We start from the raw sequence: 173,951 nt of genomic DNA on the forward strand, positions 1-173,951 counted from the left end.
CACAGACTTCACAAAAATACAAATATTTTTTATACTTTATTGCAATGCTACCCATAATAAATCAATTGTATTTTTTATTAATTACTTTTTTTCAATCTCAAAAATGATCGTTTATCGATCATTTTGTGTTTCGTGGTCCTTTTAAACCGTTTCCTTGTATCGCAGAATGACACCCTAAGTATTCATACTTATTTATTTTTTCTATTTCTTATAAATAAAATGAATACAAAAGTGACTTTTTTATTTTACGCATGATTAATAATAAATTTAAAATTTAATTTTTAATAAACCCAAAATACTTTTTTTATATTTTAACCATAAAAACATTAGACCAGACAAGTTTGTCTCCAACCTTACATATTCACTGATTAAATCTTGCTAAAATTCATGCATGCAACTTATATTCTAATTAAAGATAGACTTAATAAAAATTTGGGTCTATCTCTATAACATCAAACATATTCAATACGCTTAATAAGACTATTGTTAGTATAATTAATAGAGTTTATTTTCGTATTACTTAATAAAATATTTTCTAATAAAATATATTTAAATTCAATTTGTATTTTATATTGCCTTTAGGAGGATAAAATGGAAGCTTTAATCAATAAGATTTACGAAGATCCTATTTGCTCTTTAAGAAACTTATCAAACATGCAGCTTGATTATTTTTATAATTATTTTAAGCATGAATATTTTTATCAATCACATTATTCAAGCCAAGAATGCTTTAAAGACAAAAAACAAGTGTTAAAAATTTATCGATCAATTAAAAAAGAAAAGTTCAGACGATTACCAGAAACAATTTAAAGCACTATCAATTTGCCCAGACTTCACGTAGTACTTTTAAAGAAAGTTCTGCAATAATAGGTTCAAAAGATTGCTCACCTGAGACAACAAGATCTGCTTTATTCTTTCCTGGTTCTACGTAAATATTATGCATCGGACTTACGGTGGCTTTGAATTGATTTTGCACAGACTCTGCCGTTCTACCTCTTTCTCTTACATCTCTTTTTAATCGTCTTTCGAATCTAACTTCTTCAGGTGCATCAATAAATATTTTATGATTTATTCTTTTCTCAGTATCTGAATCGTTAAATAATAAAACACCTTCAACAATCACTATCGGTTTGGGAGTTACAATTTGATTACCAATCAAACGGCAATGTTTGGCAAAATCATACATAGGCAAGGTCACACATTTGCCAATTGCAAGTTCATCTAAATGGGAAACTAATAGAGAAAATTCGATAATATCTGGATGATCAAAATTAATTTGTTGGCGCTGTTCAAAAGAAAGGTGAGTTAAATCTTTATAATATGCATCTTGACTGATGTGTAAAACGTGATCTTTTCCTAAAAAATTCACTAACTGTCGACAGAAAGTGGTTTTACCACTGCCGGATCCCCCACAGACACCAATTACATAGGGTTGAGAAATGCCACTGTCACCTGCGTGTGTCATTCCCTTCGCTTTTCGCACTTTATGCTCAAGAGAATGCAGTTTGTATGCGTGTTTTTGCCACATAATTCAACTTCCTTTGTAAATATTTTCCAAAACAGCAGATTTTTAGCCCCAAATGCATACAAATGCAAGTGACCTTTCTAAAATGTTGCAAAAATCAAATCAATAACTACACTTACCCATGTACTCAGCTTTTATAGTTACTCATTACAGGGATCTTTATTTATGAAGTCAATCCTCTGCTCTACAGCAAATTTTTCTCTGCAGGTATGCGCAAACCATGAAGATAATTCAGGAACTCATATTTTGGGTGGTGTTTCATTTGCGAAAATCCCACGTATTCTCATTGCCAAATGCGGACTAGATGGACATGATCGAGGAGCAAAATACATAGCCCGCGCACTCCGTGATGCAGGCATGGAAGTCATTTACACTGGAATTCGTCAATCACCTGAAGATGTTGCAATGACCGCAGTGCAAGAAGACGTCGATCTCGTAGGTCTTTCACTCTTATCTGGTGCGCACAATACTCTCTTTCCTAAGCTTTTGGACGCTTTAAAGCTAAATGGTGGTGAAGACATACCTGTATTTGGTGGCGGAGTGATACCAGACACTGACATTCCTCATCTTAAATCCTTAGGGGTAAAGGCCATTTTCACCCCAGGCACCCGCGTCGAAGATGTAATTATCGAAATAAAAAAAATTCTTGAAGGATAAAAAAATGACACTTTCAACCGAAGGATCCATAAAAAAATTAAGAGAAGTTCGAGTTAAAACTTTTGAAGGTGGTGGGGCAAAAAGAATCGAAGCCCAGCATGAAAAAGGAAAAATGACTGCGAGAGAGCGTATTTATGAGTTGCTCGATCCCAGCTCATTTGTCGAGCTCGGAGCATTTGTTACCCACAATTGCGATCAATTTGGCTTAGAAAAACAAAAGTTTTTAGGGGATGGAGTGATCACGGGCTATGGGACGATTGGGGGACGATCAGTTTATGTTTTTGCCCAAGATTTTACCGTATTAGGTGGTTCTCTTGGTGAAATGCATGCGAAGAAGATCTGTCAAGTCATGGAACTCGCCATTCAAAATGGAACACCCATTATAGGTTTAAATGACAGCGGTGGAGCACGCATTCAAGAAGGTGTTTCAAGTCTTGGGGGGTATGCAGACATTTTTTATCGCAACACCCTTGCCAGCGGTGTCGTTCCACAAATTAGTGCCATACTTGGGCCTTGCGCTGGTGGAGCTGTCTATTCACCCGCTATAACTGATTTTATAATCATGACTCAAACGACTTCACATATGTTCATCACAGGACCAGATGTGATTAAAACAGTCACGGGGGAAGATGTTGATTTTGAAACGCTTGGGGGAGCTGATACTCATTACAGCAAAAGTGGAGTTGCAGACGCATCGTGTATCGATGAATATCAAACGATTTCTTTTATAAAAAAATTATTATGCTATATTCCTCAAAATAACTTAGAAAGTCCTGCAATTATTCCATCAACAGATCCTGTCGATAGAGCTGATCCAGAACTCAACTCTATAATTCCAGATAATCCAAACCAACCTTACAGTATGCGTGAAGTTATAAAAAGAGTTTGTGATTTAGACTCATTTCTAGAATTACAAACCTCATTTGCTAAAAATATGATCATTGGTTTTGCTCGTTTAAACGGTAACTCAATCGGAATTGTTGCAAATGACCCAATGAACTTAGCAGGGGTGCTTGATATCAATGCGAGTATTAAGGCAGCAAGATTTGTACGTTTTTGTGATGCATTTAATATTCCCCTCATCGTCTTCACCGATGTCCCAGGTTTTTTACCAGGAACAGATCAAGAATGGCGAGGAATTATTAAGCATGGTGCAAAATTACTGTATGCCTTTAGTGAAGCTACAGTCCCACGCTTTACAGTAATAACTCGGAAGGCTTATGGAGGCGCTTATGATGTCATGAATTCAAAACATATAGGTGCTGATTACAATATTGCTTGGCCAACAGCTGAAATTGCTGTGATGGGGCCAGAAGGTGCATGCAATATTATTTTTAAAAATGAAATTTCTAAGGCCTCAAATCCTGACGAAAAAAGAAAAGAACTTATTCAAAATTATAAAGACACCTTTGCAAATCCATATGTAACAGCGCAAAAAGGATTTTTAGATGATATTATCGAACCTAAATTAACAAGAAAATATCTAATAAATGCACTATTAATAAATAAAAATAAGCGAAAGAATTTACCTAAAAGAAAACATGGCAATATTCCTCTTTAATAATGCTATATATTTTCATTTTTAATTAAAGGCGAAGCGAATGAGTCAGAAAAAAAATTATGATCTAAAATACAAACCATTTAAAAAAGTCCTCATAGCAAACAGAGGTGAAATTGCTGTGCGCATAATTCGTGCGTGTCGAGACTTAGATTTAAGTCCTTTGGCAATTTATTCCTCAGCAGATCTCAATTCGAGACATGTCGCGCTTGCCGATGCTGCAGTCTGTATTGGCAACGGTCCCAGTAACGAAAGTTATTTAATAATTGATAATATTATAAATGCAGCGAAAGAATTAGGAGCAGAAGCTGTGCATCCTGGGTTTGGCTTTCTCTCTGAAAATGCTGAATTTGCCAATGCTGTTCTTGCTGCAAATCTAATTTGGATTGGCCCATCTCCACTCGCAATCCATACAATGGGCGATAAAACAGTCGCAAAAAAAAAGGTAACAGAAGCTGGAGTGCCTTGTTGCCCAGGGAAAAACGATCCTTTAAAAGATATAAAAGAATTAAAAGAAACTGCACAAAAAATAGGATATCCAATAATCTTAAAAGCCGCTGCAGGTGGGGGCGGAAGAGGAATGAGAGTGGTTCGCTCTGATAAAGATCTCGGTCAAGCTTTTAACTCCTGCCAAAAAGAAGCTCTAAGTTACTTTGGAAATGCAGATGTATTTTGTGAAAAATATATTGAACATCCTCGACATATTGAATTTCAAATTCTAGCTGATAGCTATGGAAATATTGTGCATTTATATGAAAGAGATTGCACAATTCAAAGAAGGCATCAGAAATTAATTGAGGAGGCACCATCAAGTTATATCAACGAAGAAACTAGAAAAAAGATGGGAGATATTGCTGTCAAAGCAGCAAAAAGCGTGGGATATGTCAACGCTGGAACAGTTGAATTTATTTTAGAATCCCCAACTCAATTTTATTTTATGGAAATGAATACACGTATTCAAGTTGAGCATCCCGTGTCAGAAATGATCACTGGAGTAGATCTTTTACAAATGCAATTAAAAATTGCTATGGGAGAAAAAATTCCATTTGAGCAAAAAGATCTCTCAATCCGAGGATGGGCGTTTGAGGCAAGAATCAATGCAGAAGATCCGTATAACAATTTTAGACCAGACCCTGGTACTGTCGAGGAAGTAGAATTTCCTGCAGGTCCTGGCATCCGTGTAGATTCACATATTTACACTGGTTATAAAATACCCGAATTTTATGATTCAATGATCGCAAAATTAATTGTCTATGGATTCAATAGATCTGATGCAATGAATAAATTGAAACGTGCTTTAAATGAATTTCACATCGAAGGTATTCAAACCACAATTCCTTTTCATCAAGCTCTTCTTGAAAACAAAGATTTCCTTGCAGGAAATTACTCCACAAAATTTATTGAAGAAAATGAACACCTACTTGAAGAAGTTGAAGAAAAAAGAGATGACATATCAGTTTTTGAAGCGTGTGCTATTGCTATAAAAATAGTTGAAAATAAAACTCATGGCGAAGCAAGACCACATACAATAATTGAAAGTCAAGAACCATGGAAGATTGCTTTTTTAAATGAAAGCACACGAAGATAAATGGAGTTCAATAAATGAAAATGAATGTGCAAAAAAATTCTAACACAAAGAATTTTCAAGTAGAGATTTCTTGTACAACGGATCTCACTCACTTAGCGAACGGCGATTTCTTTTCAGTTACTTTATCAGAGGAAAATGATAATCCTAAAAATTATTCAGTTTGCCTTCTTGCTGATGGCCGAAGTTACTTAATAAATAATAAAATAGTTCGTATAGAAAAAATAAAAACAAAGAAAAGAAATGATTATTATAGAATTGCCTTTAAAAACCAAGGATTACTAACACATAATTATTTTCATGTTACTCCCATTAGAGCCGTTAAACCAAAAATATCAGTGAGTAATTTTGGGGGTGGAGATATGAAATCACCCATGACTGGAAAAATAATTTCTATACTTGTTCAAAATGATTCTATGGTAAAAGAAGGTGATGCCTTAGTTATTATTGAAGCAATGAAAATGGAGAATCGTATTCTTGCTGAATGCGATGGTAAAATAGCAAATTTAAATATAATTGCAGGTAATAATGTGAATGCAGGGGATTTACTTTTAAGTATTGTTGCTGCAAATTAAGGTTACAAAATGAAAATACAACAATCCATAGAATTGAATTCACTTGTTGAACTACTTATTGGTAAAAAAACTTTACCAAATGTGGAACTATGGCGTTCGCGGATTCGTGCATTGAGTAAAGCAATTTCATTTGTCGAAAATGATCCATTGCTAGCTCCTAAGCTCCTCTCCCACGCTGGCATTCAACTTGCAGAAAATAAATCTAATAAAACGCGTGTCGTAGGGATTACAGGTTTACCTGGTGCAGGAAAATCAACTTTAACAAATCTATTTGTCAGAGAATTACGTGCACAAAACAAAAGCGTCGCTGTGCTTGCCGTTGATCCATCCTCCACTCTTTCAGGTGGAGCTATTTTGGGCGATCGGATTCGCATGCAGGATCACTTTCGCGATTCACACGTTTTTATCCGCTCAATGGGTTCACGCGGAGCACTGGGCGGAGTTGCAAAAGCAACACGCAGCGCTATCCGTTTAGCAACACTTTTAGAATTTGATTATATTTTAGTAGAAACTGTTGGAATTGGTCAAAGCGAAAGCGATATCATCAATCTTGCTGACACGACATTGCTTGTTTTAATGCCAAATAGTGGCGATGAGATTCAGCTGATGAAAGCTGGAATCTTACAATTGGCGAATATTTATATTATTAACAAATGTGATTTGTCAGATCCTTCAAGAATGGTGCAAGAAATTAAAGAAAATACGATGCCACTTGAATCAGAAGGATGGTGTCCCCCTGTGTTAAAAAGCTCCGCTTCTCACAATCAAGGAATTAAAGAAATTGTTGAGCAGATATTCTTACATTCTGAATATGAAAACAAACATAATAAAGGAAAAACTCTTCGCAATTTAAGATTACGAAGAGAAATATTACAAAATATATTAATCATGACAGAACTGAATTTTAAAGAGGAAATAGATAATATTCCCGAATATGAAATTGATGAGCTTGCTCAAGGAAAAACAACTGCTATGGCTTTAGCTAAAAACTTTTATGCAAAATACATTCATAAATAAAGGAATGAAAATGATCATCAAAAGGATAAGTCATTTAGGAATTGTTCCTAAAGATGTAGAAAAGTCAGTTAAATTTTTCCATGGCATTCTAAATTTAGACAAAGAGGGTTCTGAAATTGTTGAAGAGCAAAAGGTGAGTGTGCAATTTATCAGAGCTGAAAATTCACGACTTGAAATTCTTGAAGCAACTTCTAGTGACAGTCCGATAGCTAAGTTCCTAGAATCAAAAGGCTCTGGTGTGCAGCACATCGCTCTTGAAGTCGATAATTTAGATGAGTGGATTGATCATTTGAAAAAAAACAATATTCGTCTTATTGATGAAGTTCCACGATATGGCGCACACAACACACGCATCATATTTATTCACCCTCATTCAACTGGAGGGGTGCTCGTAGAGCTTGTCGAGGAACAAAATAAATAATTAATAGGCATAGCTTATTGTCATCAGAAAAGAACTGAATATGAAAATCCGCAATTTAATAACTCTCTTAACTTTGAGTACTTCTGTATTTATCTTGAATTCCTGCCAAACGATTCCAATTGGAGAGATGTCACAAGATGATGGTATCACGCTCATTCGCAATTCCTATAAAAGCGAATCCTGGACAGATGTTATTACAAGTGTAGATGAATACAGAATCCGTTATCCCTATTCAAAATTTAATGTTGAAGCAGACCTCATGCAAGCTGACGCATATTATCAAGCTGATAGATACCCCGAAAGTATTATTGCTTATGAAGATTTTATTCGTAAAAATCCAAATAATCCAAGCGTTGTTCTTGCCCATTACCGTATAGCTGTCGCATACGATTTCCAAGCTCCAACTGCAGTTGACAAGGAACAACTCAATGCAAAAAAATCGATTGCAAAATATTCCTTCTACGTTAAGAATTTTCAAAATGCTGAACATGTAAAAGATGCTAAAAATCGCATTGAAGTTCTAACCCGACGATTAGCAGAACATGAAAAATTTATCGCAGACTTTTATTGGCGAAAAGAGCAATATTCAGCGGCACTAGAAAGATATTTATCTTTGAAAAAAAATTATGGTCAATATGCAGATCTCATAACAGAAGCAAATGAAAACATTGCTGATTGCTATGCAAATTTAGCAAGTCAATTAGAGGAAGATCCGAAATCAGAGGAGTATATTACTTTTAAAAACACAACTCCTGATGAGCTTAGGAAAAAAGCTGAAGAGTATAGAAAGAAAATTTAACTCAATATATTGCGAGTGATTTAATGAAAATTTTGCACACCTCGGATTGGCATTTAGGCGCTTCTTATGAAGGTGTCAGTAGAGAAGAGGATCATAAATTTTTTCTGAATTGGTTATTAAATACGCTAAATGAACAAAACATAGATGTTCTTTTAATTGCAGGTGATATTTTTGATCAAACTCAACCCTCTTCAGAGTCACTCAAAAGTTATTATCAATTTCTGTTTCATATTTCTAAATCGACATCTGTAAAAAAAGTAATTGTATTGGGTGGTAATCATGATTCTCCTTCACGACTCGATGCTCCTGCAGAGTTATTAAAACTGCTTGATGTATTTGTCGTGGGAGGGATGACAAGCGATCTTGATAATTTAGATAAATATCTTTGCCCTATATATTCTTCTGACAATAAAATTGAACTGATTATAGCGACTGTGCCATATATCCATGAATTTCGTTTAGGTGTAAGAACAGCTTTTTTATCTGAAAAAGAAATTCAAGCAGATTTTAAAAATAAATTCTCTGAACTTTATAAAAAATTAGCTGACAAAGCGGAGGAACTTGCTCAGAATGTCCCGCTCATTGCGACTGGACATTTAGCGTGTACAGGCAGTGAAAAGGATGACTCACCACTTGAAGTTCATTTAGTTGGCACCATTGGCAGTTTACCAAGTGATATCTTCGACCCGCGTTTTTGTTACGTTGCCCTTGGACATGTGCATAGAAGTTATAAAGTTGAAAAGTCAAATGCTTATTATAGCGGTTCACCCATTCCACTTTCTATTAAAGAATCAAAAACAGATCGTGCTGTTTATGTTCTCAATTTTAAACAAGATCAAATAACTCCAGATGTAGAGAAAATAACTGTTCCTGTTCTTAGAAATATTGTAGAAATATCTGGAGAGTTAGAAGAAGTTTATGTAAAAATTAAAAAATTAAAGTGGACAACACCTCTTCCACCTTTCTTAAGTTTACAAATAAATGTGGAATCTTTTTCTATTGGTACAGATTTCCAAATTCGTAAAGAAGTTGAATCCTATTTTTCCAAAATAACAGACAATAATACTATGCAAGAACAAGCAATTACTTCTGCATTTTCAAAGAGTGTACCAATTATTTCACAGATCAAACAGTACCCAATTCATAAAAAGCAAAAAGTGAATATATTTGAACACAATAAATCTTTAAAAGAATTAACTGTTGAAGAAATATTTATAAAAATGTGTGAGTTAAAAAATCAAACTCTTGATGAAAATTTGCTCACAGCATTTAGAAGTTTAATTTCCAATGAGAATAAATAAAGGTAATTAAATTGAAATTGTTAAAAATAGAACTCGAAAATTTAAATTCTCTTTATGGACGACACAGTATAGATTTTATCAAAGACTTACAGAGTGCTCCAATTTTTCTAATAATGGGTGCAACAGGTTCTGGAAAATCCACCTTAATGGATGCTATGTCGTTAGCATTATTTGGACAAACTCCGCGTTTAGCAAAAAATAAAGCGGAGAAGGATCTTGAAAATGACAGTCGGCTTGTTATGTCAAGAGGCACTTATTCTGCTTATGCACAATTAACCTTTCAAAAAACAGAACATGGACAGACTAAAATTTATAGAGCAACTTGGCAATGCGAACGTGCTTTTAAAAAAGCAGATGGAAAATTTAAAGACCCAAGAAGAGTTTTAGAAATCTTTGATCAAAATTCTGAAAGTTTTATTGAGCTAATAAGCGATCACAGACCTAAATTTTACGAACCCTATTTTGAAAAAGTATTAGAGAATTTAAGTGTCCAGGATTTCAAAAGAATGGTTCTACTTGCTCAAGGAGAATTTGCCGCCTTTTTAAAGGCAAATGAAGATGAAAGAGCAGAAATTTTAGAACGCTTAACCAATACTGAAATTTATAGAGAAATCGGCAAAAAAGCGGCTGATAAAAAGAAAGAGCTTGAAGAAAAAGTCTATACCATACAAACAAGTTTGACTAGCTTAAACTTATTATCAGATGAAGAAGAAGACTATTTAAAAAGCAATAAAATACAAATAGAAGTTGATCTCGAGAATTTAGCTCTAGAATTAAAATCTATTGAAAATGGCATGAGCTGGTTTCTTAGAGAAGAGGATCTCAAGCTGAGATTTGAACAAGCAAATGAAAAATTCGAAGCTATTTTACTAGAAATCAAAGATAATCAATCTCATTTTGAACGTATTGATTCCTATCAAAAAGCAAAAAAAGCTATAGAACTTATATTAAATGAAAGAAGATTATTTGAAAAAAAATCTGAAACCTTTTCTGAAATTGAAGACAAAAAAAAGCAATTATACGAATTAAATAATGAGAGTGACGAGCTCCAAATAAAAATAAATTTATTTAAAAACAATCTATATCAAAGCAAAAAAAATTATGCTGATATTAAAGATGATATCTTAAAATCTCGAGCACTCCACCAAGAGAAGCAGCGAATTACAGAAGAGAATAAAACAAAGTCCATTCATTTATCAGAAATTAGCTTTGAAAAAAATAAAAAAAATTCTCAACTTTCAGATATTTTATGTCAACGAGATTTACTTGAAAAAGAAAAATTAAAGTTATTAGAATTTCTTAAAAGCGATCTTAAAATAACCGATCATTTGCATAAAAAAGCTACACAAGAACTTGAAATAGCAAATGAAAATTTTAACTTAGTTAAAAATGAAATTTTTCAAATTATAACTCCTTATCATCATCCAAATGAAAAAATGGAATGTTATGAACTTGAAAAAAACCATTTAAATCAGTTACTAAAAAAAATATCTAAACTCATTTGGGAACAAAAAAACTTAGATGAAAAATCAGCATCCATTACAAAATACAAAGATGAAATTTCAAATTTAGATCAATCAAGCAAAATTGAAAAAAATAAAATAATTCAACTAAAAATTTTATTAAAAGAAGTTGAAATTGAATTAAAAAACTTAAATGATGATATTTCTAATTTATCTTGGGCAATGGAAATAGCTAAAAATAGACGCCTCCTACATGACAATCAAGATTGTCCACTTTGTGGAAGCAAAGAACATCCTTATTTTTTACAAAAGACTTATGCGACTGTTGATCAAGCAGTTCTAGAAAAATACAAAAAATTATTAACTATTAAAGAAAATTCTGAAAAAAATTATCTAGAATTGGTTTCGAAAATAAATTATTCAGAAGCCACCCTAAAATCCCAGACACTAAATAAAAATAAATTGAGCATTGAACTTGATCAATTGAATGAGCAAATCAATTCTCAAAGCAAAGTGATTAAAAATTTTGCTTCTGATACTTTAAAATTAAAAGTTATAGAGCAAGAAAGTTTCCTTGAAATATTGAACAAAGCAGAATTGGATTACAAAAAGCAATATGAATCGATCGAAAAATTGCATGGCAAACTTGTTAAAACCTATCAAAATTATAATACACAAAAAGATATTTATACAGAAAAAAAAGAAAATAATAATAAATACTTAATTAAATATAATGAAATTTTAGAAACATTAAATAATCAATGTAACGATTTTGTATTAGAATCTCTTCTAAATGATTCGAATGATAATATCAATTTTAATCAATTATATTTTAATTCTCGTAATGCTTTTATGGAATTCAAAAAAATAGATGACAATCTAAAATTATTAAATAATAATATTATGAAAATATCTCTTGAAATCGACAATTTTAAAAGCAGAGAAAACAACCTAAAACTCGAAGTTTATAATTTACAAAACAAATTAGAAAATATAACAATAGAATTGTCAAAATATTTAGAAGGTGAAAACCCGGACATTTTTGAAGCAAATTTATTCTGTAAAATTGAGGAAAACGAAAATATATTAAAAAATGCTGAGAATTTGTTTGCAGAATTTAATAATAAAATCTCAATCCTCAAATTTTCAATTGAAAATTTAACAAATATTCACGAAAATATAACTTTTGAGGCAAATGAACTTAGCGAAAAAATTGAATATGAACTTATATCAATTAAAATTCTAACAAGAGAAGCCGCTATATCTCTCAATATTCCTGAAGACTTCAATATTAATTATACAAACTTAAAAAATAAGCTTGAAATTGAAAAAATCTCTTTAAAAGAAAATAAAATGCAAAGAGAAATTGATCTTAAAGAGCATATTTTAAAAAATCCATTTCAGAATATTCATGAAAATTTACAATCATTGCAGGAGAAAAAAAATGTTTTGGAACAAAACATTTTAAACAAGAGAAACGAATACACAGAATTACATGCAAAAATAATTAACAATAATCTAAATAAAGCAAAGATCTCAAGCCAAAAAAGTGAACTTGAAAAAATACAAGTTGAATACAATACTTGGCTTAAACTACACCAACTTATAGGTATTGGCGAAGGAAATCAGTTTAAAAAATTTGCACAAATTTTAAATTTAGAAGAACTGATAACAAAAGCAAATGCACACCTGGCCCGTTTTGAAAAGCGATATTCTCTGGCCCCTGCTCTCGACGCAAACGGTGTTCCACGCCTCGCTTTTGCAATTAAAGACGGTTATCATGCTGATGAAGCACGATCCTTTAAAACATTATCAGGTGGTGAAACTTTTTTAGTTTCGTTAGCTTTGGCGCTGGCGCTTGCTGATTATCGATCTGTAAAAATGCCTGTAGAAACCATTTTACTCGATGAAGGCTTTGGAACGCTTGATCCCTCCACTCTACAAACTGCTATGAGTGCTCTTGAGTCACTCCACTCAACAGGCACTCAGGTAGGCATTATCAGCCATGTGGAGGTGCTCAAAGAGTCGATTCCTTCACGTATAATAGTAGAAAAACTTGGGAATGGGCATTCTACATTAAGAGTTGAAGTTTAGGACAAGGATAAAAAATGAATATCAATGAATACTTGAATAAAAAAATCATTTCGAGAGCCTGGTTACCTGGTTTTGGTGTGTTTGAACGAGAAGTGAGGCGTTTTTTTGCTGTGCCCGCACAGACAATTCTCGCCCCGTTTGGCAGCTCCATCCTTTATTTTGCCCTATTTGGTCTATCAATTGGTAAGCTACTCGCTACAGGCCATAACTCAATTTTAACCCATGGTTTTAATTATATTACATTTTTAATTCCAGGCATTATGGCTATGGAAATTATCAACGCTGCGATCCAAAATCCAATGAGCAGTATTATGATTGCAAAATGGACCGGAACTATAGTCGATATGCTCATGGCGCCTCTGTCACCATTTGCAATGTGGCTTGCTTTTGTCTCAGGTGCTATTATCAGAGCACTTATCGTTGGTATTGCTGTATTTTTATCAGGGGCATTGTGTGCAGGAAATTTTATTTTCTTTAATCCCTTTCCTTTAATATTGGCAATTATTCTGGCAGTCGGCATTTTTGGTAGTCTCGGAATTGCCGCTGGAGCGATATGCAAATCATGGGAACAGATCGGAGTTATTCTTTCATTTATTGTTCAGCCTCTAGTCTTTTTCTCTGGTGTTTTTTTCTCATTTAATTCTTTTCCAGAATGGATTCAACCAATACGTTTTTTTAATCCAATTTTTTATATTGTGAGCATGTTTCGTTATTCTATTTTAGGTGTTTCAGACACAACTCCTCTCATTTCTTATGGGATATCAACTGTCTTTTTAATTATTTCCTCTATTTTTGCCATAATCGTGTTGAAATCTGGTTTTGGTTTGAGGTCGTAAAATGTTAAATCAATCAATTGCAATAGAATTAAAAAATGTTTCTAAAACCTATAAAATGCCAAAAGGTGATTTTTTTCAAGCATTAAAACCTCTAAATTTAACCATAAAAAGCGGTGAGTGCTTTGCATTATTAGGTCATAATGGAGCCGGTAAAACAACTATAATAAGTTTACTTGCTGGCGTAAACAAACCCACAACGGGTGATGTTTTTATCAATGGTTTGAGTGTAACAAATCAATCTGAAAAAACAAAACGTATGATTGGTGTTGTTCAACAGGAATTAATTGCTGATTCCTTTTTTAATCTACCGACGATGCTAAATATTCAAAGTAAATTATCTGGTGTCATACCAGATAAACATTGGATAGATTTTTTATTAGAAAAGTTACAACTCCAAGAACATATAAAAAAAACAACTCGAGAATTAAGTGGAGGTATGAAGCGGCGCATGATGATTGCTCGTGCTTTAGTCCACAAACCGAAAATTCTAATCTTAGATGAGCCGACTGCCGGGGTTGACATCCAACTCCGGCAAAGTATGTGGAAATTTATTGAAGAACTCCATCTCAATGGTTTGACAATTATTCTGACAACTCATTATTTACAAGAAGCTGAAGAATACTGCAGCCGTATTGCAATTATGAAAAGTGGAGAAATTGTAACTTTAAAAGAAAACAAAGAACTTCTCTCCCTTGGCGGTAAGCATAAAGTTTCCTGTCTTATTGAAGTGCCAAATGTTCATCAATGGCTCGCTAAGCACTCAGCATTCCTAAAAGAAAATGCAATCGGGTTTGAACCTGTTAAAAAAGTTTCAAATAGCACGGGAGATCTCAAAATCTCTCTCAACTATGAAAAGGGAGAAATGTCTTCTTTTTTAGCATCTTCAAAAAAACTGAATGAAATTTCTCACAAACTTTCCTTGAAAATTTCAGAAATATTTACAGAATCTCCAGGTCTTGAAGAAGTTTACATGAAAATCAATGAAGGAGATCTCAAGATCTAACCCCACCCACCGATAAGCTCTTAGACTTAGTATAGGAGCTTAAATTTATGAAAAATTTTCGTATATTTTATGTTTTTACCTCTCTTTTCATAGTTTCCTGTGGGAAAGAAAAATCGGATACTCCGGATAGCATGAGCGCTAACCGTCTAAAAGCATTTGGTACTTTCAGTACTAACATGCAGAAAGCAAATATAGATGGGGACTTCAATCGCCTTGATTCCGTTGGGAAAGGCTTCAAAAGTATCACTGGGGTATCTGCAAATCGTTGTTTAGAAAATCAAACATCTTATTTCACTTTAGATCCATCTGCAAATATTGATTATCAAACAGACTTAAGCCAACAACAGCTCCTCAATAAAATTGGTGTGGGCGTAAGCGCAACAATTCCGGTAAATGTGTCCGGAGTGCCCGTTACAATTTCACCTGAAGCAAGCTACGCAAGAGAAGCAAGCGTTGATAACCTTTCCCGTACAGGAACAGTGACTATTAAAATAGTTAAAGGAAAATATTCATTAGGAAAAATCAATCCTGCAAATCCATATAAAATAAATGACAAATACGCACAAAGTCTCAATAATAGTACCGGCGAATTCTTTGCACTTTGTGGAGATAGAGTGATTTCTCAACAAAATGCTGAAGCTAGTTTGGTTATTACAACAGTCTTTCGTTTTAACAACTCACAAACCAAAAGCACATTCGATGCTTCATTAGGGGCAAAAATACCAATTCCTTTCAGCTTTGGTGGTAAAAAAGCTGATTTGAAAACCGGTGACAAAACAGAAAGCAAAAAAGTGGAATCATCTCCAAATACTGAAGTGAAAACTGCAGATGCAAAGAAAACAGATGATTCAACAAACAGCTCAACTGCAAAAAAAGATGAATCTTCTCCTACAACAGAGCCTAAAACAGAAGAAAAACCTAAAGGTAAAATCGCAGGAGTTATTGATAAAGTCAAAGAAAGTGGTGCAATCGATAAAATAAAAGAAATGGTAAGCCCTTCTAAAGAAGGTGGCGGAGGCGGTGGAGGAATGGCACCAGAGTTGAAATTAAAATTTTCAACTATGAGCCAAGAAACTCTAAAAAATGTTTCCATCGAAGTAAAAGCAATACAAATTGGGGGAGATCCACGCGATTTACCAAAAATTATTGCTACAGCTTGTACACCTGCTGATATGAACAGCTGTGATAAGATGTTTGCCGAAATTCAAAATTATGCAGCAAATAGCTTCCCTGAGCAATTGGAAAATATCAGTACATATACTGATGAATCAAGCAACAGTAAATTCACCCGTGGTGGATATGTAATTACTAAATATAGTGATTTAGAAATTGCTGATTCATCAGGAAGACTTTTAAGTGATTCATTTAATAAATACACTCAAGACAGTCAAAGCTTTATCAATTTAAAACATGATATTAGTGATGAAAGTCAAAGAATTGTAACAGAATATAACTTTGCTCAAGGTATTAAAAATAAATCTTCATTTGAGAGCTTAACAATAGATGAAAAAGAAACTGTTAGAAAGGCAATTAATCTCACCCAAAGAGAAGAAGAATTAATCCAATATGTTTCAGACACATGCTTCCAAAATAAAGCAAATTGTCAAAATAGTTTCAATGAATTCAAAAATACATCTAAAGAACAAAAAGATAAAGTTCGTTATCTCACAGCGGATTTAAATAGCATAAAAGCTTGGAATTTAATAGCATCTACTGAAGCGAATTGGAGACCAGTAAGATACATACTTGGCATTTATTCTTCTGATAGAATGACAAGTGACTTTTTCTCACCAACAAATTTACGTGGTTATAAGAAATTCTTTATTAAATATGTAAGCAATAAAGAACCAAATAAAGGCTATAAAATTACAAGTGAAAATTCTAATGGAATTAGATTGAATACATCTTTCAGATGCTACAACTGGTTCAGCGATGCGATTGGTACACTTTGGCTCCATGAAAGAGCGCCAAATGAAACAATTGATCTCGGTAAAGGAGATGAACTTGTAAATCGCTGTGGATCAAAAACTGCATTTGCATGTACATTTAATAGTGATTTACAAAAAATAAGTCCATTCATAATTCAGATTTGGGCAGAGTGATCTTAATAAACTTTTATTAAATCATTATTTGAAGGCAGAGTTTTATAACTCTGCCTTCTTTTATTTAACGACAAACAGCACAAGGCCCGATGACCAAGCCATTCCAACAGAATGGACATCACTTAAGTCTTTTAAACTTTCATAAACATCTTCTAAATTTTTAGTATGTTCTTCCGTCCAATAGTCTTGAGGGAGCATATCATCTATAATATAAAATCCGCCTGGTTTTAATAAATTAAGAGACTCATTAATGAGATCGTATTTTCCAGGAAACGCATCTGCAAAAATAATATCAAACGATTTAGGCTCTTGTTTTTTTAAAAAAACAAATCCGTTTTCATGAATAAGTTCAACGCGTTTATCACCAATAAATGCCTCGCGGGCTATGGATAGTACTTTATCATCACAATCGACACTTAAAAGCTTGGATTGATCATCCATTCCTTCTAAAATCCAAGCTGCGCCATGTCCCGTGCCCGTTCCAAGTTCTAAAAATCTACCTCTTGGCTTTGAAGCGGCCAATAGACGGAGTAGAGCGCCTGTTTGTGGATGAGAAGACCTGTCAAAACCGATTTCTTTTGACTTTCTTTTGATAAACGAAATTATTTCTTGAGCATTGCTCTTGTTAAAATTCTCTAATTTAATATCCATTAAGCATACTCCATGAAACATATTCTAGATGAATTACATTATTTAATTTGAAATTCTGATTATAATTTAAAATAAATTATAATACGGCTATTGAAATACAAATACATTAGGTTCTTCATTCTGTCAAGAAGAGATTATACGTAAGGGTTTATAATTACTTTTGATTTTAAAAAATTTAAATATTTCATATGTAAAATAAAATTTTTATAAATTTATTATTTTATTCAATGTTATTAAACACAAAAACTAGATAATCGCACAGCCGCATTCCTGCCAATTTTGCTTTAGCAAAAACTTTTTATTACTGAAAAATATTTTTTAGCATATAGATCCCATGTTATTTTAAAAAGCTCTCTCTCTTTGAAAGGAATTTCAATGCGATTCACATTTCCGCCTCATAATAGCCAAGAAATCAATGCCAAAAAAGTGCCTAAACCTAAAGAAAATCTTTTTATTTCAATCATTTTTAATGTCATCATTCCATTTTTTATCTTGAATAAGATGAGCTCTACTTTTGGCGCAGTAAATACTTTTTTTATAGCTCTGGCTTTTCCTCTAATTTATGCAGTCTACGATTTAGTTCGAAGAAAGCAATTAAATCCTATTTCAATTCTTGCTATAGTGAGTATTGTGATTAAAGGAATTTTTGTTATCTATAAAGTTGATGGCTTTTGGTTTGCAGTAAAAGAAGCCGCTATACCATCCGTACTTGGAATTATAACAATTGTATCTGTATGGATCGGTCGCCCCTTGATTAATTATTTTATATATAATGAAAATATTTTTAATATTGAACTTCTAGAAAGTAAACTCAAAGAAAATAATTCAGAGTCATCATTTAAAAAATTAATTTGGCAAGTCACCTTTATTTTAGGATTTGCCTTTTTCCTAGGCGGAATCTTAAATTTCTTTTTAGCGCTCAATATTATTGTCAGTCCAGCTGGAACCGAAAGCTTTAATAAAGAAATAGCTGAAATGACTTGGAAGGGTTATCTCGTTGTGGCTTTACCAAAAACTCTTATTACCATATTTGGGTTATGGTGGTTTATAAAAAGATTAAAAGTCATTACAGGATTAGAAGTTAGCAAAATATTAAAGACTGAGTGAAACAAATTCTTTATGTAATATTTGAACAGCTTTATTGATATATTCTCTATATATAAGACAGCCAATTTTTATTTCAGATGTTGTTACAAGTAAAACATCGATATTATTTTCAGCTAGACAACGAAACATGCGCGCAGCAACACCTGCATGAGTGCGCATGCCAACACCTACAATCGAAATTTTTGCGACATCATTATGAACGCTCAATTCTAGATTTTTAAATTGATTTTTTAATACTTCAATAGATGCAGAACAGTCGGACTGCGCAACAGTAAAGTGAAATTTGTTACCTTTTTCACAGACAATCTGATTGATAATATCAACATTGATTTTTTTCTCTGCAAGAGTTGTAAAAACATTTGCCAAATTAAATTGAGGATCCTTTGAAGGGCCTGCAATGATCCATGATTCATTTTGACTTGCAGCGACACCTGACACAATTTCGCCTTCTAAACTAGACTCTGACAATACCATTTCTGTTCCTTCATCTTGACTGAAAGTATTTTTAACTACGAGTTTAATTCCCCATTTTGCCGCAAGTTGTACACTTCTTATATGCAAAACTTTTGATCCTTGACTCGCCATTTCAAGCATTTCTTCATAATTGATTTTTCGGATAATATGCGCATCGGGACATATGCGAGGATCAGTGCTAAAGACCCCATCAACATCTGTATAAATCACGCATTCTTTCGCACCGATGCCCGCAGCTATGGCTACGGCCGATGTATCAGAGCCACCACGCCCAAGCGAAGTCAATTGTCCATCCTCTGTTACGCCCTGAAATCCAGCTATAACTGGCATTTTACCTTCTTGAATAGCAACTTGGATCGATTCACCATTTACCTTTAAAATACTTGCCTTAGAAAACTGAGCATCGGTTAAAACCCCTGCTTTTGGAGCCAGCATAGGAGCAGGCTCGATACCTCTTTTTCGCAGAGCTAAGCTCAGCAAGGAAACGGCTACTTGCTCACCACTTGCAACCAACATGTCATATTCTGGAACATCGATTTTAGAAGTGATTTTATTTGCTAATTCAACCAATCTATTGGTCTCACCTGCCATAGCTGAAACCACAATGGCAGAGGGTTTTAGTCGAAGACAGATCTCTGCCACATGCTCAATGCGCTCCACTGAACCCATACTTGTGCCACCAAATTTGAAAACAGGACCAACTGGTCTCTTTTTTTCTTGGCTGAGCATTTCTGTTGAGTTTAAATTCATAAAAACTCCTTTTTATTGAATATTTGACATAACATAAGACTGTTTGATTGTCAGTTCATGAATTAATCAATTCATTATTGACTCTTATTTATTTTCATGATTTATATAAAGCAGCGCCGATTTGAAAATCAGCTTGCGGGCGCTTTTATTTTACAAGGTAAAAACAGCTAAAGCGGGAATAACTATGCTTCTTATTTTTTCTTTCTATAATCAATCCCAAAAATCACAAATGCACATCTTAAAAAGAATTCAGATATTTGTCTGTTGTTGTTACATGCAAATCATTTATTATTAATTGAATTCATTTTTTCTTTTTTAGCTTTTTATTATTTTTTATTAGGTAAAATTTATGATTAAACTCCTTGGTATTAAAAAATATTTTAACAGCAAGCAAGGTCTTGTGCATGCACTGAAAGGCATTGACCTTGAAGTTTCAAAAGGTGAAATTTTTGGAATTATCGGGAAAAGCGGTGCTGGCAAAAGCACCCTTCTGCGCTGCGTTAATCTACTTGAACGCCCAAGCGAAGGAGAAGTCCTCGTTGACTCTGTTTCTTTATCAAATCTAAAGGAAGCTGAATTACGACTTGAACGCAGAAAAATCGGCATGATTTTTCAACATTTTAATCTTTTATCTTCTGCAACTGTTTTTAAAAATATTGCACTTCCTTTGCAGCTCGCAAACATAAGTAAAAAAGAAATAGAACAAAGAGTTAACTATTTATTAGAAGTTACAAGCTTAAAAGATAAAAAAGATGCCTATCCAAGCCAATTAAGTGGTGGACAAAAGCAAAGAGTCGCTATCGCTAGAGCATTAGCATCGAATCCTAAAGTCCTATTGTGCGACGAAGCAACATCAGCTCTCGATCCTGAAACAACAAAATCTATTTTAAATTTATTAAAAGAAATCAATCAAAAATTTAATTTAACTATTCTTTTAATCACTCATGAAATGGAAGTGGTAAAAGCTATTTGCGATAAAGTAGCAGTAATAGAAAATGGAGAAATAATCGAGAGTTCATCGATGGTAGAGCTTTTTAGCAAGCCAAAAACAGCTTCAGCCAAAGCACTCGTCAGTTCAGCTTTTCACATTTCTTTGCCTGAAAGAATTGAAAGACAACTGCAACCAGAACCAGGAATAGGCTTAAACCCAATTTTAAAATTCGTATTTGTCGGTGAATCATCAACCGAGGCTATTATATCAGCTCTCGTAGTCAAATTTAATCTCCGCATAAATATCTTACAAGCACATCTTGATGTCGTTAGTAATTCACCGATGGGAATTATGCTTTGTCAGATTCACGGAGAACAAAGTAACATACAAGCGAGTGTTCATTATTTAAATTCAACAAATATTTCTACTGAGGTTATTGGATATGTTTCAGGAAACATTAAGTCAATTGCTTGATTCCACTGTGGCCACAATTGTTATGGTAGCTATATCGGGATTTATTGCCTTTATTCTTGGCTTACCGATTGCAATCGGTTTAACAGTCACTGCAAAAGGCATGTTTTATGAAAATATTGTTATTCATAAAATATTTAGCAGTATCGTTACAGTTGGCCGGTCAGTGCCCTTTGTTATTTTAATGGTCGCTATTATCCCTTTCACGCGCTTTATTGTCGGTTCATCTATTGGCACGGCTGCAGCGATTGTTCCCTTAAGCGTAGCTGCTGTACCTTTTTTTGCCCGCATCGTTGAAGGAAAGTTTGCCAGTATTAACCAAGGGTTGATAGAAGCAGCCCAAGCTATGGGCTGCTCACCATTTCAAATTATTTATAAAGTTCTTCTGCCTGAAGCTGTACCTGGAATTGCCAATTCCTGCACAATTCTCTTGGTCAGTCTCGCTGAATACTCTGCCATGGCAGGCGCTGTGGGAGGCAGTGGCCTTGGTAATATGGCAATCCAATATGGCTATTATCAATTCGATACGCCTGTCATGATGCAAGCTCTTGTTGCCCTTGTTCTTTTAGTACTCATCATTCAATTTACAGGCGACTTTATCACCCGTAAAATTTCTCACCACTCAATTTGATTTGAAGGAGTTATATTTATGAGATCTATCAAGCTATTAGGCCTTTTATCAGCACTTGGATTTGGATTCACCTCACTGAGTTCGGTTTATGCAGGAGAGTCCATTAAGGTAGGAATTTCTGCAGGTCCTTCTGTTCAAGTCCTTAATGTTGCTAAAAAACTTGCAAAAGAAAAATACGACCTCGATCTTAAGGTAATCACTTTTGCGGACTATCAAATTCCAAACGAAGCATTGAATTCAGGAGATATCGATGCAAATATTTTTCAAACTCGATCCTTTTTAAAACAAGCTATTTTGAAAAAGAATTATAAAATTGTCGAAATTGGACAAACTTTTATTTATCCAATGGGGATTTATTCGAGAAAAATAAAAAGTATTTCCGAAATTGGTGAGAATGCCTCTATCGTAATACCAAACGATTCAAGTAACCAGGGCAGAGCTCTTATTCTTCTGCAAAACGCGAAGCTAATAAAACTTAAAGATGGCGTTGGAGAGACCCCAACACCACGAGATATCATTGAAAATCCTAAAAAACTTAAGATTCAAACAGTTGATGCTGCTCAAGTTGCCAGATCCGTACAAGACGTAACAGCAGTGGTTTTAAACAATGATTTCGTACTTAATGCCAAATTCAAACCTTCGGATGCACTTTTTAAAGAAAATCCAGAAAGCGCTGAACCTTACGTCAATATAATTGTTGTAAAAGAATCTGAAAAAGGTAAGAAAGAATTTAAAGAACTTACAGCGGTTATGAACTCTGCTGAAGTTCTTAAAGAAACAGAAAAACTCTTTCCTGGAGCTGTTAAGGCATGGAAATAGTTTTGCTTTAAGAATACTTCAATTCTTGTTTTAAAGATCTGCTCCCTTTCTTTAAAACAAGAGTTTTTTTGTGAGGAATATTTTATGGGATTGAAGCGCATTTGTCTTATTTTAACAGGTATTCTTTTTCCAAGTTTGGCTCACGCCGAGGCTCCTTTAGGCTCTAGAAACAACCCTTTAAAAATAGCAATTATACCTCAAGCCCAGGCAAGTAAGGCCATCGAAAACGCCAAACCCGTCATCAAATGCATTGAACAAAAAACCAAACTCTTTATTCAAGTCGAAGTGCCAAATAGTTATATTGCCGTAACAGAAGCACTCGGATCTAAACAAGTGGATGTCGCTTTTAGCAATATTCTTGGTTATTTTTTAATGGCACAAAATTATGGAGCAGAGGCTCTTTTTAAAGTTGCACGCTTTGGCACAACCGATTATCAATCCTTCCTTATTGTAAAAAGTGATAGTAAAATAAAATCATTCTCAGACCTCAACGGTAAATCTTTTGCGTATGGGGATGCCGGTTCTTTAACTGGCTATATCCTACCAAAGCTTGAAATGAAGAAAAACAAAATCAATTTCTCACAAGAACTTCCTACAGGTAGTATGGATGCTTCTATTATGGCGCTGATGCAAGGCAAGGCTGACGCTGCAGCTGCATTTTTCAATGACCCTGACCCAAAAACGGGAAAAATTCGCGATGCACGAGAACGTCTTCTCACCATTTATCCCGATATTGTACAAAAAACAAACATCATCTGGAAATCAGAGCTTATTCCAAATGAACCTGTAGTTATTCGCAAAGGCATCCCAAAAGAAATTAAAGATAAATTAATTGCTTCAATGCCTAGCTGTATGCGTGAACACGCTCTGCTCATCAATGATATTGATGATCTTTTACCGATCCTTGAAAGCGACAATAGCTATAAAGATCTTATTGAAACACTAAAAAAGTCAGATCTCGACGTAGCTAAAGTGTTAGGTAATACTAAGAAAAAATAATGAAACAGCAACTCACTCAGCTTCAATCGTTTGAGAGGATTTATTTATGTTAAACAAAAGATTTTTATTTGTTCTATTTGCACTCTTTTCAATGACCAGTTCAAATGCAGCAGAATCAAATTCAAACACAAAAGCTACTTCAGAAGTCAAACTTGGCACACGCAATAATCCATTTAAAATTGCGATTGTTCCCTCTGGACAAGCGGCAAAAGCACTCGACAGCGCAAAACCTGTTGCCAAATGTATCGAACAAAAATCGAAAATATTTGTCGATGTCCAAGTCCCAAATAGCTATATAGCCGTAGTTGAAGCCATTGGTGCGCAAAAAGCCGATCTCGCTTTTGGCGATATCGTTAGCTTTTTAATTGCAAAAAAACGCTTTAATGCAGAACCATTCCTCGAAATCACTCGTTATGGCTCTACAAGCTATCAATCCGCTATTTTTGTTAAAGCAAATTCAAATATAAAATCAGTCAGTGATTTAAATAACAAGAAATTTGCATATTCCGATGCCAGCTCTGCATCGAGCTATATTTACCCAGCAATTCTTATGAAAAAGAACAACAAAAAGTTCGCACAAGAACTTGCTACGGGCAGTATGGATGCCTCTATTATTGCACTTATGCAAGGACAGGTTGACGCAACTGCTGCATATTATAATAATAAAGATCCAGTTACTGGTAAAGAAAATGATGCGCGTGTGCGTGTAGAAAATATCTATCCAAACATCTATAAAGAAACACGGATTATTTGGCTCTCATCCCTTATTCCCAACGAGCCTGTTTATTTAAGAAAAGGTGTGTCTGAAGATATCAAACAAAAATTAGCTGTTGCTATTCCTGAATGTATAAAGGAATTTCCTAAGTATATAAACAATATCAGTGAACTGAATCCTATCACTGCGGACAATAAAAACTATGAAAATTTTGTGAAAGAAGTGGAAACTTCTGGACTTGATATTTCAAACATATTTAGTAAGAAATAAATACTGATTTTTACATAAGTACATCAGTCTAAAGAAACGACTAGATATTAATCTTATTAATTAAATTCATATTTATTTTACATAGCTACATCAATTTTAATATTGTTTGAACAGTTTTCAGGAAAATAATTTAAAAATAATATTTTGGCTAATAAAGTAGAATTTTTATCCGGTCTATAATGTCCAGAATAATTATTAATTTTAGTGAATTTTTTCAATCTTATATCAAAATATGCTTTCCCAGCTGATATCACCGGCTGATAATTATTAAGAGCTGCATGAGAAGAGACTTTAATACCATTATATGCAAAAATTTCAAAACCATCTTTATTCCAAGTGTTCGTATCAGGTGTAGTATAATTGTTATCATGCCCAAAGATGATTGCACCAGATTCATCAATTACAAACCTATAATAAATCGATCTTTTAAAGTTTATAATGTCATTCACAGTAAGTCTCTCTGGAATTGCAAAATTAAATACTCTTGATTGAGCATCTTCTAGAAGCGTTTCATGAGTATTAAATTTTTTAGACGTTTTAAGAAGGAGACTTCGCGTCTTATGAGTTAAAGAATTGAATCTCATAAGCTCATTTTCTGCAAATTTTAATAATAAGTTAATATCCATATTTAATGGCGAATCAAATTGATAATTTTTAATCACACTTTGCGTTGAATTCTTTGCTGAATATGTGATTAAAAATGTAACCAAATGAAGTAAATATTTGTAGTAATCTAAAGTACTTTTCTTTCTTGAAAAGGAAGAATTTTTGTGTATTGCATCAAAAAGAATTGATTGAATTTGAGTTATTTTTTCTATATTTAATATTTGGTCATTTGTTAAGGCTTTTAAATAACGATTATATATTATTGAAATATTATTGGGTAAATATTTTGTTTTACCATTGGATAAAGTTGTTTTAGTCCCACCTAAACCCATAAATCCTACTTCAAAACGCCCATTTTCAACTTTGTGCTTAATTTGATCAAGAATATCTCCAACTGTAATCATTTCTTAGTCCTCAATTACTTTAATTTTAAATATCAAAAAATAATGCTATCATGATCAGCATCAATTAAGTCTAATAATTGATTTTGTAAAATTTTATAAAAATAAAAAAATTATATCTATTTAGTAATAATTTTATTTTATATTATTCATATTACTTATTTTTTTGAAAAATAAGTAATCATGAAATAGATAACCATAAATAATAAAATGTGACAAGCATGCACTAAAAATTTTAGCCTTAATGAGCTCTACTTAAAGAGAAAGATTAAACTTTAAAGCCATTTAAACCTAGAAATAAATAAAGATTGAGCATGTATTTTGAAGACACTATAAAATTTCTCGAAATGATACTTCTCAATCCTTCTTCGCAATAGGAAAAAGAAAATCGAGAGGGGAGGTTCTTAATCTCTTTAAAATAGCAGCTCTCACACGTTTTCTCCCTAAACTTTGTACTTTTCGAGCTCGAATAGCCACTGAAAGTGCAAGTGAGAAGCTCACAACCACGTTTAAAAAGCCGATAGCGACAATACCTAAACAGGCAAAAACTACATCAATCGTTTCGAAATCTGTAAATCCAAGTGAAGAAAGTGCAAAAGCAAATGAACCCGTTGATAAAGTAACGTGTCTGACTTCAAGTGGTATACCAAAAAACATTCCAAAGACGGGTGTCATACCAAGTAAAAATCCCAATGAGATATTACCGCCAAATCCAGAGATATTATGGACAAAATACGATGATAATTTACTAGTATTTCGTTTTCCCATAACATATATAAGACGTTTATTATTCGCAATCGCTTCGGGCAGTCTTCTATAAATAAACCAATTTTGTACCCAACCGGCAATTATACTAGATACCCAAAGTAAAAATCCAGTAAATATTGCATAAAAAACACTTGGACCAAAAATAGAAATTGAAAAGATAGAATTAATTGCTTTATCTTCACTGATAAAATGAGTACCTGTGATTAATTTATAAATAAAATCAATCAATAGACTTATTGGAAAAACCAAAGCTAAGTTGCCAATAATGGCCGCAAATTGTGAACGAGTTAACTTAACAACTTCATCGACAAATTCTTTTAAAGATTCTTCATCATATGTATTGTTTAATTTTCCAGCCATACAAGCAGCAGTCATTGAAGGCTGTTTTGTTGCAACAGTAAAGCCAAGCATTTGGATAAAAACAAATGTACTTGCATAATTAACTGAAGCAAAAAATCCTTCAAAAAAATGAGGCAAACGAATAGATACAATGATGAATTTTATGGCTGTTGCAAATGCCATTAAAATTCCTCCGCCACTCGCGGATTTTAATAATTCAATATATTCTTCTTTATTGCTTGTTATATAATGCTCACCTGTTTTGCCTGATTGCTCTGCAATTTTACGTGACATTTGGTTGAGATTTGTTTGGATAAGCTCTCTTACACTTTTTTTACCTAAACTCTCACGAATTAATCTTGATAGAAATACAGGTATTATTTCAATATTATCCTGCTTTTCAACAGGATTTAAAAATGCCAATAAAACTTCAAGTCGCGATAAATGAAAAGTCATTTTCTCCAATTGATAGACAAGAGCAACACTCACTCCATATTCATCGAGATGCTGAAAAACTTCTTGCACAGATTTCTTGCATTCTAAAATATACTGACTATAGAGAAGTGCATATTCTTTCATTTTTTCATTATTTTTTTTATGAAAATAATGGAGAAATATATCGATACTATCACTTAGACCAATAAAAGGAGAATCCTTAATTATTTTGTTATTTAATCTTCTTCTTATCCCATCCGACAAACCCATTGCATGGATTTGGCTGACTAAAACATAAATAGCATCTTCAATATCTTCCTCAATTGTCTGCCAAATTTTCTCACCTTCTTCAGCTTCAAATTGAATAAGATCCTTAATTTTTTCTATGGTTTCTCTTGTTAAATGACCGACCCAAATAGCATCTTCTACATTGGGAAATATTTTTAAAAAGAGCTCAGATAGCTCTGTATCATCCGGTGGAGTCGGGATGATTTTATTCACCATACGATCAGTCGCCTCTTGCAGAAAGCCTCCTTCTTGCGGAAGTCCTGTATGACAAAAAAGCTGCAAAGATTTTGTTTCTTTTATGACTGAACGTAATGTTGCAGAAACATTTTCTTTCCATTTAATATTTCTATCAAGCAATTGCAAAATAAAACGAACACGTGCGGTATGAATCTGACCTGTTGTAGGATCGAACTGAGCAGGAATATGTTCAGTCGAGCGAATCCAAATAAGAAGATTTTGAATCCAATCAACTCTTTCTTCTAGACTTAAACTTGGATTGGCATTTGACAGAATTGTGTTGAGATCATATTTTAAATTTCCTTGATTGAAATATTTCTCAACTCCTTTTATGAATTTTCTAATAATTATCAAAACCCCTCCCTTTTCCTTCCTATCGCATTTCTGCAAATTTATGATATACCCTATTGGGCTCTTGTAAATGAGGTTGTTTCCCTATGAATAAAGTGTTTAGAGAAATAAGATCGATATTAACTATTATAGCAGTTATTTTTATTTTTAGATCGTCCATTTTAAATTGGTATGTGATACCGACTGGATCATTAATGCCTACATTAAAAGTAGGAGATCACGTTGTCGTCAATAAGCTTTCTTATGGCATAATGTTACCGTTAATGCAAACGCGTATATTTAGTTGGGATCAACCAAAAAGAGGTGATATCGTTGTCTTTGAAGGGCCAGAAACTGAAAAGAAAATCACATTAATTAAGCGGGTTGTAGGAGTTGGTGGCGACCGGGTTAAGTTTACAAATGGCATTTTAACAGTTAACGGAATTCTCGCCAAACAGGAATTGCAAACAGATCGCTCTATTCTTGAAAAACTTGGTGGAAATGAAAATCCAGATAGTTTAAATTTGTACATTGAATCTGGATTCAGTAAGTATCCGCACTATATTCTTAAAAAGAAATGGGGTGGAATTACAGACAGTCAGACTCAAACTTGGGTTGTGCCAGAAGGCAAACTCTTATTAGTGGGTGACAACCGTGACAACTCTGAAGATGGACGCTTCTGGGGTTTCATGGATGAAAAAAATATTTATGGCCGTGCTTTTGCTATTTCCTATTCCACTTATGACAAACCAGGATCATTCCTACCAGAGTTTCGCAATGATCGTTGGTTTAAAGAAATCACGAATTGATTCCTTTTTATAAAATAAAATGAAAGCATCTTCAGCTCCCATTTTTAAATAATAAATATTGACCACCGATCTAAGCAGATGAACTGCACCAAAAACTACAAGATGAATAAGTCGATTTAATTGTTTAGGTAAAACATATTTTCAAACTTGTGGTTGGACAAGTTGAGATTGCAGAAATCGGATGCTTTGTTTGATAAAATGCGTAAAATAAAACTTATTGCATAACATTCCTAGTCAATTATTAGAAATAAAAAGCCTAAAATAATAATTCAATTTTTATAATTATCGAAAAAAACCGTAGTAAATTTGGCGGTATCTGACTTGTATCGAAATCAGTAGGTGGTAAATTTAAAGTCATAGAAGTTTTATGTTAAAAAAAATTTTTGAATTTGATATTAATAAAATAGAAGAATTAATATATGCAAAAAAAAATTATTGCGATAAAAAAACATGTTAACAGCGCATAACTTGACAAGAATAAGTGGTTTTAATTTTTTGTAAATTTACAATGTTAAATAAATAATTTCGAGGATTATTTATCTATGCTCAATGATAACCAAGTGAATGAGAGTCATATTAATGAAACAGATACAGAGGGCTCTATAGATAATCGTTATCTATGCTTCAGTCTTGGCTATGAAAGATTTGCCATTCCACTTTTGCAAGTACGAGAAGTCATTGGAGTGCCCGAATTTACCCGCATACCGTACGCACCAAAATATTTTTGCGGAATAATGAATTTACGTGGGAAAGTTATTAGTGTTATTGACTTAAGGGAAAAACTCAATATTCAGAGTCGAGGAAAAGAAGAAAATTGTGTCATAGTTTGTAATTTAGATCATATTTTAATGGGTGCTCTTGTTGATTCCATCGATTTCGTTGCCAATATAAAAAAAGAAGAAATACTTGAAAAGCCAGAAACACAAACTACTGTACGAACTGATTTTATAAAAGGTTTGTACAACTACAAACATGAACTCATCGTCTTTTTACATTTAGCTAAAACATTAAGTATTGAAGATATTTTACAAATACAAAAATCCAATGGGACTGAGCAATTATAGGACATATATGGAGCAGTCAGAAGAGCTCATTATACATGGAATATTAAAACTCACCCATGCAGAAACGGGTATGGTGTTAACAGAAGCTAATAAAGATATGCTTGAAACACGCATAAAAAAAAGAATGATAAATTTAGGTTTTGATTCACTCTATCAATATGATCTTTATCTTAAAAAAAATTTAGAAACTGAAAAATCATCTCTTATTTCTTTACTCACAACTCACCACTCATACTTTTTTAGAGAATATTTCCATTTTGAGGAAATTGAGACGAAATATATTGACAGTTTACTTGAAAAAAATAACTACCAAGAATTACAAATTTGGAGTGCTGCATGCAGCCAAGGACAAGAACCTTATTCAATTGCAATGCTCATGGAAAAATTAAAAAAACAAAACAAATATCTTAACTTAAACTATAAAATTTTAGCGAGCGATATTGATCAAGAATCAATTAATTATGCTAAAAATGGAGTGTATTATTATAAAGATATTGAAAAAATTCCAAAGGTTTATATTACAGGAAATTGGCAAAGAGGCACTGGTGAATTACGACAGTATGTTAAAATAAAAGATTATATTAAACAGAGAGTTGAATTTAAGAAAATTAATTTGCTTGATTCAAATTCTTTTTTTCCAAACAAAATATTTGACATAATTTTTTGTAGAAATGTCTTAATTTATTTTAACTCTGAGCAAATAAATATAATAATAAAAAGTATTTTAAAGTATTTAAAGCCCAATGGTATCCTAATTCTTGGAATAAGCGAAACTATAAATAAAAATGATTTAAAGCTAAATTTAATAGACAAATCCATTTATATGCATTTAGAGTATACGAATTCATTAATTGAAAAAGAAAAAATTTCCATTCCTGAAAAAAAACTTATTCATGTATTCTGTATAGATGATTCAGTAACAATTCTTAGACAACTTGAGAAAATATTAACAAATGAACGTGGTTTCAAAATCGTGGGAACAGCATCTTCAGCAGCTGAAGCTCGCAGCTCTATCCGCAACGCACCAAATATAGATATCGTTATTTTAGACCTCTATTTACCTGATGAATCCGGTATTGATTACATAAAATCAATTCCAGAAATAAATAATCACCCTCCTATACTTATTATGAGCTCTATAGAACGCGATAGTGCTAAAATGGCACAAGAGGCTCTCACTTATGGTGCAGTTGATTATGTAGAGAAAATTGGTTTTGAAAATATCAAAAAATTAAGCGATGAATTGTGCTTCAAAATTGAAACAATTTATAACGAATACAAAGAAAACAACATAGCTAATAAAAAAAATACTTATCTTAAAAAAGAAAAAGAAAAAATAAAAATATTAATAGTTGAAGACTCTGAAACCATCCGCTATCAATTAAAAAAAATGCTTTCTAGAAATAAAGACATAGAAGTTGTGGCAGAGCTCAGCGATGCTCTTTTAATAGAGGAAACCATAGCAAAATATAATCCCGATATCTTAACCCTTGACATTAAACTTCCAAAAATGAATGGAGTTGAAGTTCTGAAGCGGCTCATACCTAAAAGAAAGATTCCAACAATCATTGTCAGTTCACTTAATATAAATGAAGGTTCTTTGGTCATGGATGCTTTAGCAAATGGTGCTGTTGATTATTTTCAAAAGCCAAAACATGAACGAATGGAGGAAGAAGCAGATTCTCTCATTGAAAAAATTCTCAATGCAAAAAATGCTAGAATAAGGGTTTATGATAAAAAAAGCATACAAAAGTTAAAGACACCATCTGGTATAGTTGATAAAAATTATTTGATATGTATTGGTTCTTCAACGGGGGGAACAGAGGCAATTAAATATATCCTACAGGATATGCCTGAGACAATTCCTCCTATTCTCATTGTTCAACATATTCCAAAAGTTTTCTCAGCTGCCTTTGCCCAAAGTTTGGGAATGCATTGTCAGTTTGAAGTCGTTGAAGCCAAAAATAACGATATTATCTATGCAAATAAAGTTTATATCGCTCCTGGCGGATTACAAATGAAAGTTGAACGATTTGAAGATAAACTGATCATCAAAATTTCTGAAGGTATAAAAGGACTTATCCACAAACCCTCTGTCGATGTACTCTTTCACTCAGTTGCTGAACTCGGCCTTAGAAAAACGATGGGTATTATTCTCACAGGCATGGGTTCTGACGGAGCTAAAGGACTAAAACATCTAAAAGAAACAGGCGCCATTACCATTGCGCAAAATGAAGAAAGTTGTGTGATTTTTGGCATGCCGAAAGAAGCAATCAATTTGAATGCGGTAGATTATATAGAGCCGCTTGAAAATATTTCTAATAGAATTAGTAATATAATTCTAGCAAAGCAGCCGACAGTTAGAAAATTTCAAAATTAGCCTTATTTGGAGCAAATAATGGCAAAAAAAAATGCCAAGACAAATAAAAATGAAGAAAATATAGATAACGAAATGCATAAAATTTTCTTCCAGGAATCCGCAGTTAATTTTGAAGAATCTGAAAAAAATTATTTAGCAATGTCGACTGAGCCTACTAATGAAACAATAGAACAGGCATTGCGTTTGTCACATAATTTAAAAGGCAGTGCAAAAGCAGTGGGCTTTTATGATATATCTGATATATTGCATAATGTTGAAGAACTATTAATCCTATTTAAAAATAATTTAATAGAATTTAATCAGGAATTCGTAACTTTACTGCTAGAATGCAATGATCGTGTTAAATATATTGTTGAAAAATTAAAAATAAATCCCTCATATAAAGCCAATTATGAAGATATTTTATTAAAAATAAATGAATATAAAACAAAATCCCCTTCTCTCCCAAAAGAAAATGTTCTAGAGGATGACATAACATTTCTAGATGAAGTTGATTTAGTAAAAACAGAAGAAGAAAAAGAAGAAAAAGAAGAAAAAATTGTCGATACCCAAAAAAGAAGAATTAAGAAAGTTGAAGACGCTGACGAAATGATTCGTGTATCAATTGGTAAAGTCAATAAATTGCAAGAATATATTGGCGAATTGGTGATATTAGAAAGTATGTTAAAAGAACAATTAAAAGTTGAAACTTCAAACGTCTTAAAAAATCTTTTCCGTCAAATGGACAAAATAACAAAGGAAGTGCAAGATATTGTGATGAGCCTCCGCTTGGTTCCCATTCTCCCTGTTTTCCAAAAACTTATGCGAACATCCCGTGATATATCAATAGAATTAAATAAAAAAATAATCACAGAATTTAATGGTGATAATACCGAAATTGATAAATCTATTTTAGATGAAATTTCCGATCCTCTCATTCACATGATGCGCAATGCAATAGATCATGGAATAGAAAATTCTGAAGAAAGACTTGCAAAAGGAAAAAACATTGAAGGGAAAATTACGGTTTCTGCCATGCACGAAGGGAGATTCCTGCTGATAAAATTTGCTGATGATGGCAAAGGACTTGATCCTGCTTTACTAAAACAAAAAGCGATAGAAAAAGGTTTAATAAATAAAGACACTGTTTTAAGTATAGAAAAATGCTTCGATCTCATTTTTTTACCCGGATTTTCAACCAAAACTATCACTACGGATATTTCAGGCCGTGGATTTGGCATGGATATTGTTAAAAATAATATTGAGAATATAGGTGGAAATGTACAAATAATTTCTCAAATAAATAAAGGAACAGAATTTATAATCAGAATACCTTTAACAATTGGTATCCTCGATGCATTTATTGTCCAAGTTAAGGAAGAAAAATATGTTATCCCTGTTCAGCAGGTTAGAGAAAGTATCAGTTATAAAAAAAGTGATGTTAATCATGTTCAAGGGTTAGGAGATATTCTCACTCTTCGGCAAGAAGAAATTCCGATTTATCATTTAGGCTATGGCCTCAACACACCCAAATATCAGCAAAATAACAATGAGGAAAAAGTTATAATTATCTTACAAAATAGAGATAAAAAAATAGGTGTTGTTGTTGATAATATCATAAATATTCAATCCGTTGTTACCAAAACATTCGGTGACGAATTGCGTTGTGAACAGGGAATAACAGGTGGTGTCATACTGGGAGATGGAATTCCTGTACCCATCATAGAGGTTGCTGACTTAATTGAAGGAAATGAATTCAAGAAGTGTATTGCAAAAGTTTCATCAAACAACTTGCATAAGGCAGAATGAGTTATGTTTAAAAATTCCTATGGACTCAAAGCAAAAATCGCTTTTATCTGTATAAGTATTGCTGTGATCAGTTCTATATTTTCCTTATTTTTAATTTTTACAGGTTTAAATGATCAAGAAGAAATTATTCAAGAAGAACTCATGTTAATCAGTCAATCTATCAATAACGCAATTCAAGATCAATTCGTTGAACGCTATTTAGACTCCACTGGCATTTCTGGTCGTGTGAATAATTATAAATTAAATAGCACTGAGGCTATCTCTCAATTGAATAATTTTGTAGATAATTACCAAATATATGAATTGGTCTTAATCTGTGATCTTAATGGAAATTTAATCTCTTCTAATAATAAAGATAGGTATGGCAAGTCAATAAACACAGACGCTCTGCATAGATATAATTACCGCGGGGAAAGTTGGTTCAATGCAGTCATGCAGAAAAAATGGACTGAAGATAAAAGTAAAGGGCTTGCTGGGGTTTATTTTGAGGACCCTAATTTTCATCCTTATGTTGAAGAAGCTTTTAGAGAAAAGAAGTTTTTTAATGTATTTGCTACGTATGTATATAATGCAAACAATCAACCCATTGCTATAGCTGCCAACTTTGTAAATTTTTCCTGGGTAGAGTTTGCCATGTTACGCATCTATAACGAACTTGAAAAGACAAATTGGAAGTCCGCACAAATCAACTTAATCGATAAATCAGGAAAATTGATTGTTGACTACTCCCCAGTCCTGAACAATTGGAGCAAAGAAATTGTCCACGATGAAAAGGTCCTTAAAAAACTCAGTTTAGCAGAACGTGGAAATGTCGCTGCTATAGCAGCGCAAAAAGGTGAAGAAGGAAGCTTGGAGACAGTCAATGTTAGACGGAATGTCAAACAGCTGGCAGGTTTTGCACAAGTTGCTGGCAAGAAATTTGTCAACGATATTGGCTGGAAGATATTGATACAAATTGATAAGAGCGAAATATTTGCCAATATTAATCACGTTAAAATTCTATTTATGACGCTTTTTGCTCTTATTGTTTCGACGACTATTATTGTAAGCTTACTTTTCAGCACTCGTTTAACTAAAAAACTCCTCGATCTTACGCAATTGCTCAGTAACAGTAACAATGTTTTAAACAGAACAGCTCAAGAAATGGCTTCATCCAGCGAACAACTTTCAACTTCTGCCAATGAACAAGCTGCATCCTTACAAGAAACGGTTTCGAGTTTAAATGAAATCAATTCGATGGTGACCAAGACATCGGATATGGCCAACATATCGAAAAGTAAATCAGAAATCAGTAAAGGTACGGTAAATTCTGGGAAAATTGCTATTGATAAAATGCTCAATGCCATTCAAAATATTAAAGTAAGTAACGACGCTGTATTAAATACTGTTAATCAAGGTAACAGAAAAATTGCAGATATTGTAAAAGTGATCAGTGAAATCGAAAATAAAACAAAAGTTATCAATGAAATTGTTTTTCAGACAAAACTCTTGTCATTTAATGCTAGCGTCGAAGCTGCCCGGGCAGGAGAACATGGCAAAGGATTTTCAGTCGTAGCCCAAGAAGTTGGGAATTTAGCACAGATGAGTGGCAATTCTGCCAGAGAGATTTCACAAATGCTTGACTCAAGTATTAGTAAAGTCAAAGCAATCTCCGATGAAATTGAAACTGAAATTGAAAAAATCATCCATGAATGTAAATTACGCGTAGATGAAGGTGAAAATGTCAGTCGGGAATGCGCAGATAAATTCGAAAAAATATTGACCACAACTGAGGAGATCAACTCCTTGATAAATGACATTGCCTCATCCGCAAAGGAACAAGCTAAAGGGCTAACTGAAATAAATAAATCAATGCATGAAATAGACGGTATCACTCATCAAAACGCAATGGCTGCCCAGGAAACATCAAAAGCATCTTTAGCACTGATAAAACAAGGACAAGAAATTCACGATATTTCAAATGATTTACATGAAATTATCCAAGGATATACAATTGATAAAGCCAATTCTAATAATTCAAAGTATCCCCCTAATTCTGGAGGAGACTCATACAGGCAAAATGAAAATAAAACTGAGCATCACGAAAGAAAACAAAAGAAACACACACCTATTCCGGAAGATAAAGTACCATCTGCAAATGATCCAAGATTTGAAGACTTGTAATTTTAACTTAGAAAAGCATTGCTTCTGAATGAATTTTCAAGATCTTACTTTGCTCAATGCCTTTAATGAAAATAATGAAACAATTAAAAAGAGTGCAGAGGACACTATTACTAATTCGCGAAAATACTCTGCTGATCCACCAAATAAGGCAAGAGCTAAACCTGAAATCGGCATAAAAATAAAATTAAGTAACAGTATAATACCAATTGCACTTGAAAATACTTCTTTTGGAATAAGAGTGACTCGCACTGAGCGCATATAAACGGTATAAAAACCATCTGCTAAAAAAAGACCGGCATATAATACGCCATAAAGCCAAAAATTCTGAGCCATGGGAATACTAATATTAAAAATAAAAAATAATACGATCCCCAAAAATCCTAAGGAGAATAAACTAAACTTTTTCAAATAATAGGGGATAATAATAAAACTGATTAATCCGAGCACACCTGCTGCTGTTCCAAGAGCTCCAGCCATTTGAGCCGTACTGCCAAGCCCTTCTTTTAAATAACCTGCACTTCCAGATAAAACAATCCCAATGGAAAAATTCATTGCAATAGAAATTGCAATCAATGCCAAGATATTTTTTGATTTTAAGACAAACAATATCCCTTCATTTAATTGTTGCAAAGTTAACTTATGTAAAATTTTCAAGTCAATATTTTTAATATCGTCGAGCGAAGCATTTTTTATCAGTTTACTTTGACTCGAAAATAAAAAACTGCTGAGAAATATAAACGATAAACATAAAATAAATGCTGTTGGACTAAAAATAATTAAGAGAAGTGCCGCAAGCCCGGGTGCTATTATTTGCGTTCCAAGATCGAGGCCTTGTAAAAGAGTGTGTAACTTTGGCAAATCGTGTAACGATACCAAACGCGGGGCTAAAGATTCAAAAGAAACAAATGCCATTTCATGAAAAAAACCAACAGCACCACCTAATACTCCAAAAATCAATGCAACTGTTGAATTAGAATTGAGCGGAAATAGCAATATGAAACCTGCAAGTAATGTAAGCATAAAGCGAAATATGTCTGAACTTAGGAGCAATTTTCTTGGCCCAAAAATATCTGCAGCAGCTCCACTCAATGGCATCGCTATCAAGCGCGGAATCCACTCGATTGCAAATGCCATACCTGAAGCTGACATACTCCCTGTTAATTGAAAAACTAAAATAGGTATACCGTAAACCAAAGCTTGATCGCCAAGAGAACTACAAAACCTAACTGTTAATATAGGGAGAAGTTTTTTCATAAATGCTTTCATTCATTGCATAAATAGGTCTAAAATTTTCAGATGTCTTCTGAATGGCTGCTATTAAACTTTCTAGATTATTACTTTTGTATCTAAAACTGGCAAGCATTTTTTCGTTTTCACCTGAATAGCAATGAATATTATCAGTCGACATTATTTTTGAGCTATAAATTTCTTGAATCCCATCTCCGTTGAACTGCACTTCAAGTAACTTTTTATCTTTTGGTAACGGAATCATAAGAAATCCGGCTACTGCATTTTGCGAATCGAATTCACTCACTATATTTTCTTTTTTTAAAATAATTTGCATCCAAATATCAAATAAATTTACCTTAAAAACATCACGCATAACCCAAGGAATTTCACCTCCACCTATTCGCATACCTACTTCGAGAAAGATGGGTTCATCGGCAAAAAAAAGCTCCAAATGAAAAATATTATTTTTTGCCTTTAAATGCTTTAAACAGGATCTCGCAAATGCAATTATTTTATTTGCTTCTTTATTATCTTCTAAAGTATAAGAAGCTAAGGAATTCCCTTCTTGAAAAGATAAACAGGTTCCAATATATTTACTAACTTTGGCAAATTTAACTTCACCTTCTTGAATATAGCCATCCACATGCCCAATCGGTGCAGATATATATTCTTCTACTTCATACTCAAAAAGTTGCACTTCTATTTTAGGATATATATTTATAACTTCAGATTCCGTAAAACAAATATACACGCCCACGCTTGCTGCTTGTCTCATTGGTTTTAAAACAATTCCACTTTTACAAGTTTTAAAAAAACTAAGAACGTCGTTTAAATCATTTGGAACTTTCCATTTTGGCACACGAATGCCAAATTTAGAAAGTTGTTCCTTCATTAAGTTTTTATCTCTCCAAAGGAGAACCTGTTCTAAATTATCACCGGGAATATTATAATAATCTCTTAATTGGGCTGCTACTATTAAATCATATTCCGAAAATGCAATTAGCTCAGCAAAAATAAATTCATATTTAGTTATTGTATTTTTAATTAATAAATCTTCTATAAGATCTTTGCACGTATCAAATCTCAAATCAGTTGCCAAGCGAAAATCGGTTGGCATATTGATCTCAATCGATTTTTCATTGCCAATTAAAATGAGCATGTAAATATCATATTGATCTTCTGGCAAATGCTTTCTATAGTCAGAAAATTCATCATCCCAACGATTTATGATCAGAATTTTTTTTTTCATATGCTCTACTTTTATAATTGATTCAGTTCATAAAATTGTTTCATCTCATGTTCAAGTTCAATAATATTCTCGCCATAAAAGCGGGCTGTACAGATACGATCTCTAAAATCACCGTGTATCTGAGTGTCATTGCCTACATTCCAATGCATTTCTTTTAAATATTTCCAATCAATACACTCTATTTTCTGCTCAATTTTAGCGGGTAAATAATCCTGATTTCTCAATAAAAAGCAAATACCAGAAGCTCCCTGCCACAATTGCGGTTTCTCAATATCTTGCATTAATAATGAGTTAAGTGCGGATTTAAAAAAAGATGTTCCACGCGCTTCGGAAATCAGTTCAGGTAAATGATCCCCCGCAAGACGAGCGCCAATTTCCATTAAAATGGGTTGTTTGCGCTTCTTACAAAACCTTAACTCTGCATGAAAAGGACCTTTGTCAATCCCCAATGCCAACACAACTTGTTTGGTATATGCAATCATCTGATCGGCATAGTCAAGCTTGCTAAAGTCGCTCACAATATGCCCTATTTCCACAAAGCCTGAAGCTCCGCCTAACAGTTTTCTTGTGACAGACCAAATATGAATTTCACCATTTAATGAATTTACAATTCCTTCAATACTAAATTCATCGCCATCAATATATTCTTCAATAAGAAGTTCTTTAGAGACTTCTAGATCAAGATCATTGTCATTTGAATTTCTTATTTTTCTTATTTTATCGGCTAATTCAGCACGAGAATAAACTTTATAAACGTGCATGCTACCTGACATATTCACTGGCTTAATAATTGCTGGAAAAGGAAATTCACTTGGGATGTCCTGTTCTGTATGCTCAGATTTTAAAAAAATAAAATCTGGCACGGCAACATTATTTTGCTTTAATCTTTCACGCATCAAGTTTTTCAAGCGGCAACATCTTGCATTTTCTACATCCAAAGAATTCAAGTGCAAATATTTTGCAACTTTTGCACAGACATCAACATAATATTCAAATCCAGGAATAACGGCTTCGAAGTTTATGCTCTTGTCAACAGAAATTTTTTGCACTTCCTGAAAAATATTTTCCGCTGACATAGAATCACAATGAATTATTCCTGCAATTTTATTTTTAAAAGAATCAGGAATATTTCTCTCACCAATTTCAGCCGATGCAAGCCAAACTTGATACCCTTCTGCGAGGGCTTGTTCAACAAGTTTTAGCCCTGACGATTGCGGTTCGACAATAAGAATATTTCTCATAACTTTATCTTTCTAAATTCGAACTGTTAATTCCAACCGAAAGAGCCAATTCATCAAAATACATTCCAATGAGTTTTATACAGTTGACAATTGTGTCTTTTGCTATTTGCGCATCTTCTTCATTTTTGATTGCACGAGAAACAATTTTATACATAAGTGCGGGATGATCTTCATTGATATCAGTATTTAAATGGCTCTTCGCACCTTTTGTCTTTTCTTTTCCAAGATTAACCATAGCTTTATCTGTGATAAATCCATTGTAACTTTGTCCATAATACTCTAATACCCAATCCCAAGCTATGGCAGGCAAAGCCCCATATTTTGCGACCTGTAAGTTAAGGTAACCCATTAATAAATCCGTTGAAAAAAATGTCTTTGTCTTTAAAGCTTCATCACGGGACAATCCCATTTCCTTTAAATCATGTAAAAATAAATCATCATGACAGAGTTCATCATATAGATAGTAAGTAAAATCTTTTGCAAGAATATTGTCTTTATTTATACATTTTCCAATTGCGTAATTATCAAGTTCATTATTCATATTAATTCTATTGACACATTCAACCATATGCCTTCTATAATATTCAGAATTGAATGTGTCTGCAGTATGAAAATCATAGGTATATTTATTATTTTTAAACAGAATTGAAAACTCATTTTCAAACAACTTCTTAGCTTCTTCAAAGGTAAAATATTGCATAAAACATCCCTTCTGCAAATGGTTTTTTCAGTTCAGGTTTTATTGAATCAAATTTTATTCCGTTCTCTTAAAGTTTGTCAATAACTTATCTTAATTTATTTTTACTATTTTATATTTAATCACAACTTAACAAAAACACCATATGTTTGAATGACTTATATAATTATCGTACTATTTTAATAGGAAAAGAGATCTTACTTTGTCAGCACGAATGAGAAATTGTTCCAGTCTAAAATGGAATTTTTTTCAATTTTAAAATATTGATCTTCATTTAGAATGAACTATTTCAATACTTTCTCTTGTCAGTAGAAAAAATATGCGCACTGAATAAATTGTTATCAATGCTCCAATCATGGAAGTGACTGAAATTTTTCCTGAGAAAAAAATATAATCAAAAAATATTGTTAAAGGTGGGACACAAAAAAATAATGAGCTCACTCGACTCGTTTGACTCGATTTTATCATTAAGAGTAAAAGAAGAGTGGCACCAATGGAAACTATTAAAACCATCCAGGCCAATGCGAATGAAAATTCATAGGTGAAATTTAAATATAAATTCCCAAAAAGTAATGGAATCAAAAATAATACGGATGATGAAATAAATTGAATTTTTAAATTATCAATTATCGAAATTGAATTTCTTTTCTGGATAACTATCCCAACAGACAATGAAATAACTGAAATAATTGCAAAAACAATGCCCACTATAGAAAAACTATCCATTTTTCTATAGCCCATGATTGTAATTATTAAGCCAAGAAAAGCTAGGAAAAGAATGTTTGATATAAAAATTGCAGGAAGAACCCAGCTATTATTGAATTAATAATAGCTGGGTTCTGTAACTTTATTTTTTCATCAGAAATATTTTTAATGAATAGTGATATTAAAAAAAGAATTAAGCCAGACAGAAATGAGCGCAAAAATAAAAATGTCCAAACTGATGAATATTCAAGTCCAATTTTTACAAAAACGGAGCCACTTGCCCACATTATTACAAATAATATTGGAGCTAACGTTAAAACATAATTTTTACTTAAGGATAGATTTTTTATCACATTTCCTCTTTAAAAGATTTATTGATTAATAATAAAACTGAAGAGCATTATACATAATATAAAAATTTAGCAATCTTTACTTTAATTAACTGATTTAAAACAATTCATATTCTTATCTATAAAAAATATAAATTTCTGTCAAATAATTTAAAACAAAAGAATTTAAATAAATTTTGGCAGTCTATTTAAATATTTTCTTATAAGAAATATTATTAATTTTTAAATAAATATTGTGTATTTTATTAAATTAATTATTTAATATTTAAATTAACATAGGTCAAATAGCAAAAACGAACAATCTTCATCTTTTGCTTCGAGCATAAGTTCTTTTTCTTCACTCACCGCAAGGCCATCTCCTTGTGAGAGTTGCTGTCCATTTACGGTTAAGCTCCCAGCAGCAATTTGCAGCCAAACATGTCGAGAAGGTAACAGAGTAAACTTTAGAATGTCATTTTTTGCAAAAATTCCGCGATAAAGTTTTACATCTTGCTTAATCGATAGAGAGTCATTCTCTCCATTGGGTGAAACAACGAGTTTTAATTTTTCTTTGCAGGCAGAAAAATCTTTTTGTGCATAACTTGGCTCTTTGCCATTGATGGATGGCTCTATCCATATTTGCAATAAATGCAGTAAATTTTCACTTGAATGATTGAATTCAGAATGTTGTATGCCTTTGCCAGCACTCATTATTTGCACTTCACCAGGTCGAATCACTGAACCTGTTCCCAAACTGTCTTTATGCTCAAGCGCCCCTTCAAGAACATAAGTGATAATTTCCATATTGCGATGACCATGGGTCGGAAATCCTTGGGCTGGTTCAACAATATCTTCATTAATCACTCGTAGATTTCTAAAACCCATGTGCTCTTCATCATAATAACTGCTAAAAGAAAAAGTGTGTTTGGCATGCAGCCAACCGTGTTCAGCACTGCCTCTGTCCTGACTTTTTCGCACACGCAGCATAGTTTTTCCTAAGTGAGAGTTGCAAGCATAATGGCTTTTATAGTGTGCATTCTATTTTCCGCTTGATCAAACACCGCACTGTTTTTTGACTCAAAAACATCTTCCGTAACTTCCAGACCTTTTACTGCTGGAAGACAGTGTAAAAATAAAGTGGATTCCTTCTCTGTAGCCTGCATAAGCTCTTGGTTTATTTGATAGGGTTTTAAGATATCTATTCGTTCTTTACAGTCAGGATTGTTTTCTTCACCCATTGAGATCCACACATCGGTATAGAGACAATCTGCATGTTTAACAGCACACTTTGGATCCGTTAAAAATTCTAACATCGCACCTGTTTCTTTCATTATTTTTTCGCATTGAATAATAATATCATTTGCAGGTCTCCGTGAATTTGGAGAGCAGATAACAAAATGCATTCCCATTTTGCAAGCAATTATCATTAGTGAATGGGCAACATTATTGGCGGCATCGCCTAAGTAAACAAGTTTTTTCCCCTGCAAATCGCCAAATCTTTCTTGCAAAGTCATAATATCTGCAAATGCTTGGGTGGGATGATGATCATCCGTTAAAGCATTCCACACGGGAACTTGTGAATATTGGATTAAGTCATTTAGAGTGTCCTGCTTAAAACCTCTAAACATAATTCCATCATACATCCTGCCAAGCACTCTTGCCGTATCTTTTGTGCTTTCTTTTTTTCCAAAGTGAATATCATTTTTATTTAAAAATTCAGGATGCGCTCCTTCATCAAACGCAGCAACGGTAAAAGCACTGCGCGTGCGCGTACTCGATTTTTCAAAAATAAGAGCAATATTTTTATTTGCAAGCCGTTTGGGAAATATTTTATTCTTTTTTTCCATTTTTACTTTATGAGATTGCGCTAAAATATATTTAATCTCTTCTACGGAATAATCCAATAAAGTTGACAAAGAGCGTCCTGTTAAATTCATTTTAATTCCTTGTTGTTTGAAAGATTGTAGCTTCTGTAAATGCTTCGAACGAACGCAAAGTAGAAAGGACAGACACTTTATACTGAATTGCGCATTTAGCAATTTCTGAATAAATTTTTTCGTACTTACATATTTTTCCATTTAATGGTTCGATAACGATAGATATTTTTCTTTTTTTAATATTTTCTTTAATTTCTTCTATTGCGTATTTATTCTCTGCATAAGAAATAAATTCAAAGTTCTCTATTTTTTTTCTAGTAAATATTTCTTTATAAAGAACAAGATCATTTTCTTCTCCTAAGCAAAGAATGACTCCATTTTTTGGTACATACAAACCTGCAGACAAATATCCTTTATATAACATTTCAGCATAAGTGTTCGCACTGGCCATAACTTCACCAATAGATCGCATTTCTGGCCCAAGAATAGGAGTAAAGTTTGGGAATTTTTGAAAGGGAAAAACAGGAACCTTAAAACAATATGCCTGTGTTTTATTCGCATATGATTGTAAATTTAACTCGTTTAATTTCTTTCCTAGGCAAATATAAGCGGCAAATTTTGCCATGGGTATCCCAGTCGCTTTGGCCACGAATGGCACAGAACGCGAGCTACGTGGATTCACTTCAAGTACATAAATTTCATTCTGAAATAATGCGTACTGAATATTCATCAAACCCATTGTATTTAATTCTATGGCTAGTTCTTTAGATATTGAATTAATTTTTTCAATATTTTTCTGACTTAAACTATAAGGTGGAATGACACAAGAACTGTCACCGGAATGAATCCCAGCTTCTTCAATATGCTCCATAATTGCAGGAATAAATATATCCACACCATCACAGATTAAATCCACGTCAAACTCAATTGCATTTTCCAAATATTTATCAATTAAAACTGGCTTTGAAGAGTCAATGTTAATTGCTGTTTTAAAGTAACTTAATAATTCTTTATCATTAAAAACGACTGCCATCCCTCTGCCCCCTAAAACAAAGGAAGGGCGCACTAAAACGGGATAGTCAATTCTATTTGCAATGATCAATGCATCCTCAATACAAGTAGCTGTACCAAAGGCGGGCGCCTTTATATTTAATTTGTTTAATATATTGCCAAACAACTTACGATCTTCTGCGAGTTCAATGGCAGAATAAGACGTGCCCAAAATTCTATAGCCTTTTTGCTCTAACTTTTTTGCTAATTTTAAAGGACTTTGCCCACCAAACTGAATAAAGACACCATAAGGATTTTCTTCTTGTAAAATATCAAGAACATCTTCTTCTACAAGCGGCTCCATATAAAGTTTATCTGAAATATAAAAATCTGTACTGACTGTTTCTGGATTGGAATTGATTAAAATTGCTTCATAGCCTAGCTCTTGTGCCGCTTTCACAGCATGTACACAAGAATAATCGAACTCAACGCCCTGACCGATTCGATTTGGTCCACTCCCTAAAATAACCACTTTTCTATTTTGTGAGATCCGATTGTCATTTTGTTCTTCATAGGTTTTAAAATAATAAGGAGTTTGCGCTGCAAATTCTCCCGCACAGGTATCAACCATTTTAAACGTTGGTTTTATTGCATATTCTATTAATAATTTTTCAATATCTTCTGTTGTATTTTCTGTTAACTTAGCAATTTGAGCATTGCTAAAACCATTCTTTTTTGCTTGATGTAATTGAGCTTTTTCTAAATTTTTTCCAATAGCTGTTAATTTAACTTCTTCCAGAACAAGATCTTTTAATTGATATAAAAACCATTTTCCAACCCCAGTAAATTCATGAATTTTTTCTATTGAAAAATCTAAATAAAAGGCATCTTTTATATACGAAAATAAGTTCGGAGTCGGTGTTTGTAATAATTTTTCAAGCTCTGTTTTTGAATATTTATTTTTTGAACCCTGCCATCCGTCGATATTTTTTTCTAAAGTTCTCCATGCCTTTTGAAATGCATCTTTGAAGCCTTTACCAAAAGCTAAACCTTCACCCACAGATTTCATTTGGATACCTAGGGTATTATCTTTTTCGTTGTATTTTTCAAAATCCCAGCGGGGAACTTTAACAACCACATAATCTATTGTCGGTTCAAATGCTGCTGATGTTGCTTTAGTGATTTCATTTTTAATTTCGTCTAAAGTAAATCCTACAGCTAATTTAGCTGATATTCTTGCTATGGGATAACCTGTCGCTTTTGAAACCAAGGCTGAACTGCGAGAAACCCTTGGATTCATCTCGATCACAACCATTCTTCCATTGAGTGGATTGATAGCAAATTGAATATTTGCTCCACCTGTTTCCATACCTATTTTTTCAAAAATAATTTTAGAACATTCTCGCAACTTTTGATATTCTTTATCAGTTAATGTCATACATGGAGCAACTGTCACGGAATCGCCGGTGTGCACACCCATCGGATTTACATTTTCAATCCCACAAATAACAACAAAGTTTCCTACTCTGTCACGCATAACTTCGAGTTCATATTCTTTCCAACCAATGATCGATTCTTCAATAGATATTTCTGCATGTTCACTTGCTGAAAAGGCCGCATCGACGAGTTGTGCAAATTCATTTTTGTTGTAGGCTATTCCACCACCCGTTCCCCCCAATGTAAATGAAGCACGAATAATAAGAGGAAACGAAAGTTCTTCAGCTAATTTCTGCGCATCTTTTTTAATTGAAACAAGATCACCGCGCACAACATCAAAACCAAGTGAGGTCACCAAATTTTTAAATTCTCTCCGGTCTTCTGCTTTGTCTACTGTTGCAGCCTGAACTCCAATTGTTTTTAAATTGTATTTTGCAAGATCGCCTTTTTTATGCAATTCCACGAATAAATTAAGTGCAACTTGTCCACCCATTGTGGGTAAAAGAGCATCGGGTTTTTCTTTTTCAATTATTTTACAGATAGATTCCCGTGTCAGTGGTTCTATATAAACTTTATCTGCTGTTTCTTTATCAGTCATAATTGTCGCAGGATTCGAATTAATAAGAACCACTTCATAACCCTCATCCCTGAGAGCAAGACAGGCTTGGGTGCCAGAATAATCGAATTCACAACCCTGCCCAATTTGTATTGGACCAGATCCAATAATTAGAATTTTTTTAATATCGTTAAATTTAGGCATTGATCACATCCTTCGTTTTATTCTTATTTATATTCATTGCTTTGATAAAATCTTGAAAAATATATTCTGCATCCCTTGGCCCTGGATTTGCTTCAGGGTGAAATTGTACTGAAAATATTGGCAAATGCTTATGTTTTATTCCTGCAAGCGTTCCGTCATTCAAATGCAAGTGTGATATAGAAAAGATATCATTTATATCTTCTATATCTAAAATATAGTTATGATTTTGTGATGTGATTAAAACACGGGAATCCTCATCCCTAAGCACTTTCACCGGGTGATTGATTGCATGATGACCAAAAGTCAATTTTTTTGTTTTGCCACCAAAAGCAAGCCCAATCAATTGATGCCCTAAACAAATGCCAAAACTTGGATAAAGCGCTAAAAGCTTTCTCATGACATTTAGTATATTTGAATCTTTTGCGAGTTGCTCAGGATCTCCAGGACCATTGCTAAAAAAAATGCCATCCGGTTGGATGGCATTGATATCTTCAACAGAACAATCATACGGAAATAAAACAGGATCACAGTTCAATGCAACCAACGAGTCAAGAATTCCTTGCTTAATACCAAAATCGAAGACAGCAATTTTATATTTCTTATTTTTATTGGCAAAATTTCTAATAGATTTAATGTTGTTATTACTATATATTTTGACAAGATTTTTTTGGCTAAGCGACGGCGATTTCGCCAATTTCTCTGTGAGCGATTTTATATCTTGATCGATATTTGAAATTATACCTTTGAGACATCCTTCATTTCTTATTTTTTGTGTCAGAAAACGTGTATCAACCCCATATAGTGCACATTTATTTTGTTTCTTTAAATATTCTTCTAAAGATAATTTTGCACGATAGTTATCAGGAATTAATGAAATATCTTTGCATATAAGAGCTTCTGCTTGCATTTGACTGGATTCAAGATCCTCAAAATTAATGCCCGTGTTACCTATATGACTCGTAGTGAATATGACGATTTGTCCTAAATACGAAGGATCTGAAATCACTTCTTCATAACCTGTCATAGCTGTATTAAAAACAATTTCACCAATAACTTCACACGGTGCTCCTAAACTTTGCCCATGCACGATTGTACCATCTTCCAATAGAAGAATCGCTTGCATATATACTCCAAATTTTCTGATTTTTGATAAAGAGAAAGCAATTGGCTCAAGGGTATTGCAATTTCCTTCGAGCCAAAAATTGGAGTATTCTTACATCAGTATTTAAAATTGTCAAGCTATTCTTTTTTAAATTTTCTTTTAAATTGAATTAAATATTCGGACAACATTTTTAAGAGAATTGGCAAGAGTGCTAAAATGATAAGTAACAAAAAGAAATTTGGCGAAACAATATTATTTAAATTATCTATCTCTTCAATTTTACTTCCAGCATAAACATAGGCTATCACATGAGGTAAAGTACCAAGTTGAGTCACTAAATAAAACTGCCAAGTCGGAATTTGGGTGATACCCATTCCTGTATTCACCACAACCCCAGGTATAATTGCAGAAAAGCGAATGGAGAGTAGATAAATCCAACCATCTTTTTCAAAACCTTTAACAATATTTTGTATCTTGGACTTCGTTTTAGCTTTAAAAAACTTATAAAAAATCATGCGGGTTAATAGAAATGAACACGTATAAGCTAAAGTCAATAAAAAAGTAAAAAGAATGACTCCTTTATAAAAACCAAACAAGGCTCCAGCAAATAACACATAAGCCGACGCTGTAAAAGGAAGATAAAGAACAGTGAGTATAAAAAACGATAGACTAAAGACAATTAAAACAGTTATTGGATTCTGTTCAGAAACGGATTTGAGAGTAGTAATGCTCTGTTTAAATGATTCCATGATAAGGTCATTAACTTCATTATTTTGCCCGCCTGCAGTGTTCAATAAATGGCTTAATGCAAAAAACACCAATAAAATAATTATAAAATATAAATTTTTTTTCACTGCTTTCCCTTTGCAATATTTTTGAGTGCATTCTTAAAATGACAATTGTATAGTTTAAGTTCATTTGGAAGGAAAATATTTTTCCATTTCCAATTAGGATTATACTCAAAATTAAAGGAAAAATAATGTCGAGCATAAAGCAATCCGAAATTTTTGACAAATGGCAGTCTCCCATTACAGCAGAAATGATTGCCAGCAAATCAATTTCTTTCAATGATATTCATATGGATCAAGGAATTCTCTATTGGTGCGAATCCCGGCCGAACGAAAAAGGGAGAAATGTGATTGTATCCTATAAGGATAATCAGTATTTTGATGAAACCCCAAATAATTATAATATTGGAACTTCCGTCCACGGCTATGGTGGAGGTGCCTTTTTTATTAAAAATGAAACACTCTATTTTGCCGATTTAAAAACAGGGCTTGTTTATCAAAAAAATATAAAAACTCAAGAAATCAAACCCATCGTTAATCCAGGAGAATATCGCTACGCTGACTTTTGTTCTGATCCCAAGCAGAAATATCTTTATTGTATTCGCAAAGATGATACTGGTAAAACACAATTTCCTCCCACAGAAATCGTGAAGATTTCTATAGAAACAAAATCTGTTGAAGTCTTAATATCAGGGGCTGATTTCTATAGCAATCCCACAATCAGTCCAGATGGCAAAAAAATCGTGTGGCTCCAGTGGAATCATCCAAACATGCCTTGGGATGCCACAGAAATATGGCTAGCTGATCTGTCGGATGAAGGAGACCTCCTAAACAAAAAAAATATTTCTGAAGGAACACAGCAAGCTTATTATCAACCAACGTGGTCAGAAGAGAATGAGCTTTATGTGTGCTCAGACAAAACAGGTTTTTGGAATATTTATAATTATAATAATGAAAAATTTATCAATATTTATGAAAAAAATTCCGATTTTGGCCGTCCCATGTGGATCATTGGCACTCGTTGTTTTCAATTTTTATCCCAGGAGGAAATCGTCTGTTGCTATTCCGAAAAAGGCATTTGGAAAACAGGTGTCATTAATTTAAAAAATAAGAATTTTAAAGTATTTAATAATTCACTTACATGTATTTATAATATTGTTGGAGACAAAAACAAAATTGGATTTATTGGTGGAAATCCATCCTTAGCTCCTGCCGTTATTTTGTCTGATAAAAATAATTTAGAAAAAATAACGATTCTCCGCAATTCCATCGATAGCTCAATTGACAATGAATTCATCTCTCAACCAGAATTAGTTGAGTTTCCCACACGTGATCATAAAAAAGCGTATGCTTTTTACTATCCTCCTAAAAATGTTCATTTTAAATATGCAGAAAATGAACTCCCACCGTTGATTGTTAAAGTGCATGGCGGCCCCACTGCAAATGCAGATTTTATGCTTAGTCCTAAAATTCAATATTACACCAGCCGTGGTTTTGCTTATGTAGAAGTGAATTATAGAGGTAGCACCGGTTATGGGAAATCTTATAGAGACCAGCTCAAAGGTCACTGGGGAATTATGGATGCAGAGGACTGCATCGACTGTGCTCTCTTTTTATGTGAATTAAAAAAAGCAGATAAAAATAAACTCATAATTTCTGGTAGTAGTTCTGGAGGTCTCACAGTTTTAGCATCCCTTGCTTTTCACAATATTTATAAGTGCGGATCGTGTACGTATGGTATAGCAGATTTAATTGCAATGACGGAGCATATCCATAAATTCGAAGCCTATTATGATCAAGGTTTACTTGGTGGATCTGTTCAAGATTCAAGAAACATTTATTTCGATCGTTCGCCTATCAACTCAGCCGATAAAATCACAGCTCCTGTGATCTTTTTCCATGGAGACAGTGATCCTGTAGTGCATGTCAGTCAGACTTATAAAATTGCAGAGGCTCTGAAGAAAAATAATATTTACAATGAAGTTAATATTTTTGCTCATGAAGGTCATGGATTTAAAAATGCTGAAAATATTGTAGTAGCTCTTAAGAATGAACTCGCATTTTTTACAAAAGTCTTGAAATAAGATATTAACTTCTTCCAAGAAGAGTGAGCAAAGCTCACTCTCTTTAAATTTGATCTTATCCTTAGCATTTATGTATTAATTACTACTATAAAATATTTTATATTTCAAATAAAAATACGATAAAAAAAGTTAATTTCCCGATACATCTATTTAGATTAGGATTTATTTTGTTTTCTTAAAAAAACTTATTTTAAATAAAATCACACAAAGATGGATTCAAAAAATAGTTATTTACTCAAACATTATTAAACAATTTATTAATAAATAATTAAATAATTGCAATGATAATTTTTTTTATTTATATTTACAGCTTAATAAAAAAAAAGAATACCAAAAATATCTTAACTATTTTTGGTATTTTAAGTCTTACAAAATTGTAAGACAGACTATTGCTAACACAGTGTACGGGAGGGCTCCTAAAAATAAATACAACGGACTTATCCCGTCTTCTCCACAACTTTTATTTAATATTCCATAACCAATTGGGTTGGGTGCATTGGCGATAACAGTCAATCCACCCCCTGCAACTGCACCAGCTACCAATGAATATTTAAATGCTTCGGAAAGGTTTGGCACAAGCGTTCCCAAATAAGTTAATGCCGCATTATCTGTAACAGCTGTCAGTGCAGTTGCACCAAAAAATAGAGAGGTTGGATTTAAATAATTCATAAGAGGAATCAACCACCATTGTTGCAAAGCTCCTAAAGTTACAATTCCACCTAAAAAGAAGCCAACTAAAAGACTTTCTCTAATTTTTAACGAATCTTGATATTCTTTAGTTACCTCAAACCAGCCAATAAATAGTAAAAAGAGTGGAACCAAAAATGAAACATATTTATGATATACAATACTTAAAACTAGAAATCCGACATTAACACCCACAATCCAATAAGGAGTTCTTTGTTTCCTCTCGCTTGTATTTGGAAATTTATTGGTACCAATAATGTCTTTACGAAAATAAACTGCTGTTAATAGGGTTCCAACTACTATGGAAATAGCCGATTTCCAGCCAAAATTCATAAACATAAAAGCCGCATCCCAATCCCAATGTGCTGCAACAATTAAAACAGGAGGTGCGGCAAATTGAGTTAACGTACCACCGATAGAAACGTTAACGAATAAAAGCCCAAGCATAGCATATTTAAATTTTGCATTATTTGTTTTTTGAAAAAAATGTTCATGTAAAAGCAAAGCAGAGACCGTCATTGCAACTGGTTCTGTTAGAAGAGAACCGCTTAATGTTCCAAAAATAAAAATAGCAGAAAATAATGAAAGCTTATATGGAACAAAAAATATTTTTGAGAAAAATTTTGAAATAAAATTGATTCCTCTATCCGCCATAAACATAACTGGTTTTGTAGCAGACATGCACATAATTATAAAAACAAATATAGGTTCTTTAAAATCAATGCCATTTAAATAATCAAGCGAGGATTGCATTCCTAAATAAGCAGAAAGAAATGCAAGAAACACAAATGCCCAAAATCCAAAAACAACTTCTACTTCTCCTAAGAAGTCGAGAACTTTTTCGGACATAGAACCTTTTGGTCTCTTATGTGCTAAAGCCACAATACGACTTGCACAAAAAGTATGAATAACAGCCAAAACAAAAATAGTTGTTACAGAAAAAAGCACAACATTATTTTCAAGTAAAGTCGGTATGATAGAAGTCTTGTCAACACAATCAATAGTCATTCTGAAAAACTTTCCTTGCAGATTGAAAAGATCTTTGTAATCTATGCATTCTCTTTGACTTAACAAAGGATCTTTTGATGAAATACGAATTTATTCTTTTTGACGCCGATGACACTCTCTTTGATTTTAATAAATCTCAAGAAATTGCCTTTCGTGAAACCGTCTCACATTTTGCCATCAGTTACCATACTGATGCACTCTATTCGGAATTTAAAAAAACAAATAGAGTTCTTTGGCAAGACCTTGAAAAGCAATTAATCAGCGAAAATGATTTAAAATTTTTACGATTTAAAAGAATTTTTGACGCTCATAATATCAAGCAAGACCCGAGCACTTTTAGCGAATTTTATTTGAAAAAAATTGCGAAAAGCACCCATTTAAAAGTAGGAGCACTCGCAATATGTCAATTTTTAAAAGAAGCAAAGATAAAAATTGGAATCATAACAAATGGATTTGAAAATATACAAAAAAGCAGATTCTCACTGTCCGAACTCAATCCTTATTTTGATTTTGTGACTATTTCTGAGGAATGCGGCTACCGTAAGCCTCATGCAGAGATATTTAATATTGCGTTAAATAAATTTGGCTGTGCACAAAAAGAAAATACCCTTATGGTGGGTGATAATTTAGAAGCAGATATTATTGGTGCTCAAGAGTTTGGTCTGGATAGTTGTTGGTATCATCCACAAGGTGGTAAACCTCACAAAGATATTACCCCAACTTTTATCATTCAAAATTTAATGGAAATTAAAAGAATTATAAATAAAAAATGAGAGATTGATTTTAATCTCTCATTTTACAAAATACTAAAGAAACATTGGTTCCGCCAAACCCAAATGAGTTTGAGATTGCCACTTTCACTTCACGCCGAACGGCTTTGTTGGCAGTGTAGTTGAGATCACATTGTTCGTCTGGATGATCGAGGTTTATAGTCGGTGGGATAACTCCTGTTTTAATAGTCATTGCTGAGAAAACAGCTTCTATACCACCTGCAGCACCCAATAAATGCCCTGTCATGCTTTTTGTGGAGCTTACATTTAACTTATAGGCATGCTCTCCAAAAATTGTCTTGATAGCTTGTGTTTCACATAAGTCACCTTGGCCAGTAGATGTACCATGTGCATTTATATAATCCACATCCTCAGGTTTTAACCCGGAAGTAGCAAGAGCCTGCTGCATAGCGCGCGCACCACCTTCTCCACCAGGAGCAGGAGATGTAAAATGATAGGCATCACCAGAAGCACCAAAACCAACGAGCTCACAAATAATATTTGCACCACGCGCCTTTGCGTACTCATATTCTTCAATAATAAGTATTCCTGAACCTTCACCCATAATAAAGCCTGAGCGATCTTTATCGAAAGGACGTGATGCCTTTTCAGGTTGATCAGAAAAATCTGAGGACAGAGCTTTCATCTGACCAAAACCAGCAAAAGCAACGAGACTCAATGCAGACTCCGCTCCTCCGCAAATCATGGCTTTTGCTCTACCTGTTTGAATGTACATCAAAGCATCGCCAATAGCGTGCCCCGCACTTGAACAAGCAGTTGCTGTACAAATATTAGGCCCTTTTGCCCCCGTTTCCAAAGAAACGACACCTGCAGCCATATTGCCAATAAAGCCTGGAATCGTGAAAGGAGAAACTCTCTTAATTCCTTTGGTCCGCGCAGTAAAGGATTGATCTTCAAGATATCCTAGAGCGCCAATGCCAACTCCAATTGCAACTCCAATATCATTTTGATTGTTTGGATTGAGTTTCAATTGAGCATTTTCTAAGGCCATTTTTGACGCCGCAACGGCAAGATGAACGAAGCGTTGATTTCTTTTAGCTTCCTTTTCATCCATAAAATCAGCTGGATTAAAATTTTTGACCTCACCCGCAATTGTCACGCAATTTTCTGGGGGTTCAAACGTTGTAAGCTTGCCAATTCCACTTTTTCCTGCAATTGCATTCTCCCAGCATTCCTCTAAATTATTGCCGATTGGACATACGATTCCAAGTCCAGTTACGACGACACGTTTCATCAAGCAAACCTCTCAAATAAAAAAAAGGACTTATAAATCCTGACTAGATCATCATAAATAAACATGCTAGTTATCCATAACTGTAAGCCAGCCAGAGTACCAACAACTGTCGGTATACACCATAACAACTCTATGTGAAATACGCAGAGCAAGGAACTCATCAATGCTAAATCTAAAACACAAAATACTTTCTAAAAAGGCAATACTTTGGGATTTTGACGGATGCCTATGCGACTCTGAACGCATACACTTCTTAGCGTACGCAAAAGCATTTGCACATATCGGACACACACTCAATGAGTATGAATACTATGAGACTTTCACTCACACTGGTGCAGGTGTCGCAAAGGAAATCGAAACATATAACATAAGTTGCAATCTTGAAGAAATAAGAACGGACAAAGCAAAACACTATTGGGAACTTATTTCAAAAGGAGCTGCTCAGATATATACTGAAATTCCAGAAATTCTATCTATCTTAAAAAGAAACGGTCATGTCAATGCTATTGCGAGCAATAGTCCTGCGAGTGAAATAAATCTTATCCTTTCTCAACAAAAAGAAAAATTGAGTATTGACCACGTAATTGGTATTGAGCCTGGAATGCGCAAAAAACCATATCCCGATCTTTACCTAAAAGCTCTTGAAGTATTAAAGATTTCGCCAAGCGAAGCTCTTGTCATCGAAGACTCTGAACGTGGTTTGCTTGCAGCACAAGCAGCTGGCTGCGATGCTCTTTGGATAAAAACCAACTTAAATGAACGTTTTGACACAAAAGCGGATCATCTTTCTCGCTTAACCCACAAACAACTACTCCAAATAATAAAGTGATCGCAAAAATATGTGGATGGACAATTGGGTATTAAATTTACCTAAGAAATTATGGCCTGAGTTCTCACTCGATGCCACAAATAAAGCACCTTTTCTCATTCGCTTTTTCGAAACTCAAAAAAATGTTGTCGTTTTGTCGAGCTCAAATAAAGCAGAAAAAGAAGCGAACATAGAAGAATGTGAAAAAAATAATATTCCAATTCTGCAAAGAAAAGGCGGAGGAGGAACTGTTGTTTTAGGACAAGGTTGCCTAATCCTTACATTTGCATTTTATGGAAAAGATGTCTTTGGTAATAGTAAATATTTTCAAATGATTAATAACTTGTGGATCGATTCTCTCGTAAATGCAGGGTGTCCAAAATTAAATCAACAGGGTATAAGTGATATAAGTTATATAAATAAAAAAATTGCTGGTACAAGTATTTTCCGGAAGAAACATTTACTAGTTTATCAAGGAAGTTTACTCGTAAATCCAAATTTAGAGCTTATTTCTAAATTACTTTGCCATCCATCGCGTGAACCTGATTACCGAGAAGGTCGTTCGCATGAAGACTTTTTAACTACAACACAGGCTCTTGGTTGTTCTTTATCTGCATCTGAACTTGCTCTTTTTTGCCAAAATTATTTTGAAGAAAATGTTGGACAATATTTTAAAAATGATGTTTTAATATGAAGCAATTTTTGAAAGTCCGGAATTAAAAATATCAACATTTGGCTTCCCTTTATAGCGAATATGGCAATTTCCATATGCAGTTCCAACAAGGGTTTGTTTTGCACATAAACTGATTTGTGAAGAATGATTGCACGATAATGAAATTGATTGAGCCTCTAATTCAACAGCATTAATATTTGCACTGCCAAAAGCCGTTACTTTGAAGTTATCTACATACCCGCTCATATAGCATGCGCTAGCATCAGTACCTTCAAAGACAAATCCCCCACCATGTAAATCAAGCACACTTGCTTGAACAGTGTCTCTGATAAAAAGGGAATTTAATACATGAGTGTGAATAATAACTTGAGTTCTAGTAGGATGAGAAAAACCATCTTCCATATGGATAAATAATTTACCAAAAGAGTTGACTTCAGTGATTATTCTTGGCAAAAAATCGGCTTTAGCTTTAACTTCTAAACCTTGAGCTTTGCCTACAAATATTTCGACATCAAAATTATTTGCAATAGCAATTGATGAAAAATATCGGACAACACGACTTTGATTAAATACATTCATTTCAATATCCTTCAATAATATTTATTAATAATTATTTAAATAACTATTTATTTTTAAGAAGAGCTTATTAAAAAAACGGGTGCGTGCAGTCTGCATTACTAAGGTAACAAATGCTAATTTGATGTCAATAGCTTCTCCAAAATTTCTTAAAGGACACGCAATTAGAAGTTGACTCTCTTCTTTTCATTTGCTACTAGATTCAATCTTCGGATGCCGTCAATCACGGCAGGAAGTTCATCACGCAAGTCGTACAAAAGCGTAAGCTATTACTAATACTGAGGTTTTTTCATGAAAGAAAACATTCATCCTAAATTTGGTCCATGCGAAGTCATTTGCGCTTGCGGTAGCGTATATCAAACTCGCAGCACAAAAAATACATTAAAAGTAGAAACTTGCAGCGTTTGCCACCCATTCTGGACAGGCAAGCACAAGGTTCTCGACACAGCTGGTCGTATTGAACGCTTTAACCGTAAATACGCTTCTAAAACAGCGGGTCAAACAAGTAAGTAAAATTTACGCTTGCGTGTGCAATTAAATAGGGAGCATATCCATTAGTGGAGGCTCCCTTTTTGCATATACAGTAAATAAAGTCTCTTTTTTTAAATCCTTTATCATTTCTGACTGGAATTTTATCTTATGATGCTTCAACTTGCTAAAATTGAACGTAGATTTCTTGAATTGGAAAACCTTCTCTCCCGTCCTGAAATCATTTCAAACAACAATGAATTTCGCAAACTCAGCAAAGAACGCTCAGAACTAGAGGAAACAGTTAGACTTTATAGAGAATTCAAAAAAATAGAAGAGGATTCTAAGGCAACAGAGGAGCTCTACCAAGAGTCCACGGGCGAAATGCAAGAACTCGCTTTTGAAGAGCTCAAAGAGCTCAAAAAACGCTTTGAGGAGCTCGAAAAAACCTTATCGATCCATCTACTCCCAAAAGACCCAAACGATTCGAAGAATATTTTCCTTGAAATCCGCGCCGGAGCTGGCGGAGACGAAGCCAGTCTTTTTGCCGGACAGCTCTTCCGCTCGTATATGCGCTACGCAGAACGAAAAAAATGGAAAGTCGAAATCATGTCGTTAAACGAAAATGAACTCGGCGGAACCAAAGAAGTTATTGCTTTAATCGAAGGCGAGGGCGTTTACAGCATTCTCAAATACGAAAGCGGAGTCCACCGAGTTCAGAGGGTACCTCAAACTGAAGCTCAAGGTCGTGTGCACACATCAACAATCACAGTTGCTGTTTTACCTGAAGCCGATGACGTAGAAGTTACAATCAATGAAAATGAATTGCGCGTTGACACCTACCGTGCGGGTGGGGCAGGGGGGCAACACGTCAATAGAACAGACTCTGCTGTGCGTATTACTCACATTCCTTCGGGAATTGTTGTGGCCTGCCAAGATGAACGCTCACAAATAAAGAACCGCTCAAAAGCCATGAAAATCCTCCAAGCCAAACTTCTTGAAGCTGCTGAAATCGAGAAAGAAAAAGCCTTTTCCGAAGAACGTCGCTCGCAAGTGGGAAGAGGGGACAGAAGCGAACGCATACGCACCTATAATTTCCCTCAATCTCGCGTGACGGACCACAGAATTAACCATACCATTCACTCTATCGATGCATTTATGGAAGGCGACATTCAAGAAATGCTCGATTTATTGCGCCAACATTACCAAGCTGAAGCACTCAAGCTACAAGCTGAAGGCAATTGATATGCAAGTTGAGCAGGAAAAAAAAGAAAAACTCTGGACAATTCGAGAAATCCTCAATTGGACGAGCAAACATTTTCATGAAAAAAAGATAGAGACACCTCTTCTCGATGCTCAACTTCTCCTCTGTAAAGTTCTCAATTTATCCAAAGTTCAACTTTATATTGAAATGGATAAACCGCTCAATGAAACCGAAAAGCGAGACTATCGCGCTCTTGTCAAAAGACGCTTAAATGGTGAGCCCGTTGCTTATATTCTGAACGAAAAGCACTGGCATAATTTAAAATTATACGTCGATAAAAGGGTCTTAATCCCTCGTCCCGAAACGGAATCCATGCTCGACTTTGTCTTGCAAAATAAAAAGAACTGCGATCTAAAATATATCCTTGATTTATGCACAGGATCAGGCTGTCTTGCCATAGCTCTTGCCAAAGCATTTCCCACTGCCCACGTTATTGGGGTCGATATTTCACCTGATGCTTTGGCTGTGGCAAACATAAATGCTGAACTCAATTCAGTCCAAAACGTGGAATGGCTGCAAGCCGATCTGACTCAAACTGAAATATTTCAAGAATTAAAAGCAAAATACAACACCTTTGACATAATCGTTGCCAATCCTCCTTACGTAACAGAAAATGAATGGCAAGATCTCGAACCCAACGTTAAAGAATATGAACCGAAATTGGCTTTAGTTGCTGCGGATGAAGGCCTCTTTATTGGCGAACAGATAGTAAAAAATATAGAAATTTTTTCTTTACTCAGTTCGAATTCCATTTTTGCCATGGAAATGGCCGATAAGCAGCCACAAAAAATAAAAAGCGAATGCAAAAAAATTATCCAGCACAATCATCCTATTTGGGAAATTCCAAAAAATGAATGGTTCACACTCTGCGATTGGGAAAGAAAAGAGAGGTTTTTGCTAAAAATTTCTTTGAATATGAATCATACAAACGAACTATAATTCCATTAATTACAATCTCTTTCTGCAACAGGTTTGCTCAAAATATTTATAGATTTAACTATTTCATCTGGAAAATCTTTAATTGTTTTAAATTTTCTTTCAAATTTCATATCAAAAAAACAATGTTCAACAACATTTTGCCAGCATTTTGTTCCTAAATTAAAAATACGCTCCAATTCTTCAACTGGGTTTTTATGCTCATCTACATCTATTGTGCGAATTGGATATTCATGCTCAGACTTATAATAATATAAAGCTGCCGATTGTCTTCCTCTAAAATCTGCTTGAGAAATATTACCGGCTTTAAGTGCCATCAATAATCGTGTGTCTAAAGATTCACTTGCTGAGCTCTTAAAACTCTTTTCCATGTTTGTTAGAGTCTCTAGCGACAATAAACAGTTTCCAGAAATAATATAATTGTCTCCCATTATAATATCCCCAAATGTTTTAGCATATTCATTCGATATCATTTTTAGATCTTCTCCCGTGTAACTGAAAAATTGAAATTTTTTCAGATCGAGAACAGCAAGTTGTTTTCGCTGAAATGAAGGATCATTTTTCTTAAGATAATTCAAAATATTTGTACTGTTCTCATTGTCATTCAATAAGTTTCTAATACTATATGCAGTGCAAGGATCTTGCTTACCTTGAGCTGCAATTAAACTTTGATTTTTAAAATGGAATGCAGCATACTTTCCAATAAACGGAATAGCTGAGCAGATTGCAATTCCATATTCACTTTTATTTTTATCAAAAGCTATTATAGAGAATGTCATAAAATTAATCCTTTATTTTAGTTTATAAAACAAATTTTGGCACTTAATACACGATTATTTTAATAACTCAACACTTTTCCACAATTCAAAATCGAATTTTTATCTAGCGACCGACACATCTCTAAAGATTTATTTTGCTCTTTTTTTGCATACATATTGAAAAATACGACGATATATTTCATAAGATCATTCGCAATAGTATCACCATTTCCTAGACCAACTCCTAAAGTCATGGGATCGTGGATTGATTCATGGATTTGAGGAATATGATAAGCAGGATGGTATTGTAATTTAGACAAATCCGTAAAGTTCTCATGGTTACTGTAATTTATATTTTTAATCGAGGGAGACAAAACAAGATCGAAGTTATTTTTACCAAGTTGAGTTTGTCCCTTTAAAAGATGTTTAAATAGAGAAGACCAGATAGTCATTGTTGGAATTTTTATTGGCTTAATAGGATAATTCGCAGCTTCAAGAATATTCCCTGGATCCATTAGCAAAAGTGAATTCACATGAATATTTTGCTTTTCCTTAAATAGATTAACAATGGACATAGCCCCCATGGAATGGCCTAATAGATTCACATTTTCAAAATTAATTTGCTGTTTAACTTTTATCCCATAATCTAAAAATTGTAAATTATCGAGAATAAATTTTAAATCTGCAAAATTTTCAAGACGGCCGGAGTCATTATATTTTTCTGGTGGTTCTACTACGTGTCCATTTGCTTGTTTTATCGCCCCATTTACAAAAAAAGAATTCAATCCTAGAATTATATAACCATAACTGACCAACTCATTAATGATGATGTTGTAAGATTGAACGGAAAGACCTGACCCTGGTAAAAAAATGATAATTGGAAATTTTTTATTTTCTATACTTGGTGCTGCATTCTTAGAATTATATGTTTTTACATCTAAAAGAGTTTTTAAAGTGATTAACTCCGATTCTTTTAGTTTAAACTTTTTATTATAAAAATGAATACTCCTCATGATAGCCTCTCTATCGTACTCAGAAATTAATAAGGATTTTTCTTTGCTAGGATAGTATATTCTTGCATTTATTTCGTGACAAAATTTGTTGTTTTCTTGTGAAAAATCTTTTTCATTCACACTAGGATGATAAAATGTGTCAGGACAGATTTTATTATTTATAATATATAAATCTTTGTATCCTATGCTATAAGAACCAGATGGTGTAAGAAGATAATTTTTAGTATCTTTATTTTCTTGAGCATATCCTATATTGAATATTCCCAATAAGCACAAGAAAAGTATTTTTTTCATAGAGATTAAATCCTTGATAATTTTTTATAATAGATTAAAATACCTCTTGAACTTTATGCCAAGAGATAAAGTCTTGTATAACACGCAGTCCATTAAAAATGTTCCACACATCGTTTTCTTGATTGAGAAAATCCAATGGATTTGATAATTTCATCGGTTAATTTATTCCATGCATCACTCCCTGCCTGAATAATATCTTCGATTTTTTCGTTTAATCTAAATGAAAGATGATTTCTTTTTAAATAACTCCTCAATCTTTCAATATGATTTAATTGCGGAATATATGGAGGAAGAAAGTGTAAAGTAATATTTTTCGGTACAACAATCTTGCTATTATTATGCGCTCTTGAGCCATCTAAAATCATAAGAACATGTTCACTTCTCTTTATTTTTTTTGAAAAATCATTCAAAAATATCTGCAAATTCTCACTGTTTAAAGTTGGCATATCAAATCCGAATCTTTTTCCAGTATCAATATTTATTGCTCCATATATCCATGAATTTAAAAAACCATTCTCATTTTTATATTCAGGGCGAACGCCTTTTGGGCTCCAAATTCCTGATGTGATTGTCTTTTGCCCATATCTAGTTTCATCTTGATAATATTGAATAACTTTTTTATCTGGATGTTCTCTCTTTATCTTTTCTATTACTTTAGGAAAGTTTTTTCTCCATTCTGCAATAACTTCTGAATCATTTTTAATATGTACTGGTCTCAGTTTGACTTTTCTTAAACCTATTTTCTTACAAAATGAATAAATGCCAGATCTACTAAACTTCTTACCATTATTCTTATGGATAAGATTTTTTATAATTTCAACATGAACAACTTTTGCATGTGATTCATGAGAGTTTTTTAAAATAACTGACTTTTTAAATCCAAAATCTCACTTGAGCTTAACAAACTTTTCCTACCCGTTCGAGGTCTTTCAAAAAGATTCATCATTCCATTTGCTTTAAATTTTCCGATTGTTTGGTAAACGGTTTTAGGGCTGCACTTCAATACTGCGGATATTTCTTTAACCTTAATATCCATTAAAAAGAGCAGAATTATAGCAAGTATCCTTAGAAGTTGCGCGGTTAATTTTTTCTTTAGAAGTCCCTTTAAAGTTTCATTAAAATGAGTTACTATCTTCGGCATATGCAGCATTCCTTTTTTATTAGTAGTGAAGATGAAGTGCTGCATACCTTTTACACGAATAATTCAAATTTATAAAACTTTGTACCTGATTTCTTTTTTAAAGCAATTTATGTTATTGGTAATCTATTCTTTGGAAGAAACTTTTTGGACTGCGTATTATTAATTGCATTTATACTTGGCTTTTCATTAAATTCACTGCGCAGTACATTCAGAAAAAATATTTTTGCTGGGCTTAAAACTCAGGAAGATATATCGAAGTGGGTTTCTTTGAGTAATTTATTCACCTTTATGCCAAGGGCAATCTTTCCACTTATTGCTTCCTTACTTATTGTATCGATTTCAGCAGATATCATACTTTCTGTTACGGGAATAATAGTTTTTCTTATGATCAGTATATTAACTTACATTTTAAGACAAAAACAAAGAAAAAATACTTTATTAAACAATATAAAAGTAGGGAAAAATACACATGTATGCAATCATAGTTGATCCGCTTTCAAGCGGATCAGAGTATTTAAATGAACTTCGTAATTATGCAATAAAAGTAATTTCTATTCTTTCGCGTCGAGCTCAAAATTCTATGAAAACCTCACACTTAAGCGATTATATAACTGAGGGAGAGGATTTCTCTTCATTATTGCAAAATTTTCTGGATATCACCCAAGGTGAAAAGATATTATTTTGCTTACCAGGAAGTGAAATTGGTGTTGAGCTTGCAGAAAAAATAGCACAAAATTTAAAGTTGAAAACAAATAATAAGGACTTCAGCAAAGAAAGACTGAATAAATATTTAATGCAAGAAAGAATTAAGCACTGTGGCTTAAATTCGATAAATCAATTCCTCATAAAAAAGAGCTCGTGCGAATTTCCTAAATTTTCATTCCCAGTTGTCCTAAAACCCACTCAAAGCGCGGGCAGTGATGGTGTTATATTTTGTAATAATCAGCAGGATGTAAAAAAATATATTGATAAATATTTTGGAAAAATTAATAAAATAGGCGTTATGAACAATGAATTGCTTATGCAAGAGTTCATAGCAGGGACAGAATTTGTTGTCGATCTCGTCACGATTGATAACCACTGTGAATTAGTTGCCATGTGGAAATACGAAAAAATCCTAAGCGCGGAAGGCAATTTCATATATTCTTCACTCAAATTAATAAATGCAGAGCATAAATATTTCAATACTCTATTGTGTTACGCAAAAAAGGTTATCAAAGCTTTAGGAATCTGTTTTGGACCTGCCCATGTCGAAATTATGATCGATAAAAAAGAAGAACCTATTTTAATAGAAGTCGGCAGCAGACCACATGGTGGGAAATCACAAGCAATTATGCGCGAATGTTTTGGTTATAATCAGATCACCCGTACCCTGGATAACATATTTAATGAAATAAAAAATTTTACTTATGCACCTAAAAAATATGGTGAATTAGTATTTCTAATTTCGCAAAAAGAAGGGAGATTTAAAAGTTTTGGCTGCAAAGAAGATATTGCAAAATTAAATGGATTTATAGATTTTTTTCCTTTTGTCTCAGACAATGAGTATTTGGAATGTACAAAAGATCTTGCAAATATACCTGATATAGTGATGTTTGCGCATGAATCTGCTGAAGTTGTTACAAATAGCGTTAAAAAACTTCGAGAACTTGAAAAGGATGAAAACTTTTATGAAATTTATTCATAAATGTATAGATTTAATCTATGAATCTTTTGCTTTAAAAAAATCATTTCCACTTCCTTCTTTAACTACTTTTTTAGGCTTTGTTTCTTGCTTTAAATCGCGCGTGTTTTTCTGGACTGCAATTGCAGCAAATAGACTTAATTTAAACGACATACCATAAAAACCTTTTTCGCTGAGTGTTAAACTCGAATTCCAAAGACCTGCACTGAGCAATAATATTGCGATAAGCTCAGACACCCAACATTAGCCAAAATATATTCCTGTCACTGCAATTCCATCAAGTTTATCTCGCACACTTTTCTGTAATGAGACAGCAGAAAAAAGCCCATACAAAAGAACCGTAAAATAATAGCCTTTTTCATTCAGTTGCATAGCTGCATTCCAAAGCCCAATATTAAAGGCTAAAAATCCAGCAAAAAGCGCAAGTCAAGAGGCACCTATAAATGCGGGCGAGGGTTTAACCGGAGTATTCATTTGAAATCCTTTCTTAGGTCTTATTGAGAAATTATATTACACTATGAATCAAAAAAAATAATCCATCATAACTTAATTTATAAAAATAAAAAGTGCAAAAATGTATTTAAAAAGGTAATTTTATTAGCGAAACTAAGTCCAAAATATACTTAGGATCATCCCAAGGTGCAGGAACAATAATACTGTCATTAATAGCCACAGAACTCCATTTATCTCCAATATTATTGACAGCTAAAACATATGTGTATTCATTTTGAAATAATTTTGAACAGCGCAACTTTAATTTTAAGTATGAATGAGCTCCACCGTTTAAGATAAAATAATTTGTATCTGCAAAAAAGCCCTCACTCATTCTCCAAGAACCATATTCTTTTTGTGGAAGCCAATTGTATTGATATTTTTTATTCACGCATAAGATATGCGCTTCATCAGAAAATGCACTAAGAGAGAGGATAGCTATCCAAAAGAAAAAAATTATTTTATATTTATTCATGCTTAATTATCCTAATTATATATAAAGGATATTGTTAATTAAGTATATTAATACAGATTTATTTAAAAAGGGCAAGTATTTTCATTCTAATAATTTTAGTCTATAAGAAATTGGTTAGATCGTTTACTACTCACACAGGAAGAAATTTATGTCCGATAAATATGAATTAAAAGAAAATTTAAAAGTCATTTTCGATATGGATGGCGTAATTATAGACTCAGAACCTATGTGGCAAGAAGCAGAAATTGAAGTTTTCAAGACCGTCGGTTTAAATTTAGACAATGCAATGTGCCAGCAAACTGCTGGATATAGGGTAGAAGCTGCAGTTGATTATTGGTTTAGAAAACAGCCGTGGACAAATAAGTCAAAGCTGCAAGTTGAAAATGAAGTTAAAGATCTAGCCTGCAAATCGATTGTTGACCATGCACTCGCAAAGCCGGGAGCTATCAATCTTATTCATGAGCTCGCAAAAAATAAAATCACCATGGCTATTTGTTCATCCTCTTCAATGAAAATAATAAAGACCGTTTGTGAAAAATTAAATATAACTTCGTTCATGCAAATCTTACAAACAGGAGAAGATTGCAGCTATGGTAAACCTCATCCAGAACCATATTTAGCAACCGCCAAACGACTCAATGCCCTTCCTTCACAATGTATTGTAATAGAAGATTCATTAACAGGAGCAATCTCAGGCAAATCTGCGGGCATGAAAGTGATTGCAGTTCCTGAAGAACACAACTTTCAAAAAACAATTTTTGATTTTTGCGATGCAAAATATTCAAGTTTAGAAAAGATTAAAATAGAAGACTTATTGAAAATAATTTCGAAATAAAAATTAAACTTATTCTCAAATAATCTCGAATTAAAATATTCATTTGGTAAAGAAGTTGTTGTCTAAAATTAAATCCCTGTAATTGCTTTAATCAGTGAGCGAGGCAAAACAAGATAATTAGCACAATTTAAAGCCAATTAATACAAAGATTCAAAAAAAATATTCTTAACTGAAATGACAAACAGGCCCAATACCATTTCCTATTTTGTAACGAGAACCTCTCATGATAGATTTTGAAATATAATTTTTTGCTATTTGGAAAGAAGTTTCTCTGTCCATTCCTTTTGCCAAATTTGCAGCTATTGCTGCAGAAAAAGTACAACCCGTACCATGGGAATTATTTGTGACAATTTTTTCAGATTCAAGCCAAATAATATTCACTTTATTACCATCATAAGTAGCCATGCAATCAGAAGATTTATTGCCATTTTCAAAATGACCACCTTTTAAAATCACAGCACGTGGTCCCAATAAAAGTAAATCTATCGCAGCGTTTTCCATATCTTTTAGAGAACTTATTTTCCTTGAAAGCAAGATTTCTGCTTCAGGTAAATTTGGAGTTAATATTTCTGCCAAAGGAAGTAAATCATTCAATAATGAATTTAGAGCATCGTCTTTCAGAAGTTTAAAATTATTTTTAGATAAAATCACTGGATCTAGAACAATATTTTTACATTTAAATTTAACTAATTTTTCAGCAACTATTTTAATAATATCATCTGTAAATAGCATACCGATTTTTACTGAATCAAAACCAATATCGCTTAAAACACACTCAAGTTGCGTAGCAATTGAATTTTGCGAAATTTCCTGAATATTAAATACACCCATGGTATTTTGCGATGTTATCGCAGTAATAACCGAAGCTCCATAGCATTTGAATTCATGGAATGTTTTTAAATCTGCTTGGATTCCGGCTCCCCCTCCCGAATCAGAACCCGCAATACTCAACACCCTCGAATAGATCTTCACTTCCCCTAAATTTAGCATAGTAGACATCCTAAAATTTTAAAGTTATACGTTTAGCGATCACCAGAGGTGCCCTTTATCGGGCTGAGATTGCCATTTCGGCAAGACTCTTGGAACCTGATCTGGATTATACCAGCGTAGGAAGAGTGATAAGTTTTGTTTAATCACAGTTTATATTTATATCCGCACATTTTTCTTTTCACAATCGCTTTCAAGCGATGTGTTTCCGCATTTTTAATTAAACACATCTTATTATCTCTTTCCATAGTTCCCGCTGGATTTCCAATAATTCTTGTAAAAGAAGGAATCCATCTATGGAAAATTTTAAACTTTTTGATCCAAAAGAAATATTTAAAGAATACCCAGAAAGTAAAAAAACTTATTTTGAAGGTAAGTTATTTAAAAATTTAAAAGTTCCCATGCGTGAAATTAAAATAAATGGGAATGGAAAAAAGGACATTTCAAAAAGCATTTACGTATATGATTCATCTGGTCCTTATTCAAATAAAGATACGAATATAAATATCAATGAAGGTTTGTTTCCTTTACGGAGAAGCTGGCTTTTAAAAAGAAAGCCAATCCAAGGAGGGATAACCCAAATGGGATACGCTAAAAAAGGGATTATTACGGAAGAGATGGAATATGCTGCCATTCGAGAATCTCACCATAATCTGAAACTTTTTGAAGAAAATATAGAACGTGAAAAAAGGTTACAAAGTAGAAATAAAAAATTTACTATTCCTAAAGTCATTACACCTGAATATATCCGTGATGAAATTGCCAATGGAAGAGCAATCATTCCTGCAAATATTAATCACCCAGAGCTTGAACCCATGGTCATTGGCAGGAGTTTTTTAACAAAAGTTAATGCAAACATAGGCAACTCTGCAATAAATTCTTCCATTGAAGGAGAAATTGAAAAATTATTGTGGTCCCTTAGATGGGGCGCTGATACCATTATGGATTTGTCTACTGGAAAAAACATTAAAGAAACTAGGGAATGGATTTTAAGGAATTCCCCAATACCTGTAGGTACTGTGCCATTGTACCAAGCATTAGAAAAAGTAGGTGGTATTGTTGAAGATTTAAGCTGGGAAGTTTATCGAGAAACCATTATTGAGCAAGCCGAACAAGGCGTCGATTATTTTACAGTACACGCTGGGATTCTATTACCATATGTTCAATTAACACGAAATCGAATGACAGGAATCGTTTCCCGTGGCGGAGCCATTATGGCTAAATGGTGCACTTCGCACCATAAAGAAAATTTTATTTATTCTCACTTCCAAGAGCTCTGTGAAATCATGCGCCATTATGACATCACCTATTCCCTTGGTGATGCGCTTCGTCCAGGATCTATTGCAGATGCAAATGACGAAGCTCAATTTGCAGAATTAAAAACCCTTGGTGAGCTTACAAAAGTCGCATGGAAATTCGATGTTCAAACAATGGTTGAAGGACCAGGTCATATTCCAATGCATCTCATTGAAGAAAATATGGAAAAACAATTAGAGTATTGTCATGAAGCTCCATTTTATACCCTTGGGCCTCTCACAACAGATTTTGCTCCTGGATATGATCACATTACGAGCGCAATTGGTGCTGCCATGATTGGATGGTATGGATGCGCAATGCTTTGTTACGTTACTCCAAAAGAACATCTCGGATTACCAAATAAAGATGATGTAAAGCAAGGCCTCATTGCCTATAAAATAGCAGCTCATGCATCTGATCTTGCTAAAGGACACCCAGCTGCAAGGAGTTGGGACGACGCTCTTTCCTACGCTCGTTATCATTTTCATTGGGACGATCAATTCCATTTAGCACTCGATCCGGAAACCGCCCGCAAACATCACAATGAAAGCTTGCCTGATGAAAAAAACCTCCGCACACCCTATTGCTCCATGTGCGGTCCCCGTTTTTGTTCCATGCGCATAAGTTCACAGATATTTGAGTCTGATAAAGATAATTGAGTCATAGCTATTTTATATAAAAAAGGAATCAATAAAGTGCGCGTTGGAATTATAGGTGCAGGTATACTAGGTAGACTAATAGCTATTGAGCTTTTTAAAAGAAAATATAAAGTAACAATATTTGAAAAAAGTGATGCCAATTCTTCGGGATCATGCACGACTACCGCTGCTGGAATGCTTGCACCTTGGTCAGAATCATATGAATCCAGCCAACTCGTTTTTGAATTAGGAGTTACATCATTAAAATTATGGCCTAATATTTTGAAAACATTAAACTCAACCCATTTATTTAAGAGACAAGGGACAGCCCATCTTACTTTATATCGAGAAAGACATAAATTAGAGCATTTTTTTGAACACTTAAAAAAAAGAAATATCCATTTTGAAGCAATTAAAATCAATAGTGAAAATAAAAAAGAATTCGTTGGAGAGTTTTCGCAAGAATATTCTTTTGGATATTATTTTCCTCAAGAAGCAACTTTAAATCCCATGGAGTTTATTTTAAAATGCAATGACTTTTTTAAAGAGAATAAAATTTCGTTTAATTATAATCATATAGTAACATTTTATGAAAACAATAAAATTACTACAGATCAAGGCGATTTCTACTTTGATAGTGTCATTAATACTATGGGATTGGGGGCTAAAAATGTATTTGAAAAAAGTAAGGAAAGTTTAAGAGGCGTCCGTGGATCTTTAGTACTTGTGCATGCACCTTTGGTAAACATCCATTCTGTCATCCGCCTTACCCATTTACGCTATCCCATTTACATTGTTCCAAGAGGAAATAATAAATATATCATTGGTGCCACAAGCCATGAAACTGAATGCCTAAAACCAATTACAGTTGAGTCTTTACTCGAACTCTTAAGCGTTGCTGCGCATTTTGATAAAGGGTTTTTAGAAGCAAATTTACTAGATCAAAGAGTCAATTTGCGCCCCACTTTTATGGATGGTTCTCCCCATTTTTATAGTCAGAATGGAATTCATTACATAAATGGTCTCCATCGAAATGGGATTACCATTTCACCTGCCTTAGCGAATATATTTTGCAATTACCTTGAAAGAAAAAGTAACAATAACTTAGATTTTCCTATAGAAAATAATAAAATTATGGAGGAATTATGTCTAAATTATTAATAAAAGTAAATGGAGATAAAAAAAATTACAATGTGGAAAAGTTAAGTATACAAATGCTTCTTGAAAAAGAACAAATTAAAACAAATGGAGTTGCCATTGCATTAAATAAAGTCTTTATTCCAAAACAAAAACATTCTGAGTTATTCCTTCAAAATAACGATGAAATTGAAATTATCACCCCTTCTCAAGGAGGATAAATGCTAGACTTATATGGAAAAAAGTTAAGTTCTCGATTTCTTATTGGAAGCGCCAAATACCCTTCTTTGAATATTTTAAAAGACTCAGTTATGGCATCCCAAGCGGAAGTGATTACCGTATCATTACGGAGACTATCTCCAAATTCAAAGCTAAAAAATGTATTTTGGGAAACTATAAAATCATTAAATATAAATATATTACCAAACACCTCTGGCTGTTACCTTGCTAAAGATGCAATTACAACAGCGCATATAGCAAGAGAGTTATTTGAGACGAATTGGTTAAAGCTTGAAATATTTGGTGACAGCCTAACCTTACAACCAAACCCTTATGAATTATTAAAAGCTGCAGAGCATCTTGCCAAACATAATTTTTCACTTTTTCCATATATGACAGATGATCTTGTTGTAGCGAATGAACTTGTAAATCTTGGATGTAAAGTACTTATGCCTTGGGCTGCCCCTATTGGGTCTGGCAAAGGAATAACAAATTCATTCCATTTGAAGGTTTTGCGGGAACGGTTTCCTTTTGTTACCTTAATTGTCGATGCAGGAATCGGTGCCCCTAGTCATGCAGCTTATGCCATGGAATTAGGAATGGATGCGGTTCTTTTAAATACAGCAGTAGCTGAATCCCACAACCCTACAGCGATGGCATCCGCATTTTCCATGGCCATAACGGCAGGCAGAAAGGCTTATTGTAGTGGCATGATCCCGCAAAGCGATTTTGCCATATCGAGTTCTCCCATCGTTGGCATTCCATTCCAGTAAACATTATTGAGGAACAAATGCTTGAAATAGATAAAAATAAAATGCGATTTTATCCCATAGTAGATAATTTTGAATGGGTAAGAAAATTGATCCAATGGGGTGCAAAATCAATTCAACTTAGGATTAAAATAAATAATAATGTTCCAAATAATTACGAAGCAGGAGAATATCTAGAAAATCAAATCAAATCCTCTATAGAATATTGTAAAAAACACCAATGCCAACTTTTTATAAATGATTATTGGGAACTTGCTCTTAAGTACAAAGCATTTGGCATCCACTTAGGCTACGAAGATTCACATGAGGCCGACCTTATGGCACTTCAAAACGCAAAAATAAATTTCGGATTGAGTACGCATGATTATAACGAACTTGATTTTGCTTTAAAACTCAATCCTTCCTATATTGCCCTAGGACCTATTTTCCCTACACAAACGAAAATCATGCGCTTTGCCCCTCAAGGAATATCTAGAATTACAGAATGGAGAAATCTGATCCCAGTAAATATTCCATTAGTTGCCATTGGAGGTATTTCATTACAACATGGATTCAGTATTTATTCAGCTGGCGCAGATAGTATTTCAGTCATAAGTGATTTTAAATCTTCACAACATCCTGAAGGACGTGTCAAAAATTGGATTCAAATAGGTGAGTGTTTATGAATATCAATAAATATTCAAGACATATATCAATTCCTTTTGTTGGAATCCTTGGGCAAGAAAAAATAAAAGATACAAAGGTAACAATAATTGGCGCTGGAGCGTTAGGACATAGCACTTCGATTTACCTTGCTGCTTCTGGCATTGGGCATATTTCTATTTTTGATCATGATATTGTTGAAGAATCAAATCTTTCCAGGCAAATATTATTTTCAGATCAAGACATTGGAAAACCAAAAGCAAAATGTCTTACAGAATATCTTAAAAAACTTTACTCTGATGTCGAATTTCATTTTTTTGATAAAGAATTTTCTGTAAACAATAGTGATATGCTTCCTTCTAATTGCAACTTCATTATCAATGCAAGCGATAATTATACAACGAGACATGCAATAAATTTAGTTAGCCTACAAAAAAATATCCCCTGGATTGACCTAGGGATTTTAAAAACTCAAGGGCATTTCTGTCTTTTTAATCCAGGCCTTGGTTGTTATGAATGCTTATTTTCAGACGCAACGGACTCCATAGAAAATTGTTCTTTATCTGGAGTCTTATCCCCCATCTGTGGTATCATAGGCTCATTTGCAGCAAATGAAGTTATTAAGTTCATACTTGGTAAACATACAAAAGACATCAACCACTTTTTTAGTTTTGAATTCCTAGAAAATAATTTTAAAAAATTCTACTGGAAAAGAAACTCAGATTGCCAATATTGTAATGAATTTTTAAAATTACGCCCAATCTCAATTCTTGAAAAAAAAATTTACGATGACTTTTTTATAGATGAGCAAAAATTTAAAGAAAAACAGCGAGATGAAAATAACCTAGCTGTTTTTTTAGATGAACCAACACTTCATTCCTCTTTGGGTTCTGCTTTCGAAGAAAGCGATTTTCAAAACAAAAAAACAAAAATTCAATTCATTAATGAAAATATTCACTCGATATTAAATAAAAATTTTTTTCTGATTGATAAACCTAAAAATGAAGAATATTATTCGAAATTTAAACTTATTATTTTTTTATGTCGTAGTGGGATAAAAAGCAAAACTGCCTGTGAAATTTTTAGAAAACAAGGATTTAATGCGTATTATGCACTTAACAGATAATAATTTATTTTTTTAAAAGGTTTTAGGGAAATTTTTAACTATTATATATCTTTAAAAGGGTGGTTCTGTTCCTTACAGGAATTTTCTGAGTGAAAAAGTGTCCACTTGAAGTGGGGGGTGTGATTACAATATTGTCTATTTATTAGCACTCGCATAAATTTTTAATCCTCGACGCCATACAAACTCACTTAGAAAATAAATGGGTATTAACGACATAAAAGATAAAATATGTAAGTATGGGTCAGGCTTTTGTAAAATAATTTCCGCAGGAACATTTGCGACTAAAAAAATGGGAATCAACCAAGAAAAAATAAAATTCAATATCTTCGGATAGATGAATTTTGGTCTATTGCCAAAATCAATTAACAGTGAGAAGCAATCTCTCAGTTCATCAATTTTACCCAGCCAAAAAGCAAGTGACATAAGAAAATATAAGGCTCTATATAAAAATAATTGAGAAAATAAAATTGCCATTGCATAATTTAAAATTAAAAAAACATCAATTTTAATTTGTAATTTAAAAGTATAATAAATAACGATGCCAATTCCTAATAAAGCACTTAATAAACTGCCAATATCAATTTCACCTAATAATATTTGTAATCTTGGACTGATTGGCTGGGTTAAAAGTTGATCGAGTTGTCCTTCTAAGATAAACTTAGGAAGTCGAGAAATACCATGAAAAATAAGCCCAACATACAATGAATTCACAATGAGATAGCTTCCTGTAAGAATCATCATATGATCCAGCGTCCAGCCATTTAACTCGTTAACATGATTAAAAACTATTATATAAAATGTAACAATCATAGCAGAAGAAATAATATTGATAATTAAACCAGCAAAGAAATCAAACCGATATTGCAATGCAGCCAGAAGATTTAAGCGCATATAAGTTGAAATGAGACGTATATATCTAAAACCGTTAGCTACCAAATGCTTCATATCTTTTTAATCCCTTTTTCATAATCAAAATTGTTAAAACAATGAAAGCAATGATCCAAAATATCATCAAAGCAAATTCTTGAGCAATAGAATGAGCTTTGCCAGTTAATATTGATGCTTGAATATATGCAAAATATCTGAAAGGTGACCATTGAAAAATGTTATGCAATACAGATGGAAAAAACTCATAAGGAAGCCATAAACCTGCCAAAATCCAAAAAATAATTTCTTTTACAACAAACAAAAAATCACTTTTTTCAAACCAAAATGCGAGCAGACCAATCGTAATTTCCATTAAAAAATGTAGACTGACACCACCAAGACAAAAAAAACCTAGAGAAAAGATCTGTAATAAGCTTATTGATCTAAAAAGATGAGTGTTAAGAAATAAGCTACTAAAAATAATTAATAATAGAAAAGGAATAAAAATGGTCGTTGCATAAGCAAGACGATTGCCTAAAAGTTTCAAATATAAGATTAATATCATATTGCTCGGTAAAAGAAGGTATTTGTCTAATTCACCATAGCGAATAGAATCAGACATATTGATATCATCTGGTTGTAATAAAGAATAGAATATTTGCACTCCAATAAGATAACCAAGGAAAGATGGAAAATCATAATTTGCAATTGTAGAATTTTGCGTATAGACAAAGCGCCAAAAATAATAATAAGCTGATAAACTTGCTAAAATTACAAAAAAACGAAGTAGAAAAGTTCCTCGAAAGATTATGCTATTGGCAAAAGAAATCATTATTATTGTTCGCGACATTTTAAGAAAGTTAATTTTGCGCATAATATTCCCTAAGCATATTTTCAAGTTTTACGGGTTTTTCACCTGCATGCTTTTTGTAAATGTCTTCAATTTGTTTATCCAAAACAATAACTCCTTCGTAAATTATAACAAGTCGGCTGCATAAATTTTCAATATCTTCCAAATAATGACTGGTTAGTATTAAGGTTGCTTTGGTTTTTTTGTGATACTCGATAAAAAATTGTCGCAGGTTTTCTCTTGAAATAAAATCCAAACCAATAGTAGGCTCATCACAAAATATAATTTTAGGCGAATGGATAAGAGAACCTATTATTTCCATTTTCATTCGCTCACCTAAAGAAAGTTGTCGAATAGGTTTTTTTAAAAGATTATCAACTTCTAGCATTTCAGATAACTCTGTCACTTTAGTTTTGAATTCTCTCTGATCAATATCATAAATAACTTGATTTATTCTAAAGCTATCTATAGCTGGCACATCCCACCAAAGATTGGCTTTTTGTGTGCCTATAAAGGCAATTTGTCTTAAAAACTCATGATCTCGTTTACTCGGTATGAAATTCATGACTTTGCAATACCCCGAAGTTGGGTGAATTACTCCTGAAAGCATTTTCAAAGTTGTCGTTTTTCCTGCGCCATTGGCACCGATAAATCCAACCATTTCTCCTTCTTTAATAGATAGACTCACTTTTTTTACAGCATCCACTAAAAAATATTTACGATTAAAAATGGATTTAATGGCATTAAAATACCCTTCTTCTCGATGAAATGTTTTAAATTGTTTTGTTAAATTTTTTATTTCAATCATTCTTTTCTCCGAAAAGAAATTTTTTCAATTAATTTAAATCATTGACAGCTTAATAAGCCGACCAATATAAAATGTATACATAGCTTGGCTACCATAGACTTTTTATACTTTGGACTCAAGGATACAATGCTCCAAGCTAAAATAATACTTGCCTAATATACTTTTTTATTATAATTAGGACTCATATTCATTTTAATTTTCTGAGGAAACATGCAAACTAATATTGTTTTAAATGCACATCATCTATCGAAAAAATTTAAAAAGAAAACTGTGATCAATGATCTTTCATTTTCACTTGAAAAAGGAAGTGTAGTTGGATTTTTAGGACCTAATGGGTCTGACAAAACAACCACACTCCGCTTATTAACAGGATTATTAGAGTCAGATAGTGGTAATGTCGAAATTCTAGGTTGTGATCTAAAAAGTATTGCAAATTCTGATTGGAGTATCGGCGCTATTATTGAAAAGCCAGATTTTTACCTCTCAATGACTGATTATGAGAATTTATATAATCTTGCACTTTTAAGTGAAAATTTAAATAAAGGAAATATTTCGCAAAGAATTGTTGAAGTCATAGACATTGTCGGATTGTCAGGAAGCGAAAATAAAAAAGTAAAAAACTATTCTCTAGGTATGAAACAACGACTTGGCATAGCTCAAGCTCTTTTGTCTGACCCAGAAATTCTTATTTTGGATGAACCAACCAATGGCATCGATCCCATAGGTTTAAGAGATTTACGCACCATAATAAAAAAATACTCACAGAATAGTAAAAAAACATTTTTAATTTCAAGCCATATGATAAATGAGCTTGAAGATATTTTTACACATTTAGTAATAATTAATAAAGGTCAACTTGTCTGACAAGGCACAAAAGAATCAGCCTTAATGGTTAATTCAAATATTGAAAATTTTTTTCTTAAAGTTCTAGATCATGCTCAATAGATTATTTAAATCGGAGCTTCACCGTTTCGGTTATTTTTATAGTATTTTTTTACCAGTCATTTTTCTCCCAATTTTTAATTTCTTTATTGCTTACATGTATAAAAGAAACTTCAATCAATCGCTTCTTTCTAAGGAATCGGGTGGCATCTCTTTTGCAAACTACCCCATTCTTTTTTTAACAGAAATTCTTCCACTTATTTTAAATATTTTTATAATAATTTTTTCCTCATATTTTTTTTACAAAGAAAAAGAGGATGGATACATTTCATTTATTCTTTTAAGAAATATTTCAAAAATAAATTTTGTTTTCACAAAGATTATTTTCTTTTATTTATATATTATATTTATAATATCTATTTTATTTGTAACTAGTTATATCTCATCTTTTCTTATTTTTGAAGTAAAACAGACCATAAAAGTTTTTAACTTAAATATTATTCTTTCTTTGAATCAATGGTTTTTATTAAGCTTTAAATATTATATTATTTCTTTCTTAAGCCTCATACCTCTTATGTCTATTTCCATAATCATAAGAACATTTATTGAAAATAACATTCTAGCAAATAGTCTGGCAATATTATTTTTAGTAATAAATATTGCGTATAATTATATTAAAAATATTTATCTCTACATGCAAGGGTTTAAGGATGAGCTTTCTTTTGAAAAATATGATTACATATCCATCACTCAGTTCCAGAACAAAGGAATTATGAAATTCTTGACCACAAATGATATATCTATTATTTTACCTATAACAATTATCTCGTTATTTTTATTTATAATTTCAATTGTCATTTATTCTAAAAGAGGTCTTACATAAAAGTATGAAATTGCTACAAAGCGAATTGTATCTTATATATAAAAGAAAAATATATTTATTTTATAGCTGCATTGTTTTTATTGCAGCAGCTCTCATGTGTGTACTTTACATTCGTTATAATATTATTTATCCAAACAAAAATGATCTAAATCATTTGCATGCATTAAACTTGATGTCCCATTCTATGCTTGAAAATACAATTTTTCACTTTTAATATCATATCTATGTCGATTATACTTATACTTTTTGACAATGAATATATAAATATAAATCTTTTAAGAGGATTCAAAAAATCTAATATCTTTCTTGCCAAGATAATCAGCTATGCAATTATTCTTGCATTGATGTACTTTTTCTTTTACTTATCCAACATAATTCTTGGTTTTCTCTTTTTTTCAATCCCTTCTGCAATCTATGTGCATGGAAAAAGTGAAAGTATCAGCATTTTCTCATTTTTTATTTATAATTTAAAATATATTTTATTGTCGTTCTTAACAATTACATTCTTTTCAATTTTAAGTCTTATTATTTACAATATGACAAAAAATAAATCTATATCTATTCTTTTAACCATAGGTTTGGTAGTTATTCAATTATTCTTTGGCAAATATTCTGTTTCTTATGAGCAATTGCAGATTAAGCATACGATTATTACAAACTCATTATTTATGCAAAAAGTATTCTTTTACACCTTCATTGATATATTATTAATTTTTATGAGTTATATTATATTTAAAAGACTTTCGTTTTAAATATTTTTTAAGTAATTATATTTTCTTGTATCCTTTAAATTCACATACGGGTTTCCAGCCAAGTTTTACATAAAGAGAATATCCATCAGTCGATGCTTGTAAAATAGCTGTGTGATAGCCAAGTGATTTTGCTCTTGCTAAGCGAAAATTTTGCATTGCTGTTCCATAACCTTTCTCACGAAAATCGGGCGAAGTTGTTAAACAGTGCAATCCTGCAACTCGCCCAAAATAGCAAATCAGACCGCAAACGACTGGCTTGTCATTTAAATACCCAACATAATATTCCAGTGGATCTTCGTGAGTGAGAGTATTGGCAATTTCGTTAAAATAAGAATCTAAAAAATCAGAATCATTTCCTAAAATATAAGCAAAATCCTGCAAACCTTTTTCGTCCTGCACTTGACGAATGCTAAAGTTTTCGAGGCTAATATTGACGTTTTTCCAACTAGATAAATCAAAGTACATACCAATATTATTGCTTGAATTTATAAAACCATGCTTTTCAAGATAGCGAGACAATTGCTTTGGTTTATCATTTGGAAAGATCCACCAACAAAATGGAAGATTATTTTTAAAAAAAGATTTTGTGGCTAGTAATATATTTTTATCGGCATGTTCTTCTTCAAAATCTGCTGCAAAAATATAGTTAAACGACTCTTCTGGAAGACTTTTATTCAAAACTGTTGTAAAAAATATTTGCCTTTTTAATTCGAGCAATTGTGAATATTGCTCAAAATGAGTCATATGAACTGTAATATTTGCTTCTATTGCATTTTGTATTTTTTCAATCGTGTTATCTACAACACGAAAATTGGTGTTGGCTGGTAAAAATTTTTGCCTTCTTCCATTCCAAACTTTTGCTTTCCTATCAATCGATTGAATGAAGCTTTCTTTTCCTGTCGTGTAGGCATTGCGGTTGTTATAAAATTTATCCGCAAGAACATATTTTATTTTTGCATATTCTTTAGCATCTTCTTTATGATGAATAAGATAATCTCTAAAATGAATATGTCTATTGATTTGTGCATCACCTCTTTCCCGAATATGCAGGTGATAGGCAATATCTTCATTTTGTTTACGCGAAAAGTAGCTATAATGCGGTATAACATGCGCATGAAATTCTGTATAGTTGAGTAATGCAAGTTTTTCTTTTATATAATCAATGCAATTCAAATCATCAAGTTCAAGCATGATATCAATAACTGGTTTTGCTGGCATACCAGGTATTGCTGTACTCCCAATATGATGAACCTCACAATACTCTCTTGACATTAAACTCTTATTTTCATCCGAAAATAATGAGTCAATTATTTTTTCAGATTCATTGTTAAAAAGTTGTAGCCAATTTTCATCATATGCTTGAATTTTTATCTCACTATAGTTGCCCATTTTCTTCCCCCATTATAATATATTAAATAAATTCAATCTTATTATTCATATTTATTATATTTTAAAAATCTAATTTTAAATTACCCATTCCGAAATATATTTAAGGGTAATTTAAAATTTTTAATCTTCTTTTCTGCTCAGTTATGATGAAAAAGATAATAGCCATTACAGTTAATGCAAGAACAACAAATAAAGAATGTAGAGGCATAATTTCAAACACAGATAGACTTAATAATAGTATTCCAAAAAACTGGCCAATATCAGCAACCAAAGATGTCACAAGAATAATCTGTCTTTTTAAATTTAATTCGCACTTGTTCATTTCATCTCCAATGATATAAATAAGCAGCGGATAAATAAATCCTGACAACAAACCACCTCCAAAACAAATAAAAATTCCTGAAATAAACATGTTATTTGTATAGACAGTTAACCATGGCAGAAGTGCAGTAAAAGTAGTAGATATACAGATAAGTATTATACCTGTCGAATGATTGGATTTGAAGTATTTTAAAATTTTGCTTAAAAACCAATTTCCAAATAAAAATGCTATTGGTTGCAATACAAGAATGAGCTCTAAAGATTTTAATTGCTCCAGAGAAGATGTGAGTGATCTGACATGAAATGGGAATGCAATAATTAATACTTTAAATGCAGTCAGACTTAAGAGATAAAGAATGAGGACCAATAAGAGTTTTGGCATGCGCAAGAAGAATTTAAAACCAGCCGTCAGCGATTCCTTCGCTGACTTATCTGAACTTGTCTTTATCTTCTCTTTTTCTTTGTGAGCTAAAAAATAAATCACATAAGCGACAATAAAAAGAAGCATGGGACTTAATAACAAGATTGCTGAGAATAGAACCAATTCCTCCATTCCCCCTGTTATCATACCAAATCTTGCCCCAAACCATCCGCCTAGAATAGTCCCGACGGATATTAAAATTTGGCTCCAAGACGATCGTGTTGCTAAATCCTGTACAGAAAGCTTCTGCGCTTTAAATTCTATGAGCCATATTTTGCTGAGAGGTCTTAGAAAAGCAAGAGCTCCTCCCTGCAAAAACCTTATGATTGCAATATTTGTTGGCTCAATTATTAAAAGTGAAGCAAATGAAAGTAAACTCACAATGACAATTGAAATGATAAGCGAGCTTTTAATATTTAAATGACTCAAAACTTTCGCAGCTAAAAAAGTCATCACCAATGAACCAGTAAAAAACCAAGCAAAGTTCATACTGATATCATTCATATTTGCTTTACGCGCCTGCATAAGCCAAGGTAACGCTACTATCATAAGCTGAATGGAGTAGCGGCTCAAAAATGAAGGCAAATAGAGCAAGATAAATTCTAGAAATTGAGCTAAACAATCTCTTCCAAATATTTTTTTCATTCTCTTTTCCTAAAGTGATCTTAATATTGATAAAAATTTTAATATTTTGCACAAAAGATTATGCAGAAAAGATAAATATAAAATTTAATCTTACGACTTAAATTTATTTAAAAAGAATGTCAAATTTTAAGGAATTATTTAATTTTATCCATAACCATAGTTTAAATACTAAAACAAACTTTTCTTAAATAAGACCAGTTTTTCTTATATAATATTCTTCATACACCTTTCCTATATACTTATTTACTCTTAATGTGTGCGCGAATGGAGTTTCTGCATAATTTATAAAAATATTGGATCTTTTATCGAGAAGAAAATCAGGCAAAATACTCACTGCAGTATCACTAATATCGAGATCCATAAGTTTGGTTAAATTATAGAATGAATCAGGAATATCGCTAATCCTATTGTGACTTAAATCGAGAATACGCAATTTCGTAAGAGTTGTTAATGATTCAGGAATTGATGATATTTCTCCATGCTGAAAACCAAAAAAGCCAAAGCAACTGCTTTTCATTGTTCTTCTCGATTTCCCGTTTAAATAAAGCTCTTCTAAATTTATTAATTGAGAAATATTTCCTGGAATCCATTTAAGCTTATTTTGATTTAAAACAAGTACTTTTAAATTTGTTAATTGAAAAAAGGAATCTGGAATTTCTGTAATATCATTGTTACTTAAATCAAGTGTTTGTAGATGTGTTAGATTTGCAAAAGAATCAGGTATCACACTAATTTTGTTATCTTGCAATAAAAGATCTCTTAAATTTTTAAAGTAACTTAAATATGTAATATCTTCAATTTTATTATGATTAAGATTGAGTACATTTACAGATTGGATATCAATATCATTCGATCTAAAATACTCTTCTATATTTTTTATTTTTTTATTTGATAAATCAAGAACTTCTATCCTTTTTAAGCAACGTTGCTCTTGTATTTCAGAATAGGGATCACATGTATCATTGGAAAAAGAAACTGAGTGGAAAAAACTAATTGATAGAGTGGAAAAAAAAATAATTTTAGATTTTATTTTTTTGAAAAACATTAAAATTACCCCATATAACAGTTATAACATTAAATTACCACTAAAAATGATCTATAAAATGAATCATTTTAGTTACTTTAATTACTGAATCAGTTAATTAACATTGTCAAATATATTTTATTAAAAAATTATAATCTGATATTCGAATTGATATTTGTTTATTTATTATAAAAATATTAATTTTATTTATAAAAAAAAATTCTTTATTTAAAAATATCATATTGCTTTTATTTTATAAAAATAATATAAGAACACTTGGCTCAGAAATGATATAATTTCAACATTATAAAGCAAAAGAGATCTTTCTCATGATACTGATAACATGCAATAATATTAAGCATTCTATAAATTCAAATCCCCTTTTAAAAAACATTTCACTCTCTCTTCATGACACTGAAAAAACAGCACTTGTAGGACATAATGGCTGCGGGAAATCTACTCTTCTAAGATTGATTTCAAATATATATGCCCCCGATAAAGGAGAAATCACTTGGCGACGTAACACACGTCTAGGTGTTATTGAACAATTCGTTGCCGAAAGTATTCTTGAACTCAATGTACTTGAAGCTGTTAAAGAAAATGCCTCATCCAATCTGCTTGAATCTGAATGGGAAATCTGCCTTTTATTGAATAATCTTGGTTTTAAAGAGGACTCACTTAATACAAAAGTAAAATCCCTAAGCGGTGGTTGGAAAAATCGCTTGCTGCTCGCAAGAGCTCTTGCCGCAGAACCCGATTTTCTCTTGCTTGATGAACCAACCAACCATATGGATGTTGCAACTTTGCTCTTTTTTGAAGATTTTATCCGTGAATTATCTATTCCATATTTAATTGTTAGCCATGATCGAGAGTTTCTTGACTCATGTACAACACGCACACTTTTTTTACGGGATGGCAAAATCTTTGATTTTCCTTATGCTTATTCACAAGCACGCCGAGCATTATTCGAAATGGATGAAGCTGATAAAGCACGGCGGAAAAGTGAATTGAAGGAAATTGATCGTATCACCACCAGTGCGAAACAATTGGCGACCTGGGGCAAAGTTTATAGCAATGAAAAATTCTCACGCAGAGCAGAAAGTATGTTTAAACGCATAGAAAAAATGAGAGGAAATATAACTGAAATTGCAAGCGAGGATAAGCGAAAATTAATAATTGAAACCAGTGAGTCTCGCGCAAAATTTGCTGTTACGTTTGAGAATACGAATATAGGTTTTATAAAAAATAGTGAAGAAAGGAAACTTTTTTCCATTGAAAAATTATCCATTGCCAGGGGCGATCGAGTTGTTTTATTGGGCAAGAATGGTTGTGGAAAAAGTGTTTTTTTAAATAAACTTGCGGAACACTATAATATGAACCTTACAACCAATGGGATCCGTTTTAACCCCCAGTCGAATCTTGGTTATTATGATCAAATGCTCGGTGGAATATCGCAAACAAAATCTCTTTTTCATATTCTAAGAGAAATTTCGAGTGGCTCCGATCTCAATGTGAAACAAAATTTAATCGCTGCGGGTTTCCCCATCGATGATCATCATAAATCAAGTCTAGAACTCAGCGGTGGACAAAGAGCGCGGTTGCAGATTTTGCTCATTTCTACTCTGAAACCAAATATTCTTCTTCTCGATGAACCCACTAATCACATAGATATTGCTGGCTGCGAGGCTTTGGAACAAGAACTTCTGTCAAGAAATATAACTGTATTTTTCTCATCCCATGACAGACGCTTTATTGCCAACGTAGCAAATCGTTTTTTATTTATTCACAATGGAAATATGTTTGAGATAAATAATCCCGATGAATATTATGCAATGGAGCTTGCTGAAGAGGAGAAGAAGTTTGTGGTTTAAAATTTTAATTATCACAAAATTCATTTGGCTATTAAAATTTTTTCATAAGTGGAAATTTCGAACACGAACATTTTTCTTGAATTCTGCAAATATTTTTTCTTCTAAACTGTCAGGCTTTGGCATAAACTGAGTCCCATCTCTTTGAGGAAAAAATAGAATTATTTTATAAAAACTTTTAATAAAGCGAGAGACTTTTTCTTCCAAAATATTAACTGGGTCATTATCATCATCAATATTTATTTTTATGATCGGATAATCATTTCTATTAGAATAAACTTGCAAACTTGCCGATTGCCTACCTCTGATATCTGCTTTTGTAGAGTCTCCCATTTTAAGAGCATGAAGTAATTTTAAATAGAGATTTTTTTCATTTGAATTTTCAAAAGCTTCCTTCATGATTTCTAAAGTATCAAGTGTTTCTAAGGTATTTCCGCATACTATAAAGTTTTTACCGATAATATGTCCCTTAACTCCATTACCTAGATTTTCTCCTGTAAACTGCTGAGCCATCTCCGAAAGCAAAATATTCACCAATACATGGAATAGCAGAACATGTGGCTATGCCAAATTCTTTATTTTCTTGGTCGTACCCCTAGGATTGAGAATGTCATATTAGCTCCTGTTTTTTGTTTATTTTAGCTCTATGAAGAAGAAATATTAATTACAATTCATAATCCATTGGTTTTGTCTCAAAGTGAGTTCTTTAACCAGCCTTATCTTTTTTCTTTAATTCTTCAATTTTTTCTAGAAGCATCACTCTTGCTAATGTCTGGTAGCCAAGCCCCTTCTCTTTTCCTAGGGAAATAAGAGTTTTTATAAGATCTTCAGGTAATACTATACTGATTCTTTTTCCGATTGCTTTTCTTCCTTTTTTAGGAGGAATCCATGCAGCGTCTTTTAATAGCTCATCTGTGATTTCTAGATTTTCAAGCTCTTCATCTAAGTTGTAGTTTTTTTGCTTTTTCATATGCCCTCTTTTCATTGTCTCTCATGCGCCTACATGAAATTGGCCTTACTTTTTCAGTTCTAATTGTGCAAATCAGAGTAAATCAGAGTAAATCCTCTTCCATCTAAAATGATACCTAATAAAATGTATCTATTTTCTCCAAAGTTGACACCGTCTGGTTCAACGATTCTACCTAAGAAAACCATTTCATTTTGAATGATAGTTTCAATTTGCTCAGGAGTTACGCCATGTTTTGAAGTCTTTTGTGAATTGCCCTCATCCCAATCAAACTCTCCATTCCAAACATTCGTAAGCCAAGTTTCAACTTCTTTATCTGAAGCAATTTGCATCGAAAAGAACCTCCTTTTTCACAGAATCAATATAGCATATATTTTATATATATACAATATATATAAAATAATGAATTTATTAGTAATATTAAATGTTTAAAAACATGATTTATCTTTGATTTTTAATGCAAATACGCTGTCCATTAAGAATGTTCAACGCATCGTTTTTTTGATTTAGAAAATCCAATGGATTTGACAATTTCATCTGTTAATTTATTCAATGAATTTCTCCCAGCTTGAACAATATCATCTATTTTTTCATTTATTCTAAAAGACAAATGATTTCTCTTGAAATAACTCCACAATCTTTCTATATGATTTAATTGCGGACTTTAGGGAGGAAAAAAGAGCAAAGTAATATTCTTCAGTAAACAATCTTGCAATTATTATGGGCACTTGAGCCATCCAATATCAAAAGTTCTTGTTTACATCACTTTATTATTCTAGAAAATGCATTCAAAATATCAGCATATTCTTTCTTTTTAAAGCTGGCAGAAAAAGCCCCGAATCATTTTCCAGTATCAATATTTATTGTTCCGTATATCCAAGAATTTAAAATGCAATGTTTAATCTTATACTCAGGGCGAACACCTTTTGGACTCCAAATTCCTGACGTGATTGTCTTTTGCCCATAACTTGTTTCTTCTTGGTAATATTGAATAATTTTTTTATCTGGATGTTCTCTCTTGACCTTTTCTATTACTTTAGGAAAGTTTTTTCTGCATCCTGCAATGACTTCTGGATCATTTTTAACGTGCACTGGTCTCAGTTTGACTTTTCTTAAACCTATTTTCTTACAAAACGAATAAATGCCAGATCTACTAAACTTCTTGCCATTATTCTTAAGTATAAGATTTTTAATAATTTCAACATGAACAACTTTTGCTTGAGATTCTTGAGAACTTTGCAATGAACATTAATATATTTGACAAATGATTAACATGAATTTTTTTACCAATGGAATTATTTTATAAAAACTTTTAATAAAACGAGTGACTTTTTCTTCCAAAACATTAACTGGGTCATTATCAACAATATTTATTTTAAGGTGGCGGATAAAAAAAAAGATCAATTAAAGATAATGAATAATAAAAAAAATTGAAACTATATAACGCTCACTTTGGTCGATACAGAATTTTTGTTGGCATGCATAACATAATTTATAAGAGGGAAGAAAAAATGTTTTGATCTAATTTCAATTGAGTCAAGTGGGTTTAAAGAGCTAATAGAGTCTCGACTCGATTTTGTTGCTCCATAAAAGACATAGTGAACTTGATCCGGAACACATAGCTGGGGATTTGAAAAAAGCATTTCCTCATAATCGACAATTGATTTACTTAAATAATTGCAGCCTGTCTTCATACTTTCCCACCAAAGCTTTTTGTTGGCTCGACTTATTTTAACTGAAATATCAATTTCAGATGCCGGGTTGCCCAAAATGATTTCTGTATGTACACAACTATCTCTTAACTTTGAGTATCCCAATAAAGACTTATTTTCGTGTGTCATTTTATGATCGGACACATCATTTCCTAAAGTATAGCCCAGACGTTTTATCTCCCCACTCGGAGTTACCCAATAAATGATCACCATTTCAGCTTCTTCAGAAAGACTTAATGCGTTTTGTGAATTAATTATAGGTTCTAGATGTGTTTTTAGTGTCGTACCATTTCCTTTAAAAAACCACTCCACAGGCGATGTATGTTGCTGAACTTCAATTGTGCTGTCTTGTTTTTTCGTATTTCCAAATCCGCTGACCATCGCCTGGAGATAATTAGGTGGTCGAAAAGGCACTAAAAAGTCTTTTAGCGTCCAAAGTTCCTCATTACTACAAGTGCTCTGAAGACACTGGGAAAAGAAATTACTTAAGGTAATTTTCCTATAATGAGCTTTTAATAAAGCTTCATGTAAAGTCATTGGCTCATTAATCCAATTAGGCTGCTTTACATTGCTTGCCCAAATAACAATGCGCGGCTGTCCCTTTACCAAAACATTAACACAGCGAGTTAATTCTTGCGTGAGCATAAAATTATCCCCAACACAATAAATATTGCACTTATGTAATGATATGAGTGCATTTGTTGATTTAAAAACAAAATACTTAAAATTGCCGCAGATAAAGGTACTAAGTGAGTGAATATTTCACCTCGAGTTGCACCTATTGCTGCAATTCCTTTACTCCAGAAAAGATATGAAAGCCAGGATGGGAAAATGACCAGAAATAGTATCCCCATAATGTTTCCCAATGTTGGCAAAAAGGTCAATACAGTTGAACTTTTTGAAATCACTTCATAACCTGTGATAGGAACGAGTATAATTGCTGCTATAACTGCTGAGATCATGACAAAACTATTACCAGCAATCAGTTTATTTTTTATTCTTAAAAATGAGCAATAGAAAGCCCAACTGATTGCTGAACCCATTGCCCAAATATCGCCTGAATTAATTTTTGAAAGCTGGGATAGTTCGGTAATTTTTCCGTTTAGAACAAGGTATAAAACACCAAACGAACTTAAAATGACTCCAACAATATTCAATCTTGAAATAAAGTCTTTAAAAACAAAACGATTAAGAAATAACACTAATGCAGGAGTTGCAGACAGATAAATAGCAGCATTAATTGGTTGTGTGGATTTAAGTCCTATGTATAAACATAACGGAAATAAAACTTGACCAAAGACTGCTAAAAAGAAGATATTTCGAAAATCTTTTTTTATTAATTTAAAATCATTTCGAATTCTTTGAAAGTAAAGACCAAGAAGTAGAATTGCTGTTAATGTCCATCTTAATTGACTTAATATAATTGGGTTAATATTTTCAACTAAAATGTCTCCAACAACATAATTAGCTCCCCAAAATATAGCTGCAAGGCTTAAGAATGCGTAGCCCATGTTAACCTACCTCACTTTCGTTGACCAGGTGATTTCGTGCAAAGCCTGATACGATCAATGAAGGTGGTACTGACATGTTAGTTACTTTCTTACTTTCAACTCGTTTCTTAAGTAAAAGAATCGTCTCTTGGCCACTGAACTGATCATCAACAATATCAAAAGCACTTTCGCGTGAAACGGCCAGGATCGCATCGATCAGATTTGGATTGAGGCATCCTACAAAAATATGTCCTCCTGGAATCAATACTCGGTCAGCTTCATCTATGCGCTTTTTTATTGATGTGATATTATTGTCAGCGTCTATTTTGCGATGAAAGACAAAATCGTAACCATTTGTCTTCTGGCTAAAAGGATTTCTATGTGCGTTTACAAATGGCAAGGTTATTCCATTATATTCTGAACGCAATCGTGCTTTTGTACTTCCTGTGTTTTTCACTTTTTGTAATATAAATGGGATTCTGTTTCGCCTATTTGAAAGAATATCAACAGAATGACCATACTTTAGGGCAAGCTCCGTTTCATTTCCTACAGTTGGATTTATGTCCAGTATTTTGAGGTTCTTGGTAGATTGATTTCCTAAAAACATTTTAAAAATAGCTAATGATTCACTCTCTTGACTTAATTGCCATTTTCTATAGCAATTAAGCCACCGTGACTGAACCTTTGTCCAATCAGAAATGGAAAGCACCTCTTCAAAAGAGGGTTTTAGAAGTTCTAAGAGTGCCGCTTTGTATGGTAAATATTGAATTACTTTACCAAAATTACCTGTAATAGAATAATCGCTTACCCAGGTATTTACGAAACTTCTCGTTGCAACAATTGATGCTTTCCCGACGTAATCTGCGTCCCAACCCATCATTGCCTCTCGCCCAATCCAAGAATATTCCGATAAATGAATAGATGGCATATGAGTCATGCCGACCGTTCTAGAGCCAACAGAAGGGCGACCATAAGGATTATGATCTTGCTTTAATAGGCTTGCACCTGGAGATAGCCATGCGTAATCATCAATTCGTAAATTACCACCAGCATTCATTGCAACACCTTTGCCGAATCTGATATATTTTCCAATCTTAATTTTTGGCAATTCACTTGCAGCCATTGAAAGATGATGATCCGCATGAGGATGGCTAAAATAGGAACCATTTTCAAAGTGGGTGGGTAAAATTATATGCTCTCCCTTTCCCTCTTGTATTAAAAGAGGCGCACCGCTTGTATCAATTTGAAAATGATCGTCAGACATCTTAAGATTTTGACTAAGTTTTGCAAACGAGTTTTTCACTTGATGCGCGAAATCGATTTCGTCAGAACAAGTGGAAATTTTTTTTGATTCTTTTCTAAGATTTTTTAATGTTTTTGAATATTGAAAAATTGGAATTGCAGAATGCTCCTGCGATTCTTCACTAAGAAGGCAACACTCTAGTTTTCCGATACCATTTTGAAATGTGCCGTCGAACACTGTGGTTATTCTCACATCCTGATCTTTTAAAGAATCGAATTCAAAATCTTCTACAATACTCATATATTCTTCCCAAGTGTATAAATATTCTTAAGATATTTAATATTATCTTCTTTATTTGATAATAAATAATTATGTTAAATATTTTCATTATTTATTATTATAATTTTAAATATCAGTTATATTTTTAGAGTTAAAATCTAATTTTTTTCTAAAAATGAAGTTTTTTATTTCTTTTCCAGCAGCTCTACACTCCTATAGTTAAAAATTACTTTAAGAAATATAAGTGTTAAATATTTTTAAATATGTTCAAAATAATATAATAATATTTTAAAATAATTTTTTATAATTCATCTAATCTAAAATGTTAAAAATATCCTTATTAATAATAAAAAAGAACATTTTCTATTATTAATAAAAAATATTAATTGCAAATATTTTAGGATACCAAAACCGTAAATTTACAAGAATTTTATAAATAACTATAATAATTAAAAATATATTGTAAAAGCAATTTTCTTCAGTACAACAATCTTGCAATTTTTATGGGCATTAGAGCCATCCAATATAATTAGTATATTGTTTCTTCTTGGTAATTTTGCAATTTACTTCATCTCTTCAGTGTGTGCATTTTGTTTAAGATTTATAACATCATTATCTTTGTCGAAGAATAATATTCTGATGATACTCTAATCTAAACCAGTATTGTTAAATATAAAATAATTTTTAATTTACTAAGTGATTTGCATTATAATTAAAAAAAATCTATACGTTTTCCTAACTCAGTAACAACCTGATAACCACTGGTTATCGGAGGTAGCATGAAATTAGATTTTAACAGACAAACAAATAGGCGTGTCTGATGCAGAGAACGTTGCATAGGGAGAAATGATAAATAGACGCGATATTTTATGCCTTTGTCTCAGCAATGGGAAACACTTCAAACTCTCTTATAAGCACGCAAGTTCTTAGATTCAAGAGTTTGTCTGCGGGGAGTGTTGCTTTGGTGAGCCTTGTTCCAGCTTTTTTTATTTCACTGGTATGGAGTATTCAATTTTGGAATTCTTTAACATTGGTCATTCTTAGCCTGATGGTTTTAAAGAACACGTTGTATGGTGTTGCGTTTTATTTGAGATTTCGTGGACTTTCGCACTTGGGAGGTTTCTAGGGATCGCTGTTGGCCGCAAGTCAGCCCGTTTTAGTGAGTGTTTTGTCGTTAGGTGTTTTAGGTGAACATCTTCTAATGAAACAATGGTTTGCAGTCGCGCTGATCACAGTCGCTTTATTAGCCCCTGCAAGGTTTGAAAAGGGCAAGCATACTGACATCCTAAATTTCGCCCTTGTTCCCGCTCTCTTGTTATCCATCGTCATAGTGATTGACCGATGGATTTTGGTGAATTCTCTTAGCCCGCTAGAGTTCTTTGTTCTAGATAAAGCTATCTTGTTTCCAGTTGTCGTTCTCACGCTTGTTTTATCTGGTCAGCACCAACTCAAATGGACAGCTCCAGCAAAATTGAAAAGCTCAACCTGGTTTTGGATATGTGCTCTCGGACTGACTTGGGGATTGGCTTCATACACATATGGGGTGTCGTTAGCGGGAGAAAAAACAGCATTGGTGACCATGATTCGCAACTTAGCTTACTCAGCGGCAGCTCTAGGAAGTGCTTTGCTATTTGGCGAGCAACTCAGTAAATCACGAATCTTGAGTTTAGTTTTAGTTGTTTCAGCTTGCGCTATAGCAATTTAGCTTCAACATAGCAGCTTTTGTTCTTTATCTTTTAATGTGTTTAATAACCCCAATCGACTTAACGAATTGAAGTTAAAATTTTTCATATGTGGAAATTTCGAACACGAACATTTTTCTTAAATTCAGTAAATATTTTTTCTTCTATACTGTCGGGCTCTGGTATCGACTGAGTCCCATCTCTTTGAGGAAAAAATGGGATTATTTTATAAAAGCTTTTAATAAAATTCGAAACTTTCTCTTCCAAAATTCTGACTGGGTTTATATCATCATCAATATTTATCTTAATGATAGGATAATCATTTTTAAAAGAATAAACATGCAAACCTGCCGATTGTCTACCTCTAATATCTGCTTTTGTTGAGTCTCCCATTTTAAGGGCATGAAGTAGTTTTAAATAAAGGTGTTTTTCATTTGATTTTTCAAAAGCTTCCTTCATTATTTCTAAAGTTTGGAGATCTTCTAAAGTATTTCCGCAAGCTATAAAATTTTTCCCAATAATATGACCCTTCACTCCATTACCTAGATTCTCTCCTGTATAACAAGCCATTAATCCACAATTTGAAATTATTGCAATTTGTCTTTTTTGTATGAGTTCATCCGATTGCTTTAATTTAGCGATAATTTCATTTGGAGTTACTCCGTCTTTTAAATAATGAATTGATTTTAATCCATTATAGGGATTGCATGATCCTTGCGCTGCTATAACGCCTGCTGAGCCATCACCAAATGCAAAATATTCACCTATACATGGAATAGCAGAACATGTGGCTATGCCAAATTCTTTATTTTCTTGGTCGTACCCTAAGATTGAGAATGTCATATTAGCTCCTGTTTTTTGTTTATTTTAGATCTAAGAAGAAGAAATATTAGAAATACACCATAAGTGATAATAATTAAACTAGGTAATATATTAATTACATTATGATTAATAAGCAAAATAACTATAGCTGATGTAAGTGAGGGAAATATTGAAGTAGCAATATTACAAATTATACCAAAATTTGTGAGTCTATTTAAATCCTCTAATTGAGAACAAATGAGCATATAAATATTTCCAAAGATTGGTGCGCAAACTAAACCTGCGCTTAACTGTGCAATGCAAAAATTTAGAATATTTCCAGATCCTATCATATAGAAATAGAATGGCGCAAATATAATACATAATAAAATACCAATATAATAATTCCGCTTAAAGCCAATCTTTAAAGATATTTTACCAGAAACGAATGACAGCGCTGCCATAATAAATAAACTAAGTGAAATTATATACTCGATATTATTATGATTTTTATATACTTTATTAATATATACATTTGGAGTTATAACGAAATAATTCGCCATTAATGTATTACCGAAACCATATATTAGTATATAATTAGATAATTTTTTAAAATTATCTAAATTAAAAATCTTTACAAAATTGAAGTTATTATTTTTCTTTTTATGAATATAAATATATTTTTTTCTCATATAATAGGCAAGTAATGTTGAAAATCCTCCAATCATAAATGGAATTCTGAAGTAAATATTTTCTGGAAAAAAATATTTAAAATTAAGAAATAAAGAGGCAAATAACGACGCTACAGTTGAACCCATAGTAAAGCAAAAAAATAAAAATGATAAAGCAGATATTTTATCATCATTATTTTCAAAAATATAAACAACTGTAGTAGGCACATCTCCTCCGTTTGCAATGCCTTGGATTATTCTAATTAATACTAATAGAACTGTCGATAAAAAACCTATATCTGAATATGTTGGTAAAAATGCAATTCCAAGAGTTGATATAGATATTAAAAACAATATAGATTTGAAGCTTTTATCAATTCCGTATCTGTCACCAATAATTCCATATATAATCCCTCCAACCGGTTTTGCTATATATGAAAGTATAATTGTCATGATAGTAATTAACGTTGCTACAAATGAATTTGTAGTCTCAGGAAAAAATTTCTTGATTAAAACTGGATATAAATATATAAATATCATGAAATCAAAAAACTCTAGACTCCCACCAACAGATGAAATATATATTGTTTTTTTATTAATCATATACTGAACCTATCAATTTTTCTCCTCCAAATAACAGGTGCTGCCCAAACTAGTTTTACATTAAAAATTATTGGAGGCTTTATATCAGTGAATGGATTTAAAATATGCAAGTTTATTTCATTATTATCTGTGAAAATTAGACGTTTAAAAATAGGATTTTTCATTCCAAAAATTTGTACTATACAATCAAGCCCATTAAGTAATTCAATTTTATTCCGATCTTTTTTGATACCACCAATCCATTCATCTGGCTCATAATATGGAGACATTTCATTACCAATGTTTCTTATTAATACAGAGTTTTCATTATTTTTTAAGAAAAATTTTTTTTCTATATTAATCGCTTCAATCGGACTAATTGCTTGCTCAATTTCAATGAAGCTCTCTTTTTCAAACATTTTTTGAGCATAATCAATATTAGGATTGCTTCCAATACCAGTTAATAACCACTCCTTCGTAATTTTTAAACCTTCTTGTTTCAGAATATTTAAGCAAGTGTTTACAGCTTGATCAGAAATTTTCTTTTCTGATCGTTCCCATGAGCCAAAAGTATTGATTGATACGTCATATTTTTCACATAAATATTCTCTATTCAGCCCTAATATTTTTCGTGACCATTTAATACGCTCTCCAATATTTTTTAAATTCATAAAATATCCTATTTTATTTAAGAGAATCAAAAATTAATTTTAAATTATTAAAATATTTTCCAATTATTTCTCTATTTCTAAAATATATAATTCTACTATCAACTAAAGTCAAATTCGAAGTAATATTAAAAGAATATTTAATGTTGTCATTAGTTATATTTAGAGAAACTAAGCTCTTATATCCATTATTTTGGCGATGTATTATTTCAATTTCTTCTGATGGATCTGTAATAGTAATGTCATCGTAAGTAATAATTTGATTAATTGAGCTTAATCTATTATTACGACAAACGGGCGATGATTTTAATTTTCCTCTGGCTTTTATTTCTTGTTTTAGCTCTTCACTTGAGCAAACAGAAGTGAAAACTTTTGATTGCTCATCATACTTACTAAATGATAAATAAAAAACACCTAATTCCGAAAAGTAAGAGTTTTTTACTAATTTATTTAAATGATTAATTACATTTTTATCTTTACACTCTAAATATTCAAAGTTCACATTTCTGCCTTTCATTGAAATTAAGCATGTTTGTATAAATATCTGATAAAAGAATTATTATATAGAGTAAACTAAAAAAAAAATTCTAAATAATTCCAATAAGTTACGCAATATAAGTAAATACATATCAATGCATATTGACATGTATTTTTACATAAGCTATATTGCATTAATAAATAAATATTGATTAGTTAAATGTTATAATAATTACCTTTTATGTGACTGATTTTTTATTTATTTATATGACATTTAGAAAGAAATTGATCGCACTCGTTTAAGACACGAGAAAAGCGGAACTTTCGAGTTATGAAGTATGCGCATGACGCAGAAAAATAGCAATATTTGAAAACTATAAATTTTTATACATTAAAAATCAATATATAAAAGCATCATAATAAATATTAGAAAAATCTTTGTATTTTTTAAAATGTAAAAAAGCGGTACTCAATAGAAAAGAGTATTTATTTGACGATACTATAAAAATAGCAATTCTCTAAAATTTAGAAATTAAACCTGTTATAAATATTTTAGTTGAATTCTGATGTATTAAAAATAATTTTTTTAGATTTCTTAAAAAAAAATGATAAATAAAACTGTTTTAAAATGCAGTGTGATGAGTATCAAAAAATAAAAAAAACAAATCATATATTAAGTAGAATGAAAATTCCGTGAAATACGAACGTTAAATAACTTTAACATCGATTTTTTCTCCGAATATTTTAAATTTGAATAACAGTAAAGCGGAGGTAATATGAAAATCATTTTTAATAAAATTATACTTTTTACATATGCATCAATATTTTTAATTGAGTTCTCAGCGAACGCTGATGATCTAGATATTAAGAAAATATTAATGTCAAATTCAATGAATGAGTTAGTGATATTAGCTAATATAAATAAATCCATTTTAGAAATGAAATATACAGATGATTTAAAAAATAAATTAAATAGAGATTTATATGATAAAATAATTGAACAAAATGAGATTTTAAAGGAAATTTCTATTACACTATTAAGATTAGAGAGGCTTAAGAGAGAGATTAAGACATCCAATATTAAGTGATTTAGTAGACAAGTCTATTATTATTTTCTAAATTAAGATTCATTAAATAATTCACCTCCCATAGAAATAAAATCATATTTTATTTCTATGGGAGGTGAGAAAAGCAATTCTTTTAAGAACAAAATTTTTTACTTTTATAAACTTATTTTCAAAAGATACAGAATAAAAAATAGATTTTAAATTTATCTCTTATTCAAAGGTAAAAATAACTTCATCGTCATAGCTTGAATTAACGAATTTTCTTTTTAGGTTTTATTTTATAAATACTTTCTGCAGCAATATGTTCTACATCTGCAAGAAACATGAAATCGTGATTAAGAATACTAACAAAAACTTTCGAGCCGTGGACTAAAGACTTTATGGATTTTTCAGAGGTCTTTTCAACAATTTGATTTTCACCCAAAACAATCACGTTGCCAGAAGAAAGCAATTTTAGGAATTCTTCGCTTAATTCAACTTTTGCAACTGTCGTAAGCATTTGTTCAGGTAAAATCAATCTGTCTAATAATGCCTGCTCACTCGGTTTTTCTGCAAAAGAAAAATAAATGGCATTTTCGACTGACCAAGGTTCAACATACTCTCTGCGCAGCTGCGTACAATGACCTACGGTGCCAATCGCTTTCGCAATATCGCGGGCAAGGCTTCGAACATAAGTGCCTTTGCCACACAAAACACGCAAAGTTACGGATTGACTTTCTAAGTCACATTTCACGAGTTCTAAGTTTTCGATACAAACCGAACGTTTTTTCGTTTCGATAGAGTCAGGAAGTTTTCCTGTCGCCCGCATATATTCATAAAGAGGTCTGCCGTTCATTTTCAGCGCACTGTAAACAGGGGGAACCTGTTCAATATTTCCAGTGAATTCTCTTAGAACGCCAAGGATTTTTCTATCAAAATCTTGAGGCACTGCAGCTTCAGCAACAACTTGGCCAGAATAGTCCAGCGTGTCAGTTTCTTTGCCCAATGAAATTGTAAAAAGATATTGTTTTTTTCCATCCATTATTTCGTCGGATAGGCGTGTAGACCCTCCCACTAAAATAGGAAGCAAACCTGTGGCAAAGGGATCAAGTGTCCCCAAATGCCCTACTTTATCCATCTTTAATATTTTTCGCACAGAAGAAACAACTGCATGGCTAGTTAAGCCAGCTGCTTTATCGACAAGTATAAGTCCGCTCAGACTGCTACTTATCGATAAGGCCTCTTCCGCTAATTGTTTAGAGCTCATATTTTTTTTTACTTATTATTTGGAAGAATTGTCTTTTTCTGAACTTAGATCAGCGAGGTTTTCTGCGTTCCGATTTGACTCGTCTTCACGTCTTTCATCACTGATTTTGTTAATAAGTGCGCCCATTTTAACAGCATGCTCCACACTGTCATCATAGAGAAAGACGATATGGGGGGTGTAGCGAATTTGGAGCACTTTACCAATCTCGCGTCGTATATAACCAGATGCTTGTTTCAATCCCGCTTCTGCAGACTTACGCTGATTTTTATCACCAAGAATGGAATAATAAACACGCGCTATCTGCAGATCGGGTGTGAGTTTAACGGAATTTAAAGTGATGCCACGCACTCGGGGATCAGCAATTTCACCCTTCACGAACATCATAGCAATGTGTTCGCGAATCTGTTCACCAATTTGTAGCATTCTTTTCGTAGCCATGATCTTCTCTTACCTCACATTAATGTTGCTGCAATTTCTTCAACAACAAAGGCTTCGAGAATATCGCCGACCTTAATATCGTTATAGTTTTCTACACCAATACCGCATTCAAAGCCTTGTGCAACCTCTTTTGCATCGTCCTTGAATCTCTTAAGAGAACCAATACGACCGGTGTAGATAACAACGCCATCACGGACAATACGTACGTGAGAGTTGCGCACAACTTTACCGTCGGAAATCATACTACCAGCAATAACACCAACTTTTGGCACAGAGAACGTGTTGCGCACTTCTGCATGACCGATGATTTTATCGAGCTTAATAGGTGAAAGAGTTCCAACCATAGCAGCCTGAACAGCAGCAATTAATTCATAAATAATGCTGAAACATTGGATTTTGATCCCAGCTTGTTCTGCAACTTGCGCTGCAACCCGGTCTGGACGAACGTTAAACCCAACAATGAGAGCATTGGAAGCTTTTGCAAGAATGACATCTGTTTCTGTGATTCCACCGACAGCTGAGTGAAGAATTTTGGTCTTTACTTTCGCAGTGTCGAGTTTTTGCACAGAGTTACGGATTGCTTCTGCAGAACCATGCATGTCAGCCTTAATAATAATTGAGACTTCTTTTGCTTTTTCTTCTGCTCCGCCCATCATAGCCAAGAGCTCTTCCATAGAAGAACCACGTTGGTTTGCGAGTTCTTTTTGTCTTTGTTTTTCAATTCTGTAGGCAACAGCTTCTTTTGCAATAGCGTCATTGACAACACAGTTGAATTGATCACCCGCAGCAGGGACCTCACTCAAACCAATAATTTCGACTGGCATAGAAGGATCGGCGGAAGTGATTTTTGCTCCGAGGTCATTGCTCATGGCACGAACACGTCCCATAGAGGTTCCAACCACGATGTAATCTTGTTGTTTGAGAGTTCCTTTTGTGACAATAACGGTCGCAACAGGGCCTCTGGCTTTGTCGAGTTTTGCTTCAATAACAATACCTTCAGCAAGGCAATCTCTTGTCGCTTTTAGCTCAAGAACTTCTGCTTGGAGCAGAATGCCTTCGATAAGGTCATTGAGACCTTGACCTGTTTTTGCTGAAACTTGAATGAACATGGAATCTCCACCCCATTCTTCAGGCATAACACCTTGGTCAGACAATTCGCGGTTGATGCGCTCAAGGTTGGCACCAGGTTTATCAATCTTGTTTATTGCAACAATGATTGGCACTTCAGCAGCCTTTGCATGGGCAATCGCTTCGATTGTCTGTGGCATAACGCCGTCGTCGGCAGCAACAACCAACACAACTATGTCAGTGACTTGAGCTCCACGCGCACGCATGGAAGTGAAAGCCTCGTGACCAGGAGTGTCAAGGAATGTTAGCTTATGACCTTTGTGCTCAATTTGATAAGCACCAATATGTTGCGTGATGCCACCTGCTTCTTTTGCTGCCACATTCGCAGAGCGAAGAGCATCGAGAAGGGAGGTTTTACCATGGTCAACATGCCCCATAATTGTTATAATGGGCGGTCTCGCAAGAAGGTTATCTTCTTCGTTTTTATCTGTTTTACGGGATAAAATATCGCCGATGGATACACTTGAACTTTGAATTTCATAACCAAATTCTTGTGCAACAAATGTAGCTGTATCAATATCAAGTTGCTGATTGATTGTAGCCATCATTCCGAGCTTCATTAAGGTTTTAATGATAGCGCTTGCTTTCTGGCTCAATTCCCCAGCAAGGTCATTGACGCTAATAGATTCATCTACGCGCACAATCTTTTTGGATGCTTTTGTTGGGTTTGCAACTTCAGCTTTTTTAACTTCTTTTTTACGGATAGCAGAAGAACTTTTTCTACGGTTTGGAATCATAGTGCGCACAGTGGTTTTTTGCTCACCACCTTCGCCCTCATTTTCAGCGTAGATATCAAATTCTTCTTCAACTTCGTCTACACGGCGAGCGCCTTTTGCACGCAAAAGACCATTCCTACGTGCATCTTCTTCATCAGAAATTCTACGTTTTTCACGATCTTTATCTTTGTCACGATCTTTAAGACGTGATGGCATATCTTTTGTAGGAGCAGCCGGAGCTGCATCAGGCAATCCAAATGGAGGACGGCCTGTTGAAGAAGGAGCTCCTCCTGGTCTTGGAGAAAAACCTCCTCTGTCGCTACCAAAGCCTGTTCCTTGTGGTCTTGCACCACCAGGTCCAGTTCTAAAGCCAGATTGTCCTTGCGCTCCGTCTCTTTGACCGAAGCCTCCGCCTTGCGGACGCGCTCCGCCAGTTTGACCACCAGCGCCATTACCACCTGCACGTGGTTGAAAATCACGCCCACCTGTTTGTGGTCTGTTTGAATCACGTTGGCCGAATGGTTGGCCACCCTGACCAGGTCTGCCAGCACCATCACGTGGGGCATAGTTTCCGCGTGGGGCATTGTTGTCATCTCTGCGGTATGAATTTTGAGTACTATAACTCGCAGTAGTATAACTTTGTGGTTTTACCTGTGGTTGAGGTGGAGTTGGCTCTGCTTTTCTAACAATAACTGCGCCACCTTCATTGGTGCGTGTTGTTGATGGAGAAGTTCGAGGCGCACTGGCTGCAGGTGCTTGCGCAGCAGGACGTACGATTTGAGCTGAATTAGAAGATGCTGGATTTACAGGATTTGTGGTTTGCACAGGATTTTTCTCGTCACTCTCTTGAGAGCGCACAGCTGATGCACTGACTTCGGAACTTTTAGATGCCTTATTTTGTACATCTGCAGTTTTACCGGCACTTGCTTCTTGAGCTTCAGTGGAAGCGGCTTTTGTCTCTCGATTTTCTAAGGTTATTGATTGATTTTCCACATTTTCAGAGGAAGCTTTTGAAACTTTTACAATAGGTTGAGAAGCAACAGTTTTTTCTACAGATTGAGTTTCAGTCTGTTCAACTTTTGCCTGTTCGTGTATTTTCTCTTTTTGAGACACTTCGTCTTGTGCTTTTTCTACCGTTGCTGCTTTTTTAACAACCGTAGTCTTTGTAGCAAGCGTTTTTTTTGTCGCTTGGGTATCGGCAGGGCGGCTTGCAGAAATAGCTTCTGTTTTTTGTGCAGATTCTTCGCTCGGATCCTGTGGAGCCTCCACTTTCCTACGAATAATAAGTTTATTTGCCGCCGCTTTTTGAGCAGCTTCCTTTTCTGGATTTTTGCCCGAACGATGAAATGCACGCAACTTAGCAGCCTCTGTTTCAGAGATGGCATTAAAATGGTTTTTTACCTGGATTCCGAGTTCTTGGAGCTTAATAATGGCTGCTTTGGTCTCAATCCCCAATTCTTTCGCCAAATCAAGTACTCTAATGCGACTCATCAAATGCAGCTCCCGATTATAATCACGCCATCATAGATGGCATAGTAGTAACAAAAATTAACTAGGCCATTATGACTATGACTCAGACATAACAGCGGACAATACTTTAATAACCGCATCTTTGCGATTGACTAGCAATGCTTTCACTGATTTTTCTTTACCGAAAAAAGTTGAACCAAGCAAAGCTGAATGCGCATTGACTTTAATACCTAAAACTCGACCTCCATATTTATGGAGCAAAGCTTCGCAGTGACGGTAAAATCGTTCACTTCCATCGTTGGAAAAGATGAGCACCCTCGAAATACGATTTGGTTCTTTCAATTTTTTACGTGTGCGCAAAGATGCTAAACCAGCTTCTTCAGTTTGCAACACAGTTTCAATATTTTCCAAACCACCACGGAGAGTACCGCAGCGCCGAGCAAAGGCAAGTGCTTGTATCAAATTATCACTCAATTCCACATGTGGAACTTTTACACTTCCCTCAGGAGAAAATGTACGAAATGACTTTTGCAATGCATGAAATAATATTTCATTTTCAGAATCAGTTTCCAATAATCTTGGTAGTTTCAGCATGTAGCTTTCCAGAAAGTTTTACAGGTAGACCTGTTTTATAAGCAATTTCGTCTGCATTTGAAGTCGCAACTGAGCTGAAATCAGAAAAACCAGCAGTATGGATAACTGCGGCAATGTGCTCAGCAACACCTTTCAATTGCATCCAATAGCGAAGACGTTCAACAGGTACCGATTTCACATCAACCTTTTCTGGGTCAAGAAGTGGTTGAGGACGTGTTTTAGCAACGATATCGTCAATGGCAGCTTCAGCTTCTTCAGTTTCGCCAATTTCATCATCGATAATAGGTTCACCTAAGTGGAAACCTTCAAGATCTTCATCCGAAGCAAGATCGACTTGTTCATCTGACTGAGCAGCAAGTTCAGAAGCTCCTTGAATAACTTGTTCAGCTTCTTCAGGTGTTAAACGCAATAATTTTACCAGACTTCTTGGATCCATGCGAGAAATATCTGCAGGATCTTTATATCCTTCGTTTACAAGAATTTCCGCACGCATTTCACCCAATGCTGGAATTTGAGCGATAACATTCTTATATTCTTGTACAAGTTCTCTCATTTTCGTTTCAGAACGGATGTCAACTTTCCAACCTGTTAATTGGGCAGCTAAACGCACATTCTGTCCTCTCTTACCAATTGCAAGAGAAAGATGCTCATCAGGCACAACCACTTCCATGATATGGAGGCGTTCATTCACAATCACTTTGGATGGCTCAGAAGGAGCCAATGCATTGCAAACAAAGCGAGCTGGGTCACGATCATAAGGAATGATATCTATTTTTTCGCCACGGAGTTCTTGCACAATAGCTTGAACACGAGCTCCCTTAATACCAACACAGGCCCCAACAGGATCGATGGAAGGCTCAGTGCTATAAACCGCAATTTTAGAGCGGCTTCCTGGGTCACGGGCAGCACTTTGAATAACGACAACGCCTTCAGAAATCTCAGTAACTTCTTGTTCAAAAAGACGAATGAGAAGTTCTGGGTGTGCGCGACTGAGCATAACCTGTGGTCCGCGGGTCGATTTTTTGACATCGATAACAAAGGCAATCACCTTGTCTCTAATTTTGTATTTCTCACCTGGGATTTGTTCACGTACAGGAAGAACGCCTTCTGTAGGACCAAGATCGACAATTATGTCGGCTTTGTCGAAGCGACGCACCTGGCCAATGACAATCTGATGTTTTTTATCACGAAATTCACGGACAATTTTTTCTTTTTCCGCTTCCATGACTTTTTGCACGATGGATTGTTTTGCAGCTTGCGCAGCTATTCGACCCAGCTGGTCAGTTGGAAGAGGCTCACCTATCTCGTCACCGATTTGCAATGAATCATCCATTTGTAGAGCTTCTGAAGCAGGGATTTGTTTGCTTACGTTTGTAAGTTCTTCATCTGCCACAACAGTTCTATAACGAATAAGTTCTATTTCTTCGGTTTCTTCATTGAAGCGTGTTTCAAAAACGCAATCACCAAAATGCTTGCGTGCCGCAGTCAGAACCGCTTCTCTCAATGCGCCAATAAGAAGTTGACGATCAATATTTTTTTCTTTGCCAACAGTTTCGATAACACGCTTCAAATCTATTTGCATTCAATGCACCTCAGAAAACAAGTCAAGAATTCAATGAACCACTAGTAAAAGGCTCATACTATTTATATTTTTTAGTAGCACCTTGCCGCGCTTTTTTTCGCGCTGCCTCTTTTGCCAATTTGACAGATTTAGAAGCAGGATGAAATGGCAACACAAATGCAGTTTTAATATTCTCAAGAGGAATTTCAAACCTATGAGCACCTTCAGCAAGAACAATAATTTTCATTCCATCTTTATCATAAATATCATTTAAAATCATTGTAAATTTGCTTCTGCCTTCAATCAGGTTCCAAGCTTCAACTTTAAGCATATCACCTATAGATGCCTGATAATCCTCATGATCATATAGAGTTGGCTCGGAGCCAGGAGAACCCACGCGAATTTGCACATCATCCGCAATGAGATCGAGGGCGTCGGTTGTCATAAGAAACTCATGAAACTCGGCACACTCATCGAATGAAAGGCTTGATTCAGCAAGCCTTGGTACAACAAAAGCTTCTACATCCGCCAAAGAGTAGCCCTTATCTAGAATGATATCAACAACAGCTTCACCTTCTTCATAAAGGAAGAGCCAATTGCGCACTCGTAAATTCATAACCCCTGGATTTACCACTGGTTGTGACTTCAGCATATGCAAAGCGGCTCTCAGTGCCAGAAGGATATTCGTATGAATCTGCTTAGTTAGAAGCTTTGGACTGTTTATTTTAATAGTATCATCGACTGGATACAAGACTTCTCCAAAAATTCAATTGGTTTTTGCAATCCCAAACTTTCAAACAAAAAGTTCAAAAGCATGAGCAAAAAACGTTAATCAGATTGGGTATAACGTAATACGTCCAAAATCAAATCAAATTTTTAAAGAAGTGCTCAAATATTTTATAAAACTCCTCTCACGATAAAAATAGACTATTAAAAGCTTAGGGTGAAGCTCTGCTATGAGGGAATGCTGATGAAAGATACGAAATACCGAAAAAGGCTCGGAGATTGGGGAGAAACCCAGGTTGATATATGGCTCGAAAAACACCAATGGATCCCTATACGGAAAAACCTAAAATTAAAAAGAGGAGAAATTGATCGCATATATTCCTCATATAGTGAAGGTGAAGATAACCATTTATGTATTGCAGAAATAAAAACAAATATAATCACATCACAGAAAAGACTATTTGAAATATTCTCCGAAATAGGTATTAAAAAATATATCAAATATCATCAAATAAGGAATTTAAGATATATTGCCGATTATTTTATTTTAAGATATCATGCAAAAATACACATAAGAATATTTATTGTACTTAAAATTAAATATAATTTTAACAAAAGTTGTTTGTCAAATCTAAATTATTCCATAAAAATATGCTTTATATGCGATGAATTTATAATTATCTCTATTGAGCCTGAATATACCAATCTAAATTTTAAAAAAAACTTACTCGAAGTTTTAATTTAAAAAAAACTTTTCTTATTTAGCCAACAAAAAATTTAATTTATTATTTTATAAAAAATTAATTTGAAAAAAAATCAAAAAGACTTCCAATAAAATAAACAAATAAGTACTTGTAATTAATTGAATATGTTGATACTTTAATCATGCCCTGACAATCTATATATAAGAGGAACAAAAATGAAAATGAAATATATTCTATCTTCTCTAGCAATTTTGTCATCAACTGCATTTGCAAATTCAACACATAACTTGAATACAGTAATACACAGCGGGAATATCGACAAAATTGTAACATCATTAATCGAACTTTTTAATGTTGGAGTTATAGATGAATCATATCCCATTCGTCTTACAGGTTCTTATGAATTAGATTCTAATAATAAACTTGTATCTTTGAACGTTCAAGAAAACTCTTTTAAAATAAAAAATATTCCACTTTTAGGAACCTATCAAACAACATATTCTTTAACTGGAAATATTCCAAATGGAAATTGCAAAGAAGCTTATGTAACAAGTCATAATATTATTGATGGCAGCCCATCAGTTATAAACCCTATTTTTTATTCGTTAATGAAATCTAAAGGTAATAAGGCAGTTCGTTTAGCAATAAAGAATTCTGGCTTAATTGCTTATTGCAACAATACAACAAGATATATTTTGCAAATAAATTAATTTAAAACCAGATATATTTAAATTATGATTCCATAAAATTTAATATGAATCGCAGGGCAGAGTAAGGAGTTTTCCTTACTCTTTTTCTTTAATGCTGAATACCTTCAATATATTTTTCTGCCTGGAGAGCTGCTTGGCAGCCTCTGCCTGCAGCAGTAATTGCTTGACGATAGAGTTTGTCTTCAACGTCACCAGCGGCAAAAATTCCTGGGACATTTGTATGAGTTCCATTTTGGGTTAAAATATAACCTTTTTCATCCATATGCACTAAATCTTTTACAAATGTTGTATTTGGATGATGACCAATCGCCATGAACAATCCATCCACAGTTATGTTATCTGTTTTTCCACCATTTTCTTTTACGACAATTCCTGTTAATCCTTGTTCATTGGCAAGTGTATCAACAACTTCAGTGTTATAAATGATTTTTATTTTTGGATTTGCGACAACGCGCTCTTGCATAGCTTTACTTGCACGGAATTTATCGCTGCGGTGAATCAAAATAACTTCGCTCGCGAGTTTGGATAAATAAGTTGCTTCTTCCATAGCACTGTCACCACCACCGACAACAGCCACTATTTTATTGCGATAGAAAAACCCATCACACACCGCACAAGTTGATAAACCATAACCCATTAGTTTATCTTTATTTGGCAAAGGAAGAGTGATTGCAGAAGCACCTGTCGCAATAATAACAACTTTTGCATGAATATCTTCTTCGTATTCACGTTTGATTACAAAAGTACCATCCTTTGTTCTTTCAACCGCTTTAACTTCACCCGTTTCAAAACGCGCGCCAACTTTTTCGGCTTGCCCACGCATATCGCTCATGAGCTTATTGCCATCAATTCCGTCCACAAAGCCCGGCCAGTTTTCAATCACACTTGTCGTAGTCAATTGACCGCCCGGTTGCATACCACTGATAACAACAGGAGAGAGCGCAGCGCGAGCCGAATAAATAGCTGCTGTTAGGCCAGATGGACCTGAACCAATTATGACGATTTTTTCCATTTTATCTCCATTTTTTTAAGATTGATGCCACAATGGGCATCTCGACTGTATTCGTTATACAATCTAGACAGAGTCTAAACAAGGGGAGAGGCAAACAGCTCGGTTTTATCATTCAACAGCAGATTCTAATATTTTTATTTTCACATCAGACGTTGATGCATCCAATTTTATAGGAATCATTTGTGCCATAGTGTGCATAGGATGTGTATGACCACAATCAAAATGACTTATAATTGGGTATTTTCTGAGTCCAACAACTTCCATAATTAAGCCTTCATAACCAAAAGGTGCTCCTTGGCTATTTAATAACTCAGCTTTCCCAATTATGAGGCCTTTAATCATATCAAAAACACCCATTATTTTTAACTGGGTGAGAGAACGTTCTTCTTCAGCAAAGGGAGCATCTTGTTCTTCAATTAATAAAATTTTATTTTTTAGATCGGGAAAATATTTTGTTCCTGCAAGTGCACAAAGGGTATTTAAATTCGCGATAACAACAGATCCTTCGACAACTCCAGGAGACAGCACTTTGTAACCTGTATTTGGAAAATATTCTCTTTCAGCGTTTTTCCACTCATTTGTTGTCGCATCGCGGAAATGATTGCTCCATTTTTCAAAAATAGGGAGCGTGTAATTTATCATACTGCTATCTGAACCCATCAATAAAAAAGATTCTAAACTTTCTTTTAAAACATGTGGCCATTCACCAAAGGTTGGCACAACAGCTGGGCCATAAAAAGTCGATAATTGGGCTTGGGTTAAAATAGCCATATGCAAAGCAGTCACATCACTGTAGCCTACAATAATTTTTCTTTGTGTTCTTATTTCTTCAAAGTCTAAATATTCCAGCATAGATGATGAATTATACCCACCTATTGTCGACATTAAAAAATCAACATTGTCATTTTTTATTAACGCCATAAACTCTTGCGCTCTTTCTCGAGGAGTGCCAGAGCGATACCCTTGTTTAACACATTTTTTAGTTAATTCTCCTTCAATCACATTAAATCCCAATCTTTTTAATTCAGAAATACCATGCAAATATTTTTCTTTAAAAGTAACATTTCCTGGAAATGAAGGGGTAAAAATTCCAACAGTGTCTCCCAATTTAATTTTTTTAGGTTTTATAATTTTTATTGTAAGCATTATTATTTCCTTTATAATGAATTAAAGCATTATTTTTATCTATGCTAACTTGCTTTGTCAATTTTGTATATTATATTATATAAAACATTTCTATTGGAGACTCCTATGAAATCTTTATCAAATGCTCTTTTCTGGTTAACAGGCGCCTCTTCAGGCATAGGTTATGCAGTTGCAAAAGAACTTGCTGAACAAAATGCAGGAATTATTATCTCGTCACGCAACGCAGATAAAATCGATGATAAAATTAGCGAATTAAAAGATTTGGGGGCAACGAGTGTTGAAACAGTGGCACTCGATTTAAGCGAAGGTAAATTCGAAAAAAAGATAAAAGATATCATGCAGACACGTAAATTAAATGGGGTATTATTAAATGGAGGCGGTTTTCCTGGTAAGAAAACTTCAGAACACGCTTTTCAAGATTTTATTGAAGGTAACAAAATTATGCTGGCTGGTCCCGCACAATTTTTATTAAATATTCTTCCCTATATGAAACACCATAAATCGAGCGTAGTTGCAATAACTAGCACATCTGTAAAAGAACCTATTGCCACTCTCGATTTATCTGCAATTTATCGCTCTGGTCTCGTTATTTTTCTAAAAAATCTTGCGCATGAGATTGGGCATACAGGTATTCGCATTAATAATGTTGCTCCAGGTGCAACATCGACAGAGCATTTGGAAAAAATAATAGAAAAAACCGCACAAAATAACAAAACTTCGGTGAAGGAAGTTCGTTCACAGTGGGAAAATAGAGCCGCATTGAAAAGAATGGCCAAACCAGAAGAAATTGCCAAAGTGGTTTGTTTCCTTATGTCAAAGGATGCTTCCTTTATAAATGGCCAAACAATTGTTGTCGATGGATGTTCGACAAAGTCGTATTTATAATAATTTTCACTTAATAAAGTTATCTGCTGCTTGAACAATAAGATCGGAGCTCAAGTCACACTGTGTTTGAATAAATTCTGACACTCCGCCTTGCTCAACCATTTCTTTTAAAAAGTTTTCCATTCTTCCTTTTTTAAAACTTTCAAGCGCGGTGGTTTTTTCGTAGTCACATTCAATAGACTCAATAACATTTTCATTGGCAATATTTTTTTTCTCAGATAACATCATCGCAATCATAGCAGCAAAAGTTCCTGTTCTATCTCGGCCTACATCGCAGTGAAAAAGGAAACTTTTATTTTGCGTAATATCATCAAGTGCACTTTTAAAAAGTTGGCACATTGAATTTTTAAATTCTGGTTTTTTCCAATTCTCAAGGTTTTCAATATCGCTTATGACAAAATCAGTGTTTGGGTGGGAGCCAAAGAGTCGAGTTCCATCTTCTTTTTCACAGTAATACGCATGCGGATCCGAAGGACTAAAATTCAAGGAGTAAATTTTATCAGGATTTTTGATCCTATCGCAGCTCCAGCCTGAAAAATATTTATTCGAACGATAAACAAGACCTGTTTTGTATATATCTTTTTTAAGACATTTATTAAGACTCTCGCCAAGATCCCTAAAGTTCAATCTATAATCTAATAAACCTACCCAAAGTTTCGGTTCGTATTTGTTTTTGTCACGCTTATAAATATAGCCAATGAATGATGCAAGGACTGCAGCAATCACAAGAACAGAACTAAAAGCAATTAATATTTTTTTCTTTTTTGACATAGTTTTCTCTGATTTTGTTAAATTATAAAAAATAAAACATTAAAAAAATCATTCAATGAAGACCCTAAGAATGCTCTACATAAAAGCAATTTATACATCTGAATTTTAATTTAACAAATGAAATGAATAAAGAAAAGAGTCGAGAAACTTAAAGAGGTTGGTGCTCATGACCAGAATCGAACTGGTACACCCTTGCGGATACAGGATTTTAAGTCCTGTGCGTCTACCTATTCCGCCACATGAGCACGAAACACTACATATAGCATGAATTCGCAGATGACAAGTCTCAAAGAACTATTTGCTGTTTTTTTTTTTCATGGTAGCGTCTCTTCGTAAGTTTTGGAAATCTATATGACTGATTTTATAGAGGCAATAATATGGAAAATAGTGATAAGAAGTCTACAGAATTAGCAGATGTAGCAACTGTAATGAAACAAATATATTCTCCCACTTTGCTAGCTGGAAAAGTTGCATTGGTCACTGGAGGATCCCGAGGAATAGGAAAGGCGATTGCTATTGCTTTTGGAGCATTGGGGGCAAAGGTCATCATAAACTATGCTGGAAATGCTCAGGCAGCAGAAGCAACAGTCGAAGAAATCGTCCGTAACGGCGGAATGGCAACCTGTGTCAAGTTTGACGTTTCTGATTTTACTCTCGTTCAAGACACTGTAAAAGCCCTTGAAAAAGAACATGGTACGATAGAAATCCTTGTAAATAATGCAGGAGTCTCTCGTGATAATCTTTTTGTTAAGTTCAAAGAAGAAGAATGGGACAATACTCTCGATACAAACTTAAAAGGCGCATTTAACTGCTCCAGAGCACTTGCCATGAGCATGATGCGCAAACGTGCAGGTAAAATTATAAATATATCATCTGTTGTGGGCTTAACAGGCAATGCAGGGCAATCGGCTTATGCTGCTAGTAAAGCAGGAGTGATAGGCTTCACCAAAGCTCTTGCTTTGGAATTGGCAGGCAGAAATGTGCAAATCAATGCCATTGCGCCAGGATATATTTCAACTGACATGACAGGTGCTTTAAGCGAAGATGTTTTAACAAAAATTATCGAAAAAATCCCAGTGCAGAAGGTGGGCGACCCTATTGAAGTGGCGAAAGCTGCTGTCTTTTTAGCAAGTCCTTCTTCAAGTTATATAACAGGCCAGACACTTGCTGTGGATGGCGGCATGACTATGCATTGAGATTAAACTGAAGGAGAGTGTGGTCATCAATTTATTTTTGGTTTTTTAGTCCAATAACCAAACTCTCCGCCACAAAATCCCTGTGGTTTAATCCCTTGCAGAGTTGTCCAAGAAAGAGCCCCTGTATAAGTCACTAAGCGACTTGATCCATTTACTTTTACAATACCTGTGTACCAACTTAATAAAATTTCTTTTGACAGTTTTTTTAAATCCTTACGAAAATCGGGAATTTTTAAATTTAAATATGAATGCAATTCAAATATTTTTGCCCTATTATTTTTATCTATCATAAAATATTCTAAATATTTTTTACCTAACTCAGTATCTAATTCTGAATTACCTGTGAGTTTTTCTGAAATCTTCATAAATTTATTCATGAGTTCTGTATCATCTTCAGCAAATGTTGAAAAATGTATTCCAAATGAAGTAACAGAAAAAGTCATTACTAAATTTGATAAGAACTCTCGCCTTTTTAAACAATTCATAATTCACACCTTATAATGTTGTTTGAGAATATAGTGACTGCATTTAAGTGACAAAGCAGCAATAGTAAGCGTGGGATTGGCGGTACCAGTTGTTGGCATTGTTCCCGCCCCAAGAATAAAAAGATTGGGATGGTCATGACTTTTTAAATTTTCATCTACGACAGATTTCTTGGGGTCTTTACCCATTCTATGCGTGCCCATCACATGTCCTGCACCAAAAAAATTATCGATAGTTTGTATATTTGTACAATTTGTAATTTTTAATATTTCAATCATTTTCTTTTTTGAGTCTATAAAAGAATTATGTGTGTAGTTATCGAGTGAATAAAATATCTCTGGCCGAGGAATTCCAATTGCATCTAAGTTTTCATAGGAAGGAAGTATACGATTCTCTGGATCTGGCAACTGCTCTGTCATAGCTGAAATCGCTACCTGACGATAGACGCTTTCTTTGTAAGTCTTTTCTAAATCTTTGCCTGTAAAGCCTTTTTCTATTAAAGATTCAATAAAAGGATTCAATCCGCCAATTGGAAATGTCCAACCATCATTGCCTAATTGCAATCTATAAGATGCAAAACTTTTTCTAAAGGCACCATCACGAGTTTCATCAATTCCAGACGTAGATTGTGGTGCACGATAAGGAAACACAGTTTCAGGGGTCAATGCGTAAGCTATCACGATTGGATGATCCATAAGGTTACGACCAACCTGATCACTAGAATTTGCTATGCCATTTTTGTATTTTTCACTCTTAGACATCAATAATATTTTTGCATTTTCAATCGCATTTGCTGCTAAAATAAAAGTTTTACCTTTTACAAAAAATTTTTTTCCATCTTTTGTTTTAAATTTAATTTCTGAGATTTCCCCTGAAGAGTCGGCGATAACTTCATAAGCAACAGAATTCGTAATGAGTCTTGCCCCATTTTTTTTTGCTTTATTTAAATGAACAGTAGCATCATACTTAGCTTGGACTGGGCATATTGGTATACAACTTGCACTGCCGCAGCAGACAGAACGTGAATCATATGTTATAGAATTGCGTGCTTGGGGAGTATGGACAATTCTATATTCAGATTTTTGGAGCGATTTTTGCATAAATTGATCTAGGTTTGAAAACGGAATCTCTGGCAGTGGATATTTATTTTTTCGCGGTGAACCTAAATCCTCACCATTAAAACCTGCCGTACCAAGTGCAATTTCAGCTTCTTCATACCATTTCTCTAAATTCTCATATTCAATTGGCCAATCAAGCGCTACGTTGAATTTGCTTTTCATTTTAAAATCATTTGGGAGGAGTCGTAGAGTAGCACCTTGCCAGTGCCAGGTTGTTCCGCCTGCAACCCTTAAGTAAGTACTTTTAAATCTTTCGTTTCCTTTTTGAATAAAATAGGTATCGTTTAATGTTGCGGGGAACCTCGCATGCGCTTGCTCTAAATAAGCTGATTCTGGCATCTTTAGAGCTGCATTAGTATATCTTTTGAAAGCTTCTCCTCTATCTACATTATCACCTGCTTCCAATATGAGTACTTTTATACCTCTCTGAGTCAATCGTTCAGCCATGACTGAGCCAGCTATTCCAGAACCAACAATAACAACTTCAGAACTCAAATTTTCCATATTTCTCCTTCGAGTTTTTAAAATATGTAAAAATCATAATTTATTTGTTTCGAATAATTTTTATTTACGATTTTCTGAACAAAAAAAATATCTAAATATATATGCATGAATATAAACATTAAGTATAATATTTAATTTAATGAAAACTTCAAGGGTTATTTAAATAAATTTATTTTTTGTAATTTTTAATTTATTTGTAAATTGCAAAATTCGCGCGGAGCTTCAAGGGATATACCGGTAGGATAACCACGATATTTGATATTATATACATTAGATATAAAAGCTAAAAATCCTTTATCGCCACACCCCAAACGATGAACTAAACTTTGCCAATTTGTCTTTAAATTATCTTCTGTGGTAAAAGATTCAGATGCCCAACTGGCTTCAGATAGTCCAGCCATTTTTGGCAGAGCCATATAGCTTAATTGTGTATAAGTTGGAAGATTTTCAGACCAAAGAGTACCTTCAATACCAAGGATTTTTTCTGGATAAAATGTCTGTTCCTGCGTTAGCTTAGAACTCAAACTCGATCTTAATGCGCTTTCAGTATCTGAAAATTGTGTCGCCCAACTAAAGCCAGGTTCATTTCTATCAGGATTATAAGCTAAATCAAAATAAGTTTGATTGGCAAAAGCAAGAACAACTGGATATGAATTATTTGCTAAGTTCACAGCTTGTAAAATACCATTTTCAGTCGTATTCCACAGCCACACGCGCCCAGTTCTGTTTGCATGAACTCTTTCATTTCCTAAAGATTGATCGTCATTTTGAATAAACTGTTGCCAACCCGATATTTTTAAATCAGTTAATTTATTGGATATCTCTCTAAAGAATTTATGTGACTTTCCGAGTGAATTTAATTGCAACCAATCATTTTGACATGTACTTGACTTGCTCCAAGCATCCTCACTAACCTCATCTCCGCCAAGACTCACTTCATTTTTTACAAAATAAAGGGTAGTTTGATTTGAAAATATTTCAGCAATTTCGTAAATTATTTTATTTAATGTATTTGTGAAATTTAAACCAAATTCACTTTTGTCTCCATAGGCACAAACTGGAATTACATTATCGGTATACCCCTGTACTGACATAAATTCTGATTTATCGTTTCTATCATAAAATATATTTGGCATTGCTTTAATAAGAGCTCTTGCGTGTCCAGGCAAGTCAATCTCAGGAATCACAGTTATTTGGTGAATATTTGCAAATTGAATTATATCAAATATTTCACTTTTAGTGTATGTTTTTGTATATTGAGTACTTGCAGTTGGGTATTTATATCTTTTAGAATTCGTTTTAAGTAAATTTCCTTGCACAAACATTGAAGGACCAATGTCTTTCCCATACCCTCGACTATCTGCAATTCGATTAAAATTATTAAATTCTGTTAATTGAATTCTAAATCCTTCATCATCTGCAAAATGCAAATGAAGACTATTTAATTTATGCACTGACATTATTTCTATAAAATTTTTAATTTCTTCTACTGAAAAATAATGTCGAGCGAGATCCAAAGCTATCCCTCTATATTTAAATCTTGGATAATCAATTATGGTAGTCGTTTTTAATCCTGTTTGATTAAAACTCTTTATATCTGCATGAAACCAAAGTTGGCGCAAAGTTTGAACGGCATAATAAAAGCCCGCATTATGTAAAGCCTCTATCAATATAAGATTTTCAGAAATTGAAATTTTATAGCCTTCAGGATTGTTTAAAATTTCATTCGGATTATTGATTCTTTTAAATAAAATTCCAGACTTTAAATTATTTACTTTTCTTCCCACTCCTGCAATTTTCATGTCTGATGCTAAAATATGACTAAAATAATTCTCAATTCTTGGATCAAGACCAGCAAATTCATTTTCAAAATTTAACTCATCTGTAAAAAAAAAATATTTTCCATCATTTTTGTTAATAAAACTTACTGGAGAAGGAATTATAGGATTATTTGACAATGTTTGGATTGAAGAATTCCAGTTTTGAATATTATGATCACTTATTAATGCATCTACTTTTTTTTGATTGTAACCTTGTATATGATAAGAAGATTTATTTGTAGATAAATTATAAATTTTATTTGCATTATTTTCTTGAACAACTAAAAACAAATTTTGTGGTACTGCTGAAATATTATTTGGCCGCCATTGATTATTTCTTATCAATCTTATTTCATATTGACTTCCTGGTTTTAGCTCAAAATCCCCTTCTGGCTCTAGTACAGTAGTATAGCCCGCACTCTCATCTTTTCGATAAATCGACGTTTCCTTCGAATATTTTAATTTTTGGCATTTATGTGTAGCATCACAAATATCCATAGTTAAATTATTATTTATTTTACCATGCCGGTTAAAACTTCGAGGCATATAAAAACCAAATTTCCAGTTTTGGATTAGGGAACCTGTATTTGTTAATTTAATAAGTGCAAAAAATTCGCTTGCTTGAGCATTCTCAAAGCACGGACTGTTTTTATTTGTACAAGAACCAATTAAAACAGATTCAATTATCAAAGTTTCATTTATCTTATTTTTATTTGCATAATTAAAATCCGAGACTTCAACAAAATCAAAAAGTGAAGGTATATGCTCTGTTTTTTCATCGTATGCAGATTGATTACTCCCATGCGCTAGAGCAAAAACGCACAATGATATAAAAAAAACTACAAAGTGTAAAAGATTTAACACTCTCATGGCAAATACTCCATATTAAATGGATACCAATCCAAAGATACAAAAATAAATTTTCTTATTTAGCTATATTAATAGATTTAAAATAAATTGCAATTAAACTTCGAGAAAGGTGTTAACTTTCTCGTTTCAGGACTGCTGCAAACATTGTGTCAGCATTTTCGTTTGGAGAACCCAATAAATTTTGCTTAACTAAAGTGTAGGAAGGATTTTTTTTAAGAAAATCTAAAATGATTCCTTCATTTTCATCATAAATCCAACTGCAAGTTGAATATACCAAATGTCCACCCACTCGTACACCACGACTGGCATTTTCTAATATGTTCAATTGAAGATGACTCAAGCTATCAATATTTGTATAACTCACTCGGTATTTTGCATCTGGGTTTCTTCTCCATGTACCTGATGAAGTACAAGGAGCATCAACTAAAACCCAATCAAATCCATTTCTATTTTCAACTTCTTTTTGAAACTTTGGGAGCTTTTCTCCATTCCAAGGTAGACAACGGATATTAAAAAAACCTGATTTACGAGCACGTTTTTTTACTTCTTCCAATTTATATTCACGAATATCAGATGCATAAATGACACCTTTATTTTTTAATAAACTAGCAATTTGCTGAGTTTTACCTCCACCGCCTGCACAACAATCCCAAACGAATTGTCCATTTTTTACTTGAATATTTTGTCCTATTCTTTGGCTAGCTAAATCCTGAATTTCAAATAAACCAGATCTATAAGCTTGCAAAGCAAAAACACCTTTTGCACCAGTAACTTTTAGGGCTGAATCAAATTGTTCAAATTCAAAACCTTCTTTAATGAGTTCTGATTTTACAATATCTATTTTTTCTAAATCATTGATTCTAATCCACAGTGGAGGGCGAATTTCGAGTTCAGAGAAAAATTGTTTTATTTTTTCTTTTTCCCAAGCTGATTCTTGTATTCTTTTCTCTAACGCTTCTTTAAACCAAATTGGTATGCTAGAAATTAATAACTGATATACAATATTTTCTGAGTTTTCAAAAAATTTAATTAAATCAATAAAAAATTGAATTTCATTTTGAAATTTTTCAACACCAAATTCAAGAGAAAGCGTATCCGGTTTATTTTTATTTGCCAACTCATAGCGCAAACGAATCCAGACAAAAAAACGTTCTGGAGCTATTTCATTCCATTTAGAAAGAACTTGATTCCCACTTTGATATTTTTTGCTGAAATCTATTAAAAACTCATCCAGAGATAATTTATCTATTTTTTTTGTATTATTTATTTTAAAAAACTCTTCACAAAACAATGCAAAATATCCAAAACGGATTCCAGCAAATAAGCATTCACTGTACCAACGTCTATCGCGACTGCCATATTTTGAATTTTTAGCAAACTCTTGAGATAACCATCTATCAAACTGTGGTAAAGGTTCTTGCTTAAGAGCAGAACACCATAATTTATACAAATGTGACCATCTGCCATCATAATGTTTTACACTTTTATTTTTTTGTTCAAACATTTTTATTCCTCGGAATCATCATCGAAAAATTCGATATCTGCTCCGTCTAAAGCCTTAATGTCATCAAAGACCATGCTACGAATGTCATCATCATAGTTCCGATCTCTTTGAAAACGAGCAGTTCCTTTAGATTTAATTCTATCCCCATTATCATCTAATGGTGACCTTGTTCTTTCACGGAAGATGATAGAAATTGGAATATCCTTATAATTAAATGCTTCACGGAATTCATTTTCTACAAATCTTTTATAGCTAAAATGTAAATCTTTTGGATGTGAGCAGAAAATAACAAACCGTGGAGGAAGAGCCCCCACTTGTGTTGCATAAAGAAACTTAATACGTTTTGACTTATTTTTAACCATTGGCGGAGTGTGCTTTAAAAGAATCTCTTTTAAAGTATTATTCACTTGAGAAGTGGAGTTTCTTTTACTTCCTTGATCGAATAAATCAAGACACATTGGAATAAGACGACTGACTCTTAAGTTTTCAAGCGCACTAACAAATACAATTGGTGCATAACGAATATAGCGTAAATCAAGGTGTAATTTTTCCGTAAACTCTTTAACTGTTTTTGAAGTTTTATCTTTTACAAGATCCCACTTATTAACAACAATTAAAATAGGTTTTCTGAGTTCAAATGCATATCCTGCAACACGTGCGTCACCATCGGTTGCACCATCCTCAGCATTGATGACCAAAATAGCAACATCGCAATCTTCGAGACAAGAAACACTGCGAAAAGCAGAAAACTTCTCGAGTTTATCAACCATTCGACTTTTCCGGCGTATACCAGCTGTGTCGATCACTTTAACTTCACGCCCATGGTACTTTAATGAAACATCAACTGAGTCACGTGTTGTCCCGGGGCGATTGTCTACGATGGAGCGAGCTTCTCCTACGAGCCTATTTAGAATAGAAGATTTACCGACATTGGGACGACCAATGATAGCAAGTTTAACAGGTGGATTCTCTGGATCCTCTTGTTTTGCTTTTGGAGCACTGGCAAATATTTCTGTAGCTGCATCGAGTAAATCGGAAATACCGCGATTGTGTTCCGCACTCACCGGATACACATTTGGCACACCAAGTTTTCGGAATTCCTCAATAAATATATCATCTTTAGGTAAATCGCATTTATTCACACAAACAACAAAATTCTTTTCTGACTTGCGTAAACGCCGAATAAGATCGCTGTCAACAGGATGCAAGCCTTCACGCCCATCTACCACAAAAATCACAGTTTCCGCTTCTTCTATGGCCATTTCAGCCTGTTCAACTAACTGAATTTTAATGTTATCTTTTGATGTTGGCTCAAAACCACCGGTATCGCACAAGTAAAAAGCTTCACCATTGTGCTCAGCACGGCCAAAAATTCGATCTCTTGTCACGCCAGGTTCGTCATGGACGAGGCTCTTACGTTCACGAATAATACGGTTAAATAGAGAGCTTTTGCCGACATTGGGTCGACCAACGAGGGCAACAAGGCGAGTGTAGGTTCTTAAAGTCATTATAGCGAAATCCTGTGTCTGTACTGTAAAGTATGCTAGAAGCTTTTCAAGATGCCATGATCTTCAAATCATCACTGCGGCGAAAAATAGGGCAAACAGAAGGCATCATAGCCAATCCATCTGCATAACGGAATTTTTGTGAAACATAAAGTGATTTTTAAAAATAAGAAGTTTAGACCCTACTCCAATGTGAGAAAAGACCCGCTTTTCCTTGCGGCTAAACAGGTCTGCTTACTGCTACAAAAGAGCAAACATGATGCTTATATTGTTGGTGGAGCCGTTAGAGATCTTCTGCTTAATCCCAACAAAATCCCCAAAGATTTTGACATAGCTACTTCGGCAAAACCTGAAGAAGTCAGAAACTTATTTAAAAACTCAATCTTTGTTGGACAGGCATTTGGAGTGTGTCTCGTTAATTTACAGGGGCAACATTTTGAAGTTACAAGTTTTCGTAAAGAAGGTAGATACTTAGACAAAAGAAGACCAGAAAATATTCAAATAGGCACTTTCAAGGATGACTGCAATCGACGCGATTTTACGATAAACAGCATATATTATGATCCCGTGCAGAAACACATAATTGACCCTCATTTAGGTATAAACGATATCAAACAAAAGCTCATCCGCTGTGTTGGTTCAGCTGAAAATAGACTGCAAGAAGATGCATTAAGAATACTTAGAATGATTCGCTTTGCTGCAAATTTAAGTTTTACTCTCGATAATGAAAGCTTAAATGCAGCGAGAAATCATTCTACAGGTCTCCAAGATCTGAGTAAAGAAAGGATTATTCTTGAGTTTCAAAAAGTAAAAAGAGGAAAATTCTATATTTTTTGTGAACACTTAGAAAATATTTTAGATCTAAAAGAATTAATTTTCCCAAATGGATCCTACCAATTTACTAAATATAATATACACAGTAAAAATCAATTGGCTAGAAGTAAAATAAAATTGGATACTCATTTACCATTTTTTAATTTATTAAAATATTTTTTATATAAAAACAAAGTAAAAAAAGAGTCATTCTCAATTATTTTAAAAACAATTGATCAATGGCCAATCACAGCGGAAGATAAAAAAATTTGCACACTTTTTCTAAAATGTATTTTCTTTAAAGAGCTTTTTACAAAAGATATGGATATAGAGCTCTTTGATTTTCTCTTTTATGAATTGATTGCTCAAATTGATTTCATATCAAAACAATCATCACGAATTATATTAATTACTCTTTCAGTATTCATAAATGATAATTTATTAAAAGAAACGCTTTATAAAATGATCGATAAAATCTCGAAGAATGAAATTCCGAGTATAAAGTCAAATGATATCGTTATGCTCATTGAAAACAATCAATTAGATAAAAAATACATATCTTTAATTATGAAATATTTGCAGTATATTTATTTAAAAAAAGGGCTAGCTCCAAAACTTGAAAATCTACTTCAATTTAAAGGGGACTTATTCAAAGAATACTTTGCTATCGGAAACTTAAATGTCTAAAGCTATCAATGCCAATAAAAAAACTCCTATGAACCTAAGCAAGCATATAAGCATTGTCCTAGTAGAACCTGAGCACCCAAATAATGTTGGTGCAGTTGCCCGTGCAATGAATAATATGGGTTTTACAAATCTAATTTTAGTTAACCCTTGCGACTATTTAAGTGGCGGAAGCGATGGAGCAAGAACATTGGCTATGCATTCGCAAAATATCTTACAGACAGCAAAAGTTTACTCAAATCTACACAGTGCTCTCAGTGAACAAAATTTTGCTATTGCCCTAACCAATCGAGTGCGCGGGCAGCATAAAACACTTGAAAATAGCTGGAATTTAGAAAATATATTTCAGCAAATTCAAGGGGAGAGCCATATAGCTCTCGTATTTGGTAGAGAATCATCTGGTCTAACAAATTCAGAGGTAGATCTTTGCAATTTACTAATGACTATTCCAACCTTTGGACAAAATACTTCATTAAATTTAGCACAAGCTGTAATGGTTATTTTATATGAAGTCAGCAAATCTTTAAATCAAAAAGAATCAACACAAACCCAAAAAATGATTTTAGCTACATCCCAACATCTTGAGAGTTTAAAACATAATTTATTTTCAGTGCTCAATAGAATTGGCTACATAAAAATTGGCAATGAATCTAAAAGATGGAGTGTCTTTTCAAAATTAATTTCTGAAAAGTTTCTAAGTGAAAAAGAAGTCAATATCTTGCAAGGGATACTTAACAAAATCAAAGAAAACCTAAAATAAGAATCTTACATTTTATCCCTCAAATACTCAACAATACAACAATAAGCTTCTGAGCTATTATTTTCACACATATTAAAATCATTACTTGCAACAATATTAAATGAATAATAACTATTATATGAATTCTCGTTAATAAAACTCAAATTATAATTCAATGAATCATTCAAATGTCGTTCATTGCCAAAATACTGAGTGAATTCAATATGACAATCTAACAGTTCGTTTGGACTTAACATTATACCATCAAAATTATCATGATTTGTAAAGAAAGATATTTTATTCATTCCAAATCGATTTATAAACATATCTTTAACATGCTCAATGGAATGAGTTGGCATAGCTATACGAGCATTATAAACTATATCATAAGCCAAACTTTTAAATTTTTTCCGACAGAATACAATTCTAAAATTTTCGTCTTCTGATATAAGAAAGGTTTTTCCGTTTTCATCCCAATAGGGATTAAAAGACTTGACGGTCGGCACCCCATTTTTTAATAATACAGAACAAATATTACTATAAATCATTTCATTTTCTAAATAAAACACTAATACATTGTCATCGTCTAGCTTAACAACATCATTCCTGAAATCACTATTTTCAACAATAGTAATAAAAAGATCTTTGCTCAATTTATTATTGTGAAAAACAATAATTCTTGAATTTTCATAAATAATATCAAAATCTAAAACTTGACAAAGTATATTTTTATACAAATTCATATTTTTTACAATTATATCCAATGATAATGCTGAGATATTTTTTAAATTATATTTATCATACATTGTTAATTCCTTTATAATAGGACGTTTTATTTATAATAATTCATTAAAATTATTTATTTCTAAAATATTTTTTATAAACAATTTTATAATACCTATTATTTATAAATTATTTCATAAAAAAACTCAATATACAAAAATTGCGTCCGAAATTGATCTTGGTGAATAGAACACTAAAAATGACGAGAAAATTGATGATCTTTAAAATCTCAGCTATTAATAAGTTTTTTATCATTTTAATCTCTATGAATATTTTTTTCCAAATGCCAAATTTAGCAATTGCAAAAGAAGTAAAATTAAAATTTAGCAATATTACAAATAAATCACTCGGTGATTTCGACAGCATGAAAGAAAGGCGTATGATCCGAATATTTATGCCTTATAGTAAAACCTTATATTATATTGATAAAGGAAAAGAAAGAGGCTTGAGTATAGAATTAGCAAGAGATTTTGAAACATATATAAATAAAAAATATAAAAAAGAACTTGGCAATAGACCCATCACTGTTTTCGTAATCCCTACTTCAATCGAATATCTTATTGATAATATTTTAACTGGCAAGGGAGATATTGCTGCAGGAAACCTAACATTTACAAGGGATAGAGCGAAGCTAATAGACTTTGTAGGTCCAAAGGTGCAAAGAGGAAATACGGAATATGTCATCACAAATAAAAATGACCCACCCATATCATCTATTGAAGATCTATCGGGCAAAACAGTCAGTATCAGAAAACATACCAGCTACTATGATAGTCTTATAAAATTAAATAAAAGCTTTCAAGAAGCTGGTAAACCGCTTATGAAATTTCAGTATCTGCATGAAGATCTTGCAGATGAAGACAAATTAGAAATGCTAAATGCTCGGATATTAAAAATCGTAATTGTTGATGATATTATTGCAAAAACATGGGAAAAAATACTACCTAATATTAGAGTAAATTACAATGCTTTTGTGCGTGACAAAGGAAAAAGTGGATGGATGATTCGAAAAAATAGTCCTTTACTTGATGCAGAGCTCGAAGATTTTTTCTTACATTATGTAGAGAAAACTAATGTAAATGATGTAAGATATTTACAGACAATAGAAAAATGGAGCCAATTTAAAAATAATATGCAAGATGCAGAAACTGAAAAATTTCAAAATATTCTGCAAATTTTTAAAAAATATGGAGCAAAATATCGATTTGATCCTCTTATGCTATCTGCGCAAGGTTACCAAGAATCAAAACTTAATCAGAATGCGAGAAGCCCTGTCGGAGCGATTGGAGTTATGCAAGTTATGCCTGATACAGGCAAGCAAATGAAAGTTGGAGATATTACGAATATCGAAGCAAATATTCATGCAGGCACCAAATACATGAACTTTTTAATGAAAACATATTTTAAAAATGCAAAATTTAACGATTATAACAGAATGTTATTTGCACTTGCAAGTTATAATGCAGGAGCAGGAAAAATATTAAAAATGCGAGAACTCACTGCTGCATGCATGTGTGGATTAGATGAAAACAAATGGTTTAATAACGTCGAAATGGTCACTGGCGAGTTAATAGGGCTCGAGACTACCACCTATGTCAGAAATATTTTAAAATATTACGTTTCATATCAATTAATCAATGATAAGAAGAGTAATAAAAGAAAAGACATAAAATAAACTTCTTTTGCATTAAAAACAATATTAAAAATTAATTATATATTTATATTTTATGTAAATAATTATGATAATCTCAATACAATAATTGTTCATTTAGGTTAAATTCCAAAACAGAGACTGATAATTTATAACCACTTGCGCACATTTAATTTTTATACTACTAAATTTTATATATACATTCTAATATTATTTTAAAATTTATTAATTCTGGAGTTATAAATGCAAAAATTTAAACTTACACCATATCAAAAAACATTTTATATTGAATGGAAATTAAATCCGAATCGTTCAGATTACCATATGATAAATGATCATAATTTAATTGGTAATATAAGTATTGATAGACTTAATAATGCTTTAAAAAAAATGGTTAATGAACTTCTCATATTTAATTCACATATTGAAGAAATTGAAAATGAATACTTTTGGATAAAAAATGAAAAGACAATTGAGTTAATATATTTTGATAATTCTTACAACATAGACGAGATAAAAAACTTTATCGAAAAACCTTTTAACCTTGAAAATGGGCCATTATTTAGATATGGCCTATTTAAAATAAATTCATCTACACATAGATTCATTTTCGTTATACATCATGCAATAGTCGATGGCATGTCAGGACCACAAATATACAACAGCACATCAAAATACTATAATGACTTGACCTACTGCAACTGCATGAGCCTATTTGATCAAGAAAATCGATTAAATGATGTACGTTCAAAATTAGAAGATGAGCTCGCCGCAAATAATCAATCTAATAAAATGTTCTGGGATAATATCATAAATAATTATACGCATGTTGATACATCATTTTTAAAAGATCCTTTTTTACTTAATAATAATAGGGAAACTATAAATTCGCATGATATAAATAACATCACAAATCAGGACATAATTGGCATTAAAGAGTTTAATTTAACAATTAAAGATGACTTATATTTCAAAATAATGTCTGCAAAGAAAAAATATATTATTACCCCATATTTACTGTCAAAAATAATTTTTGCAATTACAATTTACAAATTTACTCGACACGAAAAATTCTTTCTTGCATACCCTGTTGCCATTAAAGAGATTCATGGACTTGAGTATGGAGCAAATGTAAATGTAAGTTTATTTCCATTTTATATTCATGACAAAATATCTATCGAAGAGATTATTAAAAATGCAAAAGAATTTATTAAAGATCTTAAGAAAGATAATAAAAAAAACAACTATTTTCCTCTATATATGATTGATTATCCTGAAAAATATAAGCTTACTTCCGTTGGATTTACAAACGCGTTTTTACAGAAATTAAATTATTCTTTTAATGAGTTAATCAGCTTACCGAATAATCGATCAAACATTGCATTAACCCATGATTTTATATTTGAATTTGAGCATATTAATCAGACAATTAATATAAGAGTTAATTTTAAAGAAAATATTATTTCAGAAAAATTAATTCATATTTTTTGCGAATCTTATCTTAAAATATATAACGATGTAATAAATACAATTACAAATAAAGAACTACTAATAAAGGATAGATCTTTAAAAAAAGATACCTATTATTCCACTTCAAAAACCATTAAAGAATATGATATTTTAACTGAAAAAGAGAGTCTAGACCTAATCCGTATTTGCAAAACTGAAAAATTTTGCACTGAACATATTATTGATATATTTGAAAGACAAGTTGATCTAACACCTGATAATACAGCCCTAGTTATAGGCAATAAATACTTAACTTTTTCAGACCTCAATCAAATGGCTAATAAATTGGCACATTTTTTAGTTAATAATTTCAAAATTGAAAATGAGCAAATTATTCCGATCTTTTTAGATAGAAATGATCAAATGATCATTTCTATTCTTTCTATCTTAAAAATAGGAGCAGCTTTTGTCCCCATTGATCCTGAAATTCCAAGAGAAAGGCTTTCTTTTATTTTGAAAGATCTTGAAGCAAAATTAATTTTAATTAATCATAAATACAATAATATTTTCAATAATAAAGAAGCTATCAATGAATTTAATAATACAAAGATATTAAGTATTGATACTCTCTCTCTCCAGACTCTTCTGAGCAAGGAAAAGAAATCTAATTTATTTTATGCGTTAAAAAATGATAATTTAGCATATGTCATTTATACCTCTGGTACGACAGGAACTCCAAAAGGAGTTTTGATTGAAGCTAAAGGTGTTACAAATCTTGCAATTATACAGAAAGAATTTATTAAGAAAAATTATCAGAAAAAAATAGTTCAAGTTTTAGGATTCTCAAATTATGTGTTTGATGCCTTCATCTGGGAATTATGCTCAAGTATTTTTATAGGAAACAGTTTGCACTTAATAAATAATAACATAAGAAAAGATTTAAAGCTATTATCAGAATATATTAGCAATAAAGATATTAACTTAGCACTCCTAACGCCAGCAATATTGAACAAAGAAAATATAATTAGAATAGATTATTTATTTATTGGTGGAGATAAAATAAATAAAAATATCCTAAAAGAATATTTAAATAATAATATTAAAGTTGTTAATGCTTATGGTCCTACCGAAAGCACTGTAATTTGCTCAACCCACTTATACAAATATGACAAAGAAGCAAACTGCATTGGCAGTCCAGTTGCAAATTTTAAATTTTATGTACTGGATAAAAATAAAAATTTACTTCCTATTGGTGCAATTGGTGAACTTTTTGTAAGCGGAATTGGATTAAGCCGAGGGTATTTAAAACAAAGAGAGTTGACAGTGAACAGATTTACGCCAAATCCATTTCAAACTTATGAAGAAAAAAATCAAAATATATTCTCAAGCATATATAAAACTGGCGACCTTGTAAGAATTCTTCCAAACAATAAATTTGAATTTATTGGACGTAATGACTCACAAGTTAAAATTCGTGGCTATCGCATAGAATTAGAAGAAATAGAAAATGTTCTTTTACAATTTAAAAGAATAAAACAAGTATATATCATTGCAAAAATTAATGAAAATCTATCTCAAAAATTAATTTGCTATTATATTTCTGAAATACCATTATGCTCAGAGGAAATAATTAGTTTTCTATCCGATAAATTACCTGATTATATGATACCATCCTACTTTGTACATCTTAATAGTTTTCCACTAAATGCAAATGGAAAATTAGATCAGAAAATGCTACCAGAATATAAAATAAAAGACATAAATAGTTATATTGAACCCAAAAATCCTCTTGAAAAAAAGTTGTGTGATATCTGGAGCAAAATTCTCGATTATCCTAGTGAAAATTTAGGGATTAAAGATAACTTCTTAAGTTTGGGAGGAAACAGTATTATAGCAATTAAACTCGTCAATAAAATGAACAGCGAATTGGATTTAAATATAACAATACAAGATTTATTTAAATATAAAAACATTCATAATCTGACAAATAATTTAAATAATTTTAAAAATTACACAAAAATTAAAAAAATAAACTTTTTAAATCCTGAAGAATATTGCCTGTCTTTTGCTCAAGAAAGACTTTGGTTTATTGATAAATTAAGTGAAGGGCAGAGCAGCTATAATATTCCAATGTTTTATCGTCTACCTCAAAATTTAAATCAAGAATCATTGAAAAAATCAATTCTTCAGATTATTGTTCGACATGAAATTTTACATACTATAATACTTGAATCAAATACAAAAATCATCTACCAAAAACCCTTGTCAATTAAAGATATAGAATTAAAAATAAATAATTATGATTGCCTAACAATGAATGAATTAGAAAATTCACTTCAGGATGAAGTAAATTATATTTTTAATTTAAGTAAAGAAATTCCTATTAGAATATCAATATTTAAATTAAAATTAAATCCAGAAATTTATGACTGCTTTATTTGTATCTGCATTCATCATATTGCATTTGATGGATGGTCGATCGGAGTCTTTTTAAAAGAATTATCTATTCATTATGATTATTTTGAAAAAATAATCTCTGAAAATGAAAAGAATAAGCTTATTCCATCATTAGCACTACAATACAAAGATTATGCCTATTGGCAAAAAGAGTTTATAAAAAGTGAAGAAATTCAACGGCAAAAGATTTTTTGGAGAAATAAACTCGAAAATTTTGAATTACTAAATCTACATGTTGATAAAAATAGACCATTAAAGTTTGATTATAAAGGCAAAAATATATATTTTAAAATTGCCCCCGACCTTGCGAATAGTTTAATTAAACTTGCAAAAAATTTAGAAGTTTCACTTTTTAGCCTTTTCATTTCTGCATTTCATCTCTTACTCAGTTGCCTCAGCGGACAAAGAGATATCACAATCGGCTCGCCCATTTCAAATAGACACCTTCAGGAGTCTTCAGAATTAATCGGATTTTTTTCAAATCTAATTGCAATCCGAACAAAAATTGACCCCAATATGAAGATAAGTGATTTTATAAAATCATTGGCCAGAGATGTTATAGAAATGCAGAAATATCAAGATCTACCTTTCGAAAAAATTGTTGATGAATTGGTTTTAACGCGTGATCAGAGCAAGCATCCGATATTTCAAGTATTATTTAGTATGCAAGAATTCAATGCGAATCAAAATGAAATAGATAATTTATTTTTAGTTCCTCAAACTCAAGAGTATTTTAAAAAATTTAATCATCTCTTTTCTCCTGCCCGCTTTGATTTGAGTTTAATTATTGAACATAGCAACAATGAATTTTTAGTGTGCTTAAATTATGCAACAAGTCTATTTCACGAAGAGACAATAAATAATTATATTAATATCTACAAGAAAATACTTCAGGAATATTCCTCTTTAAACAATAATAATCTACGTGAAAATTTCATAATTAATAATATAAACTATGCAACAATATTTCAAAATAAAATTTCAAATAAAAATTATGATTATACTCTTTCACTGGAGTATAATCATAAAACTATTCATAAAATATTTGAAGATATTGTTGAAAAATATTCTGACAATATTGCATTAGTCTGCGAACGAAACAAGCTCACATTCTCTGAACTCAATCAAAGGGCAAACCAATTAGCGCATTATTTGCAAAAATATTTCGACATAAAACCAGAATCCTTAATAGCTCTCTGTCTAGAACGAGATGAAAATATGCTTATCAGCATTCTTGCTGTTTTAAAAGCTGGGGGAGCTTATGTGCCCATTGATCCAGATTTTCCTATAGAAAGGATAAACTTTATTTTAACCGATACAAAAGCAAATATTTTAATTACAAATATTCTTCATGAAAATATTTTTGCAAATAGAATTGATAAAAATTTGTCTAATTTTTTAAACATCATTTATATTGATTTAGAAAAGACAGAAAAAATTTTATATACTCAAAGAAAAAACAATTTGAAAACGATCACGAAAGGCAATAATTTAGCATATGTCATCTATACTTCAGGAACGACAGGTATTCCTAAAGGAGTGCTTATCGAGCATATTGGAGTAATAAATTTAGTAAAAACATGCTATAATATTTTTGAGCAAGAGTGCATAGAAAAAAGACTGAATTGCCTCTGGTTTTCAAATTATGTCTTTGACATGCATATTCTCGAAATCGCATCAAGTATTTTTCAAGGACATTGCTTACATATTGTAACAAATAAAATTCGCAAAGATTATATATTAATTTCTGAATATATTACGGATAATAAAATAAATTTAGCTATGTTGCCTTCTTCATTTCTCCAAGCAGAGCCTATTTTAAGTCTAGAAATATTATTTATAGGTGCAGAAAAAGTAAATGGTTTTATTCTTGAAAAGTACTGCAAAAGTAATATTAAAGTTATTAACTTCTACGGTCCTACGGAAATTACTGTATGTAGCCATTTTCATAAATATAATTCATCTCTTGAAGTAAATTGGATCGGAGATACGATTGATAACTACCGAGGATATGTATTGAGCGATGATTTAAGAGTTTTACCTTTAGGTGCAATTGGTGAATTATATGTTGGTGGAATTGGTGTTGCTCGTGGATATTTAAATAGAGATGAATTAAATGCTGTGCATTTTATTGAGAATCCATTTCAAACTGCATATGAAAAATCAATTAATTTCAACGCTCGAATTTATAAAACAGGCGATCTCGTAAGAGTCATGACAAATGGACTATATGAATTTATTGGCCGTAATGACTCACAGAAGAAAGTGAGAGGATTCCGGATTGAATTGAGTGAAATAGAGAATGCAATATTAACTTTTAAAAATATTTTTCAAGTTATAGTTTTAATTAAAAGCATAAATGAAAATAATGCTATTGTCTGCTATTATGTCGCAAAAGATAAAATAAATGAAAATAATTTATTAACATATTTAAGTCAGAAACTACCTTCATATATGATTCCTGATCTATTTTTTCAACTCGAGACACTTCCACTCCTTCCTAGCGGGAAAGTGGATAAAAATAATCTATTAAAATTAAATATTTCTCTTAAAATGGAAAAATCTCCACCACGCAATGCGATTGAATTGCAGATTTGCAAAATATTCTCAGAAATGTTTCAAATTCCAATTGCATGCATTGGCATCTACGATAACTTTTTTCAATTTGGTGGAAACAGCATACTTTCGCTTAAATTTGTCAATAATTTAAATCAAACATTTTCTGTAAAAATCAAACTTATAGATGTTTTTCTTAGCAAAAATATTGCTGAAATCGCCAAGAAAGTCTTACAATATAAACCAAGTTACAAAGCAATTATTGAATTGAATACTGCCATTGAAATGCCATCTCTATTTATGGTTCATCCTGCACGCACTGGTTGTGAAGTCTATGTAAAATTAGCTCAAGCATTCGATAATAATTGTCATTGTTTCGGCTTAGATTCTTATAATTTATATAATGAGGAAAAAATTTCTAGTTTAAAAACATTGGCCTCATTTTACCTTGAACATATTCTAAGAAAAATCGAACAAAAAAAAGAACAGAGTGTTAATTTATTTGGCTGGTCATTGGGAGGATATATCTGTTTAGAAATAGCGAGTCTCTTAGAAAGACAAAATGTTAAGAATATAAAAATTTTTCTTTTAGATACTTTTTATCAAGATGAGTATATGAAAAGCTTTAAACCTGACTTTGCTACATTTAAAACGTTATATCTAAAAGAAGCTTTTAAACAAGGGCTTTACGAAAGCGATTGTCACAATGTTTTAAATATATTTTCTTTAGAAAATGAATTAATTGAACAGAAATTAAGTACGAAATTGCATTATTCTAAAATATTCTTACTAAAGGCTATGAAAGAAAATGAATACAATCCTTCGGAACTCAATTCCTACATTCATGAATTGAAAGATAATAATATTTCTTATCTATTGACCAGTAAAGAACAATTGACCATTATTAATTCTGAAAATTATTCTCATTTAACCATTATAAATGATGAAGAAACGATATTAAAAACGATAAATAACCTCTAATTAATATTTACCTACAGCCATTATTTTGAAATAAATAACTTATTATTTATTTCAAAATAAACGATTATATAAAAAGTATAATTTGAATAAGAGGCCATGCGAGATTTTACAAAAAAAATATTAAATTATTCATAATTTCAAGATATCTTGCTGCCCTCATAATTATTGCCATAATGTCCGTTGTTTCTAATCTGATAACGGATCGTATGATCACAGAACAAGATAAATTTTCTGAGATAATTAATATATCAGGTCGGCAAAGGATGCTCAGTCAAAGAATCACACTGCTTTGCTATTGTAATTTCAATAACATAGAAAAAAATAAGTTTGAGATTAAAAAAGAAATCATAAAATTGTCTAATCTTATGCGTGAGTCAAATATTTATTTAGAGCAAAAAGAAACTGAACTTGGATTGCAAAAAGCAACTCAAAATGGTTTTCATGATAAAATCAATTATTTTATCAACTCAGCAATCGATTGTGCTACAAATGATAATTGTAAAAAATTCTCCCAAAATTTTAGCTATAATTATATTTCAAATTTATTATCTAATTTAAACAAAAATGTTGAAAATTTTTCCCAAAAGAGCAAGGATGATATACAACGAATAATAAAATTCTCTCGCGCTATTCTCATTATAACTCTTTTGACACTGCTAGTAGAATCTCTTTTTATTTTTAGACCATTAGTTAATCAAATTGTAAAACAATTCAATGAACTTGAAATTAAAAATAAACTCATATTTGAAACAAATAAAAAACTTGAATTCGAAATGAATGCTGCAAAAATGGTTATGGGGAATCTTTTACCAAAAGTAGAACTTATAAAGAGTTTTGACGACAAATTGGATCTTGCCTATTACTATCAGAGCGCAGTGAGCGTTGGAGGTGATCTTTGGGGAATATATAAATTTGGTAATAAAAAAATGATCTTAATTGGCGATGTCACAGGTCATGGAGCTGGCAGTGCTGTTATAGCTTCAGCCGTGTCAGGCTTTATGGAATCGGTTTCTACTTCTAAATTAGATGATATAGATTCTCTTAAAAAAATTTATATAGACCTAAGTAATTTTATAAATAAAATTGAAAATGATAAATTTTTTATGACAATGGGTCTTGTAATTTTTGATGAGGATTTAAAAAGTTTTAGTTTTATCAATGCTGCTCATAATTTTCCATTCTTAGTGGATTACACTGAATCGGAAAGTTGGACAGTGAAGAGGCTCGTTCTAGGAGGATATCGCCTAGGCAATAAGATTGATTACAGCGATATTGATAACATTAAAATAAATACTTATGAATTTACAGATAAGACGATACTCATTCTTTTCACAGATGGACTGGTTGAAAATATGAATGATAAAGAAATTCCATATGGGGAAAATAATATTAAGAAGATCATAAAAAATAAGAATTATATCAATTTTGCAAGTTCAATTTTAATGCAAGATATTATTGAGAATGCTTATATTCACTACAATGGCAAATTAATTGAAGATGATGTTACTCTTGTAGTTATAAAAAAGAATATTTAATTCCCCTTATTAAAACTGGACTATCTTCTCCATTGCTGTTGGCGTTGTAGAGCGCATATGTCTACGAGTTATTAATCCTTGTGAGACAAAGTTTAATAAATACCATTTGCCACCCGCTTTGCCATTCGTTCCACTGGCGCCATCGCCACCAAAAGGCTGCATGTTTACGATCGCCCCTGTTGTTTTTCTATTTACATAAAAGTTACCAGCATATTGACTTAAAATTGGGATTGCCTTTTCAAGGAAAGTCTCATTACGACTGATTACACTGCCTGTTAAACGATAATTGTGCTGTTCAATAATAGGAACAATTTCTTCGAATTTCTTGTAAGTTTTAATTGCAATGACTGGACCAAATATTTCTTCGGATAAAAGTTCATGTTTATCAGCATTAACTTCTATAATGGTTGGTGACACATAAAATCCATTTTTCTTATCGCAATTGCCTCCGACAATAACTTTACAATTTTTATCATTTTTAGCGCGCTCAATAAATGATGCAATTTTATCGAATTGACGCTCATTGATAACTGGTCCTACATCGCATTTTTTTTCTACAGCATTGCATACATTTAATGCATTTGTTTCTTTAATAAGGATTTCTTTTAACTCAGGCCAGATATGTTCATCAATAATTCCAACACTGTTTGCAGAACATTTTTGTCCGCTACGACCAAAAGCTCCTTGCACAATACAACGCGCTGTATCGAGAGTATCTATATCTTTATCAGCAACTAAAAAATCTTTCCCGCCTGTTTCTGCAACGTAACGAGGAAAGTTTTTTCTAGGATATTCAGAACTGTATAAATAATTAGAAAATGCTTTGGCCGTTGCAAAACTTCCAGTAAAATTGACAGCAGTTAATTCAGGGTGTGTCAATACAGTAGGAAGACAAGGCTTACCATCACCCGTAATCATATTGATAACCCCAGGAGGAAAGCCTGCTTCATCCAAAGCTAACATTAAAAGATATCCACTTAAAACAGAATCATCAGATGGTTTCCAAACCACTGTATTTCCAGTTAATGCCATTGACAATGGCAAATTATAACCAATTGCTTGTGGAAAATTAAAGGGAGAAACAGCACAGGTAAAGCCTTTTAAAGGTCTAAGTTGCAATTGATTTGTTTCTCCCCAACCATCACCCATTTGTTCCGTTAATAATTCAGCATAATAATAATTATTAAAACGGACAAAATCCAAAAGTTCTGCCCATTCAACATATGTTTCAAAAGAATTATACCCACACTCTACACTTGAAGTTGCACACAATTCGTATTTCCATTTTACAAGAATGACTTCAAGATCACGAAATTTTTGAATACGCGCTGAGGGTGATAAAGCAGCCCAACTCATTTTAGCATTTAATGCTGCTTCAATTGCTTGTTGAGCATGGGAAGAGTCTGCTTGTTGATATGTGCCAATAGCTTCTCCATTCGAAGGATTTAAATTTTTGACTTTTTTTGTAGAATAAATTTTTTTCCCATTTATGATCATTGGAATATCTAAATTTTTTGGAACTTTCTGAACTGCTTCAGAATATTTTTCCCATTCAGAAGCAATATCTTTAGGATTGATTATAATTTCATTATTTGGAACTTTAATTGATAATTTATGCATACTAGAATAACCCCCTGAACAAAACAGAAGTGAAAAAAGATTTCTCATCAGTTTACATATTACAGGACAAGGGAATTAACAAGGAGGATGAAATGCTCTTGAATTTACAATAATAATATTTAGTTTTTTAATTATTTTTTGCAAAAATTCTTTCTGCATTGGGAAAGCTCAATTCAGGGAGAGGTCTTTCTGAAATATATCCATTTAATGGACTTGGTTCAGCCCAAGGTATTTTATTCAACTGTTCCACAATAACGTTTTCACCTTCTCTAGCTAAGACATGATTTGGTGAAAGAGGAATTTTGCCTGTTGGAGTGTCTAAAACATATTGTGGATTAGCAAAACCAGTGGTGGATCCTCTTAAGCCTCTCATAATATCAAGACCTTTTTCTATTGGTATACGGAGATGTTCTGATCCTTCAACGATTTGTGGATGATAAATATAATAAGGCCTTGCTCGCAAACGGACGAGTCCATTGACTAGCGCACGCATTTTATCAACCGAATCATTGATATCTTTTAAAAATACAGATTGATTACCAACGGGAATACCTCTCCTGAGCAGTGTATCTATGGCGCTAGCTGCTTCTGGCGTGAGTTCTTGCACAGAATTAAAGTGAGTATTTATCCAAATAGGATGATATTTTGCAAGCATATCTGCAAATTCTTCAGTGATTCGATAAGGTAACGAAACAGGTGTCCTTGTTCCAAATCTTATAATTTCAACATGCGGTATTTCACGTAACCTTTTTAATAAATTTTCAATCGTTGTATCGTGCCCAATAAATGGATCTCCACCAGTTATTAACACATCTCGAATATTTTTATTCGATGAAATATATTCTATACCTTTATCAATTATTTTGGGATTAAAATGTAAACCTTCTTCGCCATCACGACGTTTTCTAAAACAATAACGGCAATAAACAGGACATAGTTGAGCAACGCACCAAGCAATTCGATCTTTATAAACATGCACAACTTCTTTTACTGGAGAATTCAACACCTCATTGAGTGGATCTGGAACTCCATATTTATCTTTTAACTCTTCCATTCTTGGCATCAACTGCAATCGAACAGGATCAAATTCATTAGAAAAATCCATAAGTGCAATAGCATATGGACTGATTCCCGCATGAAATTTATCTTTTAATTCTAGAAAGGCTATTTTTTCATTTTCGGATATTTTAAGAATATTGATAAGATCTTCAGCAGATTGAACTTGATTCTTCATCTGCCAACGCCAATTTGTAAAGTTTTCTTCGGAAACTCCAAAAAGTTTAGCTCCAGCTAGTGTAATATTCTTTTTATTTGATGCGGTATTGTTGTGAAGTTCATTCGGAGTTACAAAAGGCATACTTAATTTCTTTCCTATATATCTAAAATAGAAGCCTTATCAGTGTTTATTTGAAACAAAAAATAAGAAGATAAAATTTATTTCATCTCCTTTTTAGTGCTTCCATCTTGTACACTATTGCCGAACCTTGTAAACACATATTGATGTTCATTCGCGATCCTCTTAGCACTTTTTTTAGGGAAATAGAATGGCTGCAAATTCAAAAGCAATACGTTTTTTACTCCATCGCTATCTCATATCATCTTGGGCAAGCAAATCGCGCAGAAGCGCTTCAGCCATAGGAGTACTATTGCCAGTTCTTGGTGTTGCCATCGGTGTTTTTGCCTTTACAGTCGTCTTAAGTGTTATGGGAGGATTTGTAACAAACATAAAATCTCACCTCCTTAACATGCAAGCACACATTGAAGTTGTTTCAACTGAAAGAGCGAAACAGATTCCAGAAAATACTGAACTTATGGACCAAATTCTTTCGCTCTCCGATGAAGTAATTGCCATTTCACCTTATCAAAGCGGAGATGTAATTCTGCAGTCAGGCTCTCGAGGTGCAATGGCACGATTAGAAGGAATAGACCCGACACAAGCAGAAGGAACTCTCAACTTACAAAAATATATTTCTGATGATATTACTTTAAATATTTTAAATAGAAAATTACCTGCTGAAAATATTACAAAATCGGATCTATTTCCAACTGTAATCTTGACTTTTGATCTTATGAATCAATTAGGCCTCCATGTTGGCGACAGTTTAACTTTAGTTTCCACTGTGCCAGATGATGGCATTGGCGGATTTGCTCCGACTCAATTTCCTGTTGTCATTGCTGGTTATATCAATTCAGGTAATTTTTCTTTTAATCAAAAAAGAGTTTTCACTTCACTTAAAACAGCAAATCTTTTTTTTCAAAATGAAAAATCTTGGCTTGGCCTTCAATTAAAATTAAAGAAACCACTAGAGGCCGATCGAATTGCAAAAGTTCTAGATAAAACTTTATTGCCACAAGGTCTCCGCAGTAAACCTTGGACTGAATCTAATAGTGCTTTACTTAAAGTGCTCACATTAGAAAGATTTGGAATGAGTTTTGTCATGCTTATGATCATTCTTGTCAGTTGCTTCAGCATATCCATATCTCTACTGCTTACGATTCGGAGAAAATCAAATGAAATGGCAATTTTAAGAAGTTTAGGCTTTGAACAATCTGATTTAAGCAAACTTTTTCTTTGGCAAGGATTCCTTATTGGATTTGCGGGGGTCCTGCTTGGGCTCTTAATAGGTGGCGTTGCTCTTTATTTCATTCATAATTATCAAATTCCTTTTATTACAACATCTTATTCTAGCAAACCTTTACCCGTTCTCATTGATATTTATGAGATCATTTTCATTTCATTAGGGAGTATTCTTTTGGCTATGCTTGCCGCAGTTTGGCCCGCAATTGAAGTGAGAAATCTTGATGTAATCGAAGTTCTTTCAGTGAGAAATTAATTTTTATTGGAGCAAAAGTGATAGCAGTTCAAGTTGAAAGCTTACGTAAAAGCTACCAAGTAGGCGAGGGTGTTCTCAACGCACTTGCAGGCATTTCCTTTAAAATTAATAAAGGAGAAGCAGTTGCTGTTGTTGGTGAAAGCGGCTCTGGCAAAAGCACACTCTTACATATTTTAGGAACTTTAGATTCACCTACTTCTGGGAAAATATTAATAGATGGAAAAAATCCATTTGAGAAAAAAGATAAATCAGTAAGCACTTTCCGTAATTTACATATAGGTTTTGTCTTTCAGCACAACAATTTATTACCTGAATTTAATGCACTTGAAAACACAATGATGCCTGGTTTAATTGCTGGCTTCTCAGAGAAAAAAGTCAGAGAAAAAGCCAAAATTCTCCTTGAAAAAGTCGGTTTAGCAAAAAGAGAAACACATTTTCCAAGTCAATTGAGTGGTGGAGAGCAGCAGAGAGTAGCTATAGCACGCTCACTTATTAATGACCCTATTCTTTTACTTGCAGATGAACCTTCTGGAAACTTAGATTCGAAAAATGCTTCACATATTCATGCACTTTTTAAAGAAATAAATCTAAGTTTAAAATCGACTGTGTTAGTCGTAACACATAATAAAGAATTTGCTGCTTCTTTGCCACGTCGAATTAGCTTACGCGATGGCCTCATCCTTTCTGATGAACAAAGTAGCTAACCCAGCTTATTGCCTTCATCTGAACTTCTCTGCAGGAAGTCACAGTTTGCAAAATAAACCTAGATGGTGAATAGTGCAGCTTCGTTGATCTCTTTTCCGTCTTGTTGATGCGAGTATTATAGAAATGTTTGGCTTAAAAAAATACCGGTTCTTAGATAAAACGTTCATTTTTGGTACATCAAGCCTGGTTCTTGCGCTTGCTGGTCAAGTCATCGCACAAACACCTCTCCAGCAACCCACCGCACAGGCTCTGCATGGTGTGGTTTCTAAAATTACCATAATTGGTAATAAAACTGTAACAAATGAAGCTATTTTAAATTTAATGTCTATTAAGCAGGGAACAAACTTAACTGCGAATGCTGTTGCAAAAGATATAAAAAGCATATTTTCGAGCAGCTATTTCCAAGATGTTAAATTTGACTTAGGTGAAAATGGTGAGCTCATAATTTCAGTCATTGAAAAGCCTACGGTACATGATATTTTGTACGAAGGTTTTGATATTGTAAGCTCATCTTCGCTAAAAGATAAAATTGTTACCAAAAAGTATACAATCGTTGATGAAAAAAAACTGTCGCAAGATTTAAGATCTATCGAGCAAGCGTATATTGAAAAAGGATATTATTTAGCAAAAGCTTCATATACTTTAGAATCTACACAATCTGGCTCTGTAGATATTATTTTTAAAATAAAAGAAAATACACCCATTGAAGTCAGAAAAGTAAATCTTCTAGGGAACGATTATTTTAGTGATTCAGAATTGCAGTCCTTTATGGTAACAAAGCCTTATTCATGGAACTCAATACTAACATCATCAGGCTTATTTAGAGATGAATATGTAGCAGCCGATCAGCAAAATATTACTTATTATTATCGCGACAATGGCTATGCAGAAAGCACTGTCATCGCACCAATTTCACGTCTCACAAGAAATAAAAAAGATATTAATGTGTCATTTTTTATTGAAGAAGGCGAAAGATTTAATATAGGTAACATTAAAATACTTGGAGATCTAATTGAGAATGAAGAGGAAATAAAAAACAAACTTCTTCTCAAAGAAAAAGAAATTTATCGTATTTCAAAATTTAATTACGATATGAAGAATTTAAAAATCATATATGGTGACCAAGGGTATGCATTTGCTTATATTTACCCAACATTTAATATTGATAGAGCAAAAAAATTATATAATATAAATTATACAATAACAAAAGGTGAAAAAACTTATATACGCAAAATCTCTATCGAAGGTAACGTAAAAACACGTGATAATGTCATTCGAAGAGCAATTAAAATAACCGAAGGACAATTATTTAATGCAACAAAAATCGAAAAAAGTAAAAGTTTAATAGAAAAACTTGGTTACTTTGAATCTGTGCAACTTGTCCAAGAGCCTGACCAAGCACATAATGCAGTTGATATTAAAGTGCTTGTTAAAGAAAAATCAACGGGCTCACTTTCAGCATCTTTAGGGGCCTCACCAGACACAAATGGTTCCTCTGGGCTGTCCTTTTTTGGCCAATTACAATATCAAGAACGCAATCTTATTGGAAAAGCTTATGGTATTGGCGCTAATGTACAAATCAGTCCCAGCCCTCGCAGCAACGGATCTGTTAACTACACTTTGAGTCTTAATTTTGGCAATCCGAGCATATATGATGGTCCATGGAGCTTTGGCACCAGCTTATCAACATCGTTAAATGAACAGTCAGTAACGACTTCATCTTCAATAGAACAAGTATACATAACGCAAACAACCAATACATTCGGTTTAAATATAGGTAGAGAAATTCTTGAAAATCTTCGCTTTAGTTTAGGTTATAACATTTCAGAAACAAATACGGACCCAAGTGTTCCATTGACCCAAAAATTCTATGCCTCAGGTAGAACAGAAAAAATTTCTCAAACTCTGACATATGACATCACAGACAACTATGTGAGTCCAACCTCAGGTCTCTTTTTATCAGGTTCAAATGCTTTTGGTTTTGATCTCTTCGGTGGCCAATATAAATTTGGTACAATGTCTGCTCTTGGAGCCTTGTATATTCCTCTTGATTTTAGCGATAATTATAGAACAAATTTTAGAATTGCATTTCAACCAAAATTTGTTTACCAAACGAGCAAGAGTAAATCTGTTCCCTATTGGGAACGCCTTACACTAGGAAACTCTTATTATATGAAAGGTTATTCAGGCCCGGGAGAAGCTCTTACAACCACTGCCAATGTTGCGATTTCACCAATAACAGGTCAAACAACAACCTTTACTATCGGTGGTAACAGAAGTTTCTATGGAGTTATTGAATATTTTGTACCTATCATTCCACAAGCAGGTTTACGTTTAGTTACATTTGGAGAAGCAGGTACTGTATTGGATGACTATGATACTTTTTCATTTGATAAAATTAAATACGATATCGGATTTGGTTTCAGATGGACGACACCAATTGCACCCTTTCGCTTTGAATGGGCATTCCCTATTGAACAAGGAAATATTGGCAAAGCTCATTTTATCTTCTCAATTGGAACTGATAGTTTTAACAACAACATGTGATAGAATTAAAAATCGATTCGCAAAATCCGGAGGTATTTATTATGTTTAGCAAAAAGAAAAACTTTTCTCTTATTTCATTCGCAATATTAACACTATCAAATGCAATTAGCATTCATTCCTATGCTGCAGATAAATCTCCTAAACTTAAAATTGGTGTCGTCGATGTCCAAGCTGCTATTCTTCAAACAGATGAAGGCAAAGCAGAAAAAGCTGTTATGGAAAAAGATTTTGAAGAAAAAAGAAAAAATATTCTTGCTCAACAAAACGATCTTAAAAAACTTGAAGAAGAATTCCAGGCTCAACAATCCATTCTTTCTGACTCAGACAAGCAAGCTAAGCAAAAAGAATTTCAAGCAAAACTTCAAAAAATGCAAAGTTCACAAATTAGCTTTGAACAAGAAATTCGCCAAAAAGAACTTAAAGCAAGCCAGCAAATATTTCAAAATATGATTGGTATAATCAGAGAGATATCAGAACCTGAAGATTACGATGCTGTTTTTGATAGAGGTGCTGGAGTTGTTTTATATGCTAAAAATGCTGTGGATCTCACTCCAAAAGTAGTAGCTTCTTATAACAAAAAATTCAAAGTAAAAGCCAAAGCAAAAGGTACAAATTAAATGAACAACTTATCAATAAATGATATTATTCAAATATCAAATTGTGAAGTTATCAATTTTCATTCCAAAGAAGTTAAATTTTCAGGTATTGCTCCATTAAATAGAGCCAATAAAGAACAAATTTCATTTCTAATTAATGATAAATATATTGATGAAATTTATAGCTCACAAGCAGGAGCAATTATTTGCTCTAGAAAAACAGCAGAATTATTAGGAGAAAAGACTTCTACTGGACTGATTGTAAGTGATAATCCTCATGTCACTTTAGCAAAAATCTCACAAAAATTCTTTAAACCTTTACACCCATTCCAAGGTATATCTGAACAAGCAATAATAGATAAATCAGCAGAAATTCACCCTACAGCAACAATTTTTCCTTTTGTTTTTATTGCTCCTGGTGTACGCATTGGTGCTAATTCAGTTATTTATTCTAATTGTTTTGTTGGCGCTGCAAGTACTATAGGTGATGATTGTATTTTATATCCCAATGTTGTAATCCGTGAAGGGTGTCGTGTTGGTGACAGATGTATTTTAAATCCCGGCGCTGTAGTAGGCGGAGATGGTTTTGGTTTTGCTGCTGATACGAATGAAAATGTTAAAATTCCTCAGATAGGTGGTGTTTTAATTGAAGATGATGTTGAAATTGGCGCAAATTCAACTATAGATAGAGGCGCTCTGTTTGATACTAAAATTGGTCGTCAAACAAAAATCGATAATTTAGTTATGATTGCACATAATGTTGTAGTAGGTGAACTTTGTTTTATAGCAGCACAAGTTGGAATTGCCGGCTCTACAATTGTTGGAAATAAAGTTGTAATGGCAGGACAAGTTGGTGTCGCAGGACATGTCAAAATAGGCGATAAAGTAACCATCTCCGCTCAAAGTGGAGTTTCAAAAAATATTCCTCCTGAGCAATTTTGGGGAGGATCACCTGCACGCCCTTACAAAGAATGGGCTATTTATGCCGCAACTCTCAATAAAATCGTAAAGCAAACAAATAAAAAATCATAAAATGATTAGAGGAGAAAATTTTATGAAAGAATCTCAGCCCAAAGTATTTATGGATCTTGAAAAAATTAAAAAATATATTCCCCACCGAGATCCTTTGCTTTTAATTGACACTGTAAATGAGATTCCGAATAGAGATAAAATTATCTCCAGTAAAACTCATCGCGTCACGGACCCCGTTTTTGCGGGCCACTTTCCTAAAAATCCAATTTTCCCTGGGGTGTACTATATTGAAGCAATGGCTCAAACTGGAGCTGTTTTAATTGCTTACATCCGCGAAGAGGATAAAATTTTCGAAGAAAAATTAGGCGTTCTTGCCACAATAGATGAAGTACGCTTTCGTAAACCAACTGGTCCAAATGACACTGTTCGCTTCGAAGTCACAATTGAGAAAAGAAGAGGGCCTTTTATTTGGTTTAAAGGCACAGCATTCGTTCAAGATGAAATTGCTGTTGAAGGCAAATTTTCAATCGCTTTAGGCGCTCTTAAAAGGAATTAAAAATGAATCATTCATCAACGCAAATTCACCCAACCGCGGTGATAGAAGACGGAGCTGAACTTGACTATGGAGTTGTCGTCGGTCCTTACGCAATTATTGGCAAAAGCGTAAAAATCGCAAAAGGCACTCAAGTTCATGGACATGCTCTTGTCACTGGCAAAACCACGATTGGCGAAGATAATATTATTTTTAGTTATGCGTCAGTAGGAAATATTCCTCAAGATTTAAAATATAAAAATGAAGATACAGAATTAATTATTGGAAATCGCAATCGCATTCGCGAGTTTACAACTTTGCAAACGGGAACTGTGCAAGGAGGAGGCATAACTCGGATTGGCAATGATAATCTTTTAATGAACTATGTACACGTGGCTCATGACTGTACTATTGGTGATCAAAATATATTGGCTAACGGAACTCAACTTGCAGGTCATGTGACTATTTATGACAAAGTAACGCTTGGTGGTTTGAGTGCTGTGCACCAGTTTGTCCATGTTGGTGATATGGCAATGCTCGCAGCCGGTGCCGTCACTGTTAAAGATATTCCTCCTTATTGCACTGCAGAAGGAGGCCGAGCTGTTTTGCGTGGTTTAAATATGGAAGGTCTCCGCCGTAGAAATGTATCAACCGACGCTAGAAATGCTCTTAAAGCTGCATATAAAGTATTTTTCTATCACGGGCATCCAACCATTGAAGAGTCTATTTCATCTTTAGCAGATTTACTTCATTTTCCTGAAGTGCAAAAGTTTGCTGAATTTATTAAATCTTCAAAAAGAGGCGTAGCACACCCACAGAATATTCACAGAGAACCTTCCTTTGAAGGATAAAAAATGGAACAGATTTTACCCGGTGGAATTTGCATAATTGCAGGAGAAGCAAGTGGAGATGCCCAGGCTGCTCTCCTTATTAAAGCTCTAAAAGCAGAGATAAAGGAACGAGGCCTTCCTGACAAAAATTTTTTTGGTTGCGCTGGCCCTCTCATGCGCAATGAAGGGGTAGAATGTGTTGTCACTGTAGAAGATTTAGCGGTATTTGGCTTAACTGAAATAATTTCACACTATGATAAAATATCAAAACTGTACAAAAAAATATTGCATGAAATTAAAATTCGCTGCCCTGAAGCAGTTATTTTTGTAGACTATCCTGGTTTTAATTTAAGACTAATCCAAGAAGTGTATGCATTAGGTATAACAACTATTTACCATATTCCTCCAAAGGTATGGGCACATGGAAGCAAAAGAACTAAAATTTTACAAGAAAACTCCTATTTAGTTACAAGTATTCTACCATTTGAAATCCAGTATTTTAAAGAAAGAGGAGTGAATGCAAAGTTTATTGGTAACCCTTTAAAAGATGCTGTTGATGATTTTTTAAAAATCAATTCTAAAGATAAAGTACCAAATAAAATTGCAATTCTACCAGGCAGTAGGAAAAATGAAATAAAAAATCTTTTGCCTCTGTTAATTGAATCATTTATAAATTTACATGAACGACTCGATAAAGTAACGGGTGCAATACCTATAGCAAAAACCCTTGATCCGAATTTCGTTAAAAAAATTGCTTATCAAACAGCAGAAAAATTTGGTCGAACAAAAGAATGGATTGATGATAAAATTTCCTTTGGCATTGGTAATGCCTATGAAGTGATGAATTCATCAAGCTATGCATGGGTTTGTTCAGGAACCGCTACACTTGAAACCGCATTTTTTAGCACTCCAATGTCTGTGTTTTATAAAGTTTCAACTATTACAGGTTTAATTCTTAAAAAAATACTTAAAGTTAAATATATTTCTCTTGTGAATCTAGCTACAAATCGCGAAACAATTCCAGAATACATACAAGAAAATGCATTAGCAGTTAATCTTGTTAATCATGCATTAAAACTTTTAAATGACTCTGAAATTAGAACTGATATGATAAATGAACTTGTAGAAATACAAAAAATGTTTCCTAAAAATTCAGCTAAAAATGCGGCTCAAGCCATGCTAAATACTATCGAACAATATAATATACCTTATGAGCATAAGTTCAAACTTCATAAGGAAACTTGGAATCAATTATGAAGCAAGAGAATTCTTTCTTAAAAATAATATGGAAAGCAGGAAAGAAAGATATTCTCTTTAGTATTCCATGGCTCCCAATCTATTCACTCTCTGAAATTATCCTTGCTTTATCTGCTGGGACCATTTTACAACTTGTCTTCGTAACCACTCCACGTATACAAGTTTCTGAACTGATTCCTGGAAATTTTAAAGACTATATTCATTTTCACCAAGTAATAGATAGACGCGACCTTATTTTTATTATTCCAATATTTATAATAATTGCAGCTCTTATTAAGCTTATTTCTGGATTTATGAGTTCATATTTAACAGAAAGAGCTGGGCATAAGGTAGCACACTCTCTGAGAGAGGAAATGCTGAAAGGTTTTTTATCATCTCCTGGCAATATTCTCGATCAAAAAAATCCTGACGCTACAGCCAATCAACTTATGCAAGACACTGCCCTTTTGCAAGGTGCTGTTAGCAAAGGAACTATAAGCGCTGCAAGAGATTTTATTGTTCTCGTTGGCATCATAATTTCTATGTTGATCATATCTTGGAAAACATTTTTTATTGGTATAGCTATCGTAATTCCTATGGCTTATTCCCTTAGAAAAATTTCACAAAAACTTAATTTTTACACTCGAGAAGGGCAAAAAAAGCAAATTGGTATTTCTACCAGGATTTTATCAACACACAATGGTCTTTTAACAATCAATGCATTAAGAAGTCATAATAGAGAAAAAAGTGATTTTGAAAATTTAAATATTAAAAATTATTATTTTATGAAAAAAAGTCTGTTTGTACGAACTTTTTTCTCTCCTGGCATGGAATTCTTTGCAACTTTTATTCTTGCAGCAATTTTTTCTTGGAGACTTTCGTTTACAGAAAACTTTCAATCTGGCACTTATTCTTCCATGCTCATATTGCTTGCTTTTTCATTTAAGTATATTAAAAATATTGCTGGAACTATAACATTTTTTAGTGAAATCAAAGTTGTTTTACATAGAGTTAAAAACTTCATTGGAGACTTCTCAAAAACTGGTCATTACAAACGCCCATCTCCTTTACCAAATCAATCTAAAGAAGCTGTTATAGCTAAAAATGTTACCTATAAAACAGAAGGCGGCAAAATAATATTAGAAAATTGTTCCCTTAAAATTGAGAAAGGCAAAAAAATTGCTTTTATTGGTGAAAGTGGTGCAGGTAAAACAACCTTTTTAAGATCGCTTGCAGGACTTATTATTCCTAGCGAAGGTGAAATATTTTTAACAGCAGACTTTTTATTAGCATCTCAATCTCCTTATATTTTCCGTGGAACTGTTAAAGAAAATATTATTTATGCAGAGCAAGGGATCCCAGAACATATTTCAGATGATAAAGCTAAAGAACTTGTTCTTGCTCTCATGCTTTCTTTTTCGGATAGTGGATCTCAATTGATTCTTGATAAGAAATTGGGATTTCTTGGAGACGGTTTATCTGGTGGTGAAAAAGCACGGGTAGCATTGGCAAGAACTTTATTTGCTTCGCCAAAATTAATTTTGTTAGATGAACCCACTGCAAATTTAGATTCAGTATCTGCAAATCTTTTTTGGCAAGCTATCCACAAATGGAAGGCAAAAGACTCAGAGCATACAGTTATTGCTGTCTCACACTCATTAAATGAAGTAAAAGATTTTGATTTCTGCTATGTCTTTGAGAATGGATCAATTACAAAACAGGGAACTCCTCAGGAGATATTAAATTATGTCTGAATCCTTCGGACAAAAAATAAGAAATTTTCTTGATAAATCCCTGCAAGAAAAGGGACTCTTTTTTTTATATTTATCTCCAATTTTCTTTCTGTTATCTTATTTCATTTTTTTAATTGCTAATAAAAGACGCAAGAATGGTTATAATCGACTAGATAAATTCGATTTAGATACAGCTAAGATTAAAATTATATGTGTTGGAAATATTTTAATCGGTGGAAGTGGAAAGTCACCCGTAGTACAAAAGATTGCGCTTGATTACTTAGAAAAAGGCTGGAATGTTGCAATTGCTGCGAGAGGTATTGGCAGAAACATTAAGAACGTTTATATAAACAGTGCATCTCCGAGCGAAATCAACCAACTATCAGATGAGAATCGAGAACATTTCGAGATTTTAATTAATTTAAAAAAAAATAATTCAAATGTATTGTATATTTTGCAGAATAAAGAAAGATCAGATTCTCTCTATTATTTGCTTAATGATTTAAAAAATAATAAATGGAAAGAAAACAGCACTCTTTTGCTTTTAGACGACGGACTTCAACATTTTGCTTGTCCTAGAAATACAAACCTTTGCTTATGGTCTCCATATTTATTACTCAATAGCCCATCATTTGCAATGCCTATTGGTCCATATAGAGAAGGATTTGGCAACAATTCTTTTACCACCTTACTTGAAAGTTTTGATTTTAGGCTTTGGTCACGTACTCGTGAAGAACAAAATAATGAATTTAAAAATACTATACATAACTCATTAATGAAACATAACGTTTTGCCCAATGAAAAAGATATCATACTTAATTATCAAACTCTTTTCTGGGAAGTTTCTTTAATCAATAAAAATCTTCAATTAAAATCACAGATCTTAGAAAAAGATGTATTACATAAATATGCAAATTTTACTCAAGTTCTTTTGATTACAGGTATAGCTCATCCCAAGAAATTTTTATCTGATTTGTCCATAATTTTAAATAATAAAAATGTAAATTACATTTTTCTAAACGACCATGGAAACTTATCAGAATCCTACTATAAAACTATTCAAAAATATGATTTTATAATTATGACACTCAAAGATTTATTTCGATGGGACAATGATGCTCGTTTTATTGAATCAATTAAAGATAAAAATATTTTGACTTGTTCCGTAGGTATAAATTTCTTAAAATACGATTCATTGCAAACCATATCAACAACTCAACTCCTTAGTTTGAAGGATTAATTATGTTTAGAGAAAATGTTGCTGCTCTTATAAAATGCAATAATAAGTTTTTAGCATGCAACAGAACTGACCACAATATGTGGCAAAATGTACAAGGTGGAGTTGAAAAATTCGATAAGTCTTTACGACATGCTATCATACGTGAAACAATAGAAGAGCTTGGAGTGAAAGAAGAGGATTTTAAAATTATCTATCAATCAAAGTTTTGGCGACGCTATTATTTTCCAAAAGAGATATTAAAACGTGATCGTTTTAAGGGTAATTTAGGGCAAGAGCAAATGTGGTTTTTAATTGAACTAAATGATATTAAAAGTATTCATTTAGAAAAATCTTCTGGCGAATTCCAAAAAGTAAAACTCCTAAATATTGGAGAATTTCTTAATATTTACTCAGAATGGAAACTCGCATCATTTTATGATTTCTGTCGTGAAATCAATTTAATTAAAGAATAACATATCTATTTTTAAATATTCTCTTCTATTCTCAACATGAGATCTCTTAAAATATTGCCAGTTGCTCCCCAAATATCAAACTGACCGAGTTCTTTTATATCTATCGGATAATGCCAAACTTCACGTTTAAAAGTAGCTAAAGTTCGAGTTTCGCTCCAAGATTTTAAATTTAATATTTCTTGAATGGTTAAACTAAAAACTTCATTCACTTCATTTTTATTTATTTTTAATTTGAAATCATTAGAAATAAGAGCACAATAAGGTATGATATGATAGCCAGAGCGGGCAAAAGAATTATTGAGTTGAAAATAGGATATGATTTGGTCTTGCCCAAGACCAATCTCTTCTTCTGCTTCCCTTAATGCTGTCTGCCAAGGAGCTTCGTTTTCTTCTATTCTTCCGCCTGGAAATGCTATCTCTCCCGCATGCTCTTTTAATTTTTCTGAGCGGATTGTAAAAAGTAAACTCCAATTTTTAATATCTGTTGTCCCTTTTTTCCAATCGGCATCAGAGCAAAACATAGGGATCAGAATCGAAGAACGTCTATGCATATCAGGAATATCTTCAACTAAGCCTGTTGATTTGCCTATTTTCTGAAATATTTTTAAAATATTCTCTTGATTCATTAAATCCGTTCTTTGGCACGCATGTATAATTCATCACTCTCTTTTATTCTACGTCCCCTACGATACTCTTTTTGTTCAGGATCTGCAATCATAAATGCAGATTCAAGTGCTCCGATCTGTGTACACAATAATATTTTTTGTAAACCACCTTCGTATTGAGTCATTTCAATAAATTCTTCTTTATCACCAGAAGATAAATTATTCGTAAAATAATCAAATTGTGCTTTGTTTCCTTTTAAATCCAAAGCAAATTCATCACTCACACACCGAGCAAAATAATTTTCTGCGGATCGAATTTTATTTTTTTGCAAAAATAAATATGAAAAATTTAACTCATGGTGATCAATTTTGGAGAATTTATCTATTAATTTTAATGATGCTGGAGGATTCCATGAGTGCCTAAACCAACACCAATCCTTTCGTCCAGTTTTTTGCGAAAGCGGGCAAGGTTTATTATGTGCACAGGGTGAGATTATTTCGCAATTTTCAGAATTTTCTATAAATTGATCCCGCAATGCACCTAACGCTTTTGCATGTTCTTCTTGCCCTGGTTCCATAATAAGCAATAGTGCACCTTCGTGGGAATTATCGTAAATTGATTTCAGTGTTTTAAATCTGTGCTTTTCTGGAATTTCGTTAAAGACATTTATACACAATGCTATATCGATTTTTTTATTTAATTTAGCAGGAGATGTTAATCTTTCAATGCTTATGGAATTTTCTGTTATTATAGAATTTTTAATAAATTTCGCCCCAAGTTCTACAACTTTTTCTGATCTATCTATAGCATAAATACTTATCTTTTTTGGGGCAATTAATTTTGAATTTTGTTTTAATATATACTCGATCAAAGCTAAAATAGCTACACTTCCACTGAGTGGACCACAACCAAAGTCACTTATAACTAACTCATCTTTTTCTGCTACAAGAAGACTTTCTATTGCAAATATATTTTCATCTCTCACCAAAAGGGAAAAAACTCTTTCTATATTAGGTAATAAAAAAGAAGAGATATATGCCTGTAAACCAATGGCTGTTTCCATATAATGTTTATCAAGCTGACTGCGATCTTCATTAAAATTTTTCCAAAGTTTTTGAACATGTGAGCCTAAACTTTGTGCAGCTCCTTTTTTTTCAGCACCATTTTTATCATAAATACCTATATATTTTTCCCATTCTCCCATATAATTTTCAATATTAAAAAAAACATTACCATTTACTTCGTAGAAATTTCTCATTCTTTAATTGCTTCCCTTTTTACTCTTTTTTAAAAAAATAACATAATTACGTACTGCTTTATTGTGATCCACCAAATTTTTAGAGAAGATATGCGAACCATCTCCTTTTGCAACAAAATATAAATCATTCGATACGGGATACAGTGTTGCTTTTAAACTTGCTAATCCTGGGTTTGCAATTGGCCCTGGTGGCAGACCATATTGGGTATAGGTGTTATATGGTGTGGGAGTAACAAGATCTTTACGTGTAAGAGATCCTTTATAAGTTTTCCAAACCCCATAGATCACAGTGGGGTCTGCTTGAAGTTTCATTTTTAATTTCAATCTATTCCAGTAAACACCTGCAATTCTTTCTCTTTCAGATGGTAAACCTGTTTCTTTTTCAACGATAGAAGCCAAAGTAACATATTGCAATTGTGTCAACCCTAAATGCTTTGCCTTATCAAGCATCTCTTGGGTAACATTTTTTTTAAATTCAGTTAAAAATGTCTTTACTATCAATTTTGGGGGTGAACTGGGATTAAAAACATAGGTTTGTGGAAAGATAAATCCTTCCAAGGAATTGACCTTAGTATTAGGTGCAACATATTGAATGAGCTCCTTCGAATGCATTAAATCTAACCAAGTTTTATAACGCACTTTTGGGAAATATTGACTTAACAATTCTGAAATTTGATAAACATTTAAACCTTCCGCAATTGTCACACGGGTGGTTATTATATCTCCACGAACCAGTTTTGAAAGTACTTGCTCGGGGGAAATATCAACTGGAAATAAATATGCCCCTACTTTTAAATCTCCAGTGACTTGCATAAATTTTGCATACAATGAAAATAATTTTGGGTGAGATATAATATTTTGTCGTTCCAAATCAAATGCTACTTTTGTAAATGTTGAGCCCTCTAGCAAACTGTACTCAATTGGCTCTTTGTGCATTGGATTTGAACTTTTCAACCAATGCATAAACCATATAAATGAAAAGGCAAAAAAAGTAGAAAAAACGATTAATAATAAAAAAATAATTCTTTTAATCATTTAAATATCCCATAATTTATGAGCAACAGATTTCCTAATTTTAGCCATATCTGGATAACTTCTCAAAACACTCGTATCCCAAATCCTATGAGAATATTCACTCAATTCTTGACACAAATCATTTACTTCTGAAAAAGGAATAAGAGAAATTTCTTTATCTATAATTTGAAAATACTGTGTCGTATTCCTTTTAATTTCACTCACGATGAGAATGCGTGGACATTTCAAAACACCCATTTTTTTTCTTTCAGAAGTACGATTCGTCAATAAAATATGATAATTTTCAGAAACTTTTTTATTTAATTGATTGTAAAACCAAAATGAGGTTCCCGTATAACCCAAGTGTCCAAACACGTCACCAAATTGAATAGGCCAATTTTTTATACCGGCAGACGTTTTTTTGGTTTCAGGTGTATCGAGTCCGGCAATAAATCTATTCTTCTCTTTTGCCGAGCTATTTTGAAGTAAGTACTGACTTCTTGAAAGCGCAGACACAGCCTTAGCCACGTCACTGATGCTACCAAATAGTCCAGCATGCCCAGAAACAATATTAGATTTTTCACCAAGCGCTGATAGAATATTGGCATTGCTATCGTGCACAGAGCCATAATTAAAGCTTTTAAATTGGTGCGTTGCTAATTCTGAATTATAAGAAGAAATATATGGAAAATATGGCACACAGTTTTTTAAGTAAGACGAATTGATACTCGCATGAGAAAAAGCTGTGTCTAAATAATTGTTTAAAAAAAATAACCTTTTTTCCCAAGTCTCGTTTTTATCATCTATCATTTCAATAATTCTTGCGAGTATATAATAATTAATATCGGAATAAATCGTTAATGAAAAATTTTGGTCGTTCAAATCATTGATTGCTTTTTTATTCAAATTTGCTAGTACGTTTTCTTGAAATAAAGGATCTTTAATGTCAAGAGTAGAGTAATAAATATTAGCATTTTTATGATGCGAAGTCGCTTTCTGCAACCATAGAGAACTCCCCATCCAGTGCCAATTTTTGGCGCCTGACCGATGAGAAAGAAAAGTATCTAAAGTAAAATGCAAATTCTTTGGCTCATTAAAAAAATCATAAAAATCTTTATTTCCAATATCACACTGTTCGAATTTAATTAAATCCTTAATAGGTTTATGGATCAAAGTCGCAAAATCATTTTTTAATAAATATCTTAAATATAAATTAATAAAAATCGGCTTTGTTAAACTTGCTAAATCAAATGTTGGATGTATAGATGGACTCAAACCATCTGCTGATTTCACTTCTGAAGGTTTAAATTCGTCGGCCCAAAAGCAAGATACTTGAAATTCATTATTTCCTATTGACCAAGCGGTGAATAAACCTTGCTCAACATTACTTTCGAGTTCATTTAGACATTTAATAATGTTTTTTGATATAAAACCTTCTAAATATTTTTGTCTTGCTTTTTTCATGTTATGAGTATCCGGCCGTGTCTGTTCAAGGCAATTAAAATAATATTTATAGGGTGCACCATGGAACTGACTAAAGTAAAGCCACACTGTCCATATTTGATGCCAAAAAATGAGCTTTTGCAAATAGACTTTATCGACTTTTGCAACTCAAAACTTGGTGTATCACCCAAACGTGTCAGTGCAGATATAACTCTTTGGTTAGATGAAGACCATGGCTCTGGAGACTCAACTCTCTTTGCTGGCTTCCCCAAAAACCCAATTGTAAATTTTTTTGTGGTCGCCAAGCATGATTTCATACTCTCAGGATTGCATATAATGCAAGAGGTCTTTAGACAAACCTCAGGCGGATACACAAAAATATTTTCAGATTTTAAGGATGGGATGTCGCTTAAAAAAGGCGATATTGTCATCGCAGGCATAGGCAGTGCAAGCTCCATTTTACTTGCTGAACGCGTTGCTCTTAATTTTGCTGCAAAAATGAGTGGAATCACGAATAAGACACAGCAAATTTCTGCTGAAATAAAAAAAATCAATAAAGATATTACCCTACTAGAAACGCGTAAAACCACACCTGGTCTACGTATGTATGAAAAATATGCGACACGCGTCGGTGGTGCAAGAAATCATAGACATGCTCTCGATTCTGGAGCTATGTTAAAGGAAAATCACATAAGAAGTATTGGTAGTATCGAAGATGCTCTTAATAATTTAAATAAAAATCTACCAATCTTAACGAAAATCGAAATTGAAGTAAGCGATTTGCTTGAATTTAGAACAGCCTTGCATAAACGACCTGACGTCATCATGCTTGATAATTTTCCATTAAATGATGCGCGAACAGCCATCTATGAGAAGAATATTTTTGACAAAAATATAAAAATTGAATTGAGTGGCAATTTAGATGAAAAAAATTTACTAGAAATAAGTTCAATAGAAGTCGATTACTTAAGCATGGGTGCTTTGATACATAAAGCAATTTGGGTAGATATGAGCTTGCAAATCTATCGCCCTTAAAATATTAACCCTATATTTATTGAATTATTAAAATAATTTCGTAAAATCCGACTGCAAAAGAATTGCTTACTCTTCAAGCGAACCATACTCCGCTTGTATTAGCTTTAAAACTGGAATTAAAATGTCACATTCTGAAATTATAACTTATTTAACCGAACAAACCATCTCAACTATGGATCTGGCAAAAAAAATTGCCAAAGAATCCAATGAGAATAAAATTTTTGCCGTTTTTGCAGAAAAGCAAACAGGAGGCAGAGGCAGAAATGGCAGTGTTTGGCAGCAAACTGAACTTTCATCTAATCCTTTGAACCAATCGGAAAATATAACAAAATTTCAGAGTTTAACAGAAGCTCTCGCACAGCAAACTGATTTTTTACCTTTAACTTTTGCAATACCAAGTCAAAAAATCAAAGTTCCATTTGAATGGGTGACAACTCTTGTTGGCTGCGCTGTTTTCGACTCATTAAAAAAAACAGAGTCTTTTTTACTCTCACATTTTCAAGATTTACCATTGCAAAATAATAATAATATTTATATTAAATGGCCAAATGATATTATCTCTTATCAAAATAAAAACAAGTTAACAACTGACCCCATTTATTACAAAAAAATATGTGGGATTCTTTGTGAAACATCCTCTGTGCAAAACAATATTGGTGATTTTTTTATAGGTATTGGTTTAAATTTCTTTAGGCATCCTTCAACGGAAACTTCTACTTCTTTTTGGGAAAGTCTTTTTCCTCTTGATATTAATAAAACAGAAAAAAGAAATATAAATAAATTTTTAAATACCAAATCTTATATTCAAACCACATTAGCTTATTTTTCAGAAAACTTATTAGCTGAACTGAATGAATATTTGTTTGTAAAAAGAGAGATACAACAACTTAAAAACTTAGCCATTGAAAGATCTCTTCCACTTGGCACGATTCTATCTGTAAATAAAGGAACAAGAATCGGTGAATTTTTAGGTATTGATGACAATGCTGCTCTTTTATTGAGCGGCTCTAAAGAGCCTATATTATCTGGGGAAATCTCGATAAAAGAAAAAAATGTTAATAAAACCGAACAAAAAAATATTAAAACTTCACCGTCAATTTCCAATTTATCAGTTGCAAAAATTTCACCTACTTTAGCAATTGATTTTGGCAATACAAGAGTTCATATTGGTTTTCAATCTTCAGATTCTAGAAAGTATCAAATTGACATCCCTTACGATGTTTTCTTAACTAAAAATATACATAACATAAGGGATGCTTTGCGCCCAATTTTAGAGGGCTTTATAGCTGATAGAAATAAGAAAATTGATTTCATTTACACCTCAGTTAATACTCCTGAAAAAACTCAAGAAACAATGAAATCAATTAAAAACTTTTTAACCACTACATTCCCTGAAATCATTTTGAATGAAAATAAATTCACAGAACAAGATATTTTAAGTGCAATTGAAATATCTGGTGATTTTGATAAAAAAAGGCTTGGTGCAGATAGAGCTTTAAAATTTATTTTTGCCGCAAAAGAAGCACAAAAAACCAAAAAAAATACGATTATTTTTTCATTTGGTACAGCGGTAACATGTGAAGGCGTTTCAGCCGATTTAAATATTTTAGAAAATTTTATTTTCCCAGGTATACAAATGGCTTTCAACGCCATCCATCATTACACCGCATTGGTTCCACAGTTTTATGCCAATCCTGATTTATTTTCGCCATATAAAAGACACTGGAATCAAGAAATCTATGTGCAACGCGGGATTTTTCTGTCCACCGCATCAACTGTTTTAGCTACTTTAAAAATGCATTCTCCTTGTAAATGTTATTTGAGTGGTGGAAATGCTGAGGAAATACTAAAAATTATCAATGAAGTTGATCCAAAAAATAACCTAGATATCGAAATATTTCCGAGTATTGAAACTGATACTTTATTAAATATAAAAGATCATTTATTAAAGCCTCATAAAGTAGAACAAATACCTCAAATTGATTATTTTAAGAAAATAAAATATAATAAATTTGAAAAACTTCCTCATGACAACATTTTAAATGAAGAAACTGATTTGACCCATACTGACGAAAATATTGATAATGTTATGCAGTCGATGCTAAAAGCTCGTTCTCCTATCCATAAAGAAAGAAATCTTATTCCTAAACAAGAAGAGTTTAGAAGAATTGGCAGTCGTATGGAAAATGTTGATGAAAATGAGCGGATTGATGCTTATATGTCTCGTAAGTTTCAATTCCACAATCGAGAAACATGGCGTGAAAGAATTCTAAATAATGAAGTTTTAATTGAACATGGTGCACATAGAGAAAAGAATCATGGATACGAAGTAAAACTCAATAAAATAAAGCCCACTTATAAATTAAAAAATTATGATCAAATCTGGCTTTTTCATCCACCTGAATATGAACCAGATGTCATAGAAAAAATTGATGTTGTATTTGACAACCAAGATGTGTGTATTTTTTCTAAACCACCCAATATGGTTATACATGCAGCAGGACTCTATGGAAAAAATACATTTGTAAATATTGCAGCTAAAATGGGTTATGCCGACTGCGCTGCAGTGCATCGTATTGATCGCGAAACAAGTGGTATTTTAGCTTGTGCACGTAAATCATCTACCCGTGGAATTATTTCAGAAGCTTTCAGACAAGGTAACGTAGATAAAATGTATTTAGCTGTAACGAAAGGCAGCAGAGCTTTACCTGAAAAATTTAGAGTCAATTTACCTATTGGAGAACCTGAAAATTCACTCATCCGTTTAAAACTTTGGGTTGATGGTAAGAACCTGCAATCTGCAGAAACATGGTTTGCAAAACTGGCTACATATAATGACTATACTTTATTTGCGTGCTTGCCACAGACTGGTAGAACGAATCAAATTCGCATTCACCTCGCAGCTATTGGCCATTGGATTGTTGGTGATAAAATGTATCATGCGAATGAAAATGTTTTTATCGAATTTTACGAAAAGGGATATACTCATTGGGTTAATGAGCAAACTTTATTTCCAAGACATATGTTGCATAATACTGGTATAATGATTCATAGCAATGAATTACCCGAATTAACTGATAAACCGATTATCTGCGAACTTCCCCAAGATATGCTCAATTCAGATATTGTTAAAAATCTTTTAAATAACTCATCTGTTCCCCTCGAATCAGAAGCACAAAAAGAGTTTTTATCTCGCTTATTTTTAAAACTTCATGATACAGACTTCACCCTTTTTCCAGAAATTTATCAAAATTAAACTTGGAGACAATCATATGATTAAGAAAAATTTCGATACATTGTGTGTGCATGCAGGCGTTGAACCAGAACAAGCTACGGGGGCAATCATGACCCCAATTTTTCAAACTTCTACTTATGTGCAAGAATCTCCTGGTAATCCTAAAATTTATGATTATTCACGTGCTGGAAACCCAACGCGCACAGCGCTTGAAAACTCTCTTGCAGCACTTGAAGGCACAAAACATGCAATTTCTTTTTCTTCAGGTTTAGCAGCAGTTCAAGCTGTCGCTCAATTATTAAATCCTGGCGATCATGTCATTGTTTGTGATGATGTTTATGGTGGTACAGGTAGAATGTTTAGAAAAATATTTTCTAAATATAATATTGAATTTGAATTTGTTGATATGTCAAATCCTAAAAATATTGAGCCATATTTTAAAAAAAATACAAAATTAATTTGGATAGAAACACCTACAAACCCTTTGTTAAAAATAATAGATATATCTGCAGTAACAAATTTAGCTAAAAAATTTAACGTAACAACATGCGTAGATAATACTTTTTCATCTCCGGTATTTCAAAATCCTATCGAACATGGAGCGCAAATTGTTCTGCACAGTACAACAAAATATATTGGCGGACACAGTGATTTAGTAGGTGGATGCCTTATGTTAAATGATGACTCGCTTGCTGAACAACTGAAATTTTTACAATTTGCAGGTGGCAGTGTAAATGCACCTATTGAAGCATTTTTATTATTAAGAAGTATAAAAACTCTTTCATTAAGAATGAAAAAACATCATGAAAATGCCCTTTATCTTGCCCGTGAAATGCAGAGTTTGAAAATATTTTCGGAAGTTATTTTTCCCGGACTCGAAAATCACCCACAATATGAAATCGCAAAAAAGCAAATGCGTGGATATTCAGGCATGATCTCTGCTAGAATAAAAGGCGATTTTAATGCGGTTAAACTATTTTTATCTAAACTCAAATATTTCTCTTTAGCAGAAAGCTTGGGTGGAGTTGAATCCCTTGTCAATCATCCAGAAACAATGACACACGCAAGCGTTCCGCCTGAACTCAGAAAAAAACTTGGTATCACTCCAGATCTTTTAAGATTTTCAGTAGGTATTGAAGATGCTCAAGACCTTTTAAATGATTTGACACAAGCTGCAAAATCTGTCTGAGTTCATTTAATTAATATAATGTCTCCTCCGATATATATTAAGGGGATATTATATGGCAAAACAAGGCAATCTTAAAAAGAATATAAATTCGAAAAAAATGCGTGGAACAGACGAATTAGATTTATTGAAAATTATTTTAGATGAAAATAAAGAACTTAAGAAAAAAGTAATGCGTTTTATTCAGAAAAGTTTAGGAAAAACAACTTCTGGCACAGCGAAGGTTGGCAAAAAGGGTGCGAAACCTATTTAATTCTTGCAAATTTTCTCTTTTAAAGCAATTATACAATAGTGTACCTATTTAGATTGAACATTTTATAAAGAGAAAATTTAAATGAATATAGATGTTTTAAGATATCTCGAACCAACCAAATTAAATTTTAATGCCAGAGCGGAATCAATCGGTTCTAATTTTACAAAAATATCCTTAAATCCTAAAAATAATCAATTTATTACTGAGCAAATAATCGATAAGTTTATTCTCTTAGGCATACCTGACGATCGGGGTGTCATTGCTAATTTAGGAAATCCCGGTGCTAAAGAAGGGCCAAAATCATTTCGGGATTCTTTCTATAAAATGTATGATACAAAAATTATGCAAGATATGACAAACTCAAAAGTATTTTCACAAAATTTACCCCCAACCAACAAGACTCAATTTTTTCTATCCGATAAGATAACAGATGTTGGAAATATAATTTTAGCTGATTCTATAGAAGAAACACATGAGAGACTTGCTTATGTTGTTGAGTTCCTTTTAAGAAATAAAGCCAGATTCATTTTCGTAATTGGAGGAGGCCATGATTTTACTTACGGCAGTTACAAAGGACATGTTAAAAGCAGAGAGAACGAAATTATACCTATCATCAATCTCGATGCTCATTTTGATTTACGCCCCGTTATTAATAATGAAATAAATAGTGGCACTGCTTTTTATCGTATTATTAAAGATTTTAATAAAAATATTGCAAATGGCAAAGCTCTTTTAGAAATTGGAATTCAAAGAGAGCGCAATCCGCACTCTCTTTTTGATTATGCCATGCAAAATGGAATTAAAACTGTCGAATATATTTCCCTATTAAATATCTGGAAAGAATTTACAAGTGGAAACATACAAATACCCTCCGAGCATATCCATGATCATATTGATGATTGCTCTAAATTTGGCTTTGAACGGAAAACAGGGAGCTTGCATATTTCACTTTGTTTAGACGTATTTGATCAAGCGATTGCTCCTGGAACAAGCGCATCGACTCCCATCGGAGCACAGATGAAAGATCTTTCACAAACTTTCGCATATTTTGGAAGATCAAATACATGTCGCATTATGGACATTGCAGAACTCTGCCCAGCAAGAGATACTCTTGATCAGACTGCACGTCTTTGCGCTTCTATAGTATATCGCATCATTCTCTTAAGAGAAGAATATTCTAATAGATAAAATCTAGCGCTCTCTTGTCGCATTCATGAATATGAGTTACTGGAACACGTTGAGGAGGAACTTGTTTATGGAGCATTCCGTACAATATATTGGTATGAACCCATATTTACCAATATTGCTCATTTTAATTTTTGGACTGGCACTTGGCTTGGGAGTGAGCGGTGTTTCATTTTTATTAGGCCCCAAAAAACCTAATCAACATAAACTCGAAGTCTATGAATGCGGCTTGCCAATCACAAGCACGGCTGAGAGACGCTTTTCAATCAAATTCTATTTGACAGCAATACTTTTTATTCTTTTTGATATTGAAACCATCTTTATGTACCTTTGGTCAGCAGCATTTGATTATTTAGGTTGGTTTGGAATTGTTGAAATTGGAATTTTTGTTGCAACACTTGCAATCGGCTATATTTACGTGCTCAAACGTGGCGCGTTACGTTGGGATTAAGGAGATATAGAATGATTGAATTAAGTATGACACAAATTTTGAGCACAATTCTTCTTATGCTTCTGGGCATTGCAGTCGGCGCACAAGTCGCTCCTATAATGAGCTGGGTCGAAAGACGTCAATGTGCTATTTTACAACGTCGAGTGGGACCCAATCGAGTCGGTTTTTTTAAATTTAGAATATTTGGACTTGGCCAACCTATTGCCGATGCAATTAAGTTACTTTTTAAAGAAGATTTTGTTCCTCCATATGTACATAAAGCATTTTACGTTATGGCTCCAGTTATACCTGTCATTACTGGGTTAGCTGTGACTGTTGCAATACCTTGGGGAAGCCATCTAATAGTAAATAATCAGATTGTTACCTTACAAGCCGTTAATTTAAACTCTGGATTTTTACTTATATTTGCGCTTTCATCTCTTGCAGTATATGGTGTTACTTTAGCAGGTTGGTCTTCCAATAATAAATATTCACTACTTGGAGGCTTACGCGCATCCGCACAAATGGTGAGCTATGAAGTCGCTATGGGTATGAGCATCATACCACTCGTGTTTATTTGGGGAACTCTCGATCTGCAAGTTATGATTGCCCGCCAATCCGAAATTCTGTTTGGCTTTTTACCAAATTGGGGACTATTTCATGCCCCAGTATCATTTGTAATTTTTCTCGTCACAATTTTTGCAGAAACAAATCGTCTTCCATTTGACCTCGCTGAGAGCGAAGGAGAGTTGGTCGCTGGATTTTTAACCGAGTATGGAGCAATGCGCTGGTCACTCTTTTTCCTCGGTGAATATTCCATGATGTTTGTTATGTGTGTCTTAACTGTCTCAATGTTTTTTGGTGGTTATGAAATCCCATGGATATCTCAACATCTCCTTTTGGAATATCTCACCCCAACATTAGGTGAAGCTTTAACAAGATGGATTCTTTTCCCAATTGGCCTTGGAGTTCTTTTATTAAAAGTAGTGTTACTTATGTGGTTTTTTGTACAAGTACGCTTTACAATTCCACGTTTCCGCTACGATCAACTCATGAAATTAGGTTGGGTTTATCTTCTCCCAATTGCTCTTGTTAATTTGGTTGTGACTGCAATTATAACTGCATTTATAAAATTTCACTAAGAGTCTAGGGAGAGTTTTTCAATATGGCAATTCAAATTTCTTTCATGATCATGGGAATTCTTGCGGTATTCTTATCCGCAGCAATGATCACACGTAAGTGGCCTGTTACGGCCGCAATGCTCCTCATTATTATTATGATGCTTCTTGCAGGAATGTATGGACTTCTTGGCGCTCATTTTTCTGCTGTTGCCCAAATAATTGTTTATGCTGGCGCTATTATGGTTGTGTTCGTATTCGTAATTATGCTTTTAAATTTACCACCTGAAGAATTAAGATATGGAAGAGTTACCTTAAATGAAATAATATTAATTAGTATTGGATTTCTTGGCGCACTCTTTTTGGGAACAAAAGTTGGCCAAGGATATCTCACTTCAGGTCTCAATTCCACAACACTTATCAATGCTCGTCCTCCTTATTATCCTGCACAAATGAATGAAAATGTAAAAAATGTTTCATCCCTTCTGTTCACAGATTACCTTTGGGCTTTTGAAATAGTTAGCTTTTTAATATTAGCAGCAATTGTTGGATCTATTGTCATAGCAAAGAAAGCGAAGGTGAATGATGCCAAGTCTTCCTGAATTGGGTATATATTTTTCATTATTATTATTTATTGTTGGTATTTTTGGCGTCATGTTTAGAAAAAATATTATCTTTATGATGCTCAGTGTTGAAGTGATGTTAAATGCTGCTAATCTTGCATTTATTAGCGCAAGCGCACTTACAAATACCATTGATGGTCAGGTCGTTATGTTTTTTGTTATGGCAGTCGCAGCATGTGAAGCAGGAATTGGCTTGGCTCTTATCATTTCTCTTTACAGAGCTAAATCAAGCATAGAGATCGACGATCTCAGAATGCTGAGAGGTTAAAATGCACGATCAAATTCTTCTTGCACTCATAGTACTTTTTCCACTTATTGGTGCACTTTTAAATGCATTTGTTTTTAGAAACTTGAGCGTCGTCGTTGCATGTTTGACAGCAACTTTAGCGGTAGCTATCCCTTTTATATTATCTCTCATTTTATTTTTTGGCCCGATCGTTAAAGGAACACCAGTTGTTGCTGAATTATTCGATTGGATAACCGTTCCATTAATTAACGGAAAAGAATTTAATATTTCTTTTGCATTGACAGCTGATAGATTATCAGGGTTGTTTTTACTTGTGATAACTGGTGTAGGTACACTTATTCACCTTTATTCAGGTGAATATATGCATCATGAAAATCGGCCTTATCGTTTCTTTGTTTATTTAAATTTATTTATTGTTTCAATGCTTCTGCTAGTTCTTGGCTCGAATATGCTTGTTACTTTCTTGGGTTGGGAAGGCGTGGGAGTTTGCTCTTATCTTTTAATTGGCTATTGGTATGAAGACACAGCAAATTCAATGGCAGCAATCAAAGCATTTATTGCAAATAGAGTAGGTGATGCTGGATTTTTAATTGCCATGTTTCTTTGCTATATGCTTTTTAAGACGATTAACTATAGTGAAATCGCAACAATTATTGCTTCAACACCAAATATCTTCTTTACAACACATTCATTAGAAATCACCTTAATTGGTCTTTGCTTATTACTTGGAGTTGCAGGTAAATCTGCACAAATTCCACTTTATACATGGCTTCCCGATGCCATGGCCGGTCCAACGCCTGTTTCAGCACTTATCCATGCGGCCACGATGGTGACCTCTGGTATTTATCTTATGAACAGAGTGAGCTTTGTACTCGTCTTAAGTCCAACAGTTATGACTACAATTGCAGTCGTTGGCGCAGCTACAGCTATTTTATCCGCAACAATCGGTTTTGCTCAAACAGATATTAAGAAAGTATTGGCGTACTCAACTTGCAGTCAGCTAGGCTATATGGTTTTAGCTTGCGGTGTTGGAGCCTTCCAATACGGTGTGTCTCATGTCATAACCCATGCGTTTTTCAAAGCCTGCCTCTTTCTAGGTGCAGGAAGCGTTATTCATGCTATGCACCACGAGCAAGATATTCGTAAAATGGGCGGTCTTTTCAAAAGAATGCCAATAACAAGTATTACATTTATTATTGCGACACTTGCTATTATAGGCTTCCCAGGATTTTCTGGATTTTTCTCAAAAGATGCTATTTTGGCTGCTGCTTGGTCAGGACCATTTGGCAACCCGATTCTCTGGTTCGTGGGTTGGATTACAGCAGGATTCACCGCATTTTATATGCTGCGCCTCACATGGTTGGTGTTTTTTGGCGAATCGCGAGCAGAGCATCCTGAAAAAATACATGAAACAAATTATGTTATAACATTGCCACTCATTATCCTCGCAATATTTTCTGCCTTAGGCGGATTGATTGCTATTCCAGAAGTTTTTACTGGAAAAGAAGATTTTATCACAAGATTTTTATCTCCTGTTCTTATGCGATCTGAAGAGATTTTAAAAGCAAGCGGTATCCATGGAAATCCATTAAGCCATTCCATGGAATTTGGACTCATGGGTGCATCGATTATAATTGTGTTCATTGGAGCATTGTTTGCAATCACTGTTTACAAAAAAGGACCTCAAGGTGGCGAACGCTTTGCAAATGCATTTGGTGGTTTTTATAGATTAATAAGAGATAAATGGCGTGTCGACGAACTTTATAATCTCGTAATTTACCAACCATTAGCTCATTTTGGTAGTTTTCTTTATAGAATTATTGATCGGAAAGTTATTGATGGCGTAGTAAATGGCATCCCTGAAACTCTATATACTGGCACGAGTGTTGCAAGCGACTCTCAGTCAGGTATGGCAAGAAATTACCTCAAGTTCATCTATATTGGTGTTTTTGTTTTTGGGTTAATTCTATTTCTTTGAGCAGGTGAGAGGATACAATGATAGATGAAATTTCGCAGTGGATTTTATCCCTGCTCATAGTTTTTCCAGTTTTAGCAGCATTGCTAATATTAGTGATTCCAGGAAAAGATGACTCCCGAATTCACAGACATATTGCAATGGGTGCAACAATTCTTGAATTTATTTTTTCACTCCATTTAGTGAGACATTTTGTTCCAAACACAGCACAGTTTCAATTTTCACAAGTTGCAAACTGGTTACCAAGTTCAACAGGAATAAAATATATTGTTGGGGTTGATGGAGTTAATTTAATTCTCGTACTTTTATCTACTATATTTTGTGCAATTGTTATGATGACAACTTACACCTCTCTCAAAACAAAAGTAAAAGGTTTTCTTGCCTTATTTTTGTTACTTGAGTCGGCAATAATTGGTGTATTTGTTTCACTCGACGTTGTTTTATTTTATGTTTTTTGGGAACTCAGCCTTATTCCAGTTTACTTTATGATTGGTATTTGGGGTGGGAAAGACAGAATATATGCAACTTTAAAACTATTTATTTATGGAGTTATTGGCAGCTTATTAATGCTTGTTGCTCTTATATATTTATACTTCGCACACGCAAACAGTCATGGTGGAATTTATTCATCAAATCTTCTAGATTTATATTCAACAGCTGTTGCACTCCCATTTAATGTACAAGCTTGGTTATTTCTTGCTGTTACTTTAGCATTTGGAATCAAAGTACCTATTTTCCCTTTTCACACATGGTTACCCGACACATACGAACAGGCACCAGCAACTTATACACTTATGTCAGGTGTTATTTTAAAGTTAGCTACATATGGACTTATTCGCTTTAGCATCTGCTTATTCCCAAGTGCAGCAGCTTATTATGCAAAACCAATTATGATTCTTGCAGTGATAGGTATTCTTTATGGTGCACTTATTGCTTGGAAACAAACAAATGTTCGAAGAATTATGGCATTTTCTTCTTTAAGCCATTTAGGTTTTATTGTTATAGGGATTTTTTCCTTAAATACTCTAGGCCTCCAAGGCGCTCTCTATCAAATGCTCAATCATGCTATTACTGCAGGTGCGCTCTTTATTTTATTTAATATTTTATATGAAAGAAGAAATTCTTTTGAACTAGACGACTTTGGTGGTCTTGCTAAAGTGATGCCTTGGTATGCTTTTTTCTTTGTCATAGCAGCAATGGGTTCTGTAGCTTTGCCAAGTACAGGAAGTTTTATTGGAGAATGGCTCATTTTAATAGGCTCATTTCAAGCAAATCCCATTTTAGGTGCGCTTGCTACGATTGGAGTTATTATTGGGGCTGTTTATATTCTTTGGGCTACCTATAAAATATTATTCGGACCAATCACTCACGAAGAAAATAAAAAGCTTGCTGGAATGCATAAACATGAAGTTATTCAATTAGTAATATTATCAGTATTTATTTTTGTTCTCGGATTTTCTTCATCGGGAATTCTTGAGCACACAAAACCAACTCTTGTTAATATTGAAAGAAGTATTAAAAATAATTCAGCATATTCGTCTGAACTTGCCAATACAAAAAATGGAATTCTTATGCCTTTGAGTAAATTCTCATCAGAAATTGAACAAGGAGTAAAATGATGTCGTCAAATTTTATGATGTCTCGACTCCCAGAAATTGTAAAAGATGCAATTCAAAATAGATTATGGAATGATATTTTACCAAGTTCTGAATTCTATATTCTTGCAGCGCCCATTTTATTGTTATTAATTGGTTCACTTATCACTATGATTTTAGGAGTGTTCAAAACAGACCCTGAAAAACCTTGTTACCCTTCATGGTACGTAGCTGTTTTCATATGTTTTGCTTCGGCAGCACTCGCTATCACTGCAAAGATTAAAGCTCCAGTCGCTTTTCTTGGCAGCGGTGTTTTAATTGATGAGATTTCTTCTGTATCTTTTACTGTCATCGCAATTGGTACTTTATTCACTTTAATGGCAAGTTCAATGACTGCGATTGGTAAACAATTGTTACGTTCAGAATTAATTTCGCTATTATTAATGTCTGCAGCTGGACTCATGATAATGTGCTCGGCTGGAGAGTTTCTCGGATTTTTTATTGGTCTCGAATTAACAAGTATTTCTCTCTATGTTCTTGTTGGCTACCAAAGAAAAAGCTTTCAAGGTATGGAAGCAGCAATTAAATATTTTATTCTAGGTGCCGCAGCATCAGCTATTATTTTAATGGGCGCAGCTCTTATTTATGCAAGTATTGGTTCTTTACGTTTTTCCGACTTTAGAAATTTAAATATTTCAGTAAACAATCCGTTCTCGCTTCTCGGAGTTCTCCTATTATTTTGTGGTCTCTCATTTAAACTGGCCATTGCACCATTTCACTCTTGGGCACCAGATGTTTATCAGGGAGCAAACTCACACCTGACAGGCTTTATGGCTTCTTTAGTTAAGTTCAGTATTGCCATTGTTTTTATGAGAATATTAAGCTCTAGTTTAGGCGAAGGTAATCATACAAGTTTAATTGTAATGTTCTGGATTCTAGGAGCATTCTCCATCGTTGTGGGTTCACTTTTCGGTCTTGTACACAACAGCCTAAAACGCATGCTCGCTTATTCTTCTGTTGCCAATGCAGGTTACTTTTGCCTTGCTTTTGCATCACTTGCTTCAAATCCAACAAGCTTAGAAGCGAAACAATCTCTTTTGTCATACGCAGTCATTTACGCTGTATTAAGCATGGGTGCATTTACAGTTATTGCTTGGTTTGAAGACAGTAATAGAGAAGATCTCTTGAAAGAAGAACTCTCAGGCATGGGATCTAAAAAACCATTTGCTGCCTTTGCTCTCACTGTTTTCCTTTTTGGTTTTGCAGGTATTCCACCAGTGGCAGGCTTTTTTGGAAAATTCTTTTTACTACTCTCTGCAGTGAATCAAGGTCTCATTGGTTTATCAATTATTTTAGTCGTATTTAGCTGCTTGTCACTTTATTATTATCTTTCTGTAATGGTTGAAATGTGGTTTAAACCATCCACACGGTATTCAGCACAAAGCAATCAAAATTCAGAAACAAATTCTGGGATGCTTATTTTATCATTAATTGCTGTGATTGCTTCATTATTTATTGGTATTTTTGGCCCACGTTGGGCTCTTAATCTTGATTATTCACAAGCAGTTGAAAAAAATATGAGAATTCTAAATACAGCGGATATAATCAAAGAGCAAACTCAAGCTGATGCTTCGGTTATTCATTATCCCCGCTAAAATAACTCTCTGAAAAGAAAGTAAATTAAGCCTTGCACTGCAAGGCTTTTTCTTTACAAGGACAAAAATATGAGCATTTTTTTTGAAAAAATAACCCAAGTTTTTACAGATGAAAAGATTGATTACAGCTCAAATAAAAATATTCCCATACAATTCTGCTGTAATAATTATGAAGAATTTTCTGAAAAAATAACACAGGTTATACCTAAAAATAAAGGCAATAAAGTATTTATTTTGCACGATGGTAAAGATAAAAAATCAGACAAAGATTCTAATACAAATATATTAGAAAAGATAATCGAAACTCTTTCTGATAAATACTCTATTATTGAAAAAAATCTTTCTACAGAAAGCAAATGCAAAAGTGATGAAATCCATGCTTCTGAATATTTTTTAGAAAAAACAACCAACCTTATTTTTAAAGAAACAGATTGTGAAATATATATTGCTTTGGGAAGTGGAACAATCACTGATCTACTAAAACATTCCCTTTTTTTAAATAAACCCAATGCTATTTTTATTTCCATTCCCACTGCCATGACTGTAACTGCATTTACCTCGTCTTTTTCTGTCGTGGACATTTCTGGAGCAAAAAGAACGAGACAATCAAAAGACATCTATGCAACATTCTGGATTGAACCTCTCTTAAAAGCAGCACCTATGGAACTTTCCCGTGCAGGATATGGAGATCTCCTTGCGCGCTTTGTGGCATACGGTGATTGGTACTTAGGTTTTAAATTAGGAATTTCTGAAAATTATGATGAACTCGCATTTCGTTTGATGGATGTTTTTGCAGATCCACTTAAGCAGATTGCTTCTGAATTTGCTCAAAGTGAACTTTCTGGCCAAGCTATTGAAATTTCTGCAGCAGCTCTTGCGATGGCAGGCATAGCAATGTCTCTCTCAGGAGAAACGACTCCTTTAAGTGGATATGAGCACGTCATTAGTCATGCTCTCGATTTCCTACGTTTGAATTCTGACCGTCCTCTGGTTTTACACGGTGAGCAAGTAGCATTGGCAACCTTAACAAGTGCTATGAGCTTTGAATGGCTCTTAGAAATTGAAAATTTTGATTTGAAAAAATTTCGTAGTATGAATGAAAAAGATACCACGCAAATTATCAATCATTTTTTTAATGCGGCGCCTTTTTTTGGAAAAGATGAAGATAAGATCAATGCAGCTGAAAGAAAGAAAATTGATTTAAATTTATCCGCAAAATCAAAGCCTGCAAAAGAAATTTTTATTTCTGATTATCTTAAAAAAAGTCAAAAATGGGATATCGCAAAAGAAAAATTTTCTGATTTTATCCAAGAATGGCCCGCGATAAAAGCACATTTAAAATCATTGACAATAAGCTCTCACTCAATGCAAGCACTACTCGAACAAGCCCGTTTGCCAATTTTTCCTGAAGGGACTAACCCAATGACCACTGCTCTTGAGTATCGCTGGGCGATTCGTTTTGCCCCTTTTATCCGTTCACGCTTCTGCATTGCTGACTTCATATTCTGGATCGGCGAAGATTGCTGTATTGCAGCTGCAACGTAAAGATATATTAAAATAAAATTTTATTGAAATGATTTAATTTTTTCATCCCTCGCGGTATTAATAACACTGAGTATCATATCAGGTGTATAGATAAACTCCATATTTAAAAATATCAGAAAAATAAATTTACTTTATTTAAACGACAAATAAATCATTTAAATTAATAATGAATATATTTCAATAGCAAAAACCTTTTATTAATAAACATATCTGAATTAATTAAAAAAATTTATACATTTAATTTTTTTAATGATAAGCAAATATTCAAAGAAAATATTATAATATTAATTATAAGAAGAAATATATTTTTCATCCCAAGCCTTCATTGTGCTATCCAATTTTTATTTTCTAATATACTATCTCTCCTGTATTGAAAGTCAGAAAGAATGTCCTCTAGTTCAAAAATTAATTGATAATTAAGAATGGCATTGCTTTCAACTAGGCAACTGAAAAGATTTTAATAATCATAGGATATTTCATGCAATTTAACAATCTATTTACACATCGTAAAATTGGAATAATTTTTAACTCTTGCAAAAGATTCCCAATCACAATTATATTATCTATTTTATCAACATTATTAAATATCTCACTAGTCACTCAAGAGATCGACAACGAAATTTTCACTAGACTTGCACCCATTCTCTTTATTGGTATTATTTTTTCACTTGCCATTCATTTATCACTGGAGCATTCCTTTAAAAAATACTCATTAGTTATCACAGCTTTTACATCTATTTTATTCATATTAATTAATTATTATATTTTTAATATAAACGAAAACTTTTCCTATTATTTAAAAAATGCTCAATTGTTTGCAGGAATATCTTTATTTCTGACTTTTGCTCCCTTTTTAAATAGCAAAGATAATAACTCTTTTAATAATTACAATCAGATAATTATTAAAAGATTATGCATATCTATATTCTACAGCGCTGTTATTTTTCTCGGAACATTCTTAGCAGTCAAACTTATATCATATTTATTTGAATTTAGATCACATTTTACCAGTGATGCACATAAATACTTATTTTTTATAAGTTTCAATCTAATCCAAGTTTTTCTCTTTCTATCTGGCATCCCTAAAAAAGTAGATCTGCATCATAAAGTGATGAATATAACTTTCAGTCTAAAAACAATTACATATAATATTTTAGTACCATTAACTTTGTTGTATATTTTTATCATGTACATTTACACTGGGAAAATAATTTTTACTTGGACCCTGCCAAAGGGTTATGTTGGCTGGACTCTTTCTTGCTTAAATCTTCTCGGCCTCATCTGTATACTTATCCTCCATGCAAAAAAAAGAGATGAGAAACCCAAATGGGTGCATTTTTTCGAAAAATATTATTTCATTCTTAATATTCCATTGCTTGGAGTTCTATTTGTTGGAGTTCTCACAAGAATCAATACCTATGGAATGACAGAAAGTAGATATCTCTTGTTGATCGGTTGTTTATGGGTCACTTTTATTTCAATTTACTTTATATTGACTCAATCTAAACAATTAAAAATAATACCAACCTCACTCTCTGTACTGTTACTTTTTACAATATTTGGCCCTTGGAGCGCCTATAATGTTTCACTAAATAGCCAACTCAGAATTTTTAAAGAAATTGCAGGACAAAGTGGTTTTTTAGTTGAAAGACAATTGCATAAACCAGAAATGAATCTCACAAGCGATGAAAGGAATAAGATCCGTTCTGTACTCGCTTATATTATCGACTACCATGGGATGGAGTCCCTTAGAGGCACCATAAATGATGAACAACTAGAATTAGCCCTCAAAGATAAAAAAAATCGGGCCTATTATTTTATTAAAAAATATGGATTGAGCGAAGAAAAAAGCAAATAGACCACTTAAGCTCATGATTCACACAAAATATTTCGCTCGGCTGCTGAGCGTTTTTTTCTTAAATTTTAAAAAAATATTTCGAATAAAATAGCTTGATTATATCGATGTCAAAAATTATATTGAAAACAAAAAATATAGCATTAAGAGATTTAATAAAATTAATCCAAAAAATTCTAATAATAAAATTAAAGTAAAAACTTTACGGATCTTCCAAGACAATCATTATGTGTTTGCTCAATCTGAATATATATATACGAGTCCAAAAATTGGATTCGATATTTTCCTATTTAAAGATGATAAAATAATTGAACATTGGGGTGTTCTTACCGACAAACTTGATAAAGATAAAATTGGTACAGGAATACAACTAAGTGGATCAATACAAATAAAAGACTTAAATCTTACAAAAGAAAATAAAGAATTAGTAAATGATTTGTTTCAAAATGTTCTGATAAAAAATAATTATTCAGATATTACCAAATATATTGATAGTAATTTTAAAGATCATATTCCATTGAAAAGTAAATTCAAATCCGTATTTCGAAAAGATATTTATAATCAAAATAAATTTAAACCAATTCGATATAAAACAAAAGTTCGGATTTTAGGTGAAGGAAATTTTGTTTTGCTTGTAAGTGAAGGAACTTATGGATGTGAAAGTGTAACTTTTTATGACCTTTTTAGAATTGAAAAAAAGAAAATAAGTGAATATTGGAATATTATAGAAGTTTCTGAATCCAATTCATAAAATTTTTTTATTATTTTATTAAGGAAAGCTCAATGAAAATAGTGAAACCTATTATTTTATTATTGTTACTCATAAGCTTTAATAATTGCTCAAAAAACCCTTCTTCGAGCAGCACTAATGGAGTTCCAAATAATGGGGCAGGAGGAGGACCTAAAGGTATAGATCCTAATGTGTTTAGAGAAGAAAATCGAGCAACTTTCATTCGCCCTTACGAAAAATCTATTGTAAATAAACTTGCTGACCTTTGGGAAATAAGAAAAAGGCTTGAAGCTAATCTGAATTATTATAACAATGAATTAGTTATTGCAGATCGTCCAAAACAAAGTTGGCTTGAATCGTTAAATGAGAATTTCTTTCATACGATGGAAAGAATATATAATTATCGAAGAAATGAGCTGTGGAAATTTAAACCTTTAATAGATGATCCTTTGAATGAAGTTATTCTGCAATATACATATGAGGTTGCGAACAACGATAGTGGAAGATCATTTATTCGTGAACTTACAACTAAATGCCAATTTCACGAGCTAAGAGTTGGCTCACGCTTATTTTCTTCTATGCGGGAAAAATATGAAATTATAGATCCATGTATTTACCTTGAATATAAATCTGCGTGGGAAAAATACGACGAAGCCGCAAATGATGACACTGATATGAATGGTGCACTCAATAAGACTTATCCTAACAGTCCTTTTATATTTAGAGGTCCTGTGGGAGGTGAATTTGTAAGTCACCCTCTTTTAACTCAAGAAATATCGGGAAGAAGCCAACCAGAAAAAGACTATATAAAATATCTAAGAAAAAAAGTTGCAGAGGCATTTACACATTATATGAATCAACCAATCAATGTGGGTGAAAATCCTCTTAAAGGAAATAATCCATTAAGAGCTCCAAATTTTAATACTTTTAATCTAAGCTTTGATGGAGAAAATCATTTACTTAATTTAATGCTTGACCGTCAGTACTTTAGTTCCTCAAACAATATTGGTCTTTTTTTTATTGCTATTAATCCTGCTCAATCTAAGCTCATTGATGCTGTTTTTAAATCAATTAAAGATGCTGATGAAGAAAAATTTATAATAGCAACAGTTAAATTAGCAGCTTCACATCCAGCTTATCATCAAAGAAACATTGTTTTAGAAAGTTTTCCAGAACTTTTCATCACTAAAGATTTTAAAAATTATCAACTACTTTCTAGTTATATGCATTATTTATTAAACTGCACGCAGTTTGGTTAATTATTGAATTCAATATTTAGCCCGTTTTTTTTGCATCATTTCCCAATCTTCAGGCTTCATTGCTTTTAAAAAATTGAATTCCCCTGCTCCTTGCAACCACTCACCCCCATCTATGGTAACAACTTCGCCGTTTATGAAAGCTGCATAATCCGATACTAGATATGAAGCCAAATTTGCTAATTCAATGTGCTTGCCAGCTCTTCCCAAAGGATTTTTTCCTTCTAATTGCTCCCCCAGATTCGCATTGGGGACAAGTCTTTCCCAAGCTCCTTCTGTAGGAAAAGGGCCCGGTGCAATTGCATTCATGCGTATCCCTTTTCCTCCCCATTCCACTGCGAGACTTCTTGTCATAGCTAAAACGCCTGCTTTTGCCATTGCAGATGGAACTACAAATGCAGATCCAGTTGAGGCATATGTAGTTACTATATTTAAAACAGCAGCTTTTTGCTGTGTCTTTAACCATCTTTTTGCACAAGCTAGAGTCACATAACTTGTGCCATGCAAAACAATATTGAGCACTGCGTCGATAGCTCTTGGTGATAAATCTTCAGTACGAGATATAAAATTCCCTGCTGCATTATTTACCAATATATTCAATTCACCTTCCGAAAATATACTTTCTATCATATTATCTACAGATGCTGCATCTTTCACATCACACACTTTAAATGAAGCTTTATCATTTTTGAATTTATTATTAAATTCATGACAAGTTTCTTTCAGAATTTCTTCTCTTCTTCCACAAATAACTACTTGCGCACCAAGAGATAAAAATCGTTCTGACATACTTTTACCAAGTCCTGTTCCACCACCCGTAACTAATATTTTTTTGCTTTCTAAAAGATTTGATTCAAACATGTATTATCTCCTTTGTCTGCGAATTTATAAATTACATTATAATGGAAATAATAAGAGAGCAAAACTCTTTAAATATTTATTTAATATTCTTTTTAAAAAGAGGTGAAATAAGATATTTTTTATTAATTTTGCAATATATAATAGTTAAATCATATTTAAAAAAGATAATTCGCGCTCTTTGAATAATTTTCTCTAAACAAACTCTTAAACTCTCTTTACGTTGCGATGATGAAATTGAATAACCTTCATAAAAAGCAGCTAAGAGTTCATTTCGAGTAAGCCCATATGGAAATTGCGAAAGCAAAATCATAAGTCGGCCCGGTTCTTTTGCAGATTCAACTGGAGAAACAAATTCAACATAAGATAAGCAGAGTTTTACCCATCGTTTCGCGACATAAGGTGATGATGCAACTTCGTTAAGCGCAAGTGCTAACGACTCCTGCATTTTGGTAAATTTTTCTCCACTCCTCAGTTTTTTTCGAATTATTCTGTTTCTTTTATCAGTTAGGGAGTCTTGTTCATTTTTAAGTAAATCAGAATTTTGCAGATTTTCGTAATCCATTTATACCTCTATTGTTTTGCGTTTAAAAAATGCATGGAAATAATTATCTTTTCCATATTTTAATTAATGCAATATTTATGCCAAAGAGGAATATTTTATATTATCATATACTTATAAATTTTACTAAAAAATTCTAAAAATTTTTCCGCCCGAAAATCAGACGATTTTTAAAATTTATGAATGAATATCGGTCAATATTTTTTTTCGCTTTAAATTTTATGCTATTATAAAGGAATAGTTTTTACAGAATTGATTGATTATCGTACAATTAATTTCATATTAATTTAACTCACAAATTTACAATCTGTAAAAAATAAAAGCCTATAGAAATTAATTCCATAGGCTTTTAAGCTGTTTTCTGTCTGTATTTTTAGAAAATACTACTTATTTTAAACTGATGCCTTAAGTTCTTCTGCTGATACATAGCGGCTCGAAATACGAGCAGCTTTACCACGAAGCTTACGGATGTAGTAAATTCTGGAACGACGAACTTTACCACGAACTTTGATATCAACATGGTCGATAAGAGGGGAATGCGCAAAGAAGTTACGCTCAACACCAATAGCGCCAGCTGACATTTTACGAACGAGGAAAGTAGAATTCGTTGTACCTTTACGGTAACGAATTACAGTTCCTTCGAAAGATTGTAAACGGTATTTTGGAGTTCCGTCTTTCTCAGTACCTTCTTGGATTTTTACCCAAACGCACACAGTGTCACCAGCCTTGAAATTTGGCAATGGCTTTGTGCGCATGTACTTTGATTCAAAAGATTTAAGAATAGGATGCTTCATAAACAAATCCACCTATAGCGAGAATTGCCTAAAATCGGATTCTCTAAAAAATAAAGTCAAGAAAATGGTCGGAGCGACAGGACTTGAACCTGCGACCTCTTGCACCCCAAGCAAGTGCGCTAGCCAGGCTGCGCTACGCTCCGAGTCAAAAAATAAATGTTACTTAGTTAGAGCAGCCTTTGATTTTTGTACAAGAACCGCAAAAACAGCTTCATCATGAATAGCAATGTCAGAAAGTTGCTTACGATCGAGAGTGATACTCGCTTTCTTAAGACCATTCATGAACTTGCTGTATGGTAAACCATGAGCTCTTGATGCAGCGTTAATACGTTGAATCCAGAGTGCACGAAAATCACGTTTTTTAACCTTACGGTCACGATATGCATAGCAAAGTGCTCTACGAACAATTTGTATAGCTGTACGATAAAGTCTACTACGAGTACCGCGGTATCCTTTAGCTAATTTAAGAACTCTTTTATGACGACGACGAAGTTTAAAGCCACGTTTTGCGCGAGCCATAGTATATAACCTCCTAGAATGATGGCGCTGCCGAGTTATTCAGCAACCTTTGCTGGCCATTCATCTGTTTAAAAACAACTTAACGAACAATAAACTATTTTTAAGTTTTACAAAAACTTAGCCTAATAGCTTATTTTATAAACCGTTTGGTAGGCAACGGGAAACCAATCTTGAACTTTCAGCGCGCATGATTTTGAGCTTTTTCAAGCGTGTTTTACGGCTGCGGTTCTTAGAAGTTGCTTTGTGTTGCTTTCCTACGTGAGGAACCTTAACAAGACCAGTTGCAGTCAACTTATAACGTTTAGCTGCAGCTCTTTTAGTCTTAATAGCCTTGCTAACTTTCCCTTTGGACTTAGCAACTTTAGCTTTTATCTTAGCTTTGGACTTTGCCATGTGATTAACCCTTCAACTTAGAACAGACAAAAAACAGAAAATTCTTATAACACTGCCCTAAATAAAATCAACCTTTATTTTCAAAAGATCTAAGTAAGATAGGGTAACTTTTAAACATAAAAAAAGCCCAAAAAGAAAATTCTTTTTGGGCTTTATATTAGTGGTGGGTCCGCCCGGATTCGAACCGGGGACCACTTGCTTAAAAGGCAAATGCTCTACCGACTGAGCTACGAACCCACTAAAGGAAAATTAAAAGGCTGCACAGAGCTACTCTCCCACACTTAAGAGTGCAGTACCATTGCCGCAGACGGGCTTGACTTCGGAGTTCGGAATGGGATCCGGTATTTCCCCGTCGCAATCAGCACAGCCAAAGCGAA

Annotated in this window: 150 protein-coding genes, 3 tRNA genes, 1 rRNA gene, 2 pseudogenes and 1 riboswitch; of the genes and pseudogenes, 81 read left to right on the top strand and 75 right to left on the bottom strand. The window is 33.0% G+C overall.

Annotated features, from left to right (window positions below):
- Positions 1 to 591: 591 nt before the first annotated feature.
- Positions 592 to 810, top strand: a complete 219-nt coding sequence (locus H7355_RS12795) for a hypothetical protein (RefSeq protein ID WP_186648202.1) — start codon at positions 592 to 594, stop codon at positions 808 to 810.
- A gap of 7 nt (positions 811 to 817) precedes the next feature.
- Here H7355_RS12795 and udk read toward each other — a convergent pair whose 3' ends face one another.
- Entirely contained in the window at positions 818 to 1,528 is a 711-nt protein-coding gene (udk, locus tag H7355_RS12800) for a uridine kinase (protein ID WP_186648204.1), read from the bottom strand.
- Positions 1,529 to 1,690: 162 nt separating this feature from the next.
- Between udk and H7355_RS12805 the strand changes: the two genes are divergently transcribed.
- The 12 genes from H7355_RS12805 to H7355_RS12860 are packed head-to-tail and all read left to right on the top strand — an operon-like array spanning position 1,691 to position 16,936.
- Positions 1,691 to 2,182 carry a cobalamin B12-binding domain-containing protein gene (locus H7355_RS12805; protein WP_186648206.1) on the top strand — a complete coding sequence of 164 codons (492 nt, stop codon included), beginning with the start codon at positions 1,691 to 1,693 and terminating at the stop codon, positions 2,180 to 2,182.
- 4 nt (positions 2,183 to 2,186) lie between these two features.
- On the top strand, positions 2,187 to 3,743 hold the full coding sequence (locus H7355_RS12810) for an acyl-CoA carboxylase subunit beta (RefSeq protein ID WP_186648208.1): 1,557 nt from the start codon (positions 2,187 to 2,189) through the stop codon (positions 3,741 to 3,743).
- Between the two features lie 40 nt (positions 3,744 to 3,783).
- On the top strand, positions 3,784 to 5,328 hold the full coding sequence (gene accC / locus H7355_RS12815; protein WP_186648211.1) for an acetyl-CoA carboxylase biotin carboxylase subunit: 1,545 nt from the start codon (positions 3,784 to 3,786) through the stop codon (positions 5,326 to 5,328).
- A 14-nt stretch (positions 5,329 to 5,342) separates the two neighbouring features.
- Complete coding sequence (locus tag H7355_RS12820) at positions 5,343 to 5,900, top strand: acetyl-CoA carboxylase biotin carboxyl carrier protein subunit (protein ID WP_186648214.1); 558 nt, start codon at positions 5,343 to 5,345, stop codon at positions 5,898 to 5,900.
- Positions 5,901 to 5,909: 9 nt separating this feature from the next.
- The gene (meaB, locus tag H7355_RS12825; RefSeq protein WP_186648217.1) at positions 5,910 to 6,917 is read left to right on the top strand and encodes a methylmalonyl Co-A mutase-associated GTPase MeaB; all 1,008 of its coding nucleotides are present in this window, start codon (positions 5,910 to 5,912) and stop codon (positions 6,915 to 6,917) included.
- Between the two features lie 10 nt (positions 6,918 to 6,927).
- Positions 6,928 to 7,338, top strand: coding sequence for a methylmalonyl-CoA epimerase (mce, locus tag H7355_RS12830; RefSeq protein ID WP_186648225.1), 411 nt, complete (start codon positions 6,928 to 6,930; stop codon positions 7,336 to 7,338).
- A gap of 40 nt (positions 7,339 to 7,378) precedes the next feature.
- A complete protein-coding gene (gene bamD, locus H7355_RS12835) occupies positions 7,379 to 8,137 on the top strand; it encodes an outer membrane protein assembly factor BamD (protein ID WP_186648233.1) in 759 nt (252 codons plus the stop codon).
- A gap of 23 nt (positions 8,138 to 8,160) precedes the next feature.
- A complete protein-coding gene (gene sbcD, locus H7355_RS12840; RefSeq protein ID WP_186648235.1) occupies positions 8,161 to 9,438 on the top strand; it encodes an exonuclease subunit SbcD in 1,278 nt (425 codons plus the stop codon).
- Positions 9,439 to 9,449: 11 nt separating this feature from the next.
- The gene (locus H7355_RS12845) at positions 9,450 to 12,995 is read left to right on the top strand and encodes an AAA family ATPase (RefSeq protein WP_186648237.1); all 3,546 of its coding nucleotides are present in this window, start codon (positions 9,450 to 9,452) and stop codon (positions 12,993 to 12,995) included.
- Positions 12,996 to 13,009: 14 nt separating this feature from the next.
- The gene (locus tag H7355_RS12850) at positions 13,010 to 13,831 is read left to right on the top strand and encodes an ABC transporter permease (protein WP_186648239.1); all 822 of its coding nucleotides are present in this window, start codon (positions 13,010 to 13,012) and stop codon (positions 13,829 to 13,831) included.
- Position 13,832: 1 nt separating this feature from the next.
- On the top strand, positions 13,833 to 14,834 hold the full coding sequence (locus H7355_RS12855; protein ID WP_186648241.1) for an ABC transporter ATP-binding protein: 1,002 nt from the start codon (positions 13,833 to 13,835) through the stop codon (positions 14,832 to 14,834).
- A 47-nt stretch (positions 14,835 to 14,881) separates the two neighbouring features.
- Positions 14,882 to 16,936 carry a hypothetical protein gene (locus tag H7355_RS12860; RefSeq protein ID WP_186648243.1) on the top strand — a complete coding sequence of 685 codons (2,055 nt, stop codon included), beginning with the start codon at positions 14,882 to 14,884 and terminating at the stop codon, positions 16,934 to 16,936.
- Positions 16,937 to 16,996: 60 nt separating this feature from the next.
- Here the strand turns inward: H7355_RS12860 and H7355_RS12865 are convergent, their stop codons facing one another.
- Positions 16,997 to 17,587, bottom strand: coding sequence for an O-methyltransferase (locus H7355_RS12865; RefSeq protein WP_186648245.1), 591 nt, complete (start codon positions 17,585 to 17,587; stop codon positions 16,997 to 16,999).
- A gap of 375 nt (positions 17,588 to 17,962) precedes the next feature.
- Between H7355_RS12865 and H7355_RS12870 the strand changes: the two genes are divergently transcribed.
- Positions 17,963 to 18,694 (top strand): VC0807 family protein, encoded by a 732-nt coding sequence (locus tag H7355_RS12870; RefSeq protein ID WP_186648247.1) that lies wholly within the window; start codon positions 17,963 to 17,965, stop codon positions 18,692 to 18,694.
- Here H7355_RS12870 and H7355_RS12875 read toward each other — a convergent pair.
- Positions 18,680 to 19,918, bottom strand: a complete 1,239-nt coding sequence (locus tag H7355_RS12875) for an aspartate kinase (protein WP_186648249.1) — start codon at positions 19,916 to 19,918, stop codon at positions 18,680 to 18,682. The two genes, H7355_RS12870 and H7355_RS12875, sit on opposite strands and share 15 nt — an antisense overlap.
- 349 nt (positions 19,919 to 20,267) lie before the next feature.
- Between H7355_RS12875 and H7355_RS12880 the strand changes: the two genes are divergently transcribed.
- The 5 genes from H7355_RS12880 (at position 20,268) to phnD (H7355_RS12900) (ending at position 24,754) form a co-directional block, all read left to right on the top strand.
- Positions 20,268 to 21,323 carry a methionine ABC transporter ATP-binding protein gene (locus tag H7355_RS12880; RefSeq protein WP_186648251.1) on the top strand — a complete coding sequence of 352 codons (1,056 nt, stop codon included), beginning with the start codon at positions 20,268 to 20,270 and terminating at the stop codon, positions 21,321 to 21,323.
- On the top strand, positions 21,292 to 21,951 hold the full coding sequence (locus H7355_RS12885) for a methionine ABC transporter permease (protein ID WP_186648253.1): 660 nt from the start codon (positions 21,292 to 21,294) through the stop codon (positions 21,949 to 21,951). Before H7355_RS12880 ends, H7355_RS12885 begins: the two co-directional genes overlap by 32 nt.
- Before the next feature lie 18 nt (positions 21,952 to 21,969).
- Positions 21,970 to 22,770: a MetQ/NlpA family ABC transporter substrate-binding protein gene (locus H7355_RS12890; protein WP_186648255.1), complete on the top strand. Its 801-nt coding sequence runs from the start codon at positions 21,970 to 21,972 to the stop codon at positions 22,768 to 22,770.
- Between the two features lie 84 nt (positions 22,771 to 22,854).
- Positions 22,855 to 23,769 carry a phosphate/phosphite/phosphonate ABC transporter substrate-binding protein gene (gene phnD, locus H7355_RS12895; RefSeq protein WP_186648264.1) on the top strand — a complete coding sequence of 305 codons (915 nt, stop codon included), beginning with the start codon at positions 22,855 to 22,857 and terminating at the stop codon, positions 23,767 to 23,769.
- A gap of 46 nt (positions 23,770 to 23,815) precedes the next feature.
- Positions 23,816 to 24,754: a phosphate/phosphite/phosphonate ABC transporter substrate-binding protein gene (gene phnD / locus H7355_RS12900; RefSeq protein WP_186648272.1), complete on the top strand. Its 939-nt coding sequence runs from the start codon at positions 23,816 to 23,818 to the stop codon at positions 24,752 to 24,754.
- 77 nt (positions 24,755 to 24,831) lie between these two features.
- Here the strand turns inward: phnD (H7355_RS12900) and H7355_RS12905 are convergent, their stop codons facing one another.
- The gene (locus H7355_RS12905; protein WP_186648274.1) at positions 24,832 to 25,764 is read right to left on the bottom strand and encodes a hypothetical protein; all 933 of its coding nucleotides are present in this window, start codon (positions 25,762 to 25,764) and stop codon (positions 24,832 to 24,834) included.
- A gap of 354 nt (positions 25,765 to 26,118) precedes the next feature.
- The gene (locus tag H7355_RS12910; protein WP_186648276.1) at positions 26,119 to 28,182 is read right to left on the bottom strand and encodes a site-specific recombinase; all 2,064 of its coding nucleotides are present in this window, start codon (positions 28,180 to 28,182) and stop codon (positions 26,119 to 26,121) included.
- A gap of 83 nt (positions 28,183 to 28,265) precedes the next feature.
- Here H7355_RS12910 and lepB point away from each other — a divergent pair, with 83 nt between their 5' ends.
- From lepB to H7355_RS12935, 5 genes are all read left to right on the top strand, one after another.
- On the top strand, positions 28,266 to 28,967 hold the full coding sequence (gene lepB / locus H7355_RS12915) for a signal peptidase I (protein ID WP_186648278.1): 702 nt from the start codon (positions 28,266 to 28,268) through the stop codon (positions 28,965 to 28,967).
- 542 nt (positions 28,968 to 29,509) lie between these two features.
- On the top strand, positions 29,510 to 30,031 hold the full coding sequence (locus tag H7355_RS12920) for a chemotaxis protein CheW (protein ID WP_186648281.1): 522 nt from the start codon (positions 29,510 to 29,512) through the stop codon (positions 30,029 to 30,031).
- Between the two features lie 7 nt (positions 30,032 to 30,038).
- On the top strand, positions 30,039 to 32,411 hold the full coding sequence (gene cheB / locus H7355_RS12925) for a chemotaxis-specific protein-glutamate methyltransferase CheB (protein ID WP_186648283.1): 2,373 nt from the start codon (positions 30,039 to 30,041) through the stop codon (positions 32,409 to 32,411).
- A gap of 18 nt (positions 32,412 to 32,429) precedes the next feature.
- Entirely contained in the window at positions 32,430 to 34,199 is a 1,770-nt protein-coding gene (locus H7355_RS12930; RefSeq protein ID WP_186648285.1) for a chemotaxis protein CheA, read from the top strand.
- A 3-nt stretch (positions 34,200 to 34,202) separates the two neighbouring features.
- Complete coding sequence (locus H7355_RS12935; protein ID WP_186648287.1) at positions 34,203 to 36,362, top strand: methyl-accepting chemotaxis protein; 2,160 nt, start codon at positions 34,203 to 34,205, stop codon at positions 36,360 to 36,362.
- Positions 36,363 to 36,398: 36 nt separating this feature from the next.
- Here the strand turns inward: H7355_RS12935 and H7355_RS12940 are convergent, their stop codons facing one another.
- From H7355_RS12940 to H7355_RS12990, 11 genes are all read right to left on the bottom strand, one after another.
- Positions 36,399 to 37,616, bottom strand: a complete 1,218-nt coding sequence (locus H7355_RS12940) for an MFS transporter (RefSeq protein ID WP_186648289.1) — start codon at positions 37,614 to 37,616, stop codon at positions 36,399 to 36,401.
- A complete protein-coding gene (locus H7355_RS12945; protein ID WP_186648291.1) occupies positions 37,585 to 38,841 on the bottom strand; it encodes an ATP-grasp domain-containing protein in 1,257 nt (418 codons plus the stop codon). The genes H7355_RS12940 and H7355_RS12945 overlap by 32 nt, the downstream gene beginning before the upstream one ends.
- An 11-nt stretch (positions 38,842 to 38,852) precedes the next feature.
- Positions 38,853 to 40,082, bottom strand: coding sequence for an ATP-grasp domain-containing protein (locus tag H7355_RS12950; protein ID WP_186648293.1), 1,230 nt, complete (start codon positions 40,080 to 40,082; stop codon positions 38,853 to 38,855).
- 4 nt (positions 40,083 to 40,086) lie between these two features.
- Positions 40,087 to 40,782, bottom strand: a complete 696-nt coding sequence (locus H7355_RS12955; RefSeq protein WP_186648295.1) for a hypothetical protein — start codon at positions 40,780 to 40,782, stop codon at positions 40,087 to 40,089.
- Positions 40,783 to 41,049: 267 nt separating this feature from the next.
- Positions 41,050 to 41,505: a DMT family transporter gene (locus H7355_RS12960; protein ID WP_186648298.1), complete on the bottom strand. Its 456-nt coding sequence runs from the start codon at positions 41,503 to 41,505 to the stop codon at positions 41,050 to 41,052.
- Between the two features lie 41 nt (positions 41,506 to 41,546).
- Positions 41,547 to 41,771: an EamA family transporter gene (locus tag H7355_RS16240; RefSeq protein ID WP_390808597.1), complete on the bottom strand. Its 225-nt coding sequence runs from the start codon at positions 41,769 to 41,771 to the stop codon at positions 41,547 to 41,549.
- Between the two features lie 333 nt (positions 41,772 to 42,104).
- A complete protein-coding gene (locus tag H7355_RS12970; RefSeq protein WP_186648302.1) occupies positions 42,105 to 42,800 on the bottom strand; it encodes a pirin family protein in 696 nt (231 codons plus the stop codon).
- An 8-nt stretch (positions 42,801 to 42,808) separates the two neighbouring features.
- Positions 42,809 to 43,756 carry an ornithine carbamoyltransferase gene (gene argF / locus H7355_RS12975; RefSeq protein ID WP_186648580.1) on the bottom strand — a complete coding sequence of 316 codons (948 nt, stop codon included), beginning with the start codon at positions 43,754 to 43,756 and terminating at the stop codon, positions 42,809 to 42,811.
- Positions 43,752 to 46,877 carry a carbamoyl-phosphate synthase large subunit gene (gene carB, locus H7355_RS12980; RefSeq protein WP_186648310.1) on the bottom strand — a complete coding sequence of 1,042 codons (3,126 nt, stop codon included), beginning with the start codon at positions 46,875 to 46,877 and terminating at the stop codon, positions 43,752 to 43,754. The genes argF and carB overlap by 5 nt, the downstream gene beginning before the upstream one ends.
- On the bottom strand, positions 46,870 to 48,000 hold the full coding sequence (gene carA / locus H7355_RS12985) for a glutamine-hydrolyzing carbamoyl-phosphate synthase small subunit (RefSeq protein WP_186648312.1): 1,131 nt from the start codon (positions 47,998 to 48,000) through the stop codon (positions 46,870 to 46,872). Before carA ends, carB begins: the two co-directional genes overlap by 8 nt.
- A gap of 116 nt (positions 48,001 to 48,116) precedes the next feature.
- The gene (locus tag H7355_RS12990) at positions 48,117 to 48,833 is read right to left on the bottom strand and encodes a TVP38/TMEM64 family protein (protein WP_186648314.1); all 717 of its coding nucleotides are present in this window, start codon (positions 48,831 to 48,833) and stop codon (positions 48,117 to 48,119) included.
- Positions 48,834 to 48,958: 125 nt separating this feature from the next.
- Between H7355_RS12990 and H7355_RS12995 the strand changes: the two genes are divergently transcribed.
- Positions 48,959 to 50,851, top strand: a complete 1,893-nt coding sequence (locus H7355_RS12995) for a S9 family peptidase (RefSeq protein ID WP_186648316.1) — start codon at positions 48,959 to 48,961, stop codon at positions 50,849 to 50,851.
- A gap of 366 nt (positions 50,852 to 51,217) precedes the next feature.
- Here H7355_RS12995 and H7355_RS13000 read toward each other — a convergent pair whose 3' ends face one another.
- Complete coding sequence (locus tag H7355_RS13000; protein ID WP_186648319.1) at positions 51,218 to 52,546, bottom strand: putative Na+/H+ antiporter; 1,329 nt, start codon at positions 52,544 to 52,546, stop codon at positions 51,218 to 51,220.
- Between the two features lie 77 nt (positions 52,547 to 52,623).
- On the opposite strand from H7355_RS13000, the gene H7355_RS13005 reads away from it, so the two are divergent.
- Entirely contained in the window at positions 52,624 to 53,319 is a 696-nt protein-coding gene (locus H7355_RS13005) for a YjjG family noncanonical pyrimidine nucleotidase (protein ID WP_186648326.1), read from the top strand.
- Positions 53,320 to 53,329: 10 nt separating this feature from the next.
- On the opposite strand, the gene fabF is transcribed toward H7355_RS13005, so the two are convergent.
- Positions 53,330 to 54,574 carry a beta-ketoacyl-ACP synthase II gene (gene fabF / locus H7355_RS13010; protein WP_186648328.1) on the bottom strand — a complete coding sequence of 415 codons (1,245 nt, stop codon included), beginning with the start codon at positions 54,572 to 54,574 and terminating at the stop codon, positions 53,330 to 53,332.
- Between the two features lie 160 nt (positions 54,575 to 54,734).
- Between fabF and H7355_RS13015 the strand changes: the two genes are divergently transcribed.
- Both H7355_RS13015 and H7355_RS13020 read left to right on the top strand, forming a co-directional pair.
- Complete coding sequence (locus tag H7355_RS13015) at positions 54,735 to 55,400, top strand: HAD family hydrolase (RefSeq protein WP_186648330.1); 666 nt, start codon at positions 54,735 to 54,737, stop codon at positions 55,398 to 55,400.
- 16 nt (positions 55,401 to 55,416) lie between these two features.
- Positions 55,417 to 56,073, top strand: coding sequence for a lipoyl protein ligase domain-containing protein (locus tag H7355_RS13020; protein WP_186648332.1), 657 nt, complete (start codon positions 55,417 to 55,419; stop codon positions 56,071 to 56,073).
- On the opposite strand, the gene H7355_RS13025 is transcribed toward H7355_RS13020, so the two are convergent.
- The gene (locus H7355_RS13025; RefSeq protein WP_186648340.1) at positions 56,065 to 56,631 is read right to left on the bottom strand and encodes a GIN domain-containing protein; all 567 of its coding nucleotides are present in this window, start codon (positions 56,629 to 56,631) and stop codon (positions 56,065 to 56,067) included. The two genes, H7355_RS13020 and H7355_RS13025, sit on opposite strands and share 9 nt — an antisense overlap.
- A gap of 288 nt (positions 56,632 to 56,919) precedes the next feature.
- Here H7355_RS13025 and rpmE point away from each other — a divergent pair, with 288 nt between their 5' ends.
- The 3 genes from rpmE (at position 56,920) to prmC (ending at position 59,299) form a co-directional block, all read left to right on the top strand.
- Positions 56,920 to 57,141 carry a 50S ribosomal protein L31 gene (gene rpmE, locus H7355_RS13030; RefSeq protein ID WP_130611896.1) on the top strand — a complete coding sequence of 74 codons (222 nt, stop codon included), beginning with the start codon at positions 56,920 to 56,922 and terminating at the stop codon, positions 57,139 to 57,141.
- 126 nt (positions 57,142 to 57,267) lie between these two features.
- On the top strand, positions 57,268 to 58,341 hold the full coding sequence (gene prfA, locus H7355_RS13035; protein ID WP_186648342.1) for a peptide chain release factor 1: 1,074 nt from the start codon (positions 57,268 to 57,270) through the stop codon (positions 58,339 to 58,341).
- Between the two features lies 1 nt (position 58,342).
- A complete protein-coding gene (gene prmC / locus H7355_RS13040) occupies positions 58,343 to 59,299 on the top strand; it encodes a peptide chain release factor N(5)-glutamine methyltransferase (protein WP_186648344.1) in 957 nt (318 codons plus the stop codon).
- Positions 59,300 to 59,304: 5 nt separating this feature from the next.
- On the opposite strand, the gene H7355_RS13045 is transcribed toward prmC, so the two are convergent.
- The 4 genes from H7355_RS13045 to H7355_RS13060 all read right to left on the bottom strand — a co-directional run bounded on the left by H7355_RS13045 (position 59,305) and on the right by H7355_RS13060 (position 62,502).
- Positions 59,305 to 60,075 (bottom strand): DUF1028 domain-containing protein, encoded by a 771-nt coding sequence (locus H7355_RS13045; RefSeq protein WP_186648346.1) that lies wholly within the window; start codon positions 60,073 to 60,075, stop codon positions 59,305 to 59,307.
- 59 nt (positions 60,076 to 60,134) lie between these two features.
- A complete protein-coding gene (locus H7355_RS13050) occupies positions 60,135 to 61,361 on the bottom strand; it encodes a hypothetical protein (RefSeq protein WP_186648348.1) in 1,227 nt (408 codons plus the stop codon).
- A 92-nt stretch (positions 61,362 to 61,453) separates the two neighbouring features.
- On the bottom strand, positions 61,454 to 62,224 hold the full coding sequence (locus H7355_RS13055) for an IS630 family transposase (protein WP_186648582.1): 771 nt from the start codon (positions 62,222 to 62,224) through the stop codon (positions 61,454 to 61,456).
- Complete coding sequence (locus H7355_RS13060) at positions 62,218 to 62,502, bottom strand: helix-turn-helix domain-containing protein (protein WP_186648350.1); 285 nt, start codon at positions 62,500 to 62,502, stop codon at positions 62,218 to 62,220. The genes H7355_RS13055 and H7355_RS13060 overlap by 7 nt, the downstream gene beginning before the upstream one ends.
- A gap of 144 nt (positions 62,503 to 62,646) precedes the next feature.
- On the opposite strand from H7355_RS13060, the gene H7355_RS13065 reads away from it, so the two are divergent.
- Together H7355_RS13065 and H7355_RS13070 are read left to right on the top strand one after the other, a co-directional pair.
- Complete coding sequence (locus H7355_RS13065; RefSeq protein ID WP_186648352.1) at positions 62,647 to 62,991, top strand: hypothetical protein; 345 nt, start codon at positions 62,647 to 62,649, stop codon at positions 62,989 to 62,991.
- Positions 62,972 to 64,189, top strand: a complete 1,218-nt coding sequence (locus H7355_RS13070; protein ID WP_186648354.1) for an ATP-grasp domain-containing protein — start codon at positions 62,972 to 62,974, stop codon at positions 64,187 to 64,189. Before H7355_RS13065 ends, H7355_RS13070 begins: the two co-directional genes overlap by 20 nt.
- 15 nt (positions 64,190 to 64,204) lie before the next feature.
- Here H7355_RS13070 and yiaA read toward each other — a convergent pair.
- Both yiaA and H7355_RS13080 read right to left on the bottom strand, forming a co-directional pair.
- Positions 64,205 to 64,660: pseudogene (yiaA, locus tag H7355_RS16245) on the bottom strand (inner membrane protein YiaA).
- Positions 64,661 to 64,766: 106 nt separating this feature from the next.
- Positions 64,767 to 65,153, bottom strand: coding sequence for a hypothetical protein (locus H7355_RS13080; RefSeq protein WP_186648356.1), 387 nt, complete (start codon positions 65,151 to 65,153; stop codon positions 64,767 to 64,769).
- A 148-nt stretch (positions 65,154 to 65,301) separates the two neighbouring features.
- Here H7355_RS13080 and hxpB point away from each other — a divergent pair, with 148 nt between their 5' ends.
- Positions 65,302 to 65,988 carry a hexitol phosphatase HxpB gene (hxpB, locus tag H7355_RS13085; protein WP_186648358.1) on the top strand — a complete coding sequence of 229 codons (687 nt, stop codon included), beginning with the start codon at positions 65,302 to 65,304 and terminating at the stop codon, positions 65,986 to 65,988.
- A 165-nt stretch (positions 65,989 to 66,153) separates the two neighbouring features.
- Here hxpB and thiD read toward each other — a convergent pair whose 3' ends face one another.
- Positions 66,154 to 66,978 (bottom strand): bifunctional hydroxymethylpyrimidine kinase/phosphomethylpyrimidine kinase, encoded by an 825-nt coding sequence (gene thiD, locus H7355_RS13090; protein WP_222435721.1) that lies wholly within the window; start codon positions 66,976 to 66,978, stop codon positions 66,154 to 66,156.
- Between the two features lie 34 nt (positions 66,979 to 67,012).
- A riboswitch (TPP riboswitch) is annotated at positions 67,013 to 67,119 on the top strand.
- A 152-nt stretch (positions 67,120 to 67,271) separates the two neighbouring features.
- On the opposite strand from thiD, the pseudogene thiC reads away from it, so the two are divergent.
- The 6 genes and pseudogenes from thiC to H7355_RS13120 form a co-directional block, all read left to right on the top strand.
- Positions 67,272 to 68,924 (top strand): annotated as a pseudogene (gene thiC, locus H7355_RS13095) (phosphomethylpyrimidine synthase ThiC); the annotation flags it as partial.
- Between the two features lie 42 nt (positions 68,925 to 68,966).
- A complete protein-coding gene (locus H7355_RS13100; protein WP_186648362.1) occupies positions 68,967 to 70,070 on the top strand; it encodes an FAD-dependent oxidoreductase in 1,104 nt (367 codons plus the stop codon).
- Positions 70,055 to 70,267: a sulfur carrier protein ThiS gene (gene thiS / locus H7355_RS13105; RefSeq protein WP_186648364.1), complete on the top strand. Its 213-nt coding sequence runs from the start codon at positions 70,055 to 70,057 to the stop codon at positions 70,265 to 70,267. The genes H7355_RS13100 and thiS overlap by 16 nt, the downstream gene beginning before the upstream one ends.
- On the top strand, positions 70,268 to 71,038 hold the full coding sequence (locus H7355_RS13110) for a thiazole synthase (protein WP_186648366.1): 771 nt from the start codon (positions 70,268 to 70,270) through the stop codon (positions 71,036 to 71,038).
- Positions 71,039 to 71,055: 17 nt separating this feature from the next.
- Positions 71,056 to 71,700 (top strand): thiamine phosphate synthase, encoded by a 645-nt coding sequence (locus H7355_RS13115; RefSeq protein WP_186648374.1) that lies wholly within the window; start codon positions 71,056 to 71,058, stop codon positions 71,698 to 71,700.
- Positions 71,697 to 72,803: a ThiF family adenylyltransferase gene (locus H7355_RS13120; RefSeq protein ID WP_186648376.1), complete on the top strand. Its 1,107-nt coding sequence runs from the start codon at positions 71,697 to 71,699 to the stop codon at positions 72,801 to 72,803. The genes H7355_RS13115 and H7355_RS13120 overlap by 4 nt, the downstream gene beginning before the upstream one ends.
- Positions 72,804 to 72,938: 135 nt before the next feature.
- Here the strand turns inward: H7355_RS13120 and H7355_RS13125 are convergent, their stop codons facing one another.
- From H7355_RS13125 to H7355_RS13135, 3 genes are read right to left on the bottom strand one after another with little or no spacing between them, the layout of a single operon-like run.
- The gene (locus tag H7355_RS13125; protein WP_186648378.1) at positions 72,939 to 73,748 is read right to left on the bottom strand and encodes an ABC transporter permease; all 810 of its coding nucleotides are present in this window, start codon (positions 73,746 to 73,748) and stop codon (positions 72,939 to 72,941) included.
- Entirely contained in the window at positions 73,729 to 74,544 is an 816-nt protein-coding gene (locus H7355_RS13130) for an ABC transporter permease (protein WP_186648380.1), read from the bottom strand. Before H7355_RS13130 ends, H7355_RS13125 begins: the two co-directional genes overlap by 20 nt.
- A complete protein-coding gene (locus H7355_RS13135; RefSeq protein WP_186648388.1) occupies positions 74,531 to 75,328 on the bottom strand; it encodes an ABC transporter ATP-binding protein in 798 nt (265 codons plus the stop codon). The genes H7355_RS13130 and H7355_RS13135 overlap by 14 nt, the downstream gene beginning before the upstream one ends.
- A 210-nt stretch (positions 75,329 to 75,538) precedes the next feature.
- Here H7355_RS13135 and H7355_RS13140 point away from each other — a divergent pair, with 210 nt between their 5' ends.
- Entirely contained in the window at positions 75,539 to 76,192 is a 654-nt protein-coding gene (locus H7355_RS13140; protein WP_222435722.1) for an ATP-binding cassette domain-containing protein, read from the top strand.
- A 905-nt stretch (positions 76,193 to 77,097) separates the two neighbouring features.
- Positions 77,098 to 77,307 carry a hypothetical protein gene (locus H7355_RS13145; RefSeq protein ID WP_186648390.1) on the top strand — a complete coding sequence of 70 codons (210 nt, stop codon included), beginning with the start codon at positions 77,098 to 77,100 and terminating at the stop codon, positions 77,305 to 77,307.
- A 553-nt stretch (positions 77,308 to 77,860) separates the two neighbouring features.
- On the opposite strand, the gene H7355_RS13150 is transcribed toward H7355_RS13145, so the two are convergent.
- From H7355_RS13150 to H7355_RS13160, 3 genes are all read right to left on the bottom strand, one after another.
- Positions 77,861 to 79,234, bottom strand: a complete 1,374-nt coding sequence (locus H7355_RS13150; RefSeq protein ID WP_186648392.1) for a GNAT family N-acetyltransferase — start codon at positions 79,232 to 79,234, stop codon at positions 77,861 to 77,863.
- Between the two features lie 100 nt (positions 79,235 to 79,334).
- Positions 79,335 to 80,621 (bottom strand): MFS transporter, encoded by a 1,287-nt coding sequence (locus H7355_RS13155; protein WP_186648394.1) that lies wholly within the window; start codon positions 80,619 to 80,621, stop codon positions 79,335 to 79,337.
- Positions 80,622 to 80,805: 184 nt separating this feature from the next.
- Positions 80,806 to 81,666 carry a leucine-rich repeat domain-containing protein gene (locus H7355_RS13160; RefSeq protein WP_186648396.1) on the bottom strand — a complete coding sequence of 287 codons (861 nt, stop codon included), beginning with the start codon at positions 81,664 to 81,666 and terminating at the stop codon, positions 80,806 to 80,808.
- 308 nt (positions 81,667 to 81,974) lie between these two features.
- On the opposite strand from H7355_RS13160, the gene H7355_RS13165 reads away from it, so the two are divergent.
- Positions 81,975 to 83,516: an ABC-F family ATP-binding cassette domain-containing protein gene (locus H7355_RS13165; RefSeq protein WP_186648400.1), complete on the top strand. Its 1,542-nt coding sequence runs from the start codon at positions 81,975 to 81,977 to the stop codon at positions 83,514 to 83,516.
- A gap of 42 nt (positions 83,517 to 83,558) precedes the next feature.
- On the opposite strand, the gene H7355_RS13170 is transcribed toward H7355_RS13165, so the two are convergent.
- The 9 genes from H7355_RS13170 to H7355_RS13205 all read right to left on the bottom strand — a co-directional run bounded on the left by H7355_RS13170 (position 83,559) and on the right by H7355_RS13205 (position 90,488).
- Positions 83,559 to 84,038 carry a DUF1028 domain-containing protein gene (locus H7355_RS13170; RefSeq protein ID WP_186648408.1) on the bottom strand — a complete coding sequence of 160 codons (480 nt, stop codon included), beginning with the start codon at positions 84,036 to 84,038 and terminating at the stop codon, positions 83,559 to 83,561.
- 181 nt (positions 84,039 to 84,219) lie between these two features.
- Complete coding sequence (locus tag H7355_RS13175) at positions 84,220 to 84,483, bottom strand: hypothetical protein (RefSeq protein ID WP_130611978.1); 264 nt, start codon at positions 84,481 to 84,483, stop codon at positions 84,220 to 84,222.
- 59 nt (positions 84,484 to 84,542) lie between these two features.
- Positions 84,543 to 84,812 carry a BrnT family toxin gene (locus H7355_RS13180; RefSeq protein WP_186648416.1) on the bottom strand — a complete coding sequence of 90 codons (270 nt, stop codon included), beginning with the start codon at positions 84,810 to 84,812 and terminating at the stop codon, positions 84,543 to 84,545.
- Positions 84,813 to 84,955: 143 nt separating this feature from the next.
- Positions 84,956 to 85,090 (bottom strand): hypothetical protein, encoded by a 135-nt coding sequence (locus H7355_RS16075; protein WP_286190849.1) that lies wholly within the window; start codon positions 85,088 to 85,090, stop codon positions 84,956 to 84,958.
- A 230-nt stretch (positions 85,091 to 85,320) separates the two neighbouring features.
- The gene (locus H7355_RS13185) at positions 85,321 to 85,722 is read right to left on the bottom strand and encodes a winged helix-turn-helix domain-containing protein (RefSeq protein WP_186648418.1); all 402 of its coding nucleotides are present in this window, start codon (positions 85,720 to 85,722) and stop codon (positions 85,321 to 85,323) included.
- Positions 85,723 to 85,916: 194 nt separating this feature from the next.
- Positions 85,917 to 86,837, bottom strand: coding sequence for a hypothetical protein (locus tag H7355_RS13190; RefSeq protein WP_186648419.1), 921 nt, complete (start codon positions 86,835 to 86,837; stop codon positions 85,917 to 85,919).
- Entirely contained in the window at positions 86,819 to 87,703 is an 885-nt protein-coding gene (locus tag H7355_RS13195; protein WP_186648428.1) for a DMT family transporter, read from the bottom strand. The genes H7355_RS13190 and H7355_RS13195 overlap by 19 nt, the downstream gene beginning before the upstream one ends.
- 1 nt (position 87,704) lies before the next feature.
- Positions 87,705 to 89,225, bottom strand: coding sequence for an acyltransferase (locus H7355_RS13200; protein ID WP_186648430.1), 1,521 nt, complete (start codon positions 89,223 to 89,225; stop codon positions 87,705 to 87,707).
- Between the two features lie 1,125 nt (positions 89,226 to 90,350).
- On the bottom strand, positions 90,351 to 90,488 hold the full coding sequence (locus H7355_RS13205; protein WP_186648432.1) for a hypothetical protein: 138 nt from the start codon (positions 90,486 to 90,488) through the stop codon (positions 90,351 to 90,353).
- Between the two features lie 67 nt (positions 90,489 to 90,555).
- Between H7355_RS13205 and H7355_RS13210 the strand changes: the two genes are divergently transcribed.
- Complete coding sequence (locus H7355_RS13210) at positions 90,556 to 90,909, top strand: hypothetical protein (protein ID WP_186648434.1); 354 nt, start codon at positions 90,556 to 90,558, stop codon at positions 90,907 to 90,909.
- Positions 90,910 to 90,991: 82 nt separating this feature from the next.
- Here H7355_RS13210 and H7355_RS13215 read toward each other — a convergent pair whose 3' ends face one another.
- The 4 genes from H7355_RS13215 to H7355_RS13230 are packed head-to-tail and all read right to left on the bottom strand — an operon-like array spanning position 90,992 to position 94,110.
- The gene (locus H7355_RS13215; RefSeq protein WP_186648436.1) at positions 90,992 to 91,729 is read right to left on the bottom strand and encodes a DUF1028 domain-containing protein; all 738 of its coding nucleotides are present in this window, start codon (positions 91,727 to 91,729) and stop codon (positions 90,992 to 90,994) included.
- Complete coding sequence (locus H7355_RS13220) at positions 91,726 to 92,961, bottom strand: MFS transporter (RefSeq protein ID WP_186648438.1); 1,236 nt, start codon at positions 92,959 to 92,961, stop codon at positions 91,726 to 91,728. The genes H7355_RS13215 and H7355_RS13220 overlap by 4 nt, the downstream gene beginning before the upstream one ends.
- A complete protein-coding gene (locus tag H7355_RS13225; protein WP_186648440.1) occupies positions 92,958 to 93,611 on the bottom strand; it encodes a hypothetical protein in 654 nt (217 codons plus the stop codon). Before H7355_RS13225 ends, H7355_RS13220 begins: the two co-directional genes overlap by 4 nt.
- Positions 93,612 to 93,624: 13 nt before the next feature.
- Positions 93,625 to 94,110, bottom strand: coding sequence for a hypothetical protein (locus tag H7355_RS13230; protein ID WP_130612008.1), 486 nt, complete (start codon positions 94,108 to 94,110; stop codon positions 93,625 to 93,627).
- Between the two features lie 751 nt (positions 94,111 to 94,861).
- Between H7355_RS13230 and H7355_RS13235 the strand changes: the two genes are divergently transcribed.
- Positions 94,862 to 95,173, top strand: coding sequence for a hypothetical protein (locus tag H7355_RS13235; RefSeq protein WP_130612010.1), 312 nt, complete (start codon positions 94,862 to 94,864; stop codon positions 95,171 to 95,173).
- A gap of 229 nt (positions 95,174 to 95,402) precedes the next feature.
- Here the strand turns inward: H7355_RS13235 and truB are convergent, their stop codons facing one another.
- The 6 genes from truB to H7355_RS13265 form a co-directional block, all read right to left on the bottom strand.
- On the bottom strand, positions 95,403 to 96,398 hold the full coding sequence (gene truB, locus H7355_RS13240) for a tRNA pseudouridine(55) synthase TruB (protein WP_186648442.1): 996 nt from the start codon (positions 96,396 to 96,398) through the stop codon (positions 95,403 to 95,405).
- A gap of 15 nt (positions 96,399 to 96,413) precedes the next feature.
- On the bottom strand, positions 96,414 to 96,836 hold the full coding sequence (rbfA, locus tag H7355_RS13245; RefSeq protein WP_186648444.1) for a 30S ribosome-binding factor RbfA: 423 nt from the start codon (positions 96,834 to 96,836) through the stop codon (positions 96,414 to 96,416).
- Between the two features lie 14 nt (positions 96,837 to 96,850).
- On the bottom strand, positions 96,851 to 100,171 hold the full coding sequence (infB, locus tag H7355_RS13250) for a translation initiation factor IF-2 (protein ID WP_186648445.1): 3,321 nt from the start codon (positions 100,169 to 100,171) through the stop codon (positions 96,851 to 96,853).
- Between the two features lie 75 nt (positions 100,172 to 100,246).
- On the bottom strand, positions 100,247 to 100,744 hold the full coding sequence (locus H7355_RS13255; RefSeq protein ID WP_130612022.1) for a hypothetical protein: 498 nt from the start codon (positions 100,742 to 100,744) through the stop codon (positions 100,247 to 100,249).
- Positions 100,713 to 102,326, bottom strand: coding sequence for a transcription termination factor NusA (nusA, locus tag H7355_RS13260; RefSeq protein ID WP_186648446.1), 1,614 nt, complete (start codon positions 102,324 to 102,326; stop codon positions 100,713 to 100,715). Before nusA ends, H7355_RS13255 begins: the two co-directional genes overlap by 32 nt.
- 58 nt (positions 102,327 to 102,384) lie before the next feature.
- Positions 102,385 to 103,056, bottom strand: a complete 672-nt coding sequence (locus H7355_RS13265) for a hypothetical protein (RefSeq protein WP_186648447.1) — start codon at positions 103,054 to 103,056, stop codon at positions 102,385 to 102,387.
- 219 nt (positions 103,057 to 103,275) lie between these two features.
- On the opposite strand from H7355_RS13265, the gene H7355_RS13270 reads away from it, so the two are divergent.
- Together H7355_RS13270 and H7355_RS13275 are read left to right on the top strand one after the other, a co-directional pair.
- Positions 103,276 to 103,776: a YraN family protein gene (locus tag H7355_RS13270; protein WP_186648448.1), complete on the top strand. Its 501-nt coding sequence runs from the start codon at positions 103,276 to 103,278 to the stop codon at positions 103,774 to 103,776.
- Positions 103,777 to 103,950: 174 nt separating this feature from the next.
- Positions 103,951 to 104,445, top strand: a complete 495-nt coding sequence (locus H7355_RS13275; RefSeq protein WP_186648449.1) for a hypothetical protein — start codon at positions 103,951 to 103,953, stop codon at positions 104,443 to 104,445.
- An 88-nt stretch (positions 104,446 to 104,533) separates the two neighbouring features.
- Here the strand turns inward: H7355_RS13275 and trxB are convergent, their stop codons facing one another.
- Positions 104,534 to 105,457 carry a thioredoxin-disulfide reductase gene (trxB, locus tag H7355_RS13280; RefSeq protein WP_186648462.1) on the bottom strand — a complete coding sequence of 308 codons (924 nt, stop codon included), beginning with the start codon at positions 105,455 to 105,457 and terminating at the stop codon, positions 104,534 to 104,536.
- Between the two features lie 108 nt (positions 105,458 to 105,565).
- Positions 105,566 to 106,603 carry a S66 family peptidase gene (locus tag H7355_RS13285; protein WP_186648464.1) on the bottom strand — a complete coding sequence of 346 codons (1,038 nt, stop codon included), beginning with the start codon at positions 106,601 to 106,603 and terminating at the stop codon, positions 105,566 to 105,568.
- A 105-nt stretch (positions 106,604 to 106,708) separates the two neighbouring features.
- On the opposite strand from H7355_RS13285, the gene H7355_RS13290 reads away from it, so the two are divergent.
- The gene (locus H7355_RS13290; protein WP_186648466.1) at positions 106,709 to 107,488 is read left to right on the top strand and encodes an SDR family oxidoreductase; all 780 of its coding nucleotides are present in this window, start codon (positions 106,709 to 106,711) and stop codon (positions 107,486 to 107,488) included.
- A gap of 6 nt (positions 107,489 to 107,494) precedes the next feature.
- Here the strand turns inward: H7355_RS13290 and H7355_RS13295 are convergent, their stop codons facing one another.
- Both H7355_RS13295 and H7355_RS13300 read right to left on the bottom strand, forming a co-directional pair.
- Positions 107,495 to 108,259 (bottom strand): tyrosine-protein phosphatase, encoded by a 765-nt coding sequence (locus H7355_RS13295; protein ID WP_186648468.1) that lies wholly within the window; start codon positions 108,257 to 108,259, stop codon positions 107,495 to 107,497.
- A 158-nt stretch (positions 108,260 to 108,417) separates the two neighbouring features.
- Positions 108,418 to 108,504 (bottom strand) — tRNA-Leu (locus H7355_RS13300).
- 183 nt (positions 108,505 to 108,687) lie between these two features.
- Between H7355_RS13300 and fabG the strand changes: the two genes are divergently transcribed.
- Positions 108,688 to 109,455: a 3-oxoacyl-[acyl-carrier-protein] reductase gene (gene fabG, locus H7355_RS13305; RefSeq protein ID WP_186648586.1), complete on the top strand. Its 768-nt coding sequence runs from the start codon at positions 108,688 to 108,690 to the stop codon at positions 109,453 to 109,455.
- 26 nt (positions 109,456 to 109,481) lie between these two features.
- Here the strand turns inward: fabG and H7355_RS13310 are convergent, their stop codons facing one another.
- From H7355_RS13310 to der, 5 genes are all read right to left on the bottom strand, one after another.
- Positions 109,482 to 109,940, bottom strand: a complete 459-nt coding sequence (locus H7355_RS13310) for a sugar dehydrogenase complex small subunit (RefSeq protein WP_186648470.1) — start codon at positions 109,938 to 109,940, stop codon at positions 109,482 to 109,484.
- Positions 109,941 to 109,943: 3 nt separating this feature from the next.
- Positions 109,944 to 111,560, bottom strand: coding sequence for a GMC family oxidoreductase (locus H7355_RS13315; RefSeq protein ID WP_186648472.1), 1,617 nt, complete (start codon positions 111,558 to 111,560; stop codon positions 109,944 to 109,946).
- 185 nt (positions 111,561 to 111,745) lie between these two features.
- Entirely contained in the window at positions 111,746 to 114,250 is a 2,505-nt protein-coding gene (locus H7355_RS13320) for a family 20 glycosylhydrolase (RefSeq protein WP_186648475.1), read from the bottom strand.
- 112 nt (positions 114,251 to 114,362) lie between these two features.
- Complete coding sequence (locus H7355_RS13325; protein WP_186648477.1) at positions 114,363 to 115,754, bottom strand: RsmB/NOP family class I SAM-dependent RNA methyltransferase; 1,392 nt, start codon at positions 115,752 to 115,754, stop codon at positions 114,363 to 114,365.
- Between the two features lie 2 nt (positions 115,755 to 115,756).
- On the bottom strand, positions 115,757 to 117,262 hold the full coding sequence (gene der, locus H7355_RS13330; RefSeq protein WP_186648479.1) for a ribosome biogenesis GTPase Der: 1,506 nt from the start codon (positions 117,260 to 117,262) through the stop codon (positions 115,757 to 115,759).
- A 138-nt stretch (positions 117,263 to 117,400) separates the two neighbouring features.
- Between der and H7355_RS13335 the strand changes: the two genes are divergently transcribed.
- Positions 117,401 to 118,759 (top strand): CCA tRNA nucleotidyltransferase, encoded by a 1,359-nt coding sequence (locus tag H7355_RS13335; RefSeq protein ID WP_186648481.1) that lies wholly within the window; start codon positions 117,401 to 117,403, stop codon positions 118,757 to 118,759.
- The gene (locus H7355_RS13340) at positions 118,752 to 119,516 is read left to right on the top strand and encodes an RNA methyltransferase (protein ID WP_186648483.1); all 765 of its coding nucleotides are present in this window, start codon (positions 118,752 to 118,754) and stop codon (positions 119,514 to 119,516) included. Before H7355_RS13335 ends, H7355_RS13340 begins: the two co-directional genes overlap by 8 nt.
- A 5-nt stretch (positions 119,517 to 119,521) precedes the next feature.
- Here H7355_RS13340 and H7355_RS13345 read toward each other — a convergent pair whose 3' ends face one another.
- Positions 119,522 to 120,301, bottom strand: a complete 780-nt coding sequence (locus tag H7355_RS13345; protein WP_186648485.1) for a hypothetical protein — start codon at positions 120,299 to 120,301, stop codon at positions 119,522 to 119,524.
- 191 nt (positions 120,302 to 120,492) lie between these two features.
- Here H7355_RS13345 and H7355_RS13350 point away from each other — a divergent pair, with 191 nt between their 5' ends.
- From H7355_RS13350 to H7355_RS13360, 3 genes are all read left to right on the top strand, one after another.
- Positions 120,493 to 121,953 (top strand): MltF family protein, encoded by a 1,461-nt coding sequence (locus H7355_RS13350; protein WP_222435724.1) that lies wholly within the window; start codon positions 120,493 to 120,495, stop codon positions 121,951 to 121,953.
- Positions 121,954 to 122,172: 219 nt separating this feature from the next.
- Positions 122,173 to 129,372: a non-ribosomal peptide synthetase gene (locus tag H7355_RS13355; protein ID WP_186648487.1), complete on the top strand. Its 7,200-nt coding sequence runs from the start codon at positions 122,173 to 122,175 to the stop codon at positions 129,370 to 129,372.
- A gap of 206 nt (positions 129,373 to 129,578) precedes the next feature.
- Positions 129,579 to 130,907 carry a SpoIIE family protein phosphatase gene (locus tag H7355_RS13360; RefSeq protein ID WP_186648489.1) on the top strand — a complete coding sequence of 443 codons (1,329 nt, stop codon included), beginning with the start codon at positions 129,579 to 129,581 and terminating at the stop codon, positions 130,905 to 130,907.
- 9 nt (positions 130,908 to 130,916) lie between these two features.
- Here the strand turns inward: H7355_RS13360 and H7355_RS13365 are convergent, their stop codons facing one another.
- Together H7355_RS13365 and H7355_RS13370 are read right to left on the bottom strand one after the other, a co-directional pair.
- Complete coding sequence (locus H7355_RS13365) at positions 130,917 to 132,527, bottom strand: aldehyde dehydrogenase family protein (protein WP_186648491.1); 1,611 nt, start codon at positions 132,525 to 132,527, stop codon at positions 130,917 to 130,919.
- 127 nt (positions 132,528 to 132,654) lie between these two features.
- Positions 132,655 to 133,884 carry a KamA family radical SAM protein gene (locus H7355_RS13370; RefSeq protein WP_186648493.1) on the bottom strand — a complete coding sequence of 410 codons (1,230 nt, stop codon included), beginning with the start codon at positions 133,882 to 133,884 and terminating at the stop codon, positions 132,655 to 132,657.
- Positions 133,885 to 134,071: 187 nt separating this feature from the next.
- Between H7355_RS13370 and H7355_RS13375 the strand changes: the two genes are divergently transcribed.
- From H7355_RS13375 to H7355_RS13425, 11 genes are all read left to right on the top strand, one after another.
- The gene (locus tag H7355_RS13375) at positions 134,072 to 135,361 is read left to right on the top strand and encodes an FtsX-like permease family protein (protein ID WP_186648495.1); all 1,290 of its coding nucleotides are present in this window, start codon (positions 134,072 to 134,074) and stop codon (positions 135,359 to 135,361) included.
- A 17-nt stretch (positions 135,362 to 135,378) separates the two neighbouring features.
- Positions 135,379 to 136,065 (top strand): ABC transporter ATP-binding protein, encoded by a 687-nt coding sequence (locus H7355_RS13380; protein WP_186648497.1) that lies wholly within the window; start codon positions 135,379 to 135,381, stop codon positions 136,063 to 136,065.
- Between the two features lie 124 nt (positions 136,066 to 136,189).
- Positions 136,190 to 138,613 carry an outer membrane protein assembly factor BamA gene (gene bamA, locus H7355_RS13385; protein WP_186648499.1) on the top strand — a complete coding sequence of 808 codons (2,424 nt, stop codon included), beginning with the start codon at positions 136,190 to 136,192 and terminating at the stop codon, positions 138,611 to 138,613.
- Positions 138,614 to 138,654: 41 nt separating this feature from the next.
- Positions 138,655 to 139,230 carry an OmpH family outer membrane protein gene (locus H7355_RS13390; protein WP_186648501.1) on the top strand — a complete coding sequence of 192 codons (576 nt, stop codon included), beginning with the start codon at positions 138,655 to 138,657 and terminating at the stop codon, positions 139,228 to 139,230.
- A complete protein-coding gene (gene lpxD, locus H7355_RS13395) occupies positions 139,231 to 140,241 on the top strand; it encodes a UDP-3-O-(3-hydroxymyristoyl)glucosamine N-acyltransferase (protein WP_186648503.1) in 1,011 nt (336 codons plus the stop codon).
- A gap of 22 nt (positions 140,242 to 140,263) precedes the next feature.
- Positions 140,264 to 140,737 (top strand): 3-hydroxyacyl-ACP dehydratase FabZ, encoded by a 474-nt coding sequence (gene fabZ / locus H7355_RS13400; RefSeq protein WP_186648511.1) that lies wholly within the window; start codon positions 140,264 to 140,266, stop codon positions 140,735 to 140,737.
- A gap of 2 nt (positions 140,738 to 140,739) precedes the next feature.
- Positions 140,740 to 141,564, top strand: a complete 825-nt coding sequence (lpxA, locus tag H7355_RS13405; protein ID WP_186648513.1) for an acyl-ACP--UDP-N-acetylglucosamine O-acyltransferase — start codon at positions 140,740 to 140,742, stop codon at positions 141,562 to 141,564.
- A gap of 3 nt (positions 141,565 to 141,567) precedes the next feature.
- Positions 141,568 to 142,800: a lipid-A-disaccharide synthase gene (gene lpxB, locus H7355_RS13410; RefSeq protein ID WP_186648515.1), complete on the top strand. Its 1,233-nt coding sequence runs from the start codon at positions 141,568 to 141,570 to the stop codon at positions 142,798 to 142,800.
- Positions 142,797 to 144,533 carry an ATP-binding cassette domain-containing protein gene (locus tag H7355_RS13415; RefSeq protein WP_186648517.1) on the top strand — a complete coding sequence of 579 codons (1,737 nt, stop codon included), beginning with the start codon at positions 142,797 to 142,799 and terminating at the stop codon, positions 144,531 to 144,533. Before lpxB ends, H7355_RS13415 begins: the two co-directional genes overlap by 4 nt.
- Positions 144,526 to 145,752 carry a tetraacyldisaccharide 4'-kinase gene (locus tag H7355_RS13420; RefSeq protein ID WP_186648519.1) on the top strand — a complete coding sequence of 409 codons (1,227 nt, stop codon included), beginning with the start codon at positions 144,526 to 144,528 and terminating at the stop codon, positions 145,750 to 145,752. The genes H7355_RS13415 and H7355_RS13420 overlap by 8 nt, the downstream gene beginning before the upstream one ends.
- Before the next feature lie 2 nt (positions 145,753 to 145,754).
- Complete coding sequence (locus H7355_RS13425; RefSeq protein WP_186648521.1) at positions 145,755 to 146,204, top strand: NUDIX domain-containing protein; 450 nt, start codon at positions 145,755 to 145,757, stop codon at positions 146,202 to 146,204.
- Positions 146,205 to 146,215: 11 nt separating this feature from the next.
- Here the strand turns inward: H7355_RS13425 and H7355_RS13430 are convergent, their stop codons facing one another.
- From H7355_RS13430 to H7355_RS13445, 4 genes are read right to left on the bottom strand one after another with little or no spacing between them, the layout of a single operon-like run.
- Positions 146,216 to 146,830 carry an NUDIX hydrolase gene (locus tag H7355_RS13430; protein WP_186648523.1) on the bottom strand — a complete coding sequence of 205 codons (615 nt, stop codon included), beginning with the start codon at positions 146,828 to 146,830 and terminating at the stop codon, positions 146,216 to 146,218.
- Positions 146,830 to 148,068, bottom strand: a complete 1,239-nt coding sequence (locus H7355_RS13435; RefSeq protein WP_186648525.1) for a small ribosomal subunit Rsm22 family protein — start codon at positions 148,066 to 148,068, stop codon at positions 146,830 to 146,832. Before H7355_RS13435 ends, H7355_RS13430 begins: the two co-directional genes overlap by 1 nt.
- A gap of 3 nt (positions 148,069 to 148,071) precedes the next feature.
- Positions 148,072 to 149,103 carry an endolytic transglycosylase MltG gene (gene mltG / locus H7355_RS13440; protein WP_186648527.1) on the bottom strand — a complete coding sequence of 344 codons (1,032 nt, stop codon included), beginning with the start codon at positions 149,101 to 149,103 and terminating at the stop codon, positions 148,072 to 148,074.
- Positions 149,104 to 150,546 (bottom strand): serine hydrolase, encoded by a 1,443-nt coding sequence (locus H7355_RS13445; RefSeq protein ID WP_186648529.1) that lies wholly within the window; start codon positions 150,544 to 150,546, stop codon positions 149,104 to 149,106.
- A 60-nt stretch (positions 150,547 to 150,606) separates the two neighbouring features.
- Here H7355_RS13445 and nadC point away from each other — a divergent pair, with 60 nt between their 5' ends.
- The 16 genes from nadC (at position 150,607) to H7355_RS13525 (ending at position 170,451) form a co-directional block, all read left to right on the top strand.
- Positions 150,607 to 151,560 (top strand): carboxylating nicotinate-nucleotide diphosphorylase, encoded by a 954-nt coding sequence (nadC, locus tag H7355_RS13450; RefSeq protein ID WP_186648531.1) that lies wholly within the window; start codon positions 150,607 to 150,609, stop codon positions 151,558 to 151,560.
- 121 nt (positions 151,561 to 151,681) lie between these two features.
- Positions 151,682 to 154,816 (top strand): type III pantothenate kinase, encoded by a 3,135-nt coding sequence (locus H7355_RS13455; protein ID WP_186648533.1) that lies wholly within the window; start codon positions 151,682 to 151,684, stop codon positions 154,814 to 154,816.
- A 16-nt stretch (positions 154,817 to 154,832) separates the two neighbouring features.
- Positions 154,833 to 155,984, top strand: coding sequence for a trans-sulfuration enzyme family protein (locus tag H7355_RS13460; protein ID WP_186648541.1), 1,152 nt, complete (start codon positions 154,833 to 154,835; stop codon positions 155,982 to 155,984).
- A 52-nt stretch (positions 155,985 to 156,036) separates the two neighbouring features.
- Positions 156,037 to 156,234, top strand: a complete 198-nt coding sequence (locus H7355_RS13465) for a hypothetical protein (RefSeq protein WP_186648543.1) — start codon at positions 156,037 to 156,039, stop codon at positions 156,232 to 156,234.
- 81 nt (positions 156,235 to 156,315) lie between these two features.
- Positions 156,316 to 157,422, top strand: coding sequence for a formimidoylglutamase (locus H7355_RS13470; protein WP_186648545.1), 1,107 nt, complete (start codon positions 156,316 to 156,318; stop codon positions 157,420 to 157,422).
- A 67-nt stretch (positions 157,423 to 157,489) separates the two neighbouring features.
- Entirely contained in the window at positions 157,490 to 157,870 is a 381-nt protein-coding gene (locus H7355_RS13475; protein ID WP_216678689.1) for an NADH-quinone oxidoreductase subunit A, read from the top strand.
- Positions 157,871 to 157,881: 11 nt separating this feature from the next.
- Positions 157,882 to 158,991, top strand: coding sequence for a complex I subunit 1/NuoH family protein (locus tag H7355_RS13480; protein WP_130612141.1), 1,110 nt, complete (start codon positions 157,882 to 157,884; stop codon positions 158,989 to 158,991).
- A gap of 23 nt (positions 158,992 to 159,014) precedes the next feature.
- Positions 159,015 to 159,569 carry an NADH-quinone oxidoreductase subunit J gene (locus H7355_RS13485; RefSeq protein ID WP_186648547.1) on the top strand — a complete coding sequence of 185 codons (555 nt, stop codon included), beginning with the start codon at positions 159,015 to 159,017 and terminating at the stop codon, positions 159,567 to 159,569.
- Entirely contained in the window at positions 159,550 to 159,858 is a 309-nt protein-coding gene (nuoK, locus tag H7355_RS13490; protein ID WP_222435725.1) for an NADH-quinone oxidoreductase subunit NuoK, read from the top strand. Before H7355_RS13485 ends, nuoK begins: the two co-directional genes overlap by 20 nt.
- A 1-nt stretch (position 159,859) precedes the next feature.
- Positions 159,860 to 161,815, top strand: a complete 1,956-nt coding sequence (gene nuoL, locus H7355_RS13495) for an NADH-quinone oxidoreductase subunit L (protein ID WP_186648549.1) — start codon at positions 159,860 to 159,862, stop codon at positions 161,813 to 161,815.
- Positions 161,816 to 161,832: 17 nt separating this feature from the next.
- Positions 161,833 to 163,431 (top strand): complex I subunit 4 family protein, encoded by a 1,599-nt coding sequence (locus H7355_RS13500; RefSeq protein WP_186648551.1) that lies wholly within the window; start codon positions 161,833 to 161,835, stop codon positions 163,429 to 163,431.
- Positions 163,431 to 165,062, top strand: coding sequence for an NADH-quinone oxidoreductase subunit N (locus tag H7355_RS13505; RefSeq protein ID WP_186648553.1), 1,632 nt, complete (start codon positions 163,431 to 163,433; stop codon positions 165,060 to 165,062). Before H7355_RS13500 ends, H7355_RS13505 begins: the two co-directional genes overlap by 1 nt.
- A gap of 69 nt (positions 165,063 to 165,131) precedes the next feature.
- Positions 165,132 to 166,607 carry an iron-containing alcohol dehydrogenase gene (locus H7355_RS13510; RefSeq protein ID WP_186648555.1) on the top strand — a complete coding sequence of 492 codons (1,476 nt, stop codon included), beginning with the start codon at positions 165,132 to 165,134 and terminating at the stop codon, positions 166,605 to 166,607.
- A 478-nt stretch (positions 166,608 to 167,085) separates the two neighbouring features.
- The gene (locus tag H7355_RS13515; protein WP_186648557.1) at positions 167,086 to 168,465 is read left to right on the top strand and encodes a DUF4153 domain-containing protein; all 1,380 of its coding nucleotides are present in this window, start codon (positions 167,086 to 167,088) and stop codon (positions 168,463 to 168,465) included.
- Between the two features lie 226 nt (positions 168,466 to 168,691).
- Positions 168,692 to 169,213, top strand: coding sequence for a hypothetical protein (locus tag H7355_RS13520; protein WP_186648559.1), 522 nt, complete (start codon positions 168,692 to 168,694; stop codon positions 169,211 to 169,213).
- Between the two features lie 32 nt (positions 169,214 to 169,245).
- Complete coding sequence (locus tag H7355_RS13525; RefSeq protein WP_186648561.1) at positions 169,246 to 170,451, top strand: hypothetical protein; 1,206 nt, start codon at positions 169,246 to 169,248, stop codon at positions 170,449 to 170,451.
- Between the two features lie 9 nt (positions 170,452 to 170,460).
- Here the strand turns inward: H7355_RS13525 and H7355_RS13530 are convergent, their stop codons facing one another.
- The 8 genes from H7355_RS13530 to rrf form a co-directional block, all read right to left on the bottom strand.
- On the bottom strand, positions 170,461 to 171,309 hold the full coding sequence (locus H7355_RS13530; RefSeq protein WP_186648563.1) for an SDR family oxidoreductase: 849 nt from the start codon (positions 171,307 to 171,309) through the stop codon (positions 170,461 to 170,463).
- Between the two features lie 76 nt (positions 171,310 to 171,385).
- The gene (locus H7355_RS13535) at positions 171,386 to 171,871 is read right to left on the bottom strand and encodes a hypothetical protein (protein WP_186648565.1); all 486 of its coding nucleotides are present in this window, start codon (positions 171,869 to 171,871) and stop codon (positions 171,386 to 171,388) included.
- Between the two features lie 389 nt (positions 171,872 to 172,260).
- Positions 172,261 to 172,662 (bottom strand): 50S ribosomal protein L19, encoded by a 402-nt coding sequence (gene rplS / locus H7355_RS13540; protein ID WP_186648567.1) that lies wholly within the window; start codon positions 172,660 to 172,662, stop codon positions 172,261 to 172,263.
- Positions 172,663 to 172,727: 65 nt separating this feature from the next.
- Positions 172,728 to 172,805, bottom strand: a tRNA-Pro gene (locus H7355_RS13545).
- 16 nt (positions 172,806 to 172,821) lie between these two features.
- The gene (gene rplT, locus H7355_RS13550) at positions 172,822 to 173,181 is read right to left on the bottom strand and encodes a 50S ribosomal protein L20 (protein WP_186648569.1); all 360 of its coding nucleotides are present in this window, start codon (positions 173,179 to 173,181) and stop codon (positions 172,822 to 172,824) included.
- 135 nt (positions 173,182 to 173,316) lie between these two features.
- Positions 173,317 to 173,574, bottom strand: coding sequence for a large ribosomal subunit protein bL35 (locus tag H7355_RS13555; protein ID WP_130612178.1), 258 nt, complete (start codon positions 173,572 to 173,574; stop codon positions 173,317 to 173,319).
- Positions 173,575 to 173,735: 161 nt separating this feature from the next.
- Positions 173,736 to 173,811: transfer RNA gene (locus tag H7355_RS13560), tRNA-Lys, on the bottom strand.
- Between the two features lie 17 nt (positions 173,812 to 173,828).
- Positions 173,829 to 173,943, bottom strand: a 5S ribosomal RNA gene (rrf, locus tag H7355_RS13565).
- Positions 173,944 to 173,951 lie beyond the last annotated feature (8 nt).

The organism is Fluviispira vulneris, from assembly GCF_014281055.1.
GTDB classification, from domain to species: domain Bacteria; phylum Bdellovibrionota_B; class Oligoflexia; order Silvanigrellales; family Silvanigrellaceae; genus Silvanigrella; species Silvanigrella vulneris.

Coding starts and splice junctions, on each gene's coding strand:
- H7355_RS13355 (WP_186648487.1), top strand. CDS start 122,173: ATGCAAAAATTTAAACTTACACCATATCAAAAAACATTTTATATTGAA.
- H7355_RS13370 (WP_186648493.1), bottom strand. CDS start 133,884: ATGCCTTTTGTAACTCCGAATGAACTTCACAACAATACCGCATCAAAT.
- H7355_RS13145 (WP_186648390.1), top strand. CDS start 77,098: ATGAAATTGCTACAAAGCGAATTGTATCTTATATATAAAAGAAAAATA.
- H7355_RS13485 (WP_186648547.1), top strand. CDS start 159,015: ATGGCAATTCAAATTTCTTTCATGATCATGGGAATTCTTGCGGTATTC.
- cheB (WP_186648283.1), top strand. CDS start 30,039: ATGGAGCAGTCAGAAGAGCTCATTATACATGGAATATTAAAACTCACC.
- H7355_RS13310 (WP_186648470.1), bottom strand. CDS start 109,940: ATGAATTGTTTAAAAAGGCGAGAGTTCTTATCAAATTTAGTAATGACT.
- H7355_RS13425 (WP_186648521.1), top strand. CDS start 145,755: ATGTTTAGAGAAAATGTTGCTGCTCTTATAAAATGCAATAATAAGTTT.
- H7355_RS12855 (WP_186648241.1), top strand. CDS start 13,833: ATGTTAAATCAATCAATTGCAATAGAATTAAAAAATGTTTCTAAAACC.
- H7355_RS13205 (WP_186648432.1), bottom strand. CDS start 90,488: ATGTCAGTATGCTTGCCCTTTTCAAACCTTGCAGGGGCTAATAAAGCG.
- der (WP_186648479.1), bottom strand. CDS start 117,262: ATGACTTTAAGAACCTACACTCGCCTTGTTGCCCTCGTTGGTCGACCC.
- H7355_RS13160 (WP_186648396.1), bottom strand. CDS start 81,666: ATGTTTTTCAAAAAAATAAAATCTAAAATTATTTTTTTTTCCACTCTA.
- H7355_RS13165 (WP_186648400.1), top strand. CDS start 81,975: ATGATACTGATAACATGCAATAATATTAAGCATTCTATAAATTCAAAT.
- H7355_RS13525 (WP_186648561.1), top strand. CDS start 169,246: ATGAAAATAGTGAAACCTATTATTTTATTATTGTTACTCATAAGCTTT.
- truB (WP_186648442.1), bottom strand. CDS start 96,398: ATGAGCTCTAAACAATTAGCGGAAGAGGCCTTATCGATAAGTAGCAGT.
- prmC (WP_186648344.1), top strand. CDS start 58,343: ATGCAAGTTGAGCAGGAAAAAAAAGAAAAACTCTGGACAATTCGAGAA.
- H7355_RS13220 (WP_186648438.1), bottom strand. CDS start 92,961: ATGATTAATAAAAAAACAATATATATTTCATCTGTTGGTGGGAGTCTA.
- H7355_RS13200 (WP_186648430.1), bottom strand. CDS start 89,225: ATGAGTATTGTAGAAGATTTTGAATTCGATTCTTTAAAAGATCAGGAT.
- H7355_RS12890 (WP_186648255.1), top strand. CDS start 21,970: ATGAGATCTATCAAGCTATTAGGCCTTTTATCAGCACTTGGATTTGGA.
- H7355_RS12795 (WP_186648202.1), top strand. CDS start 592: ATGGAAGCTTTAATCAATAAGATTTACGAAGATCCTATTTGCTCTTTA.
- H7355_RS13470 (WP_186648545.1), top strand. CDS start 156,316: ATGAATATAGATGTTTTAAGATATCTCGAACCAACCAAATTAAATTTT.
- thiD (WP_222435721.1), bottom strand. CDS start 66,978: ATGCTAAATTTAGGGGAAGTGAAGATCTATTCGAGGGTGTTGAGTATT.
- H7355_RS13175 (WP_130611978.1), bottom strand. CDS start 84,483: ATGAAAAAGCAAAAAAACTACAACTTAGATGAAGAGCTTGAAAATCTA.
- H7355_RS13475 (WP_216678689.1), top strand. CDS start 157,490: ATGGAGCATTCCGTACAATATATTGGTATGAACCCATATTTACCAATA.
- sbcD (WP_186648235.1), top strand. CDS start 8,161: ATGAAAATTTTGCACACCTCGGATTGGCATTTAGGCGCTTCTTATGAA.
- H7355_RS13390 (WP_186648501.1), top strand. CDS start 138,655: ATGTTTAGCAAAAAGAAAAACTTTTCTCTTATTTCATTCGCAATATTA.
- rpmE (WP_130611896.1), top strand. CDS start 56,920: ATGAAAGAAAACATTCATCCTAAATTTGGTCCATGCGAAGTCATTTGC.
- H7355_RS13465 (WP_186648543.1), top strand. CDS start 156,037: ATGGCAAAACAAGGCAATCTTAAAAAGAATATAAATTCGAAAAAAATG.
- mltG (WP_186648527.1), bottom strand. CDS start 149,103: ATGATTAAAAGAATTATTTTTTTATTATTAATCGTTTTTTCTACTTTT.
- H7355_RS13140 (WP_222435722.1), top strand. CDS start 75,539: ATGCAAACTAATATTGTTTTAAATGCACATCATCTATCGAAAAAATTT.
- H7355_RS13285 (WP_186648464.1), bottom strand. CDS start 106,603: ATGCTTACAATAAAAATTATAAAACCTAAAAAAATTAAATTGGGAGAC.
- H7355_RS13155 (WP_186648394.1), bottom strand. CDS start 80,621: ATGAAAAAAATATTTGGAAGAGATTGTTTAGCTCAATTTCTAGAATTT.
- H7355_RS12870 (WP_186648247.1), top strand. CDS start 17,963: ATGCGATTCACATTTCCGCCTCATAATAGCCAAGAAATCAATGCCAAA.
- H7355_RS13050 (WP_186648348.1), bottom strand. CDS start 61,361: ATGAAAAAAATACTTTTCTTGTGCTTATTGGGAATATTCAATATAGGA.
- nadC (WP_186648531.1), top strand. CDS start 150,607: ATGGAACTGACTAAAGTAAAGCCACACTGTCCATATTTGATGCCAAAA.
- H7355_RS13225 (WP_186648440.1), bottom strand. CDS start 93,611: ATGAATTTAAAAAATATTGGAGAGCGTATTAAATGGTCACGAAAAATA.
- H7355_RS13515 (WP_186648557.1), top strand. CDS start 167,086: ATGCAATTTAACAATCTATTTACACATCGTAAAATTGGAATAATTTTT.
- H7355_RS13295 (WP_186648468.1), bottom strand. CDS start 108,259: ATGTCAAAAAAGAAAAAAATATTAATTGCTTTTAGTTCTGTTCTTGTG.
- H7355_RS16240 (WP_390808597.1), bottom strand. CDS start 41,771: ATGTGGGCAAGTGGCTCCGTTTTTGTAAAAATTGGACTTGAATATTCA.
- hxpB (WP_186648358.1), top strand. CDS start 65,302: ATGTCCGATAAATATGAATTAAAAGAAAATTTAAAAGTCATTTTCGAT.
- H7355_RS12955 (WP_186648295.1), bottom strand. CDS start 40,782: ATGCAATATTTTACCTTTGAAGAAGCTAAGAAGTTGTTTGAAAATGAG.
- H7355_RS13455 (WP_186648533.1), top strand. CDS start 151,682: ATGTCACATTCTGAAATTATAACTTATTTAACCGAACAAACCATCTCA.
- nuoL (WP_186648549.1), top strand. CDS start 159,860: ATGCACGATCAAATTCTTCTTGCACTCATAGTACTTTTTCCACTTATT.
- H7355_RS13320 (WP_186648475.1), bottom strand. CDS start 114,250: ATGAGAGTGTTAAATCTTTTACACTTTGTAGTTTTTTTTATATCATTG.
- H7355_RS13190 (WP_186648419.1), bottom strand. CDS start 86,837: ATGCTCACGCAAGAATTAACTCGCTGTGTTAATGTTTTGGTAAAGGGA.
- bamA (WP_186648499.1), top strand. CDS start 136,190: ATGTTTGGCTTAAAAAAATACCGGTTCTTAGATAAAACGTTCATTTTT.
- carB (WP_186648310.1), bottom strand. CDS start 46,877: ATGCCTAAATTTAACGATATTAAAAAAATTCTAATTATTGGATCTGGT.
- H7355_RS12875 (WP_186648249.1), bottom strand. CDS start 19,918: ATGAATTTAAACTCAACAGAAATGCTCAGCCAAGAAAAAAAGAGACCA.
- H7355_RS13365 (WP_186648491.1), bottom strand. CDS start 132,527: ATGCATAAATTATCAATTAAAGTTCCAAATAATGAAATTATAATCAAT.
- lpxA (WP_186648513.1), top strand. CDS start 140,740: ATGAATCATTCATCAACGCAAATTCACCCAACCGCGGTGATAGAAGAC.
- H7355_RS13270 (WP_186648448.1), top strand. CDS start 103,276: ATGAAAGATACGAAATACCGAAAAAGGCTCGGAGATTGGGGAGAAACC.
- H7355_RS13070 (WP_186648354.1), top strand. CDS start 62,972: ATGTATGCAATCATAGTTGATCCGCTTTCAAGCGGATCAGAGTATTTA.
- H7355_RS13435 (WP_186648525.1), bottom strand. CDS start 148,068: ATGAGAAATTTCTACGAAGTAAATGGTAATGTTTTTTTTAATATTGAA.
- lpxD (WP_186648503.1), top strand. CDS start 139,231: ATGAACAACTTATCAATAAATGATATTATTCAAATATCAAATTGTGAA.
- udk (WP_186648204.1), bottom strand. CDS start 1,528: ATGTGGCAAAAACACGCATACAAACTGCATTCTCTTGAGCATAAAGTG.
- mce (WP_186648225.1), top strand. CDS start 6,928: ATGATCATCAAAAGGATAAGTCATTTAGGAATTGTTCCTAAAGATGTA.
- rplT (WP_186648569.1), bottom strand. CDS start 173,181: ATGGCTCGCGCAAAACGTGGCTTTAAACTTCGTCGTCGTCATAAAAGA.
- H7355_RS13345 (WP_186648485.1), bottom strand. CDS start 120,301: ATGTATGATAAATATAATTTAAAAAATATCTCAGCATTATCATTGGAT.
- H7355_RS13510 (WP_186648555.1), top strand. CDS start 165,132: ATGAGCATTTTTTTTGAAAAAATAACCCAAGTTTTTACAGATGAAAAG.
- nuoK (WP_222435725.1), top strand. CDS start 159,550: ATGATGCCAAGTCTTCCTGAATTGGGTATATATTTTTCATTATTATTA.
- H7355_RS13005 (WP_186648326.1), top strand. CDS start 52,624: ATGAAATACGAATTTATTCTTTTTGACGCCGATGACACTCTCTTTGAT.
- H7355_RS12885 (WP_186648253.1), top strand. CDS start 21,292: ATGTTTCAGGAAACATTAAGTCAATTGCTTGATTCCACTGTGGCCACA.
- H7355_RS13125 (WP_186648378.1), bottom strand. CDS start 73,748: ATGAAGCATTTGGTAGCTAACGGTTTTAGATATATACGTCTCATTTCA.
- rbfA (WP_186648444.1), bottom strand. CDS start 96,836: ATGGCTACGAAAAGAATGCTACAAATTGGTGAACAGATTCGCGAACAC.
- H7355_RS13195 (WP_186648428.1), bottom strand. CDS start 87,703: ATGGGCTACGCATTCTTAAGCCTTGCAGCTATATTTTGGGGAGCTAAT.
- prfA (WP_186648342.1), top strand. CDS start 57,268: ATGATGCTTCAACTTGCTAAAATTGAACGTAGATTTCTTGAATTGGAA.
- H7355_RS13505 (WP_186648553.1), top strand. CDS start 163,431: ATGTCGTCAAATTTTATGATGTCTCGACTCCCAGAAATTGTAAAAGAT.
- H7355_RS13150 (WP_186648392.1), bottom strand. CDS start 79,234: ATGGGCAACTATAGTGAGATAAAAATTCAAGCATATGATGAAAATTGG.
- carA (WP_186648312.1), bottom strand. CDS start 48,000: ATGCAAGCGATTCTTCTATTGGAAGATGGTACAATCGTGCATGGGCAA.
- H7355_RS13080 (WP_186648356.1), bottom strand. CDS start 65,153: ATGAATAAATATAAAATAATTTTTTTCTTTTGGATAGCTATCCTCTCT.
- H7355_RS13180 (WP_186648416.1), bottom strand. CDS start 84,812: ATGCAAATTGCTTCAGATAAAGAAGTTGAAACTTGGCTTACGAATGTT.
- H7355_RS13555 (WP_130612178.1), bottom strand. CDS start 173,574: ATGGCAAAGTCCAAAGCTAAGATAAAAGCTAAAGTTGCTAAGTCCAAA.
- H7355_RS12945 (WP_186648291.1), bottom strand. CDS start 38,841: ATGAAAAAAAAAATTCTGATCATAAATCGTTGGGATGATGAATTTTCT.
- phnD (WP_186648264.1), top strand. CDS start 22,855: ATGGGATTGAAGCGCATTTGTCTTATTTTAACAGGTATTCTTTTTCCA.
- H7355_RS13130 (WP_186648380.1), bottom strand. CDS start 74,544: ATGCGCAAAATTAACTTTCTTAAAATGTCGCGAACAATAATAATGATT.
- H7355_RS12810 (WP_186648208.1), top strand. CDS start 2,187: ATGACACTTTCAACCGAAGGATCCATAAAAAAATTAAGAGAAGTTCGA.
- H7355_RS13060 (WP_186648350.1), bottom strand. CDS start 62,502: ATGCCGAAGATAGTAACTCATTTTAATGAAACTTTAAAGGGACTTCTA.
- H7355_RS13255 (WP_130612022.1), bottom strand. CDS start 100,744: ATGCTGAAACTACCAAGATTATTGGAAACTGATTCTGAAAATGAAATA.
- infB (WP_186648445.1), bottom strand. CDS start 100,171: ATGAGTCGCATTAGAGTACTTGATTTGGCGAAAGAATTGGGGATTGAG.
- H7355_RS12820 (WP_186648214.1), top strand. CDS start 5,343: ATGAAAATGAATGTGCAAAAAAATTCTAACACAAAGAATTTTCAAGTA.
- lepB (WP_186648278.1), top strand. CDS start 28,266: ATGAATAAAGTGTTTAGAGAAATAAGATCGATATTAACTATTATAGCA.
- thiS (WP_186648364.1), top strand. CDS start 70,055: ATGTCTAAATTATTAATAAAAGTAAATGGAGATAAAAAAAATTACAAT.
- H7355_RS12880 (WP_186648251.1), top strand. CDS start 20,268: ATGATTAAACTCCTTGGTATTAAAAAATATTTTAACAGCAAGCAAGGT.
- H7355_RS12935 (WP_186648287.1), top strand. CDS start 34,203: ATGTTTAAAAATTCCTATGGACTCAAAGCAAAAATCGCTTTTATCTGT.
- H7355_RS13350 (WP_222435724.1), top strand. CDS start 120,493: ATGATCTTTAAAATCTCAGCTATTAATAAGTTTTTTATCATTTTAATC.
- H7355_RS12940 (WP_186648289.1), bottom strand. CDS start 37,616: ATGAAAAAACTTCTCCCTATATTAACAGTTAGGTTTTGTAGTTCTCTT.
- H7355_RS13110 (WP_186648366.1), top strand. CDS start 70,268: ATGCTAGACTTATATGGAAAAAAGTTAAGTTCTCGATTTCTTATTGGA.
- H7355_RS12920 (WP_186648281.1), top strand. CDS start 29,510: ATGCTCAATGATAACCAAGTGAATGAGAGTCATATTAATGAAACAGAT.
- H7355_RS13135 (WP_186648388.1), bottom strand. CDS start 75,328: ATGATTGAAATAAAAAATTTAACAAAACAATTTAAAACATTTCATCGA.
- fabG (WP_186648586.1), top strand. CDS start 108,688: ATGAAACAAATATATTCTCCCACTTTGCTAGCTGGAAAAGTTGCATTG.
- H7355_RS13015 (WP_186648330.1), top strand. CDS start 54,735: ATGCTAAATCTAAAACACAAAATACTTTCTAAAAAGGCAATACTTTGG.
- fabZ (WP_186648511.1), top strand. CDS start 140,264: ATGAAAGAATCTCAGCCCAAAGTATTTATGGATCTTGAAAAAATTAAA.
- H7355_RS13430 (WP_186648523.1), bottom strand. CDS start 146,830: ATGAATCAAGAGAATATTTTAAAAATATTTCAGAAAATAGGCAAATCA.
- H7355_RS13020 (WP_186648332.1), top strand. CDS start 55,417: ATGGACAATTGGGTATTAAATTTACCTAAGAAATTATGGCCTGAGTTC.
- nusA (WP_186648446.1), bottom strand. CDS start 102,326: ATGCAAATAGATTTGAAGCGTGTTATCGAAACTGTTGGCAAAGAAAAA.
- H7355_RS13535 (WP_186648565.1), bottom strand. CDS start 171,871: ATGGATTACGAAAATCTGCAAAATTCTGATTTACTTAAAAATGAACAA.
- H7355_RS12960 (WP_186648298.1), bottom strand. CDS start 41,505: ATGGATAGTTTTTCTATAGTGGGCATTGTTTTTGCAATTATTTCAGTT.
- H7355_RS13025 (WP_186648340.1), bottom strand. CDS start 56,631: ATGAATGTATTTAATCAAAGTCGTGTTGTCCGATATTTTTCATCAATT.
- bamD (WP_186648233.1), top strand. CDS start 7,379: ATGAAAATCCGCAATTTAATAACTCTCTTAACTTTGAGTACTTCTGTA.
- H7355_RS12850 (WP_186648239.1), top strand. CDS start 13,010: ATGAATATCAATGAATACTTGAATAAAAAAATCATTTCGAGAGCCTGG.
- H7355_RS13360 (WP_186648489.1), top strand. CDS start 129,579: ATGATCACAGAACAAGATAAATTTTCTGAGATAATTAATATATCAGGT.
- H7355_RS12805 (WP_186648206.1), top strand. CDS start 1,691: ATGAAGTCAATCCTCTGCTCTACAGCAAATTTTTCTCTGCAGGTATGC.
- lpxB (WP_186648515.1), top strand. CDS start 141,568: ATGGAACAGATTTTACCCGGTGGAATTTGCATAATTGCAGGAGAAGCA.
- accC (WP_186648211.1), top strand. CDS start 3,784: ATGAGTCAGAAAAAAAATTATGATCTAAAATACAAACCATTTAAAAAA.
- rplS (WP_186648567.1), bottom strand. CDS start 172,662: ATGAAGCATCCTATTCTTAAATCTTTTGAATCAAAGTACATGCGCACA.
- H7355_RS13500 (WP_186648551.1), top strand. CDS start 161,833: ATGATAGATGAAATTTCGCAGTGGATTTTATCCCTGCTCATAGTTTTT.
- H7355_RS12950 (WP_186648293.1), bottom strand. CDS start 40,082: ATGAGAAATATTCTTATTGTCGAACCGCAATCGTCAGGGCTAAAACTT.
- H7355_RS13460 (WP_186648541.1), top strand. CDS start 154,833: ATGATTAAGAAAAATTTCGATACATTGTGTGTGCATGCAGGCGTTGAA.
- H7355_RS13215 (WP_186648436.1), bottom strand. CDS start 91,729: ATGACATTCTCAATCTTAGGGTACGACCAAGAAAATAAAGAATTTGGC.
- H7355_RS12930 (WP_186648285.1), top strand. CDS start 32,430: ATGGCAAAAAAAAATGCCAAGACAAATAAAAATGAAGAAAATATAGAT.
- H7355_RS13480 (WP_130612141.1), top strand. CDS start 157,882: ATGATTGAATTAAGTATGACACAAATTTTGAGCACAATTCTTCTTATG.
- H7355_RS13275 (WP_186648449.1), top strand. CDS start 103,951: ATGAAAATGAAATATATTCTATCTTCTCTAGCAATTTTGTCATCAACT.
- phnD (WP_186648272.1), top strand. CDS start 23,816: ATGTTAAACAAAAGATTTTTATTTGTTCTATTTGCACTCTTTTCAATG.
- H7355_RS12970 (WP_186648302.1), bottom strand. CDS start 42,800: ATGCTGCGTGTGCGAAAAAGTCAGGACAGAGGCAGTGCTGAACACGGT.
- H7355_RS13340 (WP_186648483.1), top strand. CDS start 118,752: ATGTCTAAAGCTATCAATGCCAATAAAAAAACTCCTATGAACCTAAGC.
- H7355_RS13235 (WP_130612010.1), top strand. CDS start 94,862: ATGAAAATCATTTTTAATAAAATTATACTTTTTACATATGCATCAATA.
- H7355_RS13445 (WP_186648529.1), bottom strand. CDS start 150,546: ATGAAAAAAGCAAGACAAAAATATTTAGAAGGTTTTATATCAAAAAAC.
- H7355_RS13325 (WP_186648477.1), bottom strand. CDS start 115,754: ATGTTTGAACAAAAAAATAAAAGTGTAAAACATTATGATGGCAGATGG.
- meaB (WP_186648217.1), top strand. CDS start 5,910: ATGAAAATACAACAATCCATAGAATTGAATTCACTTGTTGAACTACTT.
- H7355_RS13375 (WP_186648495.1), top strand. CDS start 134,072: ATGGCTGCAAATTCAAAAGCAATACGTTTTTTACTCCATCGCTATCTC.
- H7355_RS13415 (WP_186648517.1), top strand. CDS start 142,797: ATGAAGCAAGAGAATTCTTTCTTAAAAATAATATGGAAAGCAGGAAAG.
- H7355_RS12995 (WP_186648316.1), top strand. CDS start 48,959: ATGTCGAGCATAAAGCAATCCGAAATTTTTGACAAATGGCAGTCTCCC.
- trxB (WP_186648462.1), bottom strand. CDS start 105,457: ATGGAAAAAATCGTCATAATTGGTTCAGGTCCATCTGGCCTAACAGCA.
- H7355_RS13120 (WP_186648376.1), top strand. CDS start 71,697: ATGAATATCAATAAATATTCAAGACATATATCAATTCCTTTTGTTGGA.
- H7355_RS12865 (WP_186648245.1), bottom strand. CDS start 17,587: ATGGATATTAAATTAGAGAATTTTAACAAGAGCAATGCTCAAGAAATA.
- H7355_RS13000 (WP_186648319.1), bottom strand. CDS start 52,546: ATGACTATTGATTGTGTTGACAAGACTTCTATCATACCGACTTTACTT.
- H7355_RS13045 (WP_186648346.1), bottom strand. CDS start 60,075: ATGACATTCTCTATAATAGCTTTTGATAAAAATAAAAGTGAATATGGA.
- H7355_RS12905 (WP_186648274.1), bottom strand. CDS start 25,764: ATGATTACAGTTGGAGATATTCTTGATCAAATTAAGCACAAAGTTGAA.
- H7355_RS12860 (WP_186648243.1), top strand. CDS start 14,882: ATGAAAAATTTTCGTATATTTTATGTTTTTACCTCTCTTTTCATAGTT.
- H7355_RS13315 (WP_186648472.1), bottom strand. CDS start 111,560: ATGGAAAATTTGAGTTCTGAAGTTGTTATTGTTGGTTCTGGAATAGCT.
- H7355_RS13420 (WP_186648519.1), top strand. CDS start 144,526: ATGTCTGAATCCTTCGGACAAAAAATAAGAAATTTTCTTGATAAATCC.
- H7355_RS13290 (WP_186648466.1), top strand. CDS start 106,709: ATGAAATCTTTATCAAATGCTCTTTTCTGGTTAACAGGCGCCTCTTCA.
- H7355_RS13530 (WP_186648563.1), bottom strand. CDS start 171,309: ATGTTTGAATCAAATCTTTTAGAAAGCAAAAAAATATTAGTTACGGGT.
- H7355_RS13115 (WP_186648374.1), top strand. CDS start 71,056: ATGCTTGAAATAGATAAAAATAAAATGCGATTTTATCCCATAGTAGAT.